Genomic DNA, 224,152 nt, shown 5'->3' on the forward strand with positions numbered 1-224,152 from the left:
GTGCATCTGGCCGAGGATTTCGATTTCTACCTCCAGACCATCGGTGATGCGATCGACGGGCAAGAAGCCTTGGGCGATGGATTTTTTCGCGTGGTGGGAGTAGCCGCCGGAGGTGCAAAAACCAACCACGTCGCCGTCGAGCCAGATCGGTTCGTAGGCGTTCACGTCGGCATTGTCAGCGTTGACCTCAAAGGCGCAGAGGCGGCGGGCGGGGCCGTTGGCGCGGTCGGCCTCGGCTGCGGCGCGACCAATGAAGTCACTGTTTTTCTTGAAGGAAATGAAGCGGTCCATGCCTGTTTCCGCTGCTGTGTAGTCAGGCGAGAATTCCGACAGCCAGCTGCCGAAGAATTTGTCGAGCCGCAGAGACATCATGGCCCGCATGCCGAAGGGGCGCATGCCGTGCGGTTGGCCTGCGGTCCAAAGCGTGTCCCAAAGCGCGCGTTGCGCCATAGGATCGCAGTAGATTTCAAAGCCAAGATCACCTGTGTAGCTGACGCGCTGCACAAGGCAGTCGACAAGGCCGATGGTGATCTGGCGCACGTCCATGAATTTCATCGAGGCAACGTCGTCGCGGGTGCAAGCGGCGAGCACGTCGCGGGCTTTGGGGCCTGCGATCTGGAAACCTGTCAGACGGTCCGAGACATTGGCGACTTTGACGCCTTCGGCCTCGTTCTGTTCAAACCAGCGCATGTGGTAGGCTTGCGAGCCGTATGAGGCGGTGAGTTGGAAGGCGTGATCCGAGAGGCAACTTACGGTGAAATCTCCGATCAGGCGGCCTTTGGGCGACAGCATTGGAGTGAGGCTTAGGCGGCCGGGTTTGGGGATGCGACCTGCCATGATGCGGTCGAGCCAATCACGAGCATTGGAGCCGGTGACGATGTATTTTCCAAAGTTGTGAACCTCATTGATTCCAACGGCTTGCCGGACAGTGTTCACCTCGCGCGCGGTGGCCTCAAAGGCGTTTGAGCGGCGGAAGGATGGGGTTTCGAAGCGTGGTTCGTCGCCTTCGGCAAAGTAGTTCACGACCTCCAAGCCGTATTGATGACCCCAGACCGCGCCGAGTTTGTCAAAGACGTCATACATGGGCGTTTGACGGAACGGGCGCGCGGCGGGGAGTTCTTCGTTCGGGTAGGAGACCGAGAAGCGTTTTTGGTAGTTCTCAATAACCTTCGGACGGGTGTAGCCAGGGGTGATCCAGTCGCCAAAGCGGGCGCAATCCATGGCGAAGGTGTCGCGCTCGCATTCGCCCTCGATCATCCATTGCGCCAGCATAAGGCCAACGCCGCCGCCTTGTGAGAACCCTGCCATCACTGCGCAGGCCGACCAGTAGTTGCGCATGCCCGGCACAGGGCCGACCAGCGGGTTGCCGTCAGGCGCAAAGGTGAACGGGCCGTGGATCACGGATTTGATGCCGGCTGTTTCTAGGTCAGGGAAGCGTTTGTAAGCAAAATCAATGCTGTCCTCGATTTTGTCAAAGTCATCGGGCAGGAGTTCGTGACCGAAATCCCAAGGGGTGCCGTCCACCGCCCACGGGCGGCAGGGCTGTTCGTAAAACCCGATGCAAAGACCTTTGCCTTCCTGCCTCAGATAGCTTTCGCCTGCGGGATCCATGACGTGCGGGTGTTCATGGCCATCCTTCATCATGTCGACGATCAGCGGGACGTCTTCGGTCACCAGATACTGGTGTTCCATCGGGTGCAGCGGGAAATAGACGCCTGCCATGGCGCCGACCTCACGCGCCCAAAGGCCACCGGCGTTGACCACATGTTCGGTGTGGATGGTGCCTTTGTCGGTGACAACGTCCCACGTGCCATCGGCGCGCTGGTTGGTTTCAATGACTTTGGTGTGGGTCTCGACCGTCGCGCCGCCCATGCGCGCGGCCTTGGCATAAGCATGCGTTGTGCCGGATGGGTCAAGGTGGCCATCCAGTGGATCATAAAGCGCGCCTATGATGCCGTCGATGTTTGTCACTGGCGCGATTTTTTTTACTTCTTCGGGAGTTACGATCTCTGTTTCAAGTCCCATGAAGCGGTGCTTGGCGCGTTCTGCGACAAGCATGTCGAACCGATCCTGATTGTCGGCCAAGGTCACGCCGCCCACGTGGTGCAACCCGCAGGACATGCCGGTGATCTCTTCCAACTCCTTGTAAAGCCGGATGGTGTAGCCCTGCAGCGCGGCCATGTTGGTGTCGCCGTTGAGTGTGTGAAACCCGCCCGCAGCGTGCCAAGTAGAACCGGATGTCAGTTCCGAGCGTTCCAGCAGCATGACGTCGGACCAGCCGAGTTTGGTCAGGTGATAAAGCACCGAGCAGCCAACAACGCCGCCTCCGATCACAACAACGCGGGTGGTGGATTTCATGGGAACGCCTCCGATTGTGGGTGGGATCATGAAACGGGTGGGATGGGCGTGGGGCAAGTTAAAATGCGACAGGAATGGTCGCAAAGGGGCAATTTGGCGCGCGATTGGCGCGTCAGGCTTGGGGGAGCAGACACAGGGAGAGCGAGATGCGCGACAGAGCACAGGCAGTGGTGATTGGCGGGGGCGTGATCGGCTGTTCGATCCTCTATCACCTGACCAAACTGGGATGGTCCGATGTTGTGCTCTTAGAACGCGACGAGCTGACGTCAGGGTCGACATGGCACGCTGCGGCGAACATTCACGGGCTTCACGACAGTACCAATATAAGCCGCATCCAGCACTATACGATGAATTTGTACAATGAATTGGAGGCGGAAACGGGCCAGAGCTGTGGTGTGTTCCAACCCGGATCGCTTTATCTGGCACAGACCGAGGAGCGGGAGCACCAGCTGCGGCTGCAGGCGGCAAAGGCCAAGCTCTATGGCATGAACTTCTATGAAATCAGCATTGAAGAGGCGCAGGCGCTGCATCCGTTGGTGGATTTTGAGGGCGTGCGCTGCGTGATGTATGAGCCCGATGGTGGCAACGTCGACCCGTCCGGTGTGACCAACGCTTATGCGGTGGGCGCGCGGCAACGCGGCGCGGAGATCCACCGCTTTACACCGGTGACAGCGACCGAGGCGCAAGAGGATGGCACGTGGATTGTGCGCACGCCCAAAGGCGACATTCACACGGATTGGGTGGTGAATGCCGCTGGTCTTTGGGGGCGTGAGGTGGCGGCGATGGCGGGGCTTACGCTGCCGTTGCAGCCGACCGAGCATCAGTATTTTGTGACCGAAACCATCAGCGAAATTGACGCGATGGACCGGCGCTTGCCGTCTGTGGCGGATCGCGATGGCGAATATTACCTGCGCCAAGAGGGCAAGGGGCTGTTGGTGGGCGCTTATGAACGCGACATGCGGTTCTGGGCCGAAGAAGGCACGCCGCTGGATTTCGGGCATGAGCTGTTTGCCGATGATCTGGAGCGCATCGAGGACAACATGATGCGCGCGATTGACCGCGTACCAGCCGTGGGCGAAGCGGGCATCAAACGGGTCATCAACGGCCCGATGATCTGGTCGCCCGACAGCAATGTGTTGTTTGGTCCTGTGCCCGAGCTGGACGGCTATTTCTGTTGCAACGGCATCATTCCGGGTTTCTCGCAATCCGGCGGTATGGGGCTGGCGGCGGCGCAGTGGATGATCGAGGGCGAGACCGAATACGATCTCTTTGGCTGGGATGTGGCGCGGTTTGATACGTGGGCCGACAAGGCCTTTACCAAGGCGCGGGTGCAGGATCAGTATGCGCACCGTTTCGCGATCCATTTCCCCAATGAAGAGCGCGCTGCGGGGCGGCCTGCGCGCAAACGGCCCGCTTATGACATGCAGGCGGAATTGGGCGCGGTCTTTGGCTTGAATGCTGGATGGGAGCATCCGCTTTGGTTTGCCGATGCGCCGGGGGCTGCGGACACCAACGGGTTCACGCGTCAGAACTGGTGGGGGCCTGTGGGTGAGGAATGCAAGATGCTGCGCGAGCGTGCAGGCATCATCGATATTTCGAACTTTGCCAAATACGAATGCAAAGGGGCTGGGGCCGAGGCGTGGCTGAATACGGTGTTTGCCAACACCATGCCGCGCGCAGTTGGGCGGTCCTGCCTAACGCCTCTGATCGGAAAACGCGGCGGCATTGCAGGTGATTTCACTGTCACGCGGACAGGCGAGGATAGTTTCTGGATCATCGGGTCCGGCATGGCGGAGCGCTATCACAAACGGTTCTTCAAACAGGTTCCGTTGCCGGATGGCACAACGTTTGAGAGCCTGACCGAGGCGGTTTGTGGCTTCAACGTCGCAGGGCCGCAGTCGCGCACGATATTGCAACGCCTGACCAATGCCTCGCTTACAACCGAGGATTTCCCGTTCATGCGCTCCAAGACTATTGAACTGGCGGGCATCGAGGTGCTGGCTTTGCGGGTGTCGTTTACCGGCGATCTTGGCTGGGAGTTGCACTGCAAAGAAGAAGATCAGGCCGCGCTTTATGCCGCGCTGCTTGAGGCCGGCAAGCCGCTTGGCATCGGCCCTGTGGGCGGCCGCGCCTTGATGAGTCTGCGGGTCGAGAAGGGGTATGGAAGCTGGAGCCGTGAATACAGCCCCGAATACTGGCCTCAGGAAGTTGGATTGGATCGTCTTTGCAAGATGGACAAGGACTTCCTCAACAAAGAGGCTGTGGCGAAAACCCTCCAAAACGAGGCACGCGAGACGCTTGTGTTGCTGCATTTGGATGAGGACGCTGTGACCGCCTCAAACGCTGACGCAACAGGCGGTGAGCCGATCTTTAAAGATGGCAAGGGCATCGGGCGCGTGACCTCGGGCACCTATGGCTACACGGTCGGCATGTCGCTGGCGCTTGGCTATGTCAAAGGGGCGCAGCCAGGCGATAGGGTCGAAGTCATGGTGCTGGGCCGGCGGCATGGGGCAACGATCCTGCATGAGCCGCCCTTTGATGCCAAAGGCGAGAAATTGCGCGCCTGATTAGGCGCCGTTTCCTATTGCCAAAAATACCTTGGGGTGAGCGCGCCAGCGCGAGGGGCAACGCCCCTCATCCTCACTTTTTCAACGGGACGCCGTAAAGCTCAAGTTTATGGCCCTTGAGCTTGTAGCCCAGCTTGGCTGCGATTCTTTCCTGCAACTCTTCGATGTCTGGATCGACAAATTCGATCACCTGACCGGAGTTGATGTCGATGAGGTGGTCGTGGTGCTCGCGCTCGGCATCTTCATAGCGTGCGCGCCCGTCGCCGAATTCCAGCTTGTCCAGAATTCCGGCCTCTTCAAAGAGTTTCACCGTGCGATAGACCGTGGCCAGCGAAATTCCGGCATCCCGCGCGGAGGCCCGCGCATAGAGCTCCTCCACATCGGGGTGGTCATGGCTTTCCTGAAGCACTGCCGCGATCACGCGGCGCTGGTCTGTCATGCGTAGCCCTTTGGCTTCGCAGCGGGAAATGATGGTGTCAGTCATGGCGCCCGTATGGTGATCCGGTCGTGAGTGTTTCTATGTGTGTAGCCAATGCCGCTGTGTGATTCCACCGGTTTTGACGTGGGCCGCATGCGATAGGTGACTTGACAGGGCGTGTCAAAGCGATCATTGCACCGCGATCCGGTCGCCCCGCGCGACCTCAACAGGCATTGGTGACACGCAAAAGGCGCGCTCGGCGTCGACGTTACAGGTGCCACCCATATGCCGGAGACTAACTTGGCTGATTTTAATTCGCTTGGCTTGCCCAAGCAGGTGGTCGCGCGTCTGGAAAAGACGGGCCTGACCACACCGACACCTATTCAGGAAGGCGCAATTCCGGTGGCGCTGGAAGGTCGTGATGTGATGGGGCTGGCGCAGACCGGCACCGGCAAAACGCTGGCGTTTGGCTTGCCGTTGATCGCGCAGATGCTCAGCTATGACGAGCGCCCCTCGCGCCGTATGGTCCGTGGCCTGGTCTTGGCGCCGACCCGTGAACTTGCTGGTCAGATCGCGGCCAGCTTGCGCGCACAGGTCGAAGGCACACAATTCAAAGTTGGTCTTGTGGTCGGTGGGGTTGGAATCAATCCCCAGATCGCGCGGCTCGACAAGGGCACTGATATTCTGGTGGCGACGCCGGGCCGATTGATCGATCTGATGGAACGCAAAGCCATGGATCTGGGCAGCACTGATTTTCTTGTGTTAGATGAAGCGGACCAAATGCTGGATCTCGGCTTTATCCACGCGCTTCGGAAAATCGCGCAGTGGTTGCCCGAGAAACGTCAAACAATGCTGTTTTCCGCGACCATGCCAAAACAGATGTCCGAGATTGCCAGCACCTATCTGGATGATCCGGTCAAGGTGCAGGTCAACCCACCCGGTAAAGCCGCGGACAAGATTGATCAGTCGATCCACTTTATCGCCAAGGCCGAAAAGACGTCTTTGCTGATTGAGTTGCTGGACAAGCACCGCGACGAGGCGGCGATTGTGTTCTCGCGTACCAAGCACGGCTCTGAGCGGTTGATGAAAGCACTGGTGCGGGCCGGATATGCGGCGGCAAGTGTGCATGGCAACAAATCCCAAGGCCAGCGGGAACGGGCGATCAAAGCCTTCCGCGGGGGCGAGACGCTGGTTCTGGTGGCGACCGATGTGGCGGCGCGCGGGTTGGATATTCCGCAGGTGCGCCATGTTTATAACTATGATCTGCCGAATGTACCGGAAAACTATATCCACCGGATCGGTCGCACGGCGCGGGCCGGTATGGATGGTTCGGCCATTGCATTTTGCTCGCCTGATGAAGTGGACGAGCTGAAGGCGATCCAGAAGGTGATGAAGATCACCATTCCGGTCGCTTCGGGGCGTCCGTGGGAAGGTGTTGAGGCCAAACCTGGCACAGGTGGTTTTGGCAATCGACGTCGCGGTGGCGGCGGCGGTGGTGGCAAACCCAAAGCTGGCGCAGAAGGTGCTGGCAAAGCGGGTGGCAAACCTTCAGGCCAGCGCCGTGGCGGCAAACCGGGCGGCCGGCCAGGTGGTAAGCCAGGTGGCGGTGCGGGCGGTGGAAAGCCCGGTGGCAACCGCCGTGGCGGTCGCCGTGGTGCGCCCAAAACATAAAGAGATATCAGGTCAGTAGACCAGTTCGCCGCGCATAGTGAGCACGGCCTTCCCAGCAATGGTGACGGCCGTGCCTTTTGATGTGGCGATGATTTCGCTGGGGCGGCCCATGTCCTCGCCTTGCATGATTGTCAGGGACAGATCACGGCCTTCGATCTCAGCCAGAAGGGCGGCGAGCGTGGCGCAGGCGCTGCCGGTGGCGGGATCTTCGGGAATGTTATCGAGCGGTGCGAACATGCGGGCGTCGATATGCGAGCCGGTGCGGACGTAGGCAAACTGTGCAAAATCAAGCCCGGAAGGATAGGCTGCGTTGCCTTCGCGGAAGGCGGACACGTCGGTTGTGAGGGCACGCAATGCGTCGCGGTCATTGAGTTCGGTGATGGTGAAGGCTAGGCCCAGTGAGGCCATCACGGGCGGGTGCTTGGCCGTGCTTATCGCATCAATTGTTGCGCCTAATGCTCTGGAAACAAGTGAAATATCTGGCTCGTGCAAGCGTTGGAGCGGTGCGGAGGTAACAAAAGACGCGCGTCCGTTCTCGGCCTGTGTCGCAATCGGGCCAATACCAAGTTCAAGCGTCATGTCTGGGCCGTGGCCTGCATCAGCCAACGCGACAGCTGTGCCTATGATCGGGTGGCCTGCAAAGGGAACTTCCATCGTTGGCGTGAAAATGCGGACACGGGCGGTGTTTTGGTTGCCTTTAGGCGGATAGACAAAAGTCGTTTCGGAAAAATTGAACTCGCGCGCGATGCGTTGCAGGTCATGCTCTGACAAATTCGTTGCATCAGGAATAACCGCCAACTGGTTGCCACCAAAGGGTTTATCGGAAAATACGTCATAGACGGAATAAGCAGTCATCAAGCGGGCTCCGGTTGCGGTTGGCGGTTGGCAAGGTCCATCCAGATCGGCAAGTGATCGGAAGCGACCGGCGCTGGAATACGGGACAGGACACCGTGGGCTTCGGCCCTAAGATCGCGCGTCACGGCGAAACCGTCCAACGCCGCCACCGGCCGTGGTGACGGGAAGCTGTGTTCCGTGTTTATGAAGTCAAATGAGGGGGTTACCGCATCAAGAGCATGTTTTGGGCCCCACTCGTTGAAATCACCAGCGATGACGGTAGGCATTTTAGGCAGCAGATCCAATGACTTGGCTATGGAGCCAAGCTGCATCAGCCGGTAACGCCGGATCAAACCGAGGTGCACGCCGACAACACGTAGGAGCCCCATAGAGGTCATCAGATCGGCGCGAATGGCCCCGCGCGGCTCCAACCCTGGCAAGTCGAGTTTGCTGGTTTCGATAACCTCAACTCCATCGCGCAACAGCATCGCATTGCCATGCCAGCCAAGCGAGCCTTTGGGTTGGCCGAAATCGACGTTGGAATAGCCTTTGGTCTCAATGAGATCAAAGGGAAGCGCTGCGGGGCGTGGGGGCAGACGTTTGTCCGCCTCTTGAAGCACGACTACATCTGCGCGCAGAGCGCGGATCACGATCATCGAGCGAGCCGGATGGCGTCGCATATCGACGCCGACACATTTTTGCAGGTTGTAGCTGGCGATACGCATCTCGGTCAGGTTCCGCAGAAGGTTTGTCGGACGCGTTCGTTTTCTTGGGGCGGATGGGCAAGATCGGCAAAGTCACCGGACGCCGTGTACGGGGTTGAAAGCGCAGTCATGAGCCTTTCAAACGGTGCCATATCGCCGTCAACCGCGGCCTGGATCATCGCCTCGATGCGATGATTGCGCGGGATAAGGGCGGGGTTGGCGGCATTCATCACAGCTTGCGGGTCAGGCTCATCGGTAATGCGGCTTTGCCAGCGCGCCTGCCATTGTGAAAACGCGGCTTGATCAAGGAAGTGGTCCTGCGGTGTGTCACCAGACAAGGATCTGAAAGAGTTTGTAAAATCCGCCCCATCCTTGGCCATAAGGGTGAGCAGGTCTTCGATCAGTTCGCGGTCGTTTTCGCGCGGAGTCTGAATGCCGATTTTGGCACTGAAGAAGCGAACCCAATGGGAACGAATCTGATCCGGCATGGCGTGCACAAGTTGGGTGAAGGTCTCTACGGCGGCGTCGCCATCGGGCATCAAGGGGACCAGAGTCGTCGCGAGTTGAGCCATGTTCCAGACGATAATATCGGGCTGATTGCCAAAGGCATACCGGCCGTGCCGGTCAATGGAGGAGAACACCTGCATCGGGTTGTAGGCGTCCATGAACGCGCAGGGACCATAGTCGAGGGTTTCACCGGATATCGCACAGTTGTCGGTGTTCATGACACCGTGAATAAAACCGACCGACATCCAGCGAGCGATCAGTTCCGCCTGACGGTTGATCACCGCAGCGAGGAATTCAGCCGGAGATTGGGCGTCGGGATAGTGGCGCGCAATGGCGAAATTCATAAGGGTTTCAAGGCCTTCAACGTCCTGTCGAGCGTAGAGGGCCTGAAAGGTGCCGACGCGGATGTGGGAGCTGGCCACGCGGGTCATTACGCCACCTGGCATCGGACGTTCGCGAAAGACCTCTTCGCCGGTGGCGACTGCGGCCAGTGCGCGGGTGGTGGGAATGCCAAATGCGTGCATCGCCTCGCTGATGACGTATTCGCGCAAAACAGGGCCAAGCCATGAGCGGCCATCGCCGCGGCGGGAAAATGGTGTGGGGCCGGATCCCTTTAACTGTATATCGTAACCATTTGATTCACCGAGAAGAACCGCGCGACCATCTCCCAGTTGCGGGTTCCAGTTACCAAATTGATGACCGGAATAAAGCTGAGCCAGCGGTTCTGCGCCTTCGGGCACGCGGGAGCCGGAAAACACCTCGGCGAGCTCCTGTGCATCATCCGTATCAGTGATGCCGAGAGACTTTGCCAAATCGTAGTTAAAGGCCAGTAATTTCGGCGCGCGCACCGGCGTGGGTGCTTGATGCGCAAAAAAGCGGTCCGGCAAGCGGGCGTAGGTGTTTTCAAACGGAATATGCAGGCTCATACAGCCAAAATACGGGCGAATTCTGGAAATGCCAGAGGCGCTTTGGTCACGTCTTGATCAGCGCAGCTGGCGGGTCATGAGCATATAGCGCTCTCGCGGTTGAAATCCGGCGCGGCGGTAAAGCTTCAGGGCCTTCTCGTCGTCGCGATCAACTTCGAGATGCAGGGCGCAGACATCCACGTTTTCAAGGGCTTTCGCGAGACCGATGAGGGCTTCGGAAGCAACGCCTCGGCCACGAATGGCGGGCCGGATGAACACTTCGTCGATGAAGGCGTCCATGCCGCCAAATTCAACCGACCAGCCAAAAGTGACCACGACATAGCCGACCGGCGCACGCCGTGGGCCAAGCAGGTAGGCCGCGCCGTAGGGCGAGCCCTGCAACAGCGGCATGAGGCCGGCGTTGCGGGACTCGGGGCTGGTGGCGATTTGCATCTCGCTGTGAAAGGCCTCGACCAGCGGGTCGAGTTTGGCAAAATCGTCGGCGTTGGCGAGATGCAGCGCGGTGGTCATAGGCGGGCAAGCCGTTCTGTCAAAAGGGAAAAGAACCCGTCGGCGTCAATGTCGCCGATGAAAAGGGCGTTGGCGGGGCGGTCGGTGACGCGCCACCAATCGGCGACGGTCATGCCAAGGGTCAGGTCGGACTGGGTTTCGATCTCGACGTTGATGTGGCGGCCGGAGAAAAGGTCCGGCTTGATCAGATAGGCCGTGACGCAGGGGTCGTGCAGCGGGGCACCGGCGGAGCCGTATTTCTCTTTGTCAAATCGTTCAAAGAAATCAGTCATTTCCGCGGTGGCGAGGCCAACTTTGGAACCAATCGCGCGGAAGGCGTTGTTGCGCGGTTTGGTGACAAGGGCCTTGTGGGTGACATCCAATGGCATGACCACAATCGGAACGCCGGATTTGAAGACCACTTCGGCCGCTTCGGGATCAACATAGATGTTGAATTCCGCCGCGGGTGTGATGTTGCCGACCTCGAAATAGGCGCCACCCATCAGGACGATTTCCTGAACCTTTTCAACGATGTCTGGCGCCTTGTTGAAAGCCGTGGCGATGTTGGTCAGCGGGCCGAGCGGGCAGAGGGTCACGGTGCCTGCTTCCTCGGCGCGCAGCGTGTCGATGATGAAGTCGACGGCGTGCTGGTCCTGAAGGGGCATTTTCGGGTCCGGCAGGGTTGGTCCATCAAGGCCGGTTTTGCCGTGGACGTGCTCTGCTGTGACCAGTTTGCGCGACAAAGGTGCGTCGCAGCCGGAGAACACCTTGGTGTCGGTCTTGCCTGCCAACTCACAGATAATACGGGCGTTTTTCTGGGTGAGGGGCAGAGGAACGTTGCCCGCCACAGCGGTGATGCCCAGCACGTCGATTTCTTCGGGGCTGGCAAGCGCAAGCAGGACGGCGACGGCGTCGTCCTGTCCGGGGTCAGTGTCGATGATGATCTTGCGCGGGCTCATGGGCCTCTCCTTGGTGCCGGTGGTCTGTGGACTTGTGAAGCGGCAGCGTGGCAAGGGCAAGGGGCCTTGTCCAGTGGAAGAGCAGGGTTTTGCGCAAATATTTTTATCGATTGGTCAGAAAAGGGGGGTGTCGGTATCGCGTCGGTATTTCATCGGTAAACTGTCAGCGGTGCGAGAGGTCCGTCTTTTACGGTGATAAAACGGAAAAAGGCGGCCCGATGAGGACCGCCTTTTGTGTGTGCAATGCCGATAGGCTTAGCCGTCGAAATCAACTTCTTCGGTGATTTTCAGCGCATCGGAGCGGTGACCGGCGAGGGTCATCAGGTTCACGTCGTCTGCGGTGAATTCACCCCAGCCAGTGACCAGTGCGTCCGCTTCGGTGCCCGGTGCGATCGGGTATTCGAAGTTGGCTTTGGCGTAGATTTCCTGTGCTGCGGGCGAGGTCAGGAATTCCATCATCTTGACGGCGTTTTCCTTGTTCGGCGCGGATTTGGTTAGCGCCACGCCGGAAATGTTTACGTGGGTGCCTTTGCCTTCGAATTCAGGGAAGACGATGCGCACGCTGTCGGCCCATTCTTTCTGTTCGTCATCAGACAGCATTTTGCCCATGTAGTAGGTGTTGCCGATGGAGATATCGCATTCGCCGGCCCAGATCGCTTTGACTTGTGCGCGGTCGTTGCCTTGCGGTTTGCGTGCGAGGTTGGATTTCACGCCTTCGAGCCATGTTTTCGCGCCTTCGACACCGTGGTGTTCGATCACAGCGGAGGTCAACGCCACGTTATAGGCGTTGGTGCCGGAACGGGTGCAGATGCGGCCTTCCCATTTGGGGTCTGCCAGATCTTCGTAGGTGGTGACTTCGCCGTCGGCCACGCGGTCTTTGGAGGCGTAAACGATGCGGGCGCGCGTGGTGAGGCCGAACCAGTGGTTGTCGGGGTCACGGTATTGCGCGGGCACGTTGGCGTTGATGGCATCAGTTGTGACCGGCTGTGTCAGGCCTGCGTTCACAACGGCGGCGAGGCGGGAGATGTCGACGGTCAGGATCATGTCGGCGGGGGAGCGGTCGCCTTCGGCCTGCAGACGCTCAACCATGCCTTTTTTCAGATAGGCGACGTTCACTTTGATGCCGGTTTCGGCGGTGAACGCATCGGTCAGCGGCTTGATCAGCTCGGGCTGGCGATAGGAGTAAACGTTGACTTCGTCGGCAAATGCAGGGGCGGCCAGTGAAGCCGCGGCGGTGAAAAAGAGTGCGGTGGAAAGGGTTTTGGTCATGTGTTCGCTCCCAGCGTCCTGATTGAGTTGGCGCGGTTAAACCTGAGTTTTTTTGTTGGGTCAATACCTGAATAAATCATTCAGGAATAAAAAGGGCCGTTAGGAAAGATGCGCGCAGGGCGCACATCCTACGATTTTTCTTCGACCTTCACTTCGTCCCAAAGCGCGTCCATTTCGGCCAGATCGCTGTCTTCGGGGCGTTTGCCGCGGGCGGCCAGCTTGGCCTCAACGCCTTCAAACCGGCGGGTGAATTTGGCGTTGGTGGCGCGCAGGGCTGCTTCGGGGTCGATTTTCAGATGACGGGCCAGATTGGCGATCACAAAAAGCATGTCGCCAAATTCTTCTTCGATCTCGGTCTGGGTCAATTTTTCGCGGGCCTCGGCAAGTTCGCCTGCCTCTTCGACGATTTTGTCGACGACCTGCGAAATGTCTGGCCAGTCAAAACCCACGCGCGCGGCGCGTTTCTGCAATTTTACAGAACGCAGAAGGGCCGGCAGGCCAAGGGCGACGCCGTCGAGCGTGCCAGTTTGGTCCTTGGACGCACGTTCTGCGGCTTTCACAACTTCCCAGTCTCGGGTTTGCTGTTCCGCAGATTTGTCCCGGTTCTCGTCGCCGAAAACATGCGGATGGCGGGTGACCATCTTGTCGGACATGGTGTCGGCGACCTGATCAAAGGTAAAAAGGCCGCGTTCGGTTGCCATTTGGGCGTGGAATACCGACTGGAATAGGAGATCGCCCAGCTCGCCTTTGAGTTCGTCCCATGCCTCGCGTTCAATCGCATCGGCCACCTCATAGGCCTCTTCTATGGTATAAGGGGCGATGGTGGCGAAGTCCTGTTCGATGTCCCACGGACAGCCGTTTTCCGGATCGCGCAGTCGGCGCATAATTTCCAGAAGCCGCGGCATTCCGCCGTTGGGATTGAGGATCAAGGGGTCTTCGGCCATTGCAGAGCGCTCCGCTTTTTGATTTGGGTAGGAGTGAACCGTTATTCAGAGAAGGTGTCCACTCATGCCAGTAGTTAACCGTATTGCCGATTATGCGGACGAAATGAAGGGGTGGCGCCGTCATTTGCACGCGCATCCGGAACTGGAGTTTGATTGCCATGAAACCGCGGCCTTTGTGGTGGCGCGTCTCAAGGAGTTCGGCGTGGATGAGATTCACGAGGGCATAGCCAAGACCGGCGTGGTGGCCATCATCAACGGGCAGGGCGAGGGGCCGACCGTGGGATTGCGCGCCGATATGGATGCTTTGCCGATGGATGAGACCTCCGGCGTTGAGTATTCCAGCGAAGTTGAGGGCATGATGCATGCCTGTGGGCATGACGGGCACACGACAATGTTGCTGGGCGCGGCAAAATATCTTGCGGAGACCCGCAAGTTTTCGGGGCGCGTGGCGTTGATGTTCCAGCCGGCCGAGGAAGAAGGCGGTGGCGGTGAAGTCATGGTTCAGGAAGGCGTATTGGACCGTTTCGATGTGAATGAAGTCTATGCGCTGCACAATGTTCCCGGTGTGCCGTTTGGCGAGTTCCACACCACACCGGGCCCGATCATGGCAGCGGTGGACACGTTCCGCGTCGATATTCAGGGCACCGGCGGGCATGGGGCCTATCCCCAAGATACAGTGGATCCAGTGGTGGCGGCGGTGGCCATGGTCAACGCGATCCAGACCATCGTGAGCCGCAACCACGACACGCGGCAAGAGGCGGTGGTGTCGGTGACGCAAATCCATGCGGGCTCTGTCAACAACGTGATCCCTGATCTTGGCATGATCGAGGGCACGATCCGGACCTTTGACAAAGACGTGCAGGAGATGATTCATCGCCGCCTGCGGGAAATCGTTGCGGGCACGGCTGCGGCCTATGGTCTTGAGGCGTCGCTTGACATCGATGTGGGGTATCCGGCGACTGTAAACAGCGCGCAGCAAACGGCATTTGCTGCCGATGTGGCGCGCGACGTGGCCGGTGACAGCATGGTCAATGACGCACAGGGCATGGAAATGGGGGCGGAGGACTTTTCCTATATGCTGGACGCACGGCCGGGAGCGTATTTGTTCCTTGGCGCGGGCGAAGGTGCAGGGCTGCACAATCCCGCGTTTGATTTCAACGATGAGGTGGCCCCGATTGGTGCGTCGTTCTTTGCGCGGCTGGTGGAGACCGCTCAGCCGCTGAAGTAGTTCGAAACAGTCGGGCGTTCGATTTTGCGGGCGCCCGTTTTTGTCGCAGAGATCCCGCCTGTGACAACATATTTCTTTGCAGATAGGGTTTTCGATGTTAGTCCGCGCCGGCAGTGCGGGCATAGTCTGCCTGTTTTTGATTTGTTTGAGCGACGCTTACGTATCTTCTGAATGGACAGGATCAGGAGGCGCTGACGTTGTGATTTTGGTATTTGAGGGATGAAGAAGATGACGATTGCAGCTGTGGTTTTGTTGCTGGGGTTTGGTCTGTTGGCCTATGTGCGTTTGGCACCCAGTGATGTTGCGCGTTGGCATGTGGCCGGTGACATCAGCAAGAACAGTGAAGGTCAGAACAGTGTGCGCCGATTGGTGGATGCGGGCCCGGATGGTTTGGCAAAATTTGCCGAGGCGGCGCTGCGAGATCCGCGCACCGAGGTTCTCGCGGGTTCAGCCGAGGATGGCTTAATCACCGTGATTACGCGCACGCGTTCTATCGGGTATCCGGACTACACAACAGCCTGGATGCAGGACGGTCAGCTCGCGATTTACGGCCGCTCACGATTTGGTCGAAAGGACTTCGGTGTCAACGCCGCGCGTGTGGATCGCTGGATTGGTGCTTTGTCCGCCCCTTAAGCCGCTGCTGAGACATCCAGGTGAGATTTCGCGCCACATCGGCACATTTAGCGACATCTGGCATTGGGCCATAAACATGCGCCCGTCCACTTGAAGACAGATGGTTTCTCCGACCTCGATGCGCTGCCCCTGACGGTCAGTGCAGTAGCAGTCAACGGGCACGCCGTTGATAAAGCCGTCGGCAAGGGCCGGGCTGGCGAGAAGGGTGAGAATGGCAATCAAACGGGTCATAGGCCAAGAATACACCAAACCGCGGCCTTGACCAATTACGCGGATTGTCCCACTTAGCGACATGGTTCCTATAGAGCGATTAGAACAGATCAAGCTGCGGTTCGAGTTTCTTGAGGCGCAGATGGCGGAGGGTGGCGGCGATATCGCGGCGCTTGCCAAAGAGTATGCGGAAATCAAGCCTGTGGTGGAGCAGATTGCCGCCTATCGCAGACTGCTTTCAGACATTGAAGACGCCGAAGAGATGCTTGGCGATCCGGATATGAAGGAATTGGCCGAAGAGGAGCTGCCGGCGTTGCGGGCGGGTCTTCCGGAGGCGGAGCATGCGCTTCAGTTGGCGTTGTTGCCCAAGGATGCGGCGGACGCGCGGCCAGCGATTCTGGAAATCCGACCAGGCACAGGCGGTGACGAGGCGGCGTTGTTTGCCGGTGATCTGCTGCGGATGTATCAGCGATACGCCGAGGGGCGTGGCTGGAAGCTGGAGATCCTTGAGGAGCAGGCAACCGAGCTTGGCGGGATCAAGGAAGTGGTGGCCCACATCAAGGGCGAGAACGTGTTTGCGCGGCTGAAGTACGAAAGCGGCGTTCACCGTGTACAGCGGGTGCCGGCCACCGAAAGCGGCGGGCGGATTCACACGTCGGCGGCGACTGTGGCGGTTTTGCCTGAGGCCGAGGATGTGGACGTGCAGATCGATGCACAGGACATCCGGATTGATACGATGCGGGCCTCGGGGTCTGGCGGGCAGCACGTGAACACAACCGATTCTGCGGTGCGGATCACCCATTTGCCGACGGGCATAATCGTGGTCAGCTCTGAAAAATCCCAGCACCGGAACCGCGAGATTGCGATGCAGGTTCTGAAAACCCGCCTGTTTGACCTTGAGCGCCAGCGGATCGCGGATGAGCGCGCGGCGGATCGGGCAGGGCAGGTTGGCTCGGGTGATCGTTCCGAGCGCATTCGGACCTATAATTTCCCGCAAGGGCGCATGACGGATCACCGCATCAACCTGACGCTATACAAACTGGATCAGGTGATGGCTGGTGATCTGGATGAAACCATCGACGCGCTGACGGCGGATGCGCAGGCCACGGCGTTGGCGGAGATGGAGGCGTGAGCCTGACCATTTCCGACCTCGTGTCGCAGGTCGCTGGATCGTTGGCGGCAGGCGGCATCGAGGGCGCACCGCGGGAAGCGCGGCTTTTGGTGGCGCATGTGACCGGCATTTCCGTGTCGCGCCTGACCCTTGAGATGGGGGAAGCGGCAAGTTCGGCGCATCAGGAGAAGCTGTTGCCCTTGGTCGCACGGAGGATCGCGCGGGAGCCGCTGTCGCATTTGCTGGGCAAGCGGGCCTTCTACGAGCATGAGTTCAAAGTGACAGCGGACACGCTGGACCCGAGGCCTGAGACCGAGACACTGGTGGCGGAAGCTCTCAAGGAGCCCTTTGTCCGCGTGCTTGATCTGGGCACGGGAACGGGGGCTATTGCGATCTCTCTTTTGGCGGCGCGACCGGCTGCGCGCGGGGTTGCGACCGACCTGTCGGGGGCCGCGTTGGCGGTGGCGCAGGAGAATGCGGCGGCGATTGGTGTCGCGGACCGGCTGGAATTTGTCCAAAGCGATTGGTTCTCCGCCGTGTCGGGCCAGTTTGATCTGATCGTGTCCAACCCGCCTTATATTGCGGCGGAGGAGATGGCAGGGCTTGCGCCGGAACTGGCGCATGAGCCGCGCATGGCCCTGACCGACGAGGGCGACGGACTGGCCGCTTATCGTGTGATCACCGCCAATGCCAAAGCGTATTTGGCCCCTGAGGGGCGGCTTTTGGTCGAAATCGGCCATCGTCAGGGTGCGGATGTGGCCGCGCTTTTTGCCGACGCGGGCTTTGGCAATGTGGGCATTCTCAATGATCTGGACGGGCGCAACCGAGTGGTCAGTGGGCAAAACCGGCCATGACGGAGGGCAATTGTCCGGTTTTTTCAATTTCCCGCACTTTAGATGCAGAATAACCCTTGTGCAGCGCCCGATAGCGTTCTACGAATATCGCGTCTGATCGGTGGATGCCCATGGTGGGCGGTCCCGACAGACATCAAGCCAGACATCGTCGCACCGGTAAAAAGAGCGCAAGAGGCGTGAAACGGGATGAGCGACAGCAATTGACCAAGGCTGGATTACAGAAATATGAGATCTTCGAAGTCACGTTCGCGGAACAAGGGTAACCGCAACCGCCCGTCCGGTAACATCGTCAACCGTGTGTTTGACAGCTCCGGTCCTGAGGGCAAGGTGCGCGGTACTCCGCAGCAAGTTATCGACAAATACAATCAGCTCGCGCGCGACAGCCAGTTGGGCAATGACCGTGTGGCCACGGAAAATTTCCAGCAGCACGCGGAGCATTATCAGCGGATGCTGAATGAAGCGCAGCGTGAGCAGGATGCGCGCCGTGAGGAGCAAGAGCGTCAGAACCGCGAGCGCCAGCAAGAGCGTGACCGTGAACGCCGTGAGCGCGTCGAGCGTCAGGAACGCGAAGGCAATGGTGGTGGCGACAAGCAGCCTCAGCCTGCACCTGTTTCGGCGGATCCGTCTGAGGCGGATCAGCCCGATGTGATCGGTGACGTGGCCGAAAGCGGTTTGGTGGAAACACCCGAGACCAAGGCCGAGGAGCCTAAAGCCGCGCCCAAGAAGCCGCGCAAGCGCAGCCCGCGCAAGAAACCGGAAGGCGAAGCGCCCAAGGATGACGCGCCCAAGGCTGAGGAAAATCCGGCGGCGGAGTGATCTGTTTTCTAGGATGAGAAATAGAAAACCCCGCAGTGAAGGCTGCGGGGCTTTTTGTTTGTGGTTAGACGTGAGGGGCGCGGGACGCGGTCCGGTGTCTATTTCTCAAACGTGCGCGCCAAAGCGCAGAACTGTTCCAAGCTGACTTGCTCGGCGCGTTCCGTGGGCTTGATGCCAGCGGACAATAGGCGGTCTTCGATGTCGGGGGCCTGGCTCTTGAGCGAGCCGCGCAGCATTTTGCGGCGCTGGTTGAAGGCGGCGGCGACAATGCGAGACAGGATCGCGGCATCCGCCGGATAACGGGGTTCGGGCAGGGCGGTGAGGTGCACCACAGCCGAATGCACCTTGGGCGGGGGCGAAAACGCCTCGGGCGGCAGGTGCATCACAATTTTGGCGTCAGCCCGCCATTGGGCGAGCAGGGCAAGACGGCCGTAGGCCTTGGAGCCGGGCGCGGCAATGATGCGTTCCGCGACTTCGCGCTGAAACATCAGGGTCAGGCTTTCCCAGAAGGGGGGCCACTGTTTGGGCGTGAGCCAGCGCACCAGAAGTTCGGTGCCGACGTTATAGGGCAGGTTGGCCGCAATGCGGATTGGAGGCGTCAGGTGGCTGAGCGGGTCGATTTCCAGCGCGTCGCCGTTGATGACCTCAAGCTGGCCCGGATAGGCGGCGGCGATTTCCGCCAGAGCGGGCATGCAGCGTTCGTCTTTCTCGATCGCCAGCACCTTGCGCGCGCCTTCGGCCAGCAGTCCACGGGTCAGGCCGCCGGGGCCGGGGCCGATTTCGAGGATGTCACAATCCGACAGTTCACCCGCGCGGCGGGCAATTTTCGCGGTCAGATTGAGATCGAGCAGGAAGTTTTGCCCCAGAGATTTACGCGCCGAGAGGCCGTGGCTGGCGATTACCTTGCTCAGTGATGGCAGATTGTCGATGGCGCTCATTGGGGCGGGCTCCGGTGAAGAGATGTGATGCCTCCGGCGGGAGTATTTGGGCAAGCAAGAAGGGTCAAGAGGCTTGCGCCATACGCCACGCCATGCGCAACGCTTCAATGGTGCTTGTTGGATTGGCGATGCCTTGGCCCGCGATGTCAAAAGCCGTGCCGTGATCGGGTGAGGTGCGGATGAAAGGCAGGCCAAGGGTGACATTCACGCCGCGGTCAAAATCCAGCGTCTTGATCGGGATAAGGGCTTGGTCGTGGTAGGCGCAGATGGCGGCGTCGTAATTGGCACGGGCGCGGGCGTGAAACATCGTGTCGGCGGGCAGGGGGCCGGAGAGATCATAGCCTTCGGCACGCATCTGATCGAGAACGGGCGCGATGGTGTCCATGTCTTCAAGGCCCATCGCGCCGCCTTCGCCCGCGTGCGGGTTGAGGCCGGCCACGGCGAGGCGGGGATTTGCGATGCCGAATTGTGTGCGCAGCCCCGCGCCAGTGATGCGTATGGTGTCGCGCAGAAGGTCCGGCGTCAGGGCAGTGGGCACATCCTTGAGCGCGATGTGGATGGTGGTAGGCACGACGCGCAGTTGATCAGAGGCCAGCATCATCACCACGCGGTCCACTTTGCCCAAATGGGCGAGGTATTCGGTGTGCCCGGGATAGGGGAAATCGGCGCCGTCCTTGAGAGCCTTTTTGTGGATCGGCAGGGTGCAGACGGCGGAGGCCGCGCCGGTCAGGGCGAAGTCGGCGGCGCGGGAAATGGCTGTGATCACACCTTCGGCGTTTTGCGGATCAGGCGCGCCCGCGGTGCGTATACCGGCAAAGGGATGCGCCAAAAGCGGCAGGGCGTTGAGCATCACGTCGGCGGCTTGGGCAGGAGATCGGATTTCCTGCACTGGCACCGTGGCGTGCAAATGCGCAGGGTCGGCGATCAGGAAAAAGCTCAAATCGTCTTTGAGTGCGGTCCAGGCTTTTTCGATGATCTCAAGGCCGACGCCGGCCGGTTCGCCGCAGCTGACGGCGATGGGCGCTGTCATTGTTCGATGATGCGGGCCTGCGCGCGCAACTGGCTGAGGTGGCTTTCTGCATAGTTTTCAAGACGTTGGTTGCGCAGGATGTTGGCAACTTCGTCTCGTGAAAGCTCTTCTCCGAGTTCTGCGGTGCGGCCGCAGAGCATCAGCATCAACAGGTTTTGGCCGTCAGAGGTGGTGAGTGCGGTGGAGATTTCGTTCTCATCCAGCTTGGCCAGTTCAAGCGCGATGTCGCGTGGGATCTCTCCGGGGGCCTCGGAGTTGCGCACCAGAAGTTCAGGTGGCTGTCCCTTGTTGATGCCGTAAAGATCGTCGCAGCGGTCGATGCGGTCGGCGAGTTCCTGAGCTTTGGCAAGGGTTTCGGCAGACCGGCCGCCGGGCAGATAGTGGATTGCATAGTCAATGGCCGAGTAGCGCGGCGCAGGCGCGGTGGCTTCTTCGACGCGGCGCATCTGGAACAGGGCCACAGCATTGGGAAGCTGAACCGGAGCGGTCACTTCGCCGGGTGAAAGGGCCGCGATCAGGGGGCGAAGCTGTGGCGGCAGATTGGTCACGCTCATCCATTGAATTCGACCGCCATCGTCTTTGGTGGGGGACTGGGAGTAGGTGCGGGCCGCCTGTTCGAATTCGTCAAACGAGCGGATTTCGCTTAGCTGTTCCACAAGGCCAAGAACCTGTGCCTGTGTTTGCGGCGTGATCGGAATGACAATCTCGGACAGCAGCACATTCAGGCCACCGGAGCCGGAATTGGACGCAATCGCGCGGTCGATTTCTTCTTCGGTGATCTCCACGTTGCCGCCAAATCGGGCCTGTACAAATCCGCGCCAAGTGATGCCGGAAATGATGAAAGCGCGCATGGTTTCTTCGTCGATGCCTTCACCGGCGAGTGCTTTGATCAGGCTTTCGGGATCCATGTTGACCCGTTGCGCGAACTCGGCGAGGCCGGCTTGCACGCCTTCTTCGGGGACGGAAATGCCGACGATGCGCGCGGCCTGAACTTTCAGGCGGTCATCGATCAATTGCTTTTTGGCTTCTTCGAAGGTGTCTCCTGGCGTGTTCATAACCGTAAGCAGGCGTGCACGCTGGTCGATTTCGTAGTTGGTGACGACTTGATCGTTGACGGTCACTGCCGGAGAAAACGCGCCCTGCGCCAAGACGGGGCCGCCGTGCAGACCAATCGTGGAGGCCGCAAGGAAGGCGGACAGTGCAAAGCGTTTGAGAAGGCCCGTTGTCATGTCGTTAGGTCTTTCCTGTGTTGTCAGCCGCATGTGCGGTCGTAGCTTTTGTCTTGGGCTTTGACCGCAAACCCGAGAAGGGAAACGGAAAGGCCGAATTTGGTGTCCGATTGAACGGTAGTGGATGTTGAAAATTTCCGCGAGAGCGAAAGTTCAACTTTCATACATTCGTTTCTGTATTCCAGACCGACGCCGGCTTCGGCGGTGCGCCCGGTGCCCGCATCAAAACGCCAGTCAAAAAGACCGGTCCAGTGCTGGCTCACGCGGTAGGTGCTGTCCAGAGCCCACTCCGAAAGCACATCTGTACGGCCTTCGGCAGGGTCGGCGTCAAGCCAGATAAAGCTGGCATCGAGCCACAGGCGCTGGTTGGTCCAGCCAAGACGGGCTGCGGCTTTGGACAGGTTGCCGTCGGTGCCCAGAAGGGTGCGGCCACTGACCGAGAGGCCGTTTGGATTGGCAAACTGGCCGGCGAGCAGAAAGTCGGATGTGGTGCCGGAGAGGCCGGAGCTTTGAGTGAAGTTGGCGTCCACAGTGTCGCGGTAGATCTGGCCGATGGTGAAGTTTGCGCGCCAGTCTTCTTTGCTGTGGCGGGACCAATTCAGGCCGGCCGCGCCCCGTACACCGCGCTCGCGGCGGTCATAAGAGGTGAAGCGCGACAAAGACAACAGGTTGCCCTCGTCAAACTCGATACGGGTGCTTTCGTCGTTGGCGACGTCGAGATTGTTGGTGGTCGACCAGGCGAGCTGTGCAACCGGTTCCAGAATATAGGTGGCACCATCCGCGCCGACCTTGCTCATGGGGTAGCGCATTTCCATCGCAACAGTAGGGGTCACGGCGTGGTCAAAGCTGGAAACGGTGGAATCGTTGTAGGTGCGGAAGGCGTCAAAGGCGAGTTCGCCAGTGGCTGCGGTCCGCAGGCCGTTGTCAAACGTCCAGTTGCGCCGCCAGAGCATGCTGGCGTTGGCGCGCAAAACATCGCGGCCAACCACATCGGCGGCGGCTTCGCGGTAGTGGCCATGAATTTCGGCGGAAGTGCGCAGTTCCCCCCCGATGCCGACGGGGAAATAGCGTCGCTCTGTTTCGGCAACGGCAACAACCGTAGGCAGGAACTTATTGTCTTCAGTGTCGCGTAGGGATTGGAAATGCAACAGCGCAAAGCGGGTGTTTTCGTCCCGCTTGCTGCGGCTCAGGGTGATGTCGCTGTTCAGGCGATCATCATCGGAATAGTCATATTCGTTCAGGTAACTGTCGTCAGATGTGGCTTTGAGATCAAAGCTGAACACATAATCCCGCGCCAGATCAAAGCGGCCTTCCGCAAAAAGGTAGCTTCGGGTGTCGTTTGGCCGGATGGTGTCGTCGCTGACCGCACCGTTGAGTTCTATGTTGCCTTTTTTGAAGGCCTGCCTGTAGCGCAACTCCAGCGTTTTGGTTTCAGACGACACATAGGGGGTCAGCGTGATGTCCCTGCTGCGGCCCAGCGGAATAAAGTAGGGCGCTTTTAGACCGTAGCTGAGCAGCGATGTGGTGCGAATGGTCGGGATCAAGAAACCGCGGGCACGGTCAAGTGTCGGATCCGGCATACGGAGGTGCGGGAAATAGAACACTGGCACATCGCGTACCAATAGGCTGGCGTGGTCAAAATAGACCTGACGTTCTTCTTCGTCGTGCACGACGCGGTGGGCACGGATCGACCAAAGCGGAGGTTCGTTGCTGTCGCAAACACGGCAAGAGCTGACAGTGGTTTTGGTCAGGACGTTGTAGCGGTCGTCGACTCGGTTGATCTGGGTGGCCGCCATTTGGGTGCGCTGGCTCAGCACCATGCGGGCGCTGCGCAAAAGCCCGTTTCGCAGGTCGGTGTCCAGTTCGGCCTCAGAAGCGAGAATAACGATGTTGTCACCCTGATAGATGCGGATTGGGCCTTTGACGTAGATCTTTTCCTCTGCGGCATCGTAGATGATTTCTCTGGCAAGCAGACGGGTGTCATCGCCCAAAGCCTCGACATTGCCTTTGGCGGTCAAACGGTTGTTGCCGGTGACAAAGACGCTGTCGGCAACCAGAACGATGTTTTGAGGTTCCTCGATAGTGGGCGGAGTGAGGAGCTGTGCGGTGGCCGGTTGGCCCAGAACAGCGGCCGTCAGCAACGCTGCAAACAGCCGCGACTTGCGGTGACGGGCGGAAGGCCGTGGGCAGTTTCGGCGGGCAGCAGTCTTCATCCGTCTTCCATATGCAAAAGAATGCCCAAGGCCAACAAAATGCTGGCCACAGGCGGTGCCCACGCAGCGAGAAGCACCGGAATTTGACCGCTTTCTCCGAGAATCTGTGCGAAGTTTCGGACAAAGTAGAGGCTGAAGCCGATGAGAATGGTCACGAGAACAGCAACGCCGGTATTGCCAAATCGTGTATGGCGCATCGTGAAGGCCGAGGCGATCATGACCATGGCTACAAGAAACAGCGGTTGTGCCAGTTCCATATGAAACCAAACCAAATGGCGGCGGGCCGAAAAGCCTGCAATCTGCAGTTCGTTGATGAACTTCGGAAGATCCCAGATCGGAATTGCGGAGGGTTTGCCAAAGCGGTCTCGGATGCGATCGGGTGTGAGGCTGCTTTCAAGAACCAAGATATTGTGGGTAATGGCATTGGCTTCGGCGTTCAGACCGTGTTGAAGCGGCCATTCCTTGGCAGCCGTCAATTCCCATGCTCCGTCAATCAACTTGGCCGACAAGGCTTCGATCCGGCGCAGGGGGCCGCCATCGGGTGCATAGGCGACGATGGTTACATTCTGGAACACGGTGGCGTCGGGATTGGTGCGCGCGGCGTGGATCACGGCCTGACCCTGTGCGCTTCCTTGGCGTAGCCAGATGCCTTCGTCCGAGAGAGACAGGGCGTTCCGCCCTGCGGTTTGAAGGGCATCGGATTTTTCGCCATAAAGAACGGATGTGGCTGCCACGATCGGGTTGAAAGAGCTGATGGCCAAGAGCCCCAATAGTAGGGCCACAGCCATGGGTGACACCACAGAGACAATGGCCGAACGGCCCGAGGCGCGCACAACAACCAGTTCAGAAGTGCGCGATAGGTTGATGAACAGCGTGACTGTGGCAAGGATCACAATCAGCGGCAGAAGTTGATAGAGCCCCTCGGGCGTGCGCAGAAGGGTCAGTTGCAACACGGTGTCAAACCCGACTTCCTCAACGTCGAATTTGCGCAATTGTTCCATAAGGTCGATCAGCGCCATCAACACAAAAAGGATGGCGGTGATGCCCAACAACACCCAGAGGAACTTTCGGGCGAAATAGTAGTGTACAGTCATGCGGCCTGCCTCCGGACGCGCAGGGGCCCGGAGGCCATGCGCAGCAAAAAGGCACCAAGGACAGCGCCCAGCAGGGTGGGCATGTAGACCAGAGGCCAAAGGTCCGCGTCCTTGCGGACCGGATCCACGACGGTTGTCTTTGCGGCTTCCAGAACGATCAGAAGCACAAAGGCAATGAGGATTTGCCGCCACATGCCAAAGCGGGAAAACCCGCCCAGTAGCAAGACCGCGAAAGCAACGATGGCAAAGACAATGCAGACCGTGGCCTGGGCAATGCGACCGTGTGCTTCGTAAGTGATGTCGCCCAGCGGGCGGCCGGTTTGTTCGGACACCAATTCGGCTTGGGTCAACAATTTGCGCGTGCTGATGTGTTTGATGCCCTTGGGAGCAGTGGCTTCGTTGGTTGAAAGCGCGCTGATATCATAAGAAAAATCCGCGAAATTGGTTGTCAGCAATTGATCCGACGGCGTGTCATGTTGCTGAGCAAGCCCGTTGACCATCACCAGCTTCGGGCCTGTAGCATCGTTCACCAGATAGGCCTCTGCTGCGGTGTAGGTGGTGGTGGCCGTGGGTGAGCGGCGGTCCGAGAGGAACACGTCCCGCAAAACGCCATCATTGCTGATTTCGCGGATGTAGAATGTGATACCGGATGTGGGGTGCAGAAACGTGCCTTCGGTCAGAAGGCGCGCGGTGACGTTGGCTGTGATCTCATTTTGGCGCTTGTTTAGCTCCAGTAGGCTGGAGGGCACGAGAAAATGGGTCAAGACGCTCATCATGAGGGCCACAGCGACACCGAAAAAGAGAACGGGTTTGGCCAGTCGCCATGGGCTGAACCCTGTTGCTTGCATCACAGTCAGTTCGCTTTCGCTGGAAAGGCGGTTGGTGGCGTAAACCGTGGCTGCAAAGACCGCGACAGGCAACACGAGGCGGATCACATTTGGAAGGCTGAGGACGGTCAGGCCCAAAAACACAGATACGCTCTGACCGCTGGCAATCAGCGTGTCAAATAAGACAACCGCCCGATTGACCCAGTAGACCGACACCAGAACCAGTGCAAAAAAGCCAAACAGAGTCAGGAGCTGTGACAGGATATATCTGTCAAATCGGCTCACCGCTCAGAATCCCCCAAGTTTTGTTCCAAGTGTTTTGCCGGACTTTAGTTGAAATGTGCGGCGCTTAAAACTGCTATCTGGTCAATGAGAGGTCGGCGCGGTAGGTCTTGGACAAAGCAATGCACATGGAGAGTGTCGTGGTTGAAGTTCTGAAGTTCACCTTTGTCGAAACCGATCTGGATGCGATCGCAACTGCCGAGGGGCGCGTGGCGGTTTTGGTGCCGGTGGAAGGCAACCTCGGACAAGAAGCACGGCGGGTGAACAGGCTGAGCAAGGGCGCGGTGGCGCGGATGCATGAAGCGAAGGCCGAAACTGCAAAATTGGGCGACGTGGTCACGCTGGAATGGCCTGCGGGCATGGCGGCGAAGGCGGTCGACATCGTTTATTTGCCACGCCAATGTTCGGTCGAGGATGCGCGGAAAGCCGGTGCGGCTCTGGCCAAGCGTCGCGGAGCATCCGAGTTGCTTGCGATGTTGGGCAACCACCCCAAAGCGGCGGAGATTGTCGCGGGGCTTGCGTTGCGCGATTACGGCTTTGATCAGCACAAATCGGCGGAGGCCGCCGAGGATGCGCGCGCTGTGACCGTGATGGCGTCCAAGCCCGCGGAAGTGGAAACAGCGGCGGCACCGTTGCTGGCTGTGGCCGAGGGTGTGTTCTTTACCCGTGATCTGGTGAATGAGCCGGCGAATGTTTTGACCACCACGGAATTTGCAGACCGTCTGGTGGCGCTGAAATCTTATGGCGTGGATGTTGAGGTGCTTGAGGAAGAAAAGCTTCAAGAACTTGGCATGGGCGCGTTGTTGTCCGTGGGGCAGGGCTCTGTCAGCCCGTCCAAAGTGGTTGTCATGCAATGGACTGGCGCGGAGGACAAAAGTGCGCCGCTGGCTTTGGTCGGCAAAGGCGTTGTTTTTGACACCGGCGGCATCAGCCTGAAGCCCGCGGCGGGCATGGAAGAGATGACCATGGACATGGGCGGCGCAGGCGTGGTTGCGGGCGCGATGAAGGCGCTGGCGCTGCGCAAAGCAAAGGCCAATGTGGTTGGGCTTGTTGGGCTTGTGGAGAACATGCCATCGGGCAATGCAACCCGCCCGGGCGATGTTGTGACTTCGATGAAGGGCGATACAATCGAGGTGATCAACACCGATGCCGAGGGGCGCTTGGTTCTGTGCGACGTGATGCATTATGCGCAAGAGCGGTTCCAGCCTGTTGGCATGGTTGATCTGGCGACGTTGACGGGTGCCGTGATCATCGGGTTGGGACATCACAATGCAGGTGTGTTTTCCAACGATGATGCGTTCTGCAACGGGTTCCTGAAGGCGGCAGATGCCGAGAAAGAGGGCGCGTGGCGCTTGCCGTTGGGCAAAGCCTATGCCGATCAGCTTAAGAGCCGGATTGCGGATCTGAAGAACGTGGGTGGTCGGCCAGCGGGGTCAATTACGGCGGCAGAATTCCTGCATCGTTTTGTGCAGGACGGCACGCCGTGGATTCACCTTGATATCGCGGGCGTGGCCAGTGTCTCGGGCGAAACCGCCATGGCGCCGAAAGGCGCGACGGGCTGGGGCGTGATGGCGCTCAGCCGCATGGTTGCTGATAAGTTCGAGGCATAAGTCCTTTGGGTGCCGCATATTTTTACCACCTGACGCAAAGGCCGATGGACGCGACCCTGCCGATCCTTTTGGAAAAGGCACGGGGTGCTGGCTGGCGGATTGTGGTGCGCGGCACCGATCACGGCCGCATGATGTGGCTGGACGAAAAGCTCTGGTCGCAGGGGCCAGATAGCTTTCTGGCGCATGGGGTTTCTGGCGGGCCGCATGATGCGTTGCAGCCGATCCTGTTGACGACGGATGTGGCGGTGCCCAATGCGGCGACCTGTATCATGTCGGTGGACGGGGCGGTGGTGTCCGCGCAGGAGGTGAAGGACGCCGAGCGGGTGTGTATCCTGTTTGACGGGCACGACATGGAAGCGGTGGCCTATGCGCGTACGCAGTGGAAAACGCTGACGGATGCGGGCTGTGCGGCGCAGTATTGGTCTGAGGAAAGCGGGAACTGGCAGAAGAAGGCGGAGAAGGAAGAGGCATAGGCACATTGCCGACCACTTCCTAGTCCGACATGTCACCTGACCCATGCTCGAGCCATTCGCGCTGATCTGAAGGCAATTCCGCGCACATGATCGCGTCATAGGTTGCCAGTTCGGCATCGGTCAGCTGGCCGTGCCATTTGCCTCTCGTTCCGCTGTGGAAAAAGTCGGTGTCTGATTTGAAGAAACCCTTGCCGCCAGCCGGCACGTAGCGGTCGGCTTTGTTTTTCATATTTGCGAAAGTGGCAGCCGAAACAAGTTGTTCGATGACACTCTCTGAGTACGAAGTGCCCAAAAGAGTAGACAGCCTTGCTACGGTTGACGGCAAATCCCTGACCATGTCGGCATAGTGAAAAAGCGAAACATTCGGGCGATCGGCAAGCGCGACTGCTGCTTTGTAGTGTCGCAGGATATGCGCAAGCGGGGTGTTGTCGGCGTCAAAGCCTTCTGCTCCGCCGTCCAGAAACCGGCGGATAGCGATGCGGTCGGGGTCATCTTCGGGATACCATGCATCAAACCACGCCAGAGGGATGTTGCGGACGTGCTGTCTGAAAGAAAAATGCACATCGAGAGGGTGGCGAAACACACAGATATATTGCGCGTTGTCATCTAGTGGCAGCCCATCCATCGGTGTGTGGCTTTTCAGGCTGCGCCGATGCTGCATCGCCTCAATGCGTTCTGCGACGTCCGACATTTCCCGCATGCGAAAATCGACCCATGGCATTTTCATTGCCAAGTCGGTTTCGACTTCGGGATCTCCCGAAAGCAGAAGGGCGACGATGGTTTGCATCCATGTTGTGCCGCTTTTGGGCGGAGTGACGACAAACACATCGTCGGGACGGATTGCCACCATGTCCCAGCGCCGGTTGTCGGTAAGCGGGCCCAGATACAGTTTTCGGGTCTTCATATTTGGTGTCTCCAGTAAACTGATGACAGCAGGAGAGGGCGAAAAACATCGGAGCGTAACAAAAATTAGGTGGTTGTTTTACGATCTCAACGAACAGCTTATCCTCGGCGTTGTTTTTCTAACGCGTCAAAATCAGTTTGTTTCCGGCGATCGTGATCTGCGCAAAGCGGTTCAGATAGCTCATTCCCAACAGTGACCCCGACATCTCTCCGCCGTTCACGCTCGCGGCGACGTTGCGGTCTGTGAAGCTTCCGAACCGGACCTCGTCCAGACGCACGAAGGCGGTTTTGACTTCGCCGTTGGCGGTCATGGCGCGGCCGAAATAGGGGAGATTATCGGGGTCCAATCCGGCGCGGGTGGCGTCTTGTTTGGACAGCACCATGTCGCTGGCGCCGGTATCCACGATGAATTTCACGGACTGGCCGTTTATCACCAACGTGGCGTGGAAATGGCCGTCGGGGGCGCGGGGCAGTTCGATGCGGTTTTCGTCCTGCATCACGGTTTGCACCGGTTGCACGGTGGAGCGGATGTCGTCCCAAAGGCCGACCGCAGCAATTGCACCGAGGAAGATAAGCCCCCAGATTGCGAGGTGTTGGATCGATTTGCTGACTCTTTGGCGTTGTGAGCCAAACACCCAGAAACCGACAAATACCAATATCACCAATAGATAGGCCAGATGGCCAAAATCATCGCCTGTCATGGAAACCTCCTGTGAGGGACAAAGGGCAGAATTTCCTCAGAAAAAGGGCTAGCCCAGAAGTCCTACGTCGCTCAAACCATCGAGTATGAACTGCACCGCCAGCGCCGCCAGCAGCATGCCGAAAAGGCGGGTGACGACGTTGATGCCGGTGCGGCCCAACGCGCGCTCGAAAAAACCTGCGGTCAGGAAAAGCACAAAAAGAAGAGCGACCACGGCCAAGGCCATTGCCAACATCAAAATCTTGGATTGGGTGTCGTCATATTGACCGACCAGAAGGATCACGGTGGTGATCGCTCCGGGGCCAGCGATCAGCGGCATCGCCATCGGAAAGACGGAGGGATCGTCGTAGTCTTCTTCTTCGGCCTCTTCAGCCTGACCTTCGCGCCGTTTGGTGCGCCGTTCAAAGAGCATGTCAAAGGCGGTGAAGAACAGCAAAAGGCCGCCGGCGATGCGGAAGGCGGGCATGGAGATGCCGACAAAGCCGAGGACAGCCTCGCCAAGGAAGGCAAAGACCGAGAGCAAAACAGCCGCGATAAGGCATGCGCGCATTGCGATGGCGCGGCGTTCGCGGGTCGGCACGCCCTGTGTCAATGAAATATAGATCGGCAAAAGGCCAATCGGGTCGATGATCACAAAAAGCGTCACAAAGGCGGTGACGAGAGCTGCCGATTCCATAAGTCAGTCCAAATGCAGGTGGTCCGGTGACGCTAACAGTCAGGCTTCGGCTTTTTCAAGCTTTTCAAGCGCCTTCATCCAGAGATCCTCGGCGCGATCCTGCGCATCGCGAACCTCGCCGTATTTCTTTTGCCAGACTTCCATCTCGCCCAATTTGGTATCCTCATAAAGCGTTGGATCGGCGAGCTTCTTGGCCAGCTTGTCGGACATCTCGTTGAGCTTTTCGACGCGGGCCTCGCATTTGCGCACCTCGGCGCGTAGCGCGAGGATGTCGTCACGGGAGGCGCGTTTGGGCGCGGGTTTGGCGGCCTTGGCTTTGCTACCTGCCGGTTTCTCGGCGGTCAGCAGCAGTTTACGGTAGGCCTGCAGGTCTTCCTCATAAGGTTTCACTGTGCCGTCTTTGACCAGCCAGAGGCGGTCGGCAACCAGCGTCAGCAGGTGCATGTCGTGGCTGACCAGAATGACGGCACCGGTGTAGGCGGTGAGCGCTTCAACCAAAGCTTCGCGGCTTTCGATGTCGAGGTGGTTGGTCGGTTCGTCAAGGATCAACAGGTGTGGCGCATCCAGCGTTGCCAGCAGGAGCGAGAGGCGCGCCTTTTGGCCGCCGGACAGGCGTCCGACCTCGGTTTCGGCCTGTGCTGCGCCAAGGCCAAATCCGGCAAGGCGGGCGCGCAGACGGGCTTGGCCTTCGGCGGGGCGTTCGCGCGTCAGGTGCTGGATCGGGGTTTCGTCGACGTAAAGTTCATCCACCTGGTGCTGGGCAAAGAAACCGATGCGCAGCTTTGAAGAGGAGGTGAACTTGCCGCCCATGGGTTCAAGGCGGGAGGACAGCAGTTTGGCCAGCGTGGATTTACCTTGACCGTTTTTGCCCAAGAGCGCGATGCGGTCGTCCTGATCAATGCGCAGATCGAGGTTTTTCAGGACCACCGTGTCGCCATAGCCCGTTGAGCCGCCTTCGATCGCGATGATCGGCGGGGAGAGCTCTTCGGGTGTGGGGAAGGTGAAGACCACGCGCGCCGCATCTTCGGGCGCGGTGATCGGGGTCATCTTCTCCAGCATTTTTACGCGGCTTTGCGCTTGTTTCGCTTTGGATGCCTTGGCTTTGAAACGGTCAACAAAGGCCTGCAGGTGTTCGCGTTGGGCCTGTTGTTTCTTGGCGGCTGCGGCCTGCACGGCGCGTTGTTCGGCCCGTTGGCGGGCGAATTGGTCGTAGGGGCCGGTGTAGTAGGTTAGTTTGCGCTCATCCAGATGCAGGATCGCGCCCACGGAGCGGTTCAGCAGTTCGCGGTCGTGGCTGATGATCAAAACGGTGTGCGGGTATTTGACCAGATAGTTTTCCAGCCACAGCGCGCCCTCGAGATCGAGGTAGTTGGTCGGTTCGTCGAGCAGCAGGTAGTCGGGCTGCGAAAAGAGCACCGCCGCCAGCGCAACACGCATCCGCCAGCCGCCCGAGTAGGCGGAGCAGGGTTGCAGTTGGTCTTCGTGGTCAAAGCCGAGGCCCTTGAGGATTGAGCCCGCGCGGGCTTCGGCCGACCAAGCGTCGATGTCGGTCAGTCGGGTCTGAATTTCAGCAATGCGGGCGGGGTCGGTTGCGGTTTCTGATTCCGCCAAGAGGTCGGCGCGTTCGGTGTCTGCGGCCAGAACCGTGTCGATCAGTGAAACTTCGTTGGAGGGCACCTCCTGTGCGACGCCGCCGATGCGGGCGCGCTGGGGCAGGGTGATGGAGCCGCCTTCAAGAGACAACTCCCCACGGATCAGGCGGAAAAGCGTGGTCTTGCCCGCGCCGTTGCGTCCGATCAGGCCAACCTTGTGACCGGGTGGGATGGTGGCGGAAGCGTCCTCAAAGAGGGGGCGGCCTTCGACGGAATAGGAGATGTCTGAAATCTTGAGCATGGGCGCGGTGTGACCCATGCGAGGCGCGGCGTCAATCACTGCTTTTCAAGTGCGCAATCCCGTGGTATCGGGGCGCCAATTTGGAACCGGAAGCGGGCAAGGTGTCCGCGCCACAATTACAAGGATCACAGACATGGCTCTGGAACGCACCTTCTCGATCATCAAACCCGATGCAACCCGCCGCAACCTGACAGGCGCGATCAACGCCAAGTTCGAAGAAGCTGGCCTACGCATCGTTGCACAAAAGCGCATCCACCTGACCAAAGCGCAAGCTGGCGTTTTCTATGCTGTGCACGCCGAGCGTCCGTTCTATGACGAACTGTGCGAATTCATGGCGTCCGAGCCGATCGTTGCTCAGGTTCTGGAAGGCGAAGGCGCCATCGCGAAAAACCGCGAAGTTATGGGTGCAACCAACCCAGCAGACGCAGCACCGGGCACCATCCGCGCCGAGTTTGCAGAATCTGTTGGCGAAAACTCCGTACACGGTTCCGACGCTCCGGAAACCGCAGCGGTAGAAATTGCATACTTCTTCTCCGGTTTGGAGCTGGTGGGCTAAGCCTACTACAGTCCATTCGGATGAGTTTGAAACGCGGGAGGGCAACCTCTCGCGTTTTTCTTTGGCTTGATGTTTCGGGCGAGAGGCCAGCCCCTCGCTCTCCCCGAGGTATTTTTGGCAATAGGAAGATCAGGAACGCTTTTCGATGACGCCGATCATGTCCAGTGCGATTTCCAGATCAGAGCGGCCTTTGTCATGAGACGAGGCCTTGATCGCGTCAAAGCGTTTGCGAAGGGCGTCTTTTTCGCGGCCCTTGCAGTCGTTCCACGGGCGCCCCTGAAGGCCCATCACAAGAACATAGTAACCGATGAAATGCGGGCGTGTGCCGGATTTCAAAAGGCGCGCATAGGTTTCGTCCGGGCCCAAATCGCGGATTTCTTCAGCCGTTGTGATGCCTGCGCGGGCGCAGGCCTGCTCGTAAGCGGGGCCGAGATTGCGGATGCTTGAGATGGGCGTGCTCATGGTCGCAGATTAGTGGGCTGCGAAGAGAGCGCAACCGTCAGATGGAGGCCCAGTCTGTGAAAATAGGCTTGGGTTTTTCCGGCTTGGGTTGGGATTTTGTTTCCGGTTTGGTGGTGGGCGCGGGTTTTTGGCCGGCCGGTGTGGTGACGTAAGGCATGAAACTGCTCCTCAATGTGGTCGGGTCTGTGCCCGTGTGGCGCCTTGTGGCGCGCTCTGTCCGGCGATCATGGCATGAAGTTGTGCCGCTTGGATGCCGGAATTTGGGAGAATTCTTGCCGATGTTGCGCCAGATACACAGGGTATGTGTAGGCAGGCCTGTTGAAAAACCCTTGATTGAGAGAGGCTTGGTCGCCAGTGTTGGCGCAACGGAACGGTCGCTCTCGATTGGGTGACAGGTTTTAACCACAGGTCGCGAGGGACACAGATGAGCAGCGGACAATCGGTGATGCGGCCGTTGATGTATTTCGTGGTCAGCGCATTTTTTCTTGTTGCGGGGCTGGTCTATGCGGCAGAGGTGCTGGTTCCTTTGTCCATCGCCATTCTTCTTTTTGTGTTGGTGACGGCGATCGTGGATCGGGTGAATGACGTGCGGGTTGGCGGGCGCAAGTTGCCTGGTGTTGTTGCGCATTTGGGCGCGCTTTGCGTGGTGTTGTTCGGCCTGTGGGTGATCGTGTCGATTTTTGCCGCACAGGCAGGATCGGTCAGCGAGGCAGTGCCGCGTTATGAGGCGCGGTTTGACAGCATCCTGTCGCGGATTGTTTCGCTGGTTGGCGATCAGAATTTTGAGGCCGCCAAGGCCGCTTTGGCCGAGATGGAAATCACGGGGTTTGCCACCGGCGCGATCAGTTCGGCGGGTGGGTTTCTGAGCGGGTTGTTGTTGGTGCTGCTTTATATTCCGTTCATGATGGTGGAGCGGCGTCCGATGGCGCGCAAACTGGAGATTGCGTTTCCGGATCCTGAGGTGCTTGAGCGCGTGCAGAAGATGGGTGAAGGCGTGTCGCTTGGCTTGCAGCGCTATGTCGGGATCAAGACATTCGTGAGCATTCTGACCGGTCTGGGTAGCTATTGCTTCATGAAGCCGGTCGGGCTGGATTTTGCCGAAACCTGGGCGGTGCTGATATTTTTGCTGAATTTCATTCCCACGCTGGGGTCGATGATTGGTGTGGCGATCCCGAGCATAGTCGCTTTGGTGCAGTTTGAAACGTTTACGCCTTTTCTGATTATCCTTCTGGGCTGTGGAGTTGTGCAGTTTGGCATTGGCAATGTGGTCGAGCCCGCAATCACGGGGCGGTCGTTGAATTTGTCGACGCTGATGGTGATTTTGGCGCTGACTTTCTGGACCGCGATTTGGGGGATCGCCGGAGCCTTTTTGAGCGTGCCGATCACGGTGTGTATGTTGATCGTGTTGTCTCATATCAAGGCCACGCGGACAGTGGCGGTGTTGATGTCGGGCGACGGGCGGTTGATGGTGGATGATGTGCCGACTACAGAAGACAGCAAGGAGATGCAGTGATGGCGACAAAGGCGGAACTGGAAGCAGAGGTGTTGCGGCTTCGTGCGGAATTGGAACGTCAGCCGGCACGAGACCTCAAAGAAGAAGAGCCAGCGCTGGAGCCGGAGGAAGACACCGAGCACGAGAGTTGGGAAGACAGCCTGTCCGATATTGTGACTGCGCTGGAAGAATTGCCGCAAAAACAGCCTGTGATGCTGGCGCTTGGAGCGCTGGCGGTTGGGTATTTGATTGGACGTGCACGCTAGGAGGCGGCCATGAGCAACAGAATTTCACGCAACATTTCGATTATTCTGAGATCTGAACGGTTGATTGCACAGCGTCACATGGCGGTGTTTCGCAAGCAGACCGGTTTGGTGGCCGCAGCTTTGGTGGCGGCGGGTGTTGGGCTGGTGATGCTCAACGTGGCCGGATTTCTGGCGCTGTCTGAGGTCATGTCGGGTGCCAGCGCGGCGCTGATTGTGGCTTTGGTCAATCTGGTTTTGGCGATTGGCCTTGTTCTGACGGCGGGCAACGCGTCGGTCGGCGAAGAGGTGGACGCGGTGGCCGAAGTTCGCGACATGGCGCTGGAAGACCTTGAGGCTGAAGTGCGCGCGGCGGCGAATGAGGCCAAGACAGCGACGGATGCGATCAGGAATATGGCCAAGAACCCGCTGGGCGCGATCACACCGGGATTGGCCTCGGCTTTGGCCAAGGCGATTGTGAAAACCTCTAAAAAATAGGCGTTTAGAGCTTTATTGCGACAACCTGCGCGCCTTTGGCTGCGAGGGCGATTTCACCATCACAAAGGCGCAGGGCGTCATCGCCGAACACTTCACGCCGCCAGCCCGACAGCGCGGCAACGTCGCGTTGGCCGGAGGCAAGTGCGTCAAGGTCGGAGGCAGAGGCGATGAGTTTCGGCGCGACACCCGAGGTTTCGGTCTTGGCCTTGAGCAGCACGCGCAGTAGATCGGCAAGTGCGGGGTTGACCTGCAGCTTGTCGTCTTTGCGTGGCACGCGTGGCATGTCGTCGGCGGGACAGTTCACACCCGCTGCGATGGCCCTCAGAATACCGTCTGCGATGTCGCCTTTGCGGGCCTCGCGCAGCAGCAGGCGGGATTTGCCAAGATCACCGATGTTGCGCGGTTTGGTGGAGGCCAGTTCCACCAAGGCATCATCTTTGAACACGCGGTTGCGGGGGACGTTGCGCTCCTGCGCATAGGCCTCGCGGAATTTGGCAAGTTCACGCACAATGGCAAGAAACTTGGGCGAGGTCGTGCGGGTTTTCACACGTTTCCAAGCGTTTTCAGGCTGAATGATATAGGTGTCGGGATTGGTCAGGATGCCAATTTCTTCTTGTACCCAATGTGTGCGCTCAGATTTTACCAGCTGCGCGGCCAGAAATTCGTAGATTTTGCGCAGATGGGTCACATCGGCCAACGCATAGGTTTTTTGAGCGTCGCTGAGCGGGCGGCGGGACCAGTCGGTGAAGCGAGAGCTTTTGTCGACGGAGCCTTTTGCGATGCGGCGCACGAGAGTTTCATAGCCCACTTGTTCGCCAAAGCCGCAGACCATTGCCGCGACTTGCGTGTCAAAGAGGGGTTCAGGGAATACTCCGGCTTCGACAAAGAAGATTTCCAGATCTTGACGGGCGGCGTGGAACACTTTGACAACAGACGTGTCACGAAAAAGCTCATAGAGCGGTTCAAGCGACATGCCGTCGGCCAACGGATCAACCAGAACCGCATTGTCATCTGTTTCTCCTGGCATCGCGAGTTGTACGAGACAGAGTTTGGAATAGTAGGTGCGTTCGCGCAGGAATTCCGTGTCGATTGTCACATAAGGATGTTCCCGCGCCTCTGTGCAGAATTGGGCGAGGGCGTCTGTGGTCGTCAGGGTTTTCATGGGCGGCTGTCTTCTTGCTCTGGTCTTTTTCTGTGTTGTCACCAGCACTACGCAGAAAAAGTGAAGAATGCAATTACAGCAGGCTCACAGGTCCACACGGGTGGTGTCGCCAGCCGCAAAACGGCGCAGGCAGGCGGGATAAAGTTTGTGTTCTTGCGTCAGGACGCGGGCGGCTAGGGTGTCGGGCGTGTCAGCCGTCTGAACCGTGATGCGGGCCTGTCCGAGGATGGGGCCATCGTCGAGGAGGGGCGTAACCATATGCACGGTGCAGCCATGTTCCGCATCACCGGCTTCGAGCGCGCGGGCGTGGGTGTGCAGACCTTTGTATTTAGGCAGCAGGGACGGGTGAATGTTGAGCATCCGGCCTTCCCAAGGGGCGACAAAGCCTTCGGTCAGAACACGCATGAACCCTGCAAGGCACAAAATGTCGGGAGTCACCTTGTCCAGTTCGGCTTGCAACGCGGCTTCGAACGCGGGGCGGTCGCCTTTGAAGGGGCGATGATCCACTGAGACCACAGGCACGCCCATGGCGGCAGCTTTGGCGAGGCCGCCGGCGTCGGCGGAGTTGGCGAGCACGAGAACGGGTTCTGCCGGGTGGTTCGGGTCGGCCATGTCTTCGACGAGGCGCACCATGTTGGAGCCCCCGCCGGAGATGAAGATGGCGACGCGTTTTTTCACAGGAGCGCGCCTGTGTAGGCGACGCCTTCGCCCGCCACCACTTGGCCAAGGCGGGAAACAGTTTCGCCCTCAGCGGTCAGCAGAGCGGCCAGCGCGTCGGCCTGATCGGCTTCGACAGACAGGATCATGCCAATGCCGGAGTTGAAGGTTTTCAGGATTTCCGCCTGATCCATGTTGCCGGTTGCGGCAAGCCATTGGAATACCGGCGGTAGAGTCCATGTATCAAGGTCGATCTTTGCGCCGAGACCTTCGGGCAGGACGCGGGGCAGGTTTTCGGTCAGGCCGCCGCCGGTGATGTGGGCAAGCGCGTGTACGCCGCCTGCGCGGACGGCTGCGAGGCACTGTTTGACATAGAGGCGGGTGGGGGCGAGCAGGGCGGCGCCAAGGGTCTGGCTGTCGTCCCACGGGCAGGTGTCTTCCCACTTGAGGCCGGAAACCTCGACCAGTTTACGCACCAGCGAGTAGCCGTTGGAATGTACGCCGTTAGAGGCCAGACCAAGAAGCACGTCGCCTTCTTTTACGCCAGCAGGCAGGTCTGCGCCGCGTTCCATCGCGCCCACTGAGAAGCCTGCGAGGTCAAAATCTCCGGCTTCGTACATGCCGGGCATTTCAGCGGTCTCACCACCGATCAGAGCGCAGCCGGACTGATAGCAGCCTTCGGCGATGCCTTCGATGATCCGGGCGGCGGTTTCAGTTTCCAGTTTTCCAGTCGCGAAGTAGTCAAGAAAGAACAGAGGCTCGGCCCCCTGGCACACGAGATCGTTCACACACATCGCCACAAGGTCGATGCCGACGCCGTCAACATTGCCGGTGTCGATCGCGATGCGCAGCTTGGTGCCCACGCCGTCGGTTGCGCCCACGAGAATGGGATCGGAGTAGCCAGCATCCTTGAGATCAAAGAGCGCACCAAAGCCCCCAAGGCCCGCCATTACACCCGAACGATTGGTGCGTTTGGCTGCCGGTTTGATGCGTTCCACAAGCGCGTTTCCTGCGTCGATATCCACACCTGCGTCTGCGTAAGTGATGCCGTTTTTGCCGTCGCTCATTTCCGTAATCCTTGACCGGTGGGTTTGGCGCATTGCCTTACTGCAATGTGACAGCAAAGGGAACCGCTGTATTGTCCCAATGGCGAGGCATTTAGACGCTTTGCGGGACATGCGCTCAAACTTGCCAAAGTGCGCTTGACGCCAGTGGGCGGCTTGCCTAATCACAGTGAGTAGGCGGGCCTGTAGCTCAACGGTTAGAGCAGAGCGCTCATAACGCTTTGGTTGCGGGTTCAAATCCTGCCGGGCCTACCAATTTCCGCTGTTGTCCTGTGACTTGCATTTGTGACGAACCTGAGGATTTGAGGGCGTCGTTCGCCTTGGCTGGCGAAAGACCAGCTAAGAACGCCGCATCGGTTGCAAGAAATGGTGCAAAAAGCGGCCAACGACCGCCGCGCGTTCGGGCCAATCCCGTTCCGATGTTGCCTACCATCCAAATCAAACGCGATGTGCCTCCAGCCAAAACGAAATTTGGAGTGCGTCGCGCGACGGGGATGTAACAGGACGTATTACCGACCAAACACCAGATCCGCGCGCAATCCGCCCAAACGCTCGCTGTCGCGCAGGCGCAGCACGCCGCCGTGGGCGCGCGCGACATCTGCAGCAATGGACAGGCCCAATCCAACGCCCGGACCTTGGTTCTGATTTCGGGCGCTATCGAGGCGGGCGAAGGGTTTCACGGCCTGCTCGCGGTCCGCTTTGGCGATGCCGGGTCCATCGTCCTCAACGCGGATGCGGACTGATTTTTCGGTGATGCGCAGGGACACTTCGGCATAAGTGCCATAGCGAACGGCGTTGCCGATGAGGTTCTCTACCGCGCGGCGCACGGTGCCGGCGCTGATGGAAAAGCTGCCGTCACCTTCGATTTTGTGAAGGGTCACGTTCTGGCCAGCACGGGAACAGCCGTCGACCACCTCGCGCACAAAGGACGCTGCATCCACATCCGCGTGCTCGGTTTCAAAATCGGTGCGCGCGTAGTCGAGAAAGGCGTCGATCATGCGCTGCATTTCCTCGACGTCCTGCTCAAGTTCAACACGTTCGTCGTCTTCCAACATGGAAAGGCTGAGTTTCATGCGGGTCAGGGGGGTGCGCAGATCGTGACTTACACCCGACAACATGAGCGTACGCTGTTCAAAGTAGCGTTCGATCCGGTTGCGCATATCCAGAAAGGCGTTTCCGGCGGCACGGACTTCGACAGCGCCGCCAGGGCTATAGGGGACGCTGCGTCCGCGGCCGAATGCCTCTGCGGCTTTGGCGAGGCGTTTGATCGGGCGCAGTTGATTGCGCATGTAAGCATAGGCGATCACGGTCAGAACAAAGCCGAAGAAAATCATCGTAACAAAGGGCTGGTGAACATTGGCTGGAGAAACACGGCGGCGGTCAAACGTGACAGTCACCGGTGCTGTGTCCAGTTGCAGATGAAGCGTCACAATACGGTCATCACGCAGATGAAGCGCTGTCATGGTCGGGATTTCTTTGCGCAGAACGCGGCCGATGATCAGGCCGGAAAAATCATACCAAAGGCGGGTGTCGGTGTGAGACAGGCTGTCTGGTTTGGACACGGTGATGTCTAGATTCGAAAGAACCCGGTCGAGGCTGTCGGCAGTGGGCGTCGGATCGTTCAACAGGTCGATCACCAGCTGAACCTCGCGGGCGGCGGCGGTCGACATTTGTTGTGTCACGCCTTCAAAATGGCGGCGGAACAGCTGGAAAGACACAGCCACCTGCAACAAAAGCACGGGCAGAATGATGATTAACGCTGCGCGCGCATAGATGCCGCGGGGCATATAGGGTTTGAGCCACTTGAAAGACATGGCTAAACCTTGCCGTGACTGCATCGGGAAGGGAAGAGCATGGACGCGGAAATTCTGGCATTTGACCCGAAGGTTGGGGACGCAGAGGTTTTGGACACCGGATTGCGCCGTGTGTTGGCACCCAATCCCTCGCCAATGACGTTTCGCGGCACCAACACCTATGTTCTGGGCGAGCGCGGGTTGTGTGTGATTGACCCCGGCCCTGATTCCGACGCGCATCTTGAGGCGATTCTGGATGCGGTGGGTGCGGGCCAAAGGATCACCCATGTCGTTGTGACCCATGCCCATGTGGACCATTCTCCGCTTGCGGCGCGATTGGCAGCTGCCGTGGGGTGCCAGGTCTGGGCGTTTGGCGGCCCGCAAGCCGGTCGCAGCGCGGTGATGGCGGATCTGGCTGCGCGGGGCATGGCTGGCGGAGGAGAGGGCGTGGATACCTCATTTGTGCCGGATGTGGTGGTGGCTGAAGGCGATGTGATTGACGGTGATGGCTGGGCGCTTGAGGTCATTCACACACCTGGCCATTTCGGCAACCACATTGCTTTAGCTTGGGGAGATGCCTGTTTTGTCGGGGATCACGTCATGGGGTGGGCCAGTTCTCTGGTGTCGCCGCCAGACGGGGATTTGACAGATTTCATGGACAGTTGCGCGAAACTGAGCGCGCGGGACTGGCGGGTGTTTCATGCGGGCCACGGCGCGCCGATTGAAAACCCGCAACAGCGTTTGGACTGGCTGGTGTCTCATCGTCTTGGGCGGGAGGCAGAGATTCTGGATGCCCTGACGAAAGGATCAGCCACCGCAGAAGGTTTGGCGCGGCAAATCTATACGGAAACGCCTGAGGTGTTGTTGCCCGCAGCAACACGCAATGTTTTTGCTCATTTGGTTGATTTAGCAGGAAAAAACAAATCTTCACCTGTCGGTGAGATGCACGCGGAAGCGGTTTTTGAGCGCCGGTGACAGATTTTTTGCCGAAAAGTGAAAAACTTGAAAAAAGGCTCTGGACGTCCCCGAACACCGTGGCTATACAGCGCCACATCTTCAGAAACACAGTGCTTCTGAGATAAGATGTTCCGGCGTAGCTCAGCGGTAGAGCAGTTGACTGTTAATCAATTGGTCGTAGGTTCGATCCCTACCGCCGGAGCCATAAAAAGCCCTTAAGTCGTAAAGACTTGAGGGCTTTTTTGCTTTTGGCACCTTTTGGCTTTTCTCACGCTCTTGCCAATTCTTAATGTGACGTCGCGAAATGAGCTTTGCGTGGTCCGTGCATCATCGCGCATGATCGTGAGGCCGTTTGAGCGCGAGGAGGGGCACCGTGAAAACAATCAAATCAGACAATCCAGCCATTGTGAGTGACGTGCGCGTCGCGGAGGGCGACGAGATTGCAAAAGGCGCGGTGCTGGTTGTGACGGAACTGATGAAGATGCAGCATGAAATTCGCGCGACAGAAAGCGGCGTTGTGGCGGCCGTGCATGTGACGGCTGGACAGGAACTCGCCGAGGGCGACCGCCTGGTGACGTATTCGCCGCAATCCGTGACGCAATCTGCTGTGAACACCAAAGAGACAGAGGCGCGGCCTGAGTTCGCTGAGTATGAGGCGCGGCGGGCATTGCTCGAGGATGGCGCGCGTCCGGAGGCCGTGGCGCGGCGTCACGCGGCGGGACTGCGGACGGCGCGGGAAAACATCGACGATCTTTTTGATGCGGGTAGTTTTACCGAATACGGCGGCTTCGCGGTTGCCGCCCAGCGCAGCAAGCGACCGCTTGATCAACTGCAAAGCCGGACCCAAGGGGACGGTATCATTTGCGGCACGGGCCTTGTGAACGGGCGGCCTGTGGCGGCGATGGCGGTGGATTACACCGTGTTGGCGGGCACCCAGGGTTACAATCACCATCGCAAGATGGACCGGCTTATCGCGGTGGCCAAGGAGGGGGAGCTGCCGATCGTGCTTTTTGCCGAGGGCGGCGGTGGCCGACCGAACGATTGTGACGTGGCGGGCATGATGGTGGCAGGGTTGAATGTGCCTTCGTTTCGGCATTTTGCGGCGCACAAGGGGCCAAAAATTGGGATCGTGACGGGGCTGTGTTTTGCGGGAAACGCCGCGTTGTTTGGAGTGTGTGATGTGCGCATCGCCACAACCAACAGTTGGATCGGAATGGGTGGTCCGGCGATGATTGAGGGCGGTGGGCTTGGCGTTGTAGATGCGCGTGAGATCGGGCCATCGGAGGTGCAGGTTGCCAACGGTGTGATTGATCACCTGACGCAGGATGAGGAAGGCGCAGTGGCCGTCGCAAAAACCCTGTTGGGGCTGCATGACGCTTCAGGTGATGTTGATCCGTCAGGTGAGGCGCCGCGCACTGTTGTCCCAGCGGACCGCACGCGTGCTTATGACATGCGAGATGCAGTTGCGACCTTGGTGGACGCTGACAGTTTTCTGGAACTGCGGCGGGGATTTGGCACCGGCATGATCACGGGGTTTGCGCGCGTACATGGACGTGCGGTTGGGGTTCTGGCGAATAATCCGCTTCATATTGGTGGAGCGATTGATGCGGCGGCCGCTGACAAAGGCGCGCGGTTTCTACAACTGTGTGATGCTTGGGGGCTTGCGGTGGTGACGCTGTGCGACACGCCGGGGTTCATGGTGGGACCGGAGATCGAGCAAACCGGACAGGTGGCGCATGTGTCGCGCCTATTCCTTGCAGGAGCGCATTTTTCGCAACCGATGGTCACAGTGATTTTGCGAAAAGCCTATGGGCTGGGCGCCATGGCAATGGCGGGTGGCGGATTTGACCGGCCGAACCTGTGTTGCGCTTGGCCGACAGGCGAGGTCGGGGCGATGGGGCTTGAGGGGGCGGTGCGTCTTGGGCATCGGGACCATCTGGCGGCGATTGAGGATCCAGCGGAGCGCGAGGCGGAATATCAGCGATTGGTGGCCAAGTTGTATGAGAACGGCAAGGCTCTCAATGCGGCAAGTTTGCTAGAGTTTGACACGGTTATTGATCCGGCGGACACACGTGCAGAAATCACACGGGTTTTTGCGGTGGCTGGGCCCGCTGAGCCGTCGGGGCGCTATGTAGATGCTTGGTAGGGGGCATGCGCCGCTGTGAGCGGCAGTGTCGGCAATCTATCGCCGCGTTGACCTCATGCGGTTGCATGGGTCATGCTTCCGGCAATACTTAAATTGCCTTGGCCGCGACGGAAGTCATCCGCATCGCCGTATAATGCCAATTGCCTGCTCACCCAGATCCGATAGGTCCTCGTATGAATCTCCGCCCGTTGATGATTGTCCCGCCCCTTGCGTTTGCAGTTGGCGGGTTTCTTTGGATGACGCAGGAGCGCGCGCAGGATGTGACGCGTTCAGGAGAGGCCGCGCTTGCGGTGCGGGTCATGGAAATCGCGCCGCGCTCTGTGGTGGCGGAGGTGACGGGATACGGTCACGTAACGCCGGAACATGAATGGTCAGCGGTGGCTGAGGTTCAGGGGCGGGTCGATGCGATTCCAGGATCGCTTGCAGAAGGAAGCGTCGTCGAAAAGGATGCTGTGCTGATTGCGATTGATGTCACGGACCACGAACTGTCCCGTCAGAAGGCCGAAGCGAACATTACGGCAGTCGAGGCGCAGCTTCGCGAAATCGCACGCCAAGAGCAAAATACCAAACGCTCGCTTGAGTTGGAACAGCAGACACTTGAGGTGGCACGAGCAGAATTCGAACGGATTTCAGAACTGGTGGAGCGCGGCGCTTCCACTCAGGCGACGCTGGACACCGTACAGAAAACCCTGTTGTCGCAAAGCAATGCGGTTCTGAGTTTGGAGAATGCGTTGGCGCTTTATCCTTCGCAAACGGACAGTTTGCAGGCCACATTGGCGGTGCGCCAGTCCGAGTTGCGCGAAGCCGAGCGGGCGATCGAGAAAGCCACAATCCGTGCGCCATTTAAGGGGCGGGTGTCCCAAATCAACGTTGAGGTCGGGCAGTTCGCACGCGCGGGCGACACATTGCTGACTTTGGATGACACGTCCGCGGTAGAAGTCATTGCTGAAATACAGCCATCTGCCTTTGTCCCGATTTTCACTGCCGCGCGTGAGGTGATGACGATGGACAGCAACGAAAACGGCGGACGGTTTGATACCTCCAGAGCGGTGGAATTCCTGAGCGCGGCGGAAGTGTCGGCGGAGGTTCGGCTTTCGATTGGCGGGTACGAAATGCGCTGGCCGGCAGAGCTGGTGCGGATGCGGGGCACGCTGGACAAGGAAACGTCGACCATCGGCATGGTCGTTCGGGTGAAGGATCCGACGATAGGGGACGCGGAAATGCGGCGGGCGCGGCTGGACAGCGGGGCATTTGCCGCTGTGGATTTCCGCACCAAACCAATTCCGGAGACCATCGTCGTGCCGAGAACCGCTGTGCGCTATGACGACGAGGGGGGCACGTTTGTCTATGTCGCGGACCAAGACAACCGTCTGGCGGCAGTGGATGTGCGTACCGGGCCTGCCATCAGCGGGGATGTTCTGATCCTTGGAGGGCTGTCTACGGGGGACCGGCTTGTGTTAAGTGAGCCGTCGCCACCGGTGATCGGCATGGCGCTGGACCCGATAGTGGTGCCTGCGACCGCTGACACCGGAGACCAGTGATATGCTGGAATGGTTTGTGCGCCACCCTGTGGCTTCCAATCTGTTGATGGCGATCATCTGCATTTTGGGCATATCAACAGTTGCAGGCATTGAGCGGGAAACATTTCCCGAGATCACACCCAAAAGCGTTCTCGTGTCCGTTGTTTATCCCGGGGCGTCGGCCGTGGACGTCGATGAAGAGATCTGTGTGCGTCTGGAAGATGCAATCACAGGCACCGACGGGTTGGCCGAATTCGATTGTTTGTCACTTGACGGGCGCGGCTCAGCGACGGTGGAGTTGGAGAACGGCGGGGACATTCTGCAGTTTTACAACGATGTGTCTTCGGCGGTGTCCGGCATCAACGATTTCCCCAGCGCCGCGGAAACTCCGGCCATTGAACGCGGAGGTATGACCGAGCTGATCAACATGGTCGCGGTGTCCGGGATCAACGGCAAAAAGGCCCTGTTGGAATACACCGACGAGTTGGCAAACCGTTTGCAGGCAATTTCCGGCGTGACGGAGGCCACGGTGTCAGGGCTTACCGACCGAGAGTTGCGCGTGACCTTTGATCAGGAGGCCTTGAGACGCTACGGGCTGTCCTCACAGGACGTTGTGGACGCGATCAATGCGCGCTCTTTGCAGCAGCCTCTAGGCGATGTGCGCACAAGCGAAAAAAGCCTTGTATTGCGTTATGCGGACGTGCGCCGGTCGGTACATAGTCTTGAGGATCTGATTGTCCTGCAAAACCAGAATGGCGGTATCGTGCGGTTGCGCGATCTCGCCACCGCCCGCTTTGTCGATAGTGACGAGGACATTCAGAGCTTCATTGACGACTCTCCCACCGCGATCATCCAGATCATGAAGGCCAGCGATGGCGACTCGATCACGATTTTCCAGCAGGTGGAGGCAATTCTCGAAGAAGAGCGGGCCAAATATCCCGCGCCCTTCAAGCTGACGGTGATCAACAATCTGACGGAAATCGTCGAAGAACGCCTGTCACTCATTCTGGGCAACACTGCCAAAGGATTGGTGATGGTGTTTGCAGTGATGTGGCTGTTTTTCACCCTCAAGGAAGCGCTGTGGATTTCGGCGGCTTTGCCGGTGTCGTTCCTTGGCGGGCTTTATTTGATGAACATGTTCGGTCTGACCATCAACATGATGACCTTGATCGCGCTGTTGATGGCGGTTGGGTTGATCATGGACGATTCCATTGTCATTGCCGAAAACATTGACAAATGGCGCAGCCGTGTCGGGCCTCGCGAGGCTGCTTGGAGAGGCACTAAGGAAATCATGCCGGGGGTCTTGTCGTCTTTTCTGACGACGGCCTGTGTGTTTGGGCCGCTGATGTTTCTGGAGGGCGATTTTGGGGAAATCCTGCGCTATGTGCCGATGGTGTTGTTGTTGACGCTTGCGCTGTCGCTTGTGGAGGGGTTTTTGATCCTGCCGCATCACCTGAGCCACCCCAGCAAATCGGTTTCAAAAGATCCCGAGTCGCGACCGGCTGCCAGAGCTTTGGCGGTGGTGCGCGAGCGGGTGGTGATACCGGTTGCGGCGTTTCTGGCGCGGGTGCGGTATTTGACCGTCGGCACCGTGATCGGGGCGTTGATCCTGTCCATCGGCTTGATTGTTTCGGGACAAATCAAAGTGGTCGGGTTTCCGGAAATCGAAGGCGACACGATTGAGGCCAAGCTGGCGCTTACCTCTGGCATCAGTCAGGAGCGCACCATTGATAGCGTGGAGCAGATATTGGCGGCGTTGGAGGTTGTCGACGCGCGGTTTTCAGAAAATACCGTCGAGCAGCAGCCCTTGGTTGAGCGTGTTCTGGTGCGATATGGCGCCAACAGCAACGTGAAAGACAACGGCTCCAATACTGCGACCGTCACTGTCGATTTGCTGGCCGCCGCCCAGCGCAACGCGAGCTCGGAAGAGATTTTGCGGGCGTGGCGCATGGAAACCGGAAACCTGCCCGACATGCTACAGTTGAGCTTCCGGCAGGCGGAAATGGGACCGGGCGGCAATGATATTGACATCGACATCGCGGGGCGCAATCCGGCCGAGGTCGAGGCGGCGACCACAGAATTGCTGACACGGTTGCGGTCCCGCACGGACGTGAAGGAGGCTTATAGCGATCTTTATGGCGGGCGGCAGGAAGTGAACCTGACGTTGACCGAATACGGCTATTCGGTCGGGCTGACGCCGCAGGCCTTGGCGACGCAGTTGCGTCAAGCCTTTGAAGGTGCGGAAACCGACAAGTTCCACATTGGTGCCTCAAGCGTGAAAGTGCAGGTACAGCTTGGCGATACGATCTCGAACCTGACGGAGCTGGAGACTTTTCCGGTGACAGTTGGCGACGGCAAGCACGCGGCGTTGATTGCGGTGGCCGATATGAACCTGGCGGCTTCTTATCCGACGTTGACCCGCAAGGATCGGCGCATTGTGGCCAATGTTGTAGGTCAGATTGACCGCGAGGCCACGACCTCGGTGGAGATTGGCAATTTTGTGATGAATGAGGTCGCGCCGGACCTGAAGGCGGATTTCCCAGATGTCACGGTGTCAATTGGCGGCGCCTCGGAAGAACAGCAGAAATCGCAGGCCTCAATCATGTCCAAGCTGATGCTTGGGCTGGTGGGTGTCTATATGGTGCTGGCATTCCAGTTCCGCAGCTATACGCTGCCGGTTGTGGTGATGCTCTCCATTCCTTTTGCCTTGATCGGGACCATTATGGGCCACTGGATCATGGGGCTGGACTTGTCGATGCCGAGCTTTATCGGCTTTGCCTCTCTGGCAGGGATTGTGGTGAACAACGCCATCCTGTTCCTGACGTTTTTCCAATCCAACCTGAACGAGGAAAATCACGTTGCAGCCGCCCTGGATGCGGTGCGCGCGCGGTTCCGGCCCGTTCTATTGTCTACCGGAACCACGATTGCAGGGTTGTTGCCGTTGATAGCGGACGGCAGCCCGCAGGTTCAGACGATGGTGCCGCTGGTGGTCAGCGTGGCCGCGGGTTTGGCCGCGTCGATGATCCTTGTGGTGCTGGTGTTGCCGTCCATCCTGAGCATCTATTTCGACATCTTTTCTGTGAAGAAATGGGTGGCGAAGTTTTGATGACGCCCAACCTTGGAAAGTAAAAGACTATGGCTACTTTCGCGCCAGCCGTTTGTCCCACATGAAGGCGGTGATTGGCGATTGCTTTTCAATTTCTTTGTGCGCCACCCAGCATTTGTTGTCGGGCGCTCCGGGCGCAAAGCTGACACCGTAGGTAGATTCGTACTGCTTTTCGGCAATCGCAACCTGTTCGGCAATCGCGTCTTTGCCACCTTGGAAATACCGAGCACGGTTCAGTTTGTCTGACATCAAGTCTTTGGAATAGCGGTTGAACTCTACTTCGTCGCAGGTCTCGCTGATGGGGGCAATAATCGCAATCTGACCGGACAGGACCACAGCCGACGTCTTGTTTGCCCCCTTGTAGGCGGTGGTTTCGATATATTCCCAGACGCTGAGAGTGGGATTATGTGCCACCTTGGGTCCAACCGACGGGAGTTGGGGAGACGCACAGGCAGAGAGCAAGTAAAGCCACTGCGGCAAGAGGCGCTTTCATGGGGTCGTTCTAAAGATTTAGAGAAAAATTATTTTGTCAAATCGGGCCTGAAAGATCAGGTTATCGACGGGTTTCGCGGGCGTTCTGAGCGGCGACCACGCGGATGGTGCGCACATTGGAAAGCTGTTCGGTTGTCAAAACGTGGGCAACGGTGACTTCGCGCGATTGCTGGGAGCCGCCGGTATAACCGCCTTTGGGGTGTACCCCCAAAAGGTTGTAAGTCAGCACGCCATTGACCGGCTCACCCTCGTTTTGAGGGTCAAGTTTGAGGCTGTGAACCCCGTGAATGTTGGAAACACCGACCACTTCGATCATCGCGCCTTCGGGAATGCGGTGAACTTTGACGGAGGCCACTTGAGACAGGATTGTTCCGGCATAGACCGGTTCAGGACGCTTGGAGAAGATGCCCTTATTCTCTGTGTTGCCGCCGTTTGGGACCAACGGATTGATTTCGCCTTCGGCTTCAGACGTGGCCTGAACCTCGGTGTCATTCCCGAACCAGTTGATCGGGTTGTAACGCGATTGGCATGCAGTCAGCGTTAGAGTCGCGAGCAAAAGGACGGACAGGGCAGTGCGCATCGAAAAGGCCTCGTTGTTTGTCTCTTGGGTTAACCCATTAGGGGGCGGTTGAAAAGTGTGTTTGACGGGCTGGACGTTTCGGAGAACGGGGCTTAACTCGGAGAGGGCAAGAAGGAGTGCGGTCAATGGCAAGCGAAGCATTTGAAGAAATCGTTGAGGATTTCGAATTTATCGAGGATTGGGAAGACCGCTATCGCTATGTGATTGAGCAGGGCAAAGATATGCCGGCGCTGGATGAGGCGCTTCGGGTGCCTGCCACCAAGGTGGATGGCTGCGCTTCGCAGGTCTGGTTGCATCCCAGCATCGAGGGCGGTGTGTTTTCCTTTGACGGCGCGTCGGATGCGATGATCGTCAGCGGATTGATTGCAGTGCTGCGCAAGCTTTATAACGGTTTGGCGGTGTCTGACGTGCTTGAGGTGGATGCCCGCGCCGAGATGGAACGGCTTGGGCTCAATGAGCATTTGTCGTCGCAACGCTCCAACGGTTTGCGCGCGATGATTGAACGCATTCGTCTGGTGGCTGGCGAGGCGGTTTAAGCGCCCGCGCGGGCGCTTGCCTTCGGCGTGAGTATTTTTACAAGCAAGAAAACTGGATGCTTAGACCCGAGCAGCGCGCGTGCGGTAGTGGTTGAGCACATATAGGCGGATTGCTGACGCAAGCCCGGCATTCAGATCGCGCTGCGCATCAATTTCGGCAGCTAGTGCGTTGATTGCGATGTCTTTTTCTTCGGCGATATCGCGGAAGGCGCGCCAAAAGTCATCCTCAAGGCTGACGCTGGTGCGGTGGCCTTTGAGCGTGAGGGAACGTTTTATGGGGCGGCTCATTCTTGTTCTTTGCCGTCCAGATCGCGCTGCGCTTTGTCTGCGCGGGCCTCTTCCAGAGATTTCTGCGCCTTGGTGCGACCGAATTTCACGGCGTTCTCGTCGGCCTTAGCCTTTTGTTCAGCCTGCGCCTTGGCTTTGCGGAATTTGTTGAGGTTCACCACGGTCATGGCGGGAGTTTGCCCGCAAGGAGCGCAAAAGAAAAGAGGCGACCCGCAAGGTCGCCTCTGATCCTGACATTCTGTCATACGAGGGTATCAGTCTTTGGGGCCGATCATTTGTTCGGGACGTACAACCGCGTCAAAAGTGGCTTCGTCCACAAACCCCAGCGCGATGGCTTCTTCTTTGAGGGTGGTGCCGTTTTTATGCGCGGTCTTGGCCACCTTGGTGGCGTTGTCATAGCCGATGGTTGGTGCAAGGGCTGTGACCAGCATCAGCGATTCTTTCATCAGCTTTTCGATGCGCGGTTCGTTGGCCTGAATGCCGTTAAGCATGCGCTCGGTGAAGCTGTCGGCGACATCGCCCAAAAGCTGCATGGATTGCAAAAGGTTGTAGGACATCATCGGGTTGTAAACGTTGAGCTCAAAGTGACCCTGAGAACCCGCAAAGGTCATGGCGGCGTTGTTGCCCATGACGTGCGCGGCGACTTGTGTCATCGCTTCGGCCTGTGTCGGGTTCACTTTGCCTGGCATGATTGACGATCCAGGCTCATTCTCGGGCAAGATCAGTTCACCAAGACCGGAGCGCGGACCGGAGCCGAGGAAGCGGATGTCGTTGGCGATTTTGTACATGGAGCCAGCAACCGTCGCGAGCGCACCGGACATGAAGACCATCGCGTCATGTGCGGCGAGCGCTTCGAATTTGTTGGGTGCGGTCACGAAGGGCAGGCCGGTGATTTGGGCCATGTTGGACGCCACAGCTTCGCCCCAACCGTTTTGAGTGTTCAGACCGGTGCCGACTGCGGTGCCGCCTTGGGCCAGCTCATAGATGCCCGGCAGGGCGGCCTCGACGCGGGCGATGCCTTGGCGGATTTGGTGGGCGTAGCCGCCAAATTCCTGACCCAGCGTGAGCGGGGTGGCGTCTTGGGTGTGGGTGCGGCCGATTTTGATGATGTCTTTGAACTCTTCCGACTTGGCCTCAAGCCCTTCGGCCAGCTTGGTCAGGCCGGGGAGCAGTACGTCGCGTACGGTCATTGCGGCGGCAATGTGCATCGCGGTCGGGAATGTGTCGTTGGAGGACTGACCCATGTTGCAGTGATCGTTGGGGTGTACGGGGTCTTTGGAGCCGATGACGCCGCCGAGGATTTCGATCGCACGGTTGGCGATGACTTCGTTGGAGTTCATGTTGGACTGTGTGCCAGAGCCGGTCTGCCAGACCACCAGCGGGAAATTGTCGTCAAATTTGCCGGCGACCACCTCAGATGCGGCTTGAATGACGGCGTCAGCGATTTTTGCGTCCATCTTGCCGGTGGCTTTGTTCTGCATGGCGCAGGCCTGTTTGATCACGCCCAGCGCGCGCACGATGGCGACGGGCTGTTTTTCCCAACCGATGGGGAAGTTCATGATCGAGCGCTGCGTTTGCGCGCCCCAGTACTTGTCGGAAGGAACCTCAAGCGGGCCAAAGCTGTCGGTTTCGGTGCGGGTATCTGCCATCATGACCTCCGGTGTTTGATTTAGAGGTGTTCTAGCGCACGGGGCGGGAAGATCAATACTGTATACCGTGGGATACCGCTAACAGCGGCGATCAGCGGGCCACAAATGGTCGCAGCCCGCGTTTTGAGAACTAGGCGGCGCGGGCAACTGTCTCGCCGCGCTCAACATAGGCCTTGTTGGCCTCAACCACTTTGCCGAGAAGTTTGCGGAACTGAGGTTTCATCAGTGGCAACATCAGACGGCCAAGCAGGCCGTATTTGGGCACGAATTCCATCTTGAAGTGAAGGTCAGTGCGGTTGGGACCGGTTTGGCGCATGTCGATGGTGGCAAAATTTTCTTTGAGAGGAAACGTCCCGTCAAAGATTTCGACCTTCATACGCTGGTAGGGTTTGTATTCGACGATGCGTTCTTGAATGTAGTTTTTGCCGTCGGTCAGTGTGCATTGCCGTTCCGCGCCAAGTCCCGTGGTTTGCGAACCGTCCAACAAAAAGGAACGGCTGAGGTTGGGGTTGAACTTCTCAATGTGACCATAGTCGTCCCACGTTTTCCAAACGTCTTCGACCGAGGCGTTGATGGTGGTTTGAACGGTGATTTCGGGCATGATGTTTCTCCTCCTGTTGTGAGATAGAGATAAGTGTCTATATTTTGTGTCGGAACCGCATCTTTTGTGACGCTGTGGTTCAAAAACGAGACAGGAGCCCGTGATGGATTGGTCAGCGATGCCGTATTTTCTGGCTGTTGCGAGGGAAGGCAGTTTGCGCGCGGCGGCGCTCACTCTTGGGGCAACCCATGCGACAGTGGATCGTCAGGTCAAAGCGCTTGAGAGCTCTTATGGCGTTCGGTTGTTTGACCGCACGCGGGGAGGGATGAGCCTGACGTTGGCGGGGGAGAGTTTGTTACCGTTGGCCGAAAGTGCCGAGGATGCGATGAACGGTGCCAAGGCTCGGGTGCTTGGGCTGGATCAGGAGGCGCAAGGCACAGTCAAAGTCTCGGTCCCACCGGTCTTGGGGTTTGATTTTCTGCCTGAAATTTTTGGCGCCTTTTCTGAGGCTTACCCCGATATCAAACTCGATATTACCGTCACGAACAAATTTGAGGATCTCAACCGCCTGGAAGCTGATGTGTCCATTCGCGTGGCCTATGATGTCACTGAGGATGTGGTCGGGCGCAAGCTGGCGCAGACGGGAATCGGGATCTATTGCAGCCAACGGTATTTGGAAAGCAAAGTGCCACACGCGGGGCCGCAGGGTGAGGGGCTGGATTGGGTGGCTTGGACGGACACGGATGATGTGCAGCGGTGGGCCTCAAAGACGCCCTATGCAAAGGCCAATGCACGGCATGTAGCGCGTGAAGTCGTGATGCAAAAAGAGATGATCCGCGCAGGGATGGGGTTTGGCTATCTTCCGGCCACATGCGTCTACGGGGAACCGGATTTTGTCCAGATGCCCAAAACAACCATCGATGCCAATCGGTGGATCTGGTTATTGATGCACGGAGAATTGCGCAAAACCGCGCGGGTGCGGCGGTTCGTTGATTTTATGGGACAAGAGATCAGGGCACGGCGGAAGATCATTTCCGGCGAAGACACGGGCGCGACGTGACATCTGGCGCCGGTCAGTAACCAGCTGCGGATTCTAAGGCTTTGATAAAGCTGCGGACTTATTTCCGGAAGCTGTCCAGCGAGACCACTTCTGCATCTTTGCGTGGCTCTTCTTCGACTTCGGCGATGACAATATCGTCTTCGCTTTCTTCCATCAGGTCATCTTCGTCAGTTTCGTCGTCCTGAGTTTCAAACCGCAGGCCGAACTCCACGGAGGGATCAACGAATGTTTTGATGGAATCATAAGGGATGTAGAGAGGTTCCGGATTGTCACCAAAATTGAGAGTGATGGCGAACCCTTCGTCTGTGACACGCAACCCGTCATACCAATGTTGCATGACAACCGTCATTTCGCCGGGATAGCGATCAGAGAGCCATGGGGCGATGTCCACATCAGGATGCTGCGTATCAAAGGTGATGAAGAAGTGGTGATCACCGGGCAAGCCGTTGGCCTCCACATCCGTGAGCACATCTTGAATAAGCGCGCGCATGGCGCGATGCATCAGGTTTCCATAGTCGATCGTGCGGGACATGGTTCTTCTCTTTGAATGACGTGCCTTTAGCATAGAAGATTCGGCAAGAAACGGAAGGTGGCTGCGTGAATTTTGCCGACTAGAGCAGTCCTATGCCGAGACCGGCCAGAGCACAGAGGGCAAGTGTGAACAGAAGCGAGCGTTTGGCCGCAAACATCAGCAAGAGTGCAAGCAAGGTGAGCGCGGCGGCGGTTGTGTCCAGAGAGGTCAGTTTCGGGATTGGGCCGAAGGATGTTTCGATGGTTTCGGCGAACAAAAGCGTGACAGTGAACCAAAGGCCAAGGTTGGCGATCACGCCAACAACAGCCGCGGAAATGCCGGACAAGGCCGAGGCAAGCCGAGGGGCCGCGAGTATGCGCTCAACATGCGGGGCGCCGGCAAAAATCCATAGAAAACAGGGCGCAAAGGTACACCAGAGAGCGGTGAAGCCAGCCGCAAGACCGAGAAGTGGGCCGCCTTGTTGAAGGCCTGCGAACGTGGCCACAAATTGGGTCACGAGGATAAGTGGGCCAGGGGTTGTTTCGGCCAGCCCCAAGGCATCCATCATTTGATCTGTGCTGAGCCAGCCGAAATCCTGAACCACGGTTTGCACCATATAAGCCAGGACCGCATAGGCCCCGCCAAATGTCACAACGGCCAGTTTGGAGAAGAAAACCGCGACGTCTTGAAGGAAGGGGGCGTCCATTGAAAAAAGTAGCGCAACGGGCGTGAGCCAAAGTGTGGCCCAGATCAGAATTGTGCGAATGGTGTGCGAGGCCTCTGTGGGTGAGGCAGGTGATGCAGCTGGAGGCGCGTCGTTTTTCAGAAACATGCCTATCGCGGCGGCGAGACCAATAACCGCAGGAAAGGGCAAAATCCCGCTGAGCAGGGTCGCAAAGCTTGCGATTGCGATCAGCCGGTTGGGCCAAGAGGTGAGGATTTTGCCGGACAAACGCACCAGCGCCTGCAAGATAATGGCGACAACCGTGGCTTTGACACCGAGAAAGGCGGCGGACAGCAGCGGGGTGGTGCCAAAGAGCGCATAAACCCAAACCAGGCCGAAGATCACCATGGCGCCTGGCAGGACAAATAGAAGCCCTGCGATCAGGCCGCCAAGAGTGCCACGCAGTTTCCAGCCGCAAAACGTGGCGAGCTGCATGGCCTCGGGACCGGGAAGCAGCATGCAAAATGACAGCGCGCCCAGAAACTCTTTTTCCTCAAGCCATGCTTTGTCATCCACAAGGTGTTGGTGCATCAGGCCAATCTGTGCGGCGGGACCGCCGAAAGACATAAGCCCAATGCGCCCAAAGGTGGCTATCATTTCGGAAAAAGGGACGCGTGCGTTCATGATGCCCTCGCTAGAGAGCCTGACGGCAAAATCAAGAGATTCTTGGCGGCTAGGCGATCTTTTGCCCTGTTAGGCCCAGTTCGAGGGAGTGCGGGGGCAGGGCGCCAAGCTGTTCAAAAAACGACAGAAAGTCGAAGGCATTGTAAGCTTCGACGATTTTGGAGCCGTTGAAACGACATGTGAGTTGTCCGTATCCGGAAACTGGCGATCCGGTTTTGGGATTGGTAGCGCGCGTTGAGGTAAGGGCGGAAACCCAGTCGCCTTCCTCGATGACTTTGTCGACGCTTACTTCGACATTATCGATCAGTGCGCGAAACATCGGAACAAGTGTTTTGAAGTCATCCTGACCAACGGAAAAATCCGGCAGGAGGCCTTCGGCCTCAGTGGCGACGGTGAAGTGTTCGTCAATGGCTGTAAAATCCATATCGATCCAAACCCGTTGATACCAATCCTCGATGATGTGTTTTCTGGACATGCTTTGCCTGTGTTCCTGCGTTTGCAGGCACCCTAGATCGAAAGGGTTATCGAAACGTAACCGCGCGATCAGGCCGCACCGCTGTGGTGGACACAGAAACAGCGCTTGATGTCTGTTTGAAAATAAATTGTCTCTTTTGAGGGGGGTAGGTGCAGGTTTCTGTTGCCAGGTACCTGCGAACCCCGCCCTAGGTCGCTAAACCTAAGGAGTTAAGTTTCGGCGACATTTACAGCTTACGCTGCAACTGCCATTGCCGGAGCACGATTGTCATTTGCAATTGTACAAGTTTCGCCGATAACGGTGGCAGACAGCCGAAACAAAGCTAACTTCTTTAGACGTCCGTCGATCCTGTTTCGTCCCCATGATCCCCAAATGAAGGATGTTTGGTGGAGACGCCGGGTACCGCCCCCGGGTCCGATCCGTTTATTACAAGCGCGTTTATGTCCATAGTCCCCGAGGGAACATCTTCTAGATAAGCGTGCATCCGGCGAGTCGCAAGGCTTTGTGAAAAAGGCCGCAATTACTGTGTCTGTGCAGCGTCGGTATAACGTCGGTATCGCGTCGGTGCACTTTTGCGAAAAGACGCCGGCGTTGTGTACGATCAGTCGCCGCACGCCGACGCATGTGGTGAATTCGGAGACGATGCTGACATCAGGCGCAACTAGGTTGGGCTTACCGCACAGCGTTGGGAGGCGATTGACCGCTCCCCAACGCAGGGTTGATGTAGGAAGCTCTATTTCGTTTCGATCTTAAGAAGCTTCGTCCAGCCTTTTTTGCCGTCACGAGTCCAGTGGCGCATCTGAAACAGATTGTAGTCGGTCAAAGTGCCTTTGATCGTGCGCTTGGAGACAGATGGTTTCATCTGGAGCGATTTGGAGTCCAGTTTCAGGGTGGTTTCCGTGATCGTGGAGGAAAAGTTCGTTCCGTTGAGCGTGGTGGAATACGTGTAGAGGGTTTTCAACTTCATGCGCCGATTGCCGATCACAATCCCATCGCCTTTGGTTGAGCTCATAGTGCATTTGCCAACAATGCGTGCGCAATGAAAAGGCGTGTAGTCAACATCTTGGCTGGACAGTTTCTTGTATTCCGATTTTACAAGATATCCGTCTTTGTTGTAGAAATCCGAGCGCCGGTATTTCTTTTCATCCGGAATAAAGCGCACATCAATCCGGTGGTATTTGCCTTTTTTGCCAACATAGGTTCCCACCCATTTGGGGCCTTGGCTGCTTTCATAGTGGAGTTTTGTCCCGCGGGGCATCGATTTAAAATCTATGCCGAAATTTTGAGCGAAGCTTGCACTGGCCGTTATGCAGAGTGCCACGGCAGCGAATAGAGTATTTCTGAAATTCATAGTTGGTCCGTAGTTATCGTTATGCGTGCATAAACAATCGGATAAACACAGAGATCAAGTTTGTTTTTCGGCGCGTTCGCTCCGGTGGTTTTCTCCTTAATCCGCGTTGTTGGACCGCTTCGCGCGGGCTTCCATCGCCTGACGACCAAGGGTCAAGGTGTAGTGTGACAGTTCCGCAAGTGTCGTGTCGGCTTTGGCGCCGTCTTGGCCCTCAAGCGCGTCTGCGATTTGGGTGTGCAGGGCTATGATCTGATCGCGGTCGCGTTGGGTGAACGTGATCATGTTCATCAGGGGCTGCATCGCCTCGACGGCACCGGCAAGTTGATAGGACAGAACGGGATTTCCGGCACCGTCCACAAGGGCGCGGTGGAAGGCAACATCGCTGTCGCAGAAGCGTTCGTCGGACAGGCCCGGTTGGCCTTGCCGGTGGATTTCCGCGCGCATGGTGGCGAGATTGTCCGGCGTGCGACGTTCGGCGCAGAGCGGGGCGCAGGCGCGTTCTAGGGCAAAGCGCGCTTCGCAGGCGGTTTCGAAATCCACGGCGTTCATAGAAAGTAAAAGCGTGGATGTCGTGACATGCTGCGCTTGTGCCTCGTCATAGCTGAGGCGGCGGACAAAGGCGCCGCCCGTGGCACCGCGTTGGGTGCGGATCAGGTTCTGGGCCGCCAGCCGTTTCAGGGCCTCGCGGACGGTTGAGCGGGACACATCAAACTGGTCACATAGCTCGGTTTCCGACGGCAGGCGTTCGTCCACTATCATATCGCCGCTCACGATGGCGTCGCGGATTGCCTTGGCGATTTGGGCAGAGAGATCGGCGGAGCTTTTGGGGTCAATTTTCATTTGTCTGACATTTAGTGTTTGCGGTGCCTTTAATTGTCTGACATTTTAAATCGCATAACGTGAGTCGCGGCAAGGGAGGATCGCCGGGATGGTCGCAGATCGTATCCGTTCCATGACTGGCTGGCACTGGATTGTGCTGTTTGGCGGGGTGCTTTTTGCCTGGGCCGCGGTCTTTGCAATGGCGGTTCCGGCCGAGATGCGCCAGCTTGGCGCGATCTATGGCGCGGATTTTTGGGAAAGCCTGTGCACGATCACGCCGGATGCGGGGGGGTATTTCCGTCTTCTTGCGATGTGGATTCTGATGTCGGCGGCGATGATGGCCCCGACGGCGTTGCCGGCCTTTGCCGCCTATGAAGACTTAGCTGCACAGACGGATGACGCGGATTTTGGCAAGCTGGTGGCAGGGTATCTGGTGATTTGGATCGGATTTTCGGTGGCAGCGGCGGGTCTTCAGTTGATGCTGTTTCAAGTGGGTCTGATCGGGACCCTGGGCGAAAGCCGGTCGGCGTTGTTCTCGGCTGTTTTGCTCGCAGGGGCAGGGGCTTACCAGTTTTCTGCTCTGAAAGAGTCCTGTTTGAGCAAGTGCCGAATGCCGGTGACGTTTTTCATGGCCCACTGGAACGAAGGCCCTTGGCGCAACGGAATACGGCTTGGCGCAGTGTGTCTGGGGTGTTGCTGGGCGCTGATGCTTTTGGGCTTTGTCGGGGGCGTGATGAACATCGCGTTCATGGGGCTGGCCACAGTGATCATGGTTTTCGAGAAATTGCCCGACATAGGCCGTTATGTAACGCGGCCGCTCGGGTTTGTGTTGATTGGTGCTGCGGCCTTTGTTGCCGTGGGTGCCTTGTGAAATTGGGATATCTGAGGAGGATCCGTCATGGCGAGTGATCGCATTGAAGTGGCAGCAAAGATCGACAACCGCCATCCGGCGGCGATGAAATCGGGGTTGGGCACAATTCCGTGGACCATCAAAGGCGAGCTGGTGCTGAACTGTAACTGTACCGTTTTTTGTCCCTGTGTGGTCAGCCTTGGCATGCACCCGCCGACCGAAGGCCACTGCCAGACCTGGGGCGGTGTGCGGATTGACACTGGCGAGTACGGCGACGTCGATCTGTCGGGCTTGAACATCGGTTTGTTGATCGAAATTCCGGGCATGATGAGCCGTGGCAACTGGAAAGTTGGTCTGTTCATTGACGACCGCGCGACAGATGCGCAGTTCAACGCGCTGGTTGATATTTTCTCTGGCAAGGCCAAAGGCACCACGGGGCTGTTCTCGGTTCTGGTGGGCGAGATCGTTGGCGTAGAGCGTCAGCCAATTCAGTATATCAACGAAGGCAAAGAGCGCCGTATCACTGTGGGTCGCAAGATCGACGGCGTTGTCTATCCGGTGGAAGGCAAAAACGCCGATGAGGAGATCATGATCTCCAACACCAAATACTGGATGGGTCCGGATATCACCGTGGCGACTGCGTCCAAAGGTCGGGTGCGTGCGTTTGGCCGTGTCTGGGATTTTGACGGGCGCTCCGCCGAGATCTGTCAGATTGACTGGCACGGTCCTCGTTGATGGACGTGACGCCCGAATATTGCCAGATGATGGCAAAGTACAACGCCTGGCAAAACAGTCAGGTGCGGGCGGCCTGTGAAAAGTTGACCGAGGCAGAGTTGCGCGCGGATCGAGGCGCGTTCTTTGGCTCGGTTATGGCGACGCTGAACCATGTTCTGTGGGGTGACACCCTGTGGATGAGCCGCCTTGAAGGCGGCGCGGGGCCAGCGGTGACAGCACAGAACCATGCAGACATTTGCCCGACCTTTGCGGTCTGGTCGCAGGAACGCAGTCGGATGGATCAGCGGATTTTGCAGTGGGCGGATCGGGTGAAAGACGCGGACCTGAGCGGCGATCTTCAGTGGCATGCGGTGATGCTGGGCAAAGATATGGCCAAGCCGATGGGGCTTTGTGTCGTGCATATGTTTAATCATCAGACCCATCACAGGGGTCAGATACATGCAATGTTGACTGGGTTGGGCCGTGATCCTGGAGATACTGACCTTGTTTTGATGCCGGAGGGCAAGTCATGGCATTGATTTCACCATCCCGCCGATTGCGGCGAACACCTTTTTCCGACGGCGTCGAAGCGGCGGGAGTCAAAGCCTATACGGTGTATAACCGCATGCTTTTGCCGACCGTGTTTCGATCAGTGGAGGAAGATTACCGCCACCTTAAGGATGCCGTGCAGATATGGGACGTTGCGGTTGAACGTCAGGTTGAACTGCGCGGTCCGGATGCGGGGCGTTTGATGCAAATGCTGACGCCGCGGGATTTGCGCAAGATGCAGCCCGGTCAGTGTTTTTACGTGCCGATTGTCGATGAGACCGGCGGAATGCTGAACGATCCGGTGGCCGTGAAGCTGGCCGAGGATCGCTGGTGGATCTCCATTGCCGACAGCGATTTGTTGTTTTGGGTCAAAGGCATCGCCTATGGTTATCGGCTTGACGTGTTGGTTGATGAGCCGGACGTCAGCCCCTTGGCGGTGCAGGGCCCAAAGGCGGATGAGCTGATGGCGCGAGTGTTTGGCGACGCGGTGCGTGATGTCAGGTTTTTCCGCTTTGGCTGGTTTGAATTTCAGGGACGCCCATTGGTGGTCGCGCGGTCGGGATATTCCAAACAGGGCGGGTTTGAGATCTATGTTGAGGGGAGTGACCTTGGCATGCCGCTTTGGAATGCGTTGATGGAAGCCGGCAAGGATTTGGACGTGCATGCGGGCTGTCCCAACCTGATCGAGCGGATCGAAGGCGGGTTGCTTAGCTATGGTAATGACATGACCGACGACAACACGCCGCATGAATGCGGGCTTGGTCGGTTCTGCAACACCAACACCGCCATTGGCTGTGTCGGGCGGGATGCTTTGTTGCGGGTGGCGCAAGAAGGGCCGGTGCGGCAGATCAGGCCTGTGGAAATTCACGGCGCACCCGTGCCGCCCTGTGACCGGTTGTGGCCGGTGATGGACGGGGATCAGCACGTCGGCAACATCAGCAGTTCGGCGTTTTCACCGGATTTCAACACTAACGTGTCGATTGGCATGATCCGTATGACGCATTGGACTGCCGCCACGGAAGTGGATGTTGTGACGCCGGACGGGGTGCGGGCTGCGACGGTGTATGAAGCCTTTTGGCAATGAGGAATTGGACTGCCGCCGGATGCCTCCGGCGGGAGTATTTTTGCAAGAAAGAAGCCGGAGGCAGGGCCGCTGGCGCAAGGGAGAGATGAGATGTTCAAAGCACTGATGATGGAGCAAAACGACGAGGGCCTGGCGAGCGCGGTGATCAAGGAGATCGACGAGGGTGCGCTGCCTGAGGGCGATGTGACGGTGGCGGTCGACTATTCCACCGTAAACTACAAAGACGGTTTGTGCCTGTCGCCCAAAGGCGGCGGTCTGGTGCGGAAGTATCCGCATGTGCCGGGCATTGATTTTGCGGGCACCGTCGAGGCATCAAACGACGACCGCTATAAAGCGGGCGACAAGGTTGTTTTGACCGGCTGGCGTGTAGGCGAGGCCCATTGGGGCGGCTATGCGCAGAAAGCGCGTGTGAAGGCGGATTGGTTGGTGCCCTTGCCGGCAGGTTTGACACCGGCGCAGGCGATGGCGGTTGGGACCGCAGGATTTACGTCGATGTTGTCTGTGATGGCGCTTGAGGACCATGGGTTGAAGCCCGGCAACGGGCCGGTTCTGGTGACGGGCGCTGCGGGCGGCGTTGGGTCCGTGGCGGTCGCGATTTTGGCAAACCTCGGCTATGAGGTGGCCGGTGTCACGGGGCGTCCGGAAAGTGGCGAGTACCTGAAATCTTTGGGCGCAACGCAGATTGTTGCACGAGAAGAGTTGAATGAAACGGTGAAGCGTCCGCTGGAGAGCGAAACCTGGGCCGGATGTGTCGATGCCGTAGGCGGCGCGATGCTGGCGCGCGTGCTGGGGCAAATGAAATACGGGGGCTCTGTGGCGGCTGTGGGTCTGGCTGGCGGCGCGGGTCTGCCGGCGACGGTCATTCCGTTCCTGCTGCGCGGTGTGAACCTGTTGGGCATCGACAGCGTCATGCAGCCGTATGACAACCGTCTGCGCGCCTGGGAGCGGATCGCCAAAGACCTGCCGATGGACAAGCTTGAGGCGATGGTGAAGCCGGCAACGCTGTCCGATCTGCCCGGTTTGGGGGCAGATATCCTCAAGGGACAGGTGCAGGGCCGCGTTGTGGTTGACGTCAACGCCTGAGCAGGCAACAAATCACGGCAACGGCGGGTGAGGAAACTTGCCCGCCTTTTGCATTTCTGACGGAGGCGGTGTGCCATGAGCTATGACAGCGACAACATTTTCGCAAAAATCCTGCGTGGGGAAATCCCGTCGGAGAAGCTCTATGAGGATGAAAGCACGTATGTTTTCATGGACATAATGCCTCGTGCGGATGGGCACTGTCTGGTGATCCCGAAAACGCCGTGTCGCAACATGCTGGATGCGAGCCCCGAGCAATTGACGGCCTGTTTGGTAACGGTTCAGAAGATGGGGCATGCGGTGATGCAGGCTTTTGGTGCTGAAGGTGTCACGGTGCAGCAGTTCAATGAAGCGGCAGGCGGGCAGGAGGTGTTTCACCTGCATTATCACGTCTTGCCACGCCACGACGGTGTGAAGCTGCGCCCGCCGGGCACCATGGCGGATTTTGCGGTGCTGAAAGACCAGGCCGACAAGATCCGCGCTGTTCTGGGCTAAAGCAGTACCAGTGTCTTGACCTTCTTGCATCGCGGGGATTTCCTGCGGGCAAGCAGAGGGGAAAGATATGCTGGACATCGATTTTGTAAGAGCGCAGTTTCCGGCGTTTGAAGAGCCGAGCCTTGAGGGGCAGGCCTTTTTTGAGAATGCCGGTGGCAGTTACACCTGTCGGCAGGTGATTGATCGCTTGGTGCGATTCTATCGCGAGCGCAAAGTCCAGCCCTATGCGCCTTATCGGGCCAGCGAATTGGGCGGTGCGGAAATGGATGAAGCCCGCGCGCGGTTGGCCGGGCTTTTGGGTGTCAGCGCAGACGAGGTGTCTTTTGGCCCTTCCACCACGCAGAACACCTATGTTCTTGCGCAGGCTTTCCGGCAGTGGATGGATCCGGGGGATGCCATCATCGTCACCAATCAGGATCACGAGGCCAACACCGGCCCGTGGCGGCGGTTGGCGGATGACGGCATCGAGGTCCGCGAGTGGCGGATTGATCCTGAAACCGGCACGCTTGATCCCGAACAGCTGAGCAAACTGTTGGATGACCGTGTGCGTCTGGTCTGTTTCCCGCATTGCTCAAACGTGGTCGGAGAGATCAATCCGGTGGCCGTGATCACCGCGATGGCCCATGCGGCGGGCGCCTTTGTCTGCGTGGATGGTGTGAGCTATGCACCGCACGGATTGCCGGATGTGGGCGCGATGGGCGCGGATATCTATCTGTTTTCAAGCTATAAAACCTATGGGCCGCATCAGGGTATTATGGTGATGCGCGAGGCGCTCGGACGTCTATTGCCCAATCAGGGGCACTATTTCAATGCGGACTCTCTGTACAAACGCTTTACACCTGCGGGACCGGATCACGCGCAAATCGCGGCCTGCGCGGGTATGGTGGACTATTTTGAGGCCTTGGCGGCGCATCACGGTGTTTTGGGTGAAACTCCGGCGGCCACTGGGGCGGCGGTGCATGACCTTATGCGTGCCCATGAGATTGAATTGTTGCAGCCGGTTCTGGACTATGCGGCGGCCAAGAACTCCGTCCGCTTGATCGGTCCGGCGGACGCGGCGATGCGCGCACCAACCGTGGCGTTGGAAGCCAATGTTCCTGGCGCTGCGTTGGCTGCGCAGCTGGCGGATCACGGGATCATGGCCGGCGGCGGCGATTTTTACGCGGTGCGTGCGCTTGAGGCCAGTGGCGTGAATATGGACAGGGGTGTTTTGCGTCTGAGTTTTGTGCATTACACGTCCAAATCCGAGGTTGAAAAACTTTTGGACTGTTTGGATCAGGTTTTGTGATCTGATTGCGGATACCTCTCGTAAGTCTATGAAAATACGAGAGGACCATGAGTATTTCACAGGCAACTATTTATTGGGTCAGGCGGGATTTTCGCCTGACTGACAATGCCGCGCTGACGGCAGCGGCGGCGCGCGGTGCGGTTGTGCCTGTGTTTGTCTGTGATGGCCTGGTCGAGAGTTTAGGAGCAGCACCGAAGTTTCGGCTCGAACTGGCGCTTAAGGCGTTTGCGGCGGATCTTGAAGCTGTTGGCAGCCGTCTGATTTTAAGGCGCGGTAAAGCGTTGGATGTTTTGCGGGACGTCGCGCAAGACTCTGGTGCGACATCTGTGTTTTGGAACCGCCTATATGATCCGGCCTCGGTAGAACGCGACACCGAGATCAAGGCGGGCCTGTTGTCGGACGGTTTGGTGGCGGAAAGTTTTGCCGGAGCGTTGCTCTTTGAGCCGTGGACTGTGCAAACGAAAACCGGAGGGCCGTACCGTGTGTATTCGCCTTTCTGGAGGGCCGTTCGCGGAAATGAGGTTTCATCCCCCAAACCGCGGTGTCGCGTGTTGCATGCGCCAACGCGGTGGCCTTCGACAGACGCCCTTGAGCGTTGGGGCTTGTCGGTTGAAATGGGTCGGGGAGCCAAGGTGGTCGGGCAACACGTTCGGGCCGGTGAGGTTGCGGCACAGGCTCGGTTGTCGACGTTTTGTGACTCCCTTGTGGTAGATTACAAGGCCGCGCGCGATCACTTGGATGTTGAGGCGACGTCGGAGTTGTCTGACGCGCTTAGTCTTGGAGAAATCAGCCCAGCACAGGTTTGGCACGCGGGACAAAAATGCCTGCATGACGGTGCAAACGGAGCGGAGCATTTCCTGAAGGAACTGGTCTGGCGCGAATTCGCTTGGCATCTGATGTGGCATTATCCTGAAATTGACACAAAGAACTGGCGGCAGGAGTGGGACGGGTTTGAGTGGATTGAGGATGCCAATCACCCTCACTATGTGGCGTGGTGTCGGGGTCAGACAGGGCAGCCGCTTGTGGATGCGGCGATGCGCGAGTTGTATGTCACAGGCAAAATGCACAACCGCGCGCGGATGATCACCGCGAGCTATCTGACCAAACATTTAGGCATTCACTGGCGCCTTGGCTTGCGCTGGTTTGAGAGCTGTCTGGTAGACTGGGATCCAGCCTCCAATGCGATGGGCTGGCAATGGGTGGCTGGATCCGGCCCTGACGCGGCCCCGTTTTTCCGCATTTTCAACCCCGAGACCCAAGCCAAAAACTTTGATCCGAAGGGGCGGTATCGGGAGAAATGGCTGCCGGATCAGATGTTTGAGACCAGCGAAACCGCATTGCAGTTTTATGACGCAATTCCAGTGTCTTGGGACGCAAACCTCACAATGTCGGACGTCACTCCGATACAGGGGCTGGCAGATGGCCGAGCCCGTGCACTGGCCGCCTATGAGCGCCTCAAATCCCAATAATTCCTTGCCCAAGGCGGTTTTCACCGCCTAGCCTGAACAGTAACCACAACGACATGGGAGATGTGGATGGTCCTGACGACAACGCAGAAAGAGAAGAACCTGCCTCGGTATTTTCCGGCGGTCTATGAGATTGCCAAAAAGACGCAGCACGGACGGATAGATTTTGTTTTGTCGGACGGCCGAAGATTTCGCGCCGAAGGAAGCCAACCTGGCCCTGTGTGTGAAATGCACGTCCACAACGCTGATACCTTTGCGCGTTTGATGCGAGAGGGCGAACTCGGATTTTGCGAAGCCTATCTGGACGGGTGGTGGAGCACGCCGGATTTGCAAGCGTTTTGCGATTTCCTACGGGCCGACAATGACGATGTTTATGATGGCTTTCCGGGCATGGCATTTGTGCGCATCTATGAACGTATGCGCCATTGGATGAACCGCAATTCCAAATCTCAGGCGAAGAAGAACATTTCTTATCACTATGACCTTGGAAATGAGTTTTACGGCCTTTGGCTCGATGACACGATGACCTATTCATCAGCAATTTTTGACACCGGACAGGAGAGCATGGAAGCGGCGCAGACGGCCAAATATGCGTCTATGGTGGATCAAATGGGGGTGACGCGCGGCGATCATGTTCTTGAGATTGGCTGCGGGTGGGGCGGTTTTGCGGAATATGCTGCCAAGGAGCGTGGCTTGCGGGTCACAGGCCTGACGATTTCCGAAGAGCAATTGAAGTACGCTCAGGAACGCATTGATAAGGCCGGGCTTTCTGATCTCGTGGACTTCAAGTTGCAAGATTATCGTGATGAAACGGCCACCTATGACGGAATTGCCAGTATTGAGATGTTTGAAGCGGTGGGCGAGAAGTATTGGCCTGTGTATTTCGAAACTGTGCGCGAGCGGTTGAAACCTGGCAAAAACGCCACCTTGCAGATCATCACGATCGCAAACAAGCGCTTTGAAAGTTACCGGAAAGAAGTTGATTTCATTCAGAAATATATTTTTCCCGGGGGCATGTTGCCAAGCCCAGAGGCGCTTCGGCGTGAGGTGGAGAAGGCGGGAATGACTGTGGAGAAATCAATCGAGTTTGGGGAAAGCTATAGCCAGACTTTGCGCCGGTGGTTTGATACGTTTAACGCGAAATGGGATCAGATTCAGCCGATGGGCTTTGACATCAGATTTCAAAGAATGTGGAATTTTTATCTGACCTCTTGTGCTGCGGCGTTTCACAGTGGAAGCTGCGACGTGACTCAAATCACCATCTCAAGACCCAACTGATGCCCACAGCCAACAATCTGGTCGCCGCCCTGTGTCTCGCTTTTATCGGCGCGATCGTGGCTGAGCTTGTAAAACCGCAACTGCCGGAAGGCTTTGATCCTGGCAGTATGACGCTGGTGGCTGGCGGCGTCGGGCTTGTGGTTGGTTGGGTGATTATGGGGCCAAAGGCACGCAAGGCCGGACCGATCAACAACGGCATTACAGGGGTTGTGACCTTGGTGATTGTCGGGCTTTTGGTGTTTGGCGGTTATGAGATGCTACAACGCTCGTTGAAGCGCTACTATTCGGAACCTGTTGAAGCGATTGAGCAAATCGTTGCAATTGCGTTGGAATACGGGCTTTACCTCGGACAGGCGAGCATTTTGGGCGTGCTTGCGGTTGGCGCGTTAATCGCAGGCTATTTCACGGACTACGCGTACCGTCGCTGGGGGTAATTCATGGCTGATCTTTTTGTTTACGGCACGTTGCGACACGTGCCTCTTTTGGCTGCGGTTCTGGGACGGGCGGCTGAGGCAATAGACATGATGCCTGCGGTTTTGGACGGGCATGTGGTCAACGGTGTACAGGGCGAGGATTTTCCGTTCTTGTCTGTCGGTGAAGGGCAGGCAGTGGGGCTATTGCTGCGGGATCTGTCCGACGCCGATGTGGCGCGTCTGGATTTTTACGAAGGTGGTTTTGACTATTTCCTGAAACCGGTTGAGTTGCAGGTGGATGGTGGTTCAATCCTGGCTCAGGTCTATTTCAGCGAAAGCTCGGAGTGGGTGCCGGAGGGCACATGGTCGGTGGAAGACTGGGCCAAGGCTCACGGAGCATTTACCGTTCATAAGGCACTGGAAGAAATGGGATATTTTGGATCTCGCAACCGCAAGGAGGTGGACCGGATGCTGCCATCCATCAAGGCGCGAGCTGGGTCCAAAGTGTTGGCTGAGGCATTGCCAATGCGGCACAATCCAAGTGGTATGGACCGCAACGACATCGAGGTTCACAGCCTTAAGCGGCCGTATGCCGAGTTTTTTGCAATCGAGGAATATGAGGTCAGTTTCCGACGCTATGACGGCAGCATGAGCGCGCCTGTTGAACGAGCTGTGTTCATGGGCACGGATGCCGCTTTGGTTCTGCCATATGATCCGGTGCGTGATCGGGTGATGCTGGTGGAACAGTTTCGTCTTGGCCCTACGGCACGCGGCGATCAAAAGGTTTGGCAGCTGGAGCCTATTGCCGGGCGTGTGGATGCCAATGAGGGGCCGGAAAAGACTGCACACCGCGAAGCATTTGAAGAGGCTGGGATCACGTTTTCACGTTTGGAGGAGGCCGGAAAGGCATATGCTTCTCCGGGGGGCTGCACCGAGTATTTTCATATCTATATCGGCCTTGCGGACTTGCCTGATACGGTTGTGGGCGTGTCGGGGCTGGCGGAAGAAGCGGAGGACATTCGGTCCTATCTGTATTCGTTTGATGCGTTGATGGAGCTGGTCGACGACCGTCAGTTGGACAACGCGCCGCTGATCATGATGGCCCTGTGGTTGTCACGACATCGGGAGCGGTTGCGCGCGGGTGCTTGAGTTTGCCGAAAGGCCCGCCTACACAGAGGAGCGAACACCAAAAAAGGACGGCATAAATGCACATTGCTCGTGATCTGGCCCAAGCGATTGGCAACACCCCTCTGATCCGGCTGAACAAGGTCAGCGATGCAACGGGATGTGATATTTATGGCAAGGCCGAGTTCATGAACCCGGGCCAGTCGGTCAAGGATCGGGCGGCGCTTTACATCATCAAAGACGCGATTGCGCGTGGTGATCTGAAGCCAGGTGGCACGATCGTTGAAGGGACCGCTGGCAACACCGGTATTGGGCTGGCGCTTGTTGGGGCGTCGATGGGATTTAAGACGGTGATCGTCATCCCCGAAACCCAGTCCCAGGAAAAGAAAGACATGCTGCGGCTGGCGGGTGCGGAACTGGTGCAGGTGCCTGCGGCGCCGTATCGGAACCCGAACAACTATGTGCGCTACTCCGGTCGTCTTGCCGCAGAGCTTGCGAAAACCGAACCGAACGGGGCGATCTGGGCGAACCAGTTCGACAATGTTGCAAACCGGCAAGCCCATGTCGAAACCACCGGTCCCGAGATTTGGGAACAGACCGGCGGCAAGGTTGACGGATTCACATGCGCCGTTGGATCGGGCGGCACATTGGCAGGCGTCGCCGAAGCCTTGCAGCCCAAAGGCGTCAAGGTAGCCTTGGCTGATCCGATGGGCGCGGCGCTTTATAATTTCTATGAAAACGGCGAATTGAAATCCGAGGGTGGATCGATCACCGAAGGCATCGGGCAGGGGCGCATTACAGCAAACCTCGAAGGCTTTGCGCCGGATATGAGTTTCCAGATCCCCGATGACGAGGCGCTGCCTTATGTTTTTGATTTGCTGGCAGAAGAAGGCCTGTGTCTTGGCGGCTCGTCTGGCGTTAATGTCGCAGGTGCAGTGCGCATGGCCAAGGCAATGGGCCCGGGGCACACCATTGTGACGATCCTGTGTGATTATGGCACGCGGTATCAGTCGAAATTGTTCAACCCGGCGTTCCTCAAGGAAAAAGGCTTGCCGACACCGGAGTGGCTTGGCGATACTAGCCCAAGCAGCATTCCGGGGGTCTTTGAGGACGTCTGACACGCGAGGGGCTTATGAAGGCCATGTTGCGTTTTGCTGCCTGTATTGCGGCGTTTCTGGCGGTTTCCGTCGCTGCGTTTGCGCAGGCGAGTCCGCCTGACTATGAGGAATGGGGCCGCGTGGTGTTGCGGGCAGAAGAGGCGATTGACAACAATCGCGCCTCCGAAGCGGCAATGGACGAATTGCGCAATCAGCTTGAAGGCTGGCGCTCGCTGTTTATCGATGAAAAATCAAAACGACGGGTGTCAGTGGCCACGGTTGAGGCCCAATTGGACAGTCTTGGGCCGGTGCCGGAAACCGGCGAACCGGAAGATGTGGCAACTGAACGTGATTTGCTTGATAAACAGCTGGCCTTTGCCCGCGCGCCGGCGCGGCGAGCAGAGTTGGCGGAAGCTCAAGCGACGGAGTTGGTCCGCGCCATTGATACGCTGATGCGGGACCGGCAGGCGCTTTTGCTGATTGAACCCGGTCCGGTGCCGATTAATCCGGCGATCTGGGCTGAGGCGTGGCGGGATGTGGAGCGGTCTTTGCTGCATGTTGCGCTGGAGTTTTCGACCGGCTGGGTCCACGAAAAGAACAGCGATGACTTTGGGAAGTACCTGCCAGTGATCCTGTTTTATCTGGGCATTGGTTTGATACTGATTGCCCGTGGCGGCCGTTGGGTCCGCATGGGGCTACAACGTTTGCTGGAAAACCGTGAAGAGGTGTCCGCAGCGCGTTGGGTCATGCTTTTCATTTTATCTTTCGGGCAGGTCGTGTTGCCGATGTTGGGAGTATTGGCTTTGACCCGGTCGGTTTATGCGACCGATCTGGCCGGTCTTCGAGGGGACATTATTCTTTCAAACCTGCCATTGCTGACCTTTCAGATACTGGTGGCACGCTGGTTGGGTGAACGCATTTTCTCCCGTTTTGAAGAGCCGCTTTTGTTGGTGAAACTTACGCCAGCGGAAAAAGTCCAGGGGAGGCACGCGGCCTCAGCACTTGGGGTGAGCATTGCGGCAAACACACTGTTCTCCGAGCTTGCGAGATATGACAACTGGCAGCCCGAAGCACAGGCCGTGGTGTTTTTTACCATCACGCTTTTTGCGGCGGTCTGTATGGCGGCACTGTCGCAGTTGATTTCAAAGCATGGTCACAAAATGACTGTGCCAGAGGAAAACCAACGTACAGCAACGGGCATGGTTGTGGTGTTTCTTGCGCGGTTCATGCTGGCAACTGCGATCGTGAGTGTAGTTGTTGGAGCCTTTGGTTTGACAAGGGCAGGGGCGTTTCTAGCGTTCGCGACCACAAAAACCGTTCTATTGGTTGGTTTTCTGTTGGTTCTGCAACGGTTGGTGCAAAAGATCTTTGCCGCGCTTGAAGGGCGTAATGACGACGAGGCATCGCTGCCGGCCGTGTTGACGGGCGTCTTTATGATCGTTCTGTCGTTGCCGGTACTGGCCTTGTTTTGGGGCGCACGGGTTGCTGACTTGCATGAGCTATGGGGACGTCTGGCTGCCGGATTGAGCGTCGGAGGCATGACGCTTTCGCCTCGTACGATCATTCTCTTCTTCCTAGTGTATTCCGTCGGGCACATGTTGACCCGCCTGAGCCAGAGCATGTTGCGCGACAATATCCTGCCGAAAACCAAGCTCGACCCAGGAGGGCAAAATGCCATTGTCGTGGGCGCCGGGTATGTCGGTATTTTTCTGGCGGCGCTGATTGCCTTGAATGTGGCGGGCATTGACCTAAGCAATGTGGCCCTGTTTGCAGGTGCGCTTTCTGTTGGGATCGGCTTTGGTTTGCAGACCATTGTGTCCAACTTTGTCAGCGGCATCATCCTATTGATCGAACGCCCAATCAGCGAGGGCGACTGGATCGAAGTGGGCGGTGAGATGGGCTATGTGCGCGACATTTCAGTTCGCGCAACACGGATCGAGACCTTTGACCGCACAGATGTTGTGGTTCCGAACTCCGACTTCATCTCGGGCACGGTTACAAACTATACCCGCGGCAACACGGTGGGTCGGATAGTTGTGCCGGTTGGGGTGGCCTATGGCACCGACACACGGCGCGTTGAGGCAATTCTTCGAGAGATTGCCGAGGCACATCCGATGGTGCTGGCAAATCCGGCCCCTGGCATTGTGTTTCAGGGGTTCGGCGCGGACAGTCTGGATTTCGAAATCCGTGCCATTTTGCGCGATGTCAACTGGTCCTTGTCTGTGCGCTCTGAGATCAACCATGAAATCGCGCGGCGGTTTGTAGAGGAAAACATCGAAATTCCGTTTGCGCAGCGGGACATCTGGCTGCGAAATCCCGAGGCCTTGCGGGGGGAGCCACCGCTCAAAGAGCCACCTGTTGAAATGGTGCAGGCCCAGCCCGCGCAATCGCCGCTCGAGCCTGATCTGCAAGACATGCCCGGAGAGGGCGACGGGGATGGAGACGGCCGATGACAGAGATGTTGTTTCGTGAGGATGCGTACCTGAAAGAAAGCGACGGCGCGGTTGTTGCGCACACGCCGGAAGGGGGAATCGTGCTTGATCAGTCGGTGTTCTATCCCACCGGTGGCGGGCAGCCCGGCGACAGCGGCGTTTTGGTGTGGGGCGACAATGCGATTGAGATTGCCACAGCGCTAAAGTCGCCCGAGGGGGAGGTCGTTCTGGTTCCCGCGGAGCCCGCGGCATTGCCGCCCGTTGGCACATTGGTGGTACAGCGTCTGGATTGGGGCCGCCGGTACGGACACATGCGTGTGCATACGGCGTTGCACCTGCTGTCTGTGGTGATCCCGCTGCCGGTGACAGGTGGTTCCATATCCGCCGAAAAAGGACGGTTGGATTTTGACATGCCGGATGCACCCGAGGACAAAGAGGCGCTGAGCACGGCGCTCAATGAATTGATTGGCCGTGATTTAGAGGTTGGTGAGCAGTGGATCACCGATGAAGAACTGGCCGCGAATCCCGGGTTGGTCAAAACCATGTCGGTGCAGCCGCCCAAGGGGGCAGGGCTGGTTCGGCTGGTGCGCATCGGTGAAGGTGAGGGGCAGGTGGACCTGCAACCTTGTGGTGGCACCCATGTCGCGAGAACCGGAGAAATTGGTCGCGTGAGGCTTGGTAAGATAGAGAAAAAAGGCAAACAGAACCGGCGGGTGTACTTGCATTTGGTTGGCTGATCTCGGCGTGCAAAAAATCGCCGGGATAATGTGATTTTGCCTCTTGCAGACAGATCGCATTTGGCTGTAAACACCGCGCAACGGACAGGTGGCCGAGTGGTCGAAGGCGCACGCCTGGAAAGTGTGTAGGCGGGAGACCGTCTCCAGGGTTCGAATCCCTGTCTGTCCGCCATCTAGCCTTTTTGAACCCTTCTCCAAACGGACTTTGGCCTAAAAAGGCCCGTTATGTTTGGAAGTTATTGAGCCAGCACGGTTCGGGGTAAAACGCTGTCAGGCCCATCTTACCCCACAATCTGCTCTCTCGCCGCCTCACTCTCCGGACCTGTTGACCACGCATTTTTTTATACGGTTTCAATAACTTGCTGGAACTGAGTCAACAAAATGTCCCGCTTTGAGGGGGCAGACTCGAGTCACGCGAACAGTCCCGGCGACTCGGATCTAAATCTTTGATCCTGCAGCGCTCATTTTGCTTTTATGGAAATTTATAAAACCGATCCAAATCATCGACTTGGATCGGTTTTTTGGCGTAGGTGTGCCAAGTGTTATCTGCCTTCAAAACCAGCGCCAATCGCTGCTCGGCCCTAACGGGCGTCATCGGATCAAGCATTTCCGTCAGGCCCACAGATGGTGGATTTCCGTCCAGTATGGCCTCGATGATATCGGGTGCCAGCAAGGTGAGCCGCATGACCCGCGTCAGATATGATGGTGAGACCTTCTCGTGCTCTGCAAGTTCCGCGATCGTGCCCATGTCTCCGTCCTCGAGGATTTGGCGCCATCGATAGGCGCGCGCCACCGCCTTAATCAGCGTGTAGTCTGGACTGCGATTGTGCGTACCGGGCGGAAGCTGCACCTCTTTCCTCCCGCGGCGCTTGGCTACGCGGAATGGAATAGTGACAGTCACGGTTTCGGGGATAGTGGGTTTCTTGCTCATGCGGCGGCATCCTTATCCGCTGGGCTTTGCAGCAGCTCCTGGGCCAACTCCGCGAGCCCATCGATACGCATCCGGACGCTGATGGCGTTAGTGCCAATGTCGACCCACTCAACGGCCAAGGCGATGATACGTGTCTGCTCGGCTGGGAAGAGTTCATCCCACAGCGGATCGAATTGGTGCAGAGCCATGCGCGCATCGTCGAGAGTTATGCCGCGACAATGGCTTTTCGCGGCGTCCCAAGCGCCTGCGATGATTTCTGGTTGGCGAAACATCGCACGGACCTGCTTGATCACGGCGGTCTCGATCTCACCGGCCGTGACGCGGCCAATCTGGCAGGATTCAGCGTCGTGCTTTAGGATCGACTGGCTGACATAGTAGCGATAAAGCTTGCCCCGCTTTCTCGTGTGGGTTGGTGAGAATGCCGCCCCATCGGGGCCGTAGATCAATCCCTTGAGCAGTGCTGGCGTCTCGGCGCGCGTATTGGCTGCCCGCTTATGTGGGCTCTCCTGAAGGATGGTATGGACCTTGTCCCAGATAACGCGGTCAAGGATTGCCTCATGTTCCCCGGGATAGCTTTCGCCCTTGTGGACCGCCTCACCGATGTAGGCGCGGTTGTTCAGCAACCGGTAGAGGTACTTCTTGTCGATCCGATTTCCATTCGGCGTTAAGAGCCCAATCTGATCGATTTGGCGCGTCAGTTCCGTCGCGGAGCCGATTTCGACAAAGCGCGCAAAGATCCAACGGATATGCTCAGCCTTCTCCTCATCGATTATGAGCTTTCGATTTTCGACGCGGTAGCCGTAGGGTGGCACGCCGCCCATCAAGATGCCCTTCTTGCGGCTGGCAGCAATTTTGTCGCGGATGCGCTCGGCGGTTACTTCACGCTCAAACTGGGCGAAGCTTAGCGGGATGTTCAGTGTCAACCGCCCCATGGACGTCGTCGTGTTGAACTGCTGGGTGACGGACACAAAGGTGACGTCCGTGCGGTCGAAGACCTCAACCAACTTGGCGAAGTCAGCCAGCGAGCGGCTGAGACGGTCAATCTTGTAAACAACAACTACGTCGACAAGACCCTCCTCGATGTCCTGCATCAGAGCCTTGAGACCCGGCCGTTCCAACGTGCCGCCGGACACGCCACCGTCGTCGTATTGTCCGCGGAGTACCACCCAGCCTTCCGATCGCTGACTGGCGATATAGGCCTCGCAGGCTTTACGCTGGGCGTGGAGGCTGTTGAATTCCTGCTCAAGCCCTTCGTCGCTGGATTTACGGGTGTAGATTGCGCAGCGCAGTTTGCGCAGGATCGGTTGTGTCATGTCCGCCCACGATAGTTCTTCAAGCCACAGAAGACCCAGCCATTCCAGCGAGTGCCGGTGATGGCGCGGGCGATGGCGGACTGCGACTTGTACGGGCGCCCCTGCCATTCATACCCATCGACCGTCACCGTGACGACATGCTCGACCCCCTGCCATTCGCGGAGCAGCCTTGTGCCCACGATCGGCTTGATATCAGCGCGGATGCGGCTTTTCAGGCGATCGCCGCCATCGAGATCCTCGCCCAGCTTCGCCAGTCGTTTGAGGGTCTCGGGTTTCAGGCCACCTGATCCCGCACGCTGACCTCACTCCGCGTCTCTCGGTCGTTGTGCAGGCGTTGGGGCACGTTTCCTACCAAGCCTATGCGTTGGCCGACAACCTCGTTAATGGAGAACACAGCCTGTTTAACCACCAGCTGGCGGCCTATCGGGAGGCGCAGGCGCGTCTGGCGCGGTATCCGTTGGCGGACGATCTCCTCCGCAAGCAATTCCATAAATGTCTGGCATTCCCGATCCGCCTCGACAGCCGATCCGCGGTTCGTTGTAGGAAAGAACCGGTTCTTGTGCGGCCTAGTGGGAATGAGCGTTGGTTCGCTTGGCCGTCCTTAAACGTCTGTAGATCCAAAGAAAAAGCCCCGCCAAATTGGCGAGGCTTCCTTTTGTTTTGCAGGAAGATCAGCCGCCGAAATCATCGAGCATGATGTCTTCGCGATCCACACCCAATTCCAGCAGCATGTTGATCACGGACTGGTTCATGATGGGTGGGCCACACATGTAGTATTCGCAATCTTCGGGTGCCGGGTGGTTCTTGAGGTATTCTTCAAAAAGCACGTTGTGGATGAAGCCGGTGTAGCCGCCCCAATCGTCCTCAGGCAGAGCGTCAGAGAGCGCAACGTGCCAGTCGAAGTTGTCAAAGTCTTTGGCCAGACCGTCGAAATCCTCGACAAAGAACATCTCGCGTTTGGAGCGGGCACCATACCAGAAAGAGATCTTGCGGTCGCGGTTTTCCAGACGCTTGAGTTGGTCGAAGATGTGGGAGCGCATGGGCGCCATGCCGGCACCACCACCGATGAAGACCATCTCTTTTTGCGTGTCACGGGCGAAGAATTCGCCAAACGGGCCGGAGATGGTGACTTTGTCACCGGGTTTCAGGTTGAAGATGTAGGAGGACATCTGACCCGGCGGGATGCCTTGGGTGCCCGGAGGCGGGGAGGCCACGCGCACGTTGAGCATGATCAGGCCTTTTTCGTCCGGATAGTTGGCCATCGAATAGGCGCGTTCAACCGGCTCGGTCACGGTGGACTCATACTGCCAGAGGTTAAACTTGTCCCAGTCTTCCTTGTATTCTTCCTCGATCGCGAAGTCCTTGTAGCTCAGCTTGTGGGCCGGGGCTTCGATCTGGATGTACCCACCAGCGCGGAAGTTCACGTCTTCGCCTTCGGGCAGTTCAAGAACGAGGTTCTTAATGAAGGTGGCGACGTTTTCGTTTGAGCGCACAGTGCACTCCCACTTTTTCACGCCAAAGACCTCTTCGGGAACTTCGATGTTCATGTCCTGTTTGACGGCCACCTGACAGGACAGGCGGTCGCCGCACGCGGCTTCGCGCTTTGTGATGTGGGCTTCTTCCGTGGGCAGGATCGACCCGCCGCCGGAATGCACACGCACTTTACACTGCGCACAGGTGCCACCGCCGCCACAGGCGGATGGCACGAAGAGTTTCTGTTCCGCCAGCGTTTGCAGCAGTTTGCCACCGGCAGGAACCGACACGGTTTTTTCGCCGTTGATGGTGATGTTGACGTTGCCCGTCGACACCAGCCGCGAACGGGCCAACAGGATGATTGTCACCAGTGCGATAACGATCAGGGTGAAGAGGACGACGCCTAGGGTAAAGGTTTCCATGTCTGTCGATCCTTCAGAGTTTCACGCCGGAGAAGGACATGAAGGCCAAAGCCATCAGTCCCGCGGTGATGAAGGTGATGCCAAGGCCCTGAAGGCCATCGGGGATGTCGGAGTACTTCAGCTTTTCGCGCACACCGGCCATGGCGGTGATCGCCAGCGCCCAGCCAAAGCCGGAGCTGAGGCCATAGGTGGTGGCTTCGGCGAAGTTATAGTCGCGCTCTACCATGAACAGTGTGCCGCCAAGGATGGCGCAGTTCACGGTGATCAGCGGCAGGAACACACCCAGCGCGTTGTAAAGCGGAGGAAAGAACTTATCGAGCACCATTTCGAGGATCTGAACCATCGCCGCAATCACGCCGATGTAGCAAATCAAACCGAGGAAGGTGAGATCGACGTCCGGAAAGCCCGCCCAAGCCAGTGCGCCGGGCGCGAGCAGTTTGGACAGCAAGAGGTTGTTGGTGGGGACTGTAATGGCCTGTACGAACATTACGGAGACGCCAAGACCAATCGCGGTCGAAATCTTCTTACTTACGGCGATGAAGGTACACATGCCGAGGAAGAAGGAGAGCGCGAGGTTCTCAACAAATACGGCCTTTACGGCCAGAGAGAGAAGACCTTCCATTAGTGGTCCTCCACAACTTGGATTTTGTATTCACGGTTTTCTACCTGCTCCGGCTTCCATGCACGGACAGCCCAGATCAGAAGACCGATGATGAAGAAGGCCGATGGCGGCAGAAGCAGCATGCCGTTGGGCACATACCAGCCGCCGTTGTTCACGGTGGGCAGGATGGTGATGCCGAAAAGGCTGCCTGCGCCAAACAGTTCACGAATGAAACCCACGACCAGCAGAAGCGCACCGTAGCCGAGGCCGTTGCCGACACCGTCGATGAAGCTGTCAATCGGTGGGTTCTTCATGGCGAAGGCTTCCGCGCGGCCCATCACGATACAGTTGGTGATGATCAGGCCGACGAAGACCGAAAGGGTCTTGGAAATCTCGTAGGCGTAAGCCTTGAGCACCTGATCCACGATGATCACCAAGGAGGCGATGATCACCATCTGCACGATGATCCGGATCGAGCCCGGGATCTGGTTGCGCAGTACCGAGATGAACATCGAACTGAAGCCCGTCACTGCCGTCACTGCGAGTGCCATCACAAAGGCCACTTGCAGCGAGGAGGTCACGGCCAGCGCCGAACAGATGCCAAGCACCTGCAGGGTGATCGGGTTGTTGTCGACCAACGGGTCGACCAGAAGGTCTCTTTTGGTCTGGGCCATCAGATGTCTCCCGATTTTAGGTTTTCAAGGAAGGGGGCAAAGCCGGCTTCGCCCATCCAGAAGCGGACTAGGTTGTCCACACCCACAGAGGTCAGCGTTGCGCCAGCAAGCGCGTCGACGTGGAAGTCGGCACCGGCGGGCGGAGCGGTTTTAGCGACGGTGATTTGCAGATCACCTGCGTCATCCGCCAGTTTTTTGCCGCTCCAGAGCGATTTCCAGCGCGGGTTATCCACCTCGGCGCCAAGGCCGGGTGTTTCGCCGTGTGCGTAGAACTGCAGACCGAAGATGTCGTTGCCGTTCTCTTCGAGCGCGATGAAGCCATAAAGCGTCGACCAGAGGCCATAGCCGTGGATCGGCAGAATCACCTTATCAAGGCTGCCGTCTTCGTTGCGCAGCAGATAAACAGTGGCGAACTTGGTCTTACGGCCAATGCCGGCTGGATCATTAGCCAGTGCCACAGAAAGCTCTGGATCAGAAGCGGCGGCGCGGTCGTCGAAGGTTGCGGCGTCGAACTGGTCGGTGAAGGTGCCGGTTTCCAGCTCCACCACGCGGGGTTCAAAGACCGAGAAGCCTTCGAGCACGTCCATGCCGTCCTCGTAAAGACCGGCAACTTGCAGAACGTTGGCCTGTTTGTCCTTAAGCTTGTTCTGCTCTTGCAGCGGACGCAGGGCGACCGAGGTGGCCGACACGATCATCGAGGCCACAAGACAGAGCGTCACGGCGATGAAAATCGTTTTGCCGACGCTGTCGGGCGGCGCAGCCAGAAAGCGGCCGATGGGGCCTTTGGGTTGGGGGGAGGTATCAGACATTGCGACGCGCTCTCCGTTTGATGTTGGCCTGAACGACGAAGTAATCGATCAGTGGCGCAAAGACGTTGCCGAAAAGGATCGCGAGCATCATGCCTTCCGGGAAGGCGGGGTTCAGCACGCGGATCATGACAACCATGAAGCCGATAAGCGCGCCGTAGATGTAGCGACCAGCGTTGGTGTGGGAGGCGGAAACCGGTTCCGTGACCATGAACACAAGTCCAAAGGCAAAACCGCCGACCACAAAGTGCCAATACCAGGGCATGGCGAACATCGGGTTGGTGTCAGAGCCAATGAGGTTCAGGAGCAGCGAGAAGCCGATCATGCCGCCCATACAGCCGACAACCAGACGCCAGTTGGCGATCTTGGTGATCAGCAGGAAGGCAAGACCAATCAGACAGGCCAGCGCGGACACTTCGCCGATAGAACCCTGAACGGTGCCGACAAAGCTGTTCATCCAGTTCATGCCGTTTGCAGCAAGTTCTTGATAGCCTTGGGAGGCGCCAATCGAGAGGGCGGTTGCGCCGGAGAAGCCGTCAACCGGTGTCCAGATCGTATCGCCCGACATGTTTGCCGGATAGGCAAAATAGAGGAACGCACGGCCGGTCAGGGCGGGGTTGAGGAAGTTCTTGCCGGTGCCGCCGAAAACTTCTTTGCCGATCACAACGCCGAAGCTGATGCCGAGGGCAACCTGCCAGAGCGGTGCCGCAGGCGGCATGATCAGGGCAAACAGCATGGAGGTGACGAGGAAGCCTTCGTTCACTTCGTGGCCGCGTACTGTGGCAAACAGCACTTCCCAGATGCCGCCCACGACCAGAGTCGTGATGTAGATCGGCAGGAAGTAAAGCAGCCCGTGGGCGAAGTTCGCCAGCGGATTGGAGGCGTTGAAGCCGATGCCGAGGGTGGAGATGATCCACGCGCGCCAACCCGACGGGTCGATGGTTTCATAGGCCGAATTGACCTGAAGCCCGACGTTATAAAGCCCCATGATGATACAGGGGATCGTCGCCAGCACCACATAGGTCATGATGCGCTTCATATCGACATAGGACCGCGCGTGAGGCGCGGCGGTGGTCACGGTCTTGGGGGTAAAACACAGGCTTTCCACCATCTCGTAGATGGGGAAGAGCTTTTCGTACTTACCGCCTTTGACGAAATTTGGCTCGATGCGGTCAAAGAAATTGCGCAACCCCATATCAGCCCTCCCGTTCAATTTTGGTGAGGCTGTCGCGGAGTGCGATGCCGTATTCATATTTGGCCGGGCAGGCGAAGCCCACGAGACCGAGGTCTTCTTCGTCGAGTTCCAGCGCGCCAAGCGCCTGAGCATCGTCGGTGTCCATCACCAGAAGTGCCCGCAAAAGCTGGGTCGGCAGGAAGTCCTGCGGCATCAGCTCCTCAAAGGTGCCCAGCGGCACCATGGCGCGACGGCCACCGTTGAGGTTGGAGGTCAGCGGGTAGAGCTTTTTGGCAAAAGCGCTGCCCAGCACCGGAAGGTAGGAGTATTTCGACGCCATTGGGCGGATCCAGCCCATCGGGATCTGCTTGTGGTCTTCTTCGATCACGGTCAGCTGACGGGCATAGCGGCCCAGATAGCTTTCGACCGGATCGCCGGCCTTGCCGCTTAGGATAGAGCCAGAGATCAGGCGCACAGGCGCATCGCCTGCGATTTCGCCGTTGGTCAGCTCGACCATCGAGGCACCGGCCAGTGTACGGATCAGGCGCGCGTTGGATGCCAGCGGGCCACAGAGAGCGATCACGCGTTCCGCAGATACGTTGCCGGTTGCGAGCAGGCGGCCAATGGCAATCACATCCTGATAGGAGATGGTCCAGACCGTCTTGGTCGCCGAGGGCGGCTCAAGGAAATGCATGTGGGTACCCGAAAGGCCTGCGGGGTGCTTGCCTTCAAAGGTGGCGACCTCAACACCGTCCGCGGTCGGCACGGTCGCACCTTTGGCGTGGCAGAGGTAGGTTTTGCCGTCTGTCAGCTTGGTGATCGCGGTCAGGCCGGTGGCGAATGCGTCACCTGCGTCTGCGATGATCAGGGCAGGGTCGCCAGCGAGCGGCTCTGTGTCCATCGCGTTGACGTAGATCGCGGCAGGTGTTTCGTCGGCGGCCGGCACCTTGGAGTAGGGGCGCGTGCGGAACGCTCCCCATTGACCTGCGGCGCACAGTTTCTCGATTAGCCCTTCACGAGTGGCTGCGTCGCCCACGGTGGAGAAATCCACCGGATCGGCTGCGGATGCATCCACTTCGATCTCAATCGAGAGCAATTTACGCCGAGCGCCGCGGTTGATCGCTTTGACGCGACCCGACACGGGCGAGACGATCAATGCCTCGGGCGAATCCTTGTGGGCCATCGCTGGCGTACCGGCGGCGACGATGTCACCTTCGGTCACAGAGATTCGGGGTTTCAATCCAATATAGTCATTGCCGAGGATCGCCACGGTTTTGACTGCTGGACCTTCATGTATTCCTTCGCCGGGAGCCCCGGTGACTGGAAGAGTCAGGCCTTTTCGTAGCACGAAATGCTGCACGCCAATGTCATCCTGTCGTTAGCTTTGGTGGGTATATGAATTTGATTGCGCCTGCGTATACGCTGGAATTTCATCTTCAACCACCCTTTATCGCACCAATTTACACGTTTTTGCTATTGTTTCTCGTAGGCGCTGGAAATAGTGTGCGCGCGAATTCAGAACGCGCATCAATTTTGTCCGGACGCAGGGTCGCGGCCTTTTGTTGATGCCTCAACTCACAGTGACGTGCCTGACATGACATCTATCTCCCGACGCAGCTTTCTCTTTATGACACTTGCTTTGACGGCGTGTAAACGTGGCGCAGCCGACCTTCTTTTGAGCGGTCAGACCATGGGCACAACATACACCGTGGTGGCCGTAGATCCGGCCAAGTCAGTTACCAAAGAACAATTGCAGGCGGCGATCAACGCTTCGCTGGCGCAAACCGACATTCAGATGTCGAATTGGAATACGGCGTCCGAGATTTCCAAAATCAACGCATCGCGCAGCACGGCACCGATGGCGGTTTCCGTGGAAATGGCAGAGCTGCTTGACGCTGCAAATGCTGTACATCATGCCACCGAAGGCCAGTTTGACCTGACCGTTGGTCCGCTTATTGATGCTTGGGGCTTTGGCGCGCAAGGCAAGCCGGGCGTTGTGCCGTCTGAGGCCGAAATTGCTGCTGCAATGACCAAAGTCGGGCAGGGCGACGCCCTTCGTCTGTCCCAAGCCGGTTTGGAAAAGCTGAATCCCGAAGCCGAAATGTATCTGTCTGCAATCGGCAAGGGCTATGGCGTCGACAAGGTTGGCGAAGCTCTGGAGCAGTTTGGCATCGAGAACTACATGGTCGAGATCGGTGGCGACATTCTGACCAAAGGCAAAAATGCTGAAGGTATGGCGTGGCAGGTGGCGATTGAAACGCCTGACGCCTTGAGCCGTGACATTCAAAAAGTTGTTGGCGTATCCAACGTCGGCATGGCGACTTCGGGTGATTACCGCAACTACTTCGAAGAAGATGGTGTGCGCTATTCTCACATCATCGACGCGACCACCGGCAAGCCGGTCACACACACCACCGCGTCCGTAACTGTATTGGCAGACAACGCGATGCTGGCAGACGCTTGGGCGACCGGCCTCTTGGCGATGGGTCGTGAACGCGGAATGGCCGTGGCCGAAGCCCACGACCTCGCGGTATTGTTCATTGAACGTGACGCGGCATCGGCTGAAAAAGCCTTTGTCACCGCCGCGTCCAGCAAATTCGCGGCCATGTCCTAAGGGAGAGCTCGCTTGGAAACCTTCATTCTGGCCTTTTTCTTTCTATTGATCGTGACGCTTGGCATGGCCATAGGCGTCATCGTCAACGGGCGCACAATCAAAGGCAGTTGTGGCGGATTGAACGCGATTTCGGATGCGGACAAATGCGTGGTCTGCTCCAAGGACATTGATCCCGACAGCCCGCTTCGCGAGCGTCTTCAATGCCCACGCGCGCGCAAGATGCTGGAGCAGATGGAAGCCGAAAACGCCTGATAAATCAGGTGGTTTGACGTCAAACGTTTAACGGTATCAAGGCAACGATCAACAGGCAGATGCCTGCGATCAGGCCCGTCAGCCACAGATGGCTGCGCGGGCCTTCTTCTTTCCAGACCCTGCGAAACCGATGGCCGGCAAGAATCGCGATTACGAAGATGATTGTGGCCAACGCGGGCGAGAGCGTGAACTCGGACAAAAGAAAAATCCCCAAACGGCAAAACTGCGGTTAAGCTGGAGGCATACTTGTTGAATTCCAGCCACGCAAGGAGCCCTTTTGATGCCGAGTTCTTATCAGGCCCCCAACCGCAAATCCGAAGAAAAGCAACGGACCATGAGCCAAACCACGACGACAAATGTGTCGGGAGAGACCGTGACTGTGCAACGGGTGCTGGATCAGAAGGGTGGATCTGTTTTTGCGATTCGACCGCAGGATACTTTGGGCGAAGCGGTGAAGGTACTGCGCGACAAACGCATTGGGGCGTTGGTGGTGACGGATGCCAATGGCAGCCTAGTAGGGATTTTGTCGGAACGTGATATTGTACGCAAACTTGCGGACACGCCGGGGCAGACGCTGCCAAAAAGGGTCGAGGAAATCATGACCACAGAGGTGCAGACCTGTACGCCTGACGAGGCGCTCGTATCTGTTCTGAAACGCATGAACGATGGCAAGTTCCGCCACATGCCTGTCGCCTCAGACGTGGGGCTTGCGGGGATGCTGACGATTGGTGATCTGGTCAATTATCGCCTGACCGAGTTGGAACATGAAGCGTTGCAACTAAAACAGCTAATTGTTGGATAATCGTTTAATTTGAACTGTTTGGGGTGCGCTATTAATGCGCACCTTTTGTTATTTTGGCAATTTGGGCGCGGCTTTTTCCAGTGCCAGCTCTGCGTCCGAAAAGGTCCACGGACCACGCACACCTTTGACGCCTTCGGCCTCATAGACCATGCCGCGTGCCTGTATCTGCGGATTGTTCAACGCGTCTTCGACCGAATTGATTGGTCCTGCTGGCACTGTGGCCCGCTCGAGCGCATCCAGCAACTCAACCGAAACCCATTGCTGTGTGGCTTCTTCGATCCGCTCGGTCAGCGCGTCGCGGTTGGCGACGCGCGCCTGATTGGTGGCATAGTTGGGATGCGTGCCAAGTGCGGTGAGTCCAAGAACGTCACAGGCGCGTTGAAACTGCCCATCGTTGCCCACCGCCAGAATGATGTGACCGTCCTTGGTCGGCACCACTTGATAGGGCGCGATATTGGGGTGGGCATTGCCTTTACGCGCGGGGCTTTGTCCGGTCGCGAGATAATTCATTGCCTGATTGGCAAGTAGGGCCGTCGCGCAATCAAGCAAGGACATATCGATGTGTTGGCCTTTTCCGGTGGTGTGGCGTTGTTCCACCGCCGCGAGGATACCAATCGTGCTGTAGAGCCCCGTGACAACATCCGTCACTGCAACTCCGACTTTTTGAGGCTGCTGGTCGGGCTCGCCGGTGATAGACATCAACCCCGACATGCCTTGAATCATAAAGTCATATCCCGCGCGGCTGGCATATGGCCCGTCCTGTCCAAATCCGGTGATCGAACAATAGATCAAGCGAGGATTGAGGTCAGAAAGACTTGCGTAGTCCAACCCGTATTTCGCCAGACCGCCAACCTTGAAATTCTCAATCAGGATATCTGCTTCTGCGATCAGCCTCTTGACCGTGTCTTGCCCTTCGGGGGTACGGAAATCCGCGGCTACAGAGGTTTTGCCTCGGTTGGCGGAATAGAAATACGCCGCCGTATTGTCGTCATCGCGTTCAATAAACGGAGGGCCCCAGCGTCGGGTGTCATCGCCTTCGATGGCCTCCACCTTGATCACCTCAGCCCCCAGATCGGCGAGCGACTGACCTACCCAAGGGCCGGCCAAAATACGTGCAAGTTCAACGACTTTTAGACCTTTGAGTGGTGTCATATTCTGCGCGTCCCGTCTGTGAATGGCATGGCGACAAGTGGTAGGCAGGTTTGGCAGGCTTGGCAAGATGTGCAATTTGACGCGGCGATCTTGGGGCGCGAAAGGCTTGACCTTGAGGCAGCAGCGGGGGAAGACATCAGACAATATGATCATATCGCGCCTTGGGGCGCCGAGGAGGACACCATGGCCAAGGATCTGGCACCGCAATCCAAACCCGATCTGGGCAGTTTCAATTGGGAAGACCCGTTCCTGATTGAAGATCAGTTGGCGGAAGACGAGCGTATGGTGCGCGACGCTGCCAAGGCCTACTGCGATGAAAAGCTGGCGCCGCGTGTGACCACCGCTTTTGAAAACGAAGAAACCGATCCGGCAATTTTTGCGGAGATGGGCGAGATGGGCCTTTTGGGAACGACAATCCCTGAGGAATACGGCGGGATTGGCGCAGGATATGTGACCTATGGTTTGGTTGCGCGCGAAGTGGAGCGTGTGGACAGCGGCTATCGGTCGATGATGTCGGTGCAGAGTTCCTTGGTGATGTATCCGATCTATGCCTACGGTTCAGAAGAGCAGCGCAATAAGTATCTGCCCAAGCTGGCTTCTGGCGAATGGATCGGCTGTTTTGGACTGACGGAGCCGGATGCAGGATCTGATCCGGGCAGCATGAAGACGACGGCCAAAAAGGTTGACGGCGGGTATGTTCTGAACGGCGCGAAAATGTGGATTTCAAATGCGCCAATTGCGGATGTTTTTGTTGTCTGGGCCAAATCCGACGCGCACGGGGGCAAAATCCGTGGTTTTGTCTTGGAAAAGGGCACCAAAGGGCTTTCTGCCCCCAAGATCATGCACAAGGCATCGCTGCGCGCATCGATCACCGGTGAAATTGTGATGGACAACGTTGAGGTGTCAGAAGAGGCGCTCTTGCCCAATGTCGAGGGGCTTAAGGGGCCATTCGGTTGCTTGAATCGGGCGCGTTACGGCATTGCTTGGGGTGCAATGGGGGCAGCAGAGTACTGCTGGCACGCGGCGCGGCAGTACGGTCTTGATCGCAAACAATTCGGCAAGCCACTGGCGCAAATGCAGTTGTTCCAGCTGAAGTTGGCGAACATGCAGACGGAGATTTCGTTGGGCCTTCAATCGGCATTGCGGGTCGGACGTTTGATGGATGAGGCTAAGGCCGCTCCTGAGATGGTGTCGATCATCAAACGCAACAACTGCGGCAAAGCGCTTGAGATTGCCCGCCATGCGCGGGACATGCACGGTGGCAATGGCATTTCGTTGGAGTTCGGCGTCATTCGCCACATGGTGAACCTTGAAACGGTGAACACCTATGAAGGCACCCACGACGTGCACGCGCTTATCCTTGGGCGGGCGCAAACCGGCCTTCAGGCGTTTTTCTAAAGACAGTGCGCGCCGGAGGAAGAGGCTTCCAGATACTTCCGGCGCGGAATTTGTCCTAATCGAACGACCGCTAGCCTTTTGCGGCCGGTGAGGTTGCCTATGCCATTTGAGCGCGATGAACGCGGTGCAACCAATCCGCCCAACTCAGACGCCAGTCACCTTCAAATGTCACCGAATCCGTCAATATGTCGGCGCTAGCGTCGCGATCTTGCTCGCTGAGTTGAAACCGTGTGGTCGAGTCCGCAAGTGCAAACATTGGCGGATTGGGAAGGCGATGGGATAGCGTCCGAGCCGAGTGCCAGTTTGAAGCTGCATCTGCGATCACGCAGCAATTTTTGGGTGCGTCGCGCAGTGTGGTGCGGGGCTGGCGGCCGAAAATCTCCAACGCTGGTGAAATCAATGTTAGGCTTTGAATATCCGGCTTGAAGGCAGCGCTTGCGTTGGCCTGAGCGCTGAGCCACTTCAGAGCGACCAACGCGCCGTTGCCTATCGCTGCCAGATGAAACGAAGCGGCACGGCTGCCCATTTCCTCAATGATACGGCTGATGGCATTCACACGCGGCGCAAACCGTTCCTTGCCCTCCGGCGTCCAGAGTTGACGCCAAGAGATGCAGGCGATCGGATGTGCCGCCGCGGCCAAGGTCGCGTGAAGCCGGTGTTCATCAGCAAAAGCACGACAGATGCGGGATTCGGTGAGCGGCATGACAATAACCACAGGAACACCCGGTGCGGCATGTCCGGCTGGCGGCTGACTGAGAACCGCGTGACGGGTTTCCGCCAGGATCAGAGATGGTTCAGCGGGCGAAAGGGATGTCGTGGTCATCGGGGCAACCTTGGCTCTCTGAATGCGGGCTGTTGCCCGAATCTTGAAACGAAAACGCCGACCGTAATGGTCGGCGCCGGCCTCGATTTCCGTGAGTGTCAGGCGTGCGCCTGAATCCGCTATCCCGCCAAGGCTTCGGGTGCGGTGATCAGGATCGCCCAGGAGGGAGGGAGGGAGGAGGGATGGACGATCCTGATCATATGCGGCAATGGACATCGTGTCGTCCTTGCTTGACCTTGATTTAGTGAGTTTTCCCGAGGATGAAACATGCCTTTTCTGCCGTTTCTTTGGAATTCCTGCCATTGGGCAAGAGCCTGCTTGGCCATTCAAAATTGGGCAAAAAATCGCCGGTGAAAACGATGAAAAATCAGAATTCTCTGTTCAGTTTCGCCAAAATTATCGAAAAATCGTGACCATCGCCGCTGATTTCTTTGGTCAGTTTTGATTTGCGGAAGCGTGAAACAGGGCTGACGGGCTCGTGCCAGCAGGATATGACGTTCTACATGGCCGAAATTAAAAAGATTCTATTTGAAACGCTTGGCGAATTTCAACGCAAGGGCGGTATGGTGCGCGCATCTCATCTTGCCCTTTCATTTATGCTAGCCCTGTTTCCTTTCGCAATTTTCGCCCTGTCCCTGGCTGCGGTGTTCAGCGGGGAAGGGGACATTGATCTCGTGGTCAATTTCATTCTGGGTTATTGGCCGCCGGAAATTGTGGAACCCATAGAAAATGAACTGCGTGCGGTTTTGCAATCCGGGGCGGGCTCGCTGACATTCGGTGCGGTTTTGTCGATTGTGTTTGCGACCAACGGTGTCGACGCCATCCGTGTGGTGGTGACGGAGGCCTATCGCGACGAAGATCCCAGACCGTTCTGGCGGACCCGCATGCTTGCGTTTGTTTTTGTTGTGGCGGGTACGCTTATGATCCTCGCCGCCGGGATCCTGAGCGTCGCGATCCCTTTGGCCATTCACTATTTTGATGACGTTGTGCCTTGGCTTTCGGAATCGATCTTTAGCAACGATCAATTCCGCAGCCTGTTGACCGTGATGCTGACCGTTTTCTTTCTATATGCCTGTCACCGCTGGCTTCCCGGAACCAAGCACCGTTTTCGCGATGTGTTTCCGGGGGTGTTGTTGACGGTCGCGTTATGGATTGTCGCCTCAAACGCCTTTGGCTTTTACATCTCAAACTTCTCAACCTATTCGGTCACGTATGCCGGCCTCGCGGGGGTCATCACCGTCTTGGTTTACCTATATGTGATGAGTGCGATTTTTGTATTAGGGGCTGAATTCAACGGCCGATTGATACAGCGCGATCGCTAAGCTCGATTTAGAGCAGCGGCGCAAAAAGGCGGGCGACAGGCGCGAAGACACGCACCCAGAGCGGCTGATGGTGCAGAGGCGTAGTCAATGGAGACGCGCGCATGAAGTCATCCTGAAACATGATTTCCAAATCTTTTGCGGCGCGCTGATCTATCAGAATGGCTGTCTCTTCAAAGTTTAAGCGGCACGAGCGGCTGTCGAGATTGAAAGTGCCCACCGATGCGATGGTGTCATCCACCAGCACGCATTTTTGGTGCATAAAGCCTTCATTATATTGCAAAAATTGAATTCCTGCGTCGCGCAGCTCATCGAAATAGGCAAATGCCGCCAACCACGTGACCCAATGATCCGCTTTGGCCGGCACCAACACACGGACATCAATGCCTTTGAGCGCCGCGATTTGCAGAGCTGTAATAATGTCCGGATCCGGAACAAAATAAGGGGAGGCGATCCAGATGCGATTTTTCGCTGCTGAAATACATGCGTTGAAGTAAAGATTGCCTGTGTCCATTGGATCGGCGGGGCCACCGGCAAGGATCAGGCCGTCTTGATCTTCGGGCTGGCTATCAATGCTCCAGTTAAGATTATCCAGCAGGCTTTCCTGTGTCGCCCAATGCCAATCTTCCGCAAAGATGATCTGAAGCTGTTGTACCATGGGGCCCCGAAACTGGCAGTGGGTGTCACGCCAATGCCCGAATTCCGGATCACGGCCCATGTATTCTTCCCCGACATTCAAGCCGCCCGTGAACCCGATTTTCCCGTCTACGACCAATGTTTTACGGTGATTTCGAAAGTTGAGTTGAAACCGCTTTGTGGGGCCGCGCAAAGCGTTGGTGTCAAGCATCCGAACGCCGGCTTCGGTCAATCGGGCAATATAGGATCGGGTCAGGCGGTTGCAGCCGACGGAATCATAGAGAAATCGCACCGAAACGCCGCGTTGCGCCGCTGCGATCAGGCGATCGGCCAGTGCATTTCCGGTGGGATCGTCGCGGACAATGTAGAACTGAACCAGAATATAGGATTCTGCCTGATCAATTGCGGAATGGATGGCGTCAAAGGTTTCTTCACCATCGACCAAAAGCTCGAATTTATTACCTGATAACAGTGGACTAGCGGCAATGGTTTCCAAGAGTTTTGCTTCGGCAATCTGGGCTTCCGGTTTTGGCGGAAGGGAAAGTCGGGCTGCTTGAATGGCAGATACATGCTCAATACTGTCGCGGCGCGCGGTCATGTAACCGCGGACTTTGGAGTGGCCCAGAAAAAGATAGCTGACGACTGCGATGTATGGCGCGGAAATCAGAAACACCACCCAAGCCACAGCCCCTTGTGGCGTTCTGGAATGTGTTAGAGCACGGAACGCAAAAAACAAAGCAAGTGCTTCTAAAAGAATAACAAATAGAAGTGATGCCGAAATGACCATATAGGACCTGCTACGTATTCTTACGGGTGATCGAGCGCTTTCCGACACTCATGTGCAAGGATAGTGTTACGCGAAATTAAGAGGGATGAAAGTGTTATGGACACCATCGATGCTTTGTTTGTTGCGCGAAGTCGGGAGTTTGCTGAACAGGATTTCATGGTGGTGCCACAGGATTTGAAGCGTGCGTATCATCCTCGCGGGGTAGCTTGGAGCTATGCGCAGGTAGCAGAGAAGGTGGATGCGCTGGCGAATGCTTTGACGGCGGCGGGCTATGGCTTTGGTCACCGGATCGCAGTTTTATTGGGCAATCGGCCGGAAATGATGGTTTGGAAGCTCGCCCTTGCGCGGCTTGGCGTGAGCTGGGTGCCGGTCAATCCAGACTACCGTCCAGCCGAAGTCGCCTATCTTTTGCAAGACAGCGGGGCGGGGCTGGCTGTGGCGTCACCAGACTTGGCAGAGCTGATGCAGGCCGGCTTGACCGCAAGCGGGTTGGATGTGGCATATGCGGAAGTCTCTGAAAACACTCTGGAATTCCCGCCTTCAAAACGCACCTCGGAAAAGGGGCAGGTCACTGGCGAAACCGAATCCAGCTTGATCTATACCTCGGGAACCACGGGACGGCCGAAGGGGTGCATGCTGAGCCATGACTACGAGATTCAGATGGGTCAGTGGTACGCTCATCGAGGCGGGTTGATCGATTTTGAGGCTGGGGAAACGCGGGTGTATTGCCCACTGCCTTTGTTTCATGTGAACGCAGCGATCCTGCTGTTTTTTGCGGTGATTGAAACTGGCAGCGCGATGATTCAGCCGGAGCGGTTCAGCGCGAGCGCATGGTGGCGGGATATCGTTGAAACCGGCGCGACAGGGGCACACTATCTTGGAATTGTGATCCCCGCTCTTATGAATCGACCACCAGATGAGTTTGAAAAGAAACACAAAATTCGCTTCGCGGTTGGCGCAGGTGTGGAGCCGACGTTGCATCGACCGTTTGAAGAGCGGTTTGGGTTTCCCTTGATTGAAGTGTGGGGCATGACCGAGATGTGCCGGATGCTTGGCGACTATGAAGAGCCGCGCCAGATTGATACGCGGGCCATCGGGCGGCCGCAGCCGGGGCTGGATGTGCGGGTGGTGGATGAGAACGACCGCGAGGTTCCGCGCGGTACTGCGGGCGAAATGGTGGTGCGGCACAGCGCCGAAACGCCGCGAAAGGGGGCGTTTTCGGGCTATCTCAACCTACCGGAGGAAACCGAAAAATCGTGGCGTGGCGGCTGGTTTCATACCGGAGACACGGTGATGATGGACGAGACCGATATGGTCTACTTCGTTGATCGCAAAAAGAATATTATCCGTCGCTCAGGGGAAAACATCGCGGCGGCAGAGATTGAGGCCTGTCTGCAGGAACACCCCAACGTTGAGCGTGTGGCGGTGATTGCGGTGGCAGACGCGATGCGCGACGAAGAAGTGATGGCCTGCGTGCAATGCATCAACAATGACGATGAAGCGGCGGCGAAGGAATTGTTCGATCACTGTTTCGCGCGCATGACCTACTACAAGGCGCCAGGTTGGTTGCGGTTTGTACCCGAAGTGCCAGTCACAGGGACGCAGAAGGTGCAGAAACACGCGATGTTTGCCGAAGGTGAAGATCCAACCGAAAAAGCTTATGATTTTCGGTCTCTTAAGAAGCGGAGCTAAAGTTTAATTGGTGTTTGGACAACGCGGCTGCAACGCGTCGGTATAACGTCGGTATTACGTCGGTGCGGGTTTTCTTGAATGCCGCACCGGTTAACGCATCGGTCGGGCCACTTGATGAACGAAAAAGGCACGCTCTGAACAAACAAAGCGTGCCTTCGGGATTTTGGTCTGTCTTTAAGCCGATCAGGCGCGACGGCGACGGCCACCGCCACGACGGCCACGACCACCTTCACCATCAGCAGACGGCGGTTTGTTGAAGCGGATCCAAGCTGCGCCCCCGTCGTCGTTGTTGGTCAGGAAGTTGGCGGCGCGAATGGCCTCCATTTCCTTGCCTGCGCGGGCTTGGGTGGAGCCAAGACCAAACATCGCGCAGAAGGCTTCGTCGTCCATATCGGCGGGGATGATCACACCGGCGGCCTCAACCTCGGCCTTTTTCTCGGCCAGTTTTTTCGGACCGACGGGCAGGGCGATCGGGTTCATGATCGCGGAGGTCATACCGGTTGCCATCGCCATCGGCAGGAAGGCGTTGTTGATCCCGTGGCGGTTGGGCAGGCCAAAGGAGATGTTGGACGCGCCGCAGGTAGTGTTCACGCCCAGCTCGTTGCGTAGGCGGCGGTTCAGTTCAAAAACCTGAAGGCCGGCGGTGCCCATGGCGCCGATTGGCATCACCAAAGGGTCGACCACGATGTCATGCGCGGGAATGCCAAAATCAGCGGCGCGTTCGACGATTTTCTTGGCCACAGCAAAGCGGACCTCGGGGTCTTCCGAGATGCCGGTGTCGTCATTGGAGATCGCGACAACCGGTACGTTGTATTTCTTGACCAGCGGCAGAACCATCTCAAGGCGTTCTTCTTCGCCGGTTACGGAGTTCAGCAGCGGGCGGCCTTTGGCGGCTTCAAGGCCTGCCTCAAGTGCGCCGGGAACGGAGCTGTCGATGCAGAGCGGACAGTCGGTGACTTCCTGCACTTTTTCAACCAGCTGACGCATCAGATCGGGTTCGACAAAGTTGTTGTCGGCGTAGCGCGGGTCTTCGGCCATTTTGTTGGAGAAGACGGCGCCGGAGTTGATGTCGAGAACGGTGGCACCGGCGGCGACCTGTGCGATGGCGTCGGCCTGAACGCGGGAGAAATCGCCCGCTTCCAGTTCGGCGTTCAGGATCTTGCGGCCCGTCGGGTTGATACGCTCACCAATCACCGTGAAGGGCTGATCAAAGCCCATGATCGCGGTTTTGGTGCTGGATTCGATAATGGTGCGGGTCATGCGCTGTCCTTAGTTGGCATTTGCGGGCTGGGTTGCAGCGCCGCCGTTATCAATAGCCCAGTTGGCGTTGGTTTTGATGCCGCCAAGGGGAAAGAAGTGCACCGATTCAATGTTGAAATCGGGGTTGGCTGCCTTGTGCGCCGCAAGTTCGGTGAGAACCTCGGTCGGCTCATAGGGCAGAAGCAGTTTGGAAACGTCCATCGCACGCTTTTGCAGCACTTTGAGGGAGGGGCCGACGCCGCAGGCGATGGCGAATTTAATCAGCGTTTGCAGCTTTGCAGGGCCTGCGATGCCGATGTGGATCGGGATGTCGACACCTGCGGCTTTGACACCATTGGCCCATTCGATGATCGGGCCGGCCTCAAAGGCGAACTGTGTGGCGAGGGCCATTTTGGCGTCGGTGCGCTGGGAGAACTCCTGTTTCCACTGAAGCGCAGCGTCCACATTGGCGGTGCCGCCGCTGGGGTCGATGTCTTTGTTGCCTTCGGGGTGGCCAGCGACGTGCAGGCGCTCAAAGCCCGCCTTGTCAAAAAGGCCGGTATCCAGAAGCTGCATGGAGTCGGCGAAATCGCCGTGGGGCTCGGCAACACCACCCGCCAGCATCAGCGCCTGTTTGACATTGGCTTCGCCCTGATACATGGCGATCCAGTTTTCCAGCGTCGCCGCATCCTTGATGATGCGCGCGGGGAAGTGGGGCATGACGTCATAGCCCTCGGAATTGATCCGCTTGGCTGTGGCAACCATGTCCTCGATGGGCGTGCCTTCGATGTGGGCGATGTAGACGCGGGTGCCTTGCGGCAGGAGCGCGCGGAAATCGTCAACCTTGGCGGCCGTGCGGGGCATGACTTCGATGGAATAGCCTTGCAAGAAGGCCTCCATTTGTGGCGTCACGGTGGTGGTCTCGTCGCTCTTGCGCTTGAAATTCAACAAAGCCATTGCGGCCTCCCAAATGGAGGGGCGTGTCATGCCCAGCCTTCATTAGCGATCAGTGCCTTCAGGCGGTCCTGATCATATTCCGCTTCAAGACGGGCCACTTGCTCCTCACAAATGACGTCCGCCTCGCCCTCAACCGGAAACGGAGGGGCTTTGCGCCATTCCGCCAGATAAGCATCCGCATCCTTTGCGCCGACTTTCATCGCTGCTCGGTCGATCGCCTTTTCAAAGCGCTCGGCCAAGGGTTTCTTGGTTCCGCGACGACCCTTGCCCACGATGACTTGGGCCGGCATGTCGCGCCAATAAACGATAGTGACGTCGGGCATGGATGTGATTCCTCCGGTATTGGTAGAATTATCTCTAAGTCAGACGCGCGGTCCGGTTTGGCTTGTTTTCGACAAGGTGATCGCTTTCCGCGACCTCTGGTGGTTGTAGCCGTGGTGGCGCGGCCTGCACAGATGGCCGCGCTTGAAAGTTACACATGAAGAAGTTGAGGCGCAGGGTGCGGGCAGGGATTGCGTGTGGCCTGAGGAGATACTACGTTGAACTCAACACGATATGGAGGGCGTAACGATGGCGCCCAAGCGTCCCGAAGGTGCGGGCGCGTTCCCGAAACCGGTTGAGAGCCCCGCGCCGAAACCGCCTGATCCAAGCACGCTTTATGCTGCGCTGGATTTGGGCACGAACAGTTGCCGCATGTTGATTGCCCAACCGAAGGGCAGTCAAATCCATGTGGTGGACAGCTTTAGCAAGTCTGTCCAATTGGGCTCTGGCCTGGAAAGCACGGGACGTCTGTCCCGAGGCTCTATGCGACGCACAATTCAGGCGTTGCGGATTTGTCAGCAAAAGTTGAAGCGGCACAAGGTCAAACGGATGCGTTTGGTCGCCACCGAAGCGTGTCGCCGCGCTAAGAACAGTCGTGAGTTCATCCGGCAGGTGAAGCGCGAGACCGGTTTGGCGTTGGAGATCATCCCGACCGAAGAAGAAGCGCGTCTGGCGGTGATTTCCTGTGCGCCGTTGGTGAGCACCAAGACCGAGCAATTGCTGGTGGTGGATATCGGAGGCGGGTCAACCGAACTGGTGTGGATCGATTTGACATCGGTGCCGATGCGCGACCGGCCGAAGGCGATCATGCGGTTGCACAGCGGGTTTCGCAACGACGACAGCCCGTTTCCAGGCGCCAAGGTGGTGGACTGGATTTCGGTGCCTTTGGGTGTGGCGACGCTGCGCGATCAGTTCCGCGATGTCGAAGATGATGCGGCGCGGTTTGCGCTGATGAGCTGGTTCTTTGAGGAAAACCTTGAAGAGTTTGCGCCATACAAGAACGCGCCACCCAGCGAAGGTTTCCAGATTGTCGGTACGTCGGGCACCGTGACGACGGTGGCGGCGAGCCATTTGGGGTTGCGGCGCTATGACCGCACCAAGGTTGACGGGCTGCGTATGACGTCGGATCAGATCGACAAGGTGATCCGTGGCTATCTTGAACTGGGCCCAAAGGGGCGCAAGAGCGATCCACGGATCGGGCAGGACCGGCATGCGTTGATCATGTCGGGCTCGGCGATTTTGCAGGCGTTGTTGCGGTGTTGGCCGACGACGCGGCTGTCGGTGGCGGACCGTGGGCTGCGCGAGGGGCTGCTTTATGCACAGATGAGCGCAGATGGTGTGTTGGAAGACGGGCCATATTGATGTAGATGGGCAAATTCTTCGGTGAAGACTTTGAGAGTTGCGGCGTTTTCTTTGGAAATTCCGGCAGCTCAGGATGGTGAAGTGATGGCTAAGAAACCAAGTGGCAAAAACACAAGTGGGCGCGGGCTGCGCGATCTGACCGTGAAGGTGAAAACCGCACGCGGGCGTCGGTTGAGTTCGACCCGTTGGTTGCAGCGTCAGCTGAACGATCCTTATGTGACGCGCGCCAAGGCCGAAGGGTATCGCGGACGTGCGGCCTTTAAGATCATGGAGATCGATGACAAGTACCGCTTCCTTGTGCCGGGTGCGCGGGTTGTGGACTTGGGCTGTGCGCCGGGGGGCTGGTTGCAGGTTGCAGTGCCGCGCGTGAACGCGCTTGGCGAGAAATCAGGCAAAAAGGTCGGCACCATTTTGGGGATCGATTTGCAGGAAGTGGAACCGCTGGCGGGCTGTGACCTTCATCAGTTGGATTTCATGGACGAAGGCGCCGACGAGAAGGTCAAAGAGTGGCTGGGCGGCAAGGCTGACGTCGTGATGAGCGACATGGCGGCGTCTTCGTCCGGACACAAGCAGACCGACCACCTGCGCATCATGTCGCTTTGTGAAGCGGCGGCCTATTTCGCATTTGACGTTCTTGAAGAGGGCGGCACCTTTGTGGCTAAGGTGCTGGCCGGTGGTGCCGAAGGCGAGTTGCAGAAACTTCTGAAGCAGAAGTTCACCAAAGTTGCGAACTATAAGCCGCCAAGCAGCCGCTCTGATAGTTCTGAAAAATTCGTTGTTGCGTCTGGGTTTAGAGGGTAAACCTCATGCGGCTCTCAGGGATGCACTTGCGGATTTGAGCAAAAAGTCATTCACAAAATCCCGTTGATCAAAAACGGGTTCTTCGGCGTTGTCGGCGCGTAGGTTTTCCTGACGGATCAGTTCAAAAAGACGCGAAAAACGCGACGACTGACCCAGCTCTGAAGCGGGAATGTGTTTCAAGGCAGCTCTCCAATAGCAGCGTGACCGCGAGCAGGCCGGTCACTGGCAGGACTGTTTGATGCCAAGGGTAAATGGCTGAATTGGCCCCGAAATAGGGCTATTTCTGGGACTGTTTGGCCCGACGTTTGGCCATTTCGCGGTCTGCCGCAGTTTCGTTACCGGCATTTTTCCAGCGATTGTGTGTCCACATCCATTGCCCGGGATGCGCACGGACTTGACGTTCCAGACTGGCATTAAGTTGCTGCGTCATCTCTTCGGGTGTTGAATGGGCAATCGGGGCTTCGGTTTCCAGAACGTATGATCCGTCAGGTTGCCGAACGCCGTAAACAGGAACCACCAACGCATTGTATTTCAAGGCCAGTTCCGCGGCAGAGTAGGACGTTCGGGCAGGGTGGCCCATAAAGTCGACAATAGGCGCGTCGTTCATGCGCTGATCCAGCACAATGCCAACCATGCCGCCAGACCGCAAAAAGCGGATCATTTCTGTCATACCGCGGCGGGATCGCTCAAAGAGCGGCTCTCCGATGGCCTGCATCGCCGCAACATAGTATTCATGGAAAAAGGGGTTGGACATACGCTTGAACAGCCCACCAACACGATAGCCGCGCGAAATCAAAGCGCCGCGCATTGCGTCGTAATTTCCGAAATGACCTGTGACAAGCATCACCGCCCGTCCGTCCTCATGGGCCTGCGCAAGTGCCTCGGCACCGCCTCCGGTGAGCGGAAAATCAGGTACCCGCTGAAGAAACTCGTCCGCCGAGAAAAGCTCCATAAGCGTGCGGCCCATGCCATTTGGAACTTCGCGCACAATGGCGTCACGAGTGGCCATGTCCAGTTCGGGCATCACCAAGTCGAGGTTCTCGCGAATACGGCGGCGATTGCCGGTTACAGGGGCAACCACATTTGTTGCCATCCAACCACCCAAGCGGAGCCGCCGTTCGTAGGGCAGTAGCTTGGCCAGCCGCAAAAAGGCGCGAATGGCCAAGTCGGACAACTTGTGGCCGATATTTCCTTGAACATCGCTCATTGTATGGGGCCTAGGCCTTTTTTGGGGCTGTTGTGGGCGTTTATGTAGTGGGCGGACGTGTTTGGCGCAAGCGGTTGAACGCGGATAGCGGTTGAAACGCTTGAAGTGGCTTCGTATGTCAATTTCAGGCCTCACGGCTTGGACACACGCACGCGAAGGAGATCGGGCATGATCCTTGGACATATTGGGGCGCGCAAGGGCTCCAAAGGAGTGGTGCGGAAAAACTTTCGCGAACTGAACGGAAAACCGTTGATTGACTGGTCTTTGGATCAGCTTTTTGACCATCCGATGGTGGATGCCGTGGTGGTGTCCACAGATGACGAGGAAATTTACGCGCATGCGGTGGCCAAGGGCGCGCTGGATATCGGGCTGCGACCTGCGCATCTGGCGACGGACACCGCGCCGAAATGGGGGGTGTGGCAACATGCAATGGAGGCCGGACAGACGGCGGCGGGACAAGAGGTTTCGGCTTTTCTGGATCTTGATTGCACATCGCCACTACGGCTGCCTGAGGACATCACCGGCGCTTTGACACTGTTTGGGCAGGAAGCGCCGGACATGGTGATGAGCGTTTGTGAGGCGCGTAAAAACCCGTATTTCAATCTGGTTGAACCCGATGAAAGCGGCGCGTTGCATGTGTCCAAACCGCTTCCGGGTGGGGTTTGGGCGCGTCAGGCAGCGCCGAAAGTTTATGAACACGCCGCGAGCACCTATGTGGTGGCACCCGATTACCTGCGCACCGCTGAAACGATTTACGAAGGCCGCGTAATCCCCTTTGAAATGCCCGCCGAGCGCTGCATCGACATCGACTCGCCGCTGGATTTCGCAATGGTGGATTTCCTGTTGGCCGACTTTTTGAAACGAGAGGACACCTGAGCATGGGCAATCAACTGGACGGGCGTACGATTTTTATCACGGGTTCCGGCGGGGTTCTGGGAAGTACCTATGTGCGGCGTATGCTGAATGAAGGCGCAAAGGTTGTTGCGACCGATCTTGAGGGCGCGCGCGCGGATGCGTTGGTTGAGGCGCATGGCAGCAACCCGAATTTCGGGTTTTACCATCTGGACGTGGGCGATGAGGAGGCCGTGACCGGCATCTTTCAAAAGGTCATGGCGGACGGCTGGCAACCCAATGTGGTGCTGAACAACGCGGCCATCACCGGTGAGATGTTGATGGGGGCAGGGCAGCCGTTTCCGGATTTCGCCGACACAACCGTCAATGATTTTGAACGCACGATGCGCACCAACCTGACGGGCGCCTTTATGATTGCGCGGCAGATGGACCGCGACATCATTGGCAAGTATCCGGCCAGCCTGATCAATGTGGCGTCGATGTATGCGCTGAACGGGGCGCATCACCCGATTTATGACGGCATGCCGTTCAAGAATTTCTCGGCCTATGGGGTGTCCAAGGCGGGCATTCACGGGTTGACGGTCTGGCTTGCGGGGTATTGGGCGCAGCGGGGCGCGACGGTGAACACGATCTCTCCGGGGGCGGTGTTTAACGGCCATAGCGAGGAATTCCAGCGACGTGTGGGTGAGTTGATCATGCAAAACCGTATGGCGCAGCCCGATGAAATCGCGGATGTGATGCTGTTTCTGGCCAGCCCGCAGGCGGGACATATGACCGGCCAGATGGTCAACGTGGATGGCGGTTTCTCGGCATGGTGATTGCGGTCATCGGCGCCGGATCGATTGGCAAGCGGCACGCGGGCAACCTTGAGGCGCTTGGCGAGGCGGTGGAGCCGATTGGTTGGCGCGGGTTTGACCAAGCAGCGTTTGAAGCGCGCAAGGACGTTGAGGCGGTGGTGATTGCCACCTCAACACCGATCCGGTTGGAGTTGATTGACATCTGCGCACGGCGCGATTGGCCGTTTTATGCGGAAAAGCCGTTGGCATGGCGTGTGGCGCAGGTCGAAGCGATCCACGACGCCGGCGCGCCGGTGGCGGAGCGGTCAATGGTCGGTTTCATGATGCGCTATCACCCTGCAGTGCGGGATCTGGCAGCGCGGGATTTGTCGCAAGTTTACGGGTTTCAATTTGAGATCGGACACGACGTGCGGCAATGGCGCGAAAACTGGTCTTTTGCCGGAAGCTATGCCGCTGATCCCGAAGGCGGCGGGGTTCTGATGGATCTGAGCCACGAAGTTGATCTGGCGCTGGCGCTGTTTCCAGGGCTGGAACTGGGTGCGGTGGATTGCGTAGGACACCGCGATTTTGCCGGTGTGGATTTTGCCACGCGATTGCATCTGAGCAGCGCCGCGGGTGTGGTTGGGTCGGTGGCGATGGATTATGTCAGTCCGGTGTCCTTGAGGCGCGCGGGGCTGCGCGGTCGCGACGAGGTTGTGGACCTTGATTTTCTGGCACCGGAAATTCGTATCGCGTGTGAAGAAAACGTTAAGGTCGTTCCCTATGCTTTTGATCGCAATGATATGTTCATGGATATGATGCGCGATTTTCTGGCGCTTGTGCGCGGACAGGACACCTCAAACAACCCGTTGATTCCGCGATTTGACCGGATGCGGGAGAGCAGTCTGTTGGTGGCGCGCGCTTGGGAAAACCGCGTGTTCAGCGGCGTCGTGGATATGGATATGTCCTGACGCCTAACGCGCGTTTTGCAGGGCCTCTGGCAGGGCATTCAGGAATTTTTGTGTGCCGCCCGCGTGGGCCGCAAAGAAGCTGTCAATCTGCTCAACCGAAGGCGAAAAACCACCGGACAGGGCTTGGGCGAGATCGGTGGCGTCGTTGGCTGTGCGGGCGACGCCTGCGGCCTTGGCCTCCTCAAACGGGTATTCGATGGTCCATGTCTGGGGGCCGGTGATGACCGGTTTTTTCATCGCCAAGGGTTCGATGATGTTGTGAGCGCCTTGCGGTCTGAAACCACCACCGACGACCGCGCGGTCAGCCATAGAAAGATAAAAATACATCTCGCCAAGACTGTCACCCAGCAAAATGTCGGGCGTATTAGGTGAGGGGCCCCAATCGTCTAGCGTCAGGTCTTCGGGTAAACCCTCGGACCTGCGCAAGACGGAAAACCCCTCATTTTCAAGCATATCACCGATGCTGGAAAAGAGTTCCGGGCGGCGCGGGACATAGACAAACAGGGGTTTGGGCGTCTGTCGGGCCATCTGGCGCATGGTGTCCACATAAAGCGCGTCTTCGCCTTCGACCGTAGAGGCCAGCGTCACGACAGTTCTGTCAGAGGCACCGAGCCAGTCGCGCGCTTTTTGTCCGGCGGGGGGCAGATGGGCGGGAACAGGTTGGTCAAAACGTAGCTCGCCGGTGACATGGATGTTCTTCACGCCCACCGAGGCGAAGCGGTCACGTTGCAGATCGGATTTCACAAAAGCGCCTGCGTAGTGGGTCATCACCTCTGAACGTAGGCCAAAGGCTTTGGCGTCCTTGGCCATGGATTTGGTGGGGTACTGCGCGTTGCACATAAACAGCGGCACGCGGGCTCGCTTGGCGGCCATCACCATGCGGGGCCAGATCTCGATCTCCATGACAAGACCGTATTCGGGTTGATATGCCTTAAAGAAACGGCGGTAAGCCCATGATGTTTCAATAGGAATCCAAACCGCTTGCAGGGTGCCATTGGCGATTTCTTCAGCAAAAACCGTTTCGGTTTCGCGCCGTCCGGCGGGTGTAAATTGAGTCACAACGACCCGTTCGCCCCGATCCAGAAGGGCGCGGATCATCGGCACCGCGGAGCGCAACTCACCCAAAGACACCGCGTGCACCCAGACAGCACCAGGCATGGGAGTCGGGTAGCGGCCAAAACGTTCGCCCAGATGCTGCGAATAGAGCGGGTCCTTCTTGGCGCGTTTGCGCAGATAGAGCAGGATCGCGGGCAGGCCGAGATGCCAAAGTGCGGCCCAGAAAGCGAGGAACAGGCGGAGTTTCAGGCTCATTCGGAGGCCTTTGGCATTAGGGCACACAGGTCGGCGGCAAGCGGCGTGAGCGCATCACGGGCGGCGTCGGACAGGGCGCGGGCATTGTGAATTTTGGTCGCATGATCTGTCTGTGACAGATCGGTCGAAAGGGTTGCGGCGGAGGTTTGGGTGGCGGCGTCTGCATCGTGCAGCTGACGGTAGTCCGCTTCAAAATTGGCCGTGTCCGGCCCGTGCAGAATAGCGCAGTCCAGCGCCGCGGCTTCCCATGGGTTGTGCCCGCCAATCGCATCAAAACCGCCGCCGATCAGAGCGCGATCACAGAGGCGGTAAAACAGGCCCAACTCGCCATAGGTGTCCGCAATATAAACCTGCGTGGCGTCAGACAAAGCGATGCCTTCGCTGCGCAACTGAGGTGTCAGACCGAGTGCGGAAACTTGCTGGGCGATTTGGCGCGCGCGGGCGATGTCTCGCGGAGCGAGGATCAGGAGTGGCGCCGATGGTTGGGCACAGAGTGCCTGTTGTGCTTGAAGCGCAACGGTTTCGTCGCCTTGGTGCGTTGAGGCCGCGAGCCACGGTGTGCGATGTGCAAAAAGCGCTTTGGCCGCGGTGAGGGCTTCGGTGTCATACCCGAGTGCAGGCGCTGCAGATTTGAGAGAGCCGGTGACGCGGACATTTTGAGCGCCAAGATTGCGCAGGTTTGCGGCGGTGCGTTCTTCCTGAGCTGCAATCAACGACATTCGAGCAAACATAGCCGCGTAAAGCGCGCGTCCCAAGCGACGTTTTTGCAGGCTGGCGTCGGTGATCCGGGCGTTGACCAAAGCAACCGGGATGGCGCGGGCATCGGCCTGTAAAATGGCGTTGGGCCAAAGGTCTTGTTCGGACCAGATTGACAGGTCCGGACGCCAGTGATCCAGAAACTTGCGCAGGTATTGCGGAGCATCCAGCGGCAGAAACTGGTGAATGGTGCGCGGCGGCAGGTTGGATCCCATGACCTGTGCCGATGACCTTGCGGTGCTGGTGACAAGGAAATTGAGCGTAGGATTTTGTGCGGACATGCTGGTGATCAGGCCGCGCAGGGCGAGGACTTCACCCAAACCCACCGCGTGTAGCCAAACCAACGGGCCATCGGGACGTTTGGCAGTCGGCTCGCCGAGTTTTTCACGCCAGCGCTCTGCGTCTTCCTTACCGTGTTTCAGGCGGCGACGCAAAAGTGGGGGGGCGATCAGCGGGATCGCACGGGACGCCACCGCGTAGGCGGACAGCGCAAGGCCGCCGGTCAGAGGTTTATTCGATGTCATGGAAGGCTTTTTGCAGACCCTGTTCCCAAAAGGCTGCGTCTTGGAGCACTTCGACAAACCGGTCTGCCGCGCGACCTTCGCCAAAGCCTTTGTGAGGCGGGTGCTTGTGACCCCATTGCGTTTTCAGAAAGGTCGAGATGGCGGTTCGGTCGTCGGCGGCACAGGAAAACACCGATCCGGCCTGCGCGCGGTTGGTCTGGCGCGTGCCGACATCGAGGCTGGCGAGGCCAAAAAACGGGGCTTCGCGCACGCCGGCCGATGAGTTGCCGATCATGCAGGCGGCGTTTTTCATCAGCTCTGAAAAATGGTTAAACCGCATGGACGGGAACTGTCGGAACCGGTCGGCGGGCAGGGCGCTAAGTACCGCAAAAATGTCCTCTGATCCGGGATCATTGTTGGGTGCGATGACCACAAAATTTTTGCCGGAGGCCTCAAGTTCGCCAAACAGCGCTTGTGCCTGCGCGCCCATGCTGTCCTGTTCCGATGTCACGGGATGGAACGTGACCAGCCCGAAATCGTCAAACGGGATTTCATAGTGGTCTTTGACGTCTTTGAGCGTGACGCCGGAGGGGCCAGCGTGAAAATCCAGCTCCGGCGAGCCGATGACATGAATGGCGCCCTCAGGCTCTCCCATCGCCATAACACGGCGTTTGGCGTCATCGGAGCTGACAAAGTGGTGCGCGGCGAGCTTGGTGTTGCAGTGACGGAAGATTTCATCAATTGTTCCGGACACTTCGCCGCCTTCGATGTGGGCGCAAGGAATGTAGTTTGTCGCCGCTACCAGCGCGCCTGCGAGGGCTTCGATGCGGTCACCGTGTACCACCACCAAATCAGGGCGGGTTTCGGTGACGTAGTCGGAAAAGCCGACCACAGTTTTTGCCAGAATGATGTCTTGCGGATCGCCGGGACGCTGGTTGAGATACTCGTGAACCGTAGCGCCTGGCTGGCGGTGGACCTCGATTTTTGTCAGCCCGTATTGGTCGAGCATATGCATGCCGGTGACAAAATACGTCACGCCAAATCCGGCCGCATCAAGCGCTGTTCCAAGCGGTTCCAGCTTGCCAAAATCCGCGCGCGTGCCGGTGAGAAAGAGGATGTTTTTTGGCATTGGTTTTACGGTCGCTAATTACGTTTTGCGCCATGCAAGGCCACTCGGTCGGGCATCAAAGTAAGGCGACAGGAGCATGCTTCTGGACAAGTTGATAGCATAACAATAAGAAAGTGAAAGCTGGAAGTGACAAGCTTTTTGGGAAGATTCAAACGGTGACACAAAAAGACCGAACTGTTCTTTGCATGAAATGGGGAACGGTTTTTCCATCCGACTATGTCAACGTTCTTTTCAACGCTTGTCGCAAAGCCATTTCTGGACAGTTCCGGTTTGTCTGTTTGACAGATGATAGTTCCGGATTGGTTGATGGTGTGGAGGCACTGCCGATACCTGACATCGGATTGACACAGGAAGAGTGGAAGCGTCCGGGAGTTTGGCCAAAGTTGGCGCTCTACGTTCCGCAACTGCATGATATTCAAGGGCGTTGCTTGTTCATTGATCTGGACATGATGGTATCACGCGGTTTGGATGAGATGTTTGAGCATCCTGGTGAATATGTCGGGATCGGCGTTGGGCCGGCATGGAGGCCCAACCCAAAACCGACGGATGAAAAGCACTTGGGAACCGGAGTATTTGCCTTTGATGCCGGAAAACAGGTGCAAATTCTGGAGACCTTTCGCGATGACAAGGACATGGCTTTCCGACAATTTGCAAATGAGCAGGACTTTGTCCGTGCCAATGCGCAAGGGTTGTCGTATTGGCCGGACGATTGGGTTTTGAGTTTCAAAAGACATCTCAGACGGCCCATCGGTCTGGATTTGTTTTTGGAACCCAAGCAGGCACCGGAAAGCGCGAGAATAATTGCGTTCCATGGCGCACCTCGCCCCATTGACCTTGTTTCTGAGCGCGCCGGATTTTGGGATAAGTTTCCTCATCTCGGGCACGGTCAAGTGAGCTGGGTCAAAGATTATTGGATAGATAACGGCGGTCGAATGCCGCCATTTCAGTGAAAGACGGGTACAATGGGACGTATTAAGGAAGCCATCCGGAAGTGGAAGCTTGGACGAAAAATGCCAAGTGACGTCTTTTCTGACTACTACCGCCGCAACAAATGGGGTGATGCGGACAGCCGGTCGGGCAAAGGGTCTAACCTCCTGGCAACACAAGAATTGCGTAAAATCCTTCCTGAGCTGGTCAGCGAACTGAATGTAGACAGCTTTCTTGACCTGCCATGCGGCGACTATTTCTGGATGCAGCACGTAGATCTTGGCGCAAGCAGGTACACCGGTGGAGATATTGTCTCCGAGTTGATTTCAGACAATCGCGCATCCCATGGACGAGATGGTGTAACCTTTGAGGTGATAGATTTGATTCAAGGGCCAATCCCGCGTCATGACCTCGTTTTCACGCGCGATTGTTTGGTGCACCTGAGCACGGAGCATGTGAAGGCAGCCCTACGAAATATCAAAGCCAGCGGGTCTGAGTGGCTTTTGACAACGACGTACCCAGGAACTGGTAAAAATGCCGAGATTTCGACAGGACAGTGGCGATCACTGGATCTGGAGAAGTCTCCGTTCTCATTGGGGACACCAAACAAGATTATTGCGGAAGGCATGGTGGAGGAAAAAGGGCAGGGCCCGAATAAGATGCTTGGGTTGTGGAAAGTGGCAGATTTGCCGGATTTTGATGGTTAAATCGATGGGGCCAATTGACAAATTTAGAGGGTGGAACAGGCGTCGAATTGCTGCGCGCCGTATGGCAAAGCCTCCTGTAGCAACTCCGTTTGGGTTCGTTATGAACGGAAATGCCAAAATGCTGGCCGGCACCTTTGAGCCGGAAGAAACATCTTTGGTCCGGAGTTTGCTGGCACAGATGGATCGGTTTGTGAACGTTGGAGCGAACACAGGGTATTATTGTTTGTTTGCATCCCAAGCCGGGGTCCCGACAATCGCTTTTGAGCCGGTTCAAAGCAATGTGACAATCTTGGTTCAGAACCTGAAAGCCAACGGATTTGACAATGTGACTTTGCTGCCAGTGGCGGTTGGTGAGCGCGCGGGATTTGCTGACATTTACGGAGTTGGTACAGGATCCTCATTTGTGGAAGGCTGGGCAGGAAATCCCGAGAGCACCCGTCAAACAGTACCAGTTGTGACTTTGAGCGAAATCGTGTCGCCACCCGAACATGATGAGAAAATGTTTATTCTCGTGGATGTCGAAGGGTTTGAATATTTTGCTCTTAAAGGAGCGGACACGCTTATAAATGCAGCAAACAAACCGGTTTGGCTTATCGAAATTGTTGGCGAAGGTGTGACGCCGGTATTCAATCCGGATGCACAAGCTGTTTTCGACTTGATGCTGAATTCGGGGTATTCGGCCTACACCGCGACAGGCAACCGGAAGCAGGTTTCCTCTCCACAAATGGACGAGACAAACTATCTGTTTATTTCATCCGAGATGTCGGTTGACGACGTGATTGATGGTTCAAAATGACTGTAGTTGGCAAAGATTTTGTTTTTGTGCATGTCCCCAAGTCCGCGGGAAAATCGGTTGCTGCTTTTTTGGGAGGAACCACCAAGGGCATACCCGGACACGCTCCACTTTGGTATTTGCGGCAGAGTCTCGGCGTCCATCACTTTGCATTCGGAACAGTCAGAAACCCCTGGGCCCGTATGGTGTCGGCATATATGTTTATCACGCAAAAGCCTTTGCGCCGAAACGATCCCATTGACGAAATAAACAGAGCCAAATCTTTGTCATTCAAAGACTGGCTGCTTCACGATGAGTTTTTTCCAAAGACGATGAGCTTTGGCGCCAAGACGGGCAACCCGGCTTTCAACGGCGATCGCAGTCGTTTTGGCTGAAAGGGTGCGACGAGATTTGTCGTGTGGAAAATTTAGAGGTCGATCTGCAGAGAGTCCTACCAAATATCAGTGTGCAAAACGCGGCCCTTTTGGCCTGCTTGGACCCGCAAAACTTAAGCACAAGAACCAAAGTATTCATACGCCATTTCAAAGCTATTATGACGCCGAGTCCGTGGACTTTGTGGCCGCGCATAGCGCATGGGAAATTGAGACCTTCGGCTATCGCTTTGAATAGACTCGAACTTAAAGGTGCTGACAGCTACGATTTCTCACTGTCAGATCATCACCTACGAAATTTGGCTTCGGTACCCCAACAATTCAAAATCCATTGCGTAAAGCTTGCGCGCTAAATCCTTGGATTCATTGTCATAATAGCTTTGCCAGGGGCGCTTATCGGCTCGTGATATCGTCTCATTTTCACGCCGCAAAGTGACGTTACCCATTCCAAGATCGTGCGCCATTTTGTCAAAATCATCTGCCAAGGATTCAAAACGGAGCAAACGGTGCACCAACAGCGCGCCGTTCTCATCGGTCAGGAAATAACTCTGGTTTGGTAGGCGGGCGAAAAATGTGTCGTTCCAGAATGGAGATTTCATTCGGTAGCGCAGATAATCCGCAAAGGACATTTTGGCGACCTTTTCCGCGATTTTGGGAATACGAAACTGCTTCATGAACTCGTAGTGACTTACGGCGTGGTCATACGGATTGCGCACTACAGCGAAGCGATGAAACTGATCAAAAACATGTCCGCCAAGTTTACGACGGACGCCCGCGGCGGTTTCGTGTTTACGCAGATAAACGGTGTCCGGCGACTCTTGAATCGGAAGGCGTCGAACAAAGGAGCGCCAGAGTGTTCGTGGTGGATATATGCCGAATGGTTCCAGCGCGGACGTCATGGCCGTGCCCGCGGTTTTGGGAACGTGGACAAAAATGAATTTGTGAGACTGCGAAAGAATCATGAAATCAATCCAGATCCGCCCATGCGAGCTGTGTGTTGTGGGTGACGGGCTTGTTCAAGGTTTTGCCAACCACCTTGTCAAAGTCATAGCCCGGGATTTCGCCGGAACCGGGGCGGCGGGCCCAGATGTCTTGCTCGGATATCACATGACCTGCGGGCAGGTCGCGGTCGGCCACAACGGAGGCGCGGGCGAAGGCGTAGACGGATTCTTCGGCTTGGGTGCGTTGTTTCGGATTGTTGGCGGCGATCCAGATTTCGCGAGAGCGTTCAATCAAAAACCGCAGTTCGGACGGGTCCATGGAATTGATGATGTCCGGCCCCTGACGATAACGCGTGTCGGTGTAGTGGCGTTCCAGAATGGTGGCGCCAAGAGCGACGGAGGCCAGTGCCATTTCCGGCCCGATGGAGTGGTCAGAGAAGCCGACGATGGCGTTTGGGAAAGCCTCTTTTAGGTCGGTTACACCGCGCAGGGAGACAATTTCAGGCGGTGATGGGTAGAGGTTGGTGCATTCCAGAAGGGCATAGTCGATGCCTGCTTCCTCCAAGATCGCCACGGAGCGGCGCATGGTTTCGATGGTCTGCATGCCGGTTGACATGATCACCGGTTTTCCAAACGAGGCGATGTGGCGGATCAGAGGCAGGTTGTCGGCCTCACCTGAGCCGATCTTGAAGGCTGGCACGTCTGCTTCGGCGAGGAAATCTGCCGCTTTGCGGGAAAACGGCGTTGAGATGAAGATCATACCCAGCTCTTGGGTGTAGCGCATGAGTTCGAGTTCATCCTCGGCCGAAAGCGCGCATTGCTGCATCACTTCCCAGATCGAGACATCGGCGTTGGGCGGGAAGATTTCCTTGGCTTCGTCGGTCATTTCGTCTTCGACAAAGTGGGTCTGGTGCTTGACCATTTCACAGCCCGACACCGCGGCAAGACGGACCATTTCCTTGGCGACCGACAGGTCGCCGCCGTGGTTGATCCCGATTTCGGCAATAACCAGCGGGGGATGGTCGGGTCCGATCTCGCGGTTGGCGATCTTCATGGCTGGTCCTTTCCGGGCGCGTTTGCTGTTTCAGAAACTGCTACCCTTTGGGACGCGGGGTGTAAAGTTGAGCAGTGGTGCCGGCCGCAAGAATTCGCCCTGCGCACGGGGCGAGGCAATCGGGTTCTGCGCATTTTAGGCGGTCCGGTGCGGGGGCGCGCATTGCGGCCGGACGGGATCTCTGGGTCGGGAGTCTCGCAACCAATGCCAGATGACAAATGGCTTCATTGCGTTGGTATCAACCGTTTTTGGCACAATTGTCGGGTGCCGTGTTTGAGTGAAAAACGCATTGGGACAGGTGGGACAACAATTGGTGTTTGCGCACGGGCTTTGACAAAAAGCCAGTCATGCCCGCCGCTTTGCAGGCGTGTTGATCGTCTTCCAGAGCGTTGGCTGTGAGGGCAATGATGGGCACCAGCGTCAGATCGTTTTCGGCCTCGAACTCTCTGATCCTGCGGGTCGCGGTAAGGCCGTCCATCACCGGCATGGACATATCCATGAAAATGACATCGGCGCCTGTCGAGCGGTATTTGTCGATCGCTTCGGCGCCGGTTTTTGCAAACAGCGGATCGACGCCAGCGGATTGCAACATGCGTTTGACCACAAGCCGGTTGGTTCGGTTGTCTTCGGCGACGAGCACGCGCAAATCGGCAAACTGCTGCTCTTGCGGGACCGGAACAGGACGCGCAGGAGAGGGCGCAGTTGCCAGCGAGAGTGCGTTGGCGAGAGCCGCTTCCATGACCTCGGCGCGTGCAGGTTTCATCAGGACCGAAGAAATTCCGGACGCCTTTAGCCCGTCGATTTCGGCGGAACGGTCGCTTGAGGAATAAAGGATGATCGGAAAGTCCCGCACATTGTCCATTTCTTTTAGGCTCTTGGCGAGGTCTTCTCCGGTTTGGCTCGGCATATGGTAATCAACAATGGCAACGTCGATATGGTTGGCCAAATCGGGATCTTTGCCAAGGGCGTCCAGGGCCTGAGGCGCATCTGCAAAAAGATGTACGGCCATGCCCCAGCGATGCAAGCGACGTTGCAGGATGGCGCGGTTCAATGCCAGATCATCCACGACCAGGACGGTTTTTCCTGACAGGTCGGATAGTGCCTCTGCGACTGGGGCGTTTTCGGGCGAGGTGTCGGTGACGGGCAGCGGAAGGTCCACCTTAAAGGCTGCACCTTCTCCGAGGGTGGATGTCACGGAAATCTGCCCGCCAAACAGGGTGACAAGCTGTTGCGTGATGGCAAGGCCCAGACCCGTTCCGTCAAAACGGCGGGTGGCCTGCATGTCGACCTGCTGAAATGCCAGGAACACTGCGTCAAGCTTGTCTTCGGGGATGCCGACGCCGGTGTCGCGCACGCAGATAGACAATGGCCTTGGGGCTTTGGCGTTGTAGTCAACGGAGATGGTGACATGGCCTGCGGGCGTGAACTTAACGGCGTTTCCAACGAGGTTCATCACCACCTGACGGATCCGGCCGGGATCGCCGCGGAAATGACGGGGCAGTCCGGTGGCATAGTCAACGCACACCTCGACTTCGGCGCCGCCGATCGCTGGACCGAGCAGCAACGCCACGTCATAGACAATTTCTTCCAGCGAGAAAGGCACGTCTTGCAACACAGTCTCTCCGGATTCATTTTTGGAGAAGTCCAGAATGGAGTTGATGACCGACAGCAGCGCCTCGGAGGACGACAGAATTGTTCGGGCACATTCCTGCTGCTCGGTGTTGAGTTCGGTGGCTTCAAGAATTTCCGCCATGCCCAGTATGCCGTTGATAGGGGTGCGGATTTCATGGCTCATGTTGGCCAGAAACCGTGACTTGGTGCGTGCCGCCTCTTCTGCGCGGGCTTTTTCGCGGGCCAAATCTTTGGACATGCGTTCTTTTTCATGAACGCTTGAGCGAAGGACGTTGAGGGCGGCGCGCATGTCGGATATTTCGTTCCGGCGTTGGCCGGCGGAACGGTCATCAAGGTCGGCAAGATCAAAAAGGCTGCGTGACACGTCTCGCATGGCATTGGAAATTCGGTTGGACATCCGCGTTGCCAAAACAACGGCAAAGGCGGTGGCTATGGCGGCAAACGCGCCGATCAATAGCACGGCGTCGCGAATGGCGGCAGGCGCAGACAAAACCGTTTCGGCCGCTTCTGCACGGCTTTCGGCAACGATGGTTTCGGTCAGTTGCTGAACGCGTTGCGCGCTTTGCTCCAAGCTCCAGCTTGTGGGAATGGCATCCCCCTTGGCCAGCCCGAGAAGGACCTCGGCTTGCGCGCGCCAGAAACGTTCGGCGTCGATCAGGGCTGCCACTTTGGGGGCGAGGGGGCCATCGTCAACCAGAATGCGCATGGCGCCAATCGAGGCCTGTTCGGCGCCCAAACGGGTGTAAAACCCGGTGCTGACCGTTCCCTGATCAGTGATATGGGTCATGGCCAGAATGTCAGAGGTGTAGCGCTGCGTTTCCTCGATGGCACTTGCCGTTTTCAGAGCGAGGCCGGTGATTTCGGTGGTGGTTGCAAGCGCGTCCGCGGCACGGTTGGACGAAATGACCGCGCCGGCACCCAAAGTCAGCAAGCCAATCAAGCCAACACAACAGGCCACCGACAAAGGGACCAGCATCGCGGTGCGCACCGACATTTGAAATCGTAGTGGATTAAAAATCATGGCTCAATTCGACGGCAACACTGGCGCGCGCACCGGTGCTCCTTCCTCCGTAAGGGTCTCAAGAAAGGCGACAATTTCGGCGACTTGCACGGCGGTGATGGAAAAGGGTGCGCTGTCCAGCCGACCGGACAACCCAAGAGAGGTTCCGGCGTCGGAGTAGTGCCAGATCAGATCCTCAAGCGATTGAAAACCACCCAGATGCGTATAAGGCGCGCGCAAAGAGATATTGCGTAAAGTGGGAACCTTGAGTTTTGGCCGACCGGTTTCGCCATCACCGGACAAGACCGGAGCGTATAAGACCAGTTCGGAGCCGACATCGTAAAATCCACCGTCCGTAAAAGCCCATCCCGCATGGCAGGCCGCGCAACCTGCCTGTCCAACAAACAGGTTGAATCCGCGTTTTGCCTTCTCCGAAATTGCGGTCTCATCGCCCTCTACCCACCGGTCAAACGGCGCGTTTGCGGCGACCAGGGTCCGCTCATAAGTGGCCAGAGACCGCAGCACGGTTTCCTTGTTTATGCCTTCTTCCGGAAACAGGCGCTCAAAGGTGGTTCGGTACAGTGGAACAGCGCTCAACCGCGTGAATATCAGATCAAAACTTGCGGCCATTTCGGAAGCTGCAGTGAGAGGACCAACCGCCTGTTGTTCCAGAGACTGCGCGCGCCCGTCCCAGAAGAATGACGTGGACCACGCCTGATTGAGGACGGTCGGTGTATGTCGGGACAACGGACGGCTTTTGGCGCCGATGGCGCGCGCAACCGGTGCCTCCCACCCAAAGGACGGGTTGTGGCAGCTGGCACAGGACATGTTCTGATGTTTCGACAGGCGGGGGTCAAAAAACAGCATTTTTCCGAGCGTGGCAATTTCGCGGCTGTAGGGTGCGGACTCTGGAAAAGGAATTGTGGTGGGACGGCGAAAATCCTGCCGATCAGGCGATAACGACGTTTGCGCGTGGGCAGCAAATGCGCCCAAGAGCACCCAAAATCCCGCAACAGCCACGCGGGCACACATGGTTGGTAACATGATCAATACAACTCAAAACAATCAGCGCGGAAAAACACACAATGCGCATCGTCAAAGTGTGATCTGACGCCCTTAAAGAGCGGTTAACACCTCCAACCTTTGTGTCAGAGCAGTTAATGATCTCTTTCAGCGGCCTGTTGATGGGGCGTGAAAGCTCAGGATTGCTGCAAGCATAACCAGTGCCATGGCAGCCAGCGACCACGCTCCTGGAACGATGTTCAGAAACAGAAGGTCCAGCAAGGCGGCAAACCCAAGCGCCAGATATTCCAGACCGGCCTGTCGGGACAGGGGGCAAATTTGGATGCTGAGGGTCATGAGAATATGCGCCGTTCCCCCCGCGATGCCGGAGCCGATCAAGAACAAGAGGTCGATTGGGTTCGGATATTTCCAGCCAAAGACCGCCGTCGCGGCGCCGGCCAACGTGCAAGAAACGGCAAAATACAAAGCGATCGTGCCCGCGTGCTCCGTGCGCGTCAGACGGCGGATCTGGATTTTGGCAATAGCAGTCAAGACCGCTGTGGCAATGCCTAGCGCCACGCCCAACATAGTGCCGCCGCGCGACTGCGGGGCGCTGAGTTCCGGCCAGACAAGCAGCAGGACTCCGCAAAACCCGATCGCGATGCAGATCCAGCTTGCGGGCGGAATATGTTCTCCCAAACACACGCGGGCCAGCAATATCGTGGCGAAAGGCGCGAGAAAACCGATCAAGGTGTAATCCGCCAGCGACAGGTATCGGAGGGAGGCAAATGCGGTGAACATCGCGGCGCACCCTGCGAGGCATCTTTTGAAGTGGCCAAGAGGTCGTTTGGTAAAAAGCTGTGCGGGCAGGGCGCCTTGAAGCCACATAAAGAGGATCAAGGGGAGCAGGGCAAAGGCGCTTCGGAAAAAAACGATCTGGCCGGTCGGGTAGTGATCCGCGGCAAGTTTGACACACAGGGCCATCACCGCGAAGGCAGCAATGGAGGCCACGCGGAGCCATAATCCAAGCACGGGGCGGTCGAACGGTGCGGCGCTAGCGGTCATGTCAGGCGGCAAAACGCAAAAAGCGGGAGCCGTCCGTTGGATCGGTCACGAAATGGCCGTGAATGTCAAACACCGCGCGCAGGGTTTCCTTGGTCAGCAGGTCATCCGGTGTGCCGATGTCCCAGAGGCGTCCGTCTTTCATAATGGCGATGCGGTCACACATCATCGCGTGGTTCAGGTCATGGAGCGCAATCACAGTGGTTTTGCCCAACCGATGCAACAAATCCAGAATACCGATCTGGTGACGGATATCGAGGTGGTTGGTCGGCTCATCCAACAAAAGCGTTTCGGGCTGCTGGGCGAGCGCGCGGGCAATGTGTACCCTTTGTTTTTCTCCGCCGGACAGTGTGTTCCACGGCTGATTTGCCTTGTGGATCATATCCACGGCAGCAAGCGCGTCCTGAACGATGCGATCATCCGACGCGCTCCAGGGGGAGAGTGGGGAGAGCCATGGTGTGCGCCCGACATGCACGGCGGTGCGGGCCGTAATGGCGTCATCGGTGTCGGCCTGCTGCTCGACAAATGCCATCTGGCGCGCGATGTCGCGGCGTTTCATGAGGGCCATAGGCTCGGCGTTGAGAAACACGGCACCGCTGGACGGGCTGCGCAGGCCCGCCAGCATGCGCAGAAGCGTGGATTTGCCAGATCCGTTGGAGCCGACAAGACCAAGAAATTCCCCGTGTCGAACATCGAGGGAGACATTCTCGACGATGATTTTGCCGCGCGTCTTCCAGCTTAGGTTTTCACCTCTCAGGCTCATGTGCGCTGTCCCCGGATCAGGATTAGCGCAAACGTTGGCGCACCGATCAGGGCGGTGATGACGCCGATCGGAAGAACCTGACCCGGGATCAGGATGCGGGAGGCGATATCGGCGAATACCAGAAACACTGCGCCAAACACTGCGGCGGCCGGTATGAGCCGCCCGTGGCTGTGCCCCACAAGGAAACGCGCCATGTGCGGGATTACCAGACCAACAAAACCGATGGAGCCGACAATTGAGACCATGGCCGCAGTCAGCAGCGCGGTGGTGAGGATCAGCACGGCCTGAACGCGTCTCACTGGCACGCCCACTGAGGCGGCGGCGTCTGTGCCAAAGGTAAAGGCATCAAGGTATCGCGCATGCCAGACAATGATGATGAACCCCAAGATCACAACAGGCGCAGCCACCTGAACATCGGGCCATCGCACACCGGAAAGATTTCCCATGAGCCAGAACATGATACCTTTGGCTTGTTCGGCGTTTGCAGATTTCGCGATGATGAAGGCGGTAAGCGCGTTAAAAAGCTGTGAGCCGGCAATGCCAGCCAGAACGATCTGCACTGAGCCGTGTTTGGCGGTGGAGCCACCGGCAAAATGGGCCAGTGTCACCACAAGCCCAAAAGCGGTAAGGGCGCCGGCGAAGGCGCCCGCGGACAGGGAAATCGCGCCGCCGCCAAGGCCTGCGACTGTGGCCAGAACTGCCCCTGTGGAGGCCCCCGCGGAGATGCCCAAAAGATAGGGTTCGGCGAGCGCATTCCTGAGAAGCGCTTGCAGCACCACGCCGGATATGGCGAGGCCGGCGCCGCAGCAGGCGGCAACGATGGCGCGGGTCAGGCGGTAGTTCCACAAAAGACCAGACTCGATCGGGTCCACGCTGAGGGCGGTTCCCAGAAAGTTGTTGGACAGGGTTTTTAAAACCACATCAAATCCGATGCTGGTTTCCCCAATGACCACGCCACACAAAACGGCGGCGCACACAATCAGCGCACCGCCGCAGACCGGCCCCGAAAGGGACCGGACGCGTTTTCCCAGATCATTCAGATCCGGCATGTCGACGTCAGCCTTGCTGGCCATTCTCGTAGGCCTCAAGCGCATCGGTCAGGGTTTCAAGGCCGCTTATCAAGCGCATGGTGGCGTTCATCTGTGAAACATCCAGCACAATGATGCGGTCTTCTTTCACTGCGGTCATCTGGGAGGCAACAGGATCGGTTTTCAGAAACTCCAGTTTCTTGGCCACGTCGTCGCCGTCAAAACGCCGGCGCTCCATTTTGGCGATGACGATGAAAGACGGATCCGATTTGATGATCGTTTCCCATCCGACCAATGGCCATTCCTCGTCGCTTTGTACGACATTTCGCATGCCGAGTTGCGACAGCATATAGGCCGGCGCGCCTTTCTGACCGGCGACGTAGGGATCGGATTCCAGATCAACAGACGAATACCAGACCACCGCTGATGCATCATCAATGTTAAGGGCCTTGGCGCGTTCAATGGCACTGACCTCGCGATCCTGAAGCCTGGCCACGAGCGCATCGCCCTCTGCCGAGATGTTGAAAATGTCGGCGATCTCGGAGATGCCCTGATAAATGGAGGATGTGGAAAAGGCGACCGAGCGGGTGCCGTCGACGCCCTCGGAATTGTCCTTTCCGACACAATCGGTGGGCAGGACATATGTGTCGATCCCAAGGTCATGGAACTGATCGCGGGTGGCGATCATGCCGTCGGGGCCGATGTGCCATTCGTATTCGATAGTGACGAGGTCGGGACGCTTGCCAACGATGGATTCAAACGAAGGGTCATTGTCTGCAAGGCGGTCCACCTTGGCATTCACTGCGGCGTATTCTGCGGCCACATCGTCAAACCAGACGCCGGTGCCAAGCAGATTTGTTTCGTCCAATCCAAGTGCGTAAAGAATTTCCGTGGTGGCCTGACCAACCGACACCGCGGTTTCGGGTTTGGTTTCAAAAGTAACGGACTGGCCGCAGTTTTGCAGGATGTACGGGTAAGTTGTTTCAGCCTGAGCCGCGAAGGCGCCAAGGGACAACAGGGACGCAATAGCGATCTTGTTCATCGGGTGTTTCTCTCAATTGTTTCAGGTGGGCCTACCGGGCGGAAGGGCGGAGTGGACCCGTGCGCTCTGACGTGGCGGCTGGCTTCGTGAGAGCGGATGTCACCAGTCATATTCCGAATTTTCAGAAGATCAAATAGTATCTGACAATTTTAATTGGGTATGCAGAAATCCGCCGCTGGAAACAAAAAACCAGAAGACGGGAAACCGAACGGCGTCCAGGAGAACGCCGCGAACAATCGAGTGTGAATGCATCAGGTATCAGGGATAGTGGCGGAGAGACAGGGATTCGAACCCTGGGTCCCCGTGAAGGGACAACGGTTTTCGAGACCGCCCCGTTCGACCACTCCGGCACCTCTCCGCGGTAGGGTCTTGGTGAGGGAGGCGTTTAATCAGTTTCGTGATCGCCTGCAAGCGGCTTTTGCATTGTTTCGGCGGACAAATGCACTAGCTTGAGGTCATGACCTTAAATGCCTGTGCCCAAGTTGCCCCGAACCGATCCCGTACTCCCTTTGCAGGTTGGCTTAGCGGCCTGTTGCTCGCTGCGTTTGTCTTGCTGCTGGCGGGCGTTAACGGCGCGCGCGCTGCGGATCGGGACAAGGTGACGGCGTTTTTGCAAGTCACGGGATTTGATGTTGCGATTGATTCCATTGCGCTGTCGGCCAGTTCCGCCCCCCTGATGCTGGGACTTGAGGAAGACGCCTTTGGCCTTGAATGGACGTTGCTATCGAAAAAGGTTTTCGACACCGATCTGATGCAAACGCGGGCCACCGATATTCTGGAGGCCACGCTGAGCGATGAGGTTCTTGCACATGGGGCCGCGTTTTACGCCTCGGATCTGGGGCAGCGGCTGGTTGAGGTGGAAAATGCCTCTCACATGGCGGATGACGATGAAAAGGTCGCCGAAGGGGAGCGCCTGTTGGCCGAATGGGGGGAGGAAGGTGAAGCGCGTGCTGAGTTGTTTAAGCGTATGAACCTTGCAATCGATCCCAAAGACATCGGCATGCAGGCGGTGACGGAAATTCAGGTGCGCTTTATTCTGGCCGCGACCTATGCCGGTGTGGTGCAACTGCGCACGGACGAAGACGGGTTGCGCGCGACGCTGATGGAGAATGCAGAGCAGTTTGCCGAAGAGCGCGAGCTGAATTCCCTGCACAATGCGGCCTATACGTATCAGTCGTTCTCTCTAGAGGAGTTGCAGGCGTATACAGAAGCGCTGGAAGATCCGATGATGATGGAGCTATACGAGCTGATGAATGCGGTGCATTTTGAGGTCATGTCCAACCGGTTTGAGGCGCTGGCGCTGTCGATGGGACAAATCCAGCCGCAACAAGAGTTGTGACGCGCGCAAAGCGTTTAAACAAACGTGCTTTAGCGCTTGACTTGCCCCAAAAACCAACCGATAAGCGCGCATCCGGCGTGAAGTGTCTACTTTGCGCCGTGTTTTGTTGACATACAGCCCCGAGAGGGGCGCGCTGTTCGAGGCGGCTTGCCACCAACACCGGATGCCTGAGGGCAAAAGGGGCCACAGAACGCGATAAATCGAAGGAATAGGACATGTTCGCAGTCCTCAAGACCGGCGGCAAACAGTATAAAGTACAGGCAGGCGACGTCCTGCGTGTCGAAAAACTGGCTGCAGACGCTGGCGAAAAAATCCAATTCAACGACGTGCTGATGGTTGGCGGTGACAAAACCGTTGTTGGCGCACCTTTCGTTGAAGGCGCTGCCGTGCAGGCCGACGTGATCGACCAGATCAAAGGCGAAAAGCTGATCAAATTCGTGAAGCGTCGTCGTAAGCACAGCTCCAAGCGTACCGTGGGCCACCGTCAGAAACTGACACTGGTTCGCATCACCGACATTCTGGCCTCTGGTGCCGACAAATCCGGCGTCAAAGCCGCGATCGGTTCCGGTTCCGTTGCAGCAGCACCTGCCGCAGCCGCCAAGCCGGCCAAGAAAGCCGCCAAAGCTGAGGCACCTGCCGCAGCTGCAGCAGCAGACGACCTGACCGCCATCACTGGCGTTGGTCCGGCCGCCGCCAAGAAACTGGCAGACGCAGGTATCACCTCGTATGCACAGCTCGCAGCGGTTGACGTTGACAGCTTTGATGCTGTGAAGGTTAAGCCTGAGTGGGTTGCACAAGCAGCCGATCTGGCGAAGTAAGCGAAGTATAGGAGACTAACGATATGGCACATAAAAAAGCTGGTGGTAGTTCCCGTAACGGTCGCGACTCCGCAGGTCGCCGTTTGGGCGTGAAAAAATACGGTGGCGAAAGCGTCATCTCTGGCAACATCATCATGCGTCAGCGTGGCACCAAGATGTGGCCGGGCGAAGGCGTTGGCATGGGCAAAGACCACACCATCTTTGCAACCACCGACGGCAACGTAAAATTCCACAAAGGCCTCAAGGGCCGCACCTTTATTTCGGTCCTGCCAGTGGCGGAGGCCGCAGAGTAAGCCGAACCCGTAAAGGTTATGACACAATCAGGGGGCCGGCTGCATAAGCCGGCCCTTTTTGCTTTTTTATCCAAAAGGTGCGCTATGGGCGTTGCTGTTGCACAGTTTGCCATATTTGCCGCGAGCCAGGTGGGAACACCGGGGCCTGCGAACATGGCGTTGTTGGCGACAGGCGCGCGGTTTGGATTTGTTGCGGCCTTGCCGTTTGTGGCGGGCGTGGCTTTGGGCAAGCAGTTGATCATCTGGCCGATCGGATTTGGCCTGATGGGGTTGGCGGACACCGTGCCGTGGCTGTTTGTGGCGCTCAAGTGGATCAGCGCGGCCTATATCTGTTGGCTGGCGTGGAAGGTGGCGAACCTTCGCTTGTCGCCAGAAAGTGGCGTGACCGAACAGCCGCCGGGATTTATTGCGGGATTGTGGGTGCATCCTCTCAACCCCAAGGCGTGGGCGATGATTGTCACGGGATTTACCAGTTTCGTGAGCCCTGACACAGAACCGTTGCAAGCCACGGCGACAATAGCCATCTGCCTGTTGACCACACAGGCCATATTTCACCCGATCTGGACTTATGGGGGAGACCGGATCGCACAACTCGTCGCGGGAAAACCTGCGGAACGCTACCTGATGAGAACCCTTGCGGCGCTGACCGTTGCCTCGGTTCTTGTTGTCCTAATCTGAGGAGGAGACAGGTATGAAATTGGAAGCCATCGTCAACCAGCCGGTTGTGAACACAGAACGCTTTGTGCTGCGCCCGCTGCGTCGGTCCGATCAGGGCTTGATTGATATGTACGCCGGACTGGAAGAGGTCGCGCGTATGACTACATCGATCCCGCATCCCTTGCCACCCGGCGCGACGGATGCCTTCATCCTGCGTGCGCAGGCAGAGGACCGCGTGGAAGATGTCTGGGCAATTGACGGTTCGCAAGAAGGGCAACCCGAGGTGATGGGGCTAGTCAGCCTGACGCGGGTGGATCAGGGGCAGGCCGAAATCGGATATTGGATCGGTCCGGGCTTCTGGAACACCGGGTTGGCGTCCGAAGCGGTACGGGCCTTGATTGCGGCGAACCCTCTGGAAAGCACAACCGTGTTTGCCAGCGTTTTTCAGGACAACCCTGCCTCGGCGCGGGTGCTGACGAACTGCGGGTTCCAATATCTTGGGGATGCGGAGAGTTTTTCTGTGTCGCGCGATGCCAATGTGCCCACTTGGACCTATTCTTTGAAACTGGATTGAGCCTGAGCGCGTGTCGCGCTATCAGGCTCAAAGCCTCATAAGGACGTAAAGACCATGAAATTCCTCGACCTAGCCAAAGTTTACATCCGCTCCGGCGGCGGTGGGTCGGGCTGTGTCTCGTTCCGGCGTGAGAAATACATCGAATACGGTGGCCCTGATGGCGGCGATGGCGGTAGCGGCGGCTCGGTCTATGCTGAGGCGGTTGAGGGGCTGAACACGCTGATTGATTTTCGCTATCAGCAACACTTTTTCGCCAAGAGCGGCATCCCCGGAATGGGGCAGCAGCGCACAGGCAAAACCGGCGATGACATTATTTTGCGCGTGCCTGTTGGCACCGAAATTCTAGACGAGGATCAGGAGACCGTGGTTGCGGACCTGACCGAAGTTGGTCAGCGGGTTCTATTGGCCAAGGGCGGTAACGGTGGCTGGGGCAACCTGCACTTTAAATCGGCCACCAACCAGGCGCCGCGTCGCGCGAACCCGGGGCAACCGGGCATCGAACGCACGATCTGGCTGCGGCTGAAACTGATTGCGGATGTCGGCCTTTTGGGTCTGCCCAATGCCGGCAAATCGACGTTTTTGGCAGCGACTTCCAACGCGCGGCCCAAGATTGCCGATTACCCGTTCACAACCTTGCACCCCAACCTTGGTGTTGTCGGCGTGGACAACGTGGAATTTGTGGTCGCCGACATTCCCGGCCTGATCGAAGGCGCGTCCGAGGGGCGGGGGCTTGGCGATTTGTTCCTTGGCCATGTGGAGCGTTGCGCGGTGCTTTTGCATCTGGTGGATGGCAGTTCCGGCACCTTGCTTGAGGACTATATGACCATCGTGCAAGAGATTGGAAACTATGCGGAAATTCTGGCGCAGAAACCCCGTATTACGGTTTTGAACAAAATTGACGCGCTCGATGAGGAAGAACGCATCTTCCTCAAGGAAGAACTGGAAGCCGTTGTCGGTGGACCTGTTATGTTGATGTCGGGCATCAGCCATGAAGGCACAACCGAGGTGCTGCGGGCGTTGCGATCCGAGATTGACGATGACCGTTTGCGTCAGAAGATTGCCGATGATGTCGACGAGGAAGAGGCACCGTGGCAACCCTGAGCGACGCAAAACGGGTTGTGATCAAGATCGGGTCTGCTTTGTTGGTGGACCGGACCCAGAATGCGTTGCGCGGCGACTGGCTGCGCGGATTGGCCGAAGATGTGGCGATGCTGAAGGCACGCGGATCGGATGTGATCCTTGTGTCCTCAGGTTCGATCGCTTTGGGGCGCGGGGCGCTTGGGTTGCCCGCTACGGAGCTCTCTCTAGATCAATCGCAAGCTGCGGCAGCGGTTGGGCAAATCCGGCTGGCGCGGGCCTACGAGGAAGCGTTGGCGCCGCATGGGATCACCACGGCGCAGGTTCTGGTCACGCTGGAAGACAGCGCCAACAGGCGGCGATATCTCAATTCGCGGGCCACGTTGGAGCAGTTGATTTCGCTCGGCGTGGTGCCGATTGTGAACGAAAACGACACCGTCGCCACGGATGAAATCCGCTATGGCGACAACGACCGTCTGGCGGCGCAGATTGCTCTGACCACGGGGGCGGATCGGCTTGTGTTGCTGTCCGATGTGGACGGGTTTTATTCTGCCAATCCGATGGAAGATCCCACCGCGACACGTTTTGACGTCGTGGAAGAAATCACCGCCGAGATCGAGGACATGGCCGGCGAGGGCGTGTCGGGCCTTTCCAAAGGCGGCATGATCACCAAGTTGATGGCAGCCAAAACTGCTACTGCGGGCGGCTGTGCGATGGCGATCACCGAAGGCTCCGTGATGCGCCCTATTTCGGCTCTGGAAAATGGGGCCAATGCCACGTGGTTTAGCGCACAAGGCACGCCGCATCTGGCGCGCAAACGATGGATTGGCTCGATGAAGCCGCAGGGCACGCTGGTGGTTGATGCCGGTGCCGCGCGCGCGTTGGGGCAGGGCAAAAGCCTGCTGCCTGCGGGCGTGACAGATGTAACCGGCGATTTTGAGCGCGGAGATCCGGTGGTGATCGCCGATCCGCAGGGTCACAAGATCGGGCAGGGGCTTGCGGGCTACAAATCCAGCGACGCGCGTAAGATCAAGGGCCATCACAGCCGCGATATTGAGCCGCTTTTGGGCTATCCGGGCCGCGCTGCGCTTGTTCACCGCGACGACATGGCGCTCTAGTCTTCTTACTTGTAAAACTACTCCCGTCGGAGGCTCCGGCATTATCCAAACCACGCAAAGGAAAAATCTGATGAAAGACATCGCAGATATCCCCGCCCTGATGACAGAGCTTGGCCAGAACGCCAAAGCCGCAGCAGCAGAGTTGGCCTTTGCCCCGGCCCCAGCGAAACAGCGCGCGCTTGAAGTGGCGGCCGATGCCGTTTGGGCGCGGCGTGCCAAGATCATCGAGGCCAACAAGAAAGACCTCGAGTTCGGCCGGAACAAAGGCCTGTCAGACGCGATGATGGACCGCTTGATGCTGGATGAAGAGCGCATTCAGGGCATTGTAGGCGGCTTGCGCGCGGTGGCGGCACAGAACGATCCGGTGGGCGAGGTTCTGGAAGAGTGGGATCGTCCCACGGGTCTGAACATTCGCCGCGTGCGCACGCCCTTGGGCGTGGTTGGTGTGATCTATGAAAGCCGTCCGAATGTGACCGCTGATGCCGGTGCGCTATGCCTGAAATCCGGCAATGCGGTGATCCTGCGTGGCGGCTCGGAAGGCTTTAACAGCTCCGGTGCGATCCATGCCTGTCTGGTCGAGGGGCTGAAGGCGGCGGGCCTGCCGGAAGCGTCGATCCAGTTGGTGCCGACCCGCGATCGGGCTGCGGTGCAGGAACTGTTGACCATGGTGGACACGGTTGACGTGATCGTGCCACGCGGTGGTAAGGGGCTTGTCGGACTGGTGCAGCGCGAGGCGCGTGTGCCGGTGTTTGCCCACCTTGAGGGCATTGTTCACATCTATGTCGACAAAGCGGCCGACCCGCAAAAAGCCATGGAGGTGATCCTGAACGCCAAGACGCGGCGCACGGGGATTTGCGGCGCGGCGGAATGCCTGTTGATCCACGAGGATCTTGTGGACAGTCTGGGCGCGGATGTTGTGGCGATGCTGGTGGCGGCAGGCGTGCGGGTGCATGCGGATACGCGCCTTCAGGCGGTTGAAGGCACACTTGCGGCGTCTGATGCGGATTGGGGCAAGGAATATCTGGATATGGATATAGCTGCCAAAGTGGTCAGCGATGTGGACGAGGCAATTGCCCACATTCGCCGGTATGGCTCTGATCACACCGATTGTATTCTCACCGAATATGATGCGGTGGCAGAGCGGTTCTTTGAACGGGTCGACAGCGCGATCCTGATGCGCAACGCCTCAACCCAGTTTGCGGATGGGGGCGAATTTGGCATGGGTGCGGAAATCGGCATTGCCACGGGCAAAATGCACGCCCGTGGTCCCGTCGGTGCGGCGCAGCTTACCAGTTTCAAATATCTGGTGGTTGGTGACGGAACCACCCGCGCCTGATCGACTTTAGAATGTCAGTTCCAGCTTGGTGTCACTCTGGCTGGTACTGACGGATCGGCCCAAAGTGCTGGCCCATTGCGGCAAAAGCCCGAATTGCACCTGATTTGGTGCGAGGGTTTGAGGCACATCGCCCGACACCAAGGCGGGCCAGAGCGTGTCGTCAACGCGCAGTTTTTCGCTCTCGCCAATCACCTGCCAACCGCCTTGAGTGCGATGCACGCTGATCACGCCGCCGAAGGGTAGGGCGGTCTCAAAACAGAGAATGGCAAGAAATGCGAGGCGCAGTTCGGTGCGTTCAACCGCGCCTTGAACTGTCCAGTCCACCATCGTGCGCGCACCGATCGCCATGTTGTCCAGGATGGTCAGAATTTCCTGCTCGCCCACCTGCTGTTCTGCTGAGGCCTGACCAAAGGCCACGCGGAAGAACCGAATTTTGGCGTTTGCGTTTTGCACGCTGTCTGCGATCAGCGACAACTCTGGGGCCTTGGCGCCTCCGGCCAGTTCGATCAGTTCCATGCCATTGCTGATGGCGCCAATCGGGCTGATCAGGTCGTGGCAAATGCGGGAGCCTACCAACGCGGCCAAATCCGGTTTATGTGTCATCTTATCACTCCTGACGCGTGGACCCATCATGACCGACCTCAACGCATTTCTAGAGCCCGGTGCGCTCGTGACCCATCCCGATCAGCCTGATTGGGGCATAGGACAAGTGCAATCCAATATCGGTGGAAAAGTCACCGTGAATTTCCGCGAAGCGGGCAAGGTTGTTATTGATAGCAATCGTATAATGCTCAATTGGAGTCATGCGGAATAATTGGTTAACATTTGGTTCACGCCCGTGATGTTGCGTCAAGCTTTGAGCGGAAAACCGGCAAAAGAAGCGGCTTGGTTGATTTCACGTGTGCCTCTGCCTAAAACCTCCGCAACAAGAGGCGCAGACGCAAAAAATGGCACATACCCCCGATTTTGAAGTGAGACTTGCGAGGTCAGAAGAAGACCTTAAAGCCGCGCAGAGGTTGCGGTATCGGGTGTTTGTCGAGGAACTGGGCAGCGGCGGTGATCTGGTGGATCATGAGGGCAGGCTGGAGCGCGACAAGTTTGATCCCTTCTTTGATCACATGATTTTAGTAGATCGTGCCTTGGCATGCGAGGACATCGACAAAGTGGTCGGGGTCTATCGGTTGTTGCGTCAGGATATGGCGGAGGAAATGGGGCAGTTTTATTCCGAGGACGAGTATGACCTGTCCAAACTGAAGGCCTCGGGCCGGCGGTTGATGGAACTGGGGCGATCTTGCCTGTTGCCAGAGTATCGCGGCGGGGCGGCGATGTTTCATCTGTGGAACGCCATGGCGGCTTATGTGGCTGAGCACGAGATCGAAATCCTGTTTGGTGTCGCGAGTTTTCACGGCACGGATGTGGAGGCCTTGGCGCAGCCTTTGTCGCTGCTCCATCACAGGCATCTCGCGCCCGAGGACATTCGGACACGGATTTTGCCGCAGCATCACCAGAGTATGAATCTGATGGCGGAAGACCAAATTGATCGACGGGCCGCCATGGTTGAGGTGCCTGCCTTGATCAAAGCTTACCTGAGATTGGGCGGCTTTGTCGGGGAGGGGGCATTCATCGACCGGACGTTCAACACCACGGACGTGTGCCTGATCCTTGATACGGCACGGATGAATGAAAAGAACCGCGCGCTTTATTCTAAGGGTCGACCGTCGTGACAGCTTGGGAAAGCGAAGAGGGATACCTGCCGCACAAGCCCTTGGGCGTGGGCGGTTGGATGCGGGTGATCCTGCGGGGCGTTCCGCTGGCACTACTGGTGTTTGGTTGTTTGATCCTGCTGCTGTTGGTGCGCATGGTTGAGGCCCCGTTGTTTGGCCTACATCGCCCGTGGACGCCCTATATCACTCGGTTTGTGTGCCGAAATGCCTTTCGCATTCTGGGCATTGGTTTCTCTTCACGCGGCCGCCCGATGACCCACCGCGGGGCGGTGGTGGCGAACCATTCTTCGTGGCTGGATATTTTCACGCTGAACGCGAGAAAGAACGTCTATTTTGTCAGCAAGGCCGAAGTGGCAAAGTGGCCAGGCATCGGCTGGCTGGCGCGGGCCACGGGCACGGTGTTTATCAACCGTGACCGACGTGAGGCGGCGGCGCAGAAGAAGGTGTTTGAGGACCGGCTTCTGGCAGGTCACAAGTTGCTGTTCTTTCCCGAGGGCACAAGCACGGATGGCCAGCAGATCCTGCCGTTCAAATCTACGCTGTTTGCGGCGTTTTTTGATGAGCGTCTGCGTGAAGAAATGCACATCCAGCCCGTTACCGTGCGCTATATCGCACCGCAAGGTGAAGATCCGCGGTTTTATGGTTGGTGGGGAGATATGGATTTTGGGCCGCATTTGCTGATTACGCTTGGCGCGCGTCGACAGGGGCGGGTTGAAGTTGTGTATCATCCGGAGCTGGTGGTCTCGGATTATACCAGTCGCAAAGCCTTGGCAGAGGCTGCGGAAACGTCGGTCCGCAGCGCTCTTGTGGTGGCGCAATAGAGAGGCGGTGTTAGCCCTCGTCGCGGGCCTTTGCGCGCTGAAATGCGGGGCGGGCGTGCATGGCCTCAACAAATCTGGCCAAAGCGGGATATGCCTTGGCGCCTTGACCACGCACGGCGATTTCTGCCGGAAAGATCATCATCACATCCACCGCCGACAGATCATCCAGCACAAAGTGGCCCGACGGGCGCAACAGGCTGTCCATATAGCTGAAGTGATTGTCCATCTCCGAGGTGATACGCGGCTGTAGCGGCGCTGCGGCCTCACCCAGCATTGAGGTATACAGGCCGAGGAGAGGTGGCAGCATGGCCGAGCCTTCGGCAAAATGCATCAATTCAAGGTGCTGCACATAAGAAGCGGTTCCGGCCTCAGGGATCATGTGCGGCGCGTGCCGGTAACAGATGCGTTCCACGATGGCAGCGGATTCCGAAATCACGCGACCGTTCATTTCGATCACCGGAGATTTGCCAAGCGGGTGAATTTCCTTGAGTTCCGGCGGCGCAAGACGGGTCTTGGGATCGCGGTGATAAGCGATCAACTCATAGTCGGCGCCGATCTCTTCGAGCAGCCACATAATGCGCAGAGAGCGGGATTTGTTCAGATGGTGCAGGCGGATCATGGCGGTCTCCTTGTGACTGTTCGCACCCTAGTGTACGAAATGCCGCCTCCAATAGGAGAAATTGCAGTTTTTCGGACGCGGCGTCATGGAATTTCGGAAAACCCTGCAGAACCTGTGAAAACAGGGTTGCACAGCCCGCAAACCTTATGTAAACGCGCGTCATTCAAACCCGCAGGCGGGGTTTGGGCTTGGGCAGGGGAGACATCCCTGTCGGTCCGCCGGTTGGAGCATCCGCTCTCACTTCTCCCCGCCAAGGCGTAAACCGGAAAAGGAAATACAAGCATGGCTCTTCCTGAGTTCTCCATGCGTCAGCTGCTGGAAGCTGGCGTTCACTTTGGCCACCAAACGCAACGCTGGAACCCCCGTATGGGCGAGTTCATCTATGGTTCGCGTAACGGCATCCACATTTTCGACCTGACACAGACCGTTCCGATGCTGGACGCAGGTCTGAACGCGATCCGCGACACCGTTGCCAAAGGCGGCCGTGTTCTGTTCGTGGGCACCAAGCGTCAGGCAGCTGGTCCGATCGCGGACGCAGCGGACAAATCTGCTCAGTACTTCATGAACCACCGCTGGCTCGGCGGCACGCTGACCAACTGGAAAACTGTTTCCCAGTCCATCAACCGTCTGAAAGAGATCGACGAAAAGATGGCGACTGGCGCAGAAGGTCTGACCAAGAAAGAGCGTCTTGGCATGGAACGTGACCAGGAGAAGCTGCAAGCTTCCCTCGGCGGTATCCGTGACATGGGCGGCGTTCCTGACCTGCTGTTCGTCATCGACGTGAAAAAAGAAGCTCTGGCCATCGCCGAAGCCAACAAACTGGGTATTCCTGTTGTGGCTGTTGTCGACACCAACTGCTCGCCTGACGGCGTAGACTACATCATCCCGGGCAACGACGACGCGGCCCGCGCGATTGCTCTGTACTGCGATCTGGCAGCACGTGCGGCTCTGGACGGCATGACCGCTCAGATGGGCGCAGCTGGCGTTGACCTGGGTGCTTTCGAAGAAGCACCGGCAGAAGAAGTTGTTGCAGAAGACGCTCCGGCGGCAGAAGCAGCGACCGAAGAAGCGCAGGCTTAATTTTCTGATACGGGGGCAGGGTACGCCCGCCCCCTTTTTATCCCCAATTCTGACGAGGAGAGCCAAAAATGGCGATCACAGCAGCAATGGTAAAAGAACTGCGCGAGATGACCGGCGCAGGCATGATGGACGCGAAAAAAGCGTTGACCGAAACTGATGGCGACCAGGAAGCAGCAATCGATTGGCTGCGCACCAAAGGTCTGGCGAAAGCGGCGAAGAAATCCGGCCGTACAGCAGCCGAAGGTCTGGTGGCCGTAAAGGTTGAAGGCAACAAAGGTGTTGCGGTTGAGGTGAACTCCGAAACCGACTTTGTTGGCAAAAACGCCGACTTCCAGAGCATGGTTTCCGCGATCGCTGGCGCGGCGCTGAACGTTTCTGACGTTGACGCGCTGAAGGCAGCCGATCTGGGTGGCAAGACTGTTGAAGAAACCGTGACTGCCGCCGTGGCAACCATCGGTGAAAACATGTCCGTACGCCGTATGGCGACCGTGGAAGGCGACGTTGTGACCTCTTATGTTCACAACCCAGCAGCCGACGGCATGGGCAAAATCGGTGTTCTCGTTGCGCTGAAAGGCGGCGACGAAGCTTTCGGTAAGCAGGTTGCCATGCACATCGCAGCCGCAGCGCCTCAGGCTCTGGGCGAAGATGACCTGGATCCGGCTGTTGTCGAAAAAGAGAAAAACGTTCAGATCGAGATCGCACGTGAATCCGGCAAGCCGGAGCAGGTGATCGAGAAGATGATCGTTGGTCGCATGAAGAAATTCATGGCCGAAGTGACCCTGCTGGGCCAGAACTTCGTGATCAACCCTGACCTGACCGTTGCAGCAGCCGCAAAAGAAGCTGGCGCTGAAATCGTTGGCTATGTCCGCATGGAAGTGGGCGAAGGCATCGAGAAAAAAGAAGAAGACTTTGCAGCAGAAGTGGCAAAAGCCGCTCAGGGCTAAGTCCTTTCGCACAAGTTATTCAAAAGGCCGCTCCGGTTGGGGCGGCCTTTTTGCATTGCGGGGACATATGAAATTGATCCGCGAAAGTCAGCGCGACAAAAAAAGAAACGGCGCCACCCTGGGGGATGACACCGTCCTTTTTCTCGGTCTCCATTTACATGGGGATGGGGAGACCTCCGAAAATTGCCAACTCGAAGGTCGAAATAAACCTTCAAGCCGACGTCCGGGTTTTACCGGTCAAAACGGAGAGCTTTGATATTGCAAAGATCCATCTTGAAATGTTCCTCAGGCCAAAGCCACCACTCACGGAACACCGCTATTTTGGCACCGCTACGACCTATCATACAAGTCAGGGTTCCCATACTAATGGATAGGTTTTTGATAACACGTGCTATTTTGGCACTTCCAACAGGTAAATTTGCTTCATAAACGATGCTTTGAGCAGCGCCTGCGCTGTTGTTTCAACATTCATAGCGTCGCGCGCGAGTCGCAAATGCTTCTCGACTGTGGCCGGCGTACGTTCAATCAGGACCGCGATGTCCTGAATGGTTTTGCCGTCGCCGACCCATTCCAAAACCTCGCGTTGCCGGCTGGTCAACTCGCGTTCGGAATTGGAGTAGGGGAGGGATTGCACCTTGAGATGAGCCACATTGTTCATCAGGCTGATTTCGCGGCCATGTTCGGCCCAGATCGCATCCACTGCGGCCTGCGAGAGATCGCTTCGCGCCGCAAGGGAAATCGCACCTTTGTTGCGTGTGGACACAGTTGGAAAGCTCACGGTGTAGCCCGCGTTGATGCCGAAGCTGCGGTTGACCCGAAGAACGTTCGTTTGTTGTTCGGACAATTCGCCGTTTTCCAAAGCTTCGGCAGCGCGCGACCAGCTTGCGGCACCGGCGTTGTTCATCGTCCACTCAAACATTGGGCCGTCAATATACAAACCTTCGTTGATAAAGCGATGCAGATAGTTCGGGTCGTGATTGGACAGCACGAAAAAATCGTCTGTGTCACCAACGGTCATTCCACTGCGGTAATTGGTGTATCCGTAGATGATGCGATCAAAGCCAAACTTTTTCATTTGCGCGCAATGAGCGTCCCAGAGTTCCTCAAGTCGTGTTTGCTGAGTCAGGGATTCAATGTAGTCTAGCGTGTCGTTCATCAGCTAATTTCTGCTTTAGAATGTATTCTGTTGTGGCAGACTTTACTTGTTCGGTAGCGAAGCTGTCCAGTGGCGAATGTGTGATCATCCTAATAGCCAATAATTACCATAATACCTATTATGCGCACTCCCTGTGGAGCGCATCGGAAACCAAAGAGTCTTTGAATTATACGTGAGGGTTTGCCCATAAGGCATTGAAAAATCACAGTTTACCCAAGAGCATATCCGGCCCCTCTTACGGTACGTAACGGATCCTCACCACCGTGCACACAGAGCGATTTACGAAGACGCCCGATGTGAACGTCAACCGTACGGCTGTCGACATAAATGTCGCGCCCCCAAACTCTATCGAGCAATTGTTCACGGCTCCAGACACGGCCCGGTTTCTCCATGAAGGTTGTGAGCAACCTGAATTCGGTTGGCCCGAGTTTGAGCGGTTTGTTCTGACGTGTGACGCGATGGGTTTCCGCATCAAGAATGATGTCTTCATAGGTCAATTGTTTGCCAACCGCTGCTGGACGCACGCGGCGCAACTGATTGCGCACACGGGCCATCAGCTCGAGCACAGAGTACGGTTTGACCACATAGTCATCCGCTCCGGTTTCAAGTCCCCTCACCCGGTCCACTTCTTCAGACCGCGCGGACAACATGATCACCGGAATGGCGTTGGTCTCGGGCCTAGTCTTCAGCCGACGGCAGACCTCGATACCTGAGGTGCCCGGAAGCATCCAGTCCAGAACAATAACGTCTGGCTGAACCTCATCGACCAGGATCAACGCCTCGTCACCGTCAGGTGCGACTTCGACGTGAAATCCCTCGGATTGCAAATTGTAGGCCAGCACTTCGCGTTGCGCCGGTTCGTCTTCTACGATGAGAACTGTGGGACGGTCGTTGGTCATAGGACTTGGCTTATTCCGGTTCGTAGCGCGTGGCTTTGGGGCGGTTGTCTTCGGGCATGGAACCGGACACCAGATAAATGGTCTGTTCGGCAATCGAGGTGACATGATCGCCCATGCGCTCGGTGTTTTTGGCTATGAAATGCAGGTGCATACAAGGTGTGATGTGGCGCGGATCTTCCATCATAAAGGTCAGGAATTCGCGGAACAGCGCGTTGTACATCTGATCCACATCGCGATCCCTAAGCAGGACATCCTGCGCCTTTTCTACATCGCGTTCGATAAAGGCGTCTAAAACGTCCTTGAGCATGAGTTGGACTTCTCGGGCCATGCGCTGAAGGGCGCCGCGGGCACCTTCGATGGGCGTCAGCTGAACCAGAACGGTGTTTCGCTTGGCCATGTTCTTGGCATAGTCGCCAATACGTTCGAGATTTCCGGAAATTTTCATCACCGACAGCACCATACGCAGATCAAGCGCCGCGGGCGCGCGCAGAGCGATCAGATTGGCACATTCTTCGTTGATGAGCGTGTCCAAGTCGTCAATCGCCTGATCTCTCCGGATCACTTCGGCGGACAGTTCTTCGTCCTGATTGAGCAAGGATTGAGAGGCGTCAACGATCGCCGCCTCGACCAGACCGCCCATTTTCATGACGTGTGCCTGGATGCCCTCGAGATCGCGGTCAAAAGCGGAAACAATATGTTGATCAGACATTTAGATGGTACTCCTCAACCGATCCGGCCGGTGATGTAATTTTGGGTGCGCTCGTCTTGCGGGTTGGTAAAGATTTGCGTGGTGTCGCCAAATTCCACCAGATTGCCAAGGTGGAAGAAGGCGGTTTTCTGGCTGACGCGCGCGGCCTGTTGCATCGAGTGGGTGACGATGACTACCGAGAACTGGCTGCGCAACTCGTCAATGAGTTCTTCGACCTGTGCGGTGGCAATAGGATCAAGAGCGGAACAAGGTTCATCCATCAGAAGAACTTCGGGCTCCGTGGCCACTGCACGGGCGATACACAGACGCTGTTGCTGGCCACCGGACAGACCGGTTCCAGGTGCATCAAGGCGGTCTTTGACCTCATCCCAGATGGCGCCCCGGCGCAAGGATTTCTCAACGATTTCATCCAGTTCCGACTTGTTCTTGGCAAGACCGTGAATGCGCGGGCCATAGGCCACATTGTCATAGATCGACTTGGGAAACGGATTGGGTTTCTGAAACACCATGCCCACTTTGGCGCGCAGTTGTACAGGATCGACCCGCTTGTCATAGATGTCTTCGCCATCAATCAGGATGTCACCGGTGACACGACAGATGTCGATGGTGTCGTTCATGCGGTTGATGCAGCGCAGGAAGGTCGACTTGCCGCAACCAGACGGGCCGATGAAGGCGGTCACGGTTTTGGCGTCGATATCGACGTTCACGTCTTTGATCGCGTGGGTGTCGCCGTAGTGCACCTGCACATTGCGGGCGGAGATTTTTGTGGTTGTCTGGTCCATGGCGTTCCCCAGTTGTGGTGCGTCATACATGGGTGTTTTTCCTCAGCTTACCAACGGCGTTCAAAACGGCGGCGCAGGATAATGGCGATGGTATTCATCAACAGCAAGAACACCAGCAATACGATGATGGCGCCAGAGGCGCGTTCGACAAAGGCGGGGTCCGCGCGTTGGGTCCAGTTGTAGACCTGAACCGGAAGCGCGGCGGCGGGATCAAAGAACCCTTCGGGCGGCGCGGAGGGGTATTCGCGGACAAAGGCAACCATACCGATCAAAAGAAGCGGCGCGGTTTCCCCAAGTGCTTGTGCCAGACCGATGATCGTGCCCGTTAGGATACCTGGGGCTGCGAGAGGCAGCACGTGATGAAACACCGCCTGCATTTTGGAGGCCCCTACCCCAAGTGCTGCGTCACGGATCGAAGGCGGCACGGCTTTCAGCGAGGCGCGTGTGGCGATGATGATTGTGGGCAGCGTCATCAGGGTTAGAACAAGGCCGCCAACGATGGGTGCGGATTGCGGCAGGCCAGCAAAGTTGATGAAAATCGCCAGACCGAGTATACCAAAGACGATGGAGGGCACGGCCGCGAGGTTGGAAATGTTGACCTCAACCAGATCGGTGAACCAGTTCTTGGGCGCAAATTCTTCCAGATAGATCGACGCCGCAACACCGATTGGCAGCGCCAGAAAGAGAACGATAACCATCATGTAGACAGAGCCAAGGATCGCGACACCGAGGCCTGCGGCTTCGGGACGGTTTTCAGAGGCGTCCGCACGGGTCAGAAAGCCCCAGTTGAAGGAAGTCTTGAGCAGTCCTGCGTCCTTCAGTTTATCGGCGAACTGAAGCTGTTGGGGCGAGACATTCTTGTCGCGTTCCGCGCTCTGCATCGTTACGCGGCCTTTGTAGTAGCCGTCGATGCGACCTGAGGCGAGGAACTTGAAGCTGACGGTTTCGCCAATCATGTCGGGGTTGGCCAGAACAAAGCGGCGCATTTCGGCGGCGCCTTCTTTGGAGATCATTTTGGCGGCGTCTTTGGATTTGAGACCTTCGACAGCCAATTCCGGCTTGGCCAGTTGCTCTTCGAGCGCCTTTTTGATCAGCGGCGCATAGCCAAATGTCGAAACCTTGCGGATTTTTTCCAGATCGCTGGAGCCGTCTTTGTCGAGCTTGGCCGGATCAAGATACACGTCCAGCGTGATGAAGGTTTGCTTGAAGGCCGGTAGGCCGCCGGAGAAGATCGACGTCATCAACCCGACAAGCGCGAGCATGGCCAGAGTGATGGCGATCACGCCATAGGTGCGGAACCGCTTTTCGGCAACGTTGCGGCGGCGTGTGCGGTCGTCGACAGTCAGGATCGACGTGGTTGGGGTGACGTCGGTCATTCGTACTGCTCCCGGTATTTACGGACGATATAAAGCGCGAGGACATTGAGCCCCAGCGTGATGACAAAAAGCGACAGGCCAAGGGCAAAGGCCACGAGGGTTTCGGGGCTGGCAAATTCGGTGTCGCCGGTCAGTTGGCTGACGATTTTCACAGTGATGGTGGTCATGGCCTCAAGCGGGTTGAGGCTGAGCTTGGCCGCGGCCCCTGCCCCCATGACCACGATCATGGTCTCGCCAATGGCGCGTGACGCGGCCAGAATGATGGCCCCCACGATGCCCGGAAGCGCGGCGGGCAGGATAACCTGTTTCACGGTTTCCGATTGCGTTGCGCCAAGGCCATAAGAGCCGTCGCGCATGGATTGCGGCACCGCGTTGATCACATCATCGGACAGCGAGGACACAAAGGGGATCAGCATGATGCCCATCACAAGCCCTGCGGTCAGCACCGAAGAGGACGACTGGCCAAGGCCCAGAGGTTGCGCGAAGTAGTCCCGCAGCAAAGGGCCTACGGTGATCAGGGCAAAAAGGCCGTAGACGATGGTCGGGATGCCGGCGAGCACTTCGACCGCGGGTTTCACGATGGAGCGCACTTTGGAGGAAGCATATTCCGAAAGGTAGATCGCCACAAAGAGGCCAATCGGCACCGCAAAGACCAGCGCCACAAAGGACACATAAAGCGTGCCCCACAGGAGCGGGATGATGCCAAGGTCTGAGCCGCCGGTGAACTGCGGATTCCAAGTGAGATTGAAGAAAAAGTCCTTCGCCGGATACATGCGGAAGAAGTTTGAGGTCTCAAAAATCAGCGAGGCGATGATGCCGATTGTGGTCAGAATGGCCACAAAGGACGATAGGACCAAAAGTGATTTGATGGCGGCCTCGGACACATTGCGCGCGCGGTAGTCCGGCTTGGTAAGTGACAGGGCCACAGCAAACCCGACAAGCGCGATGGCAATGGAGACAACCGCCATGTAGCCGCGCGCGGCGGCCGTTTTTGCTCGGTAGGCAACCGAGGCGTCCAGAACGTTGGGCTTGATGTCGGAGGCAACGGCCACTCCAACGCCAGCGAGAACGCCGCGCACGTCGGTGTTGTCGAGATTAAGCGTTTCGATTTCAGGTTCAGACAACGCGCCGGCAACAACCGCGGTATCAAGACCGCTGGAAATGCGGCGTACATCGGCCATGATCAACTCAAGAGAGCTACCTTCGGCGATATCTGTGGGCAGGATCATATCGGAAATGCGGTTTTCGATCATCATCGGCTGAAGGATCAACCAGACCGCTGTAACCAGCAGCGCTGGAACGGCGGAAAACAGAAACACCGCCTGACCATAGTAGCCGGGCAAGGAATGGAGTTGGCGAATGTCGCCACCTGCACTGTTGAGGGCGCGTGACCTCCCAACAAAAAAACCGACAATCGCGATCGCGATGACGGCGAGGATTACGAGACCGGCGCTCATATTAACTCCATGCGCATAAGGGTGGTCAGGGGATGGCGCCCCGATTTCGGGACGCCATCGTCAGTCAGTTTAGTTCAGAGGCTGCATCGGGGTGCCGTTGGCAACCATGTCCTGTGTGGCGGACAGTTCCGGATCAGACACGAGACCGTATTCCGCCAGCGGGCCGTCAGGGCCCGCCATGTCGTCAGACACGAAGAACTCGACGTATTCCTGAAGGCCCGGGATCACGCCGAGGTGCGCTTTCTTCACGTAGAAGAACAGCGGGCGGGAAACAGGGTATTCACCGGAAGCCACGGTTTCAGTCGAGGGCACAACGTTGTCCATCGTGGCCACAACCAGTTTGTCGGTGTTGTTCTGGTAGAACGACAGACCAAAGACGCCGATGGCGTTTTTGTTGGCATCCAGACGCGCCAGCGTTTCGGTGTAGTCGCCGTCGATGTCGACAGAAACGCCATCAGTGCGCAGCGCGTGGCAGGCTTTCTTGTCGCCCAGAAGATCCAGCGCGCCAGTGGCTTTACAGCCGGCTTCCAGAACCTTTTTGTCAAACACTTCGCGGGTGCCGTGCTTGGTGCCCGGGATGAAGGCCAGAATATCCTGTGCCGCCAGATCAGCGTTCACGTCGGCCCACTGTTTGTTGGGGTTGGCAACCAGCTTGCCGTCAACAACTACCTGCGCGGCCAGTGCGTTGAACCAGTCCGCAGGGGTGAAACCAAACGACGGGCCGTCGATGTCGGAGGCAAAGACGATGCCATCATAACCAAAGCGCACTTCCATGATCTCGGACACGCCGTTGGTGGCGCAGAGGTCGATGTCGGACTGTTTGATGCGAGAGGAGGAGTTCGCGATGTCGATGGTGTTGGGGCCAACGCCTTCACACATTTTCTTGCGACCCGCGCCGGAACCGCCACCTTCGACAACCGGTGTCGGGAAGTCAAAGTTTTCGCCGAATGCTTCGGCGACGATGGTGGCATAAGGCAGAACGGTGGACGAGCCAGCGATCTGAACCTGATCACGAGCGGTCGCGGTGGTTGCTGCGAAGGCGGCAACGGCAATGGCCGAAGCGGTCAGTTTGACGGACATGTGTAACTCCATTTGTTCCGAACTGTCTGATGACAGTCTCGGAGCCCGATCTAGAACTCTTGCTCAAAGCTTTTGTGACGGGGATGTAACGGTATTATGACAGTCGCCAAAACCGGCAAAAAATTGTTAGCCAAACGGCAGGAAAACGCTGATTGCTGTGCCTTTTCCGAGTGTGCTTTCGATTTCCAGACGCCCACGGTGGCGGTGGACGATGTGTTTTACAATCGCAAGCCCAAGGCCTGTGCCGCCCATTTCCCGTGATCTGTGGGAATCGATTCTGTAAAACCGTTCGGTCAAACGGGGGATGTGAATCTCATCTATCCCGGGACCGTTGTCGGTGACGGTCAGCACTGCGACCTTGCCTTTGACGCCGGTGGCGCGTTCGGCACTCCTGAGCGATAGGGCAACCGATGTCCCCTGCCCGCCGTATTTCAAAGCGTTTTCAATAAGATTGGTGACAAGCTGCAACAGCTGATCCGCGTCTCCCGGTACAACGCAGTCTTCTGCTTGTTGATCCATTCGGATCACGGAGTGACTTTCTTCTGCCAGCGGGGTGAGGTTTTGAATGGCCGACCGCAAAAGCCGGTGCAGATCGACCGGATCTGTTGGGCGCATCCGCGAGAGATCCTCCACGCGGCTCAGAGACAACAAATCGCCGACAAGGCGGTTCATGCGGTTGGCCTCGGCGGACATGATGCCCAAGAACCGGTCCTGAGCCTTGGCATCGCCCTTTGCCGGCCCCTGTAACGTTTCAATGAACCCGAGGATCGCAGTGAGAGGTGTGCGCAACTCGTGGCTGACATTTGCAACAAAATCGCGACGCATCTGGTCGAGTTGACGTTCTTCTGTGATGTCTCGGAAACAGACAAAAGCCCCGCCATTCAACGCAGAAATTGACACATCAAACCGGTGTTCCTGTCGCCCGTCACCGTGCAAATAGACCGTGCGCTGAGGCGCACCAGTGCGCAGACAGATTTGGACCGCTTCATTCAGTGCGGGCTGTCTGAAAACGAGGATCAGAGGCAGGCTTTCACTTGCCTTAGGTTGTAGGTCGACCATCAGGGCGTTGGAGGCCAAAAGGCGCGCGTCGCTATCCACAATAAACGCTGGAAGCGGGATACCTTCGAGGAATGCGGAATCGAATCTTTCAACCATGTGTCAGTGTCCGTTTTGTGTCGCCTTCAGGCTCCGGAAAAAACACATGGGCCGTGACAGGAGTATGACAGCCCGCCTTAGCAGCAGTTCGTGCCGCCCACAGGACGCAACCCTTTGGCAAACCGTTTTGCGTTTTGCTGATAGTGGAGCGCGGACATTTGCAGGCCCTTGATCGCAGCCTTATCAAGTTCGCGCACGATTTTTCCGGGTGCGCCCATGACCAATGAGCCGTCGGGGATCACTTTGCCTTCCGTGATCAAAGCCCCTGCGCCGATCAGGCAATTTTTGCCGATTTTCGCGCCGTTTAATACCGTCGCGCCCATGCCAATCAGAGTGCCGTCTCCGATCGTGCAGCCATGCAGCATTGCCTTGTGGCCGATGGTGCAGTTTTCACCAATCGTAAGGGCAAATCCCGGATCCGTGTGCATCACGGTGTTTTCCTGAACGTTGGAGCCTGCGCCGATGGTGATGGTTTCATTGTCGCCCCGCAGAGTGCAACCAAACCAGATCGAAGTGCCTGCATTCAGAACAACATTGCCGATGACGTTGGCATCTGGTGCCACCCAAGCGTCTTCGTCTTTTTGCGGGGCCAGACCGTCAAGTTCGTAAAGAGGCATTAGGACATCTCCTGAAATTCGTCTTGCAGCGTGCGCACGTGGTTTTGCAACGCGGGCTGTTGCTCGCGGCGCATGCGTTCGGCTGAGATGATGGTTTTCAATTCGGCCTCGGTCGCGTCCAGATCGTCGTTGATCAGGACGTAATCATAGGCGCCCCAGTGGCTGATTTCATCCCAGCTTTTCTGCATGCGTTTTGAAATCACCTCTTCGCTGTCCTGCGCGCGGGTCACAAGGCGGCGGTGCAATTCGGTGATGGAGGGTGGCAGGATGAAAATCGACAGGGCGTGTTTGCCAAGATCGGAATTTCGGATTTGCTGCTCGCCCTGCCAGTCCACGTCAAACAGAACGTCGTTGCCTGCCTCGATGGTGTCTTTGACGGGGCCCGCAGGCGAGCCGTAGAAGTTGCCGAAGACATGCGCATGTTCGAGCATCTGGTTTTCGGCCACTTGGGTTTTGAAGTCATCTTCAGAAAGGAAGAAATACTCGCGGCCGTGTTCTTCGCCGGGGCGCGGTGCGCGCGTTGTAGCAGAGATCGAGAAACTGAGGCCGGAATCCCATGCCATCAGCCGCTTTGCCAATGTGGATTTTCCCGCTCCGGAGGGCGAGGACAGAATGATGAGAAGGCCGCGTCTTTGTGTCATGCTCTTATTCCACGTTTTGTACCTGTTCGCGCATCTGATCGATCACCGCTTTGAGGTCCAGTCCAATTCGCGTCAAATCCACCGATTGCGCCTTTGAGCAAAGCGTGTTGGCCTCGCGGTTAAACTCCTGCATCAGGAAGTCGAGCTTACGGCCCACCGGTCCCTCGGTTTGCAGGAGATCGCGCGCCGCGCTGACATGGGCGTTCAGGCGGTCCAGTTCTTCCATCACATCCGATTTCACGGCGATCATGGCAAGCTCCTGCGCCACGCGCGCCTCATCGGCGCCTTCGGTGTTTTCCATCACCCGTGCCAGATTGTCTTTGAGGGTTTGGGCTGTCGCCTCACGGCGGGCCTCGGCCGCTTCGGAGGCGGAAACCGTTAACCTTTCGATTTGCACCAGCTGCTCGGAGAGCACCTCCAGAAGCGCCTGACCTTCGGCTTCGCGCATTTCGATAAAGCTGGAAATCAAGCTCGGGAGCTGTGCTGTAAGCACGCTCAGAAGCGCTTTGTTATCGGTTTGCGTGACAGTGGTTTCCAGAACCCCGCGCACCGCCATTAGATCCACCGCCCGAGACGGCTGAAGCGCGATGCCCTGCTCCATTGCGGCGCTTTCGACAACTTGCAGCGCATCTATTGCGGCCTGAAGGTTGGTGGGGCTCACCGACAGTGTACCCTGATCTTCGCCTTTGTTTACACGCAGATTGAGGTTCACCGAACCCCGCCCGAGCGCCTTGGACAAGGCGGCGCGCACCGCAGGTTCCAGACCTTCGATCCAGTCCGGCATACGAAGTCGGATATCCAGTCCCTTGGCATTCACGCTGCGCAGATCCCAGGCCCAAGTGTAGCCGTCGGCTTCTCCCTTGAGCGCCGCAAAACCGGTCATCGAATGCAACACGGGCCTCTCCTTCTTCATTGTGGCTTGCTGACACCTAATGCCAATCGCCCCTTAAGGGCAACGAAGCAATCTCACGGTTAACCATTCCGTCGGCTTTTTATCGCAAATTTTCCTAATTCTGTTTAGAACTGCAGATGCATCGGGGGATGTCTCGCGGAAACATGAGTCGCTTTGAGCGCTTACCGCGTGTGCAGTTGGTTGGGACTTTAGACATGGATACGTTTGATCGCGAAACTTTGGGCGCGGACCGTCTGAACGGTGCTTTGGTACTGGAGCGGATGGAAGATTATTGGAACGGGCTTCGGCGCGGCAACACGGTGCCGTATCGTTCTGAGGTTGATCCACGTGCGGTGCAACAGATGCTGCGCCACGCCTTTATTCTTGAGCGGTTGGCTCCGGGTGTTGGGAAGCTACGGGTGTCGTGCGGGGTTTTGACCGACATTCAGGGCATGGACATGCGGGGCATGCCGATCGCCGCGATCATCACCGAAGACAGCCGCGAGGAGTTCCGCGAAATTCTTGAACAGGTGTTCTCGGGCCCGGCCACAGCGCGCATTGATCTCACGACGACGCGCGGTTTCAGATCGAGAGGAAAACGCGCCTCTTTGCTGCTGATGCCATTGCGCAGCGATACGGGGGAAATCAACCGCATCCTTGGCGCAATCACGGTTGACGGCGATGGCCGCAAAGCACCAACGCGGTTTGATTTGGCCGAGAGCCTGATCCGTGAGGTCCACGTAGACGACGACGGTCTTGCCGAACGACTGTCCGTGCGTCCGGTCACGCTTGCGGATCGGCAAAACGCGATGATGCCAGAGGATATTCGGGCCAATACCGTGCCCACGAAACACGCGCACCTGCGATTGGTCGTGTCCGACACCTGAGGCCAGAAGGCGCAGATGTCACATAGCAAAGGGCGGGGCCACTGGACATGGCACCCCGCCCTTTCTCTTTTTCAACAAATACTTAACGCGTAAATCTCACAAAAAAGGCGCCCCAAAAGGAGCGCCTTTCCCAGAGCGTTATGTGAGGTTCAGACCGCGGCGGCCTGACGGGCCACGTTCATTGCCGACAGTTCTTCGGCCACGAGAAACGCCAGTTCAAGCGACTGGGACGCGTTCAGGCGTGGATCACATGCGGTGTGGTAGCGCGCCGAAAGATCTTCTTCGGTCACAGCCCGCACGCCGCCGGTGCATTCGGTCACGTCTTGACCGGTCATTTCAAAATGCACACCGCCAGGGATTGTGCCCTCGGCCTTGTGTACGCCGAAGAATTCCCGCACTTCACGCAGCACGCTGTCGAAGGGACGGGTCTTGTAGCCCGTGGCCGACTTAATCGTGTTGCCGTGCATCGCGTCACAGGTCCACAGCACATTTGCACCTTCTTCTTTGACGGCCTTGATCAGGCGCGGCAGGTGCTCACCAACAGAGCCAGCACCGAAACGCGCGATCAGGGTCAGACGCCCTGCTTCGTTTTCGGGGTTCAGTTTCTCCATCAGAACCTTCAGGTCGTCCGCCGTGGTGGTTGGACCACATTTCAGACCAATCGGGTTTTGCACACCGCGGGCGAATTCAACATGCGCGCCGTCTGGTTGACGGGTGCGATCCCCGATCCAGATCATGTGGCCAGAGCCAGCAAGCCATTTGCCGGAGGTCGAATCCATACGCGTCAGCGCTTCTTCGTATTCCAGCAACAGCGATTCATGGCTGGTGTAGAAATCCACAGTTTGCAGCGAGTGCATCTTGTCAGACGTCACACCGGCGGCTTTCATGAAGTCGAGTGTGTCGCTGATGCGGTTGGCAAGATCGCGGTATTGCTCGGCTTTCTCGCCTTCGGTGAAGCCCAATGTCCAGGCATGGACCTGATGCACGTCGGCATATCCACCGGTCGAGAACGCACGAAGCAGGTTCAGCGTCGCAGCCGCCTGCGTGTAGGCCTGCAACATCTTGTGGGGGTCCGGAGTGCGGGATTTGGGCGAGAAGTCCAACTCGTTGATGATGTCGCCACGATAGCTGGGCAGTTCCACACCATCTACGACCTCAGTTGGCGCAGAACGCGGCTTGGCAAATTGGCCGGCCATGCGGCCCACTTTGACCACCGGCACCTTGGCACCATAGGTCAGCACCATCGCCATTTGCAGCATCACTTTGAACGTGTCGCGAATGCCATCCGCAGAGAACTGCTCAAAGCTCTCGGCGCAATCCCCACCCTGCAACAAAAAGGCCTCGCCGCGGGAGGCGGCACCAAGCTGGGCTTTCAGGCGGCGCGCCTCTCCGGCAAAAACCAATGGCGGATAGCTCGCGAGCTTGGCTTCTACAGCCTTCAGCTCTGCTTCATCCGTATAATCAGGCATCTGAACCCGGGGCTTTGCGCGCCAGTCAGATTTCTGCCATTCTGCCATTGTCTTTACTCCAATTAGACATTTAGAGCCCGCCTTATACATGCGGGAAAATGATAGCGCTATATGCTAATTTCGGCTCTTGACGGGGCCCATGTTTTCAGCGCTAAAGTCGGTCCTTAAACCGGGTTGAGGGACCCGCTCGCCTTGAAGGGGAAAAGGCATAAATGTCAAATACTTCGACAGTCAAAGTTGACGTGACACCGCCCAAAGCAAAGCGGTTTGTGTTTGTGTTGCTGGAAGACTTCACATTGCTGAGCTTTGCTTCGGCTGTGGATTGTTTGCGCCTGGCAAACCGACGGCTGGGCAGTGCGCACTATTCGTGGGTGCTGGTCGGCGAAGGCGGTGACTCGGTGTCGTCGTCGACGGAAACGACCTTTAAGCTGGACGAGGACCTCAGTGAGTTGCGCCGCGATGACACCATCGTTTTGTGCGGTGGGATCAATATCCAGACGGCCACCACAAAGAAACTTTTGAACTGGTTGCGTCGCGAAGCGCGCAAAGGCCCCGCGATTGCCGGCCTGTGTACCGCGTCTTTTACAATGGCCAAAGCGGGCTTGCTGGACGGCAAAAAGGCGACGATCCATTGGGAAAATCAGGACAGTTTCTCGGAGGAGTTTGAAGAGGTTGAACTGTCAAAATCGGTGTTCACGATTGATGGCAACCGGATGACCACCGCCGGTGGCACATCCTCTATCGACTTGTTTTTGCAGATTATTGCCACCGATCTGGGGGACGAGATCGCAAATTGGGTGGCCGACCAACAGATTTACAGTTCCATTCGAACCGATCAGGACACGCAGCGCTTGTCGGTGCCGACGCGGATTGGCGTCCGCCATCCAAAACTCAGCATGGTTATCCAAATGATGGAAGGCAATATCGAGGAACCGATCAGCCCTTCGCTTTTGGCCAAGGAAGTGGGTATGTCCACACGTCAGCTGGAAAGATTGTTCCGGCGGTATTTGAACCGGTCTCCAAAGCGCTATTATATGGAATTGCGGCTCCAGAAAGCGCGCAATCTTCTGATGCAGACAGATATGAGCGTGATCAATGTGGCCTTGGCCTGTGGCTTTGCCTCTCCGAGCCATTTCTCGAAGTGTTATCGCGCCCACTATGAAACCACCCCCTACCGTGAGCGCGGAACCCAATCGGCGCGATTGTCGATCTGATCAGAAGTTGGCGTTCAGGCTTTCAAAATCCGTGCTGTAGTCGATGTTGACGACATTAAAGCCGGAATTGGTGGCATGGATCAAAAGATAGACAAAGAAATAGCGGTTGTCTTCGTCCCAGTAGGCCAGAACTTCTTGGCGGAACCCGCTTTTCAGGGCTTCGCTGCGAACCGTATCATGGCCAACAAAGGTCTTGGGGTAGTGTTCCCAGAACCGGTTGTCGATGCGAACAATGTCATCGTCGCTCATCTCCATTTCGGGGCGCATCATCTTCAGCGCGTCCGATAGCCTTTGCTCCATCACCAGATTGTTAAATCGTTCAATCCCCTGATTAAAAGCTGTGCGCTGGTTGGTCTGCGCCGAGGCGGAGAAAGGCACTGTTAGACAAAGAGCGACAGCGAAGGCCAAGATTTTAAACATAATTTGATCCGTCATTGAGATGATTACCAGTGAGACTACTTGCTGGGGTCTATGCGGTAAAGCGTCCCGAGGTCTTCGGACAAGAACCAGATGCCGCCGTCCGGGCCTTCGCGCACATCGCGTACGCGCTTTGTCTCGGGCGTATTGATTTTCGCCACTTCCGAAAGCGGCGAGCCGGACAGAACGGATATATGGTCAGACTTGAGACTGCCGATAAACATGGCGTTGCGCCAGTTCGGCCACAGCTTGCCGGAATAAATCGCCATGCCAGACGGCGCGATAGATGGATCCCAGTAAAAAGCCGGCTGCTGCATACCGCTCTTGGCAGTGCCCTCGCCGATTTTCGCACCAGAATAATGCGTCCCATAGGAAATCACGGGCCACCCGTAGTTGGCGCCTTTTTTGATGCGGTTCACTTCATCGCCGCCCTTGGCGCCATGCTCAACAACCCATAGCCGGCCAGCGGAATCAAACGCCATGCCTTGCGGATTGCGATGCCCGTATGACCAGATTTCGGCCTGAGCGTTGGCGCGCTTTGCAAACGGGTTGTCTGGCGCCGACCGGCCGTCCCGCGTGATGCGGATCACGGATCCGTTGTGTCTGGACAAATCCTGCGCTGAGGGCTGATCTCCGCGCTCGCCGATGGTCACATAAAGATGCCCGTCCGGCGCTTCTGCGAGGCGGCTGCCAAAGTGGCGACCACCCCGATTGCCGGCCGTCATCTCAAAGATGACCTCCACATCGGTCAATTTACGTCCGTCCGAGCTTAGCCGTGCGCGCGCAACGGCCGTCCCTGAACCAGGTTTTTGTTTTTTTGAAAATGTTAGATAGATTTCCCGCCGCTCGGCAAAATCGCTTGGCACGAGAACATCGAGCAATCCGCCCTGCCCGTCGGTTTGCACTTTTGGCACGCCTGAAACGGAGTGACGTTGACCATTGGGAGAGATGTAGCGCAGCTTGCCACCACGTTCTGTGATGAGAAGTGCACCCTCCGGGAGAAATCCGAAACCCCAAGGCGTGCGAAGATTTTCCACCACCGGCTCAATGCGCAAGTCGGCGGCATCAAATGCCAAAACACCGCCGCCTGAAAGCAGAATGGAAACCGCGCAAACAATGGCTTTTAACATGTTCATTCAAAACACCTTTTGTATTTCTTTGGCTGGTCCTCAACGGGAGATCGAAAGGGTAGCACAGCTTCCCATAGACAGGTGATCAAGTTTTGGGCACTTGCCTCTTTTCTTTTGAAATCACCGCGCATAGGCTCACCGCAGTAAAAAATACCAATAGGGAGTGAAACCATGAAAAAACTGCTTTTGGCGACCGCCGCAGGCGCGCTGTTCGCAGGGGCCGCATCGGCCGAAGATATCAAACTGGGCGTGATCCTGGGCTTTACCGGTCCGATTGAATCGCTGACACCCTCGATGGCGGACGGCGCAGAGCTGGCGATGAAAGAAGTCACCGACAGCGGCAAGCTGCTTGGCGGTTCGGCGGTTATGCCTGTACGCGCTGACTCCACCTGTGTGGACGCCGCCGCAGCATCGGCAGCCGCAGAACGTCTGATCACCTCTGATGGCGTCAAAGGCATCATGGGCGCGGACTGCTCCGGTGTGACCGGCGCGATCCTGAACAACGTGGCGCTGGCCAACGGTGTTGTGATGATTTCCCCGTCCGCGACTTCGCCGGGCCTGAGCCACAACAACAACGAAGACAACGGCCTGTTCTTCCGCACCGCTCCGTCTGACGCGCGTCAGGGTGTTGTGATGACCGAAGTTCTGATGGAAGAAGGCATCAAAGAAGTTGCGGTGACCTACACCAACAACGACTATGGTAAAGGTCTGGCAGACAGCTTCCAGGCAGCGTTTGAAGCGGCTGGCGGCACCGTCACCATCAACGCAGCCCACGAAGACGGCAAAGCCGACTACTCCGCAGAAGTTGGCGCACTGGCAGCAGCCGGTGGCGACCGTCTGGTGGTTGCAGGCTACGTCGACCAGGGTGGTTCCGGCATCGTTCGTGCGGCAATCGACTCCGGCGCGTTTGACACCTTCCACTTCCCCGATGGCATGATTTCCGACAAGCTGCAGGAAAACTTCGGCGACGAAATCGAAGGCTCCACCGGTCAGCACCCCGGCACCGACAGCCCGGGCGCGGCAAAGTTCACCGAACTGGTTGGCGGCGCGTTTGACGCATCTTCGCCTTTCACACCGGAAAGCTATGACGCGGCGGCTCTGATCATGCTGGCGATGCAGGCAGCGGGTTCTTCTGATCCGGCAGCCTACAAAGACAAAGTCATGGACGTTGCAAACGCACCTGGCGAAATGATCTATCCGGGTGAACTGGGCAAAGCTCTGGAGATCCTCGCTGGTGGTGGCGACATCGACTACGTCGGCGCAACCGCAGTTGAACTGATCGGCGCGGGTGAGTCGGCAGGCAACTATCGTCAGATCGTGGTTAAAGGCGGCGAAATCACCACTGCTAAGTATCGCTAAACCTTTGGTAATCTAAGATCAAAAGCAGCTCGGCTTGTCCGGGCTGCTTTTCAATATATAAAGCGCAGAAAAAACAACTGTGCACGGGGGTGTAACCATGATCGTCGTTGAAGACGTTCACAAACATTTCGGAGGCTTTCACGCCGTAGACGGCGCGAGTCTTGAAATCGAGACCGGATCAATCACCGGCCTCATCGGTCCAAACGGAGCCGGAAAAACCACACTTTTCAACGTGATTGCAGGTGTTCTTGCTCCTACCTCTGGTCGAGTGACCATGGATGGCGAAGACATCACTGGCCTGCCGCCGCATACGCTTTTTCACAAAGGCCTGCTGCGCACCTTCCAGATCGCGCATGAATTTAGCTCAATGAGCTGTCGCGAAAACCTGATGATGGTGCCCGGAGACCAATCCGGCGAGACCCTTTGGAACACGTGGTTTGGCCGCAAGCGCATCGCCAACGAGGAACGCGCATTGCGGGCCAAGGCGGACGAAGTGCTTGAATTCCTTACGATTGAGCATCTTGCCGATCACAAGGCCGGTCAGGTGTCGGGCGGTCAGAAGAAGCTGCTGGAACTGGGCCGCACCATGATGGTGGACGCGAAAATCGTGTTTCTGGATGAGGTTGGCGCGGGGGTGAACCGCACGCTTCTGAACACCATCGGCGATGCCATTCAGCGCCTGAACAAAGAGCGCGGCTATACCTTTGTTGTGATCGAACACGACATGGATTTCATTGGTCGTCTTTGCGATCCGGTGATCTGTATGGCGGAGGGCAAAGTCCTCGCCGAAGGCACGCTTGATGAAATCAAGGCCAATGAACAGGTGATCGAGGCGTATCTCGGCACCGGTCTCAAGAACAAGGATAAGCTGGAAGCGTGACGTCGGTATCGCGTCGGTATTCCGGCGGTATCGCGACGGTGCAAATCCAGCGGGGAGTGAGTGATGACGGGCAATCCGTATCAAGACGATCGTGGCAACAAAGATGCCTCGATCACCAATCCCAAAGGCGGTGGCGAGATGATCCCCTCCGTCGGGACTGGCAAAGAAATGAACACAACGGACGCCTTCTTGGTCGGCGACAGCATGACCGGTGGTTATGGCAAAGACGGGCCGGACATCCTGCATGATTGCACGATTGCTGTGAACCCGGGCGAGATTGCCGTGATTGTCGGGCCGAACGGTGCTGGCAAATCCACGGGCATGAAAGCGGTCTTTGGCATGCTCAATCTGCGCCAAGGGTCGGTGCGGCTGGATGGTGAAGACATCACCAACCTGAGCCCGCAGGATCGTGTGGCCAAAGGCATGGGGTTTGTGCCGCAGACCAACAACATCTTCACGTCGATGACGGTTGAAGAAAACCTCGAGATGGGCGCGTTCATCCGCACGGATGATTTCTCGGACACGATGGAGCAGGTCTATGGCCTCTTCCCGATCCTGAAGGAAAAGCGCAACCAGCCAGCGGGCGAACTCTCCGGTGGTCAGCGTCAGCAGGTCGCCGTGGGGCGGTCGCTGATGACGCAGCCCAAGGTTTTGATGCTCGATGAGCCGACCGCAGGCGTGTCGCCCATCGTTATGGACGAATTGTTTGACCGCATCATCGAGGTCAGCCGCACCGGCATTCCGATCCTGATGGTCGAGCAAAACGCCCGTCAGGCGTTGGAAATCGCCGACAAGGGTTATGTGCTGGTTCAGGGGCGCAATGCCTTTACCGGTACAGGCAAAGACCTTCTCGCGGATGAAGAAGTCCGCAAGTCGTTCTTGGGGGGCTGAGGGATGATCTTTACTAAGGTAGCAACCTACATTGCGGCACTGATGTGTGTTTTGGGGGTTTTGAGGATGGCGATGGTTTTGGCCTTCGGATCCGATCCAGAAATGATGAAAGCATATGTCGGTGGTAAAAGTCCTGGGCACTACATTGATCAAGCTACTGTGGTCATATTCTACGGCTTGGTCGTCGGCGTTCTTACTGAAATCAGCCGCTCGATCGCGCGATTGAACAGCAAATCGGTTTCCGATCAAAGAAACCAAGTAGAGGGCGGAGAATAATGGACTTCCTCAACGCCCTTGTGGCGCTTTCTAACTTTGTCATCATCCCCGCGATTGCCTATGGCAGCCAGCTGGCGCTTGGCGCGCTGGGGGTTACGCTGATCTATGGCATACTGCGGTTTTCGAACTTTGCCCATGGCGACACCATGGCCTTTGGGGCGATGCTCGCGGTACTCATCACCTGGTGGTTCCAGTCGATGGGTGTCAGCTTTGGCGTTCTACCGACCGCCCTGCTCGCCTTGCCCTTTGCCATTCTTGGCACCATGGCGCTCGTATTGATAACCGACCGCATGGTCTATCGCTTCTATCGAGAACAAAAGGCCAAGCCGGTGATCCTTGTGATCGTGTCGATGGGCGTGATGTTCATCATGAACGGTCTGGTTCGTTTTATCATTGGCCCGAACGATCAGAAGTTCGCCGATGGTGAGCGGTTCATCATCTCGGTGCGCGAATTCAAGGCGATGACCGGCCTTAAGGAAGGTCTGGCAATCAAAACCACGCAGGGCATCACCGTTGTTGTGGCGATCATTGCGGTCGCCCTGCTCTTCTGGTTCCTGAACCGGACACGCACGGGTAAATCCATGCGTGCCTACTCGGACAACGAGGATCTGGCGCTGCTGTCGGGCATCAACCCCGAGCGCGTGGTAATGTACACATGGCTGATCGTGGCCGCATTGGCGACCACCGCCGGTGTGCTTTACGGTCTCGATAAATCCTTCAAACCCTTTGTCTACTTCCAGCTTCTGCTGCCGATCTTTGCTTCCGCAATTGTCGGTGGCCTTGGCAGCCCGTTGGGCGCCATTGCCGGTGGCTTTGTGATTGCCTTCTCGGAAGTCACGATCACCTACGCTTGGAAGAAAGTGCTGAAATACTTGATGCCGGAGAGTCTTGAGCCCTCCAGCCTCGTGCAATTGCTCAGTACAGACTACAAATTTGCCGTCAGCTTTGTGATCCTGATCGTGGTTCTGCTGTTCAAGCCGACCGGCCTGTTTAAGGGGAAATCGGTATGAGCGAACAAATGAAAAATACCGCTCTCTTCGTGCTGGTCTTTGCGATGATCGCGCTGACCGGCATCATGCAAAGCTGGAACGTTGCGCTGCTTATTCTCAACATGGGGCTGATCTCGGCCATCATGGCGTTGGGTGTGAACCTTCAGTGGGGCTTTGCCGGTCTGTTTAACGTCGGTGTCATGGGCTTTGTCGCCCTTGGTGGTCTGGCAGTTGTTTTGACCTCTGCGGCACCGGTTGAAGGTGCCTGGAGCGCTGGCGGCTGGCGGATCGTCATTGCGTTGTTGGCGGGTGCCGGCACCATCGTGGGCACCGTTATGGTGCGTCAACGTATGGCCGCGGGTCGTGCGCGCAATATCGCGACCATTGTTCTGCTACTTGGCGGTTTCTTCCTCTATCGCGGTATCTTTGATCCCGGTGTGGAAGCGGTTGAAGCCATCAACCCTGCCCTGCAAGGCAACCTTGGTGGTCTGAATCTGCCGGTTCTGATGGCGTGGCCGATGGGTGGTTTGCTGGCGGCTGGCGTGGCTTGGCTGATTGGTAAGACCGCTTTGGGCCTGCGCTCGGACTATCTGGCGATTGCGACGCTCGGGATTGCGGAAATCATCATTGCGGTGATGAAAAACGAAGACTGGCTGGCGCGTGGTGTGAAAAACGTGGTCGGTCTGGACCGTCCGGTGCCTTATGAGATTGACCTGCAAAACACGTCTTCTTTTGTGAACCGTGCCGAGGGGCTTGGGCTTGATCCGGCGACGGCGTCGTCGCTTTTCGTGAAGCTCAACTACTCGATTCTGTTCGCGATTGTGCTGGTCTTGATCTTTGTTGCGGCGCAGTTGGCACTGAAGTCCCCATGGGGTCGGATGATGCGCGCGATCCGTGACAACGAGGTCGCGGCCGAAGCAATGGGCAAGGATGTCACCAACCGCCACCTGCAAATCTTTGTGCTGGGCTCCGCGGTTTGCGGCGTTGCTGGTGCGATGATGACCACCTTGGACGGTCAGTTGACGCCGGGCACCTATAACCCGCTGCGTTATACCTTCCTGATCTGGGTGATGGTGATTGTTGGCGGGTCCGGCAACAACCTTGGCGCAGTTTTGGGCGGTTTCCTGATCTGGTTCCTTTGGGTTCAGGTGGAGCCGATGGGCCTATTCCTGATGGAGCTGATCACCTCTGGCATGGCGGAAGGCAGCGGATTGAAGAAACATCTGATCGACAGCGCGGCACATATGCGCCTGTTGACGATGGGTGTGATCCTGCTGTTGGTGCTGAGGTTCAGTCCACGGGGCCTTATCCCCGAGAAGTAATAAAAAAAGGCGCCCTAAGGGGCGCCTTTTGCCTTCGGCGAGAGTATTTGCTCAAGTAAGAAGCGCAGCGTCAGCGCCCCTTAAATAGGCCGCCCAGAATGCCACGCACGATGCGCCGGCCTGTGGTGCCGGATAGCTCTTTCACAACCATTTTGGTCATGGCTTCGCCAAATGTGTCGTCTGCCCGCACCCGCAATGTGCGCGATGAGCTGCGGCGAACACGGGTGCCGGAGTAGCGGCGCGCAGAGGAAAATTCGCGCTCTGCGACGCTCATCTCTTCTTCTTTGGCTTCCGCGGCTTCGGCCTCTGCAGCGGCTTTTTCGGAGCGCTCTTGCAGAATTTCATAAGCTGACCGTCGATCGACCAGTTGGTCATATTTGCCTGCCATCGGGGAAGATGCGACCACATTGCGTCGGGTCGCAGGGTCCAAGGGGCCGAGTTGTGAACTTGGTGGGCGGATCAAAGTGCGCTCAACAATTCCGGGGACGCCCTTTTTCATCAGCATGGATGTGACGGCTTCTCCGACCCCGACTTCCCGGATGGCTGCTTCTGTGTCAAAGCGCGGATTTGGGCGATAGGTTTCGGACGCCATTTTGAGCGCCTTGCGATCGCGCGCGGTAAAGGCACGCAGTGCGTGTTGCACGCGATTGCCGAGCTGGCCAAGGATGTCTTCGGGGATGTCGTCGGGATTTTGGGTGACAAAATACACGCCGACCCCCTTGGAGCGGATCAGGCGCGCGACCTGTTCAACCTTGTCCACCAGCGCCTTGGGCGCGCCATCAAACAGCAGGTGTGCCTCGTCAAAGAAGAAAACCAGTTTCGGTTTGTCCGGGTCTCCGACCTCAGGCAGTTCTTCGAACAATTCAGAAAGCAACCAAAGCAGGAAGGTTGCGTAAAGACGCGGGGCGCCCATGAGTTTGTCTGCCGCGAGGATGTTGATCTGGCCGCGACCATCCGCCCCCACGTGCATCAAATCGCCAAGTTCCAGCGCCGGTTCGCCAAAGAGTTTGTTGGCCCCCTGGTTTTCCAGGACAAGCAAGCGCCGCTGAATGGCGCCGATCGAATGCACCGATACGTTGCCATAGCGCAGAGCGATCTCGCCGCGATTTTCTCCGAGCCAGACCAGCAGAGCTTGCAAATCCTTCAGATCGAGCAGCGGCAGGCCCTTTTCGTCCGCCAGTCGGAAAGCGATGTTGAGCACACCTTCCTGGGCTTCGGTCAGCTCCATCAGGCGCGACAGCAGAAGAGGCCCCATTTCAGAAACCGTTGTGCGCACCGGATGACCCTGTTCCCCAAACAGATCCCAGAACGTCACCGGAAAGCCGCGATAGGCATAATCATCAAAGCCGATTTTCACGGCGCGGTCGGTGAAGGCCTGATGTAATTTGAAAGTCTCGGAGCCGGCGGCGGCGAGCCCTGACAGATCACCTTTGACGTCAGACAGGAAAACAGGAACTCCCGCCGCGGCAAATCCCTCAGCAAGGATTTGCAATGTCACGGTTTTTCCCGTGCCTGTCGCCCCTGCGACAAGGCCGTGCCGGTTGGCGTATTTCAGTGTCAGGCCTTGCTTGTCGCCATAAGCCTCCCCGCCACCACCAATAAAGATTTTTCCGTCCATGCTGTCCCTTTTATTCTTTTCAGCGCAAAAACCGCGATCTACTTTTCGGAAAGAATAAGCAGGTCTGACGAAACCCGCCAGCCTTCTCCGGACACTGCAAATCTCAAAAGTGAATGTCAGCGACCGACACAGCGCCCCTTCGAGGCCATCGGAGAGATGGTTAACAAGTAACCCATCGATATCCTTAAAAAAATCCACAGAGCCTGTTGACGGGTAAGGAATTTAACCGTAGCGTCCTTGGCAATGAATAAGTCGGCCAGTCCGACGGGGAGTGAAATTTAAAAGGGCCCACCGCGTTGGGCCCTTTTATCTTTTTCAAAACGCGCTGTCCGATCTTTTGGGGACAGGCAAAAAATCGCTCGCAATGCGTCTTCAGTCACGTTCTTTTTTTCTGACATCGCCTGACTGGCGTGGTAATCGAAGGACGATTTCAAGCTATTGACGGGAACAACAATGCCCAAACTTTCGCAACTTCTTGCCGCTGCTGTTTTTGCGGTCTCCGCCGTGCCTGCTTTTGCACAGGTCGGTTCGCTGTCTGACGGATCTCTGGCGATGGGAGAAAAAGTCGAGGCAGTGCCGCAGGCCGCGCCCACAGGCACCACCGCTGATGTATCATCGGAACTGCATGGCGACTGGGATTTGCAATGCGCAAAAGAGGGTGTGGAGCCGCGCCCCTGTCGTATGTATCAGTTGATGAATGATCAGAACGGCAGTCCGATTTCGGAAATCACATTGTTCAAACTGCCTGCGCAAGATGGAAACGCTGTTGCTGGCGCCACCATCATCGTGCCGCTGGAAACGCTGCTTCCGGCGCAGTTGACCATCGCGATTGATGGCGAAAACGCCCAGCGGTATCCGTTTGCCTTCTGCAATCAGGTTGGCTGTATCGCGCGTCTTGGTCTGACCGGCGAAGATGTGGACAATTTGAAATCCGGCAGCGCGGCGTCGATCGTGATCGTTCCGGCGGCAGCGCCCGATCAGGTGGTCAATGTTACGATGTCCCTGAAGGGGTTCACCTCCGCGTTTGACAAGGCCGGTCCGGTTCCAAACTGATTTGAAGGACCACATGAATTGAGAAGCCGCCCCTTTGGGCGGCTTTTTTGTTGGGCCTCAGAAGCGGCGTAGCGCGAGAACTGCGTTCAACCCGCCAAAGGCAAAGGCATTGGACAGGGCCACGTCGACCTTGGCTTCGCGGGCCTCGTTTGGCACAACGTCCAGAGCACATTCCGGATCGGCCTCTTCATAACCAATGGTTGGCGCAACGACGCCGTCGCGCACCGCCATGATGCAGGCCAAAAGCTCCACGGCGCCCGTGCCACCGATCAGATGTCCATGCATGGATTTTGTGGACGAGATCATCAGATCATCCGCATGTGGGCCGAACACATCAGCCACGGCGCTACATTCGGTTTTGTCGTTGGCCGCCGTGCCGGTACCGTGGGCGTTGATATAGCCAACCTGATCGCGGGAGATGCCGGCATTCTCAAGCGCGCCGGCGATGGCGCGGGCCGCGCCCTGCTTTGAGGGCATCACAATATCGGCCGCATCTGAGCTCATGGCAAACCCCACCACTTCGGCCAGAATTTCTGCCCCCCGCGCTTGGGCGTGTGCGAGCTCTTCAAAGACAAAAACACCTGCGCCTTCGCCCTGAACCATGCCGCTGCGATTGGCGGAGAATGGGCGGCAGGCGTCCTTGGACATTACGCGCAGCCCTTCCCAGGCTTTGACGCCGCCAAAGCACAACATGGATTCCGCACCGCCGGTGATCATGACCGGAGCCATGCCCGCCCTCACCATTTGAAAAGCTTGAGCCATGGCGTGATTGGAACTAGCGCAGGCAGACGAGACCGTAAAGCTCGGGCCCTTGAGATTAAATTCCATGCTGACATGGCTGGCGGCGGCATTGTTCATCAGCTTGGGCACCACGAAGGGATGCACCCGATTTTTGCCGTCCTCGTAAACCGTGCGATAGTTTTCATCCAGCGTTTGCATGCCGCCGCCGGAATTGCCCAAAACAACACCGGATTTCGCCGACAGATCGCCGTGAAAATTCAAACCAGCCTGCGCAATGGCTTCCCGAGCGGCAACCAGTGCAAACTGGGTGAAGCGGTCAAACAGGGCCATCTGCTGACGGTTGAAAATCTGCTCGGCGCCAAAATCCTGAACCTGCGCACCGATTTGCACCGCGAGGCGTTCCACATCCCGCACTTTGAGAGGACCAATGCCGCACCGCCCCTCTCGCATGGCTTCGAGGGTTTGATCCACATTGTGACCCAGTGCATTGACCGTTCCGGCCCCTGTGATCACCACACGTTTGTCTGTCATTATCCTGTTCGCGCAGCTTCCGGCGCGTCCTTTATGTCTGTTCGGCGATCAGTTTTTCGATGCCGGACACGATGCTCGCCACCGACGAGATATCAAAATCGCTGGCGGTCGGTTCGTTGGCGTTGAAGGGCACGGAAATGTCAAAAGCCTCTTCGATCGCAAAGATGCTTTCGACCAGCCCCAAGCTGTCGATGCCCAGATCCTCGAGCGAGCTTTCAAGAGTCACATCCGAGGTCTCTAGAACCGCTTGTTCTGCAATGATTTCAATAACCTTGTCTTGAACGCTCATGTGATGTCCTTTCCACGTCTGTGCCCGATTTAGCCACTAGACCCGTCTTTGGAAACAGATTTTTGAAGCTCTGCCACCTGTTTGATCAGCCGCGGCAATCTGCGCAGGCTTTTATACATATCCAGGTTCAGGTCCATCTTGACCGCGGGGTAGCCCAGGACCACCTGACCGGCAGGCACTTTGTTGAGGATTTTGCTGGCGCCGCCGGCGATCACATTGCTGCCAACCGTGGTGTTGTCGGTGACGCCGACCTGTCCGCCAAACACCACGTTGTCGCCAATAGTCGTGGATCCCGCTATGCCGACCTGAGCGGCAAACAGGCAATCGTTGCCGACGGTCACATTGTGGGCAATGTGCACAAGGTTGTCGATTTTGGTTCCGTTGCCGATGCGGGTGTCGCGTATGGTGCCGTAGTCTATGCAGGCGTTGGCGCCCATTTCGACGTCGTCACCTACAGCCACAGCACCCAAGGAATGAATACGGGCCCAGTTCTGACTTGTGACTTCGCCTTGATCGCCAAGGCTTTCGCGGGCCTTTTCAACACCGGATTCCTCTGGAGTTACAAAGGACATACCATCCGCGCCGATGCGTGCGCCCGGTTGTGCTCTGAAACGAGCGCCAATTGTTACGCGCGCGCCGATCGAGACATGATCGCGAAGATAAGCGCCTTCGCCCAAAACGCTGTCCGCGCCGATGTGACAGAACGGGCCAATGACGCTGTTTGCACCGATCTGCGCTCGCGGGCCGATGATGGCGTAGGGACCAACCGACACCGACGCCCCCAACTGAGCGGTTTCGTCAATCAGCGCGGTCGGATGAACGCCATCGGCAAAATGCTGCCCAGGGTCCATCATCGTGGTGAGCCCCGACATGGCAAAGCGGCCGCGTGTGGCGATGATCGCGGCTTCCAGCCCCAGAGATTGCCAATCGGCGCCAGGCCAAAGCAAGGCAACGCGCGCCTGCCCTTGTGCCAAACCATCGGCGAATTTGGGATTTGTCAGCAATGCCAAGTCATTAGGACCAGCCGAAGCCGGTTCAGATACACGCTCGACAATAAGATCGGTGTTGCCAAAAGCCTCAGCGTCCAAGGCTTTTGCGATTTCAAGAACGGAATAGGTCATAGGTGCCCCCAATTGGCTCTTGGGGAATATTTAGCCCTGATGACCGGGTAGCGCCACCCCTTGGCTTTCCAGAGCTTTCCAGATTTTGGCGTCACGCCCATAGACGTCACGGCGATACTGGACCGGTCCTTTCGCTTCGGTATAGGCGGTGCGGTAGATGATGTGCACCGGAACCTCAGTGACCAGATCAACCTTGGTTTCGCGTCCGGTTTTCAGGCGTTTCTGGAAGAAATCCTTGGGGTTGTCTTCCTGTTTGGCCAGAAGCGCATAGGCGAAATCAAAAGGCTGATGCAGCCGGATACAGCCATGGCTGAAGGCGCGGGTTTCGCGCTTGAACAATGCCTTTTGCGGCGTGTCGTGCAGATAGATGTTGTGTTTGTTGGGGAACATGAATTTCACAAGACCCAAGGCATTGCGGCTGCCGGGGGCCTGTTTCATGTCAAACGGGAAATTACGGGTGGAATACTGCGAGAAATCCACCTGACTGCGATCCACTGTTTGACCGCGGCCGTTCACCAATCGCAAATAGCCAACCGCATTAGGGTTGTTCTTGAGCATGGGCAGGTATTCTTTGGTGGCGATCGAGCGCGGCACGTTCCACGTCGGGTTGATCACCATATGCTCCATCACGTCAGAAAACTCGGGACTGCGACGGTCGGATTGGTTTTTGCCGACAACCGAACGGGTGCGGAAGGTCAGCTTGCCATCGTCGAGAATTTTGGCGGTGAAATCCGTGAGGTTCACAAGAATTTCGCGCCCCTCGATTTTGCGGTCCAGCCAACGTTCGCGCTCCATCGCCACCAAAACGGATTTCAGGCGATGTTCCGGGCTGCGGTTCACCTCTTCGATGGTGCCTTTGCCGGCAACTCCGTCCGCCTCCAGCCCATGCGCAATTTGAAAGGCCTGAACCGCTTTTTCCATGTCACGGTCATAGCTCGCGGCGGCCGATCGCTCCATAAACCCAAGCGCAATCAAACGGTTGCGAAGTTTGACAATGGAGGCACCGCTGTCGCCGGGCTCATATTTTCCAACAGGCACGGTTTCACCCCAACCGCCACTCGCAATCAGCGCCTCAAGGCGCATGCGCTCTTTCTTCAGGCGCAGGTATTCGGCGGCTTGCGGTGCCAGATCACGCATGAACTGCGTCGGGTCGGAACTGTTTGCCAAAGACGTCATCAGCTCGGACCGGTCGCGTTTTTTGATTTCGCGCACCAGTCCATCGTCGATCGTGCGGGGATCCAACATGCCGGAGGTCAGGTCGCGCGCGTACTTCAGATAAAGGCGGCTCAGTTCAACCTCAACCATCCCAAGATCGCGTTTGGACCGTGCGGCGGCCATTTTGCCAACCAGCGCATCGACATCATAGCGCGCAGCGGGCAAGCCATGATCATCCGCATTAACCAGCGCATTGATCAGGGCCTTGCGGCGTTCGCGGGCGATGTCGGTGTCAGCGGTCCAAAGCGGCGCATAATCAGCGCTGCGATAATAGGCGGCGATGCCATCATCGCGCGCAGCGGCCTCGGCCACGGCCTGTTTAAAGACAGGAAATGCCACCGCAGGCGTGGCTGAAACCACAGCCCCGCTGAGAATGGCGGCGATGACAACAGAAGACATCCGACGACGGAACCCAAACAGCATAAACTTTACCCTCAGAAATTTCCCACCTGTTCGGCGAGGCGTTTTTTGCCAGCTTTACCCATGGCTTTTAAGCTGTCTAATCACAACTTCTTCAAAGCTCAAACCCGAATGATCTGTGTGACCAATTCGCGTCTCAAGTAACGGAAAGCAAGAACACAAACAGAACAAATCGCGGTCTTTCCTTATATTTTGCGCGTTTTTCTCGATCTTAAGCAATTTTTCGCCTAATTCCGCCAATATCAAAGTCAAGTCGGAAATGAGTTCTTGGAGCGTGAATCCATGTGTGTCATAAATTGCGCACATCTGAGGGGATGGGAACACAATCGCGTAACATCGCGGTGGCAGGTAAGCGACGGGACAGGCGCTGAAACTATGAAAAAATCTTGCTCTACGAGCATCTCCAGACGTGCGCTCTTGGGCGCCTTTGCAGCTACGACGCTTTCGGCTGCACCAACTTTCTCCAAGGCGGCAGGCTTCCTGCGCGGTGGCGGCGATATCCGGCGCGTGCGTATGTATTCCGGCCGTACCGGCGAAAAGCTCGACACGATTTATTGGGTCGAAGGCAAATACATCAAAGACGCAGTCAAAGAGGTCAACGCCTTCATGCGCGACTGGCGTACGAATGACGTGATCTCGATTGACACGCGCACCATCGACATCATGGCAGCCGCGCACAATCTTTTGGATGTGAGCGAACCCTATATGCTGCTTTCCGGTTATCGCAGCCCGGCGACAAACAACATGCTGCGCTCGCGTTCGCGGGGTGTGGCGAAGAATTCGCTGCATATGAAAGGCCAGGCCGCAGATTTGCGTCTGGCGTCGCGGTCCGTGAACCAAATGGCGAAAGCCGCCGCCGCCTGTCGCGCGGGTGGGGTTGGACGGTACTCCGGTTCCAACTTTGTGCATATGGATTGCGGTCCTGTACGGACCTGGGGGCGCTAAGGCCCCTTCCCTGTCCCAAGATCAAGGCGTCCCCTAGGGCGCCTTTTTTGTTGCCTTGCGAGTGGTTGGCATGGCGAATGCGTCGCTGCTTTTGAGGATCAATTCGAATTTGACCCGCGCCGCGCTCAGTTCCTTGTAGAAATTCAACAATAAGCGCCAAGGGGAATTGATCCGCTCCAAGGCCGAGATCGACGCAACAACGGTGCCGACGTCTGTACGGCCGTCTTTCATCAAAAGCCCGCCGATCACCAAAATACCGACCAGACCAATGCCGCTGATAACGTTCATGGCCATTTTCATCGACAGTTTCAGCCGAAAGATGCCGCGGCGCGTGACGTAAATTTCGTCAAAATCCTCAAAAATTTTCTCCTGTACCTGATGAATATCCTTGAGTTCTTCCTCGGAGATGTCGGAGGAGGCTCGACGCAACACGATGGTGCGGTCTTTGACCCGACGGTTGACCCGTTCCTGCAACGTCAGAACAATCGCGGCTTGTGGCAGGATGATCAGAACCAGAAAGGCGCCGAGGTAGGGCTGGGTCGAGGCCACATAGCTGACGACGGACACCAGCGTGCCCACTTGCAACAACGGGTTCGCGACCGCCTGACCGACAAAGCGGCCCACCTCTTCGGCCTCAGCGGCAATGATCGTGGCGAGCGTGCCAGTATTGGGCCGTCGCGTCGCTTCGGGATCGTGGTGGGCGGCGTAGACTCGGCCCCTTATCCGGCGGATGGTGTCTTCGCCCAAAAGGGAACTGCGGTAGTTCAGGGCGAATTTGAACACGTTGGTGATCACAATCACCGCCAGATAGCCGCCACACAGCAAGAACAGTGCTTTGGTTTCCAGATCAGGCCCGAGGCTGTTTATGATGTCTTTCTGAAAACGCAGCGGCGCCGCGGCCAGACCTGCAACAATCAGTGACAAAATCACGAGCAAAATCTGTGCCCGCCCCGTGTTGCGCCAAATGCGCACATAAAAATCCCACATGTGGTGCCTCGTTCTGATACCCGTTGCGACCACTATTTCATGCCCGCAGGGAATTGCCAGCGTTTCACGGCCGTTGTCACCGAAACCGGTCAAATCGCAGGTCAGTTGACGTGTCATAGCTCTTCATGCCGGTGGGCTGAGCCGCAAAGTATTCAAGTCAAAGGGAAATGGCGCACCTTAGAGGATTCGAACCTCTGGCCTCTGCCTTCGGAGGGCAGCGCTCTATCCAGCTGAGCTAAAGGTGCGTCGCAGGTTCTATAGCCACCCGCGCCTTGGGCCGCAATGCCAAATCGCGGCCCAATTTGTGATCAGGCGAACAACTCGTGCGCCAACTCGAGCGCGTCGATGAGCGCGTCAACTTCGTCGGTTGTGTTGTACAAACCAAAGCTTGCACGGCAGGTTGCGCTGACGCCGAGGTGGTCCATCAGAGGGCCGGCACAGTGATGACCGGCCCGCACCGCCACGCCTTTTTTGTCGAGGATGGTCGAGATATCATGCGCGTGCCCTGCCCCGTCCAGCGTGAAGCTGAAGATCGCAGCCTTGTCGGCTGTTGTGCCTTGCACCTGCATCCAGTTGATGCCGGCAAATTTCTGCACCGCGTAGTCGCGAAGGGACGCTTCGTGCGCCGCCACGTTTTTCATACCGAGGTCCATCAGATAGTCCAGCGCGACGCCAAAACCGATGGTTTGCACAATGCCTGGCGTGCCGGCTTCGAACTTCATCGGTGGATCGTTATAGATCACGGCCTCTTTGGAGACTTCCTTGATCATGTCACCGCCCCCGATAAAGGGCTGCATTTCGGCCATGCGGTCTGCTTTGCAATAGATCGCGCCGGAGCCTGAGGGGCCGTAGAGTTTGTGGCCCGTAATAGCATAGAAGTCGCAGCCGATGTCCTGCACATCGACGGGCGCATGCACGGAGCCCTGAGAGCCATCCACCAGTACCGCCACGCCTTTGGCATGTGCGCCCTCGGTGATGGCTTTGACATCCACCATGGTGCCCAAAACATTGGAACATTGGGTCACGGCCACCAGTTTGGTTTTCGGCCCAATTGCGTCGATCACCGCTTGCGGATCAAGGGCGCCGGTGCTGTCCACATCAACCCATTTGATCACCACGCCCTGACGTTCGCGCAAGAAGTGCCAAGGCACGATATTTGCGTGATGCTCCATCACCGAAAGCACGATCTCGTCGCCCGCCTGCATGCGTGGCATGGCCCAGCCATAGGCCACCATGTTGATGCCCTCGGTGGTGCCTGAGTTCAGGACAATTTCGTCCTCGCTTGCCGCATTCAGGAACCGCGCAATGGTGCCGCGCACGGATTCATATTTGTCGGTCGCCAGATTAGAAAGATAGTGCAAGCCCCTGTGAACATTGGCGTATTCCATGGCATAGGCCTGTGTCACCGCGTCGATCACCACCTGCGGTTTTTGCGCCGAGGCGCCGTTGTCGAGATAGACCAGCGGCTTGCCGTTGACCTGACGCGACAGGATTGGAAAGTCGGTGCGGATTTTTTGCACATCATACATCTTAGGAAATCCCAAATGCGGTCACTGCGATGAGTGACAGGAATACGGAAAGGCCAACTGCCAGTCCAACAAAGGAGAAAACGATGACTGCGATCGCCTTTGCCGGTGTTTCAAAGCCATGGGCGACCTGAAGGAAGTTGATCACAACCCAGATGCCATACAGCCCCGCCGCCATAACAAACAGGCTCGACAAAGCGGGGGCGATCAGCATGAGAGCCATTCCGAAAAGTTGAATGGCCAATCGCATGTATTGCAGCCAGCCAACCATCAGCAGGATGGTGTCAAAGGTCGCCTTGCCATCGAACATGCGCCCGACCCAGAAGAAGGCGAACACCAATGTGACCATGGTGGAGCCCAAAACGGTGAACACCAAAAACGGCGTTTCCAGAAGCGGGATCGCAATGTCCTGTGGCGGGGGAAACATCGAAATCGAGGCGAAATAGGCCAATGTGTTCAGCACAATGGCCAAGATCAGGATCATCCAGCCTGTGACGCGGTCAACATGAAGCTGGCGCAGAAAGCCTGCCGCTTGCGCCGGATTTTGCACGGTCATCCAAAAGAGCTGTGAGAGATGCGCTTTCATTCGGCCGCTTTGCTCGCTTGAAACATGCCTGACATCCAGAACCAGAGAAAACACACGATCCAGAACAGGCCAACGACGTTAAGCTGTGTGCCTTCACCGATGAAACCGGCAACGAGCCCATGTAACAGGATCAGAGGGGACGCGGCCAACATCGCCCAAAACAGCGCAAGGCGTGCGCCAAACGCGGTTTGCCGGCCGCGAAACATCTTGAAGATCAGATGCACAAGAAAGGCCAGCGCATAGGCCAGCAGCGGCGCGATGAACAACCAGCCCATCAGAGCGCCCCCCAACAAGGGGTTGAGTTCTTCTCCGGTCAAATGGGCCTGACGTGCAAGACGTGGCCATTGGCCGATGAACGTGACGGCACAGGCGGCCATCAAGATCACGAATGCACGGTCCTCACGCTCTCCCATAGAGAGCAAACGGGCCACAACCTTGTGTGGCCCGCGATAGGTCGCGACGATATCGCGGGAAACAGACATCAGCGATGACGCTCCAACCACCCTTCAAGACGGGTGATGATTTCTTCGCGCAGCGCTTCGTCTTCGATTTCGTCCACGGCTTCGGCGACAAAGGAAAGAACCAGAAGGTCCGTCGCAATGTTTTTGGGCACGCCGCGGGCACGCAGGTAGAAAAGCGCATCTTCGTCGATGGCACCGGAGGTGGACCCGTGCGAACAGGCCACGTCATCGGCGTAGATTTCCAGCTCGGGCTTGGCGAGGAACTGGCTGTCCTCATCCAGCAAGAGAGACTGGCTGATCTGATAACCGTCGGTTTTCTGGGCACCAGGTTGCACCAGAATTTTGCCCTGAAAGACACCAGTCGCGCCGTTGCGCAGCACTTTCTTGAAGACCTGACGGCTTTCGCAGTTCACCGCGTCATGGGTGACAAAGACCGTGTCGTCGTGGTGGAAATCGCCATCACCGAGGCAGGCGCCAGCAACATGGGCCACCGCGTCATCTCCGGTCAGCTCTAGCACCGCTTCGTTGCGGGTCAGGCGACCGTTGACGGTGAGCGTGAAGGATTTGAACGTGCTTTCGGTGCCAAGACGGCCGAAAATGTGCGTCACGGCGCGGCGTTCGTGGTCACGGCCCTGCGCCCGCACATGATGGAACGCCGCGGTGTCGGCCACGTCAACTTCCATCGACTTATTGAACCGCGCAGCGGCCGGACCATTTTCCATTACGGTCAATTCCGCGCCTTCGTCCAGCTTGATGACGTGGTGTAGGATCGCGTCGGAAGTTTCTGATTTATGGCGATAAATCAGGTTGACCGGACGGGAAACCTTGCCGGTGGCGTGGATCACAATGCCATCGGTCGCAAAGGCGGTGTTAAGCGCTGCGAGCGGGCGTTCAACAGGGTTTTGGCCGTTGGTTTCCAGCACTCCATAAAGCTCTTTGGCCCAGTGGATGTCCTTGGCCGCGACATCGGCAAAACGTTCGATGGTCAGGTTTTCGCCGGACAGATCGTCGGACTGCTCGGGATCAAACACGCCGTCGACAAACACCACTTTCAGACGGTCGAAACTGTCAAACAGAGGTGCTTCGCCGGTCTCAAAAGTCGCCGCCGCAGGCGCGTCAGCCTGTGTCAGCGTGTCCGGGCGGGTGTACTTCCAGTATTCGTCGCGACGTGCCGGAAGGCCCATCTCACGCACGCGGGCCAAAGCGGCCTCGCGCGCCTCGGTGGCCCATTTGCCGCCAACCGGAAGGCTCATGCCGTCCAGACGGGCCGCTGTGGCCTCTAGTTTCTGAGCGGGTACAGCCATTATGCCATCTCCGCCAGAATGTCTGCGTAACCGTTTTTCTCGACCTCAAGCGCCAGCTCGGGGCCACCGGTTTTGATGATGCGGCCATCTGCCATGATGTGCACGACGTCCGGTTTGATGTGGTCCAGAAGACGCTGATAATGGGTGATCACGAGGAAACCGCGACCCTCGTCGCGCAGCGCGTTCACACCTTCGGAGACCAGTTTCATCGCATCGACGTCCAGACCGGAGTCGGTTTCGTCAAGGATGCACATTTTCGGCTCAAGCATCGCCATCTGCAGGATTTCGTTGCGCTTTTTCTCACCACCGGAGAAGCCGACGTTCACAGGGCGTTTGAGCATATCGGCGTCGATCTTGAGCGTTTTCGCCTTGGCGCGCACCACTTGCAGGAATTCCTTGGCAGACATTTCCTCTTCGCCGCGCGCTTTGCGCTGTGCGTTCACAGCGGTACGCAGGAAGGTCATGTTGCCAACGCCGGGGATTTCGACGGGATATTGGAACGCAAGGAACAGGCCAAGCGCGGCGCGTTCTTCGGCGTCCAGTTCCAGAAGATCTTCGCCGCTCAGCGACGCGGACCCTTCGGTCACTTCGTAACCGTCTTTGCCCGAAAGCACATAAGACAGTGTAGATTTGCCCGAGCCGTTCGGCCCCATGATTGCGTGCACCTTGCCGGCTTCGACCTTGAGGTCGACACCTTTCAGGATTTGCTTGTCTTCGTCTTCAAGTTGGACCTTCAGGCCTTTGATTTCCAACATTTTATCTTCCTTCGCGTTTCCGTCGGGCGGCGCTGTGCCTGCCCCTTTTATTCTACTGAGACTGCGGTGCCGCTGGCCGAAACCATCAACATGCTGTCACCCACAACTTCATAATCCAGATCAACGCCAACCACGGCGTTCGCGCCTTTGGCTGCGGCACGTTCTTCCAGTTCCGCCAAGGCCGTTTCGCGGGCGTCCTGCAGCTTGCTTTCGTAAGCACCGGAACGGCCGCCAACCACATCGGTGATGCTGGCAAAGAAGTCGCGCACCACATTGGCGCCCATGATGGCCTCGCCCACCACGATGCCGTGGTAGGTGGTGATTTTCCGTCCTTCGAGGGAGGGCGTGGTTGAAACGATCATCTAACTCGGCCCCTTAACCCACAGAGCCTTCCAGAGAAATCGCCACAAGCTGTTGCGCTTCCATGGCAAATTCCATCGGCAGGGCCTGCAGCACTTCCTTGGCAAAGCCGTTCACGATCAGCGCCACGGCCTCTTCTTCGTCCATCCCCCGCTGGCGGCAGTAGAACATCTGTTCATCATCCACCTTGGAGGTTGTGGCCTCGTGTTCAACGCGGGAAGAGTTGTTCTTCACCTCGATGTAGGGAACCGTGTGGGCGCCACATTTGTCGCCGATCAGAAGGCTGTCGCACTGTGTGTAGTTGCGCGAGTTCTTCGCCTTCGGGTGCATGGAGACCTGACCGCGATAGGTGTTCTGGGCCACGCCCGCGCTGATGCCTTTGGAGACAATGCGGGATTTGGTGTTTTTGCCCAGATGGATCATCTTGGTGCCGGTGTCGGCCTGCTGGTGGTGGTTGGTGATGGCAATCGAGTAGAATTCACCTTGGCTGTCGTCGCCGCGCAGGATGCAGGACGGGTATTTCCAAGTCACCGCAGAGCCGGTTTCAACCTGAGTCCACATGACTTTGGAGCGATCGCCGCGGCAATCCGCGCGTTTGGTCACAAAGTTGTAGATGCCGCCCTTGCCGTCCTCGTCACCGGGATACCAGTTCTGGACGGTGGAGTATTTCACCTCGGCGTCTTCTTCGATGATGATTTCGACCACAGCCGCGTGCAGCTGGCTGGTGTCGCGCTGCGGCGCCGTGCAGCCTTCGAGGTAGGACACATAGGAGCCCTTGTCCGCGATGATCAGCGTGCGTTCGAACTGGCCGGTGTTTTCCGCGTTGATGCGGAAATAGGTCGACAGTTCCATCGGGCAACGAACGCCCGGCGGCACGTAGACAAAGGAGCCATCGGAGAACACTGCGGAGTTCAGCGTGGCGTAGAAGTTATCCGAGACCGGCACTACCGAGCCGAGGTATTTTTTAACCAGCTCGGGGTGCTCGCGGATCGCTTCAGAAATCGAGCAGAAGATCACGCCCGCTTCCTTGAGCTCTTTCTGGAAGGTTGTGCCAACCGATACTGAGTCAAACACCGCGTCCACAGCGACCTTGCGGCCTTCTGCGGGCGCATTCTCCGCGCCCTCGACGCCAGCCAAAATCATCTGTTCTTTCAGCGGGATACCGAGCTTTTCGTAGGTCGCGAGAAGTTTGGGATCCACTTCGTCCAGAGACTTGGGCTTTTCTTCCATGCTTTTGGGACGGGCATAGTAGTACTGGTCCTGAAAATCCACTTCGGGATAGTCCAGCATCGCCCATTCGGGTTCTTCCTTGGTCAGCCAGCGCTTGTACGCCTCCAGCCGCCATTCGGTCATCCATTCCGGCTCGTCGTTTTTGTCAGAGATCAGACGGACGATGTCCTCGGTCAGCCCTTTGGGGGCATATTCCATTTCGATCTCGGTTTCCCAACCGTACTTGTATTTGCCGCCCACTTCGCGCACGGCATCCACGGTTTCCTGATCGACGCCTTCTTTGACCTGTGTTTGGTCTATTGCGGCCATGTCGCTCTCCTGTTCGCTCATTCTCACGCTGTGACTCGCGCAGCCCGTACGTGGTGTTTCTCTCTTTGGGCCAGCCATTTTTCGGCAAATCCCAAAACTTCTAATTCCGTTGTCTCCGGACCCAAACTGATCCGGATCGCGCTTGCGGCGGTGGCCTCGTCATAGCCCATGGCCGTCAAAACGCGGCTGGCGCGCACTTTGCCCGAGGAGCACGCCGATCCTGCCGAAATGGCATATCCTGCAAGGTCCATTTGCATGACCTGCGTTTCGCCCTTCCATCCCGGTGTGGCGATACATGTGGTGTTTGGAAGGCGTTTCGCCCCCTTGCCCACGATGACTGAGTCTTTTGCTCTGTCTTCCAGGGTGTCTTCCAGCAAATTACGCAGCTGTGCAACCCGTTCCCAAACGCCATTTGCGAGGTCATTCGCCGCAGCTTTGGCCGCTGCGGCAAATCCCGCCGCGCCGATCACATTTTCCGTGCCCGCACGACGCCCCATTTCCTGACCACCGCCCAAAAGCTGAGCCGGTACATCGGTGCCGCGCTTCACGATGAGCGCCCCAATGCCCTTAGGCCCGCCAAGTTTGTGCGCCGACACCAAAGCCATGGTTGCGCCGGACCAGTTGAACGCCACCGGCAGTTTGCCAAATGCCTGCGTCATGTCACTTACCGCGAGGCCTTCGGGCAAGATTTGCACCACGCCGGTTTCGCTGTTGGCGGCTTGCAAACAGCTTTGGGAGGGCTCAACTACGGACACCAAGCCATTGGTATCGCAAGTCAAATCGCCCTGAACCCATGCACCGACAGCGTCATGTTCGATGTCTGCTGCGTGCAGACCGCGGTCACGCAATGCCAATGCGGCCGCTTCCGTGGCGGAGGAGGTAAAAATCACATCCGCCCCGTCCGCACCAAACGCCGAGGCAATGTCCGTGCGTGCGGTTTCCATCACCGACTTGGCCTTGCGCCCCTCTCCATGAACACTGGAGGGGTTGCCGACCACATCCATGGCGGCAATCATCGCTTCGCGCGCCTCAGGGCGCAGCGGCGTTGTTGCGTTATGATCCAAATAAGCCCGCATCAGGCGTCTTCATCCACCACTGCAAATAGGGTGGGTACGGCCGGACAGGGTGCAAGATCATTTTTGATGACGTCAGACAGGCGGGTCTGGTGCAAAAACACATAGACATGCGCCGAGAGCCCTTCCCAAAGGCGGTTGGCCATGGACTGTGCCCGCGAGCCGCTGAGGGCACCGCTGGCCCCTGCCCCTGTGTGAAGCGCCGAAACGGTTTCATCGACAGCTGTCAGAATGTCCACGACGCGGATTTCGGAGGGTGCCTGCGCCAGACGATATCCACCGCCGGGTCCGCGCACCGATTCCACCAAGCCGCTACGACGCAATTTTACGAACAATTGCTCCAAATAAGGCAGCGAAATGTCCTGACGCTTAGAAATCTCCGACAGGTTCACAAGACTTTCACCGCCCTGAAGTGCGATATCGGCCAGTGCAACCAGCGCATAGCGCCCTTTTGTCGACAGTTTCATCGTCTTACCCCGCGAATTGATTGACCTCAGCCGCTGCTGTGCTTATCTCGCTTAAGCCCTGTGCGGTGCATAGCGCCAAGATCAGAAGTTAGAACCGTTCTAAAGTGACCGAGCAATTTCGTCAAGAAAGGCTTTGTCACATTTGTAGGAGAGATGGAACACCCATGCCCGAGGTGATTTTCCCAGGACCAGAAGGCCGCCTCGAAGGCCGCTACCACCCGCAGAAAGAAAAAGACGCACCGATTGCGATCGTGCTTCATCCGCATCCGCAGTTTGGCGGGACGATGAACAACAAGGTCGTCTACAATCTCCACTATGCGTTCTACAACATGGGCTTCACCGTGTTGCGGTTCAATTTCCGTGGTGTTGGCCGCTCGCAAGGCGAATATGACCAAGGTGTTGGTGAGCTGTCTGATGCGGCGTCGGCGCTGGATTACTTGCAGTCGATGAACAACAACTCCAAACATTGCTGGGTCGCCGGCTTCTCGTTTGGGGCGTGGATCGGCATGCAACTTTTGATGCGCCGCCCCGAGATCACCGGATTTATCTCGATCGCACCGCCCGCGAATATGTATGACTTTTCGTTCCTCGCACCCTGCCCCAGTTCGGGCTTGATCCTGAACGGCACCAACGACCGTGTTGCGCCTCCGGCAGACACCCATACGCTGGTGAACAAGCTGCACGAGCAAAAAGGCATCACAATCACGCACACCGAGATCGAAGGCTCCGGTCACTTCTTTGAAACCGAAGAGCACATGGACCAGATGACCGGCACCGTGACGGATTATGTCAAGCGACGCCTGACCGAGACCACGCGCTGATGGGCACGCTTGAGCGTCTTGCGGCAAAACTCGCCGAAGATACCGTCAAAGTGCAAAAAGAGACCGGCGAAGACCGGCTGTTTGTAGAGGTCGGCAACATCCTTGCTGCCGCCTCGCAATCTCTCGAGGAAGCCTATTTGACGGAAATGCGGGTCCGCATGGCCGAGGAAAAGGCACGCATGTTCCTGATCCAGAAAGTCAAAGATGCCCGCGCTGCCGCTGGATCGGACGAATGACGGACCGGCTTGCGGCGCAGATCGCGTTTCTGACCGAAGCAGACAAGCTCAAGTCGGTGTATCGCGCGACCAAAGTTCTGGACGGCCATCGTCATGAGGACAGCGGAAGCCACAGCTGGCATATCGCGCTTTATGCGATGATTTTGGCCGAACACGCCAAAACACCTGTGAACATCGACCGCGTGATCAAGATGCTTTTGATCCACGATCTTGTGGAAATCGACGTTGGCGACAGCCCGATTCATGGAGATCATGATATTGCCGCGATGGAAGCCGCAGAGGCCAAGGCGGCGGATCGGATCTTTGGTCTGTTGCCTGACGATCAGCGCGACGCGTTTCGCGCGCTTTGGGATGAATTTGAGGCCGCCGAAAGCGACGACGCGGTCTTTGCCAAATCCATAGACCGTGTGCAGCCAGTGATCGGCAACCTTGAGACCAACGGTGGCACATGGCCTGAATACAATGTGACTGCGCAGCAACTGGAAGATCGGGTCGGCTGGAAAGTTGCCAAAGGCGCGCCCGCGATCTGGGAGCATCTGCGTCAGCGCATCGCCGACTGGTTTGCGCGCAGCACCTGAGTTACCAGCATTGCGCCCAGCCGTACCCCCATCGCCATGGCAAGCCTGAGCACGGGGCTCCGCCCACGCGAACGGCATCAAACATCCGATCGGCGATGAACGAGAACGCCTGTTCTATCTTGTCTTGTGGTTGATCGTAGCGGGCCTGTAGGGCGGCGCTGTCGTCCTGTGCCACAGCAACAACACAAACGCGCAGCTGTTCATCCGCCACAAGGCGCGCCTGGAAACTCGCAAATGGCGTGCTGTCCTCACCTCCAAGGTGATAGGCTTGGTCGTGGATTACACAACACTGCTCCCATGGTGGGGTCTTACCTTGCGTGTCGCGGAACTCGGGAAAGACCTGTGCGACCCCACGCCAGACCGACGACATGCCACCCGAACATCCGTCAGTGGTAAAGGGCGCCAGCGCTGCATCATCGGCAGAACGGGTTTCCGCAAGCCGAGCATGACGCCACAGTTCTAATTGCGCAATCGGCCCCAACCGGTCCTCAGCCGCGCTTTGTGTTGCGAGGAAAATTCCGATCAGCGCCAGCAGCTTAGTCAAACCATGTCTCCAGATCGAGCCCGATCCGACCAGCCAACCCGAGGATCAATCGCTCGCTGCCGCTCAGGTCTCGACGTTCCGAAAGCACCTTGCGCGCCAATTCTGGTTCATCGGTGATCAACCCGTCCACGCCAAGCGAAATCATCGCCGACATCGCGAGCGGATCGTTCACGGTCCAGACATAGACCTTTTTGCCTGCCGCCTGACTTTCCTTAACCAAACGATGCGACGTCGTGGCCGAGTTCACCGCGAGAAAATCCGCATCAAGATCCCACATCTGCCCAAGAGAGGCAGAAGCGAGCAATCCGATATCCCAATCCGGTCTCAAGCCACGCATTTTCGTAACCGCGCCGTATTTCAGCGACATGATCTTGACCTGATCAGCCATGCCTTCGGCCTCGACGATGTCCACGACACGCTGCTCAAGCATCACGTCATGACCATAATACTTAAGCTCGATCACGACACCTGACCGATCCTTCGCTGCGCGTAAGACATCGCTCAGCAACGGAGTTCTTTGGTCTGCATAGGTCGGGTCAAACCAGCTGCCGATGTCAATGTCGGCGAGATCCTCAAGTTTTGCATCCCAAATATTGAGGGGATTGCCTGCGAGTTTCATAAAGTCGCTGTCGTGCATGACGACAATTTCATCGTCTGCGGTTTCCTGCACGTCAATTTCCACCCAGTCGGCACCAACACGTATGGCTTCGTTTACTGCCGCCATAGTGTTTTCCGGCTTTGCGCCTGCCGCGCCTCGGTGGGCAATCACCTCGACCGGCTGTCCGTCATCCACGGGTGCCAAGTCGGCCAAACCAAGCAGACCCACGCCGCCAAATACAAATGCCGCAGCCGTGATCAGAACCAAGGCGCCTTTTGGAACTGCGTGAGGCGTTGTGCGGCGCCGTGGCCAGTCGGCCTCTGCCATTATCAGGACCGAAACCGCGCCCGTGGTAATCGCGCTGATCAGCACATTGACCAACCCCAGGAGACCTGCCAGCAGAACCAGAACAACCACAAGCCCGCGCGTGGATTGCGGCATGATGGCCAACATAAGATCCGCAAGGATCGTGACGGCGCCCACGCCGATCATGAATACCCCCCCGCTTATCGCGCCCCAAAGCACCAACCGCAGCAAAAAGGCCCACATGCGCCCATGCATGCGCGCTCGACTTTCGCGCAGCGCCTCCGACGGCGGCATTCCGGCAAGGATCACAAGCGGCAGGCAAAGCGACCAGCCCAGCAATCGCCACGCCAGCAGCGCGCCCCACACGGCCAAGATCGCGCCGATCACCCAGACCGCCTGCCAAAAAATCGGCGGCTGGTGGGTGAGATAATAGTTGATGTCAAACTCGGTCAGCCATTGAAGGCCGAGAAAGCCGGCCAGTCCAAGGAACGGCAGGCTGAGCAAGATGATATGCAACGTGAGACGCATCGCCAAAGTCAGCACTGCGTAAATCTGCGGCAGCACCAGAGCGGCACCGTCCCAAATGCCGACTTCGCCGTGCATGTGGTCATGGTGCGCGGTCGCCATCATGAATGCGACGTTCATCACGGCAAGAACCAAGGCCATGGCCACCAAAAGGATGCCACCCACCGCACCGGCCGGAGACAAAAGAAACAGCGCAATGTCAAAATCCGCCAGTGCGGGCTTGCCGGAGAACGACAGAGCCGCCCTTGCCGTGAGTGCCATCAGAGGCGCAAAGACCGCCGCCAAAAGGATGTTGAACACTATGTTGGCTGCCACAAACGGCAGTTTAAGCCGCCAGCCCGTGGAAAATGACTCTTTAACGTCTTGAAATGCGGTTGAAATCATAACGGGTTCCCAAAGGTGTTTCGCACCACCTTATATTCCCCGTAGTGCGACGTCGACAAACTAGGTGACGAAGCGGCATACTTCCCATCTCAGGCGCGTCACTATTTGGTATACAATCGCATACATTGCTTTTCTTTCCACAAAACTTCCTCTAAGGAAGGCGTAAATACGACTCGGTTCACAGGAGACCCCCATGACCAAGATCAAAGTCGAAAATCCCATCGTCGAAATGGACGGCGATGAAATGACCCGCATCATGTGGCAGTTCATCAAAGACAAGTTGATCCTGCCCTATCTCGACATTGACCTTTTGTATTACGATCTTGGCATAGAGGAACGGGACCGCACCGAAGATCAGATCACAATTGACGCCGCAGAAAAGACCAAAGAGGTCGGGGTTGCGGTTAAATGTGCCACTATCACGCCGGACGAACAGCGTGTTGAAGAATTCGGCCTTAAGAAAATGTGGCGCAGCCCGAATGGAACGATCCGCAACATTCTGGGCGGTGTGGTTTTCCGCCAGCCGATCATCTGCAAAAACGTACCCCGCCTTGTGCCAGGTTGGACTTCGCCCATCGTGGTCGGTCGCCATGCCTTTGGCGATCAGTACAAAGCCACAGACTTTACCTTTCCCGGTGCTGGTAAGCTGACCATGAAATTTGTCGGCGAAGATGGCACAGTGATCGAGAAAGAGGTCTATGACGCGCCGTCTGCGGGCGTTTATCAGGCGATGTACAACCTCGACAGCTCGATCATCGATTTTGCGCGCGCGTCGTTTAACTACGGCCTGAAACTTGGCTGGCCTGTGTACCTTTCAACCAAAAACACCATCCTGAAAGCCTATGACGGGCGGTTCAAAGACCTGTTCCAGCAGATTTTCGAAGAAGAGTTCGAAGAGCAGTTCAAAGAGGCCGGCATCTGGTATGAGCATCGCCTGATCGACGACATGGTCGCCTGCGCGATGAAGTGGAACGGCAAATTTGTCTGGGCCTGCAAAAACTATGACGGCGATGTACAGTCCGACACCGTGGCGCAGGGCTTTGGTTCCTTGGGTCTGATGACCTCGCAGTTGATGACGCCGGATGGAAAGATTGTGGAGGCCGAAGCGGCCCACGGCACCGTGACCCGTCACTACCGCCAGCATCAGAAAGGTGAAGCGACCTCGACGAACTCGATCGCCTCGATCTATGCCTGGACCGGCGGGTTGAAGCACCGCGCCAAGCTTGATGACAATGCGGCCCTCGCAAATTTTGCGGAAACGCTGGAAAACGTAATCGTGGACACCGTGGAAAGTGGCCACATGACCAAAGACCTCGCGCTTTTGGTTGGCCCAAATCAGGGCTGGCTCACCACGATGGGATTCCTTGAGAAAATCGACGAAAACTTGAGCAAAGCTCTGGCCGGCTGATTGTTGCCGCAAAACCGGTGACAAAGGGGCAAGGCACGCGCCTTGCCCCTTTTGCATATCAGCCATGCGCGCCGCTCTATGGACAGTTTCAAATCCGTCCTGCAAAGCGCAACTATGGTTAGCTTTCTTGAATCCCCGAGCCCCGAACAGCACAGCTATTTTGACGACTTTCAGGGACTGATTGTCGGCACCCTTCTGGTGGCTCTATCAGTGCAGTTCCTGCAAACCGCAGAGCTTTTTACCGGCCAGATCGCCGGCTTGTCGCTGGTTGGCGAACGGGCGACGGGCGTCAGTTTCGGAAGCCTTTTCTTTGTGTTGAACCTGCCGTTTTACATCATTGCGCTTTTGCGCATGGGTTGGTTTTTCACCGCAAAAACCTTTGTTGCCGTTGCCATGCTGACGTTCTGGAGCTTCCTGCTGCCGCAGTTTCTTGGTTTTGACAGCCTTGATCGGTTGCTGGGCGGAGTTCTTGCCGGTGTGACCGCGGGCGCGGGCCTTATTGTTTTGTTCCGGCACGGCGCCACACTGGGGGGCGTCGGTATTGTCGCGGTTTGGCTTCAGGACACAAAAGGCATCAAGGCCGGATGGGTACAGTTGGGCTTTGACCTGTTGGTCTTTGCACTTGCCTTGTCGTTTTTTGACATACAAGCTGTTGTCTTTTCCCTCATTGGTGCTGCCATTACCAATGTGATGATTGCCACCAACCATCGCCGTGACCGCTACATCGCGCACTAAGGATATTCCGATGCCCAAAGCCTATCTGCTTTTGATGATTGCCGTTGTGTTTGAAACCATCGGCACCGCCTCGCTGCAGGCCAGTCAGCAATTCACCCGCCTTGTGCCTTCCGTTTTGGTGGTGATCGGCTATGGCGCGGCGTTCTATTTGATGGCCCAAACCCTCAAGTACCTGCCGGTCGGCATCACCTATGCGGTCTGGTCCGGTCTGGGCATTGTGTTCATCTCGGTCATCGCCTTTTTTGCCTTTGGCCAGAAGCTCGACTGGCCCGCCATCATCGGGATGGGGCTTATTGTGCTTGGCATTCTTGTCATTCACCTGTTTTCCAACACAGCTGTGCATTGATCCGCTCACTAAGTTTCATTATGGGTCTGGCCTTTTCGTGCGCTCCGCGTTAGGGCGGGCGCGAACAGGAAAAGGCCAGTTTTTATGGATCTTCGCAATATCGCCATCATCGCACACGTTGACCACGGGAAAACCACCCTGGTGGACGAGCTGCTCAAGCAATCCGGCGCTTTCCGGGAAAACCAAGAAGTGGCCGAGCGGGCTATGGACAGCAACGATCTGGAACGCGAACGCGGTATCACGATTTTTGCCAAGCCGACCTCGGTTGAGTGGAAAGGCACCCGCATCAACATCGTGGACACCCCCGGCCACGCCGACTTTGGTGGCGAAGTTGAGCGGATCCTGAGCATGGTTGACGGTGTGGTTCTGCTGGTGGATGCCGCAGAAGGCCCGATGCCGCAAACCAAATTCGTGACCTCCAAAGCGCTGGCGCTTGGCCTGCGTCCGATTGTGGTTCTGAACAAAGTCGACAAACCCGACGCCGAGCCTGATCGCGCGCTGGATGAATGTTTCGACCTCTTTGCCTCGCTGGACGCCAACGACGACCAGCTCGATTTCCCGCACATGTATGCCTCTGGCCGCAACGGCTGGGCGGATGCAGAGCTTGACGGCCCGCGTGAAGACCTGCACGCGCTCTTCAACCTGATCGTAAACCACGTTCCCGAGCCGAAACAGGTGCACAAGCAGGACGGCGATTTCCGCATGCTGGCCACAACTCTGGGCTCCGACCCGTTTGTGGGCCGTATCCTGACCGGTCGCGTTGAAAGCGGCACGCTGAAGGTTGGCGCAACCGTGCAGGCCCTGACCCGCATCGGCCAGAAAATCGAACAGTTCCGTGTGACCAAAATTCAGGCCTTCCGTGGCCTTGCCCAGCAGGACATCGAAGAAGCGCAAGCAGGAGACATCGTGTCCCTCGCGGGCATGGCGAAGGCCACCGTTGCCGACACCATCTGTGCCCTCGCGGTTGAAGAGCCGCTTGAAGCGCAGCCGATCGATCCGCCCACCATCACCGTGACTTTCGGCATCAACGACAGCCCGCTGGCTGGTCGTGATGGCAAAAAGGTACAGTCGCGCGTAATTCGCGATCGCCTGATGAAAGAAGCGGAATCCAACGTTGCGATCAAAATCGCTGACACCCCAGGCGGTGAAGCGTTTGAGGTCTCCGGCCGTGGCGAACTGCAGATGGGCGTTCTGATCGAGAACATGCGCCGCGAAGGCTTTGAGCTGTCGATCTCCCGTCCGCAGGTGATCATGCGCGAAGAAGACGGCAAACGCATGGAACCGGTTGAGGAAGCCACCATCGACGTGGATGATGAATACTCCGGCGCGGTGATCGAAAAACTGACCGGATCGCGCAAAGGCGAATTGGTGGAAATGCGCCCCGCAGGTGCCGGCAAAACCCGCATCATCGCGCATGTGCCGTCCCGTGGCCTGATCGGCTATCACGGTGAATTCCTGACCGACACCCGCGGCACCGGCGTTCTGAACCGCGTGTTCCACGGCTGGACCCCCTACAAAGGCCCGATTGCCGGCCGTCGTGCGGGTGTTCTGATCTCTATGGAAAACGGCACTTCGGTTGCCTTTGCCCTCTGGAACCTCGAAGACCGCGGCAAGATGATGATCGGCGCACAGGCTGACGTCTATACCGGCATGATCATTGGCGAGCACAGCCGCGAAAACGACCTCGAAGTGAACCCGCTCAAGGGCAAAAAGCTGACCAACGTACGTGCCTCCGGCACCGACGAAGCGGTCCGCCTGACCACGCCGATGACCTTGTCGCTGGAAGAGGCGATCGCCTACATCAACGACGATGAGCTGGTGGAAGTGACCCCGAACAACGTGCGTCTGCGCAAGCGTTATCTGGATCCTCACGAACGCAAGCGGATGTCCAAGGCAGCCCAATAAATAGAAAAGGCCGGAGCAAACGCTCCGGCCTTTTTTTGTTAAATCAGCGGTCTGAAAGGCTCGATCGTCACCTCATCTCCGCGGAAAGTGCAGAACGATCCGGGCGGCACCTCCTCCCAACCGTCTTCGGCCTCCACCAACGGCTCACTCACTACGGCACGGCCATCGCGGCTGTCGCTTTTGCGGTGATAAACTGTTGGCGTCACCTTGTCGGAAGAATAGCGGATCGCATAAAGCGCTTCTCCGTCGGAAAAGGCCGCGGCAAGGCGCATATTGGGTGTGCTGCCCCGCTCGCGGCTCATGCGTTGCAGAATTCCGACGGCAATTTCCATCGCTTCTTTCGGGTTCTCGTCAAGCCCCTCTGTCAGCCCCAGCAGAAACAAGACTTCGCTGTCTGTCGCCCCCTTGCGTTCGCCATAGAGCGCATCCGGGATCAGCATATCCGCATGACGGCGAAAGTTTTCAAATCCACCGATCTGTCCGTTGTGCATGAAGGACCATTTGCCAACCGCGAAGGGATGACAATTGTTGCGGCTGGTCGCTGTGCCTGTGGAGGCGCGCACATGCGCCAAAAACAGCCCCGATTTGACCTGAGCGGTCAGTGATTTCAGGTTCGGGTCCGACCACGCAGGCAGGATGTCGCGATAAAGACCGGGCTCCTCGCGGTCGCCGTACCACGCAAGCCCGACACCATCGCCGTTGGTCTGGGTCTTGCATTCGGTGGCTTGGATTGATTGCTGGATCAGCGAGTGATCTGGCTGGGTGACAACTTCTTCAATATAACATGGTTGCCCAATGTAGGCGGCCCAGCGGCACATGCGATCCCTCTCCTCGGTCTGGTTGCGCCCACAATCAGTGGCGCCCTTCGGCGGAGGGTTTACACGAAATCCTCCAAGGAAAAAAGCCCGCTTCTTGACATCAAAATGGAACAGTTTCCCCTTCAGCGAGCTTGCGGTAGAAAATCATGCTACCCTAGATACTATATCGCCAAAGGTGTCCTTGTGCACTGACGCAGGAATCGGAGATCAGTCAGTGGTTTCCACAACCATCAGTTCGCGCTCACTCGCACCCCGCGCGTGGCTAAGCGCTTCTTGATATTCAGGGCTGTGATAGCAGGCGACCGCCGTGTCCACGTCGGGGAACGTCGCCACGACATTGCGTGGACGCTCTTTGCCTTCAAGCTGAACGAAACGTCCGCCGCGTGCAATAAAGGTGCCGCCATGTTTGGCAATCGCCGGCCCTGCCAATTCGGCATATTTTCCATATGCCTCGGCATCGGTCACAGTCACATGTGCAATCCAGAGCGCGCCCATGGTGTATCTCCCTTGTTGTCCTGCCCGCAGTTTACGCCAAACGGCGGGCAGTCCAAGAGTTTTCTGACCAAATGGTCAGGCAATTCAGCCAGCGAGCACCGCTTCGGCTGCGGCGATTGCAGCATCGGCATTGCTTGCGTCTTTTGCCCCGCCCTGTGCCATGTCGGGGCGTCCGCCGCCGCCTTTGCCACCAAGCGCTTCGACCGCGGCCCGCACAAGATCCACAGCCGAGTGTGTGCCTTTCAAATCGTCAGTCACGCCAGCGGCCACGGCGACCTTGTCGCCCGTGTCCGCGATCAACAGGACCGCGCCACTTTCGAGCCGCGATTTATGCTCGTCCATCAACGGCGGCAGATCTTTGCCGGACACACCAGAGAGCACCTGCGCGAAGAACTTCACACCGTTGATCTCTTTGGCCTCGGGACCGGAACCCTGTCCAGCGCCACCCGCCATCGCCAGTTCACGGCGCAACGTGGCCACTTCGTTCTGCAACGATTTGCGCTCGTCCATCAGACCTTGAACACGGTCGATCAACTGCGGTGGTTGAACCTTCAGTTTGGTGGAAATGTTTGCCACGCGTTTTGCCTGTTCGTGCAGGTGTTGGAACGCGGCCTCACCGGTCAACGCTTCGATCCGACGGATACCAGCCGCAGAAGCGCCATCAGAGAGGATCACAAACACACCAATGTCGCCGGTCTGATTGACGTGCGTTCCACCGCAAAGTTCGATCGAATAGGTGTCGCCGTGCAGGCCTTTGCCAGTGTTGGCCCGCCCCATCGATACGACTCGCACCTCGTCACCATATTTCTCGCCAAAGAGCGCCTGTGCGCCGAGGCCGCGTGCGTCGTCCGGCGTCATGATCCGGGTTTCGACCGGCGTGTTCTGACGGATATAAGCGTTCACATCCTGCGCAACGGCCAGCATTTCTTCGGCGCTCAAAGCCTTGTTGTGGCTAAAGTCAAACCGCAGACGGTCATCCGCGTTGAGAGAGCCACGTTGTGCCACGTGATCCCCAAGCGCATCCCGCAGCGCTTCGTGAAGCAAGTGTGTCGCCGAGTGGTTCGCGCGGATCGCCTTGCGGCGGGCATGATCCACATCCAGAGCCACCGCGTCACCCTTGTTGAGTGCGCCGTTAGACATGGTGATCTTGTGGGCAAACAATTTGCTATCCGCAAATTTCTGAACATCGGACACTGTGCCGACGTCGCCGCGGTTCTCAAGGCGCGAGATGATGCCATGGTCGGCCACCTGACCACCGCTTTCGGCGTAGAACGGCGTCTGGTTCACAACCACCCAGCCCTCTTCGCCCTGTGCGATGCTATCAACCAATGCCCCGTCTTTGATCAGCGCATGAACCTGCCCTTCAGCAGTTTCGGTGTCATAGCCAAGGAATTCTGTGGTGCCGCACTCTTCGGCAATATCGAACCAAAGGCCGGCCTCTGCTGCATCACCGGACCCGACATGCGCCGCACGCGCCTTGGCCTTTTGTTCAGCCATCGCCGTGTCAAAGCCGTCGGTGTCGACCTCGCGGCCCTTCTCGCGCAGGGCGTCCTGTGTCAGGTCGAGCGGGAAGCCGTAGGTGTCATAAAGCTTGAACGCAGCAGCACCTGACAATGGGGCGCCCTCACCCAGACCGTCCAGTTCGTCGTCCAGCAGTTTCAGGCCGCGGTCCAGCGTCTGTTTGAATTTGACCTCTTCCTGCTTGAGGGTTTCCTCAATCAAGGCCTGCGCCTGTCCCAGTTCGGGATAGGCCTGACCCATCTGCTGCACGAGCGACGGCACCAGTTGATGCATCACAGGATCTTTGGCACCCAGCAGGTGCGCATGACGCATGGCGCGGCGCATGATGCGACGCAGCACATAACCGCGACCGTCGTTGGACGGCATCACACCATCCGCCATGAGGAACGAGGTGGAGCGCAAATGGTCGGCAATCACGCGGTGATGAACGTTCTGATCGCCATACGGGTCTGTGGAGGTCACATTCGCAGAAGCCTCGATCAGCGCCTTAAAGAGATCGGTGTCGTAGTTGTCGTGGCTGCCCTGAAGCAACGCGCCAATCCGTTCCAGCCCCATACCGGTGTCGATCGACTGCATGTCCAGCGCCTTCATCGAGCCGTCTTCAAACTGCTCGTTCTGCATGAAAACGACGTTCCAGATTTCGATGAAGCGGTCGCCATCTTCTTCGGGCGAGCCGGGAGGGCCACCCCAGATATGATCGCCGTGGTCATAGAAGATTTCGGTGCAAGGGCCACAAGGGCCGGTCGGGCCCATTTGCCAGAAGTTGTCAGACGTGGCGATGCGGATGATCCGATCCTCCGGCACGCCCATTTTCTTCCAGATATTAAAGGCTTCGTCGTCGGTGTGATACACCGTTGTATAAAGCTTGTCCTTCGGAATGCCGAATTCCTTGGTGATCAATTCCCAGGCAAACCGGATCGCGTCTTCCTTGAAATAGTCACCAAAGGAGAAGTTGCCGAGCATTTCGAAAAAAGTGTGGTGACGCGCGGTATAGCCGACGTTGTCCAGATCGTTGTGCTTGCCGCCTGCGCGTACACATTTCTGCGCCGTCGTGGCCCGTTGATAGTCGCGTTTTTCAACGCCGGTAAACAGGTTCTTGAACTGCACCATGCCCGAATTGACGAACATCAGCGTCGGGTCGTTGCGCGGCACCAACGGGCTTGAATCCACGATCTCGTGGCCCTGTTTGGCAAAATAGTTCAGAAAGGTGGACCGGATGTCGTTCAGGCTGGCCATGAGCAGATCTCTTGCGCTGTTTTTGCGTGTCGGATCGGGTTTATAACCCCAGCGCGGGGCTGTCCACATGGCATTGGCAAAAGCGGTGGATCGCGGGCCTGCATTCCGCAATCGCTACGGATCAGCCGTTAGTCGGCGACCTTGCGCAAAATGTCGCCTTCGCGGATCACCCCATCCTGTTCAACCGAACACAGCACACCGCGCAACCGGTAGGCCCGATGGCGCGGATCACGCACCCAGTCATAAGCCTCTGGACCATACCGCGCCTTCCATTTGACGCAGCCTTCGTTGAACACGCCAGACACACGCAACACTGCGCTACCAACCGACAAAAGCTGCCCCTCGGGCATATTGGTTTCGGTCATGTCGATGTCGGCGGCAAAGGTGTCACCGGGATGCAGGGTGTCCAGTTCGGGATGCCACACCAGATCCAGCACGCGCTGCGGAATGAGGCAGACCTGAATTCCGGGATGCGGGTCGCCGTTGTCCAACCTGAGCCAGGGCTGTGTGGCCCATCGCTCGCCAGGGATGCCGCCCGCGCGCGTCAATGTGATTTCCGGGACAAACCGGCGCGCATTGCGCTCGGGTCTCAGGCACAAATGCGAAATGGCCGCCCCGTCTTTGGGGGCGGCCAGCACGTGAGGCAGAGCCTCAAACAAGTCTTTGGACGACGGCGTCACTCTTCAACCACGTCATCATCCAGCGGCGGCATATCGAAATCGAGCCCGTGCGCCGCGCGAATCTTGTCTTCGATCTCATAGGCGATGCGGTTGTTTTCCTTCAGGAAAGTTTTGGCGTTCTCACGCCCCTGCCCGATGCGTTCGTCGCCATAGCTGAACCAGCTGCCGGATTTCTCGACCACGCCGGCCTTCACACCAAGATCCAGCAATTCGCCCATCTTGGAGATGCCTTCGCCATACATGATGTCAAATTCGACCTGCTTGAACGGCGGAGCCACCTTGTTTTTCACGACTTTCACGCGGGTTGCGTTGCCAACCACCTCGTCACGGTCCTTCAGCGCGCCGATACGGCGGATGTCCAGACGCACTGAGCTGTAGAATTTCAACGCGTTGCCGCCAGTCGTGGTTTCGGGCGAGCCAAACATCACGCCGATTTTCATCCGGATCTGGTTGATGAAGACCACCATACAGTTGGATCGCGAGATCGAGCCGGTGAGTTTGCGCATCGCCTGGCTCATCAGGCGCGCCTGCACACCAACGTTGCTGTCGCCCATGTCGCCCTCAAGTTCGGACTTCGGTGTCAGTGCGGCAACCGAATCGACCACGACCATGTTCACCGCGCCGGAGCGCACCAAAGTGTCGACGATTTCCAGCGCCTGTTCGCCAGTGTCGGGCTGAGAAATCAGCAATTCATCCAGGTTCACGCCCAGCTTTTTGGCATATTGCGGATCAAGCGCGTGTTCCGCGTCCACAAAGGCACAAACACCGCCCTTTTTCTGCTCCTCTGCGATGCAGTGCAGGGTCAACGTGGTTTTACCCGAACTTTCCGGCCCGTAGATCTCAATGATCCGCCCTTTGGGCAGGCCGCCGATTCCCAACGCGATGTCGAGACTCAGAGAGCCGGTCGATGTCGACTCGATTTCCTGCGCGGGATTGTCCGCGCCCAATTTCATGATCGAGCCCTTGCCGAACTGACGTTCAATCTGGGCCAAAGCGCTATCAAGCGCCTTTTGTTTGTCGGGAGAGTTTTTCTTGCTGCTCATTGTCAAAAGATCTGCCGTTGCCATTGTGCTTGGCTCCTTATTCCATACCCGCGCTTGTGCGGCAATCATTGCCTGCGTTCACCTCTTGTTCTCAAACGTTATGAGATCAAAAGGAGAACAAATCAATCAAAAAACGATACCAACAGCTTTTTCCCACAAGGGTTAAGGAGTCGTTTACAAGTAATCTTCAAATAGGTGAAAACCGTCAGTGAATAGCAGCAAGGCGTAGTAGATGCTTGTTTTCTGGAACAAAAAACTGGTCTTTCTCTCGGTTCCCAAGACCGGAACCACCGCAATCGAGGAGGCTCTTAGCCCCTTTGCGGATATGGTGATCTCACATCCCCCCGAGCTCAAACACGCGCCGCTTTACCGCTACAACAGATTCTTCCGGCCAATGTTCGAACGGGCCTGCAAAACGGACGACATGGAAACCATGGCCGTGATGCGAGAGCCCGTGAGTTGGCTGGCGAGTTGGTATCGGTATCGACGGCGCGAAGACCTGCGCGGGCTTCCAAATTCCACAGAGAATGTGAGTTTTGAGGAGTTCGTTCAGGAGTATATGAAGGGCGACAAGAAAGCGCCTTTTGCAAATGTCGGCAGTCAGGCCAGATTTTTGGAACCGCGCAAGAACGGGCTCAAGGTGGATCACCTTTTCCGCTATGAGGATCAGGCAAGGTTGTTGGATTTTCTCGAAACCCGCCTGCAGTTGAAAATCGAATTGCCGCGCAGGAACACCTCTCCGGATATGCCGCTATCGCTGTCGCCTGACACCCATGCAAAACTGCGCCGCAAATGCGCCGAGGAATTCGCGCTTTATGAGAGCCTCGACTAATCTTTCAGCTTTGACTGAACCGCTTCGGTCAGATCACTAAGGCTGAACGGTTTGGGCAGAAAACTCGAATTGGCGATTCTCGCCTGATCATCACTGAAGCTGTCTTCTGCATAGCCCGACACAAAGATCACCGGCACTTCCGGATATTCCTGTCGCGCCTGACGTACCCACGTCGGGCCATCCACACCTGGCATGATCACGTCGGTCACAAAGACATCGACTTTGGGGCGATCGGCCTGCAAAAGCTCGAGCGCCTCCTCGCCGGAGCCCGCTTCGAGCACCGTAAAGCCCCGCATTTTCAAGGCGCGGGTGGCAAAGGAGCGCACCGGCGCTTCGTCTTCGACCAACATGACCACACCGCTATGGCTGATGGCTGTGTCTTTGGTCGAGGCGGGAACAGCTTCCACCGGCGCTGCATCTTCGTCCCCCAGATAGGCAGGGAACAAAAGCGAGAAGCGGGTTCCGACGCCCACTTCGCTATCAACAAAGATATAGCCGCCGGTCTGCTTGACGATGCCATAGGCTGTCGAAAGGCCAAGCCCCGTGCCTTCACCGGTTTTCTTGGTGGTAAAGAACGGCTCGAACACCTTCTGCAGCTTGTCCGGCGCGATACCTGTGCCTTCGTCCGCCACGCTGATGGCGACGTATTTGCCGACAGGCACCACGACCCTGTCGCGCTCCATCGGTTCGACCAGATCAAGCCCTTCTGTCACGACGCGGATTTCGCCGCCGTTGGGCATCGCATCACGCGCATTCACCACCAGGTTCATCAAGACCTGTTCCAATTGCCGTTTGTCCGCGCGGATCGCGGGCAAAACCGGATCGTTGCTCAGGCTGAGACTTACCTTTTCGCCAACCAGTCGGTTCAAAAGATGCGTCAGATCAGACAGAGAGTTGCGCAGATCGACGATTTCGGGCCGGAGGTTCTGTTTGCGCGAAAAGGCCAGAAGTTGTCCCACCAAAGCCGCGGCGCGGTTGGCGTTCTGGTTGATCTGTATGAGGTCGGCAAAATCCGGATCGCCCTGATCATGACGCAACAACAACAGGTCGCAATGCCCTGAAATTGCGGTCAAAAGGTTGTTGAAATCATGGGCAACGCCACCGGCAAGCTGCCCGATTGCCTGCATCTTCTGGCTTTGGACAAACTGCGCCTCAAGCGATTTGAGCTCGGTCGCATCGCTTAAAACCGCGATCAGGGAACTGGTGTTCCCCTCGACGACACGGTTCAGGCTGACCTGCACAAAGGCCTCTTTGCTGCTGTTCTTCAGACGCAGAAACTCCGAGTGATGACCGCCGCGTCCAGAGGCGGCCTCTGTCAGCCAGTCGACAATCGACCTTCCCAGTCCCTCAAGGTGATCCTCTAGCAACGTATCTTCGGTCAGTTGGTTGTCCAACAACGCCCGCGCAGTCCGGTTGGCCATCAATACTCTGCCTTGCCGATCCAACTTCAAAAGAGCCACAGGCAATTCGTCAAACAAAACGGCCCCTTCGCGCACGACGGGTACTTCGGTGGGCAAAAGATAGATTTCACGCCGTCCGGCGGTGGCCTCAAACTCTGCCACAAGGCATTGTTGCTCCCCGCGCGCCGTCTGGATCATCGTGGCCTCGCGCGGCGCACCGGCGCGGTCGCCGAAAACATCCTGAAGTGTTTTTTTACGCTCACCAAGCAAAGCACGCGCTGCCGGATTCATAAAGAGAATCGTGCCGGAGCGGCCCACGGTCAGCATCGGCAATCGCGGCGCCCCCGCCTGCCCTGCATCTGCGATCGGATGGTGTGTGTCAAACGACCATAGCACGCCGCCATCAGGCATCCGCCGCACACCCACAACCAGCGATCCGTCGCGTTGTGGCACGGTTTCCTGCCCGTGGCCCACATCCACGGCCAGATCCAGCAAGCGCGAAACCAGACCTTCACCATCCACCGCACGACGTTTGGCGAAGTCGACCACATGCGCGTCCATCGCCTTGAGGTGACTTTGCGCAATGACGTTGGCATAGAGGATACTGCCTGAAGCATCCGTCAGAATTTGTTCGGTTTTTTCACGATCACAGAGCGCTTTGACAAAGGCCACGCCTGATACCGGCTCGGGCCTTTCGGGCCTGTCAAAGCGCAGCAACAGCAAAGCCGCAAAGATCACGACGCCCGCAGCGATCAAGAGCATTTGCACAATCGGATCCGTTGCAAACAAGGACGCACCCCAAAGCGCGATCGCAGCCAAGCCAAACGGCACAGCCCTTTGGCGAAACCGGTTCGCGGTCGGAGTTTTTAACCCTTCGGTCACTTCTGAAACGGTCACGTGAGCACCTGATAAACCAGTCGTTATGGTTAATATGCCACGGAGTTTCTTAAACCCGTCTTAACACCGCAACGTATTTACGCGTGACGTACCACTTTAAGCTGACTTACGCCGAAGTCTGGCGACAAAAAAACCGTCGCTGTCATCAGACAGATCAAACTGGCGCGCCTCTTCAATGGTCCAGTCGGGATGGGTTTTCACAAAATCATGGATGCGATCACGGTTTTCGGCGGCCAGCAAAGAGCAGGTCGCGTAGACCAAGGTTCCGTCCTGCGCCACCAAAGGCGCGGCTTTGGCAAGAATCTCGGATTGCAACGCGTTCAAAGCTGTAAGGTCTTCGGGTGTAAAACGCCATTTGGCGTCCGGCGTCCGGCGCCATGTGCCACTGCCGGAACAGGGAACATCGCAAAACACCAGATCATACGGCGCCGCCTGATCGGCATCATGAAGGGTTTGCACCGTCACTCCGGCTCGTTTGGCACGCTCGGGCAAATCGCGCAAACGTCCGACATTGGCATCATGCGCAAAAAACCGGCCCTCACAACGCGCAGCCATCGCCAGAATTTTTCCGCCACCGCCTGCGCAATAATCCATTACTTTCAAACCACTACCGAGGGGAAGTGATGCGACTGCAGTCTGACTGGATGCATCCTGAAGCTCCACAAGTCCGTTCTTAAAGGCCGCGCTGTTGGCCACTTTGCGCGCGCCTTCTGTGACTTTCAGGGCGGTGTCGGACAAGGCCAAAGCTTCGGTTTCGATACCGTCTTTGAGAAGAGCCGCTTGAGCGGAACCCGTTGACGCCTTGCGCAGATTGACACGCAATGTCACCGGTGCACGCTTGCGCAAAACACCCATTGCATCAGCAAAGCCATCTTCAAGGCTCTCCCGCATCGGCTCAACCAGCCAATCGGGGATATCAAAAGGCACGGGCTCAGACGCGATATGCGCCTGTTCGGCCTCACTCAGGGAGGCCGGCGCATAGCCTTCGCCGGTGAACAGAGTTTCCAGATCAACGCCGGCGGTGCGCAGAACGCCAATCATCACGCCACGCCCATCTTCAGCGCCACCGACGGCGGCCGCCGATTTTCTTTGGCGCAGAGCATCAAAAACATGATCGCGTACCGCTGCACGGTCCTTGGAGCCCGCGAATCGGCTGCGGCGTGCCCACCCCGTCAGGGTTTTCTCCGCCGGGTCTCCGGCGAAGATGACATCCAACAGCTCAATCGCCGTGGCAACGCGGGCCGCAGGGGTCATCAGCCGACCCGATAGTTCGGGGATTCGCGCGTGATCTGCACGTCATGCACGTGACTTTCCTTAAGCCCCGCGCCTGTGATTTTCACGAACTTGCAGTTCTTGCGCATCTCTTCGACGGTACCGTTGCCGGTGTAGCCCATCGCCGCACGCAAACCGCCAACCAGCTGGTGAACAACCGTACCTGCCGGACCTTTGTAGGGCACCTGCCCCTCGATGCCTTCCGGCACGAGTTTGTCGCTGGCTGCGTCTTTTTGGAAATATCGGTCGGCCGAGCCACGCGCCATCGCGCCAAGGCTGCCCATACCGCGATAGGATTTGAACGAGCGGCCCTGATAGAGGATCACCTCGCCCGGGCTTTCGTCGGTGCCCGCGATCATAGACCCGACCATGGCGCAGGACGCGCCTGCCGCGATGGCTTTGGCAAAATCGCCGGAGAATTTGATGCCACCATCGGCAATCACCGGAATGTCGCCTGCTGCTTTGGCACAGTCATCAATCGCTGTCAGCTGCGGCACGCCAACGCCGGCCACCATGCGTGTTGTGCAGATTGAGCCCGGCCCGATGCCGACTTTCACTGCGTCTGCGCCAGCATCAATCAAGGCCTTGGTGGCTTCGCCAGTGGCGACATTGCCCGCAATCACCTGAACCGCGTTGGACATCGATTTCACACGTTTCACCGCCTCAAGCACGCCATCGGAGTGACCGTGTGCGGTGTCGATCACAACGATATCGACCCCCGCATCAATCAACATCTCAGAACGCTCAAAGCCGCTGTCACCGACAGAAGAGGCTGCCGCAACGCGTAGACGGCCAAGCTCGTCTTTGCAGGCCGTCGGGTTCAGCACCGCTTGTTCCGTGTCTTTCAGCGTCAGCAGGCCGGTCAGTTTGCCCTGCCCGTCATGCACCAACAGCTTTTCGATCCGCCGCGCCCGCATCAGGCTTTTGGCTTCCTCAAGGTCAGCAGGCTCTGCAAGCATCGCCAGATCGCTGGTGGTCATCATCGCATGCACCGGCGTGTCGTCAGATTGCGCGAAGCGCATGTCACGGTTGGTCACGATGCCAACGACGCGACCCTGCTCATCCACCACCGGAAAACCGGTAAACCGATAGCGTTCAATCAACGCCTTGGCGTCCGCCAGCGTCTGGTTCGGCGTCAGGGTCACAGGATTATAGACAATGCCGCTTTCAAAGCGTTTCACCCGCCGCACTTCGCGCGACTGGGTTTCAGCATCAAGGTTCTTGTGGATCACGCCCATACCACCAGCCTGAGCCATAGCAATCGCCATTCGGCTTTCGGTCACAGTGTCCATCGCGGAACTCAGCAGCGGGATGTTCAGATCGATGACTTTAGTGACCCGCGTGCGCGTATCGGCCGTGCTCGGCAAGACCGCAGACGCAGCCGGAACCAACAAAACATCATCGAAAGTAAGCGCCTCACGAATCTCCATCACACATCTCCTTGGGGGAACCTCGTTTGGCACGTCCCTATCGCATGGCTCTGCCCTGTGGAAAACCCCTAATCCATGCTCACTCCCCTTCGCGAGCCAATTGTCGCCAACTTCTCTAAATTTTTCTGGTTTTTGCCGCCCCGTGGCCTAGTTTGATCGGGCAATAAAGGAAAGACATTATGAACCGCCGGATATTCTTGCTGACCACTGCTGCCGCATTGATGGGATCCACAGCGCAGGCCGCGGCAATTCCAACGCCAAAGTCCGGAATGGGTTTGATTGTGTTTTACCGTCCGCGCCGCGCGATGGCCGCAGCCATCCGGTTTCAGATCAACACATCGTCAGCTCCGGTTGGCAACCTGGCAAACGGCACGTTGATCGCTTTTCACGCCCCCGCGGGCAGCCACACATTTTCTGTGTCCACACCCTCAATCTCGGGCTCTGACAGCATCACCGTTGACCTGAATGTTGGACAGACCGCGTTTGTGCGCGCTGACATGCGCGCAGGTCTCCCCGCCGGTCGAGGCAAATTCGCTCGAATGGACCCCGCGACTGCTCAGGCTGAAATCGCCAAACTCTAGTCGGGAAAGGTCGGCATCCGACACAAAATGCCGCCCTTTGTCAGTTTCATGCCGCTCCTTGCCTTTCCTCCGCTTTGGCGGCAGGTATTCTCGCAGCCAAGCGAACAGAACTGAGGCCGCATTATGAGCAGCGATCCACTGGTGATTTTCACCCCTTCCGGCAAACGTGGAAACTTTCCCGTTGGCACGCCTATCCTTACCGCCGCGCGCCAACTTGGCGTTGACCTCGACAGCGTTTGCGGTGGGCGGGGCATTTGCTCAAAATGCCAGATCACACCCTCTTATGGTGAGTTCCCCAAACACGGCGTGACCGTGGCCCAGGATGCGCTCTCCGAGTGGAACGCCGTTGAGCAGCGCTACGACGACAAGCGCGGCCTGCCCAAAGGTCGCCGCCTTGGCTGTCAGGCCACGGTCCAAGGCGACATCGTGATCGACGTACCGCCTGAATCGCAGGTTCACAAACAGGTGGTGCGTAAACGGGCCGAAGTGCGTGACATCACCCTGAACCCGACGGTCAAGCTGACCTATGTCGAGGTGGAAGAGCCCGACATGCACAAGCCGTCAGGCGATCTGGAACGTCTGCTGACGGCGCTTAGGGCCGCCACAGGTCACGCGCATATCGATGTGGACACCCACCTTCTTCGCCCGCTGCAGCCCATCCTTCGCAAAGGCAACTGGTCCGTCACCGCCGCCATTCATCAAGGTCGCGATGACGTAACTCCGCGTGTGATCGCTCTGTGGTCGGGTTTCTATGACAAACCGCTCTTTGGACTTGCGGTCGACCTTGGCTCCACCACCATAGCCGGACACCTCTGCAATCTGGAGACCGGCGAAGTCGTCGCCTCCTCCGGCCTGATGAACCCGCAGATCCGCTTTGGCGAAGACCTCATGAGCCGTGTCAGCTATGCCATGATGAACAAGGGCGGCGATCTGGAGATGACCGACGCCGTGCGCGACGGGCTCAACCAGCTTGTGACAGACATCGCAGGCGACGCGGAGATCGACAAAGAGCAAATCCTAGACGCGGTGTTTGTGATGAACCCCGTGATGCACCACTTATTCTTGGGCATTGACCCGTTTGAACTCGGCCAAGCCCCTTTTGCGCTGGCGACCTCCGACGCGCTGGAGCTGACCGCCTCCGAAATCGGTCTGGACATTGCCGCAGGCACCCGCGCCTACCTTTTGCCCTGCATCGCGGGTCATGTTGGCGCTGACGCGGCTGGCGTGGCGCTGTCTGAGGCGCCCAACAAATCCGAAGACCTTGCTTTGATCGTAGATGTGGGCACCAATGCTGAAATCCTGCTGGGCGACAAGGACGGCGTCATGGCCTGTTCTTCGCCCACGGGCCCTGCGTTTGAAGGCGCACAGATCAGCTCTGGCCAACGCGCCGCGCCGGGTGCGATTGAACGCGTGGAAATCGACCCCGTCACCAAAGAACCGCGCTTCCGCGTGATCGGGTCAGAACTGTGGTCTGATGAAGACGGATTTTCTGAAGCCATAGCCACCACCGGCGTCACCGGCATCTGTGGCTCTGGCATTATCGAAGTCATTGCCGAGATGCGGATTGCGGGACTGGTCGATGCCTCGGGCCTCATTGGCTCCGCTGAACAAACCGGCACCGAGCGCTGTTTCCTTGACGGCCGCACCAACTCCTACCGCCTCTGGGATGGAGATGAGGAGCAGAAAGAAATCACCGTCACCAACGCCGACATTCGCGCCATTCAGATGGCCAAGGCGGCGCTCTACTCGGGCGCGCGCCTTTTGATGGACAAGCGCGGCGTGGATCAAGTGGATCGCGTGGTATTGGCCGGAGCCTTTGGCGCGCATATCTCAGCCAAACACGCGATGGTGTTGGGTATGATCCCTGACTGTCCCCTCGACAAAGTCACCTCGGCCGGCAATGCCGCGGGCACCGGTGCGCGCATCGCGCTGCTCAACCGTGCCGCCCGCAGTGATATCGAAGCCTTGGTGCGTCAGATCGAAAAGATCGAAACCGCAGTCGAGCCACGGTTTCAGGAGCATTTCGTGAATGCATCCGCCATGCCAAACTCGTCCGATCCGTTCCCGATCCTCCGTGATCTGGTGGCTTTGCCCGAGGTGAGTTTCAACACTGGCGGCGGCGATGGCGCAGGGGGCGGCGGCCGACGCAGGCGGCGCCGCGGCTAACGCTAGCACCTTCGACAATTGCACGCATAGGGCGATCCAGATAGGGTCGCCCTATTCTTTTGAAGAAAGCCTTTTCCATGTCTCGCAAACTGATCATCTGTTTTGACGGCACCGGTAACGAAGTCGAAAAGAACGAAAGCAATATTCTGCGCCTGTACAAATGCCTCAAGCATGATGACGGCCAACTTGTTTATTATGAGCCAGGTGTGGGCACCCTTTCGACACGCCCATTTGCGCGCAATGCTTTCTCCAAGGTGCGGCTGGTTCTGGGGCTCGCGGCGGGTCTTGGATTGCATCAAAACGTGATGCACGCCTATCAGTTTCTTTGCGAGAACTACCGAGAAGGCGACAGGCTTTATTTCTTTGGGTACTCCCGCGGAGCCTACACCGCCCGCGTTCTGGCGGGCTTTGTCAACGACTTCGGCCTTGTCGCACCGCACGAATTGCACCTGATCGGTCCGGTGTTCAAAGCGTGGCGCAAGATCCCGAAAAACGCCCCGCGCGAAGCCTACGCACCTTTGCGGATTTCCGAACAGTTTTTCCATATTCGCCGCCCCTCTATCCGCTTTCTCGGACTGTGGGACACGGTCAGCTCCATGATCCGGCTCCGTCTGAAGTGGGGCACTATTCTCGAGTTTGGCTCAAACTCCAGCGTTGATGAGAACCCTTCCGTCAAAGCCGTCCGCCACGCACTGTCGATCGACGAAACCCGCCGGTTCTTCCGCCACCAATTCTGGACCGAGGGTCAGGATTATCACGGCACCCGTTTCAAATCGAAACAGAACCCTCCCAAACAGGACGTCAAACAGGTTTGGTTCCCTGGCACCCATACCGATGTCGCGGGATCTGTTCCCGAGCAGGAGGCAGGGCTTTCCAAGCTCACGCTGGTCTGGATGCGCAGCGAGCTTGACGGGCTGGGCGTGGACAAGCTGGAGTTCCGCAAACAATTTTTTGATCGCTATGTGCTTGGCAAAAAGGACCGCGTCACCGAGCGCATGGGATTGGAGATTTCCGAGCCTGACCCGTTGGCGCCGCTTCACAGCCAGATGAAGCTGCGCAAATTCTGGCCGTTTCTCGAAATCTTTCCGCGCCTGACCAAACGCAGCCGGTGGCCGAACCAGCGGGGCTTTCTGGGCTACTACCTGCCGCTCGCTCAGCCCCGTTATATTCCGCCCGACAGCACAATTGACCCGTCTGCTTTTGAACGGCGCAAGGAAAGGGCAGATTACAGGCCCAAAAACCTTGAGACACACACGAAGGACGCGCCGTCATAAGCGCCTTCCCCTAGGGTCAAGATTGTCCGGCAAAAGCCTTGTCGCTAGTGTGTTTCAAAGCCTCTAGCAACCGGAGCCCCCATGTCGATCACCCATTACGAAGTTGTTGGCAAAACTGCCGTTCTCACGCTGACGAACGGCGAAAACCGCCAAAACCCCGCCTTTGCCGCCGCCATGCTTGAGGCGATTGGCGCGGTCGAGGGCGACAAATCAGTGCGTGCGCTGGTCATCACCTCAAATGACGAAAAGAATTGGTCGCAGGGGATTGATCTGAATTGGATGATGGGGGCACAGCAGGCAGGAAAATCCGAGGAGATCCAAACCTTCCTGCGCGACATGAACACCGTTTTTGGCAAACTTCTGACGCTACCGGTCCCCGTTATCGCATCCATCACCGGCCACGCATTCGGCAACGGCGCAATGTTGGCAAGTTGTTGTGATTTCCGCTTTATGCGCGCCGATCGCGGCTATTTCTGCTATCCCGAGGTGGATGTGAACATCCCCTTCCTGCCCTCGATGGTCAGCTATATCCGCAAGGCTGTGCCCGAGCATCGCTTCAATGAAATGGCCCTGACTGGACGTCGACTGACCGCAGACGAGGCCGCAGCCGACAACATCCTAATGGCCGCACTTCCCGACGCGGACGCCACGTTCAAAGCCGCAATGGACTATGCCGCCACTTTCAACAAAGGGCGCAGCATCTTTGGCATGCAAAAACAGCGTATGCATGGCCATATCCTCGCGACCATGGCGACAGAAGACACTCCGCTGATCAACGACATGGCGGTCACGGCTTAGGCACCAAAACCGATTGCGCGGCCATTGACGCGGCCGCGCGAACGCTCTAGCTAACAGCGCTACAGGCGCGGGTATGGTGAAAAGGTATCACACGAGCTTCCCAAGCTCTGGTTACGGGTTCGATTCCCGTTACCCGCTCCAAACTCCCTGACATTTCGGCAATTTTTCGCACAGCGTGGGTCGCAACACGCAGCTCTTTGCCGAAATCAGACCGTTGTGCACAACGGCTCTCTTCTCTTTCAGAATAATAGGTTAACGCGACACAAATGTTCGCAAAACCCATTGCAGGAAAGACAGCACCATGCGCATTTGGACCAATATCATTGCAGTTTTTGTACTTGCCGGCCTGACGGCCTATGCCAACGCCCAAGGCATCGAGCACGCGCTCCCCATCGGCGTCGCGGCGATTGTCTGTTTCCTGGCGGGTGCCGCAGTTGCCAGCGTCACCAACAGCCTTGAGCGCATCATGCGTCCGCCGGAGTTCTTTTCGCTCTGACCGCTAGCGGTCCCGCAGATGCAAAATCCGGTCCAGCAGGCTCAGGGTTGAGCCGCTGGTGCCCTCTGGGACACCCTGCCCCTCGACGGCTGGCACCAAGCCACCAGCAAGCTCTTTGCCAAGCTCCACGCCCCATTGATCAAACGAGTTGATCCCGTAGATCACCCCTTCTACAAACACGCGATGCTCATACAGCGCCACGATCTGCCCCAAAACATAGGGCGTCAGGCGAGGATACAGCAGCGTCGTCGAAGGGCGGTTGCCGGAAAAGACGCGGTGCTTTGCCAGCTGATCCAGTTTTGCGTCTGACAAACCTTTGTCGGCCAGTTGCGCGCGCGCTTCGGCTTCTGTGCGGCCACGCAACAGCGATTCGGATTGGGCAAGGCAATTCGCAACCAAAGCACGGTGATGTTCGATCAGCTCTACCTCATGCCCTTCGGCACCAACCATGAATTCGCAGGGCACAACCTGTTGCCCCTGATGGATCAGTTGATAAAACGCGTGCTGTCCGTTGGTGCCGGGTTCGCCCCAGACCACCGGCCCCGCGACGCGATCCAGCGATGTGCCGTCCAGCGCCACGGATTTGCCGTTGGATTCCATTTCCAGTTGCTGAAGATAGGCCGGCAAACGCGCCAGACGTTGCTCATACGGCAGCACAGCGCGTGACGGATGCCCGCAAACCTGTTGGTTCCAGATACCGACCAGCGCCAGCATCACAGGCATATTCTGCGCGAAAGGTGCAGATTGGAAATGCTGATCCATCGCCTGCGCCCCGCGCAGAAACTTTTCAAACGCCGCAGGCCCGACCGCCAGCATAATCGACAGGCCAATTGGGCCCCACATTGAATATCGACCGCCGACCCAATCTTCAAAGCCGAACACGCGTTCTGCCGGAATACCGAAGTCCGCGCATTTCTCGACCGCAGAGGAAATCGCCACAAACCGCCCTAAGGCCGCGTCGCCGCCCGCCCATTTCAAAGCTGAGCGCGCGTTCAGCATGGTCTCCTGAGTGGTGAACGTTTTGGACGCCACAATGAACAGCGTGCTCGCCGGATCCAGCCCCGCCAGCGTGTCCGTCAGATCCGCGCCATCCACGTTGGAAATAAAGTGGCACCGCGGCCCGTCGTGATAGGGCGCCAGCGCCATCACCGCCATCAGCGGCCCCAGATCGGACCCACCGATCCCGATGTTCACCACATCCGTGATATGACCAAACGACCCATCCCTTACAGAGCGCGTAAAAGCCGCCATCCGCTCCCGCGTGGCATTGACCTCGGGCAGCACGTCTTTGCCATCAACGGAAATAGGCCCGCTGTCCAACGCACGCAGCGCCGTGTGCAATACGGCCCGCCCTTCGGTTTCGTTGATGGCCTCGCCGGCAAACATCGCCGTGCGCTTCTCGGAAACACCAGCAGCTTCAGCCAGAGCCACGAGCGCTTCTCGACCCGCCGCATCTATTGACGTTTTGGAGTAATCAAAAAGCAACCCGTCGGTGTCGACCGAAAATCCTGCGGCCCGTGACGCATCCGCCTCAAACAAATCCGCAATCCGGCACGCCCGTGCGCTCTGTGCCATCGCGTCCAGTTCTGCCCACATGACCTTATTCCTTCGCCCAATGCACATCTGCGCCGTCCAGAACCGCCTTGATCGGCGCTTCCCGCCGTGACAGCCCATGCGCCTTTTCAAGCGCCGCCTTCTTGTCGTCGCCCTTGATCAAGACGTGCTTGCGCAGTGCGCTATCCAAAACCCGCGCCGACAAAGTAATCCGCACGTCTGGCAAATCCGGCTTGCGTACTGGCACCAGAACCGGCGCATCCGCCGCCAAAGCGTTCTCAAGACCGTCGCTGTCGGGAAACAACGAGGCCGTGTGCATATCCGCGCCCATTCCAAGCACCACTACATCCACTGGCATTGCACCCAGCAAGGCCGCCTCAACGTCCGCAAGAACCTCCTCCGGTTGCTCGGCGGGCGCATAAAACGGCAGGAACCGAGCCCCCAACGCGCGGTTTGTGATCAGCCGCGCTTTGACCAGTGCTGTGTTGGACCGTTCATGATCTTCCGGCACCCAACGTTCGTCCGTGAGCATCACGTTCACCCGATCCCAAGGTAGATCCACCGCACTCAGCGCATCAAACACAGGACCTGGAGTGGTGCCGCCAGGCACCGCAAACGTGACACGGTCCTTGGAGTGCAGCGCATCGGTCAAATCCTCTGCAAGCACATTGGCCAAATCCATCATCATAATGTCGGCGTCGGGATATTCGATGAAATTCACTTCTCAAGTCCTTTCCAGTCGCGCCCGTCCCGGCGCATCATCAGGGCCGCGTCATCCGGTCCCGCGCTATAGGCATCATAAGGCTTGGGCGCATCGCCGCGCGCTTCCCAGCCGTGAATAATCGGATCAGTCCAGGCCCAGGCGGCCTCGACCTCGTCGTTGCGCATAAACAGCGTCTGGTTGCCGCGGATCACATCCATGATCAGCCGCTCATAGGCATCAGGTGCGTCAGCTGCGGGACCCAATGCCTCGGCAAAACTCATATCAAGCGGCACATCCACCAACCGCATTCCCCCGGGGCCTGGCTCCTTGATGGTCACGCCCAGAGTGATGCCCTCGTTGGGCTGCAACTGAATGGTCAGCTCGTTGCGATGCCGCCCTGCTTCGGGGCCAAAAATCGAATGCGGCGTGTCTTTGAACACCACGGTGATTTCACTGTCACGATGGCTCAGACGTTTGCCCGTGCGCAGATAAAACGGCGTGCCCGCCCAACGCCAGTTGTTCAGATGGCACTTCAGCGCGATAAAGCTCTCGGTTTTGGACCGCTCATTGCCGACGTCCTCGCGATAACTCAACGCGCCGTCGCTGGCCGTGTATTGGCCGCGCACAATATGATGCGGCTGCACGCCGTCCAGCGCGCGGATGACCTTCAGTTTTTCGTCGCGCACCGCGTCGGGGTCAAAATGCGCGGGCGGCTCCATCGCAATCAGGCACAGGAGCTGCATCAGGTGGTTCTGCACCATGTCACGCATTGCGCCGGCGCGCTCGTAATACTCGCCCCGCCCCTCGACACCTACGCTCTCGGCCACGGTGATCTGGATGTGATCGATGTATTGCGCATTCCACAGCGGTTCAAACAACATATTACCAAAGCGCACCGCCATCAGGTTCTGAACGGTCTCTTTGCCAAGGTAATGGTCGATCCGGTAGATCTGCCCTTCGTCAAAATACTGTGCCAGTTGCGCATTCAGCGCCTGAGCGGTTTCAAGATCACGCCCAAAGGGCTTTTCGACCACCACACGACTGTCTGAATCGGTCAATCCAAACCGCTCAAGCCGTTCCGCGATATCGGAAAACAAACTCGGCCCGACAGAGAAATAAAACGCGCGAACCGCGTCTTGGGCTTCGCCTGTCGCGACCAAGTCCGACAACTTTTGCCATCCCATATCGCCACGCGCATCAATCGCAACGTAATCAACATGCGCACAAAAACCGGCAACCGAGGCCTCATTCAGGGCCAGTTCACCGGCAAATTCCCGAAGCGCATCGCGCACAAAATCACGGTATTGCGCCGCATCCAGATCCCGTCGCGCCGCGCCGATCAGGCGGCAATCGTCCGACATCTGCCCTGCACAGAACCGTTTGAACAAGGCCGGCAGAATTTTTCTCCGTGCGAGATCGCCGGTGCCACCAATCACAACAAGATCAAACGCTTGAACCGGAATAGTTCGCGAAACCATTGTCTTCGTCTTCCTCGCCCACCACGCTTGGCGCGGTACTGTTGAATTTCGTTAGCGCTAACGATTGTGTTAACGCCGGTCTAACACCGCGACTGTATCACCGCAAGCGTGCATCACAACTGTGTCAGCCCAAACCAAAGCTCTTTACCTGCCCGCGGCTTAAGCGCTACCCCGAAACGGCAAACAGGAATGACAGGCCCATGAAAGACACTGCAGACACCGCAAAATTCGTTGATCCGATGGTCACAGCCAAGGGTGAGGCGCGTGCAACCGTCTCTCTCACGGATCCGCAGACGCTGTGGTTCAATACCGGCACGCTCTGCAATATTGAATGCGAGAACTGTTATATCCTGTCTTCGCCCACCAATGACGCGCTGGTCTATCTGACTGCGGATGAGGTGGGCAACTATCTTGATCAGCTGGATGCGCGAAACTGGAGCGTTCGCGAAATCGGTTTCACCGGCGGCGAGCCGTTCATGAACCCTGAAATGGTTGAAATGACCCGCCGCGCGCTGGAGCGTGGCTATGAGGTTCTGATCCTTACCAATGCCATGCAACCCATGCAGCGCCGCCGTGTAAAAGAAGGTTTGCTTGGCCTCAAAGACGCCTATGCCGATAAGTTGACGTTCCGAATTTCGGTCGATCACTACGGCGCGGACTTGCACGACAAGGAACGTGGCAGCGGCAGCTTTGAACGCACACTGGACGGCATGCGCTGGCTGCGTGACAACGGCTTTCATATGTCCGTTGCCGGTCGGACGGTCTGGGGCGAAACGGATACCGAGTCCCGTGCTGGATATGCCGAACTCTTCAAACAGGAAAACTTTAACATAGATGCGCAAAGCCCTGCGACGACTGTTCTTTTTCCGGAAATGGACGAAACCGTTGATGTACCGGAAATCACAACGGAGTGCTGGTCGATTCTGAACAAATCACCCTCTGAGGTGATGTGTTCCAACTCTCGCATGGTGGTGCGCCACAAGGGGGCTGACGCGCCTTCTGTGATCGCCTGTACCCTGCTGCCATATGATCCGCAGTTCGATTTGGGCCAGACCTTGGAAGAGGCTGAGCGCGACGTGGCGCTCAACCATCCGCATTGTGCGAAATTCTGTGTGCTTGGCGGCGCAAGCTGCTCCGCTTAAAGACTCACCACATGGCCGTCGCGGGCATTTGCTTTGCCCGTGGCCAAGTCGCCATAGACCTCGGCAACTGCCTCCAACCCGTTGTGATCCTTCAGATCCAGCCAAGCACTCGCGTCCGCTGCCAACCGTTTCCAGCCCGCCGTGATCTGCCGTTCAATCTCTCCTGGTCCCCATTCTGCACGGCGCTTCTCGATCTGACTTGGCGCAAAAAAGAACTGCGGCTTCACGCCCGCCAATTCCTGTTTGGGTTTGAACTGATCCCAATGGCTGGTACCCACCGCGCTGGAATGGCGCAGCTCATCCGCCAAATGTGCGTGCAAGCGTTGTTTGACCTCGGCATTGCCCGACATATCGACATACACCGACGGCACCTTCTCCAGCGCCTCGATGTCACCATATGTCACCACACTATCCGCACCTGACTGTGCCGCCACATAATCGGCATTGCCACTTGAGGTCAGGCCAACAACCTTCACGGGACTGCCTTCGAGCTCGCTAAGAAACTTGCACAAACCGAGCCCTGTTTTGGATGAAGCAGATCCCACAATTACTTGTTTAGCATCAAAAAACTGATTGTCCTGCAACCAGTCCGACAGCAGGAAAGACGTCGCAAGCAGCGGCTGCAGCAAGGACTGATATCCTTCCTGATCGGGCGCTTTCTCCGTCGTCCGCGTGTACCGGTTGTAAACCACCGGCAGCTTTGCGCGATGCTCCGATGCGTCCAGAACCGTCTTGCCGCCCATATCTTGTGGGGTGATCACCAATTCGTCCGCCATCGGCCAGAACCCATAAAGGCGCTCGCCCACCGCGAGCACATCAGACGTGCTTTCGACAACGTCGGCAAAACCCCAGACCGGCACGATGCCCTGACCTTCGATCCCAGTCGGGAAAAAATGCCAATAGCCGATCACAAATCCTGTGGCCGCATAGGTCACGTTGTTGGCTGTCAACGCAAAGCGCCTGATCTTCATCCGTGCTTGCCCGTCCGCCAACGGCGTGTCCGGCACGGTCTGAAGCTGTGTCTGTGTGATGTCCGTCTGATCCACCAAAATGCGTTGCATGCCCGCGCCTCCTCCTAAGTTTCGTGAAACCATAGGCCGGTCCAGCATTCGGGCAGAAGACCACCTCGCCCTTGGCAACGCCACGTCACAGACCTCAGTTCAATTCCGGTGAGCGCCAGTATTTGGTGCCTTCGGCACTTGCGTTTACTCGCCAGCCTTTCTTGTCGAGAACAAAGAAAGAGCGCCCGTCCACAAACCGCACGTTTTCCTCGTCGCGCCCCTCATCAGACATACTGCCCATGCCGGCGGTGGCATCAAATCCGTTGATGACAAAGCTGTCAAAATCGGCTCGCGTTTCGAAAATAATGACAAACTGGGTTTCAAACCCGCCTATGCCAAACGCCGCGCCAAGACCGCCGCTGCCCATGTTCATATACGTCCGACCGCCATCCGGAGCGACAGCCACGCCGCGCCCATATCCCGCTGCAACAGGGAAAATCGTCACCTTGCGTGTATCAAACGCCGCAAATCCGGCACTGGATTGGTAAAGAGCGTTTGCATCGGCGTTGTCGCGCAGAAGTCGCGCCAAAATCTGATCCGACATCGCATCCAGCCGTGCGCGCGTTTGCTCCGGTGTTTCCTCGTTGGACAGCAGTTCTCCTGTGGATTCGATGCTGTTGCCAACCGCCTCAGCCCCTTTGTTGATGGCGCCGCCAACCGCCTCGGCCCCTTCGCCTATCGCCTCGCCGGTTTGCTCGGCGCCCTTCTTGATCTTCTGCCACACATTCTCCGCCTGCGCGCCTTGCATGGGTCCAATCGCCACCGCCATGGCCAAAAGCCCGGCCCGCATACCAAATCGGGTCATTTCACGTCCTCCGCACCAACCGCTGATGTTGGCTTTGATCTTGTGCGCAATTGCCTTGGTGAACAAGGGAGATTCCAACGCCTAATAATTGCGCCCCGCTCACTGCAGGCAAACCCGGCGACAGACCGAAAACACCGGCATTTTCACGCTTCAGATCGCCGCCCGTCACCTCAGCCATTGCACCCTATATCCTGCCTCTGATATACTGTTTGTAACAAGATATTGAACGCCACAAAGAAGCGAGACTGGGACTTGAGCGACACGCCGGAAACCCCTGAAAACGAAGAAGAATCCACTCACGAGCGGATGATCCACGACGGCCCGACCGTCACCATCGAAGAAGAGATGAGCGCATCCTATCTCGATTATGCCATGAGCGTGATCGTCAGCCGCGCCATTCCCGACCTGCGTGACGGCCTGAAACCGGTGCACCGACGCATTCTTTATGCGATGCATGAAACCGGCAACAGCCACGAAAAAGCCTACCGCAAATCGGCCCGTCCTGTTGGCGATGTGATGGGTAAATATCACCCCCACGGCGACAGTGCGATCTATGACGCGCTTGTGCGGATGGCTCAGGATTTCTCTATGTCGCTGCCGCTACTGGATGGTCAGGGCAACTTCGGCTCCATGGACGGCGATAACCCGGCCGCCATGCGTTACACCGAAGTCCGCATGGACAAACCCGCGGCCGCGCTGCTGGCGGATATCGACAAAGAAACAGTCGATTTTCAAGACAACTATGACGGCAAGGATCAGGAACCCACGGTTCTACCTGCGCGTTTTCCCAACATGCTGGTCAACGGTGCCGGCGGTATCGCAGTCGGCATGGCCACCAACATCCCGCCGCACAACCTTGGCGAAGTCGTGGATGCCACCCTGGCGCTGATTGACGATCCCGATCTCACAAGTGAGCAGTTGATCGACTTCGTTCCCGGTCCGGATTTCCCCACAGGCGGTATCATGCTGGGCCGCTCCGGCGCACGCAAAGCCTATCTAGAGGGACGCGGCAGCGTCATCGTGCGCTCAAAGACCCGCGTGGAAGAAATCCGCAAAGACCGTTGGGCCATCGTGATCGATGAAATCCCCTATCAGGTCAACAAAGCGACGATGATCGAAAAGATCGCCGAAGCCGCCCGAGAAAAACGCATCGAGGGCATCGCCCACGTTCAGGATGAATCAGATCGCAACGGCGTGCGTGTCGTGGTCGAACTCAAACGCGATGCCACCGCGGAAGTGGTGTTGAACCAACTCTTCCGTTTCACCCCGATGCAAACCTATTTCGGCTGCAACATGCTGGCGCTCAACGGCGGTCGTCCGGAACAGCTTACATTGCGTAAGTTCCTGACATCTTTCATTGATTTCCGCGAAGAAGTGGTTGCTCGCCGCACGGCTTATATGCTTCGCAAAGCGCGTGAACGCAGCCACATCCTTTGTGGTTTGGCCGTTGCCGTCACCAACGTCGACGAAGTGGTCGCCACCATCCGCAGCTCGGCTGACGCAGCCGAGGCGCGTGAAAAGCTGATGACCCGCCGCTGGCCCGCCGAAAGCATCGCCGCCTACATCCGTCTGATCGACGACCCGACGCACACGATGAACGAAGACGGCACCTACAATCTGTCTGAAACGCAGGCCCGCGCGATCCTTGAATTGCGTCTGCAACGCCTGACCCAGATTGGTGTGAAAGAAGTCACAGACGAACTCGAGGAACTGGCAGCCAAGATCAAGGAATACCTTGAAATTCTCGGATCTCGCGAGCGCATCATGGGCATCATCGGCGACGAGCTGCGCGAAGTGCGGGAAAACTTCGCCGTGGACCGCCGCACCCAGATCGTCGACTGGTCCGGTGACATGGACGACGAAGACCTGATCGAGCGCGAAGACATGGTCGTGACCGTCACGTCTGGCGGCTATATCAAACGCACGCCGCTTGCCGATTTCCGCGCTCAGAAACGCGGCGGCAAGGGCCTGTCGGGCATGCAGACCAAAGAAGAGGACGTTGTCACCACACTCTTCGTGGCCAACACTCACACGCAGCTTCTGTTCTTTACCACCGATGGCATGGCTTACAAGCTCAAGACTTGGCGTCTGCCTCAGGGCGGTCGTACCGCCAAAGGCAAGGCCATTGTCAACATCCTGCCGATCCCGACGGGTGTGTCTGTGGCGGCCATCATGCCGGTGGACCGCCCCGAAGACGAGTGGAACGATCTCCAGATCGTCTTTGCAACATCTGCTGGAACAGTACGCCGTAACCGCCTGTCGGACTTCACAAATGTGAAATCCAACGGCAAGATAGCGATGAAGTTTGAGGACGACAACGCCGACACCAAGCTGATCAACGCGCGCATTTGTACCGACGAAGACGATGTGATGCTTGTGACCAACTCAGGCCGCGCCATCCGCTTCCCGACAACTGAGGTCCGCGTCTTTAACTCGCGCGCCTCTGTGGGGGTACGGGGCATCAAACTGAGCGGCAAAGACGAAGTGGTTTCGATGTCCATCATCCGTCACTTCAAAGCCGAAAGCGATGAGCGCGCCGCCTATCTTAAGATGCGCCGCGCAGTGGCCGGTGTCACTGATGGCGGTGAGGAGGACGACGAGGTTCCAGCAGGCGAACTCAGCCAGGAACGCTACGCGGAAATGTCTGCCGCCGAAAACCTGATCCTCACGATCACCTCGGGTGGCGCGGGCAAAATCAGCTCGTCTCACGACTACCCCGTCCGCGGTCGCGGCGGCCTAGGCGTTGCCGCAATGGACAAGGCAATGCGCGGCGGCGCACTCGTTGCTTCGTTCCCTGTGGAAATGGGCGACCAGATCATGCTCGCCACCTCCAAAGGTCAGTCAATCCGCGTGCCGGTTGATGGCATCTCGTTCCGCTCCCGCAGTGCCGGCGGGGTCAAGGTGTTCAACACTGGCAAGGGAGAAGAGGTGGTCTCAGTGGCTTGGATCGCTGAGCAGAATGACGAAGAAAGTGACAGTGAGTAAATTGATCCTACATGAGGGCACAGTCGACTAAAAAGCAACGCATGAAGTAATTCAGCTGCTCTAAGGTCGCCATTCGATCGAAAATCGCCTAAAGACAGGGATGAGGTAAAGTACGAATTCAACCATCGCTTTCATTACGGGAGAAACAAGAAATGACTTTCCGGACGCTTTCAGCAGCTGTAGTAGCAAGCTTATTGGTAGCAGGTACCGCTCAGGCGCAGCAATATAACGGCGATATCAGCTTTGGGCTATATAACAATAGTGGCGATACTTCCCGATTTGGGGCGGAAACGCTTGGCTACTTATATAGTAGGAGCAGTTTTGAGTTTGGCGGAGCGTGGGGTGCCCAATTTGACCTAGGCGGCGCGGCGATCTTCGGCGACAACGCTCAGCCTGCCGTTGGCGGGCACCTTTTCTACAATGTGAATGAAAACATTTCGCTGGGCGCCTTTTATGCTCATGAAGGCTACCTACGAGCACGCGCTCCTGGCGAGTCCTTTGGCGACGCGCAACACTACGGACTGGAATTCCACTACTCTCAAGCCAATATCGAAATGAACGGTTATTACGGCAAATACAAACCAGATTGCTGCAGCAATCGCGATCTTGCTGGGATAGATGCAAAATTTGGTATCGGAACTGTTCCCGGCCTTAAAATCGTCGCCGGCATGCACGGATCCTTCAATGGCGCTGATGATTTCTATTGGTATGGCGGCGCGGAGAAAGACTACAGCAACAACATGACATTTGGCGCGCGGTATTCAAGAGACGACGATGAGAATGTCTTTGGGCTGTATGCGGACTACAAATTCGGCTCTGGCGCGAAGTTCAGTATGAGAGGTCTTGGTTCTGCAATGCGCGGCGATCACAACTAAACTGGCTCAACAAACCCGTTTCAAGCGACAAAAAATGTCGCTTGAAACGGTACGATCATTTGTACAAAAAAAATTTCATAATCATCGCTGCTATTTGGCTGAGCGCAAATGCCGCTGCCAAAGAGCTCACTGGCGCAGAACTCCTCAGCGGAAGCAGCGGCAACCACTATGACTGCAAAATGGGAGGCACCCGGCTTTAGTGGATCATCGCCAAGGTCACCGCAGATGCAAAGACCGTTCTCTACACCACAATTGTCGGTGGTAAGACAGTCAACGCAGACTATGCCCTCAACGACAAAGGCCCCTGACTTCAGACGGTTAACAGAGAGAAGCGCAAAGTGGTTCTGATGGACGTTGGTGTGCTACGAGTTGCGCGGTCAGACGGACGCAACATGCTCTGCAAGGTCCGCCATCCGAAACCCGGGGATATTCTACAGATCATTACGATGCATCCGCCGTGATCGGTCTACATAGTCATTGACGTCCAACGGCTCAGGGCTGGGATCAAGGTTAAGCGGGGTCTGCTGCAGGTCTTTGGGGCTCACCATGCCGAGTTGCTTGTCATCACGCAAAACACTGTCATCCACCCCTGCACCATGACTTTCATCACCATAGGCGTTGCGGCAATAGCGTAGGTCACAAAAACCGGATTTTCTAAATTGATCTGATCTATGAGATTTCCCCATTTGCCATTCTAGCACGAGAGGCCCACTCCGATCCAAACGAAACGCCGCTCTGCACAATTTGCGACAAAATTGACGGCCATTGTGAATTCGACACGTTGGTACAAGCGGGGGCCTGCCCCTATCTTACGAGCCTTGGCAAAACTGAGAACCAAGGATCGAACACCGATGGACTCCCCCGCATCCCGCAATTTAAAGCCGATCGTCATGCGAACACTGATCGCGAATTACTTGATGCTTGCAGCGTCGGCATTGCATCGAGCCCCAACATGGTACCGCTCCTCTCCCGCCTCATGCCCGAACCCTATGCGCTGTCCATGAGCACCGCGAAAATCTTCCTGACCGCCAAAACGATGATGACAGGTATCTGGCTGCGCGGCTGCATTCATATCCTTGCGATGATAGTGGCGCTCAACATCATACTAGAACTTTTTTGTGTTTCAGGCCGCACCAAAACCCCTTGTGTTCATGCAGGAAATCGTGACCCTTTGCCCATGCAGCAATGCCTGATGCTGATGAACGGGCGCCACTTCCGTCACTCCTCCATCGTCAAGAAGCACATCCGTGTACACCGATTGGCTTCCGAGCAACGTGTTGAGCCGTCTTTGCCCCGCTTTGAAGACGACATTCCGGCGGCAACGCCTGTCGTGATCAACATGCCACCTCTGCGCGCGCCAAAGCCCACTTTTGAGGTTCAGCAAGATGACGTCGTTATTAATGTCTTCGCCACTTCACCCTGCACTAAAGCCCGTACAAATCGCCAAATTTGGCTTCCAGATACGCCAGCAACGGCTCACCGGACGGCGCAGCGCCGGTCGCATGCGTGATGGTATCCGCAGGGGTGCGCAATCCGCCAAATTGCTGCAAATTCTGGCGCAGCCAGCCCGTCGCAGCCGAGGTGTCGCCCTGTGCCAATTGTGCATCCAAATTCGGAACCGCATTGCGCAGCGCCTCATTCAGGCATCCGGCATACACATTGCCCAGCGAATAGGTCGGAAAATAGCCAAACAGGCCCACCGACCAATGAACATCCTGCAACACGCCGTTAGACGGTTTGTCCACGGCATAACCGAAATCGGACGCGAACCGGTCATTCCATGCTGCCTCAAGGTCATCCACCGCGAGATCGCCCAACATCAGCGCCCGCTCCAGATCAAAGCGCAGCATGATATGCAGGTTATACTGCACCTCATCCGCCTCGGTCCGGATATAGCCGTCGTTCACGCGGTTCACCGTGCCATAGAAATCATCGGCTGTTTTGACGCCAAAGTCGCCAAAGGTCGCCTTCATCTGCTCAAACAGCCAACCGGTATAAGCCCGGCCGCGCCCAAGCTGGTTTTCGTAGATCCGGCTCTGGCTCTCGTGCACGCCCATCGACACGCCACGCCCAAGCGGGGTCAGCAGATAGTCACGGCTGATGCCCTGTTCATAGGCCGCGTGGCCGACTTCATGAATGGTTGAATAGAAACAATTGAACGGCTCATCCGAGGTGCGCGTGGTGATACGCACATCCAGCCCGCTGCCGGAACAGAACGGGTGCGTCACGCAATCAATGCGCCCGTGGTCAAAGTCATAGCCGAACGACGCCGCCAGCTTTGCGGTCAGCGCCATCTGCTTGTCTGCGGGGAAGTCACCAACGAGCTGAGGTGGTGCCTTGGCTGCCAACACCGCCTCGCGCAGCGCCACCAGACGCGGCCGCATCGCATCAAACATTGCCGCGATCTCGACGGCCGTCATCTCCGGCTCATAGTCATCAATCATGGCGTCATAGACGTTGCCGCCCGCCGCCAATGCCTGACCTTCCTGCTGCTTGAGCGCCACGACGTCTTTCAGCGTCGGCAAGAACGCCGCCACATCTTCGTCTGCGCGTGCCTGTGCCCAGATGCCCTGCGCGCGGCTGGTGACCTTTGCGATTTCCGCGGCAAGATCGGCTGGAACCTTGGAGGTGCGCTCATAGGACTTGCGGATATGGCGCATCTGCGCGCGCTCGACCTCACCCAGTTGTGCGTCATCAATCTCCGCCAGCCACGCGCCAACCTTGGGGTCAATGCGACGCGCATGCAGAACGCTTTCCATCGCCGCCATTTCCTCGGCGCGTTGCGGGGCCGCGCCTTTGGGCATGATCGCTTCCTGATCCCACCCCAAACGACCGGCCACCTGACCCAGCGCCTGAGTGCTGTGCTCAAACGCCATCAACTCGTCATATGCAGACATTGTATTTTCCTTTTCTTATGCCGCGTCGCGGACCGAAGTCGCAATTGGATAGTGGCTCAGGAACCGCGCCCGCAGGATCAACGCCCAAACCAGAATGGCCACGCCCTGATGCACAATCGCGATGTGGACCGGAGCCGCATAAACCACCGTGGCGATGCCAACTGCGATCTGCACCGCAATTGCCGCCACCGCCGCATTAAACGCAAACCGTGTTGCCGTGTGGGCCGACCCGCGCGCACGCCGCCAGACCACAACCGCAAAGATCACCAGAAGGTATCCCCAGACGCGGTGCACAAACTGCACCAGACCGGGATTCTCAAAGAAATTCCGCCATGCAGGCTCCAACATCATCGGATCGGGCGGGATCACCTGCCCGCCCATCAGCGGCCAGTCGGTATAGCTGCGCCCGGCATCAATACCGGCCACCAGTGCGCCAAGCAAAATCTGCACAAAGCTCATGTGCAGGAGGCCCGTTGAGAGACCAAAGAGCTTGGCTTCCTTGCCGCGCCGCGCCTGCATCAGGTCACGCTCCGTGCGCCCCAACATCAGGATATACCAGCCGATAAAGCCCAGAATGATGAACGCCAGCCCCAGATGCGTCGCCAGTCGGTAGCTCGCCACCGTGGTCACGCCCTCGCCCGAGGTCACGCCGCTGGCGACCATCCACCAGCCCACAGCGCCCTGAACGCCGCCCAAAGCACCAATCAGCAAAAGCCGACCGGTCCATCCCGTGGGGATCTGCCGCGCGGCTGCAAAGCCAAGGAAACCAACTGCCCAGACAAGACCAATCACGCGGCCCAGCTGACGGTGCCCCCATTCCCACCAATAGATGGTTTTGAAGTCCGCCAGTGTCATCCACTGGTTTTCGATCTGCCACTGATCAATCTGCTTGTATTTGTCAAATTCCGACTGCCAGTCCGCCTCGCTCATCGGTGGCACGGCTCCGGTCACAGGGCGCCACTCGGTGATCGACAGACCACTGTCGGTCAACCGTGTCAGCCCGCCGACAACAATCATCGCCACCACCAGCGCAAAGAGCACGATCAACCACGCGCGAATGCCGCGCCGCGCGCCTTTGGTTCCGCCATCAATCACCCCCACAGCGGCCTTGGGCGCCTCTTTTGGGGTGTCACCGGATACATCTTCGAAAATGCTGCGTTTCTGGCTCATCGCTGCGCTCCTGATTTGGCTGCGAGATTAGGACTGAACAGGGTGGGCTTCAAGCGCAGATGAACCTTTATTCAGAGCGCTCTTTCCAGCGCACCATCTGCCGCATGACACCATGCAACATCTGCACATCCGCCCGTGTCAGACGCATACGGCTCCACATGTTGCGCAGATTGATTTTCATGCCCTCGGCCTTGGCCTCCGGATAAAAGAACCCCGCCTCATCCAACCGCTCTTCATAGTGTTTCTCAAGCGCCTGCATCTCCGCATGGCTGGCCCATTCGGTTTTTGCCATATCCACGCGCTCATGCACGATGTCCGCACTTTGGCGGCGCCACTCATAAGCGGTCAGCAACACGCACTGCGCCAAATTCAACGAGGCATATTCTGGGTTCACCGGCACGTTAATGATCGCATTAGCGCGCGCAATGTCTTCGTTCTCAAGCCCTGCCCGTTCCGGCCCAAACAGAACCGCGACCTTCTCGCCGCGCCCGATCATCTCGGCCGCCTGCTGCATCGCGGTCTCCGGCGTCACAACGGGTTTCGTCAGCCCGCGCGCCCGCGCCGTGGTGGCAAAGACATAATGACAATCCTCAAGCGCCGCTTCCGTGCTGTCGCAAAGATAGGCCCCGTCCAGAACGCGCCCGGCCCCCGAGGCCATCGCCACCGCGCGCTCGTTCGGCCAGCCATCACGCGGGCTGACAACCCGCATCTTATCCAGACCAAAGTTCAACATCGCCCGCGCGGCGCCACCGATATTCTCGCCCATCTGGGGACGCACCAAAACAAAGGCGGGCTGCGGCTGATCGCTGGACATGGCTGACTCCTGAGAAAATTCGCCCGCTGATACTCTTCAAACCCTTCCAAAACAAGCCACCCTGCTTCATCTTGCTATAAATACCCGCGCCGCAGGCACAAAATCTATTTTTCCGACCGGAGGACCAGACATGGCCTATGACGAAGGACACGCCACCTTGATGCGCGAAGAGTTTGCCGACGTCGACGGCATCACCGAGAAAAAGATGTTCGGCGGCCTCTGCTTCCTGCTTTATGGCAACATGGTCTGCGGCGTACACAAAGGCGGCGGCATGGCGCGCGTCGGCAAAGAACGAGAGGCGGAGGCACTGGCAATAGACGGCGTTGACCCGCTCTCCTTTACGGGACGAAAGATGGGCGGCATGGTCGATATTTCCGAAGACTTGCTTGCGGACGACGATCTTCGTGCACAGGTCATCGCGCTGGCACTGACCCACGCACGCAGCTTGCCGCCGAAATAGTCCAACCCGCATAGCCATTGGCATTAATCCGCGCTATAGCGGCGCAATATACACGACAGGGACCGTAGGAGACACACCATGGCCGATTTAGAGCTGCCACAGATCTATTTGATCACGCCCCCGGACATCGAACTCTCCCGCTTTCCGGAACAACTCGCCGCAGTGCTGGACAGCGCCGACATTGCCTGTGTGCGTCTGGCACTGGCCACCAAAGACGAAGACCGTATTTCCCGCGCCGCAGATGCACTGCGCGAAGTCACCCATGCCCGCGATGTGGCGCTGGTGATCTCTGAGCATGTGCTGCTGGCCGAATGCCTCGGTCTGGACGGTGTGCATTTGACGGACGGCGCACGCTCCGTGCGCAAGGTGCGCAAAGACATGGGCGACGACGCCGTTGTCGGCGCGTTCTGCGGTGCCTCCAGCCATGACGGCATGACCGCCGGTGAACACGGCGCCGATTACGTCAGCTTCGGCCCCGTGGGCGCGACCCCGCTTGGGGACGGCACCTTGGCGGAAAAAGACCTCTTTCAATGGTGGTCGCAAATGATCGAAGTGCCGGTTGTCGCCGAAGGCGCGCTGGATGCCGACATCATCGCACAGCTCAGCCCTTTCACCGACTTCTTCGGCATCGGCGAAGAAATCTGGAAAACCGACGATCCGGTCGCGAAACTCGCTGAGTTCCGCGCCGCCTTCACCGCCTGATTTTTCGCGAAAGGCCGACCATGACCCAGACGCCAGACATTCTCTGCATCGGCTCCGTCCTCTGGGACATCATCGGCCGCGCGCCCAGCCACATGCGCCAAGGCTCAGACGTGCCGGGCCGCATCACCCGCCTACCCGGCGGCGTGGCCTGGAACATCGCCATGACGTTGGCCCGCTTCGGCCTGCGCCCCGCGACGCTCACTGCGATTGGTCGCGACAGCGAAGGCGACGAGCTGATGACCGCCTGCACCGAGATGGGCGCGATCATGGATTACGCCTACCGCTCCGCGGACCTGCCAACCGACACGTATATGGCCTGCGAAGGCAAAAACGGCCTGATCGCCGCCATTGCCGATGCCCATAGCCTTGAGGCCGCCGGCGACAAAATACTGACACCGCTGGAGGATGGCACCCTTGGCTCGGAGGCCGCGCCCTATGCAGGTCTTATCGCGCTTGACGGCAACCTGACCCAACGCCTGCTCGACCAGATCGCCCGCAGCCCGCTTTTTGCCAGCGCCGATCTGCGTGTCGCGCCCGCCTCGCCGGGCAAAGCTGAGCGGTTGATGCCTTTCCTGATGCATTCCCGCGCGGTGCTCTATGTGAACCTCGAAGAGGCCGGATACCTCTGCCAAAAAGAATTCACCACCTCGCAGGACGCCGCGCAGGGCCTGCTGGATCGCGGCGCCGCCCGCGCACTGGTGACCGATGGCGGCAACGACGCCTCCGACGGCACGCCTGAAGGCATCATCACCCAACAACCGCCAGCCGTTCTTGTGACCCGCGTCACTGGCGCTGGCGACACGTTCATGGCCGCGCATATCGTGGCCGAATCCCAAAACGCCAATCGCGAAGAGGCGCTCGACCGCGCCCTGACCGCAGCGGCGAAATACGTTTCCGGAGAACACGCAACATGATGACACTCACCCGCTCCCCCGAAGTGATCGAAGCACTGAAAAACGGCACGCCTGTTGTGGCGCTGGAAAGCACCATCATCACCCACGGCATGCCCTATCCGCAAAACCTCGAAGTGGCGCGTCAGGTCGAGGCCGACATCCGCGCCGCCGGTGCGACACCTGCGACCATCGCCGTCATCAACGGCACGCTGCACGCAGGTCTCACCGATCAACAGCTCGAGGACTTGGCGCAAGCCAAGAACGTCGCCAAGGTCTCCCGCGCTGACATGCCGGTGATCATGGCCAAAGGCGGCATGGGCGCCACAACTGTGGCCGCCACAATGATTGCCGCGAATCTGGCCGACATCGACGTCTTCGCCACCGGCGGCATCGGCGGTGTGCACAAGGGCGCAGAGACAAGCTTTGACATCTCCGCCGACCTGCTCGAACTCGCGGCCACCCCAGTGACCGTCGTGGCAGCAGGTGCCAAAGCCATTCTCGACATTCCCAAAACGCTGGAAGTGCTGGAAACCCACGGCGTGCCTGTGATCGCCTATGGTCAGGACAGCTTCCCCGCCTTCTGGTCTGCCACCTCCGATCTCACCGCGCCTTTGCGTATGGATACGGCGGCCGAGATGGCCCGCGCCGCACTGATGCGTCAGGCAATGAACCTGCCCGGTGGGCAGTTGATCGCCAACCCCATCCCAGCCGAGTCCGAAATCGCCGCCGATGTCCTCGCCCCCGTGATTGCACTAGCGACCGCAGAGGCTGACGCACAAGGTGTCACCGGCAAAGGCGTCACGCCTTTCCTTCTGCAGCGCATCTTTGAGTTGACCGAGGGCAAATCGCTGGTGGCCAATATCGCTCTGGTACGCAACAACGCGCGGCTTGCGGCGGAAATCGCCAAAGAAATGTGCATCTTGCGCGCCAAAGCCTAAGCGCTGCGCGGCACAATCGCGCGACCTAAGGTAAACTCGTTGCACCCCTGCGCAGAAATGCATACCTATTTGCCAACATCTGCGCAGGACCAGCAATGACCACACCTTTCGACGAAGAGAAACACAAGACCGGCTTTTTCGGAAAACTGCGCTCCAGCTTTCTGACCGGCCTCGTTGTCGTCCTGCCCATCGCGATGACGATCTGGCTGGTCTGGACGCTTGTCGGCTGGGTCGATGGCTTTGTCCTGCCGCTGGTGCCCGACACGGTCAAACCGGAAAAATATATCGGCATCAACCTGCGCGGCGTCGGCCTGATCATTTTCCTGATCTTCACCGTTTTCGTCGGCTGGATCGCAAAGGGTCTTATTGGCCGCTCACTTCTGGTTTGGGGCGAAGGTATCGTCGATCGCATGCCTGTCGTGCGCTCGATCTATTCCGGCGTAAAGCAAATCGCCGAAACGGTCTTTGCCCAAACCGAACGCAGCTTTGAAAAAGCCTGCCTGATCGAATATCCACGTCGCGGCATCTGGGCCATCGGGTTCATCTCGACCAACGCCAAAGGCGAAGTCGCCGAAACCGCCGCCACGACCTCGCCTTTGATGAGCGTCTTTGTCCCGACCACGCCCAACCCGACCTCGGGGTTTTTGCTGTTCTTCCCCAAAGACGACATCATCGAGCTAGACATGTCTGTCGAGGATGCCGCCAAATTGGTGATCTCAGCTGGTCTGGTCTACCCCAATTCCAAAGATCCGACCCAACCACCAGAATCCGACGCCTGATCGCTTCCTATTGCACCAAATACCTTGGGGCAGTGACAGCCTGCTGGCACTGGGGCAACAGCGCCTAACAAGCGCGCCCCGCATGGGGCGCACCGCAATTTTCGCTTACAATGCCGTCCAGCCGCCATCGACGCTGATGGTTGTGCCGGTGATCTGGGCTGCCGCATCAGAGGCTAGGAAACAGACGGTGCCACCCAGTTGCTCCACAGTGGCAAATTCGCGGCTCGGCTGACGCTCAAGCATCACCTTCTTGATCACCTCTTCCCGGCCCATGTTGTATTTTTCCATGGTGTCGGGGATTTGCGCCTCTACCAGCGGCGTCAACACATAACCCGGGCAAATCGCGTTACAGGTGATCGGCTCCTCGGCGGTTTCCAGCGCCACGGTCTTGGTCATGCCAACCACACCGTGTTTGGCCGCAACATAGGCTGCTTTGAATGGCGAGGCCGTCAAACCATGCGCGCTGGCGATGTTGATCACCCGCCCCCAGCCGCGCTTGCGCATATACGGCAAAGCCGCCGCGGTGGTGTGAAAGGCCGAGTTCATGTTGATCGCGATAATCGCGTCCCATTTGTCGACCGGAAACTCGTCAATGGGCGCCACATGCTGAATGCCGGCGTTGTTCACCAAAATATCACAACCGCCCGCGGTTTCGATTAAGGCCCGACACTCCGCCCCTTTTGACATGTCCGCTTGGATATATCGCGCAGGGACACCAAACTCTTTGGAGATTTCAGCCGCAAGCGCATGATCTTCGTCCCGGTTGGTGAAAGAATTCAGAATCACCTCTGCACCGGCACGCGCCATTTCCCGCGCCACACCCAGACCGATTCCCGAATTCGATCCGGTCACAATGGCGGTTTTTCCAGATAGGCTCATGCCCCACATCCTCCTACAGATTACGCACCTGCACCATATCATGCTGCATCAGCAAAATAAGGGACATCCCGCCACATCCGTAGTCTTACGTAGATCGCCTAACCCTGCTGGGACAAAGCCAAAAAAAACGCCCGCACGAAGCGGGCGTAAAGTTATTGAGGCAGGTTTCATACAGGCAAGAAACCTATCGAGCAGTGACACCTTTATAGGCATTTCACGGCCGCTCTCCAAGCTAAAAGTTTGATAACCCACAAAACCCCCGCTACTCATTGGCTCAACAAAACAACGACAGCACGGGATTGTTCGAGCAATGAAACCAGTATGTTTCTTCCTAAAATTTGCCGCGAAGGCCGCCGCAGCCGTTGTTTTCATGGCCGCCAAGGGAATCACCGACCCCTCGCACGGCATTGCCATGTACGGCGACCCAGCCCTGCCTGCCGACTTTCAGGCGCTGCCATATGCCAATGCAAACGCCCCCAAGGGCGGCAGGATTGTCACCGGCAACACCGGTGCCTTCGATTCGCTCAACCCATTTGTGCTCAAGGGAAACGCTCCGTGGCAGCTCCGATTCTTTGCCTATGAGTCCCTCATGGGCCGCAACCGCGGCGAGCCGTTTGCGCTTTATGGGTTGCTGGCCGAATCCATCGACACCGCGCCGGACCGGTCGTGGGTCGAATTCACCCTGCGCAAGGAGGCCCGTTTCTCCGACGGCTCGCCCGTAACTGTTGATGACATGATTTGGTCCTATGAAATCCTCGGCACCGAGGGCCACCCCCGTTATCACGGCTTCTGGAAACAGGTCGACAGCATCCAAGCCACCGGCCCGCGCACCGTGCGTCTGACGTTTAACACCGACAACCGCGAACTCGCCCTCATTGCTGGTCTGCGCCCGATCCTTAAGAAAGCGCAATACGCTGACAGCGCGCTCACCGACGCGACGCTCACCAACTTCCCCATCGGTTCCGCGCCCTATGTGGTTGGTGATTTCGAACCGGGCCGCCAAGTCACACTTCGCCGAAATCCCGATTACTGGGGCGCCGACCTGCCCCTGCGCCGTGGCACCAACAACTATGACGAAATCCGCATTGATTTTTATGGTGATGGTGAAGTGCTTTTTGAAAGCTTCAAGGCTGGCGAAATTTCATATGCGCGTGAATTCAACGCCGAAAAATGGGCCAACCAATATAATTTCCCCGCCGCCCAGACGGGCGATGTGGTGAAATCCGAAATCCCCCATCAAAAACCCTCTGGCATCACCGGTTTTGTAATGAACACACGCCGCGCCCCGCTGGATGACATCCGCGTGCGCGACGCGCTGACACATGCGTTTAACTTTGAATACATCAACGACACCCTGACAGGTGGACGTCAGCCCCGCATCAGCTCGTTCTATTCCGGCTCACTTTTGTCCATGCAACCCGGCCCCGCCGAGGGTCGTGTGGCCGAGTTCCTTACACCGTTTGCGGATCAGCTGCCCCAGGACACCATCGCCGGATACACCCTGCCCGCCTCCGACGGATCCACCCGCAACCGCCGCAACATGCGCACTGCCATCAAACTTTTGTCTGAGGCCGGATGGGAGGTGGTTGACGGCAAAATGCGCAACGAGGCGGGCAAGGCGCTCGCACTCGATATCCTCTTGCCGCAAAACGACACGCAGAACAAAGCCATCGTCGACATTTGGCGCAAATCTCTGGAACAGCTCGGCATCGACGTGTCGGTCACTCTGGTTGACAACGCACAATACACACAGCGCACCGGCGCGTTTGATTTTGACATCACCAAAGAACGCCGCGCGCTGTCCCTTAGCCCGGGCAACGAGCAGCGCCTCTACTGGGGCTCCGCCGCAGCCGATCAGACCGGCTCTCGCAACCTCGCAGGCATCAAATCTCCGGCTGTGGACGCAATGATCACAACGATGCTGACATCAGAAAGCCAAGAGGATTTTGTCGCCGCCACCCGCGCGCTGGACCGCATCCTGACCTCGGGCCGCTACATCATTCCGATCTGGACATATTCCGTCGGGCGCATCGCGCACCGCAAAGAGATGCGCTATCCGGAGGAGTTGCCGATCTACGGAGATGGAGCCGACTGGATGCCGCAGTTCTGGTGGTGGGAAGACTGAAGGCAGCCACGCACCGCTAACGCCGCTCAAGCCGCAGCCTAATGCCGTCTTTTGACCGCACCGTCAAATGTGCCACCGGTATGGGTTCCGGCCCCACAGCCGTCACTTTGAAATGCTTCAGGATCATCGAAAGGATAAGCGGCCCCTCAACCATCGCAAACCCTGCCCCTGTGCAAACCCGCGCTCCGGCAGAAAACGGAATATAGGCCTCACGCGCACAGGCTTTGCCCTCTGCCGTGTCCCACCGCGTCGGGTCAAACCCGTCCGGATTGCTCCAGATGCGTTCATGCCGGTGCAAATGCCACGGTGACACCACCACTTGCGAGCCCTTGGGCACCGCCCGATCCCGAAATTCGTGTGGGCAGCCCGCTTCGCGCACCATCATTGGCACGGGTGGATACAATCGCAATGTCTCGCGGAACACGTCCCGACTGGTGCGCAGTTTACTCACACCTGAGAAATCACCTTCAAAATCAGCAGCTTCCGCAGCGATTTTCTCCTGCCATTCGGGGTACAGCGCCATCAGATATAGCGCCCATGCCAGCGCACTGGCGCTGGTTTCATGCCCTGCGAGGAAAAAGATCGCCACCTGGTCAATCATTTCATCGGTGTCAAACTTTTCACCGGTCAACGGGTCGGCCGTTGTCATGATCTTGGTCGCCAGATCATCCGGTGCCGTGCCCGCCTCAATCGCGGCCATACGCTCTTCGGTCAACTGCCGGATCAAGGTGTTGATCATCCGGGCCGACTGTTTGGTCTCCCGCTTGAAGCCGCGGGGAAACCACTTCGGGATCGGGATGAATGCCGCGATATTCACAATCGGCTGGCTGCGTTGGTAAATCCGGAACTGGTCGAACACGCGGCTCGCCACCTCGTGTTCGATCGGAATGGAAAACAACGTGCGGAAAATCACGTCGGCCGCCGCGTGAGAGGTCTCTTCCTCGATCTCGACAACCTCTCCAACCCGCCGCTCAAGCCGCGCCACGGCCGCCTCAGCCGCGGCCAGCATCGCCGGATAGGTGTCGCGCAACCGCCCGCCTTCAAACGCGGGATCAATGATGCGCCGCTGCCGCTTCCAGACCTCGCCATTGCTGACAAACACCGAATTTCCCAGCAAAGGCCGCAGGCCTTCTGTCACCCGCGCCGACTTGGGAAAATCGTCGGGCTGATCCTTCAACACGCGCTTCACCAGTTCGGGCTGGTTGATCATAAAGGACCGGAAGAAAGGCGTTTTGAACTCCGCCATCCACGCCCGATAAAGCCGCTGCGGCTGCGCGCTGAGGATGTCTTTGCGAAACAGCGCAACATATTGACGAAGGGAAACTTTGTCGGGCCGCGCCGGTGGCTTGGGTGGCAGTTTCGGACTTTCACTCACGCCGCCACCTCGGGAAATTTGTTCACGGGTTTCTCAATCCTCGACCCGCTTGGTTTGCGCCCCTCATACCGGTCGGCCAATGTTTTTGGCCCTGCGGTGATACGGAAATAATCGTAGTCTCCCGGCCGATCAAACGCGCACATATATTGAAAATGCAGCCGGAAAAATCGCCAGCGCAGCTCAGCCCACCGCGCCTCACTCAGGGTTTGGGTAAACGCCGCTGAAACCACCAGAGGCCAACGCTTGCCGCTCTCCGGTGCCACCCCACTCACCGACACCGGATCGCAAAGCGCAAAGGCACAGCCATCCCCAGGCGCCGTCACATCCACCCACGTCAGCTCCTTTCGCTGACACAGAAAGGCCAGATCCGCTCGCAACCGATAGGCTTTGGGCAAAAACGACACCATCGGAACCACTTGCCCCAGCGACAAAAACGCGAGCGCCGGCCCATGTGCTGGCACCCGCCCGTCGCGGATCAAGTCGGCCAGAATAGACACTGCCAAATGCGCGCCACTGGAATGGCCGACCACCAGAACCTCTTCTACATCGTCGTTAAACGCTTCGGCGATCCGGTCCGCGAACTCCGCCATCCGCGCCTCAAGCTCTGGCGGATCTTCCCCCTTGGACTGTGCCGAATAGGCATAGTCGTGCATCAGGTAATAGGCGAAGAACTTGCCGTCTTTTTTCTTGAACCAGTTGAGGATCGGCGGGACCGCGGCCAGCCCGAGCAATCCAACCCAATCAGGCAGCCAGATCCCGATCAACGCACCGATCGCCAAAGCCACTAGCAAGGCCAACGCCAGTTGCACAAGCAAAAACAGAACCGGATAAAGCGCCGCGATCACCGGCCCCTTGCGCAGCCGCATCAGGCGCCACAACGCGCCTGACCCGATATAGGTGGCTGCCGTGCGAAACAGTTGCAGGTAGGTGGCCCAAATCCCTTGCTCCATGCTGTCACGCACGATGTCGGACCAGACAAGCACCTCAAAATCCGCCTGAGCCTCAGCCCCTTCAAGAGCGGCCGCAACATGCCAGCCATATGGCCCGCTGCCTGCCGCCTTGGCAGATAGCTCAAGACTGTAGTCAGAAATGGCGGCCTGCGCTGTGCCTTCCTTGCGATAAAGCTCGCGATATCTGCGCGGATGAATCGGATCATACCCGGGGATGTAAAACACCCGCCGTTTTTGCACCGCAATGTGGCTGTCCTTGCCCATGGCTTTCCGAGTCTCCTTGCGCAAACCCTAGACGCCAAATCAGGAGAAATTAAGCCCTATCCGATGGTTGCCAAAGCCGGGAACATCTCAAGAAGCCAATAGGAGAAGTTGGAGAAGCCACCTGTGAGCATCAAGAGACCGATGGTCCACAGCAAAAGCCCCATAATGCGTTCCACTTGCTCCATGTGGCGCTTCATCCAGCCCATGAAACCGCCAAGCCGGTTCATAAAGGCAGCCACAAGGATAAATGGAACCCCCAAACCAACAGCATATACACCGAGCAGAATCGTGCCGCGCGCCAGATTGCCTTCGCTTGCCGCCATCGACAGAACCGCGCCAAGGATCGGGCCGATGCATGGTGTCCAGCCAAAGGCGAACGCCAAACCCAACAAGTAGGCCCCAAAGGCGCTGCCGCCCTGATCACCCGCATCAATGCGGGCCTCCTGCATCAGGAACGGAATGCGTATCGCACCAACAAAATGCGCCCCAAAGAGCATCACCAAAAGGCCGGCAACCGTGTTGAATATCTCTTGGTTTTGCAGAAAAAACGCGCCAAAGGCCGAAGCTGTGAAGCCCAGAAACAAGAACACCGTCGACAGACCCAACACAAAGAACAGCGCCGTCATTGTGGCTTTGCGTGATGCGCCTTTGCCTTCTTGCAAATCTCCCATGCTCACGCCGCTCATATAGGCAAGATAAGGCGGCACGATCGGCAGTACGCAAGGGCTGAGAAATGAGATCACACCCGCAAAAAGCGCAACCAGCATGGCAGGGAGAAGACCTGCGTCAATGATGTCGATTCCAAACATGTCTTGAGGCTTATCCTATCGGTTCTGCCGCGTCACGGGGGCGCGCGGTCACATCCCTGTGGACAGGTTGAAACATGCCCATTATGCCTTCGCTATGGATCTGGAAATTGATGCCCTTGGCCTTCTGTGCCCCCTGCCCGTTCTGCGCCTGCGCAAGCGCATGATGCCGCTTGAGAGCGGTGCGAAAATCCGCCTGATCGCGGATGACCCCGCCGCCATCGTGGACGTTCCGCATTTTTGCAATGAGGCTGGTCATACGCTTCTGAGTTCTTCCGAGAAAAACGGGCAACTCGCATTCGTCATTCAAAAAGCCTGACCGAAAAACGCCACCCGCAAAAAAAACGCCGGGCTTTAAACCCGGCGTTTTCTGTCTCTGTTATTAACGGTTCCACCAACCGCGCCGCTTTGGCTTTTTCGGGGCTTCCGGTTCGGGCTCGGCAACCACCTCAGGCTCCGCGACCACGTCCGGCTCCGAGGCTTCGGCTTCAACCGCAGGCTCTTCTTCTTCAACCTCGGCAACCGGCTCTTCAGCCACAGCTTCCGCAGGTGCGTCTGCCGCATTCTCCTCAACCGGAGCGTCTTCAACCGGCGCTTCCTGCGCTTCCGGAGCCGCCTCTGCGGTCTCTTCAACCGGCACAGCAACTTCGGCAGACTCTTCGCTCACCGCCTCTTCGCTCTTCTTAGAGCGCGAACGGCTACGGGACCGGCTGCGCGACCGCGACTTCTTCGGCTTTTCTTCGGCCTCAGGCGTATCCTCTGTTTCAGATGTCTCCGTGGCTTCTTCGGATTTCTCCTCAGAGGCCTCGGCTCCTTCCTCTACTGAAGTCTCACCGTTTTCCCCATTTTCACCGTTTTCCGACGACGACTTCCGCCGACGACGCCGACGGCGACGCTTTTTGGGCTTGTCCCCGTCCTCAACGGTTTCGGCGGGCGTGACGTCAACGGCCTCTGCTTCGACCACTTCATCGGCCGCATCAATATCGTCCATGATAGAGCTGTCAACAGACACAACAGGTGCGGTGTCGGCTTTGACAACACGGGTCGCAGTCTTGAATTTTTCAATCGAGAAGTCTGGCGAAATCAGATGCGGATCGCCCTCGACGCGCACCGACAGGCCATAACGTGTTTCGATCTGTGCCACATGCTCGCGCTTGGCATTCATGATGTAGTTGGCAATCGAAATCGGGGCTTTGACCAAAACTTCACGAGACCGGCCACGGGTGCCTTCCTCTTCGATCTGGCGCAAGATCGACAGCGCAAGGTTGTCGTCAGACCGGATCAGACCGGTGCCATGACAATGCGCACAAGGCTGTGTCGTGGCTTCAATCATGCCCGGGCGCAGGCGCTGACGGCTCATTTCCATCAAGCCAAAGCCGGAAATCCGACCGACCTGAATGCGCGCACGATCGGTCTTCAGACGATCCTTCATGCGCTTCTCGACCGCCGCGTTGTTTTTGCGCTCGTCCATGTCGATAAAGTCGATCACGATCAGGCCCGCAAGGTCACGCAGGCGCAACTGGCGCGCCACTTCTTCGGCAGCCTCAAGGTTGGTCTTGAGCGCGGTTTCCTCGATCGAGCCCTCTTTGGTCGCACGACCCGAGTTCACATCGATCGCCACCAGCGCTTCGGTCACACCGATCACGATGTATCCACCGGATTTCAACTGCACCGTCGGGTTAAACATACCGCCGAGATAACTTTCCACCTGATAACGGGCGAAAAGCGGCAGCGTTTCATGGTACTGTTTCACGTTCTTGGCGTGGGACGGCATGATCATTTTCATGAAGTCCTTGGCGATGCGATAGCCACGCTCGCCTTCCACCAGAACCTCGTCGATCTCGCGCGAATAAAGGTCACGGATCGAACGTTTGATCAGGTCGCCTTCTTCGTAAATCTTCGCGGGCGCGATGGATTTCAGCGTCAGCTCGCGGATCTGCTCCCACATGCGCTGCAGGTATTCATAGTCGCGCTTGATCTCGGATTTCGTTCGCTTGGCTCCGGCGGTGCGCACAATGAGCCCCGCGCCGGTCGGCACGTCGATCTCGTTGGCGATTTCCTTGATCTTCTTGCGGTCTGCTGCGTTGGTGATCTTGCGCGAAATGCCACCGCCACGCGCGGTGTTCGGCATCAGCACGCAATAACGGCCGGCCAGCGACAGATAAGTGGTCAGAGCCGCGCCTTTGTTGCCGCGCTCTTCTTTGACAACCTGCACCAGCATGATCTGGCGTACTTTGACAACTTCTTGGATCTTATAGCGGCGCGGACGCGGTTTGCGCGGCGGACGGATGTCCTCGCTGTCGTCGTCATCGGCCACGGACTCGATTGTCTCGTCCTTTTCGGACGCGGCAGAGCGTTTGGAGCGGCTGCGCGACCGGCGGCTGCGCGAACGGCTCGATTTTTTGCCGTCGTCGTCGCCTTCATTTTCGTCCGATGCGTCGTCCTCAGACTCTTCTGACGCGTTCTCGGACGCTTCATCAGACTCCGCAACCGCATCTTCTTCCACAGCGTCAGGCTCGTCAGCAGGCGCCTCAGACTCTGTTTCCGCTTCCGGCGCGTCTTCGGCCTCAGCAGTTTCAACCTCAGACGTCTCCTGAGCGGCAGGTTCTTCATCAGGCGCTTCCGCGGCTTCTTCCGCTACAGCGTCGTCCGCGTCTGCGGTCTCAGTCGGAGCTTCCGCTTCGGTCTCTGTTTCTTCTCCGGTTTCCGGATCTTTGCTGAGTTTGGCGTCTTCGCCTTCAGTGTTGGCTGCAATGGTCTTTGGACCTTCGTCCTCATCCCCTTTGCCGGCTTCCTCAGAAGCCTCTTCAGACGCTTCCTCGGCTTCGGCAACCTCGACCGTTTCAACGCCAGCTTCCGGCGCGGTCTCTTCTTCGGCCGGCTCTTCCGGCGCCGCTTCGGCAACCTCTACAGCAGCCTCGTCGGCGTCGGGCGACGCCTCCGGGTCAACCTCAGTCACAACTTCCGCGTCACCGTTATCCTCGGTGTCGTCACCCAGATCAATGGTCTCCATACCGGAGATCTCGGCCGGCGCATCTGCTGCATCCTGAACCGGTGTTTCCTCGGTCTCAGAGGCCTCTGTCACACCCTCTGCCGAGGTATCCGCAGCTGCGGTCTCGTCTGTCTTCTTACGGGAGCGAGTCCGGCGAGTGCGGGTTTTCTTGGGTTTCTCGTCTTCTTCGTCGCGGGCCTTCATGGCCTCGGCATAGGCGCGCTCTTCCTCAAGCAGCGCCTCGCGGTCAGCCACAGGAATCTGATAATAATCAGGATGAATTTCAGAAAACGCGAGGAAGCCATGGCGGTTTCCGCCATAGTCTACAAAGGCCGCCTGAAGCGACGGCTCAACCCGTGTTACTTTTGCGAGATAGATGTTGCCAGCAAGCTGGCGTTTGTTTTCGGATTCAAAATCAAATTCCTCGACCTTGTTTCCGTCGACCACAACAACGCGGGTCTCTTCCGCGTGGGTGGCATCGATAAGCATTTTCTTTGGCATGTTGTCCGTTCGCACCGCCGCAATCGCCCGCGTCCCGGAGGACCGAGGCTTAGGGATTGTCGGGGATGTCTTGTCTGAGCGAGGGGATGCGCGCGGCCGAGGGGGCCGCTGGCGGCCTCTGCTCGGTCTATCAATATATTCGCGCGCTTCATCGCGGTTCTTCTCCGACACCGCGGACGTTTTCGCCACGCTGGTGCCTGTTGCATGCCCTCCGCTTGGCGGATCGGGCGTCTCTCTGATCCGGAACTCCGGACCCAATCGGTCTGAAACAAGTGTCGGGCATTTGGCCTATCGACGGGTCTGTTTCAGCGAAACTCAATACGGCACGCACCTTATGCGTGGGCCGTCCTTACTACATAAGACCACACCTGTGGAAAACACAATGGGTAATCAACCAACAGATGCCCTGTTCAGGTTAATGTCGCCTTAAGCACACCAAGGTGGACACCTGCTTGCCAAAGATCACCCACCGCATGCTGCCCGAGATTGGGCAGCGCCACACCTTCGGGACGCAAATCCGGCACTTGATATGTCAGACATCCAGCCTGTGTAGCAGCACGCGTGCCGACGTCGCTGTCTTCAAAGGCGACACATTCCTCAGCCTGCAGCCCCAGCAGCTCCGCCCCTGCCAGATATGGCGCCGGATCGGGTTTGTTCGCGCTGACCATATCACCCGCAACAACGCCCTCAAAAAAGGATCGCAATCCCGCGGTTTCCAACTTGTGTTGTGCCATCTCAGAAACGGTCGAAGTCACGACGCACATAGGTACGCCATGGCTCCTAAGCCCTTGCAATAAATCAATTACATGCGCCTTTACAGGCACCCCGCGCGCCACTTGCGATCGATAAAGCGCCCGCCAATCCTGATCAAAAGTCCTCACGTCGACCCTTGGTGGCAAAAAGGCCTGCAATCGCGCGGTGGTTTCGGTATTTGATGTGCCGACTAGCGTGGCAAAAAACGCCTCAGCCGCCGTTTGCGTCACGCCGACATCCGCTGCCACCTCAACCAACGCGGCCATGAACTGGCGCTCGCTGTCCAAGAGCAGCCCGTCCATGTCAAACAACGCGCCGCGGATCGCCCCAAGCGTCACGCCACGCAGCCCTTAAAACTCACGCCGATAGCCAATGCTGACCGAGTCGTTCTGTCCGAAACTGTTGTCGGAATAAAAGGCCATCACGTTGATGGTGTCGCGCTTGGACAAGTTAAAAGTAAAGCCGCCGCCAATGCCGTATCCGCTGTAGTCGTTGCTGCCCCGAGACAGAACGCCAAAGCTTTTGAACACCACAAGCGGAGAGATCGGCTTCAGAGCCATTGCGCCAACATACCCGCCGCGACTTTCAACCTCGGTCGAGAGCCCGCTCGGCATGTCAAGAACCGCGGCACCGCCGTTTCCTTCGGTATAGTTGGCACCAAACATCGCGAAGACCTGCCAGCCTTTCGGGTTGTCTGTGGCGCGATAGATCGGCGCATAGCTCCCGATCGAATATTGCGTTTGCGTCACGCCTGAATTCAGCTCCCGCTGTGACGCCGAAACATTCACAATCCCGAAATTAAACAGATACGACCCGCCAGCGGTCCATTCGCCCGTGTCAGACAGCCGCACATTGATTTTGCTGACCGGTCCAACAGCAACCGACCCCGACAGGGTCCATTTATCCGAATAGCTTAGACCAACCTTGGTGATCACCTTGGTTGGGTCGTCCGCAAGCTTAGTGTCACTTTCTTCCGCTATTGCGCCGCCCGCAACCAGCGAAAGCACCGCCAAACCCATTGTAAAATTTTGCGTCATAACAATTCATCCAATCGAAAACGACGGCGCACAGCCATATTCGCCGCGCGCCGTTCCAAATTCATCGGGTGACAAAAGTCGCCCACTTTACGCAAGTCAGTGCTTACAAATAGTCCGCCCGCGCAAGACCGTATTTGGCCATCTTTTCGTTCAGCGTCCGGCGCGGAAGGCGCAGCTCTTCCATCACCGCAGCAATCGAACCGCGGTGCCGACGCATGGTGTTGTCAATTAGCATCCGCTCAAATGCTTCAACGTATTCCTTGAGCGGCTTGCCTTCGGTGGTCATCACCGGCTGCATTTCTTCGTGATCCGACATCAGCAGCGATGCAATAGACCCGCCGTCACGACGCGACTGAAGCACAGCTCGCTCCGCAAGGTTGATCAGCTGACGGACATTGCCAGGCCAAGGTGCCTGCAAAAGTTGCGCAGCTTCCTGCGCGCTCACCTTAGGAGCATCACAGCCGTATTCATCCGAAAACTGCTCGGACAAACGGGTGAACAACGTCAGGATGTCTTCGCCCCGCTGACGCAGCGGCGGCACGGTCACGCGCAGCGCGGCCAGACGGTAAAACAGATCAGAACGCAGCGCATCCTCACAAGTCTTGTCCTGCTCCTGCATGTTGGAAATCGCGATGATGCGGGTTTCCGCAGGCGTGCCCTGCTCGTTGATCACGTTCAGCAGACGGGCCTGATTGGTGTCGCTCAGGCTCTCGATGTCTTCCAGAACCAGAATGCCGCCCCGCGCCTCTTCGATCGCAGGCAACTGGCTGTCTTCGGGGTTCATTGGCCCAAACAACCGTTTTGCCAGCGCATCTTCCTCAAAGGCGCCACAGCTCACGAGCACAAACTTGCGCCCCGCGCGGCTGCCCACGGCGTGCATGGCATGCGCCACCAACGTCTTGCCGGTGCCGGTTTCGCCATCAATCAACACGTGACCATCAGCTTGACCCAGATCCAGAATGTCCTCTTTCAGACGTTCCATCACAGGGCTCGCCCCGATCAGCTTGTTCATGATCTGCGTGCCATCCGACAGCTCGCGGCGCAATGCGCGGGCGTCCATCGTCATGCGGCGCGCGTTGGCGGCCTTTTTCGCAAGCTGGGTCATCTGATCCGGATTGAACGGCTTTTCGAGGAAATCAAACGCCCCCACGCGCATCGCTTCCACCGCCATCGGCACATCGCCGTGGCCCGTGATCATAATCACCGGCAACGCGCTGTCGCTGCCCATCAGCTTTTTCAGAAACT

At 57.6% G+C, this 224,152-nt stretch carries 218 protein-coding genes, 6 tRNA genes, 1 other RNA gene and 1 pseudogene (2 of these 226 running past the window's edge); 100 read left to right on the forward strand and 126 right to left on the reverse strand.

Features of this window, described 5'->3' with window-relative positions; all coding sequences use genetic code 11:
* Positions 1–2,358, reverse strand: the 5' portion of a protein-coding gene (locus BM069_RS02765) for a GcvT family protein (protein ID WP_093319951.1). Its footprint begins 60 nt before the window's first position; 2,358 of the gene's 2,418 nt are visible here — the first part of the coding sequence; the start codon lies at positions 2,356–2,358; its stop codon lies beyond the left edge, outside the window.
* A 146-nt stretch (positions 2,359–2,504) separates the two neighbouring features.
* On the opposite strand from BM069_RS02765, the gene BM069_RS02770 reads away from it, so the two are divergent.
* Positions 2,505–4,925 (forward strand): GcvT family protein, encoded by a 2,421-nt coding sequence (locus BM069_RS02770; protein WP_093319954.1) that lies wholly within the window; start codon positions 2,505–2,507, stop codon positions 4,923–4,925.
* 73 nt (positions 4,926–4,998) lie between these two features.
* Here BM069_RS02770 and BM069_RS02775 read toward each other — a convergent pair whose 3' ends face one another.
* Positions 4,999–5,409: a Fur family transcriptional regulator gene (locus tag BM069_RS02775; protein ID WP_093319956.1), complete on the reverse strand. Its 411-nt coding sequence runs from the start codon at positions 5,407–5,409 to the stop codon at positions 4,999–5,001.
* Positions 5,410–5,643: 234 nt separating this feature from the next.
* Here BM069_RS02775 and BM069_RS02780 point away from each other — a divergent pair, with 234 nt between their 5' ends.
* Positions 5,644–7,014: a DEAD/DEAH box helicase gene (locus BM069_RS02780; RefSeq protein ID WP_170846658.1), complete on the forward strand. Its 1,371-nt coding sequence runs from the start codon at positions 5,644–5,646 to the stop codon at positions 7,012–7,014.
* A 12-nt stretch (positions 7,015–7,026) separates the two neighbouring features.
* On the opposite strand, the gene BM069_RS02785 is transcribed toward BM069_RS02780, so the two are convergent.
* The 7 genes from BM069_RS02785 to mazG all read right to left on the reverse strand — a co-directional run bounded on the left by BM069_RS02785 (position 7,027) and on the right by mazG (position 13,646).
* Entirely contained in the window at positions 7,027–7,869 is an 843-nt protein-coding gene (locus BM069_RS02785) for a PhzF family phenazine biosynthesis protein (protein ID WP_093319961.1), read from the reverse strand.
* Positions 7,869–8,573, reverse strand: a complete 705-nt coding sequence (locus BM069_RS02790; RefSeq protein ID WP_093319963.1) for an endonuclease/exonuclease/phosphatase family protein — start codon at positions 8,571–8,573, stop codon at positions 7,869–7,871. Before BM069_RS02790 ends, BM069_RS02785 begins: the two co-directional genes overlap by 1 nt.
* A 5-nt stretch (positions 8,574–8,578) precedes the next feature.
* Positions 8,579–9,985, reverse strand: coding sequence for a protein adenylyltransferase SelO (locus BM069_RS02795; RefSeq protein ID WP_093319966.1), 1,407 nt, complete (start codon positions 9,983–9,985; stop codon positions 8,579–8,581).
* A 57-nt stretch (positions 9,986–10,042) separates the two neighbouring features.
* Positions 10,043–10,495 carry a GNAT family N-acetyltransferase gene (locus tag BM069_RS02800; protein WP_093319969.1) on the reverse strand — a complete coding sequence of 151 codons (453 nt, stop codon included), beginning with the start codon at positions 10,493–10,495 and terminating at the stop codon, positions 10,043–10,045.
* Positions 10,492–11,433 (reverse strand): nucleoside hydrolase, encoded by a 942-nt coding sequence (locus BM069_RS02805; protein WP_093319970.1) that lies wholly within the window; start codon positions 11,431–11,433, stop codon positions 10,492–10,494. The genes BM069_RS02800 and BM069_RS02805 overlap by 4 nt, the downstream gene beginning before the upstream one ends.
* 255 nt (positions 11,434–11,688) lie before the next feature.
* Complete coding sequence (locus BM069_RS02810) at positions 11,689–12,702, reverse strand: Fe(3+) ABC transporter substrate-binding protein (protein WP_093319973.1); 1,014 nt, start codon at positions 12,700–12,702, stop codon at positions 11,689–11,691.
* A 128-nt stretch (positions 12,703–12,830) separates the two neighbouring features.
* A complete protein-coding gene (gene mazG, locus BM069_RS02815) occupies positions 12,831–13,646 on the reverse strand; it encodes a nucleoside triphosphate pyrophosphohydrolase (protein WP_093319974.1) in 816 nt (271 codons plus the stop codon).
* Positions 13,647–13,710: 64 nt separating this feature from the next.
* On the opposite strand from mazG, the gene BM069_RS02820 reads away from it, so the two are divergent.
* The 5 genes from BM069_RS02820 to BM069_RS02845 all read left to right on the forward strand — a co-directional run bounded on the left by BM069_RS02820 (position 13,711) and on the right by BM069_RS02845 (position 18,498).
* Positions 13,711–14,874 (forward strand): M20 aminoacylase family protein, encoded by a 1,164-nt coding sequence (locus BM069_RS02820; RefSeq protein ID WP_093319977.1) that lies wholly within the window; start codon positions 13,711–13,713, stop codon positions 14,872–14,874.
* 228 nt (positions 14,875–15,102) lie between these two features.
* Positions 15,103–15,507 carry a DUF1499 domain-containing protein gene (locus BM069_RS02825; protein ID WP_244503507.1) on the forward strand — a complete coding sequence of 135 codons (405 nt, stop codon included), beginning with the start codon at positions 15,103–15,105 and terminating at the stop codon, positions 15,505–15,507.
* 292 nt (positions 15,508–15,799) lie between these two features.
* Positions 15,800–16,849 carry a peptide chain release factor 1 gene (prfA, locus tag BM069_RS02835; RefSeq protein WP_093319985.1) on the forward strand — a complete coding sequence of 350 codons (1,050 nt, stop codon included), beginning with the start codon at positions 15,800–15,802 and terminating at the stop codon, positions 16,847–16,849.
* A 2-nt stretch (positions 16,850–16,851) separates the two neighbouring features.
* On the forward strand, positions 16,852–17,682 hold the full coding sequence (prmC, locus tag BM069_RS02840; protein WP_093321259.1) for a peptide chain release factor N(5)-glutamine methyltransferase: 831 nt from the start codon (positions 16,852–16,854) through the stop codon (positions 17,680–17,682).
* 225 nt (positions 17,683–17,907) lie between these two features.
* Positions 17,908–18,498 carry a DUF4167 domain-containing protein gene (locus BM069_RS02845; protein ID WP_093319988.1) on the forward strand — a complete coding sequence of 197 codons (591 nt, stop codon included), beginning with the start codon at positions 17,908–17,910 and terminating at the stop codon, positions 18,496–18,498.
* Positions 18,499–18,596: 98 nt separating this feature from the next.
* Here BM069_RS02845 and rsmA read toward each other — a convergent pair whose 3' ends face one another.
* The 6 genes from rsmA to lptF form a co-directional block, all read right to left on the reverse strand.
* The gene (gene rsmA / locus BM069_RS02850; protein ID WP_093319990.1) at positions 18,597–19,436 is read right to left on the reverse strand and encodes a 16S rRNA (adenine(1518)-N(6)/adenine(1519)-N(6))-dimethyltransferase RsmA; all 840 of its coding nucleotides are present in this window, start codon (positions 19,434–19,436) and stop codon (positions 18,597–18,599) included.
* 64 nt (positions 19,437–19,500) lie between these two features.
* Entirely contained in the window at positions 19,501–20,466 is a 966-nt protein-coding gene (pdxA, locus tag BM069_RS02855; RefSeq protein ID WP_093319993.1) for a 4-hydroxythreonine-4-phosphate dehydrogenase PdxA, read from the reverse strand.
* A complete protein-coding gene (locus BM069_RS02860) occupies positions 20,463–21,695 on the reverse strand; it encodes a peptidylprolyl isomerase (RefSeq protein ID WP_093319996.1) in 1,233 nt (410 codons plus the stop codon). The genes pdxA and BM069_RS02860 overlap by 4 nt, the downstream gene beginning before the upstream one ends.
* Positions 21,696–21,718: 23 nt before the next feature.
* Positions 21,719–23,908: an LPS-assembly protein LptD gene (locus BM069_RS02865; protein WP_093320000.1), complete on the reverse strand. Its 2,190-nt coding sequence runs from the start codon at positions 23,906–23,908 to the stop codon at positions 21,719–21,721.
* Complete coding sequence (gene lptG, locus BM069_RS02870) at positions 23,905–25,002, reverse strand: LPS export ABC transporter permease LptG (RefSeq protein WP_093320004.1); 1,098 nt, start codon at positions 25,000–25,002, stop codon at positions 23,905–23,907. The genes BM069_RS02865 and lptG overlap by 4 nt, the downstream gene beginning before the upstream one ends.
* On the reverse strand, positions 24,999–26,114 hold the full coding sequence (gene lptF, locus BM069_RS02875; protein ID WP_093320007.1) for an LPS export ABC transporter permease LptF: 1,116 nt from the start codon (positions 26,112–26,114) through the stop codon (positions 24,999–25,001). The genes lptG and lptF overlap by 4 nt, the downstream gene beginning before the upstream one ends.
* Before the next feature lie 137 nt (positions 26,115–26,251).
* Between lptF and BM069_RS02880 the strand changes: the two genes are divergently transcribed.
* On the forward strand, positions 26,252–27,721 hold the full coding sequence (locus BM069_RS02880; protein ID WP_244503508.1) for a leucyl aminopeptidase: 1,470 nt from the start codon (positions 26,252–26,254) through the stop codon (positions 27,719–27,721).
* A 5-nt stretch (positions 27,722–27,726) separates the two neighbouring features.
* A complete protein-coding gene (locus tag BM069_RS02885) occupies positions 27,727–28,194 on the forward strand; it encodes a DNA polymerase III subunit chi (RefSeq protein WP_093320010.1) in 468 nt (155 codons plus the stop codon).
* A 19-nt stretch (positions 28,195–28,213) separates the two neighbouring features.
* Here BM069_RS02885 and BM069_RS02890 read toward each other — a convergent pair whose 3' ends face one another.
* The 4 genes from BM069_RS02890 to BM069_RS02905 all read right to left on the reverse strand — a co-directional run bounded on the left by BM069_RS02890 (position 28,214) and on the right by BM069_RS02905 (position 32,366).
* Positions 28,214–29,098, reverse strand: coding sequence for a sulfotransferase domain-containing protein (locus BM069_RS02890; protein WP_093320012.1), 885 nt, complete (start codon positions 29,096–29,098; stop codon positions 28,214–28,216).
* Positions 29,099–29,216: 118 nt separating this feature from the next.
* Positions 29,217–29,798 (reverse strand): retropepsin-like aspartic protease family protein, encoded by a 582-nt coding sequence (locus BM069_RS02895; protein ID WP_093320015.1) that lies wholly within the window; start codon positions 29,796–29,798, stop codon positions 29,217–29,219.
* Positions 29,799–29,846: 48 nt separating this feature from the next.
* Positions 29,847–30,473, reverse strand: coding sequence for a MarC family protein (locus BM069_RS02900; protein ID WP_093320018.1), 627 nt, complete (start codon positions 30,471–30,473; stop codon positions 29,847–29,849).
* Positions 30,474–30,512: 39 nt separating this feature from the next.
* Positions 30,513–32,366, reverse strand: coding sequence for an ABC-F family ATP-binding cassette domain-containing protein (locus BM069_RS02905; protein WP_093321264.1), 1,854 nt, complete (start codon positions 32,364–32,366; stop codon positions 30,513–30,515).
* 133 nt (positions 32,367–32,499) lie between these two features.
* Here BM069_RS02905 and ndk point away from each other — a divergent pair, with 133 nt between their 5' ends.
* On the forward strand, positions 32,500–32,922 hold the full coding sequence (gene ndk, locus BM069_RS02910) for a nucleoside-diphosphate kinase (protein WP_093321267.1): 423 nt from the start codon (positions 32,500–32,502) through the stop codon (positions 32,920–32,922).
* Between the two features lie 129 nt (positions 32,923–33,051).
* On the opposite strand, the gene BM069_RS02915 is transcribed toward ndk, so the two are convergent.
* A complete protein-coding gene (locus BM069_RS02915) occupies positions 33,052–33,384 on the reverse strand; it encodes a TfoX/Sxy family DNA transformation protein (RefSeq protein ID WP_093320020.1) in 333 nt (110 codons plus the stop codon).
* Positions 33,385–33,808: 424 nt separating this feature from the next.
* Here BM069_RS02915 and BM069_RS02920 point away from each other — a divergent pair, with 424 nt between their 5' ends.
* Genes BM069_RS02920 through BM069_RS02930 form a run of 3 tightly spaced genes read left to right on the forward strand, consistent with a single transcriptional unit; the run spans position 33,809 to position 35,616 of the window.
* On the forward strand, positions 33,809–34,897 hold the full coding sequence (locus BM069_RS02920) for an AI-2E family transporter (protein WP_093320023.1): 1,089 nt from the start codon (positions 33,809–33,811) through the stop codon (positions 34,895–34,897).
* The gene (locus BM069_RS02925; protein ID WP_093320025.1) at positions 34,897–35,142 is read left to right on the forward strand and encodes a hypothetical protein; all 246 of its coding nucleotides are present in this window, start codon (positions 34,897–34,899) and stop codon (positions 35,140–35,142) included. Before BM069_RS02920 ends, BM069_RS02925 begins: the two co-directional genes overlap by 1 nt.
* A gap of 9 nt (positions 35,143–35,151) precedes the next feature.
* The gene (locus BM069_RS02930) at positions 35,152–35,616 is read left to right on the forward strand and encodes a hypothetical protein (protein WP_093320028.1); all 465 of its coding nucleotides are present in this window, start codon (positions 35,152–35,154) and stop codon (positions 35,614–35,616) included.
* A 4-nt stretch (positions 35,617–35,620) separates the two neighbouring features.
* Here the strand turns inward: BM069_RS02930 and rnd are convergent, their stop codons facing one another.
* From rnd to purM, 3 genes are all read right to left on the reverse strand, one after another.
* Positions 35,621–36,778: a ribonuclease D gene (rnd, locus tag BM069_RS02935; protein WP_093320031.1), complete on the reverse strand. Its 1,158-nt coding sequence runs from the start codon at positions 36,776–36,778 to the stop codon at positions 35,621–35,623.
* Between the two features lie 84 nt (positions 36,779–36,862).
* Positions 36,863–37,456 carry a phosphoribosylglycinamide formyltransferase gene (purN, locus tag BM069_RS02940; RefSeq protein WP_093320034.1) on the reverse strand — a complete coding sequence of 198 codons (594 nt, stop codon included), beginning with the start codon at positions 37,454–37,456 and terminating at the stop codon, positions 36,863–36,865.
* Positions 37,453–38,502 carry a phosphoribosylformylglycinamidine cyclo-ligase gene (purM, locus tag BM069_RS02945; protein ID WP_093320038.1) on the reverse strand — a complete coding sequence of 350 codons (1,050 nt, stop codon included), beginning with the start codon at positions 38,500–38,502 and terminating at the stop codon, positions 37,453–37,455. Before purM ends, purN begins: the two co-directional genes overlap by 4 nt.
* Before the next feature lie 176 nt (positions 38,503–38,678).
* On the opposite strand from purM, the gene BM069_RS02950 reads away from it, so the two are divergent.
* A tRNA-Ile gene (locus BM069_RS02950) sits at positions 38,679–38,754 on the forward strand.
* 254 nt (positions 38,755–39,008) lie between these two features.
* Here the strand turns inward: BM069_RS02950 and BM069_RS02955 are convergent.
* Entirely contained in the window at positions 39,009–40,313 is a 1,305-nt protein-coding gene (locus BM069_RS02955) for an ATP-binding protein (RefSeq protein WP_093320042.1), read from the reverse strand.
* A 39-nt stretch (positions 40,314–40,352) separates the two neighbouring features.
* Between BM069_RS02955 and BM069_RS02960 the strand changes: the two genes are divergently transcribed.
* From BM069_RS02960 to BM069_RS02980, 5 genes are all read left to right on the forward strand, one after another.
* Positions 40,353–41,267: an MBL fold metallo-hydrolase gene (locus BM069_RS02960; RefSeq protein ID WP_093320044.1), complete on the forward strand. Its 915-nt coding sequence runs from the start codon at positions 40,353–40,355 to the stop codon at positions 41,265–41,267.
* Positions 41,268–41,379: 112 nt separating this feature from the next.
* A tRNA-Asn gene (locus BM069_RS02965) sits at positions 41,380–41,454 on the forward strand.
* Positions 41,455–41,622: 168 nt separating this feature from the next.
* Positions 41,623–43,395 carry a carboxyl transferase domain-containing protein gene (locus BM069_RS02970; RefSeq protein ID WP_093320047.1) on the forward strand — a complete coding sequence of 591 codons (1,773 nt, stop codon included), beginning with the start codon at positions 41,623–41,625 and terminating at the stop codon, positions 43,393–43,395.
* Positions 43,396–43,568: 173 nt separating this feature from the next.
* Positions 43,569–44,936, forward strand: coding sequence for an efflux RND transporter periplasmic adaptor subunit (locus BM069_RS02975; RefSeq protein WP_093320049.1), 1,368 nt, complete (start codon positions 43,569–43,571; stop codon positions 44,934–44,936).
* A gap of 1 nt (position 44,937) precedes the next feature.
* Complete coding sequence (locus tag BM069_RS02980) at positions 44,938–48,021, forward strand: efflux RND transporter permease subunit (protein WP_093320052.1); 3,084 nt, start codon at positions 44,938–44,940, stop codon at positions 48,019–48,021.
* Between the two features lie 33 nt (positions 48,022–48,054).
* On the opposite strand, the gene BM069_RS02985 is transcribed toward BM069_RS02980, so the two are convergent.
* Both BM069_RS02985 and BM069_RS02990 read right to left on the reverse strand, forming a co-directional pair.
* Positions 48,055–48,435 (reverse strand): hypothetical protein, encoded by a 381-nt coding sequence (locus tag BM069_RS02985; protein ID WP_139216121.1) that lies wholly within the window; start codon positions 48,433–48,435, stop codon positions 48,055–48,057.
* 139 nt (positions 48,436–48,574) lie between these two features.
* Positions 48,575–49,093, reverse strand: a complete 519-nt coding sequence (locus tag BM069_RS02990) for a hypothetical protein (RefSeq protein ID WP_093320057.1) — start codon at positions 49,091–49,093, stop codon at positions 48,575–48,577.
* Positions 49,094–49,218: 125 nt separating this feature from the next.
* Between BM069_RS02990 and BM069_RS02995 the strand changes: the two genes are divergently transcribed.
* Positions 49,219–49,629, forward strand: a complete 411-nt coding sequence (locus BM069_RS02995) for a SufE family protein (protein ID WP_093320060.1) — start codon at positions 49,219–49,221, stop codon at positions 49,627–49,629.
* A 60-nt stretch (positions 49,630–49,689) separates the two neighbouring features.
* Here the strand turns inward: BM069_RS02995 and BM069_RS03000 are convergent, their stop codons facing one another.
* The 4 genes from BM069_RS03000 to BM069_RS03015 all read right to left on the reverse strand — a co-directional run bounded on the left by BM069_RS03000 (position 49,690) and on the right by BM069_RS03015 (position 52,167).
* On the reverse strand, positions 49,690–49,917 hold the full coding sequence (locus tag BM069_RS03000) for a ribbon-helix-helix domain-containing protein (RefSeq protein WP_093320061.1): 228 nt from the start codon (positions 49,915–49,917) through the stop codon (positions 49,690–49,692).
* Complete coding sequence (locus BM069_RS03005) at positions 49,914–50,084, reverse strand: DUF4169 family protein (RefSeq protein ID WP_093320064.1); 171 nt, start codon at positions 50,082–50,084, stop codon at positions 49,914–49,916. Before BM069_RS03005 ends, BM069_RS03000 begins: the two co-directional genes overlap by 4 nt.
* An 87-nt stretch (positions 50,085–50,171) precedes the next feature.
* Entirely contained in the window at positions 50,172–51,566 is a 1,395-nt protein-coding gene (gene fumC / locus BM069_RS03010; RefSeq protein WP_093321270.1) for a class II fumarate hydratase, read from the reverse strand.
* A gap of 130 nt (positions 51,567–51,696) precedes the next feature.
* Complete coding sequence (locus tag BM069_RS03015) at positions 51,697–52,167, reverse strand: SRPBCC family protein (RefSeq protein ID WP_093320066.1); 471 nt, start codon at positions 52,165–52,167, stop codon at positions 51,697–51,699.
* A gap of 103 nt (positions 52,168–52,270) precedes the next feature.
* On the opposite strand from BM069_RS03015, the gene BM069_RS03020 reads away from it, so the two are divergent.
* Positions 52,271–53,167, forward strand: coding sequence for a LysR family transcriptional regulator (locus BM069_RS03020; protein ID WP_093320069.1), 897 nt, complete (start codon positions 52,271–52,273; stop codon positions 53,165–53,167).
* A 58-nt stretch (positions 53,168–53,225) separates the two neighbouring features.
* On the opposite strand, the gene BM069_RS03025 is transcribed toward BM069_RS03020, so the two are convergent.
* The 6 genes from BM069_RS03025 to BM069_RS03050 all read right to left on the reverse strand — a co-directional run bounded on the left by BM069_RS03025 (position 53,226) and on the right by BM069_RS03050 (position 57,692).
* Positions 53,226–53,699: an SspB family protein gene (locus BM069_RS03025; RefSeq protein WP_093320071.1), complete on the reverse strand. Its 474-nt coding sequence runs from the start codon at positions 53,697–53,699 to the stop codon at positions 53,226–53,228.
* A gap of 79 nt (positions 53,700–53,778) precedes the next feature.
* Positions 53,779–55,026, reverse strand: a complete 1,248-nt coding sequence (gene chrA, locus BM069_RS03030) for a chromate efflux transporter (RefSeq protein ID WP_244503509.1) — start codon at positions 55,024–55,026, stop codon at positions 53,779–53,781.
* 49 nt (positions 55,027–55,075) lie between these two features.
* Positions 55,076–55,501: an ester cyclase gene (locus BM069_RS03035; protein WP_093320074.1), complete on the reverse strand. Its 426-nt coding sequence runs from the start codon at positions 55,499–55,501 to the stop codon at positions 55,076–55,078.
* A gap of 148 nt (positions 55,502–55,649) precedes the next feature.
* Positions 55,650–56,003: a transfer-messenger RNA gene (gene ssrA, locus BM069_RS03040) on the reverse strand.
* Positions 56,004–56,234: 231 nt separating this feature from the next.
* Positions 56,235–56,759 carry a hypothetical protein gene (locus BM069_RS03045; protein ID WP_093320077.1) on the reverse strand — a complete coding sequence of 175 codons (525 nt, stop codon included), beginning with the start codon at positions 56,757–56,759 and terminating at the stop codon, positions 56,235–56,237.
* Between the two features lie 189 nt (positions 56,760–56,948).
* Complete coding sequence (locus BM069_RS03050) at positions 56,949–57,692, reverse strand: FadR/GntR family transcriptional regulator (protein WP_093320079.1); 744 nt, start codon at positions 57,690–57,692, stop codon at positions 56,949–56,951.
* A gap of 88 nt (positions 57,693–57,780) precedes the next feature.
* Between BM069_RS03050 and BM069_RS03055 the strand changes: the two genes are divergently transcribed.
* The 15 genes from BM069_RS03055 to BM069_RS03125 all read left to right on the forward strand — a co-directional run bounded on the left by BM069_RS03055 (position 57,781) and on the right by BM069_RS03125 (position 72,451).
* Positions 57,781–58,542 (forward strand): DUF2182 domain-containing protein, encoded by a 762-nt coding sequence (locus BM069_RS03055; protein ID WP_244503510.1) that lies wholly within the window; start codon positions 57,781–57,783, stop codon positions 58,540–58,542.
* Between the two features lie 84 nt (positions 58,543–58,626).
* Entirely contained in the window at positions 58,627–59,256 is a 630-nt protein-coding gene (locus BM069_RS03060) for a DUF1326 domain-containing protein (RefSeq protein ID WP_244503539.1), read from the forward strand.
* Positions 59,256–59,774: a DinB family protein gene (locus tag BM069_RS03065; protein WP_244503511.1), complete on the forward strand. Its 519-nt coding sequence runs from the start codon at positions 59,256–59,258 to the stop codon at positions 59,772–59,774. The genes BM069_RS03060 and BM069_RS03065 overlap by 1 nt, the downstream gene beginning before the upstream one ends.
* Positions 59,765–60,868: a dimethylsulfoniopropionate demethylase gene (locus tag BM069_RS03070; protein ID WP_093320084.1), complete on the forward strand. Its 1,104-nt coding sequence runs from the start codon at positions 59,765–59,767 to the stop codon at positions 60,866–60,868. Before BM069_RS03065 ends, BM069_RS03070 begins: the two co-directional genes overlap by 10 nt.
* Before the next feature lie 90 nt (positions 60,869–60,958).
* The gene (gene acuI, locus BM069_RS03075; protein ID WP_093320087.1) at positions 60,959–61,951 is read left to right on the forward strand and encodes an acryloyl-CoA reductase; all 993 of its coding nucleotides are present in this window, start codon (positions 60,959–60,961) and stop codon (positions 61,949–61,951) included.
* A 75-nt stretch (positions 61,952–62,026) separates the two neighbouring features.
* Positions 62,027–62,443, forward strand: a complete 417-nt coding sequence (locus BM069_RS03080) for an HIT family protein (RefSeq protein WP_093320089.1) — start codon at positions 62,027–62,029, stop codon at positions 62,441–62,443.
* A gap of 67 nt (positions 62,444–62,510) precedes the next feature.
* A complete protein-coding gene (locus BM069_RS03085) occupies positions 62,511–63,731 on the forward strand; it encodes an aminotransferase class V-fold PLP-dependent enzyme (protein WP_093320091.1) in 1,221 nt (406 codons plus the stop codon).
* Positions 63,732–63,778: 47 nt separating this feature from the next.
* On the forward strand, positions 63,779–65,200 hold the full coding sequence (locus tag BM069_RS03090) for a cryptochrome/photolyase family protein (RefSeq protein ID WP_093320094.1): 1,422 nt from the start codon (positions 63,779–63,781) through the stop codon (positions 65,198–65,200).
* 66 nt (positions 65,201–65,266) lie between these two features.
* A complete protein-coding gene (locus BM069_RS03095; RefSeq protein WP_093320096.1) occupies positions 65,267–66,475 on the forward strand; it encodes an SAM-dependent methyltransferase in 1,209 nt (402 codons plus the stop codon).
* Entirely contained in the window at positions 66,475–66,909 is a 435-nt protein-coding gene (locus tag BM069_RS03100) for a TrgA family protein (RefSeq protein WP_093320099.1), read from the forward strand. Before BM069_RS03095 ends, BM069_RS03100 begins: the two co-directional genes overlap by 1 nt.
* Before the next feature lie 3 nt (positions 66,910–66,912).
* A complete protein-coding gene (locus tag BM069_RS03105) occupies positions 66,913–68,037 on the forward strand; it encodes a gamma-glutamylcyclotransferase (protein WP_093320102.1) in 1,125 nt (374 codons plus the stop codon).
* A 56-nt stretch (positions 68,038–68,093) separates the two neighbouring features.
* The gene (locus tag BM069_RS03110; protein ID WP_093320105.1) at positions 68,094–69,131 is read left to right on the forward strand and encodes a cysteine synthase A; all 1,038 of its coding nucleotides are present in this window, start codon (positions 68,094–68,096) and stop codon (positions 69,129–69,131) included.
* Positions 69,132–69,154: 23 nt separating this feature from the next.
* Positions 69,155–71,563, forward strand: coding sequence for a DUF3772 domain-containing protein (locus BM069_RS03115; protein WP_212611504.1), 2,409 nt, complete (start codon positions 69,155–69,157; stop codon positions 71,561–71,563).
* The gene (locus BM069_RS03120) at positions 71,560–72,279 is read left to right on the forward strand and encodes an alanyl-tRNA editing protein (protein ID WP_093320110.1); all 720 of its coding nucleotides are present in this window, start codon (positions 71,560–71,562) and stop codon (positions 72,277–72,279) included. The genes BM069_RS03115 and BM069_RS03120 overlap by 4 nt, the downstream gene beginning before the upstream one ends.
* A gap of 82 nt (positions 72,280–72,361) precedes the next feature.
* Positions 72,362–72,451 (forward strand) — tRNA-Ser (locus BM069_RS03125).
* Positions 72,452–72,751: 300 nt separating this feature from the next.
* Here BM069_RS03125 and BM069_RS03130 read toward each other — a convergent pair.
* The 9 genes and pseudogenes from BM069_RS03130 to BM069_RS03175 form a co-directional block, all read right to left on the reverse strand.
* Positions 72,752–73,210 carry a hypothetical protein gene (locus BM069_RS03130; protein WP_244503512.1) on the reverse strand — a complete coding sequence of 153 codons (459 nt, stop codon included), beginning with the start codon at positions 73,208–73,210 and terminating at the stop codon, positions 72,752–72,754.
* Positions 73,207–74,523, reverse strand: a complete 1,317-nt coding sequence (locus BM069_RS03135; protein WP_093320113.1) for a recombinase family protein — start codon at positions 74,521–74,523, stop codon at positions 73,207–73,209. The genes BM069_RS03130 and BM069_RS03135 overlap by 4 nt, the downstream gene beginning before the upstream one ends.
* A pseudogene (locus BM069_RS03140) lies at positions 74,520–74,822 on the reverse strand (DUF2924 domain-containing protein); the annotation flags it as partial. The pseudogene BM069_RS03140 and the gene BM069_RS03135, both read right to left, overlap by 4 nt.
* A gap of 372 nt (positions 74,823–75,194) precedes the next feature.
* A complete protein-coding gene (gene nqrF / locus BM069_RS03150; RefSeq protein WP_093320120.1) occupies positions 75,195–76,418 on the reverse strand; it encodes an NADH:ubiquinone reductase (Na(+)-transporting) subunit F in 1,224 nt (407 codons plus the stop codon).
* A gap of 13 nt (positions 76,419–76,431) precedes the next feature.
* Positions 76,432–77,040 carry an NADH:ubiquinone reductase (Na(+)-transporting) subunit E gene (nqrE, locus tag BM069_RS03155; protein ID WP_093320122.1) on the reverse strand — a complete coding sequence of 203 codons (609 nt, stop codon included), beginning with the start codon at positions 77,038–77,040 and terminating at the stop codon, positions 76,432–76,434.
* Positions 77,040–77,693, reverse strand: a complete 654-nt coding sequence (locus BM069_RS03160) for an NADH:ubiquinone reductase (Na(+)-transporting) subunit D (protein ID WP_093320125.1) — start codon at positions 77,691–77,693, stop codon at positions 77,040–77,042. Before BM069_RS03160 ends, nqrE begins: the two co-directional genes overlap by 1 nt.
* Positions 77,693–78,502 carry a Na(+)-translocating NADH-quinone reductase subunit C gene (locus tag BM069_RS03165; RefSeq protein WP_093320128.1) on the reverse strand — a complete coding sequence of 270 codons (810 nt, stop codon included), beginning with the start codon at positions 78,500–78,502 and terminating at the stop codon, positions 77,693–77,695. The genes BM069_RS03160 and BM069_RS03165 overlap by 1 nt, the downstream gene beginning before the upstream one ends.
* Entirely contained in the window at positions 78,495–79,694 is a 1,200-nt protein-coding gene (locus BM069_RS03170; RefSeq protein ID WP_093320131.1) for an NADH:ubiquinone reductase (Na(+)-transporting) subunit B, read from the reverse strand. Before BM069_RS03170 ends, BM069_RS03165 begins: the two co-directional genes overlap by 8 nt.
* Position 79,695: 1 nt before the next feature.
* Complete coding sequence (locus BM069_RS03175; RefSeq protein WP_093320133.1) at positions 79,696–81,033, reverse strand: Na(+)-translocating NADH-quinone reductase subunit A; 1,338 nt, start codon at positions 81,031–81,033, stop codon at positions 79,696–79,698.
* Positions 81,034–81,267: 234 nt separating this feature from the next.
* Here BM069_RS03175 and BM069_RS03180 point away from each other — a divergent pair, with 234 nt between their 5' ends.
* Both BM069_RS03180 and nqrM read left to right on the forward strand, forming a co-directional pair.
* A complete protein-coding gene (locus BM069_RS03180; protein ID WP_244503513.1) occupies positions 81,268–82,287 on the forward strand; it encodes an FAD:protein FMN transferase in 1,020 nt (339 codons plus the stop codon).
* A 12-nt stretch (positions 82,288–82,299) separates the two neighbouring features.
* On the forward strand, positions 82,300–82,539 hold the full coding sequence (nqrM, locus tag BM069_RS03185) for a (Na+)-NQR maturation NqrM (protein ID WP_093320138.1): 240 nt from the start codon (positions 82,300–82,302) through the stop codon (positions 82,537–82,539).
* Between the two features lie 19 nt (positions 82,540–82,558).
* Here the strand turns inward: nqrM and BM069_RS03190 are convergent, their stop codons facing one another.
* Entirely contained in the window at positions 82,559–82,738 is a 180-nt protein-coding gene (locus BM069_RS03190; RefSeq protein ID WP_093321281.1) for a hypothetical protein, read from the reverse strand.
* An 81-nt stretch (positions 82,739–82,819) separates the two neighbouring features.
* Here BM069_RS03190 and BM069_RS03195 point away from each other — a divergent pair, with 81 nt between their 5' ends.
* Entirely contained in the window at positions 82,820–83,341 is a 522-nt protein-coding gene (locus tag BM069_RS03195; protein WP_170846660.1) for a CBS domain-containing protein, read from the forward strand.
* Positions 83,342–83,389: 48 nt separating this feature from the next.
* On the opposite strand, the gene BM069_RS03200 is transcribed toward BM069_RS03195, so the two are convergent.
* Entirely contained in the window at positions 83,390–84,493 is a 1,104-nt protein-coding gene (locus BM069_RS03200) for a CaiB/BaiF CoA transferase family protein (RefSeq protein ID WP_093320142.1), read from the reverse strand.
* Positions 84,494–84,676: 183 nt separating this feature from the next.
* On the opposite strand from BM069_RS03200, the gene BM069_RS03205 reads away from it, so the two are divergent.
* Complete coding sequence (locus tag BM069_RS03205) at positions 84,677–85,891, forward strand: acyl-CoA dehydrogenase (protein ID WP_093321284.1); 1,215 nt, start codon at positions 84,677–84,679, stop codon at positions 85,889–85,891.
* Positions 85,892–85,988: 97 nt separating this feature from the next.
* On the opposite strand, the gene BM069_RS03210 is transcribed toward BM069_RS03205, so the two are convergent.
* Positions 85,989–86,714, reverse strand: coding sequence for a hypothetical protein (locus BM069_RS03210; protein WP_139216122.1), 726 nt, complete (start codon positions 86,712–86,714; stop codon positions 85,989–85,991).
* A gap of 226 nt (positions 86,715–86,940) precedes the next feature.
* Here BM069_RS03210 and BM069_RS03215 point away from each other — a divergent pair, with 226 nt between their 5' ends.
* Both BM069_RS03215 and BM069_RS03220 read left to right on the forward strand, forming a co-directional pair.
* Positions 86,941–87,159, forward strand: coding sequence for a hypothetical protein (locus BM069_RS03215; RefSeq protein ID WP_139216123.1), 219 nt, complete (start codon positions 86,941–86,943; stop codon positions 87,157–87,159).
* A gap of 58 nt (positions 87,160–87,217) precedes the next feature.
* Entirely contained in the window at positions 87,218–88,036 is an 819-nt protein-coding gene (locus tag BM069_RS03220) for a YihY/virulence factor BrkB family protein (RefSeq protein WP_170846661.1), read from the forward strand.
* A gap of 7 nt (positions 88,037–88,043) precedes the next feature.
* Here BM069_RS03220 and cls read toward each other — a convergent pair whose 3' ends face one another.
* Positions 88,044–89,456: a cardiolipin synthase gene (gene cls / locus BM069_RS03225; RefSeq protein ID WP_093320154.1), complete on the reverse strand. Its 1,413-nt coding sequence runs from the start codon at positions 89,454–89,456 to the stop codon at positions 88,044–88,046.
* A gap of 96 nt (positions 89,457–89,552) precedes the next feature.
* Here cls and BM069_RS03230 point away from each other — a divergent pair, with 96 nt between their 5' ends.
* A complete protein-coding gene (locus tag BM069_RS03230) occupies positions 89,553–91,148 on the forward strand; it encodes an AMP-binding protein (RefSeq protein WP_093320157.1) in 1,596 nt (531 codons plus the stop codon).
* A gap of 183 nt (positions 91,149–91,331) precedes the next feature.
* Here the strand turns inward: BM069_RS03230 and BM069_RS03235 are convergent, their stop codons facing one another.
* Genes BM069_RS03235 through BM069_RS03245 form a run of 3 tightly spaced genes read right to left on the reverse strand, consistent with a single transcriptional unit; the run spans position 91,332 to position 93,667 of the window.
* The gene (locus tag BM069_RS03235; protein WP_093320160.1) at positions 91,332–92,408 is read right to left on the reverse strand and encodes a methyltetrahydrofolate cobalamin methyltransferase; all 1,077 of its coding nucleotides are present in this window, start codon (positions 92,406–92,408) and stop codon (positions 91,332–91,334) included.
* Positions 92,409–92,417: 9 nt separating this feature from the next.
* Entirely contained in the window at positions 92,418–93,344 is a 927-nt protein-coding gene (locus BM069_RS03240; RefSeq protein ID WP_093321286.1) for a methylenetetrahydrofolate reductase, read from the reverse strand.
* Positions 93,345–93,370: 26 nt separating this feature from the next.
* The gene (locus tag BM069_RS03245) at positions 93,371–93,667 is read right to left on the reverse strand and encodes a virulence factor (RefSeq protein WP_093320162.1); all 297 of its coding nucleotides are present in this window, start codon (positions 93,665–93,667) and stop codon (positions 93,371–93,373) included.
* 247 nt (positions 93,668–93,914) lie between these two features.
* Here BM069_RS03245 and BM069_RS03250 point away from each other — a divergent pair, with 247 nt between their 5' ends.
* Positions 93,915–95,027 carry a Ppx/GppA phosphatase family protein gene (locus tag BM069_RS03250; RefSeq protein WP_093321289.1) on the forward strand — a complete coding sequence of 371 codons (1,113 nt, stop codon included), beginning with the start codon at positions 93,915–93,917 and terminating at the stop codon, positions 95,025–95,027.
* A gap of 84 nt (positions 95,028–95,111) precedes the next feature.
* Positions 95,112–95,828, forward strand: coding sequence for an RlmE family RNA methyltransferase (locus BM069_RS03255; protein ID WP_093321292.1), 717 nt, complete (start codon positions 95,112–95,114; stop codon positions 95,826–95,828).
* A gap of 3 nt (positions 95,829–95,831) precedes the next feature.
* Here BM069_RS03255 and BM069_RS19740 read toward each other — a convergent pair whose 3' ends face one another.
* Positions 95,832–96,008, reverse strand: coding sequence for a hypothetical protein (locus BM069_RS19740; protein WP_170846662.1), 177 nt, complete (start codon positions 96,006–96,008; stop codon positions 95,832–95,834).
* Positions 96,009–96,105: 97 nt separating this feature from the next.
* Positions 96,106–97,035 carry a lysophospholipid acyltransferase family protein gene (locus BM069_RS03260; RefSeq protein WP_093320164.1) on the reverse strand — a complete coding sequence of 310 codons (930 nt, stop codon included), beginning with the start codon at positions 97,033–97,035 and terminating at the stop codon, positions 96,106–96,108.
* A 168-nt stretch (positions 97,036–97,203) separates the two neighbouring features.
* Here BM069_RS03260 and BM069_RS03265 point away from each other — a divergent pair, with 168 nt between their 5' ends.
* Genes BM069_RS03265 through BM069_RS03275 form a run of 3 tightly spaced genes read left to right on the forward strand, consistent with a single transcriptional unit; the run spans position 97,204 to position 99,634 of the window.
* On the forward strand, positions 97,204–97,911 hold the full coding sequence (locus BM069_RS03265; RefSeq protein ID WP_093320167.1) for an acylneuraminate cytidylyltransferase family protein: 708 nt from the start codon (positions 97,204–97,206) through the stop codon (positions 97,909–97,911).
* Between the two features lie 2 nt (positions 97,912–97,913).
* Entirely contained in the window at positions 97,914–98,705 is a 792-nt protein-coding gene (locus BM069_RS03270; RefSeq protein WP_093320169.1) for an SDR family NAD(P)-dependent oxidoreductase, read from the forward strand.
* Positions 98,699–99,634, forward strand: a complete 936-nt coding sequence (locus tag BM069_RS03275) for a Gfo/Idh/MocA family protein (RefSeq protein WP_093320172.1) — start codon at positions 98,699–98,701, stop codon at positions 99,632–99,634. Before BM069_RS03270 ends, BM069_RS03275 begins: the two co-directional genes overlap by 7 nt.
* A gap of 3 nt (positions 99,635–99,637) precedes the next feature.
* On the opposite strand, the gene BM069_RS03280 is transcribed toward BM069_RS03275, so the two are convergent.
* Genes BM069_RS03280 through neuC form a run of 3 tightly spaced genes read right to left on the reverse strand, consistent with a single transcriptional unit; the run spans position 99,638 to position 103,333 of the window.
* Entirely contained in the window at positions 99,638–100,945 is a 1,308-nt protein-coding gene (locus tag BM069_RS03280; protein WP_093320175.1) for a 3-deoxy-D-manno-octulosonic acid transferase, read from the reverse strand.
* Positions 100,942–102,225 carry a 3-deoxy-D-manno-octulosonic acid transferase gene (locus tag BM069_RS03285; RefSeq protein ID WP_093320178.1) on the reverse strand — a complete coding sequence of 428 codons (1,284 nt, stop codon included), beginning with the start codon at positions 102,223–102,225 and terminating at the stop codon, positions 100,942–100,944. The genes BM069_RS03280 and BM069_RS03285 overlap by 4 nt, the downstream gene beginning before the upstream one ends.
* Positions 102,212–103,333 carry a UDP-N-acetylglucosamine 2-epimerase gene (neuC, locus tag BM069_RS03290; RefSeq protein WP_093320181.1) on the reverse strand — a complete coding sequence of 374 codons (1,122 nt, stop codon included), beginning with the start codon at positions 103,331–103,333 and terminating at the stop codon, positions 102,212–102,214. The genes BM069_RS03285 and neuC overlap by 14 nt, the downstream gene beginning before the upstream one ends.
* A 155-nt stretch (positions 103,334–103,488) precedes the next feature.
* Here neuC and BM069_RS03295 point away from each other — a divergent pair, with 155 nt between their 5' ends.
* From BM069_RS03295 to BM069_RS03305, 4 genes are all read left to right on the forward strand, one after another.
* Positions 103,489–104,283, forward strand: coding sequence for a glycosyltransferase family protein (locus tag BM069_RS03295; protein WP_139216124.1), 795 nt, complete (start codon positions 103,489–103,491; stop codon positions 104,281–104,283).
* 12 nt (positions 104,284–104,295) lie between these two features.
* Positions 104,296–104,967, forward strand: a complete 672-nt coding sequence (locus BM069_RS19745) for a class I SAM-dependent methyltransferase (protein WP_170846663.1) — start codon at positions 104,296–104,298, stop codon at positions 104,965–104,967.
* A 118-nt stretch (positions 104,968–105,085) separates the two neighbouring features.
* Positions 105,086–105,763 (forward strand): FkbM family methyltransferase, encoded by a 678-nt coding sequence (locus tag BM069_RS03300; protein ID WP_212611505.1) that lies wholly within the window; start codon positions 105,086–105,088, stop codon positions 105,761–105,763.
* Positions 105,760–106,134: a sulfotransferase family protein gene (locus BM069_RS03305; protein WP_093320190.1), complete on the forward strand. Its 375-nt coding sequence runs from the start codon at positions 105,760–105,762 to the stop codon at positions 106,132–106,134. Before BM069_RS03300 ends, BM069_RS03305 begins: the two co-directional genes overlap by 4 nt.
* 287 nt (positions 106,135–106,421) lie before the next feature.
* Here the strand turns inward: BM069_RS03305 and BM069_RS03310 are convergent, their stop codons facing one another.
* From BM069_RS03310 to BM069_RS03350, 9 genes are all read right to left on the reverse strand, one after another.
* Positions 106,422–107,093 (reverse strand): sulfotransferase family 2 domain-containing protein, encoded by a 672-nt coding sequence (locus BM069_RS03310; protein WP_093320193.1) that lies wholly within the window; start codon positions 107,091–107,093, stop codon positions 106,422–106,424.
* 4 nt (positions 107,094–107,097) lie between these two features.
* Entirely contained in the window at positions 107,098–108,126 is a 1,029-nt protein-coding gene (locus BM069_RS03315) for an N-acetylneuraminate synthase family protein (RefSeq protein ID WP_093320195.1), read from the reverse strand.
* Between the two features lie 238 nt (positions 108,127–108,364).
* Positions 108,365–110,779, reverse strand: coding sequence for a hybrid sensor histidine kinase/response regulator (locus BM069_RS03320; RefSeq protein ID WP_093320198.1), 2,415 nt, complete (start codon positions 110,777–110,779; stop codon positions 108,365–108,367).
* A gap of 3 nt (positions 110,780–110,782) precedes the next feature.
* The gene (locus BM069_RS03325) at positions 110,783–111,757 is read right to left on the reverse strand and encodes a cytochrome-c peroxidase (protein WP_280137032.1); all 975 of its coding nucleotides are present in this window, start codon (positions 111,755–111,757) and stop codon (positions 110,783–110,785) included.
* A gap of 171 nt (positions 111,758–111,928) precedes the next feature.
* Positions 111,929–112,825 carry a DMT family transporter gene (locus BM069_RS03330; protein ID WP_093320204.1) on the reverse strand — a complete coding sequence of 299 codons (897 nt, stop codon included), beginning with the start codon at positions 112,823–112,825 and terminating at the stop codon, positions 111,929–111,931.
* Position 112,826: 1 nt separating this feature from the next.
* The gene (locus BM069_RS03335; protein WP_093320207.1) at positions 112,827–113,585 is read right to left on the reverse strand and encodes an ABC transporter ATP-binding protein; all 759 of its coding nucleotides are present in this window, start codon (positions 113,583–113,585) and stop codon (positions 112,827–112,829) included.
* A complete protein-coding gene (locus BM069_RS03340) occupies positions 113,582–114,634 on the reverse strand; it encodes a FecCD family ABC transporter permease (RefSeq protein ID WP_093321294.1) in 1,053 nt (350 codons plus the stop codon). The genes BM069_RS03335 and BM069_RS03340 overlap by 4 nt, the downstream gene beginning before the upstream one ends.
* 7 nt (positions 114,635–114,641) lie before the next feature.
* Positions 114,642–115,655: an ABC transporter substrate-binding protein gene (locus BM069_RS03345; RefSeq protein ID WP_093320210.1), complete on the reverse strand. Its 1,014-nt coding sequence runs from the start codon at positions 115,653–115,655 to the stop codon at positions 114,642–114,644.
* A 268-nt stretch (positions 115,656–115,923) separates the two neighbouring features.
* Positions 115,924–116,013 (reverse strand) — tRNA-Ser (locus tag BM069_RS03350).
* Positions 116,014–116,112: 99 nt separating this feature from the next.
* Here BM069_RS03350 and BM069_RS03355 point away from each other — a divergent pair.
* From BM069_RS03355 to BM069_RS03390, 8 genes are all read left to right on the forward strand, one after another.
* A complete protein-coding gene (locus BM069_RS03355) occupies positions 116,113–116,994 on the forward strand; it encodes a DUF2059 domain-containing protein (RefSeq protein WP_093320213.1) in 882 nt (293 codons plus the stop codon).
* 215 nt (positions 116,995–117,209) lie between these two features.
* Entirely contained in the window at positions 117,210–117,812 is a 603-nt protein-coding gene (locus BM069_RS03360) for a 50S ribosomal protein L21 (RefSeq protein ID WP_093320215.1), read from the forward strand.
* 23 nt (positions 117,813–117,835) lie between these two features.
* Positions 117,836–118,105, forward strand: coding sequence for a 50S ribosomal protein L27 (gene rpmA / locus BM069_RS03365; RefSeq protein ID WP_093320218.1), 270 nt, complete (start codon positions 117,836–117,838; stop codon positions 118,103–118,105).
* A gap of 84 nt (positions 118,106–118,189) precedes the next feature.
* Positions 118,190–118,783, forward strand: a complete 594-nt coding sequence (locus BM069_RS03370; protein WP_093320221.1) for a LysE family translocator — start codon at positions 118,190–118,192, stop codon at positions 118,781–118,783.
* Positions 118,784–118,796: 13 nt separating this feature from the next.
* Complete coding sequence (locus BM069_RS03375) at positions 118,797–119,336, forward strand: GNAT family N-acetyltransferase (protein ID WP_093320224.1); 540 nt, start codon at positions 118,797–118,799, stop codon at positions 119,334–119,336.
* A 54-nt stretch (positions 119,337–119,390) separates the two neighbouring features.
* Complete coding sequence (gene obgE, locus BM069_RS03380) at positions 119,391–120,437, forward strand: GTPase ObgE (protein WP_093320228.1); 1,047 nt, start codon at positions 119,391–119,393, stop codon at positions 120,435–120,437.
* On the forward strand, positions 120,425–121,531 hold the full coding sequence (proB, locus tag BM069_RS03385) for a glutamate 5-kinase (RefSeq protein WP_093320230.1): 1,107 nt from the start codon (positions 120,425–120,427) through the stop codon (positions 121,529–121,531). The genes obgE and proB overlap by 13 nt, the downstream gene beginning before the upstream one ends.
* Positions 121,532–121,601: 70 nt before the next feature.
* Positions 121,602–122,867: a glutamate-5-semialdehyde dehydrogenase gene (locus tag BM069_RS03390; RefSeq protein WP_093320233.1), complete on the forward strand. Its 1,266-nt coding sequence runs from the start codon at positions 121,602–121,604 to the stop codon at positions 122,865–122,867.
* 6 nt (positions 122,868–122,873) lie between these two features.
* On the opposite strand, the gene BM069_RS03395 is transcribed toward BM069_RS03390, so the two are convergent.
* Positions 122,874–123,470: a histidine phosphotransferase family protein gene (locus BM069_RS03395; RefSeq protein WP_093320236.1), complete on the reverse strand. Its 597-nt coding sequence runs from the start codon at positions 123,468–123,470 to the stop codon at positions 122,874–122,876.
* Between the two features lie 28 nt (positions 123,471–123,498).
* On the opposite strand from BM069_RS03395, the gene BM069_RS03400 reads away from it, so the two are divergent.
* From BM069_RS03400 to olsA, 3 genes are all read left to right on the forward strand, one after another.
* Positions 123,499–123,681 carry a DUF3553 domain-containing protein gene (locus tag BM069_RS03400; protein ID WP_093320239.1) on the forward strand — a complete coding sequence of 61 codons (183 nt, stop codon included), beginning with the start codon at positions 123,499–123,501 and terminating at the stop codon, positions 123,679–123,681.
* A gap of 133 nt (positions 123,682–123,814) precedes the next feature.
* Entirely contained in the window at positions 123,815–124,591 is a 777-nt protein-coding gene (olsB, locus tag BM069_RS03405; protein ID WP_093320240.1) for an L-ornithine N(alpha)-acyltransferase, read from the forward strand.
* Positions 124,588–125,412, forward strand: a complete 825-nt coding sequence (gene olsA, locus BM069_RS03410; RefSeq protein ID WP_483151436.1) for a lyso-ornithine lipid O-acyltransferase — start codon at positions 124,588–124,590, stop codon at positions 125,410–125,412. The genes olsB and olsA overlap by 4 nt, the downstream gene beginning before the upstream one ends.
* Before the next feature lie 10 nt (positions 125,413–125,422).
* On the opposite strand, the gene BM069_RS03415 is transcribed toward olsA, so the two are convergent.
* Complete coding sequence (locus tag BM069_RS03415) at positions 125,423–126,031, reverse strand: glutathione S-transferase family protein (RefSeq protein ID WP_093320243.1); 609 nt, start codon at positions 126,029–126,031, stop codon at positions 125,423–125,425.
* A gap of 282 nt (positions 126,032–126,313) precedes the next feature.
* Between BM069_RS03415 and rpsB the strand changes: the two genes are divergently transcribed.
* Entirely contained in the window at positions 126,314–127,111 is a 798-nt protein-coding gene (rpsB, locus tag BM069_RS03420; RefSeq protein ID WP_093320246.1) for a 30S ribosomal protein S2, read from the forward strand.
* 68 nt (positions 127,112–127,179) lie between these two features.
* Positions 127,180–128,055: a translation elongation factor Ts gene (gene tsf / locus BM069_RS03425; protein WP_093320249.1), complete on the forward strand. Its 876-nt coding sequence runs from the start codon at positions 127,180–127,182 to the stop codon at positions 128,053–128,055.
* Between the two features lie 391 nt (positions 128,056–128,446).
* Here the strand turns inward: tsf and BM069_RS03430 are convergent, their stop codons facing one another.
* The 11 genes from BM069_RS03430 to BM069_RS03480 form a co-directional block, all read right to left on the reverse strand.
* The gene (locus BM069_RS03430; protein WP_093320252.1) at positions 128,447–129,211 is read right to left on the reverse strand and encodes a LuxR family transcriptional regulator; all 765 of its coding nucleotides are present in this window, start codon (positions 129,209–129,211) and stop codon (positions 128,447–128,449) included.
* Positions 129,212–129,420: 209 nt separating this feature from the next.
* Complete coding sequence (gene phoB / locus BM069_RS03435; protein ID WP_093320254.1) at positions 129,421–130,110, reverse strand: phosphate regulon transcriptional regulator PhoB; 690 nt, start codon at positions 130,108–130,110, stop codon at positions 129,421–129,423.
* Between the two features lie 10 nt (positions 130,111–130,120).
* Positions 130,121–130,819 (reverse strand): phosphate signaling complex protein PhoU, encoded by a 699-nt coding sequence (gene phoU / locus BM069_RS03440; protein WP_093320256.1) that lies wholly within the window; start codon positions 130,817–130,819, stop codon positions 130,121–130,123.
* Positions 130,820–130,833: 14 nt separating this feature from the next.
* Complete coding sequence (gene pstB / locus BM069_RS03445) at positions 130,834–131,631, reverse strand: phosphate ABC transporter ATP-binding protein PstB (RefSeq protein ID WP_093320258.1); 798 nt, start codon at positions 131,629–131,631, stop codon at positions 130,834–130,836.
* Positions 131,632–131,648: 17 nt separating this feature from the next.
* Positions 131,649–132,977, reverse strand: coding sequence for a phosphate ABC transporter permease PstA (gene pstA, locus BM069_RS03450; protein WP_093320261.1), 1,329 nt, complete (start codon positions 132,975–132,977; stop codon positions 131,649–131,651).
* Complete coding sequence (pstC, locus tag BM069_RS03455) at positions 132,974–134,434, reverse strand: phosphate ABC transporter permease subunit PstC (RefSeq protein ID WP_093320262.1); 1,461 nt, start codon at positions 134,432–134,434, stop codon at positions 132,974–132,976. Before pstC ends, pstA begins: the two co-directional genes overlap by 4 nt.
* Positions 134,435–134,503: 69 nt before the next feature.
* The gene (locus BM069_RS03460) at positions 134,504–135,514 is read right to left on the reverse strand and encodes a substrate-binding domain-containing protein (RefSeq protein WP_093320265.1); all 1,011 of its coding nucleotides are present in this window, start codon (positions 135,512–135,514) and stop codon (positions 134,504–134,506) included.
* Between the two features lie 126 nt (positions 135,515–135,640).
* The gene (locus tag BM069_RS03465) at positions 135,641–136,669 is read right to left on the reverse strand and encodes an ATP-binding protein (RefSeq protein WP_093320268.1); all 1,029 of its coding nucleotides are present in this window, start codon (positions 136,667–136,669) and stop codon (positions 135,641–135,643) included.
* Positions 136,670–136,746: 77 nt separating this feature from the next.
* Positions 136,747–137,286 carry a gamma carbonic anhydrase family protein gene (locus BM069_RS03470; protein ID WP_093320270.1) on the reverse strand — a complete coding sequence of 180 codons (540 nt, stop codon included), beginning with the start codon at positions 137,284–137,286 and terminating at the stop codon, positions 136,747–136,749.
* Positions 137,286–137,927 carry a guanylate kinase gene (gene gmk, locus BM069_RS03475; RefSeq protein ID WP_093320273.1) on the reverse strand — a complete coding sequence of 214 codons (642 nt, stop codon included), beginning with the start codon at positions 137,925–137,927 and terminating at the stop codon, positions 137,286–137,288. Before gmk ends, BM069_RS03470 begins: the two co-directional genes overlap by 1 nt.
* A 4-nt stretch (positions 137,928–137,931) precedes the next feature.
* Complete coding sequence (locus BM069_RS03480) at positions 137,932–138,822, reverse strand: YicC/YloC family endoribonuclease (protein ID WP_244503516.1); 891 nt, start codon at positions 138,820–138,822, stop codon at positions 137,932–137,934.
* A gap of 212 nt (positions 138,823–139,034) precedes the next feature.
* Here BM069_RS03480 and BM069_RS03485 point away from each other — a divergent pair, with 212 nt between their 5' ends.
* The gene (locus BM069_RS03485; protein ID WP_170846665.1) at positions 139,035–139,706 is read left to right on the forward strand and encodes a PAS domain-containing protein; all 672 of its coding nucleotides are present in this window, start codon (positions 139,035–139,037) and stop codon (positions 139,704–139,706) included.
* Positions 139,707–139,855: 149 nt separating this feature from the next.
* On the opposite strand, the gene BM069_RS03490 is transcribed toward BM069_RS03485, so the two are convergent.
* Positions 139,856–141,223 carry a class II 3-deoxy-7-phosphoheptulonate synthase gene (locus BM069_RS03490; RefSeq protein WP_093320280.1) on the reverse strand — a complete coding sequence of 456 codons (1,368 nt, stop codon included), beginning with the start codon at positions 141,221–141,223 and terminating at the stop codon, positions 139,856–139,858.
* A 164-nt stretch (positions 141,224–141,387) separates the two neighbouring features.
* On the opposite strand from BM069_RS03490, the gene BM069_RS03495 reads away from it, so the two are divergent.
* Positions 141,388–142,389 carry a GlxA family transcriptional regulator gene (locus tag BM069_RS03495; protein ID WP_093320282.1) on the forward strand — a complete coding sequence of 334 codons (1,002 nt, stop codon included), beginning with the start codon at positions 141,388–141,390 and terminating at the stop codon, positions 142,387–142,389.
* Here BM069_RS03495 and BM069_RS03500 read toward each other — a convergent pair whose 3' ends face one another.
* The gene (locus BM069_RS03500) at positions 142,390–142,809 is read right to left on the reverse strand and encodes a hypothetical protein (protein WP_139216125.1); all 420 of its coding nucleotides are present in this window, start codon (positions 142,807–142,809) and stop codon (positions 142,390–142,392) included.
* Positions 142,810–142,844: 35 nt separating this feature from the next.
* On the reverse strand, positions 142,845–143,942 hold the full coding sequence (locus tag BM069_RS03505; protein WP_425288655.1) for a PQQ-dependent sugar dehydrogenase: 1,098 nt from the start codon (positions 143,940–143,942) through the stop codon (positions 142,845–142,847).
* 165 nt (positions 143,943–144,107) lie between these two features.
* Here BM069_RS03505 and BM069_RS03510 point away from each other — a divergent pair, with 165 nt between their 5' ends.
* The 6 genes from BM069_RS03510 (at position 144,108) to BM069_RS03535 (ending at position 149,653) form a co-directional block, all read left to right on the forward strand.
* Positions 144,108–145,295, forward strand: a complete 1,188-nt coding sequence (locus BM069_RS03510) for an ABC transporter substrate-binding protein (protein WP_093320288.1) — start codon at positions 144,108–144,110, stop codon at positions 145,293–145,295.
* 97 nt (positions 145,296–145,392) lie between these two features.
* Positions 145,393–146,175: an ABC transporter ATP-binding protein gene (locus BM069_RS03515; RefSeq protein ID WP_093320290.1), complete on the forward strand. Its 783-nt coding sequence runs from the start codon at positions 145,393–145,395 to the stop codon at positions 146,173–146,175.
* Between the two features lie 63 nt (positions 146,176–146,238).
* Complete coding sequence (locus tag BM069_RS03520; RefSeq protein WP_093320292.1) at positions 146,239–147,066, forward strand: ABC transporter ATP-binding protein; 828 nt, start codon at positions 146,239–146,241, stop codon at positions 147,064–147,066.
* A gap of 3 nt (positions 147,067–147,069) precedes the next feature.
* Positions 147,070–147,342 (forward strand): hypothetical protein, encoded by a 273-nt coding sequence (locus BM069_RS03525; protein WP_093320295.1) that lies wholly within the window; start codon positions 147,070–147,072, stop codon positions 147,340–147,342.
* Entirely contained in the window at positions 147,342–148,352 is a 1,011-nt protein-coding gene (locus BM069_RS03530) for a branched-chain amino acid ABC transporter permease (RefSeq protein WP_093320298.1), read from the forward strand. The genes BM069_RS03525 and BM069_RS03530 overlap by 1 nt, the downstream gene beginning before the upstream one ends.
* Complete coding sequence (locus BM069_RS03535; RefSeq protein ID WP_170846666.1) at positions 148,349–149,653, forward strand: branched-chain amino acid ABC transporter permease; 1,305 nt, start codon at positions 148,349–148,351, stop codon at positions 149,651–149,653. Before BM069_RS03530 ends, BM069_RS03535 begins: the two co-directional genes overlap by 4 nt.
* A gap of 70 nt (positions 149,654–149,723) precedes the next feature.
* Here BM069_RS03535 and BM069_RS03540 read toward each other — a convergent pair whose 3' ends face one another.
* The gene (locus tag BM069_RS03540) at positions 149,724–151,271 is read right to left on the reverse strand and encodes a helicase HerA-like domain-containing protein (RefSeq protein WP_093320300.1); all 1,548 of its coding nucleotides are present in this window, start codon (positions 151,269–151,271) and stop codon (positions 149,724–149,726) included.
* A gap of 453 nt (positions 151,272–151,724) precedes the next feature.
* Here BM069_RS03540 and BM069_RS03545 point away from each other — a divergent pair, with 453 nt between their 5' ends.
* A complete protein-coding gene (locus BM069_RS03545; protein WP_093320303.1) occupies positions 151,725–152,324 on the forward strand; it encodes an invasion associated locus B family protein in 600 nt (199 codons plus the stop codon).
* Positions 152,325–152,381: 57 nt separating this feature from the next.
* On the opposite strand, the gene BM069_RS03550 is transcribed toward BM069_RS03545, so the two are convergent.
* The 4 genes from BM069_RS03550 to BM069_RS03565 are packed head-to-tail and all read right to left on the reverse strand — an operon-like array spanning position 152,382 to position 156,644.
* Positions 152,382–153,596 carry a beta-ketoacyl-[acyl-carrier-protein] synthase family protein gene (locus BM069_RS03550; RefSeq protein ID WP_093320305.1) on the reverse strand — a complete coding sequence of 405 codons (1,215 nt, stop codon included), beginning with the start codon at positions 153,594–153,596 and terminating at the stop codon, positions 152,382–152,384.
* A 31-nt stretch (positions 153,597–153,627) separates the two neighbouring features.
* Positions 153,628–153,885: an acyl carrier protein gene (locus BM069_RS03555; RefSeq protein ID WP_093320308.1), complete on the reverse strand. Its 258-nt coding sequence runs from the start codon at positions 153,883–153,885 to the stop codon at positions 153,628–153,630.
* 29 nt (positions 153,886–153,914) lie between these two features.
* Entirely contained in the window at positions 153,915–155,006 is a 1,092-nt protein-coding gene (gene lpxD, locus BM069_RS03560) for a UDP-3-O-(3-hydroxymyristoyl)glucosamine N-acyltransferase (RefSeq protein ID WP_093320310.1), read from the reverse strand.
* Positions 155,007–155,036: 30 nt separating this feature from the next.
* Complete coding sequence (locus BM069_RS03565; protein WP_093320313.1) at positions 155,037–156,644, reverse strand: L,D-transpeptidase family protein; 1,608 nt, start codon at positions 156,642–156,644, stop codon at positions 155,037–155,039.
* Between the two features lie 372 nt (positions 156,645–157,016).
* On the opposite strand from BM069_RS03565, the gene mepK reads away from it, so the two are divergent.
* The gene (mepK, locus tag BM069_RS03570) at positions 157,017–157,586 is read left to right on the forward strand and encodes a peptidoglycan L,D-endopeptidase MepK (protein WP_093320316.1); all 570 of its coding nucleotides are present in this window, start codon (positions 157,017–157,019) and stop codon (positions 157,584–157,586) included.
* Positions 157,587–157,619: 33 nt separating this feature from the next.
* On the opposite strand, the gene BM069_RS03575 is transcribed toward mepK, so the two are convergent.
* From BM069_RS03575 to iscR, 11 genes are all read right to left on the reverse strand, one after another.
* Positions 157,620–158,690 carry an ABC transporter transmembrane domain-containing protein gene (locus BM069_RS03575; RefSeq protein WP_093320319.1) on the reverse strand — a complete coding sequence of 357 codons (1,071 nt, stop codon included), beginning with the start codon at positions 158,688–158,690 and terminating at the stop codon, positions 157,620–157,622.
* 51 nt (positions 158,691–158,741) lie between these two features.
* Positions 158,742–158,818, reverse strand: a tRNA-Arg gene (locus BM069_RS03580).
* A gap of 63 nt (positions 158,819–158,881) precedes the next feature.
* Positions 158,882–160,102: a cysteine desulfurase gene (locus tag BM069_RS03585; RefSeq protein ID WP_093320321.1), complete on the reverse strand. Its 1,221-nt coding sequence runs from the start codon at positions 160,100–160,102 to the stop codon at positions 158,882–158,884.
* Position 160,103: 1 nt separating this feature from the next.
* Positions 160,104–160,685, reverse strand: coding sequence for a Yip1 family protein (locus BM069_RS03590; protein WP_093320324.1), 582 nt, complete (start codon positions 160,683–160,685; stop codon positions 160,104–160,106).
* The gene (locus BM069_RS03595) at positions 160,682–161,167 is read right to left on the reverse strand and encodes a YIP1 family protein (RefSeq protein WP_093320327.1); all 486 of its coding nucleotides are present in this window, start codon (positions 161,165–161,167) and stop codon (positions 160,682–160,684) included. The genes BM069_RS03590 and BM069_RS03595 overlap by 4 nt, the downstream gene beginning before the upstream one ends.
* The gene (gene sufD / locus BM069_RS03600; RefSeq protein ID WP_093320329.1) at positions 161,167–162,450 is read right to left on the reverse strand and encodes a Fe-S cluster assembly protein SufD; all 1,284 of its coding nucleotides are present in this window, start codon (positions 162,448–162,450) and stop codon (positions 161,167–161,169) included. Before sufD ends, BM069_RS03595 begins: the two co-directional genes overlap by 1 nt.
* On the reverse strand, positions 162,450–163,205 hold the full coding sequence (gene sufC, locus BM069_RS03605; RefSeq protein ID WP_093320332.1) for a Fe-S cluster assembly ATPase SufC: 756 nt from the start codon (positions 163,203–163,205) through the stop codon (positions 162,450–162,452). The genes sufD and sufC overlap by 1 nt, the downstream gene beginning before the upstream one ends.
* 47 nt (positions 163,206–163,252) lie before the next feature.
* The gene (locus BM069_RS03610) at positions 163,253–163,567 is read right to left on the reverse strand and encodes a heavy metal-binding domain-containing protein (RefSeq protein WP_093320335.1); all 315 of its coding nucleotides are present in this window, start codon (positions 163,565–163,567) and stop codon (positions 163,253–163,255) included.
* A gap of 13 nt (positions 163,568–163,580) precedes the next feature.
* A complete protein-coding gene (gene sufB, locus BM069_RS03615) occupies positions 163,581–165,104 on the reverse strand; it encodes a Fe-S cluster assembly protein SufB (RefSeq protein WP_093321304.1) in 1,524 nt (507 codons plus the stop codon).
* Between the two features lie 23 nt (positions 165,105–165,127).
* A complete protein-coding gene (locus BM069_RS03620) occupies positions 165,128–166,183 on the reverse strand; it encodes a cysteine desulfurase family protein (RefSeq protein ID WP_093320337.1) in 1,056 nt (351 codons plus the stop codon).
* Positions 166,180–166,644: a Fe-S cluster assembly transcriptional regulator IscR gene (gene iscR / locus BM069_RS03625; RefSeq protein WP_093320340.1), complete on the reverse strand. Its 465-nt coding sequence runs from the start codon at positions 166,642–166,644 to the stop codon at positions 166,180–166,182. Before iscR ends, BM069_RS03620 begins: the two co-directional genes overlap by 4 nt.
* A 164-nt stretch (positions 166,645–166,808) precedes the next feature.
* On the opposite strand from iscR, the gene BM069_RS03630 reads away from it, so the two are divergent.
* The 3 genes from BM069_RS03630 to BM069_RS03640 are packed head-to-tail and all read left to right on the forward strand — an operon-like array spanning position 166,809 to position 168,279.
* Positions 166,809–167,465, forward strand: coding sequence for an alpha/beta hydrolase (locus BM069_RS03630; RefSeq protein ID WP_093320342.1), 657 nt, complete (start codon positions 166,809–166,811; stop codon positions 167,463–167,465).
* Positions 167,465–167,701 (forward strand): hypothetical protein, encoded by a 237-nt coding sequence (locus BM069_RS03635; RefSeq protein WP_093320345.1) that lies wholly within the window; start codon positions 167,465–167,467, stop codon positions 167,699–167,701. The genes BM069_RS03630 and BM069_RS03635 overlap by 1 nt, the downstream gene beginning before the upstream one ends.
* Positions 167,698–168,279, forward strand: coding sequence for an HD domain-containing protein (locus tag BM069_RS03640; RefSeq protein ID WP_093320348.1), 582 nt, complete (start codon positions 167,698–167,700; stop codon positions 168,277–168,279). The genes BM069_RS03635 and BM069_RS03640 overlap by 4 nt, the downstream gene beginning before the upstream one ends.
* A gap of 1 nt (position 168,280) precedes the next feature.
* On the opposite strand, the gene BM069_RS03645 is transcribed toward BM069_RS03640, so the two are convergent.
* Together BM069_RS03645 and BM069_RS03650 are read right to left on the reverse strand one after the other, a co-directional pair.
* The gene (locus tag BM069_RS03645; RefSeq protein WP_244503517.1) at positions 168,281–168,823 is read right to left on the reverse strand and encodes a hypothetical protein; all 543 of its coding nucleotides are present in this window, start codon (positions 168,821–168,823) and stop codon (positions 168,281–168,283) included.
* Positions 168,816–170,636, reverse strand: coding sequence for a glycerophosphodiester phosphodiesterase (locus tag BM069_RS03650; RefSeq protein ID WP_093320350.1), 1,821 nt, complete (start codon positions 170,634–170,636; stop codon positions 168,816–168,818). The genes BM069_RS03645 and BM069_RS03650 overlap by 8 nt, the downstream gene beginning before the upstream one ends.
* Positions 170,637–170,829: 193 nt before the next feature.
* Between BM069_RS03650 and BM069_RS03655 the strand changes: the two genes are divergently transcribed.
* From BM069_RS03655 to typA, 4 genes are all read left to right on the forward strand, one after another.
* Positions 170,830–172,044: an NADP-dependent isocitrate dehydrogenase gene (locus tag BM069_RS03655; protein WP_093320354.1), complete on the forward strand. Its 1,215-nt coding sequence runs from the start codon at positions 170,830–170,832 to the stop codon at positions 172,042–172,044.
* Positions 172,045–172,086: 42 nt separating this feature from the next.
* A complete protein-coding gene (locus BM069_RS03660; RefSeq protein ID WP_244503518.1) occupies positions 172,087–172,779 on the forward strand; it encodes a YitT family protein in 693 nt (230 codons plus the stop codon).
* Between the two features lie 10 nt (positions 172,780–172,789).
* Positions 172,790–173,125, forward strand: coding sequence for a DMT family transporter (locus BM069_RS03665; RefSeq protein ID WP_093320360.1), 336 nt, complete (start codon positions 172,790–172,792; stop codon positions 173,123–173,125).
* Between the two features lie 84 nt (positions 173,126–173,209).
* Complete coding sequence (gene typA / locus BM069_RS03670) at positions 173,210–175,030, forward strand: translational GTPase TypA (RefSeq protein WP_093320362.1); 1,821 nt, start codon at positions 173,210–173,212, stop codon at positions 175,028–175,030.
* A 38-nt stretch (positions 175,031–175,068) separates the two neighbouring features.
* Here the strand turns inward: typA and BM069_RS03675 are convergent, their stop codons facing one another.
* The 5 genes from BM069_RS03675 to recA all read right to left on the reverse strand — a co-directional run bounded on the left by BM069_RS03675 (position 175,069) and on the right by recA (position 180,847).
* A complete protein-coding gene (locus BM069_RS03675) occupies positions 175,069–175,848 on the reverse strand; it encodes a class II glutamine amidotransferase (protein WP_093320364.1) in 780 nt (259 codons plus the stop codon).
* Positions 175,849–176,055: 207 nt separating this feature from the next.
* Positions 176,056–176,343 (reverse strand): DUF1330 domain-containing protein, encoded by a 288-nt coding sequence (locus BM069_RS03680; RefSeq protein ID WP_093320367.1) that lies wholly within the window; start codon positions 176,341–176,343, stop codon positions 176,056–176,058.
* Positions 176,344–176,427: 84 nt separating this feature from the next.
* Positions 176,428–179,100 (reverse strand): alanine--tRNA ligase, encoded by a 2,673-nt coding sequence (alaS, locus tag BM069_RS03685; protein ID WP_093320369.1) that lies wholly within the window; start codon positions 179,098–179,100, stop codon positions 176,428–176,430.
* Positions 179,101–179,228: 128 nt separating this feature from the next.
* Entirely contained in the window at positions 179,229–179,780 is a 552-nt protein-coding gene (locus BM069_RS03690) for an MOSC domain-containing protein (protein WP_093320372.1), read from the reverse strand.
* Positions 179,777–180,847, reverse strand: coding sequence for a recombinase RecA (gene recA / locus BM069_RS03695; protein WP_093321309.1), 1,071 nt, complete (start codon positions 180,845–180,847; stop codon positions 179,777–179,779). The genes BM069_RS03690 and recA overlap by 4 nt, the downstream gene beginning before the upstream one ends.
* Positions 180,848–181,055: 208 nt before the next feature.
* Between recA and BM069_RS03700 the strand changes: the two genes are divergently transcribed.
* On the forward strand, positions 181,056–181,655 hold the full coding sequence (locus BM069_RS03700) for a sulfotransferase family 2 domain-containing protein (protein WP_093320375.1): 600 nt from the start codon (positions 181,056–181,058) through the stop codon (positions 181,653–181,655).
* Here BM069_RS03700 and BM069_RS03705 read toward each other — a convergent pair.
* From BM069_RS03705 to guaB, 3 genes are all read right to left on the reverse strand, one after another.
* The gene (locus BM069_RS03705) at positions 181,652–183,817 is read right to left on the reverse strand and encodes a hybrid sensor histidine kinase/response regulator (protein ID WP_093321312.1); all 2,166 of its coding nucleotides are present in this window, start codon (positions 183,815–183,817) and stop codon (positions 181,652–181,654) included. The genes BM069_RS03700 and BM069_RS03705 overlap by 4 nt on opposite strands.
* A gap of 231 nt (positions 183,818–184,048) precedes the next feature.
* Positions 184,049–185,206, reverse strand: a complete 1,158-nt coding sequence (locus BM069_RS03710; protein WP_093320377.1) for an RsmB/NOP family class I SAM-dependent RNA methyltransferase — start codon at positions 185,204–185,206, stop codon at positions 184,049–184,051.
* Complete coding sequence (gene guaB, locus BM069_RS03715; RefSeq protein ID WP_093320380.1) at positions 185,206–186,654, reverse strand: IMP dehydrogenase; 1,449 nt, start codon at positions 186,652–186,654, stop codon at positions 185,206–185,208. Before guaB ends, BM069_RS03710 begins: the two co-directional genes overlap by 1 nt.
* A 179-nt stretch (positions 186,655–186,833) precedes the next feature.
* Between guaB and BM069_RS03720 the strand changes: the two genes are divergently transcribed.
* The 6 genes from BM069_RS03720 (at position 186,834) to BM069_RS03745 (ending at position 191,969) form a co-directional block, all read left to right on the forward strand.
* Positions 186,834–187,235: a DUF2846 domain-containing protein gene (locus tag BM069_RS03720; protein WP_093320383.1), complete on the forward strand. Its 402-nt coding sequence runs from the start codon at positions 186,834–186,836 to the stop codon at positions 187,233–187,235.
* Positions 187,236–187,358: 123 nt separating this feature from the next.
* Complete coding sequence (locus tag BM069_RS03725; RefSeq protein ID WP_093320386.1) at positions 187,359–189,401, forward strand: ASKHA domain-containing protein; 2,043 nt, start codon at positions 187,359–187,361, stop codon at positions 189,399–189,401.
* A gap of 77 nt (positions 189,402–189,478) precedes the next feature.
* A complete protein-coding gene (locus BM069_RS03730) occupies positions 189,479–190,675 on the forward strand; it encodes a T6SS phospholipase effector Tle1-like catalytic domain-containing protein (RefSeq protein ID WP_093320388.1) in 1,197 nt (398 codons plus the stop codon).
* An 81-nt stretch (positions 190,676–190,756) separates the two neighbouring features.
* Entirely contained in the window at positions 190,757–191,473 is a 717-nt protein-coding gene (locus tag BM069_RS03735) for an enoyl-CoA hydratase/isomerase family protein (RefSeq protein WP_093320391.1), read from the forward strand.
* A gap of 67 nt (positions 191,474–191,540) precedes the next feature.
* Positions 191,541–191,614: transfer RNA gene (locus BM069_RS03740), tRNA-Gly, on the forward strand.
* 160 nt (positions 191,615–191,774) lie between these two features.
* Positions 191,775–191,969: a hypothetical protein gene (locus tag BM069_RS03745; protein WP_093320392.1), complete on the forward strand. Its 195-nt coding sequence runs from the start codon at positions 191,775–191,777 to the stop codon at positions 191,967–191,969.
* A 3-nt stretch (positions 191,970–191,972) separates the two neighbouring features.
* Here BM069_RS03745 and pgi read toward each other — a convergent pair whose 3' ends face one another.
* From pgi to zwf, 3 genes are read right to left on the reverse strand one after another with little or no spacing between them, the layout of a single operon-like run.
* Positions 191,973–193,565 (reverse strand): glucose-6-phosphate isomerase, encoded by a 1,593-nt coding sequence (gene pgi, locus BM069_RS03750; protein ID WP_093320395.1) that lies wholly within the window; start codon positions 193,563–193,565, stop codon positions 191,973–191,975.
* A 4-nt stretch (positions 193,566–193,569) separates the two neighbouring features.
* On the reverse strand, positions 193,570–194,244 hold the full coding sequence (pgl, locus tag BM069_RS03755; protein ID WP_093320397.1) for a 6-phosphogluconolactonase: 675 nt from the start codon (positions 194,242–194,244) through the stop codon (positions 193,570–193,572).
* Positions 194,241–195,704, reverse strand: coding sequence for a glucose-6-phosphate dehydrogenase (gene zwf, locus BM069_RS03760; protein WP_093320400.1), 1,464 nt, complete (start codon positions 195,702–195,704; stop codon positions 194,241–194,243). Before zwf ends, pgl begins: the two co-directional genes overlap by 4 nt.
* 200 nt (positions 195,705–195,904) lie before the next feature.
* Between zwf and BM069_RS03765 the strand changes: the two genes are divergently transcribed.
* Entirely contained in the window at positions 195,905–196,846 is a 942-nt protein-coding gene (locus BM069_RS03765; protein WP_093320403.1) for a radical SAM protein, read from the forward strand.
* Here BM069_RS03765 and BM069_RS03770 read toward each other — a convergent pair.
* From BM069_RS03770 to BM069_RS19750, 3 genes are all read right to left on the reverse strand, one after another.
* Positions 196,843–197,907, reverse strand: coding sequence for a DUF2855 family protein (locus BM069_RS03770; RefSeq protein ID WP_093320405.1), 1,065 nt, complete (start codon positions 197,905–197,907; stop codon positions 196,843–196,845). The two genes, BM069_RS03765 and BM069_RS03770, sit on opposite strands and share 4 nt — an antisense overlap.
* Before the next feature lie 94 nt (positions 197,908–198,001).
* Positions 198,002–198,712 carry a lipid-binding SYLF domain-containing protein gene (locus BM069_RS03775; protein ID WP_139216126.1) on the reverse strand — a complete coding sequence of 237 codons (711 nt, stop codon included), beginning with the start codon at positions 198,710–198,712 and terminating at the stop codon, positions 198,002–198,004.
* 1 nt (position 198,713) lies between these two features.
* Positions 198,714–198,890 (reverse strand): hypothetical protein, encoded by a 177-nt coding sequence (locus BM069_RS19750; RefSeq protein WP_170846667.1) that lies wholly within the window; start codon positions 198,888–198,890, stop codon positions 198,714–198,716.
* Between the two features lie 74 nt (positions 198,891–198,964).
* On the opposite strand from BM069_RS19750, the gene gyrA reads away from it, so the two are divergent.
* Together gyrA and BM069_RS03785 are read left to right on the forward strand one after the other, a co-directional pair.
* Positions 198,965–201,697, forward strand: a complete 2,733-nt coding sequence (gene gyrA / locus BM069_RS03780; RefSeq protein WP_093320411.1) for a DNA gyrase subunit A — start codon at positions 198,965–198,967, stop codon at positions 201,695–201,697.
* 152 nt (positions 201,698–201,849) lie between these two features.
* The gene (locus BM069_RS03785; RefSeq protein ID WP_139216127.1) at positions 201,850–202,572 is read left to right on the forward strand and encodes a hypothetical protein; all 723 of its coding nucleotides are present in this window, start codon (positions 201,850–201,852) and stop codon (positions 202,570–202,572) included.
* 431 nt (positions 202,573–203,003) lie between these two features.
* Here the strand turns inward: BM069_RS03785 and BM069_RS19615 are convergent, their stop codons facing one another.
* Positions 203,004–203,258: a hypothetical protein gene (locus BM069_RS19615; protein ID WP_139216128.1), complete on the reverse strand. Its 255-nt coding sequence runs from the start codon at positions 203,256–203,258 to the stop codon at positions 203,004–203,006.
* Between the two features lie 314 nt (positions 203,259–203,572).
* On the opposite strand from BM069_RS19615, the gene BM069_RS03790 reads away from it, so the two are divergent.
* Positions 203,573–204,082, forward strand: a complete 510-nt coding sequence (locus BM069_RS03790; RefSeq protein ID WP_139216129.1) for a hypothetical protein — start codon at positions 203,573–203,575, stop codon at positions 204,080–204,082.
* Here the strand turns inward: BM069_RS03790 and BM069_RS03795 are convergent.
* From BM069_RS03795 to BM069_RS03805, 3 genes are all read right to left on the reverse strand, one after another.
* Entirely contained in the window at positions 203,997–205,469 is a 1,473-nt protein-coding gene (locus BM069_RS03795) for a carboxypeptidase M32 (protein WP_093320418.1), read from the reverse strand. The two genes, BM069_RS03790 and BM069_RS03795, sit on opposite strands and share 86 nt — an antisense overlap.
* 15 nt (positions 205,470–205,484) lie before the next feature.
* Positions 205,485–206,639 carry a heme A synthase gene (ctaA, locus tag BM069_RS03800; RefSeq protein WP_093320421.1) on the reverse strand — a complete coding sequence of 385 codons (1,155 nt, stop codon included), beginning with the start codon at positions 206,637–206,639 and terminating at the stop codon, positions 205,485–205,487.
* 67 nt (positions 206,640–206,706) lie between these two features.
* Entirely contained in the window at positions 206,707–207,453 is a 747-nt protein-coding gene (locus tag BM069_RS03805) for an RNA methyltransferase (RefSeq protein ID WP_093320423.1), read from the reverse strand.
* A gap of 130 nt (positions 207,454–207,583) precedes the next feature.
* On the opposite strand from BM069_RS03805, the gene BM069_RS03810 reads away from it, so the two are divergent.
* The 5 genes from BM069_RS03810 (at position 207,584) to BM069_RS03830 (ending at position 211,225) form a co-directional block, all read left to right on the forward strand.
* Entirely contained in the window at positions 207,584–207,913 is a 330-nt protein-coding gene (locus BM069_RS03810) for a TfoX/Sxy family protein (RefSeq protein WP_093320426.1), read from the forward strand.
* Between the two features lie 78 nt (positions 207,914–207,991).
* Positions 207,992–208,615: a thiamine phosphate synthase gene (locus BM069_RS03815; protein ID WP_093320428.1), complete on the forward strand. Its 624-nt coding sequence runs from the start codon at positions 207,992–207,994 to the stop codon at positions 208,613–208,615.
* Between the two features lie 20 nt (positions 208,616–208,635).
* Positions 208,636–209,529 (forward strand): PfkB family carbohydrate kinase, encoded by an 894-nt coding sequence (locus BM069_RS03820; protein ID WP_093320431.1) that lies wholly within the window; start codon positions 208,636–208,638, stop codon positions 209,527–209,529.
* Entirely contained in the window at positions 209,526–210,446 is a 921-nt protein-coding gene (locus BM069_RS03825) for a pseudouridine-5'-phosphate glycosidase (protein WP_093320434.1), read from the forward strand. Before BM069_RS03820 ends, BM069_RS03825 begins: the two co-directional genes overlap by 4 nt.
* A 95-nt stretch (positions 210,447–210,541) precedes the next feature.
* Positions 210,542–211,225, forward strand: a complete 684-nt coding sequence (locus BM069_RS03830) for a DUF502 domain-containing protein (RefSeq protein ID WP_093320436.1) — start codon at positions 210,542–210,544, stop codon at positions 211,223–211,225.
* 105 nt (positions 211,226–211,330) lie between these two features.
* On the opposite strand, the gene BM069_RS03835 is transcribed toward BM069_RS03830, so the two are convergent.
* Positions 211,331–212,104, reverse strand: coding sequence for a 3-hydroxybutyrate dehydrogenase (locus BM069_RS03835; RefSeq protein WP_093320439.1), 774 nt, complete (start codon positions 212,102–212,104; stop codon positions 211,331–211,333).
* 310 nt (positions 212,105–212,414) lie between these two features.
* Between BM069_RS03835 and BM069_RS03840 the strand changes: the two genes are divergently transcribed.
* Entirely contained in the window at positions 212,415–214,229 is a 1,815-nt protein-coding gene (locus BM069_RS03840; RefSeq protein WP_425288656.1) for an extracellular solute-binding protein, read from the forward strand.
* A 16-nt stretch (positions 214,230–214,245) separates the two neighbouring features.
* On the opposite strand, the gene BM069_RS03845 is transcribed toward BM069_RS03840, so the two are convergent.
* Genes BM069_RS03845 through BM069_RS03855 form a run of 3 tightly spaced genes read right to left on the reverse strand, consistent with a single transcriptional unit; the run spans position 214,246 to position 217,627 of the window.
* Positions 214,246–215,604 carry a cytochrome P450 gene (locus BM069_RS03845; RefSeq protein WP_244503520.1) on the reverse strand — a complete coding sequence of 453 codons (1,359 nt, stop codon included), beginning with the start codon at positions 215,602–215,604 and terminating at the stop codon, positions 214,246–214,248.
* A complete protein-coding gene (locus BM069_RS03850) occupies positions 215,601–216,818 on the reverse strand; it encodes a hypothetical protein (RefSeq protein WP_093320442.1) in 1,218 nt (405 codons plus the stop codon). Before BM069_RS03850 ends, BM069_RS03845 begins: the two co-directional genes overlap by 4 nt.
* Positions 216,819–216,874: 56 nt before the next feature.
* Positions 216,875–217,627: a cytochrome c biogenesis CcdA family protein gene (locus tag BM069_RS03855; RefSeq protein WP_093320445.1), complete on the reverse strand. Its 753-nt coding sequence runs from the start codon at positions 217,625–217,627 to the stop codon at positions 216,875–216,877.
* A 94-nt stretch (positions 217,628–217,721) separates the two neighbouring features.
* Between BM069_RS03855 and BM069_RS03860 the strand changes: the two genes are divergently transcribed.
* Positions 217,722–217,943, forward strand: coding sequence for a sulfurtransferase TusA family protein (locus tag BM069_RS03860; protein WP_093320446.1), 222 nt, complete (start codon positions 217,722–217,724; stop codon positions 217,941–217,943).
* 63 nt (positions 217,944–218,006) lie between these two features.
* Here BM069_RS03860 and BM069_RS03865 read toward each other — a convergent pair whose 3' ends face one another.
* From BM069_RS03865 to BM069_RS03880, 4 genes are all read right to left on the reverse strand, one after another.
* On the reverse strand, positions 218,007–221,117 hold the full coding sequence (locus BM069_RS03865) for an Rne/Rng family ribonuclease (protein ID WP_093320449.1): 3,111 nt from the start codon (positions 221,115–221,117) through the stop codon (positions 218,007–218,009).
* A gap of 410 nt (positions 221,118–221,527) precedes the next feature.
* Complete coding sequence (locus BM069_RS03870; RefSeq protein WP_139216130.1) at positions 221,528–222,208, reverse strand: HAD family hydrolase; 681 nt, start codon at positions 222,206–222,208, stop codon at positions 221,528–221,530.
* Between the two features lie 12 nt (positions 222,209–222,220).
* Positions 222,221–222,907, reverse strand: coding sequence for a hypothetical protein (locus tag BM069_RS03875; RefSeq protein WP_139216131.1), 687 nt, complete (start codon positions 222,905–222,907; stop codon positions 222,221–222,223).
* Positions 222,908–223,010: 103 nt separating this feature from the next.
* A protein-coding gene (locus BM069_RS03880) for a sigma-54-dependent transcriptional regulator (protein ID WP_093320456.1) crosses the window boundary here: on the reverse strand, positions 223,011–224,152 show its 3' portion. It continues 193 nt past the right edge of the window; the window shows 1,142 of its 1,335 coding nt (coding positions 194–1,335); its start codon lies beyond the right edge, outside the window; the stop codon is at positions 223,011–223,013.

It is taken from the genome of Shimia haliotis, assembly GCF_900114415.1.
Taxonomy (GTDB): Bacteria; Pseudomonadota; Alphaproteobacteria; order Rhodobacterales; family Rhodobacteraceae; genus Shimia; species Shimia haliotis.

What these genes read in the sequence shown, in the direction of transcription:
- BM069_RS03765 (WP_093320403.1), top strand. Translation starts at nt 195,905, where the DNA reads ATGAAAGACACTGCAGACACCGCAAAATTCGTTGATCCGATGGTCACA.
- BM069_RS03045 (WP_093320077.1), bottom strand. Translation starts at nt 56,759, where the DNA reads ATGCCCCGCGGGACAAAACTCCACTATGAAAGCAGCCAAGGCCCCAAA.
- alaS (WP_093320369.1), bottom strand. Translation starts at nt 179,100, where the DNA reads ATGGCCAGCCTGAACGACATCCGGTCCACCTTTCTGAACTATTTTGCC.
- BM069_RS03495 (WP_093320282.1), top strand. Translation starts at nt 141,388, where the DNA reads ATGTCAAATACTTCGACAGTCAAAGTTGACGTGACACCGCCCAAAGCA.
- BM069_RS03335 (WP_093320207.1), bottom strand. Translation starts at nt 113,585, where the DNA reads ATGAGCCTGAGAGGTGAAAACCTAAGCTGGAAGACGCGCGGCAAAATC.
- BM069_RS02930 (WP_093320028.1), top strand. Translation starts at nt 35,152, where the DNA reads ATGAGCAACAGAATTTCACGCAACATTTCGATTATTCTGAGATCTGAA.
- BM069_RS03785 (WP_139216127.1), top strand. Translation starts at nt 201,850, where the DNA reads ATGACTTTCCGGACGCTTTCAGCAGCTGTAGTAGCAAGCTTATTGGTA.
- BM069_RS03200 (WP_093320142.1), bottom strand. Translation starts at nt 84,493, where the DNA reads ATGACACCACTCAAAGGTCTAAAAGTCGTTGAACTTGCACGTATTTTG.
- BM069_RS03070 (WP_093320084.1), top strand. Translation starts at nt 59,765, where the DNA reads ATGGCATTGATTTCACCATCCCGCCGATTGCGGCGAACACCTTTTTCC.
- BM069_RS03540 (WP_093320300.1), bottom strand. Translation starts at nt 151,271, where the DNA reads ATGGACGGAAAAATCTTTATTGGTGGTGGCGGGGAGGCTTATGGCGAC.
- BM069_RS03555 (WP_093320308.1), bottom strand. Translation starts at nt 153,885, where the DNA reads ATGAGCGTTCAAGACAAGGTTATTGAAATCATTGCAGAACAAGCGGTT.
- ctaA (WP_093320421.1), bottom strand. Translation starts at nt 206,639, where the DNA reads ATGAGCCAGAAACGCAGCATTTTCGAAGATGTATCCGGTGACACCCCA.
- BM069_RS03865 (WP_093320449.1), bottom strand. Translation starts at nt 221,117, where the DNA reads ATGCCAAAGAAAATGCTTATCGATGCCACCCACGCGGAAGAGACCCGC.
- BM069_RS03395 (WP_093320236.1), bottom strand. Translation starts at nt 123,470, where the DNA reads ATGACACATAAACCGGATTTGGCCGCGTTGGTAGGCTCCCGCATTTGC.
- rpsB (WP_093320246.1), top strand. Translation starts at nt 126,314, where the DNA reads ATGGCTCTTCCTGAGTTCTCCATGCGTCAGCTGCTGGAAGCTGGCGTT.
- BM069_RS03840 (WP_425288656.1), top strand. Translation starts at nt 212,415, where the DNA reads ATGAAACCAGTATGTTTCTTCCTAAAATTTGCCGCGAAGGCCGCCGCA.
- BM069_RS03680 (WP_093320367.1), bottom strand. Translation starts at nt 176,343, where the DNA reads ATGGGCGCGCTCTGGATTGCACATGTGACTGTGACCGATGCCGAGGCA.
- phoB (WP_093320254.1), bottom strand. Translation starts at nt 130,110, where the DNA reads ATGACCAACGACCGTCCCACAGTTCTCATCGTAGAAGACGAACCGGCG.
- BM069_RS03220 (WP_170846661.1), top strand. Translation starts at nt 87,218, where the DNA reads ATGGCCGAAATTAAAAAGATTCTATTTGAAACGCTTGGCGAATTTCAA.
- BM069_RS03095 (WP_093320096.1), top strand. Translation starts at nt 65,267, where the DNA reads ATGGTCCTGACGACAACGCAGAAAGAGAAGAACCTGCCTCGGTATTTT.
- BM069_RS02785 (WP_093319961.1), bottom strand. Translation starts at nt 7,869, where the DNA reads ATGACTGCTTATTCCGTCTATGACGTATTTTCCGATAAACCCTTTGGT.
- BM069_RS02860 (WP_093319996.1), bottom strand. Translation starts at nt 21,695, where the DNA reads ATGACAACGGGCCTTCTCAAACGCTTTGCACTGTCCGCCTTCCTTGCG.
- pgi (WP_093320395.1), bottom strand. Translation starts at nt 193,565, where the DNA reads ATGTGGGCAGAACTGGACGCGATGGCACAGAGCGCACGGGCGTGCCGG.
- BM069_RS02775 (WP_093319956.1), bottom strand. Translation starts at nt 5,409, where the DNA reads ATGACTGACACCATCATTTCCCGCTGCGAAGCCAAAGGGCTACGCATG.
- BM069_RS03590 (WP_093320324.1), bottom strand. Translation starts at nt 160,685, where the DNA reads ATGAAAGCGCATCTCTCACAGCTCTTTTGGATGACCGTGCAAAATCCG.
- BM069_RS03630 (WP_093320342.1), top strand. Translation starts at nt 166,809, where the DNA reads ATGCCCGAGGTGATTTTCCCAGGACCAGAAGGCCGCCTCGAAGGCCGC.
- olsB (WP_093320240.1), top strand. Translation starts at nt 123,815, where the DNA reads ATGGCACATACCCCCGATTTTGAAGTGAGACTTGCGAGGTCAGAAGAA.
- BM069_RS03135 (WP_093320113.1), bottom strand. Translation starts at nt 74,523, where the DNA reads ATGACACAACCGATCCTGCGCAAACTGCGCTGCGCAATCTACACCCGT.
- BM069_RS03000 (WP_093320061.1), bottom strand. Translation starts at nt 49,917, where the DNA reads ATGAGCCGCCCCATAAAACGTTCCCTCACGCTCAAAGGCCACCGCACC.
- BM069_RS03610 (WP_093320335.1), bottom strand. Translation starts at nt 163,567, where the DNA reads ATGATCGTTTCAACCACGCCCTCCCTCGAAGGACGGAAAATCACCACC.
- BM069_RS03285 (WP_093320178.1), bottom strand. Translation starts at nt 102,225, where the DNA reads ATGACATCGAATAAACCTCTGACCGGCGGCCTTGCGCTGTCCGCCTAC.
- BM069_RS03855 (WP_093320445.1), bottom strand. Translation starts at nt 217,627, where the DNA reads ATGTTTGGAATCGACATCATTGACGCAGGTCTTCTCCCTGCCATGCTG.
- BM069_RS02845 (WP_093319988.1), top strand. Translation starts at nt 17,908, where the DNA reads ATGAGATCTTCGAAGTCACGTTCGCGGAACAAGGGTAACCGCAACCGC.
- BM069_RS02790 (WP_093319963.1), bottom strand. Translation starts at nt 8,573, where the DNA reads ATGCGTATCGCCAGCTACAACCTGCAAAAATGTGTCGGCGTCGATATG.
- BM069_RS03705 (WP_093321312.1), bottom strand. Translation starts at nt 183,817, where the DNA reads ATGCTCTTGATCGCTGCGGGCGTCGTGATCTTTGCGGCTTTGCTGTTG.
- pstC (WP_093320262.1), bottom strand. Translation starts at nt 134,434, where the DNA reads ATGAGCGCCGGTCTCGTAATCCTCGCCGTCATCGCGATCGCGATTGTC.
- sufB (WP_093321304.1), bottom strand. Translation starts at nt 165,104, where the DNA reads ATGGCCGCAATAGACCAAACACAGGTCAAAGAAGGCGTCGATCAGGAA.
- prfA (WP_093319985.1), top strand. Translation starts at nt 15,800, where the DNA reads ATGGTTCCTATAGAGCGATTAGAACAGATCAAGCTGCGGTTCGAGTTT.
- BM069_RS03115 (WP_212611504.1), top strand. Translation starts at nt 69,155, where the DNA reads ATGTTGCGTTTTGCTGCCTGTATTGCGGCGTTTCTGGCGGTTTCCGTC.
- BM069_RS03465 (WP_093320268.1), bottom strand. Translation starts at nt 136,669, where the DNA reads ATGGTTGAAAGATTCGATTCCGCATTCCTCGAAGGTATCCCGCTTCCA.
- BM069_RS02905 (WP_093321264.1), bottom strand. Translation starts at nt 32,366, where the DNA reads ATGCTCAAGATTTCAGACATCTCCTATTCCGTCGAAGGCCGCCCCCTC.
- BM069_RS03345 (WP_093320210.1), bottom strand. Translation starts at nt 115,655, where the DNA reads ATGAACAAGATCGCTATTGCGTCCCTGTTGTCCCTTGGCGCCTTCGCG.
- tsf (WP_093320249.1), top strand. Translation starts at nt 127,180, where the DNA reads ATGGCGATCACAGCAGCAATGGTAAAAGAACTGCGCGAGATGACCGGC.
- BM069_RS03770 (WP_093320405.1), bottom strand. Translation starts at nt 197,907, where the DNA reads ATGCAACGCATTTTGGTGGATCAGACGGACATCACACAGACACAGCTT.
- BM069_RS03005 (WP_093320064.1), bottom strand. Translation starts at nt 50,084, where the DNA reads ATGACCGTGGTGAACCTCAACAAATTCCGCAAAGCCAAGGCGCAGGCT.
- BM069_RS03035 (WP_093320074.1), bottom strand. Translation starts at nt 55,501, where the DNA reads ATGTCCAGAAAACACATCATCGAGGATTGGTATCAACGGGTTTGGATC.
- BM069_RS02865 (WP_093320000.1), bottom strand. Translation starts at nt 23,908, where the DNA reads ATGAAGACTGCTGCCCGCCGAAACTGCCCACGGCCTTCCGCCCGTCAC.
- BM069_RS03060 (WP_244503539.1), top strand. Translation starts at nt 58,627, where the DNA reads ATGAAATCGGGGTTGGGCACAATTCCGTGGACCATCAAAGGCGAGCTG.
- BM069_RS03820 (WP_093320431.1), top strand. Translation starts at nt 208,636, where the DNA reads ATGACCCAGACGCCAGACATTCTCTGCATCGGCTCCGTCCTCTGGGAC.
- BM069_RS03300 (WP_212611505.1), top strand. Translation starts at nt 105,086, where the DNA reads ATGCTGGCCGGCACCTTTGAGCCGGAAGAAACATCTTTGGTCCGGAGT.
- BM069_RS19745 (WP_170846663.1), top strand. Translation starts at nt 104,296, where the DNA reads ATGGGACGTATTAAGGAAGCCATCCGGAAGTGGAAGCTTGGACGAAAA.
- BM069_RS03080 (WP_093320089.1), top strand. Translation starts at nt 62,027, where the DNA reads ATGAGCTATGACAGCGACAACATTTTCGCAAAAATCCTGCGTGGGGAA.
- BM069_RS03265 (WP_093320167.1), top strand. Translation starts at nt 97,204, where the DNA reads ATGATCCTTGGACATATTGGGGCGCGCAAGGGCTCCAAAGGAGTGGTG.
- BM069_RS03360 (WP_093320215.1), top strand. Translation starts at nt 117,210, where the DNA reads ATGTTCGCAGTCCTCAAGACCGGCGGCAAACAGTATAAAGTACAGGCA.
- BM069_RS02805 (WP_093319970.1), bottom strand. Translation starts at nt 11,433, where the DNA reads ATGAGCCCGCGCAAGATCATCATCGACACTGACCCCGGACAGGACGAC.
- BM069_RS03235 (WP_093320160.1), bottom strand. Translation starts at nt 92,408, where the DNA reads ATGACCCGCACCATTATCGAATCCAGCACCAAAACCGCGATCATGGGC.
- BM069_RS03130 (WP_244503512.1), bottom strand. Translation starts at nt 73,210, where the DNA reads ATGAGCAAGAAACCCACTATCCCCGAAACCGTGACTGTCACTATTCCA.
- BM069_RS02900 (WP_093320018.1), bottom strand. Translation starts at nt 30,473, where the DNA reads ATGGAATCGGCAGCTCTCGTCACCGCCTTTGTGACGCTTTTTGTGATC.
- BM069_RS03315 (WP_093320195.1), bottom strand. Translation starts at nt 108,126, where the DNA reads ATGAAGATCGCCAACCGCGAGATCGGACCCGACCATCCCCCGCTGGTT.
- BM069_RS03375 (WP_093320224.1), top strand. Translation starts at nt 118,797, where the DNA reads ATGAAATTGGAAGCCATCGTCAACCAGCCGGTTGTGAACACAGAACGC.
- BM069_RS02800 (WP_093319969.1), bottom strand. Translation starts at nt 10,495, where the DNA reads ATGACCACCGCGCTGCATCTCGCCAACGCCGACGATTTTGCCAAACTC.
- BM069_RS03355 (WP_093320213.1), top strand. Translation starts at nt 116,113, where the DNA reads ATGACCTTAAATGCCTGTGCCCAAGTTGCCCCGAACCGATCCCGTACT.
- BM069_RS03790 (WP_139216129.1), top strand. Translation starts at nt 203,573, where the DNA reads ATGAGCACCGCGAAAATCTTCCTGACCGCCAAAACGATGATGACAGGT.
- BM069_RS03675 (WP_093320364.1), bottom strand. Translation starts at nt 175,848, where the DNA reads ATGTGCCGCTGGGCCGCCTACATTGGGCAACCATGTTATATTGAAGAA.
- BM069_RS02925 (WP_093320025.1), top strand. Translation starts at nt 34,897, where the DNA reads ATGGCGACAAAGGCGGAACTGGAAGCAGAGGTGTTGCGGCTTCGTGCG.
- BM069_RS03020 (WP_093320069.1), top strand. Translation starts at nt 52,271, where the DNA reads ATGGATTGGTCAGCGATGCCGTATTTTCTGGCTGTTGCGAGGGAAGGC.
- BM069_RS02920 (WP_093320023.1), top strand. Translation starts at nt 33,809, where the DNA reads ATGAGCAGCGGACAATCGGTGATGCGGCCGTTGATGTATTTCGTGGTC.
- BM069_RS02960 (WP_093320044.1), top strand. Translation starts at nt 40,353, where the DNA reads ATGGACGCGGAAATTCTGGCATTTGACCCGAAGGTTGGGGACGCAGAG.
- BM069_RS03490 (WP_093320280.1), bottom strand. Translation starts at nt 141,223, where the DNA reads ATGGCAGAATGGCAGAAATCTGACTGGCGCGCAAAGCCCCGGGTTCAG.
- BM069_RS03180 (WP_244503513.1), top strand. Translation starts at nt 81,268, where the DNA reads ATGACATCTATCTCCCGACGCAGCTTTCTCTTTATGACACTTGCTTTG.
- BM069_RS03270 (WP_093320169.1), top strand. Translation starts at nt 97,914, where the DNA reads ATGGGCAATCAACTGGACGGGCGTACGATTTTTATCACGGGTTCCGGC.
- BM069_RS03160 (WP_093320125.1), bottom strand. Translation starts at nt 77,693, where the DNA reads ATGGCCCAGACCAAAAGAGACCTTCTGGTCGACCCGTTGGTCGACAAC.
- BM069_RS03500 (WP_139216125.1), bottom strand. Translation starts at nt 142,809, where the DNA reads ATGTTTAAAATCTTGGCCTTCGCTGTCGCTCTTTGTCTAACAGTGCCT.
- BM069_RS03065 (WP_244503511.1), top strand. Translation starts at nt 59,256, where the DNA reads ATGGACGTGACGCCCGAATATTGCCAGATGATGGCAAAGTACAACGCC.
- BM069_RS03795 (WP_093320418.1), bottom strand. Translation starts at nt 205,469, where the DNA reads ATGTCTGCATATGACGAGTTGATGGCGTTTGAGCACAGCACTCAGGCG.
- BM069_RS03340 (WP_093321294.1), bottom strand. Translation starts at nt 114,634, where the DNA reads ATGCCGGATCTGAATGATCTGGGAAAACGCGTCCGGTCCCTTTCGGGG.
- BM069_RS03535 (WP_170846666.1), top strand. Translation starts at nt 148,349, where the DNA reads ATGAGCGAACAAATGAAAAATACCGCTCTCTTCGTGCTGGTCTTTGCG.
- rpmA (WP_093320218.1), top strand. Translation starts at nt 117,836, where the DNA reads ATGGCACATAAAAAAGCTGGTGGTAGTTCCCGTAACGGTCGCGACTCC.
- BM069_RS03120 (WP_093320110.1), top strand. Translation starts at nt 71,560, where the DNA reads ATGACAGAGATGTTGTTTCGTGAGGATGCGTACCTGAAAGAAAGCGAC.
- BM069_RS19615 (WP_139216128.1), bottom strand. Translation starts at nt 203,258, where the DNA reads ATGGGGAAATCTCATAGATCAGATCAATTTAGAAAATCCGGTTTTTGT.
- BM069_RS03725 (WP_093320386.1), top strand. Translation starts at nt 187,359, where the DNA reads ATGAGCAGCGATCCACTGGTGATTTTCACCCCTTCCGGCAAACGTGGA.
- BM069_RS03105 (WP_093320102.1), top strand. Translation starts at nt 66,913, where the DNA reads ATGGCTGATCTTTTTGTTTACGGCACGTTGCGACACGTGCCTCTTTTG.
- BM069_RS03305 (WP_093320190.1), top strand. Translation starts at nt 105,760, where the DNA reads ATGACTGTAGTTGGCAAAGATTTTGTTTTTGTGCATGTCCCCAAGTCC.
- BM069_RS03415 (WP_093320243.1), bottom strand. Translation starts at nt 126,031, where the DNA reads ATGATCCGCCTGCACCATCTGAACAAATCCCGCTCTCTGCGCATTATG.
- lptG (WP_093320004.1), bottom strand. Translation starts at nt 25,002, where the DNA reads ATGACTGTACACTACTATTTCGCCCGAAAGTTCCTCTGGGTGTTGTTG.
- BM069_RS03520 (WP_093320292.1), top strand. Translation starts at nt 146,239, where the DNA reads ATGACGGGCAATCCGTATCAAGACGATCGTGGCAACAAAGATGCCTCG.
- BM069_RS03525 (WP_093320295.1), top strand. Translation starts at nt 147,070, where the DNA reads ATGATCTTTACTAAGGTAGCAACCTACATTGCGGCACTGATGTGTGTT.
- BM069_RS03505 (WP_425288655.1), bottom strand. Translation starts at nt 143,942, where the DNA reads ATGAACATGTTAAAAGCCATTGTTTGCGCGGTTTCCATTCTGCTTTCA.
- BM069_RS03550 (WP_093320305.1), bottom strand. Translation starts at nt 153,596, where the DNA reads ATGACAGACAAACGTGTGGTGATCACAGGGGCCGGAACGGTCAATGCA.
- BM069_RS03430 (WP_093320252.1), bottom strand. Translation starts at nt 129,211, where the DNA reads ATGAACGACACGCTAGACTACATTGAATCCCTGACTCAGCAAACACGA.
- BM069_RS03850 (WP_093320442.1), bottom strand. Translation starts at nt 216,818, where the DNA reads ATGGGCAAGGACAGCCACATTGCGGTGCAAAAACGGCGGGTGTTTTAC.
- ndk (WP_093321267.1), top strand. Translation starts at nt 32,500, where the DNA reads ATGGCTCTGGAACGCACCTTCTCGATCATCAAACCCGATGCAACCCGC.
- BM069_RS03825 (WP_093320434.1), top strand. Translation starts at nt 209,526, where the DNA reads ATGATGACACTCACCCGCTCCCCCGAAGTGATCGAAGCACTGAAAAAC.
- BM069_RS03310 (WP_093320193.1), bottom strand. Translation starts at nt 107,093, where the DNA reads ATGATTCTTTCGCAGTCTCACAAATTCATTTTTGTCCACGTTCCCAAA.
- BM069_RS03575 (WP_093320319.1), bottom strand. Translation starts at nt 158,690, where the DNA reads ATGACACGTCAACTGACCTGCGATTTGACCGGTTTCGGTGACAACGGC.
- neuC (WP_093320181.1), bottom strand. Translation starts at nt 103,333, where the DNA reads ATGCCAAAAAACATCCTCTTTCTCACCGGCACGCGCGCGGATTTTGGC.
- BM069_RS03815 (WP_093320428.1), top strand. Translation starts at nt 207,992, where the DNA reads ATGGCCGATTTAGAGCTGCCACAGATCTATTTGATCACGCCCCCGGAC.
- BM069_RS03595 (WP_093320327.1), bottom strand. Translation starts at nt 161,167, where the DNA reads ATGTCTGTTTCCCGCGATATCGTCGCGACCTATCGCGGGCCACACAAG.
- BM069_RS03170 (WP_093320131.1), bottom strand. Translation starts at nt 79,694, where the DNA reads ATGGGGTTGCGCAATTTCTTTGACCGCATCGAGCCAAATTTCGTCAAA.
- mepK (WP_093320316.1), top strand. Translation starts at nt 157,017, where the DNA reads ATGAAAAAATCTTGCTCTACGAGCATCTCCAGACGTGCGCTCTTGGGC.
- BM069_RS03400 (WP_093320239.1), top strand. Translation starts at nt 123,499, where the DNA reads ATGACCGACCTCAACGCATTTCTAGAGCCCGGTGCGCTCGTGACCCAT.
- pstA (WP_093320261.1), bottom strand. Translation starts at nt 132,977, where the DNA reads ATGACCGACGTCACCCCAACCACGTCGATCCTGACTGTCGACGACCGC.
- BM069_RS03700 (WP_093320375.1), top strand. Translation starts at nt 181,056, where the DNA reads ATGCTTGTTTTCTGGAACAAAAAACTGGTCTTTCTCTCGGTTCCCAAG.
- BM069_RS02975 (WP_093320049.1), top strand. Translation starts at nt 43,569, where the DNA reads ATGAATCTCCGCCCGTTGATGATTGTCCCGCCCCTTGCGTTTGCAGTT.
- BM069_RS03165 (WP_093320128.1), bottom strand. Translation starts at nt 78,502, where the DNA reads ATGTCTGATACCTCCCCCCAACCCAAAGGCCCCATCGGCCGCTTTCTG.
- BM069_RS02995 (WP_093320060.1), top strand. Translation starts at nt 49,219, where the DNA reads ATGGCAAGCGAAGCATTTGAAGAAATCGTTGAGGATTTCGAATTTATC.
- BM069_RS03320 (WP_093320198.1), bottom strand. Translation starts at nt 110,779, where the DNA reads ATGATTTTTAATCCACTACGATTTCAAATGTCGGTGCGCACCGCGATG.
- BM069_RS03735 (WP_093320391.1), top strand. Translation starts at nt 190,757, where the DNA reads ATGTCGATCACCCATTACGAAGTTGTTGGCAAAACTGCCGTTCTCACG.
- BM069_RS03390 (WP_093320233.1), top strand. Translation starts at nt 121,602, where the DNA reads ATGAAAGACATCGCAGATATCCCCGCCCTGATGACAGAGCTTGGCCAG.
- BM069_RS03515 (WP_093320290.1), top strand. Translation starts at nt 145,393, where the DNA reads ATGATCGTCGTTGAAGACGTTCACAAACATTTCGGAGGCTTTCACGCC.
- BM069_RS03255 (WP_093321292.1), top strand. Translation starts at nt 95,112, where the DNA reads ATGGCTAAGAAACCAAGTGGCAAAAACACAAGTGGGCGCGGGCTGCGC.
- BM069_RS02990 (WP_093320057.1), bottom strand. Translation starts at nt 49,093, where the DNA reads ATGCGCACTGCCCTGTCCGTCCTTTTGCTCGCGACTCTAACGCTGACT.
- BM069_RS03640 (WP_093320348.1), top strand. Translation starts at nt 167,698, where the DNA reads ATGACGGACCGGCTTGCGGCGCAGATCGCGTTTCTGACCGAAGCAGAC.
- BM069_RS03110 (WP_093320105.1), top strand. Translation starts at nt 68,094, where the DNA reads ATGCACATTGCTCGTGATCTGGCCCAAGCGATTGGCAACACCCCTCTG.
- BM069_RS03250 (WP_093321289.1), top strand. Translation starts at nt 93,915, where the DNA reads ATGGCGCCCAAGCGTCCCGAAGGTGCGGGCGCGTTCCCGAAACCGGTT.
- BM069_RS03055 (WP_244503510.1), top strand. Translation starts at nt 57,781, where the DNA reads ATGGTCGCAGATCGTATCCGTTCCATGACTGGCTGGCACTGGATTGTG.
- BM069_RS03860 (WP_093320446.1), top strand. Translation starts at nt 217,722, where the DNA reads ATGGATCTGGAAATTGATGCCCTTGGCCTTCTGTGCCCCCTGCCCGTT.
- BM069_RS03485 (WP_170846665.1), top strand. Translation starts at nt 139,035, where the DNA reads ATGGATACGTTTGATCGCGAAACTTTGGGCGCGGACCGTCTGAACGGT.
- BM069_RS03370 (WP_093320221.1), top strand. Translation starts at nt 118,190, where the DNA reads ATGGGCGTTGCTGTTGCACAGTTTGCCATATTTGCCGCGAGCCAGGTG.
- BM069_RS03635 (WP_093320345.1), top strand. Translation starts at nt 167,465, where the DNA reads ATGGGCACGCTTGAGCGTCTTGCGGCAAAACTCGCCGAAGATACCGTC.
- typA (WP_093320362.1), top strand. Translation starts at nt 173,210, where the DNA reads ATGGATCTTCGCAATATCGCCATCATCGCACACGTTGACCACGGGAAA.
- BM069_RS03530 (WP_093320298.1), top strand. Translation starts at nt 147,342, where the DNA reads ATGGACTTCCTCAACGCCCTTGTGGCGCTTTCTAACTTTGTCATCATC.
- BM069_RS03275 (WP_093320172.1), top strand. Translation starts at nt 98,699, where the DNA reads ATGGTGATTGCGGTCATCGGCGCCGGATCGATTGGCAAGCGGCACGCG.
- pdxA (WP_093319993.1), bottom strand. Translation starts at nt 20,466, where the DNA reads ATGACAGCGCCCATCGCCGTCAGCTGCGGCGAACCGGCCGGCGTCGGC.
- BM069_RS02820 (WP_093319977.1), top strand. Translation starts at nt 13,711, where the DNA reads ATGCCAGTAGTTAACCGTATTGCCGATTATGCGGACGAAATGAAGGGG.
- zwf (WP_093320400.1), bottom strand. Translation starts at nt 195,704, where the DNA reads ATGGTTTCGCGAACTATTCCGGTTCAAGCGTTTGATCTTGTTGTGATT.
- BM069_RS03460 (WP_093320265.1), bottom strand. Translation starts at nt 135,514, where the DNA reads ATGTCCGTCAAACTGACCGCTTCGGCCATTGCCGTTGCCGCCTTCGCA.
- gmk (WP_093320273.1), bottom strand. Translation starts at nt 137,927, where the DNA reads ATGACACAAAGACGCGGCCTTCTCATCATTCTGTCCTCGCCCTCCGGA.
- BM069_RS03805 (WP_093320423.1), bottom strand. Translation starts at nt 207,453, where the DNA reads ATGTCCAGCGATCAGCCGCAGCCCGCCTTTGTTTTGGTGCGTCCCCAG.
- BM069_RS03050 (WP_093320079.1), bottom strand. Translation starts at nt 57,692, where the DNA reads ATGAAAATTGACCCCAAAAGCTCCGCCGATCTCTCTGCCCAAATCGCC.
- BM069_RS03730 (WP_093320388.1), top strand. Translation starts at nt 189,479, where the DNA reads ATGTCTCGCAAACTGATCATCTGTTTTGACGGCACCGGTAACGAAGTC.
- lpxD (WP_093320310.1), bottom strand. Translation starts at nt 155,006, where the DNA reads ATGACCTATTCCGTTCTTGAAATCGCAAAAGCCTTGGACGCTGAGGCT.
- BM069_RS03100 (WP_093320099.1), top strand. Translation starts at nt 66,475, where the DNA reads ATGCCCACAGCCAACAATCTGGTCGCCGCCCTGTGTCTCGCTTTTATC.
- BM069_RS03260 (WP_093320164.1), bottom strand. Translation starts at nt 97,035, where the DNA reads ATGAGCGATGTTCAAGGAAATATCGGCCACAAGTTGTCCGACTTGGCC.
- BM069_RS03775 (WP_139216126.1), bottom strand. Translation starts at nt 198,712, where the DNA reads ATGACCCGATTTGGTATGCGGGCCGGGCTTTTGGCCATGGCGGTGGCG.
- BM069_RS03585 (WP_093320321.1), bottom strand. Translation starts at nt 160,102, where the DNA reads ATGTATGATGTGCAAAAAATCCGCACCGACTTTCCAATCCTGTCGCGT.
- recA (WP_093321309.1), bottom strand. Translation starts at nt 180,847, where the DNA reads ATGGCAACGGCAGATCTTTTGACAATGAGCAGCAAGAAAAACTCTCCC.
- BM069_RS03745 (WP_093320392.1), top strand. Translation starts at nt 191,775, where the DNA reads ATGCGCATTTGGACCAATATCATTGCAGTTTTTGTACTTGCCGGCCTG.
- BM069_RS03230 (WP_093320157.1), top strand. Translation starts at nt 89,553, where the DNA reads ATGGACACCATCGATGCTTTGTTTGTTGCGCGAAGTCGGGAGTTTGCT.
- BM069_RS03655 (WP_093320354.1), top strand. Translation starts at nt 170,830, where the DNA reads ATGACCAAGATCAAAGTCGAAAATCCCATCGTCGAAATGGACGGCGAT.
- BM069_RS03015 (WP_093320066.1), bottom strand. Translation starts at nt 52,167, where the DNA reads ATGCCCGAAATCACCGTTCAAACCACCATCAACGCCTCGGTCGAAGAC.
- BM069_RS03090 (WP_093320094.1), top strand. Translation starts at nt 63,779, where the DNA reads ATGAGTATTTCACAGGCAACTATTTATTGGGTCAGGCGGGATTTTCGC.
- chrA (WP_244503509.1), bottom strand. Translation starts at nt 55,026, where the DNA reads ATGAACGCACGCGTCCCTTTTTCCGAAATGATAGCCACCTTTGGGCGC.
- BM069_RS02795 (WP_093319966.1), bottom strand. Translation starts at nt 9,985, where the DNA reads ATGAGCCTGCATATTCCGTTTGAAAACACCTACGCCCGCTTGCCGGAC.
- purM (WP_093320038.1), bottom strand. Translation starts at nt 38,502, where the DNA reads ATGAGCGACGGCAAAAACGGCATCACTTACGCAGACGCAGGTGTGGAT.
- BM069_RS03810 (WP_093320426.1), top strand. Translation starts at nt 207,584, where the DNA reads ATGGCCTATGACGAAGGACACGCCACCTTGATGCGCGAAGAGTTTGCC.
- cls (WP_093320154.1), bottom strand. Translation starts at nt 89,456, where the DNA reads ATGGTCATTTCGGCATCACTTCTATTTGTTATTCTTTTAGAAGCACTT.
- BM069_RS03470 (WP_093320270.1), bottom strand. Translation starts at nt 137,286, where the DNA reads ATGCCTCTTTACGAACTTGACGGTCTGGCCCCGCAAAAAGACGAAGAC.
- BM069_RS03210 (WP_139216122.1), bottom strand. Translation starts at nt 86,714, where the DNA reads ATGACCACGACATCCCTTTCGCCCGCTGAACCATCTCTGATCCTGGCG.
- BM069_RS03830 (WP_093320436.1), top strand. Translation starts at nt 210,542, where the DNA reads ATGACCACACCTTTCGACGAAGAGAAACACAAGACCGGCTTTTTCGGA.
- BM069_RS02825 (WP_244503507.1), top strand. Translation starts at nt 15,103, where the DNA reads ATGACGATTGCAGCTGTGGTTTTGTTGCTGGGGTTTGGTCTGTTGGCC.
- BM069_RS03205 (WP_093321284.1), top strand. Translation starts at nt 84,677, where the DNA reads ATGGCCAAGGATCTGGCACCGCAATCCAAACCCGATCTGGGCAGTTTC.
- obgE (WP_093320228.1), top strand. Translation starts at nt 119,391, where the DNA reads ATGAAATTCCTCGACCTAGCCAAAGTTTACATCCGCTCCGGCGGCGGT.
- BM069_RS03545 (WP_093320303.1), top strand. Translation starts at nt 151,725, where the DNA reads ATGCCCAAACTTTCGCAACTTCTTGCCGCTGCTGTTTTTGCGGTCTCC.
- BM069_RS03025 (WP_093320071.1), bottom strand. Translation starts at nt 53,699, where the DNA reads ATGTCCCGCACGATCGACTATGGAAACCTGATGCATCGCGCCATGCGC.
- rnd (WP_093320031.1), bottom strand. Translation starts at nt 36,778, where the DNA reads ATGAAAACCCTGACGACCACAGACGCCCTCGCCCAATTCTGCACAGAG.
- mazG (WP_093319974.1), bottom strand. Translation starts at nt 13,646, where the DNA reads ATGGCCGAAGACCCCTTGATCCTCAATCCCAACGGCGGAATGCCGCGG.
- BM069_RS02895 (WP_093320015.1), bottom strand. Translation starts at nt 29,798, where the DNA reads ATGACAGGCGATGATTTTGGCCATCTGGCCTATCTATTGGTGATATTG.
- sufD (WP_093320329.1), bottom strand. Translation starts at nt 162,450, where the DNA reads ATGGCTGTACCCGCTCAGAAACTAGAGGCCACAGCGGCCCGTCTGGAC.
- BM069_RS03650 (WP_093320350.1), bottom strand. Translation starts at nt 170,636, where the DNA reads ATGATTTCAACCGCATTTCAAGACGTTAAAGAGTCATTTTCCACGGGC.
- phoU (WP_093320256.1), bottom strand. Translation starts at nt 130,819, where the DNA reads ATGTCTGATCAACATATTGTTTCCGCTTTTGACCGCGATCTCGAGGGC.
- BM069_RS03195 (WP_170846660.1), top strand. Translation starts at nt 82,820, where the DNA reads ATGCCGAGTTCTTATCAGGCCCCCAACCGCAAATCCGAAGAAAAGCAA.
- pstB (WP_093320258.1), bottom strand. Translation starts at nt 131,631, where the DNA reads ATGTATGACGCACCACAACTGGGGAACGCCATGGACCAGACAACCACA.
- BM069_RS03245 (WP_093320162.1), bottom strand. Translation starts at nt 93,667, where the DNA reads ATGCCCGACGTCACTATCGTTTATTGGCGCGACATGCCGGCCCAAGTC.
- acuI (WP_093320087.1), top strand. Translation starts at nt 60,959, where the DNA reads ATGTTCAAAGCACTGATGATGGAGCAAAACGACGAGGGCCTGGCGAGC.
- guaB (WP_093320380.1), bottom strand. Translation starts at nt 186,654, where the DNA reads ATGGAGATTCGTGAGGCGCTTACTTTCGATGATGTTTTGTTGGTTCCG.
- nqrE (WP_093320122.1), bottom strand. Translation starts at nt 77,040, where the DNA reads ATGGAAGGTCTTCTCTCTCTGGCCGTAAAGGCCGTATTTGTTGAGAAC.
- BM069_RS03510 (WP_093320288.1), top strand. Translation starts at nt 144,108, where the DNA reads ATGAAAAAACTGCTTTTGGCGACCGCCGCAGGCGCGCTGTTCGCAGGG.
- iscR (WP_093320340.1), bottom strand. Translation starts at nt 166,644, where the DNA reads ATGAAACTGTCGACAAAAGGGCGCTATGCGCTGGTTGCACTGGCCGAT.
- BM069_RS03330 (WP_093320204.1), bottom strand. Translation starts at nt 112,825, where the DNA reads ATGACCGCTAGCGCCGCACCGTTCGACCGCCCCGTGCTTGGATTATGG.
- BM069_RS02980 (WP_093320052.1), top strand. Translation starts at nt 44,938, where the DNA reads ATGCTGGAATGGTTTGTGCGCCACCCTGTGGCTTCCAATCTGTTGATG.
- BM069_RS02955 (WP_093320042.1), bottom strand. Translation starts at nt 40,313, where the DNA reads ATGTCTTTCAAGTGGCTCAAACCCTATATGCCCCGCGGCATCTATGCG.
- rsmA (WP_093319990.1), bottom strand. Translation starts at nt 19,436, where the DNA reads ATGAGCGCCATCGACAATCTGCCATCACTGAGCAAGGTAATCGCCAGC.
- BM069_RS03085 (WP_093320091.1), top strand. Translation starts at nt 62,511, where the DNA reads ATGCTGGACATCGATTTTGTAAGAGCGCAGTTTCCGGCGTTTGAAGAG.
- sufC (WP_093320332.1), bottom strand. Translation starts at nt 163,205, where the DNA reads ATGTTGGAAATCAAAGGCCTGAAGGTCCAACTTGAAGACGAAGACAAG.
- fumC (WP_093321270.1), bottom strand. Translation starts at nt 51,566, where the DNA reads ATGGCAGATACCCGCACCGAAACCGACAGCTTTGGCCCGCTTGAGGTT.
- BM069_RS03875 (WP_139216131.1), bottom strand. Translation starts at nt 222,907, where the DNA reads ATGACGCAAAATTTTACAATGGGTTTGGCGGTGCTTTCGCTGGTTGCG.
- BM069_RS03565 (WP_093320313.1), bottom strand. Translation starts at nt 156,644, where the DNA reads ATGCTGTTTGGGTTCCGTCGTCGGATGTCTTCTGTTGTCATCGCCGCC.
- BM069_RS03835 (WP_093320439.1), bottom strand. Translation starts at nt 212,104, where the DNA reads ATGAGCCTATCTGGAAAAACCGCCATTGTGACCGGATCGAATTCGGGA.
- nqrF (WP_093320120.1), bottom strand. Translation starts at nt 76,418, where the DNA reads ATGGAAACCTTTACCCTAGGCGTCGTCCTCTTCACCCTGATCGTTATC.
- BM069_RS03720 (WP_093320383.1), top strand. Translation starts at nt 186,834, where the DNA reads ATGAACCGCCGGATATTCTTGCTGACCACTGCTGCCGCATTGATGGGA.
- BM069_RS02810 (WP_093319973.1), bottom strand. Translation starts at nt 12,702, where the DNA reads ATGACCAAAACCCTTTCCACCGCACTCTTTTTCACCGCCGCGGCTTCA.
- BM069_RS03280 (WP_093320175.1), bottom strand. Translation starts at nt 100,945, where the DNA reads ATGAGCCTGAAACTCCGCCTGTTCCTCGCTTTCTGGGCCGCACTTTGG.
- BM069_RS02770 (WP_093319954.1), top strand. Translation starts at nt 2,505, where the DNA reads ATGCGCGACAGAGCACAGGCAGTGGTGATTGGCGGGGGCGTGATCGGC.
- BM069_RS02915 (WP_093320020.1), bottom strand. Translation starts at nt 33,384, where the DNA reads ATGAGCACGCCCATCTCAAGCATCCGCAATCTCGGCCCCGCTTACGAG.
- BM069_RS19750 (WP_170846667.1), bottom strand. Translation starts at nt 198,890, where the DNA reads ATGGCTGAGGTGACGGGCGGCGATCTGAAGCGTGAAAATGCCGGTGTT.
- BM069_RS03665 (WP_093320360.1), top strand. Translation starts at nt 172,790, where the DNA reads ATGCCCAAAGCCTATCTGCTTTTGATGATTGCCGTTGTGTTTGAAACC.
- BM069_RS02890 (WP_093320012.1), bottom strand. Translation starts at nt 29,098, where the DNA reads ATGAAGACCCGAAAACTGTATCTGGGCCCGCTTACCGACAACCGGCGC.
- BM069_RS03240 (WP_093321286.1), bottom strand. Translation starts at nt 93,344, where the DNA reads ATGGCTTTGTTGAATTTCAAGCGCAAGAGCGACGAGACCACCACCGTG.
- BM069_RS03710 (WP_093320377.1), bottom strand. Translation starts at nt 185,206, where the DNA reads ATGACCCCTGCGGCCCGCGTTGCCACGGCGATTGAGCTGTTGGATGTC.